This is a genomic window from Hafnia alvei, from assembly GCF_034424155.1.
Classification (GTDB): Bacteria; Pseudomonadota; Gammaproteobacteria; order Enterobacterales; family Enterobacteriaceae; genus Hafnia; species Hafnia alvei.
Genome location: NZ_CP139992.1, coordinates 345,470 through 576,155 on the forward strand (window position 1 = coordinate 345,470; position 230,686 = coordinate 576,155).

Consider the following 230,686-nt stretch of genomic DNA (forward strand, 5'->3'; position numbering starts at 1 on the left):
CCGGTAAGCTGATAAGCCATGCTAATAAAATGTTAGTTTGGCGTGGTGAGCGAATCGCCCTGAACCAAGGCAACCAGTGTACATGGCATCGCTGGAACGCTATCTTCATTCACCGGTTGTAAAGAACCATCTTCTTTTTGAGCGAACAGAGGGATCACTCCTTGATGTTTTTCCAGATATTCGACCCAGCCAAAATTTTCGTTAAGTTTGGTCGCCTTAATCACAGCACCTTTACCTAGCAAGGTACTCAGGCGTGAATAGGTCGCTTCGCGATTAAACAAAATCTCATGGCGGCGGAAACGGCTGCTTTCGCCGTTGCTGCGGCCTTTGAGTTGTGCGCTGGAACGAATGGAAAACACTTTTCGTTCGCCAAAAATGTGCCCGAAGTGATAAACCGCAAGCGCGTTTTGATGCCGGTTTGGTGATAGGGCCAGCACCTGAGCCGTATCGCTGAGATCGAGATAGTTTTCTGCGTGTTCAGAGTAAGCGTGACCGTAATAGGCGGGAATGCCGTCCATACGTGCCTGACGATAGTATTCCCAACTGCTGTCTGTCACCATCACCGGAATTTTCAGCTTAATTAGCGCCTGTGCGACCGCACGTGCAACGCTGTTGGCCCCGATAATCAGTACGCCTCGCGGCTTTTGTTGTTGAACGCCTAACCAACGCGCCAAGCGTGAGCTGGTGAGGCTTTGCAGCACCACCGTACCAATAATGACCGCAAAAACCACCGTGACGAGTTTATCTGCTTCAGGGTAATTCATTCGTTGTAGCGTTAGCGCAAACAAAGAACTCACGGCGGCGGCGACAATCCCGCGTGGTGCAATCCAAGACAGCAGCGCTTTTTCCCGCCACTTCAACGATGAACCTGCGGTTGAAACGGCGATACACAGCGGGCGAGCAATAAACTGCACAATCAGCAACACGATGACCAGCGGCCATCCCATATTCCAAAGCGCATCGACATCAAGACGCGCCGCCAAAATGATAAACAGCGCTGAAATTAAAATGGCCGAAAGCTCTTCTTTAAACGCCAGAATGTCGCTGATATCGACGTCACGCATGTTGGCCAGCCAAATCCCCATGACGGTAACGGCCAATAAGCCGGATTCTTCTGCAACCGCGTTTGAAAACCCAAAAGCACTGAGCATAACCGCTAATACGGCCAGATTTTGCAGGTAGCGAGGGATCCACACCTTGCGTAGCGCTACGCCGAGCACGTAGCCAAATAGTGCGCCAATCAGTAGGCCGAGCACCACTGTTTTGCCAAAGGTGACAAGCAGGTGAGTCCATGCCTCGGAATTCTGGCGCAGAACGATAAACTCAAATACCAGTACGGTGAAAATAGCGCCGACAGGATCAATGACAATCCCTTCCCATCTCAATACGCGGTTTATACTTGCCTTGGGGCGAACCACGCGCATTAGCGGTGCAATGACGGTTGGCCCCGTCACAACCGTCACCGCTCCCACTAGCGCAGAGAGCTCAGCGGAAAAGCCGAGCAGCCACCAACATGAAACGGAAATGATGGCGAAGGTCACGAGCATACCGATGCTGACCAAATTGCGAACAACGCCGCCAAGCCCGCGAATTTCCTCAAAGCGTAGCGTTAGCGAACCTTCAAATAAGATGATAGCGACTGAGAGAGAGACGAGTGGAAAAAGCAGTTCGCCAAAGAGATCATCTGGATTGACCACATGTGCGAGCGGACCAAGTGCTATACCCATGATAAGCAACGGTAAAATTGCAGGGATTCGTAGCCGCCAAGCTAACCACTGAGCCGCGAGTGAACTAATGCCGATAATCACCAGCATTAAGGGGGTTGATAGCTCCATAATATAAACCTTAGAAACGATTAACAAAAACAGTTGGTTATCATGACAGTTTAGCAACAATATGGCGGGGCGTAGGTGTTTGGCTGAAAGGAGTCAGTATCAGGTGGCAAAAGGGGTTAACAGTTTTCAACTATCGCAACAAAAGTGATCGCAACCCGAGGGGAAAAGGATACAATTTGGTAAATCGTTGGGAAAAGATGACTCAGTACCTGCTCGTCGTCATTCCAGTTTTCATGGAAACGCCGGGTTTGGTTGCTTGTTAGTCTCTATGTTCAGAAGAACACATGTCTGAAGAACAAACTTTCTTTTATTCTCAAGCATAAAGGCGTCGCTATGAAAAATATCAATCCTAGTCAAACCGCTGCCTGGCATGCGCTGCAGCAGCATTTCGAGCAAATGAAATCTGTGCAGATGCGCGATCTGTTCGCTCAAGATGCCGACCGCTTCTCTAAGTTCTCTGCTACCTTTAATGACCAGATGCTGGTCGATTTCTCTAAAAACCGCATCACCACAGAGACCCTCGAAAAGCTGCAGGCATTAGCCAAAGAAACGGATTTGCAGGGGGCGATTGCCTCCATGTTTGCGGGCGAAAAGATTAACCGTACCGAAGATCGTGCCGTTCTGCATATTGCTCTGCGTAACCGCAGCAACACGCCAATTATCGTGGATGGCAAAGATGTTATGCCTGAAGTGAATGCGGTGCTGGCTAAGATGAAACAGTTCTGCGAACGCGTTATTGGCGGTGAGTGGAAAGGCTATACCGGTAAAACTATTACTGATGTGGTGAACATTGGTATCGGTGGTTCAGACTTAGGCCCATACATGGTGACCGAAGCGCTGAAACCATACAAAAACCATCTGGGAATGCACTTTGTTTCTAACGTCGATGGTACCCATATTGCCGAAACGTTGAAAACCTTAAACCCAGAAACCACGCTGTTCCTTGTTGCGTCTAAAACATTCACGACACAAGAAACCATGACGAACGCCCACAGCGCGCGTGATTGGTTCCTGAAGTCGGCCGGTGATGAAGCACACGTGGCGAAGCATTTTGCCGCGCTTTCTACCAATGGCAAAGCGGTGGGTGAATTTGGTATTGATACCGCCAACATGTTTGAGTTCTGGGACTGGGTCGGCGGTCGTTACTCGCTGTGGTCTGCCATCGGTCTGTCTATTGCCTTAAGCATTGGTTTCGATAATTTCGAACAACTGTTGAGCGGCGCTCATGCGATGGATCAGCATTTTGCCAATACGCCTATTGAGCAAAATCTGCCAGTACAGCTCGCATTGATTGGCATCTGGTATAACAATTTCTTCGGTGCAGAAACCGAAGCGATTCTGCCATATGACCAATATATGCACCGTTTCCCAGCTTATTTCCAACAAGGAAATATGGAATCTAACGGTAAATATGTGGATCGTAACGGTAACCCAGTTTCTTACCAGACTGGCCCAATCATTTGGGGGGAACCCGGTACGAACGGCCAGCATGCGTTCTATCAGCTGATTCATCAGGGAACTAAACTGGTTCCTTGTGACTTTATTGCTCCGGCGATTAGCCACAATGCGTTAGGCGATCACCACAGCAAACTGCTGTCTAACTTCTTTGCTCAAACTGAAGCGCTTGCGTTTGGTAAATCACGTGAAGAAGTGGAAGAAGAGTTTGCGAAAGCCGGTAAAACCGCGGCAGAAGTGGCGCACATCGTACCGTTTAAGGTGTTTGAAGGTAACCGCCCAACGAACTCCATTCTGCTGCGTGAAATCACGCCATACAGCTTGGGCCTGTTAATCGCCTTGTACGAACACAAAATCTTCACTCAGGGCGCAATTCTGAATATCTTCACCTTTGACCAATGGGGCGTAGAACTCGGTAAACAACTTGCGAACCGTATCTTGCCTGAATTGAGTGGCAGTGAAGAGGTAAATAGCCACGATAGTTCAACCAATGCGTTGATTAACCGCTTTAAAAACTGGCGCGCATAGTTGGTTAACTCTTTAAGTTAAAACATAAAAAACGCCACCCTTAATGGTGGCGTTTTTGTTGGGTGAACTAGACCATTTTCGTGGCGCCACGAAAATGGTCTCTATTTTTTAGTGACGGGTGTTTGTAATCCCTTTGAGCCTAGCTTTCTGTCCTGAGCTTTGACTCGGCGCTGGAGTTTCTTAAGATCCTCTTCAGCAGGCAATTCCTCTGGTTTTATATGCCTTGATCCCAACATGTCCCGCACGCTGATATTATTTTGTTCGTGCTCTGACGTGATGGGCTGCTCACCGTGAAGGTCAATTTGCTGCACGTTATAATTGGTCATCTCGGTCGCTAGATTTTTAGCGGCAATAGTCAGAGTGGGAAGAAAATCGGCTAATGGGCGGTTTTTCACAATTCCGTACCGGTCTTTCATATCTTGAGTGGTATGCCCACCAAATAGTGCGGCGTCACCTCGAGAGCGAATGCGAGAGAAACCGGCATCATCAATACCGCGCTCATAAATATTCTGCGACAGCGCCTTCTCTGACTCTTTCAATCGATCTCTTGCCTCTAAGCGTTCGTATAAGCGCATACGATCTTCGATAAGCTCTTGTTTGCGAGTTTGTACGGCAAAGTAACTCTGAGCAAAGGCAATTTCCGGCTTACGTGGATCGCCATTCTGAGCAATCAGATAGCAGGCGTAACGTGTCAGAATAAGGTCTTCAACCGCCCGTTCCGCGCCGCTGCCCAGCAGAACCATTTTCGTGACGCCACGAAAATGGTCGAGTTCTTTGAAGCCAGATAAACGGCAGGCTTCAATGGATCTGATGATGGCGGTTTGGAAGTTTTCCCAACGCACATAGCCCAGATGAGGCTGAAGGTCGCGCGCGAACCAAAACTCGATACCATCAGAATCAGTGCGTTGTGCGAGTGAATCGAAATGTTGCTGTAACATCTGAAGCTTTTTATCTAATGCCATGGAAAATCCCTCTAAATAAGTAACGTCCAAAGATGGGCGTTATCCCTTGTTCAGAGGGGGACTTCCACGGCGTTTCGCTAGCTTTGCGAAGCGTATCGCAGGGTATTTAACCTTGCATACAGGCTTTGCGCTTCAACCAATCCTTCCCTTCCACAAATCGCGTCACCATCATGGCGCAGACGGTATTTCCTGTGGAATTCAACAGCGTTGCGGGAACGTCGATGATGGTGCTGATAATCATGATGGTGCCGACTAACTCAGGTGAGAAACCAAACACCGAGCAGATCATCAATTCACCGGTCATCCCGCCGCTTGGGATCGCGCCCATGACGGCACCGACGAGGAATGCGACGCTGATGATGGCGGCGATATTCATCGGATCGCTCATATCTTTATGGAATAGCGTAAAGAGGAATACGATTTTGATGATGCCGCCGATTACCGAGCCATCTTTATGCGTGTTGGCACCCAAAGGGATGACAGTTTCAGCGATATCATGGGGGACGCCCATCTTTTTAGTCGCAATCAGGTTTGCTGGAATACAGGCAGCGCTGGATGAGGTGGCGACGGCGGTAATCGCTGGCGTCAGTACGTTAGACCAAAAGACTTTAACGCCCAGTTTTCCACCTGCAACAAACGCATACAGCGTGTTTGCACCAAAAAAGTAGATCACGGTCAGGATGAGGTAAAGCAGGAAAGCATTCAGATAGCCATTGATAATCTGCGGCCCTAAATGACCAACCGTAGCGGCAAAGTAGCAGCCTAAGCCAACCGGTGCGGCGTACATGATGATTTTCACCATGCGAAGAATAACGACGGTGCCTGAGGTCAGAAAGTTGGCGATTGGCTGACCTTTTTCCCCTGACATCGAGGTAGCTAATCCTAACAACACGGAGAACACGATCAGCGGCAGCAGGCTAGATTTGGTAAACAGCTGCAGGAAATCAGGCACGGTAAAGGTATTTACGATGATTTCACCGAGGCTTTTGCCGTGTGAATCCGGCGCAGGTGGCAAATGTGCAATCAGCGTACTGACGTCGACGTTTTGGAATGGGTTATAAATCTGGGTACCGATGAAGGCGATAACGGCGGCAATGAGCGCGGTGCTTAGAAATACGGCAAAAACCGTTCCCATAATCTTGCCCAGACGCGCCATCTGTTTCATTTCAGCGATAGAAGACGAAATGCTGAGAAACACCAGCGGCACAATGACGACAAACATCAGATTAAGGAAAAGATCCCCGATCGGCTGCACAATTGCGGCCTTTTCTCCGAAAACGATACCGGATAGCCCGCCGAGGATAATCCCTAGCAGCAAGCAAATAGTAAAACCATAATGACGTAGTATTTTCATATTATTTTATTTCTCAATCGTTAGAACACCCTGGCATAAGCTGCGGTAATCATTCGCGATCAGGCGAAAGTTGGCCGGACGACATAGTAAAACGATTAGCAAAAAAATGTCGCGAAATGTGAGGGCCGTTAAGTTTCTATCTGAGGATTTACAGATTTATTTTGGTTTGGGGATAGACGACAAAATAGCCATTTTGTTAACTTGATCACATAAAATGATTAACGGCACAGAGGAACATCGATGCCAGGAACCAAACAAGCGAGCGCTATCGCGAAGATTTTGCAGTGGATTTTGAATGCTGGTCTGTTAATGCTGGCCGTGATTTTAGTGGTGTTTTTAGCGAAAGAAACCTTCACGCTAGGAACGGTGCTGTTTAACGCCAGCGAAACCGCATCCTCATATCTGCTCATTGAAGGGATTGTTATCTACTTCCTTTACTTCGAGTTCATTGCGCTTATCGTGAAGTATTTCCAGTCGGGATATCACTTTCCCTTACGTTATTTTATCTACATCGGTATTACCGCAATCATCCGTTTGATTATTGTCGACCACAAAAATCCAGCCGATACGCTGATTTATTCGGCGGCCATTTTGGTTCTTGTGGTGGCGCTATTTTTAGCGAATACAGAAAAACTCAAGCGAGAATAAGGCGAAAAGAAAAGGCGGCCAATAGGCCGCCAAAATCGTTATCGCTTTAGCGATAACGGGATCGAATAACTGCAATGGCACAACAAAGACACAGGTTTTAACGCATTACCCTTTCACACCGCCGGACGTGAGTCCGCCCACCAGCCAGCGCTGAGCTAGCAAGAATACGGCAGTAATTGGAATAGCAGACAGCACCGCCGCAGCGGCAAAGTCACCCCACAGATAGTTTTGCGGATTAAGGTATTGCTGCATGCCGACGGCCAACGTATAGCTATTCACATCACGCAAGAGCAGAGACGCCACCGGCACTTCGGTAATTGCGGCAATAAATGACAAGATGAAGACCACCGCCAAAATAGGTACCGACAACGGTAAAAGCACCAAGCGGAAAGCCTGCCAAGGTGTAGCGCCATCAAGAGCCGCGGCCTCTTCTAACGAGTTATCGATAGTTTCGAAATAGCCCTTAATCGTCCAAACATGCAACGCAATCCCACCCATATAAGCGAAAATTACGCCGCCGTGGGTATTAAGACCCAGGAACGGCACATACTGGCCGATACGATCAAAGAGCGCATACAGCGCCACTAGCGACAGCACGGCTGGGAACATTTGGAATATCAGCATGCCTTTCAGCAGCGAGCTTTTGCCTTTGAATTTCATGCGCGCAAAAGCATAAGCACAGGTGGTGGAAAGCGTCACAATGCCTATTGCCGTAACCACGGCGATTTTAATCGAGTTCCATAGCCATAAAAGAACCGGGAACGGTGGCGGAGTGACGCTGCCATCTGCGTTAGTCACGCTCATTCCCAACGCCAACTGCCAGTGTTCCCAAGAAATATTCTCGGGAATAAGGCTGCCGGTCGCAAAGTTGCCAGAGCGCAGCGAGATAGCGATGACCATCAGCAGCGGAAACATGATGGTACAGATAAAAGCCAGCAGCATCAGATGTGTAAACAGCAGGCGTAAACGCTGGGATTTCGGTTGAACCATAGCCATGTTGTGGTCCCTCTCCTTAGTCGAAATTCATTTTGCTGGCTTTCAGATTCAGTATCGCCAACGCGCCAACCAACAGGAAAATCAGTGTGGCAATCGCTGCCGCTAAACCAAAGTCTTGTCCACCGCCGCCTTCAAACGCGATGCGATAGGTATAGCTCACCAGCAAATCGGTATAGCCTGCCGGCGTAGAGGTCCCGAGCATATCTGGACCGCCGTTGGTTAATAGCTGAATCAAAACAAAGTTATTAAAATTGAAGGCAAAACTGGCAATCATTAGCGGTGTTAACGGCTTGATCAGCAATGGCAGCGTGATGCGGAAAAAGTTCTGCATTGGGCCAGCGCCGTCCATCGCCGAGGCTTCGTACAAATCGTCTGGAATGGCTTTGAGCAAGCCCATGCACAAGATCATCATATACGGATAGCCGAGCCAGGTATTGACGATCAGAATCATGCTTTTGGCGGTGAGCGGATCGCTAAACCAAGCGGGTTTAATACCGAACAGATGGCTGAGCATCATGTTGATTTCACCGAAGCTTTGGTTGAACAACCCCTTAAAGATCAGTATGGAAATAAACGACGGTACGGCATAAGGCAGAATGAGCATCACGCGATACAGCGCCTTACCTTTTAACGCTTCCCACTGAACCACACATGCCAGCACCATGCCGACGGCAACGGTGAACACCACGGTTAAGACCGAGAAGATAATGGTCCAGATAAAGATGCTGACGAACGGCTGGCGGATACCTTCATCCTGTACCACGCGTAAAAAGTTTTTCCAGCCAATAGAAACGGTGAATCCAGGGCTGAGCTGTTCATTTTCCCATTGCCCTTGTGCATTCACCGCTTGATAGAATCCTACGTCGGTATTCGGACGATAGACGGTGCCCGTTTGATTGTTTTTGAGGGTTTCACCGTCTTGCTCAAGAGTATATAGCGGGCTGGTTCCGGCGAACTGACGCAGGGAACTCATGCGCAATTCACTGCTTTCGGGCAAAACTGCCACGATGTTATTTAAGGCCTGACGGTTTTGAGTAATCACCCGCAGCGTAGCGCGATCGCCCGTCTGTTCGGCGCTTTCTGGTTTCATGGTTAAGCGCTGTTCTTGAGCGCTGAAGCTAAAAGGATCTGAGATGTAAAGCCGATCGTTTTCGGGATTGGCTAGCTGTAAGCGCCACCGATCGCCTACGGGGTAAAGGCCAAAGCCGTAAGTTTTACCCGTGGTGAATTGACGCTGCATTAACACCGACTGTGCGCGTTCAAAGGTGAGCTGGTTAGTGCTGCTGTAATTGGTGAATGCGATGGCGATGGTGCAGATAAGGGGAAAGAGTACGAACAACCCCATTCCCGCAAGCCCCGGATAGACATAGCGCCACGCATAGGCTTTGCGATTGGCAAAAATGTAGAGTCCAGAACCCAGCAAAACCAGTGTCAGCATAGCAAACAGGTACTCGCCCTGTGCGTACATCACAATGGTGAGATAGCCCGTAAACAGGCACATGGCGGCGATAACGATCCATTTTAGTATGTCACTCTGCCACCATTTATCCGGCTTCGCGATTGGATATTCTGTATGGGATAACGACATCAAACTCTCCCTCATTTCTCTTACGCCGGAGGCGGTTACGGACAACTTAAATTTCGATGTTCAGACCCTATCCAGCCCATGCCGAGATCGCTGAGCAAACCCCTCCTCAGTGAAGAGGAGGGTTAGAGTGGAGTCATTTACTGATGAACTTATTTGGCGATACGTTGCTCTGCGCCGGTTAAGGCTTCTTTCACACTCTGACGACCATTTACCGCGTTGATAATGGCGCTGCGCTCGGCGTACCAGAAGGCGCTCATCTGCGGGATGTTTGGCATGATTTCGCCTTTTTGGGCGTTTTGCATGGTGGCGGCGATTTTCGGATCTTTTTCCAGCGTTTCTTGGTAGGACTTCAGTGCAACCGCGCCCAGTGGTTTATCTTTATTAACCTGCTCCAGACCGGCATTGGTCATCAGGTAGTTTTCCAAGAACTCGGTGGCCAGCTCTTTATTCGGGCTAGCGGCATTGATGCCTGCGCTGAGTACGCCAACAAACGGTTTGGATGGGTGGCCTTTGAAGGTTGGCAGCAGGGCAACGCCATAGTTGATGTTGCTCTTATCGATGTTTGACCACGCCCAAGGGCCGTTAATGGTCATCGCGGTTTGCCCCTTATTGAACGCGGCTTCAGCGATGGAGTAATCGGTATCTGCATTGATATGCTTGTTTTTCACCAAATCAACGATGAACTGTAGGCCAGCCTGAGAGCCCGCATTATTCACGCCCACATCTTTGATGTTGTAGGTGCCGTTATCATATTTGAAGGCATAGCCGCCGTCGGCTGCGATGATTGGCCATGTGAAGTACGGTTCTTGTAGATTCCACATGATGGCGCTTTTGCCTTTAGCGCGCAGCTCTTTGTCTAGTACCGGAATTTCTTCCCACGTTTTTGGCGGCTCTGGCAGAAGGTCTTTGTTGTAAATCAGCGACAGTGCTTCAACGGCCACTGGGTAAGCAATCAGTTTGCCGTTAAAACGAACGGCGTCCCACGTGAATGGATAAAGCTTCTCTTGAAAGGCTTTAGAAGGATGGATTTCAGCCAACAGGCCAGACTGTGCATAACCCCCGAAACGGTCATGAGCCCAAAAAATGATATCAGGACCATCGCCGGTAGCCGCGACCTGCGGGAACTTCTCTTCCAGCTTGTCTGGATGCTCAATCAGCACTTTGATACCGGTTTCCTTCTCAAACTTTTTACCGACTTCGGCCAGGCCGTTATAGCCTTTATCGCCGTTAATCCAGATAACCAGTTTGCCTTCTTCAATTTTAGCGAACGCGGAAGAGGAGAGAACCAGTGTCGCCAGTGCCGAAAGGGCGAGGGTTCTGATGCCTGATTTCTTAGTCATTATCCAATCCTTCTTGTTCTGTTTCTGTCGAGGTATGAGTTGATGTCTGTACCACCGAGCATGGAAGCCGAAGCGGTTCAGATAAGCCGTAGAGTACGAATCGTTGTTAGCCCCTGCTTGTAGGGGATTTCTGATGCAGTGCCATACTCCTTTACACGAGATTGCTTCTCATCCTCCCCCCTTCTACGCCCCAAGGGGGTTTCTTGTGATCTACTTAACACTACCGCCTATTCTGTGGATGTAGACACAAAATCACAGGGTTATTTTTGCAAGCAGGATCACGAATTCACTGAAAGGTATGAACTTTTCACCGCACGCTATTTTCTCTCATCCTCCTATCTCCTCCCCCATGAAAAACTTTGTTACGGATGATTACGCTTCTTTGCTTAACGCGCACTATCGGCAGCAATCGATAAGGCGCATCTGCTGAACGGCATGGCTAAGGATTAGGCCCGCTGAGATGTCGCGTTAGTGGACCTCATTAGTGATAGACAGGAGTAACGCATGGCGAGCGTAGCACTGCGAAACGTATATAAGGCTTACGGAGACGTCGTCATTTCTAAAGACGTTAACCTTGAAATCCAAGACGGCGAGTTTGTGGTTTTTGTTGGGCCGTCTGGCTGTGGTAAGTCGACACTGCTGCGCATGATTGCGGGTTTAGAAGATATCACTTCCGGTGAGCTACTTATTGCAGGCAAGCGCATGAATGAAGTGCCGCCCGCTGAGCGCGGTATTGGCATGGTTTTTCAGTCTTATGCTCTGTATCCGCATCTGTCCGTTGCCGACAATATGTCGTTTGGTCTCAAACTCGCTGGCACTAAAAAAGCAGAGATTACCCAGCGGGTGAATCAGGTTTCTGAAGTGCTACAGCTGGCTCATTTGCTCGATCGCCGCCCTAAGGCGTTATCCGGCGGTCAGCGTCAGCGCGTTGCGATTGGCCGAACGCTGGTGGCTGAGCCCGACGTATTCCTGCTTGATGAACCGTTATCAAACCTAGACGCCGCTTTGCGTGTGCAAATGCGTATTGAGATTTCCCGTCTACATAAGCGCCTAGAGCGCACCATGATTTATGTTACCCACGATCAGGTCGAAGCCATGACGTTGGCCGACAAAATTGTGGTGCTGGATGGCGGTAGCGTCGCGCAGATCGGCAAGCCGCTGGAGCTTTACCACTATCCGGCTAACCGTTTTGTTGCGGGCTTTATCGGCTCGCCAAAAATGAATTTCCTACCCGTCAAAGTGACCGCCGCAGAACCGCAGCGAGTTCAGATTGAATTACCTAACCGCCAATTAGTATGGCTGCCGGTTGAAGGCACGGATGTGCAGGTTGGTGGCAACCTTTCGCTGGGGATCCGTCCTGAGCATTTGCTGCCGAGCCATGATGCTGAAGTCACCTTGGAAGGGGATGTTCAGGTTGTTGAGCAGTTAGGCAACGAAACCCAAATTCATATTCAGATCCCCGCGATTCGTCAAAACCTTGTTTACCGCCAGAACGATGTGGTGCTGGTAGATGAAGGCGCAAAATTTGCCATTGGCCTGCCACCTGAACGCTGTCATCTGTTCCGAGAAGATGGTGTCGCTTGCCGACGGCTGCATAAGGAGCTGGGTGTCTAGCTCTGGGTTAGAGAGATGTTAGTTAACAATACGTTAGACCATACGTTGAACAAAGAACACTTATAACTTTATGCCGTCAGGCAACCCCTTCAGGAGAATGATGATGACTTTGCGCAAGGTACCTTTAGCACTGGCTGTTGCGAGTGCGGTGCTGTCAACACAGGCACTGGCTGTAGATTTCCACGGTTACGCACGTTCCGGTATCGGCTGGACCGCAAGCGGCGGTGAACAGCAGTGTTTCAAAGCGACGGGAGCTCAAAGTAAATACCGTTTGGGTAACGAATGTGAAACTTATGCGGAATTGAAGCTGGGCCAAGAGCTATGGAAAGACGGCGATAAGAGCTTCTACTTTGACACCAACGTAGCGTACTCCGTGCAGCAGACCAATGACTGGGAAGCGACAGATCCTGCCTTCCGTGAAGCCAATATTCAGGCTAAAAACGTCATCGAATGGGCTCCGGGCTCTACGCTGTGGGCGGGTAAGCGTTTCTATCAACGTCATGACGTTCATATGATCGACTTCTACTACTGGGATATTTCAGGTCCGGGTGCAGGTTTAGAAAATATCGATCTGGGCTTCGGTAAACTCTCTATCGCCGCAACCCGTAACACCGAAACTGGCGGTTCAAACAGCTTCAGCTCCCAACAGCAGCGAGATTTAGTTAAAGACACCGCCAACGACGTCTACGACGTGCGTCTAGCCGGTTTGGAAACCAACCCAGGCGGTACGCTGGAATTAGGTTTTGACTATGGTCGTTCTAACCTAACCGATGGTTATCATCGTGCCAAAGATGCCTCGAAAGACGGCGTCATGCTGACCGCGGAACATACTCAGGCTATCTACAGCGGCTTTAACAAATTTGTCGTTCAGTACGCGACAGACTCTATGACCTCAAACAATTCAGGTCATTCAGAAGGCTCTAGCGTCAACAACAACGGTCACATGATCCGCGTTCTGGATCACGGTGGTATCGACTTCAATGACAAGTGGGCATTGATGTACGTGGGTATGTATCAGGATATCGATCGCGACGATAAAAACGGTACTACATGGTACACCGCAGGTATTCGCCCAATGTACAAATGGACGCCAATCATGAGCACCTTGATGGAGTTCGGCTATGACAATGTGAAATCACAGCGCACTGGCGATAACAACAACCAGTACAAAGTGACGTTGGCGCAGCAGTGGCAGGCTGGCGACAGCATCTGGTCACGCCCAGCAATTCGTCTGTTCGCAACCTACGCGAAATGGGATGAGAAATGGGGCTATGCAACCAACACCGACACCGGATACAGCGATGGTGTTGCATACAACGATAACAGCACTCACAAATTCAGCCGCGGAAATGACGATGAAGTCACCTTCGGCGCGCAGATGGAAGTTTGGTGGTAACGGTTGTTTGACGGCGGCGGGACGATCCCGCCGCGTTTGATTGAGCTCTGCTGCTTTCTTGCCATAGCGGCTGAGCTGTCTCTAAGGTGGTTCATAATGAAAAGCAAAATGAATAATAAAATCAAAGCTGTCATGAAAAAGAATACCATCGCGTTGAGCGTAGCCTTGGCGATGTTCAGCGTAATGCCGCTTAGCGTTCAGGCGGATGGCACCATCCAACCGGCGAATGTTGCCACGGCACCGGCGATCCCTGCTAATACGTTACACCAGCTACCTTGGGAGCCATTGGTTCCTCCAGTAACGAAAACGGCAACCTTAACCAGCAGCAGCGCGCAGTTGCATGTCGGTGATATCCAAGGGGCGGTAGGGGCTTTTGCATTACCGGCCGATCGGGGTTCACTTGAAATTACCATCAGCAGCTTGGTGGAAGGCAAAAGGGTCTATGCCCCAAGCGTAATGGTTTTAGATGAAAATATGCGGCCTGCGGCATTTTATCCAAGCAGCTATTTCAGTTATCAACAACCGGGCGTGATGAGTGGCGATCGTCTGGAAGGCACGCTGAAATTGACGCCTGCGCTAGGGCAAAAACAGATCTATATGGTGATCTACACCACGTCGCAGGATTTAGCCAAAACGACCCAAATGGTTGATCCCGCGAAAGCCTATGCGGCTGGTGTAGGAAATGCGGTGCCAAATATTCCTGATCCGATCGCGATCCATCAGTCTACGGGCACGATCAAGATCAAGGTGAAGGCAGAACAGAATACCGGCAACGTGATGATCGGCGGGATCTTGCCGATGGCACCCAAAGAGCAGCCCGTAGTGGTAGGCGCTGCAGCGGCACCGGTTGCTACCGCGCCGTCAAAACCGGCTCAGCCAATGCTCAAAGATACCGACGAATATTTCAATAAAGGTATCCGTGATGCAGTGAAAGGCGGAGATATTGATAAGGCATTGAAATTGATGAATGAAGCTGAACAACTTGGTTCAACCACTGCCCGTGAAACCTTTATTCACAGCGTGAAAGGCAAGGGTTAAACCCGCGCTGTGGAAGCTGGCTCTTTGACTGGGTGCCCTTCGGGGCACCTTTTTTTGTTTTGTATTTTCCTTCCTTGTTACCAAATTGATCATCTATTGCTACTGCTCTGCCTACGTCGGGTAATCTGAGTTACAATGAACCTCCCATTTTCAGCGTGGGCGAGGGTCGGCGCTAAATTCTGTTTTGGAGTCACCGGAATGACTGACTGTCATCCGTCGTTGGACGTTACTCATTGGCACCCCATTCATGAAGTTGATTTGACTGCGCAGCAGCACAGTTGGCTGGGCGAGTGCCAATCCATGACCGCGCGTTTTGAGCGCTACTGCGACAAAGTCACTATCGTTCCACGGCGCGAAGGTTTTATCACGGCTCAATCGTTAGGCGAAGAAGCCATGCTGCTTCCAAACTGTGAGCGCTTTTGGCTACGCGAAATTTTGCTGTGTGGTGATAATGTGCCGTGGTTGTTTGGCCGGACGCTGATCCCCGAAACATCTCTGACTGGGGAAGAGGTCTCCTTGTTGACGCTAGGTACAGTTCCGCTTGGGCGCTATTTGTTCAGCGCTGCGGAGCTTACGCGTGATTTTATTCAGGTGGGTTCTCAAGGAGAACTGTGGGCACGGCGCAGCCGTTTACGTTTGTCTGGTAAACCTTTGTTGTTAACCGAACTTTTTTTGTCTGAGTCTCCGTTGTATGGTGTTAATAATGAATTGTGATGTCGTCATCATTGGAATGAATGACTGGAGGGATTCGTGACTCAAACCAAATGGCAGGCCTATTGTCGCCTGATGAGAATTGATAAACCGATTGGTTCGCTGCTGTTGCTTTGGCCCACCTATTGGGCGTTGTGGCTAGCGGGCGGTCAAATTCCGAGCCTAAAGCTGCTGGTGGTATTTACGCTGGGTGTCTTTTTCATGCGTGCCGCCGGATGTGTGGTTAATGACTTTGCCGATCGTCGTGTAGACGGTCACGTTAAGCGCACGGCGCATCGCCCACTGCCAAGTGGCGCAGTGACGGAGAAAGAGAGCAAGATTCTGTTTGTGGCGCTGGTGTTGGTTTCTTTTGGGCTGGTGTTAACGCTTAACGCTATGACGATTTGGCTATCGGTTGCGGCTCTTGCGCTGGCTTGGGTCTATCCCTTTATGAAACGCTTTACCCATTTGCCACAGGTTGTGCTGGGTATGGCGTTTGGATGGTCAATCCCGATGGCGTATGCCGCCGTAAGCGAAAGTTTGCCGTTGAGTTGCTGGTTGCTGTTTCTGGCGAATATTTGCTGGACGGTAGCTTATGACACCCAGTATGCGATGGTGGATAGGGACGACGATCTCCGCATTGGTATCAAGTCTACGGCGATTCTGTTTGGCCGCTTCGATAAGCTAATTATTGGATTGCTACAGCTGGCGACACTGTTGTTGATGGTGTGGATTGGTTATTTAAACCAGCTGAGCGGCGCTTATTACTGGGGCATTTTACTGGCTGGGGCGCTGTTTATTCACCAACAGAAGCTGATTGCACTGCGTGAGCGTATGCCTTGCTTCCAAGCTTTCTTGAATAACAACTATGCGGGATTGGTGTTGTTTATCGGCATTGCGCTTTCAATTTGGATCTGACATTAGGGTCTGAAAAGCACAGGTTCTCACCTATAGAAAAGGCGCCAATCGGCGCCTTTTCTTATTTACTCAAGAGAGATTAACGAGACGTTATTCGCTCTTGTCGCTATCGTCTTCGGCCGGAGGCAAGGTTTCCATCTCAGGCGCGCTAACGCTTTCAATGGTCAGCTTAATCTCTGGCGTTATCATCGCGACCAGCAGGCTATAGATTTCCATGGTGTGTTCAGGGATCGCATCACCAACGTCGTTGATGTAGCCTTCGGAACGCAAGGTTCCCACCAAGGTAGCAAACACTGCTTTGTCGAAGAATTCTGGTGCGTTAATGCCGTGCAGAACCGACAAACGCTGCGCCATAATACGGCTCTCTTTTTCCAGCGCACCACGGCTGATACTTGGGTTCGCGCTAAGCAGAGAGAAGGTGATGGCATAACGTTGCAGGGTTTCACGAACGCCAGCAGCCAAAAGCTGCAACGTGCGGATACGGCCTGGATTCATCACCAGCTCGTCGCCCTTCGCACAAATCAATTGCTGGCGGCACAGCTCGGTAATAATCGGTTCAAACACCTGCGGTAAGTTGCTGCGCTCATAATGTAAGAACAACTCTTCCTTCAGCATTGGGTAGAGTAAATCCACCTGACGCAGCAGCTCTGAACGCGAGATGCTGTTATGGTTCATCACCATATTGGCAATTAGCGACGGCAGCACCAGCATATGCTGAATGTTGTTGCGGTAATACGTCATCAATACTGCCTGTTCACGTGGCAGTATGATGAGCTCGCCGATGTTGTCTTTTTCCACTTCAAACTTATCCATCTGAAGCGCATGTTTCAGCAGCTCTTCGGCGGTTTGGTTCGGCGTGGTGGCATCTTCGGCATAAGGCGCATTACGCAACAGCTGCAGATAGCAGTCTAGCTGTTCTAACAGTTGCTCACGCGTCAGCGCACGCTGACGAGAAGCCAACAGTGCGGTTGAACAGAGGTTCATCGCGTTAGCGGCAGCCGATTTATTAATGTTCACCATCACGGTATTGGCGATAGCGTTAACCGTTGGTGTTAACCAGCTTGGGCGCTGCGCTTCGATTGGGTCGATAGATTCGCGCCATTCAGGAACGTGCTGATTCAGCCAGTTGTTGATCGGGATCGGCTCACCAAAGTTTACGTAACCCTGTCCCAGATTGCGTAGCTTACGCAGCCCGCGAACCATCTGAATTAGGCTCTCTTTCTCTTTGGTGGCACCGCGCAGCTCTTTGGCGTAGGTAGCCACTTCCATCACGTGTTCGTAGCCGATATACACCGGAACCAGCGTGATTGGGCGCTTACCACCGCGCAGCATGGCCTGAATGGTCATGGCCAGCGTACCCGTTTTAGGCTCAAGCAAACGGCCCGTGCGTGAACGGCCGCCTTCCATAAAGTATTCAACCGAATAACCACGGCTGAACAACTCGCCTAAGTATTCACGGAATACGGTGGAATAAAGCTTATTCCCTTTGAAGGTACGACGAATAAAGAACGCACCTAAACGGCGGAAAATCGGACCGGCTGGCCAGAAGTTCAGGTTGATACCGGCAGCGATGTGCGGCGGCACCAAGCCTTGATGATAAAGCACGTAGGACAACAGCAGATAGTCCATGTGGCTGCGGTGGCAGGGAACATAAACAATCTCATGACCGTCCTGCGCTAATTTACGCACGCGCTCGGCGTTATGGACGTTGATCCCTTGGTACAAACGGTTCCATGTCCAGCTCAGCACACGATCGGATAAACGTACCGCTTCGTAGGTGAAATTGGCTGCGACTTCTTCCATCAAAGCAACCGCATTTTGCTGGGCTTTTTCACGGGAGATTTTTTTGGTACGCGCCTCGTCCTCAACCGCTTTCTCAATCGCTTTGGATGAGAGCAGTTTATTAAACAGCGCTTGGCGATCGGGCAGGCTTGGACCCACAGCGGCTAAGCGCTGACGAGAGAAGTGCATGCGCGCTACGCGTGCGAGTTTCTGGGCGATAGTTTGGTCAGTGCCGTGCTCATCTGCCATATAGCGCAGTGAAACGACGTTAGAGAAACGCACGAAGCTGTCACGACCTAGCCAGATAACGGCAAAGAATTTTTGGATACCGTTAAGCAAACGGAGCTGTGGGGCTCCGCTGTGGCCTTCACGACCCGGAGAGCGCCCAAACATAACCGACACCGGGATCATTTGGATATCCAGTGACGGGTTATTGCGGTGCAGATCCAGATAGTCATGGAACAGTTTGACGGATTCTTGCTTCGGCGCGTAATAACGGAATACGCGCGGGCCATCGTCAATGAAGACGTAGCGTGGCAATATAGTGCCGTCAATTTCGTTATCGTCGAGTGGATCAGGCAGGTCCTGAGCCAAACAGCGATCTCGGAAGGTCAATAAATCCGCTTTTGAGTTATAAGGTAAGACATACAACACCGGGCGGGTGGTGTCTAAACGTAGCTCTGCCACCGGTTCAGAAGGGATTACCTTGCTTTTAACCAGTAGCTTCAGCGGTAGATTCAATAAATTATAGTAAAATTTACGCCAACCTGACATAAAACAGAAAGCCTCTTGTTAGCCATTCGCCGCAAGGATACCAGAAACACGGTTTGAGATCTGTGGTGATGAGTGAATGAGAAGTCGCTAAAATCACATAAGACTTCTAAATTTTGATGGAATTAAAATGAATAGCACTACCGGATTGACTCGAATTGTTAAAGCCGCTGGTTACTCGGTGAAGGGATTGAAAGCGGCGTGGAAACACGAGGCGGCATTCCGCCAAGAATTGATGCTGATGATTGTGGCCGTGGTGATTGCTGCATGGCTGGATGTCTCTATTGTTGAACGTATCTTGCTGATAGGCTGCGTTACGCTGGTGGTGATCTTAGAAATCGTTAACAGCGCGATTGAGGCCGTTGTTGACCGTATCGGGTCTGAGTTCCACGAGCTCTCCGGACGCGCGAAAGATATGGGCTCTGCCGCAGTATTTGTTGCCCTGTGGTTGTCTGCTTTTATTTGGGTCAGCATCCTGTGGGGACACTATATGTAATGTGAGTATGTGCTTACATTCATAATGCATTAAGGCCACCCTTGGGTGGCCTTAATATTATCTAGCAGGACAAGCAGAGCGGTTTAGCTCCACAGAGCCAGAATCGGCCAACCTACCAGCAGCAGCAGGGAAATGTAAATCACACCGAAGATAGCACCCAAGCGCCAGTAGTCTTTGGATTTCACATATCCACAGCCGTAGATGATAACCCCAGGGCCCGTGGCATATGGGGTTAAGCAGCCCATGATACCGATAGACAGTACCAGCAGAATACACAGGTGTTCCATAGGCACGCCTGGGATACCTTTACCTACGGCCAAAATCACAGGCAGCATGGTAGCGGTATGTGCAGACAGGCTGGCAAACAGGTAGTGAGCGAAGTAGAACACCAATACCAGTACAATCACGGTCGCATTTGGCGAGAAGCCTTCCAGATGCGTGCTCATGGTGTTAGCAAACCAGTCGATAAAGCCTGAACGAGTCAAACCGTTCGCCATAACCACTAACGTGGCGAGGTTTACCAACGTATTCCATGCGCTGTTGTACTTCGTGATGTCTTTCCAAGGCACAACGTGCAAGGCCAACATCAATGACACCGCCAACAGACCAACCGCAGTGGCATCGATGAAATCGCCGCCGAAGACCCACAAACCCAAGCTCAGCAGTACTAAACCAATCAGGGTGATCTCTTTACTGGTTAAGCGTCCCATCTCTTTTAATGCGCCACCGGCCCACTCAGAGACTTCTTCGCTGTGCGTAACTTCTGGTTTATACAGCACATAAGATAACCATGGAGCCACGATCAGCAGGATAAGGCCCACTGGCAGGAAGCTCAGGAACCACTGCAGCCAGCTAATCTGAATGCCCGCGATTTTACTCACGAATTCCAAGCCCAAGACGTTTGGCGCAGCGCCGGTCACGAACATAGAAGAACTCAGACTGGTACTGATCACCATCATCCACATCAAATAACCACCGATACGACGCGATGACGGATCGTTAGGGAATGACTTGAACAGCGGTGGCAGGTTCTTAATAACTGGGAATACGGTACCACCGGTACGCGCAGTGTTAGACGGCGTGAACGGAGCCAACATGATATCAATGATAACAATGGCATAACCAAGAGTAAGTGTTCGCTTACCCATGAACTTAACCATGAACAGCGCAATACGACGCCCTAGACCGGTGACTTCATAACCCAGAGCAAAAATGAATGCGCCAAACACCAACCACACGGTGGTGCTGGAGAATCCAGCTAGACCCCATTTCAGGGCTTGTTTGCCCGCATCAAAAGCCGGATCGGCCAGCTCTTTTGCATCAAACAGCAGATAGTTGCTGCCAATAACGCAGATAGTGACGGCGATAAAACTGATTGCCGTAGCAGGGATAGGCTCCAAAATCATCCCAACGATCATAGCCACAAACACGGCGAAATAGTGCCATGCCTGCGGAGGCATACCATCAGGAACAGGAATAAGTAGCATCACTGCCATAACCAGCAGCGGCGCGACTAATTTCCATATCTTATCTTTTGAAACAGACATAACTGATTCTCCAAGAAGGAATTTTTAAAGTTTAATGTGAATAATTGAAGTGCGAAATTTGAGCCAAAAACCAGGTAATAATCAGCAAGTCGGCGCAGCCGCCAGCGCTGAGGTTGCGTTGAATGCATTCCTGGTCGAAATCATGGAGGTGCTTGAGATCGGAGGGCTGGCGAATGCCACCCTGACGCAGCAATGCCTTAGCGCGCTGTTGCAGCCAACTGAGGCCGGTTTGGCCTCCGCGTGAGGCTACGTTGGTATCGCCGTTATGTGCCATCAGCACTAACAGCGTATCGAGCAAAGCAAGTTCAGGGTCGGTGCCCTGCGCGAGGCGAGCCTGATAGTGTGGCAGAGCGAGCTGAATAACTAATGGATAGCCCGCCTCGGCTTCGCCGCGAGCGCCGGTGAGGCCGAGTTGCCGATAAAGCCGTTGTCCTGCCGTTTTTTGTTGATTGTTATGGTTATTTTGCAGTTCACGTTCGGTCAGCCCACGGCAAAAAGCGGCGGCGGTGCTACAAATTAGTGCAGGTGTGATAGCGCTTTTTCTTTGATGCAAACGCCCGATAGCCGCGCACAATAACCCCAAAGAAAAAATGCTGCCTTTATGTGTATTCACGCCAAAAGTTGCGCGGAACATATCAGTTTCGCAGGCGATGCCAATGGGACGTAGCCCGGTGAGCACGTCTGCTTCAGCAAGATTGGCGCTACAGGCACCAAATTCGATAAAACGTGGTAACCATTGGCGGATAGCCAATGCGCTACGGTGAAAATCTTCCAGCGCCATATCTTTATGCGCGCCGCAGTTATTTCTATCGACCAAGCCCGGCTTTGGCGTGAGATTGACCTCAGCCAACATGGCACGGTAAGCAAGCTCGCTGCAATGGGCGACGAAATGCTCATCGGTAGCGGTAGAATCAGACGGCTGCTGCGTTATCGGCATCATGCAGTAATGCCTCCATGCGGGTGATCAGATCGGGAATTGCGTGTGCTCTTTCGCGTGCGCATACGGCCGCTTCGCGTTGGCACAGCAAACAGGTTCGGCTAGGTAGTAAAAAGTCACGGCGAGAGAGAATTTTTCCTAGCGGATTCAATACGTCGATATCCCATAAACGCCCAAGCACATGTTCTTGTTCGAGTGCGATCATGGCTTCTTTAACCACGCGTGCCGGTGCGTCGATGGCGAGCAACCCTTCAGGGCCGGTCGCCAACGCAAAAGAAGCCTGCTCCTTCAATTCCCAACCTGATTGTTCAACGCGTTGGCACAGCGCTTTCAGACCGTGATTAAAGATTTTGCGTGTCATCACGCTATCTTTAATCGGCCCGGGCGCGACCACGGTAAACGAGATCAGCGTTGAGGTATGGCGCGCCAGCCACTCCGCCTGCCGAGACTGCCTGCATTCACGGCTGAATAGCAGTTCCGGCAATGTAACGGTGTGGCTGGTCGCCAAAGTTGGGAGCAGGTAAAACATGGTTTATTCCTTAACCTGACGAACGACGTCGATCACGGAACCATCGCGATAGCGCACAACGGCGATAACACGGTCAGTGAATTCGATCGCACGAGGTTGTCCGGTAAGGATTTGCGCACGCTCACGCAGCCATTCAATGGAAACCACTTTCAAGCCAGCGGCTTTCAGGCGGTCAGCCAGCTCTGGGCGCGCAGGGTTAACGGCAATACCGTGGTCAGTAACCAGAATATCGACGCTTGAGCCTGGAGTGACGCAGGTGGTGACTTCATCAACCAGCGTTGGAATGCGGCCACGCACCAACGGTGCAACGATGATGGACAGCGCAGCTGCGACCGCAGTGTCACAGTGGCCACCGGAAGCACCGCGTAAAACACCGTCAGAACCGGTTAACACGTTCACATTGAAGTGAGTGTCCACTTCCAGCGCACTCAGCACCACCACGTCTAAGCGATCAACGGAAGCGCCTTTTGAGCCCCAGTTTGCATACTGGTTAGCGCTGATTTCGATGTGGTTCGGGTTACGCGCCAAAGACTCTGCGGCTGCACGGTCGAAGCTTTGTACATCCAGCAGCTTCTTGATGAAGCCTTTCTCGTGCAGATCAACGATGGTGGACGTAATGCCGCCTAACGCAAAGCCAGCATGAATATCGCGGCTACGCATTTTGTCTTCGAGGAAGCGGGTCACCGCCAGCGATGCACCACCGGTACCGGTTTGCAGCGAGAAACCTTCTTTGAAGTAGCCAGAGTTGACCACTACGTCTGCCGCGCTGCGAGCGATCAACAGTTCGCGTGGATTAGACGTCATGCGGGTTGCATCTGCACCGATCTTATCGGCATCACCGACCTGCTCGATTTGCACGATCAAATCGACCTGATCCTGCATGATGCTGGCTGGGTTGTGCGGGTATGGCAGCAGCGCTTCGGTCAGAAGAACCACTTGTTTGGCATTTTCGGCATCGACTTTGGCATAGCCAAGAGAACCGCAGCAGGCTTTGCCGGTGTAGCCGTTCGCATTACCGAACGGATCACAGGCAGGAACCCCAAGGAAAGCCACATCGATATTTAGCTCGCCGCTTTCAACCAAATGTACGCGGCCACCGTGGGAGTGGATCTGTACCGGTTCTTCCAGCAGACCACGGGAGATTTCTTCCGCCAATGGGCCACGCAGTCCAGAGGTATAGATACGGCTGACAACGCCGTTACGGATATGGTCTACCAGCGGTGCATGGCAGTCGCTCAGTGAGCTAGATGCCAGCGTAAGATTTTTGAAGCCCATCTGCGCGATAGTGGCCATCACTAAGTTGATGGTCAGATCGCCACCGCGGAATGCGTGGTGGAAAGAGATGGTCATGCCATCATGCAGACCTGAGCGGCGAATTGCCTCTTCCAGCGTGCTGCATAATTTTTTATCGCGAGGCTTTTGCGCCTGCAGATTTAATTTTGAAACGTTTTTATAGCTTGGCAGCGCGCTTTCAGTTTGGCGGGTATAGGCCGAAACGCGTTCCTGTCGTTGAAGAAGTTCTTTTTTCTGAGTCATTTTTTTTCGCCTTATTCTTCACGGATGCCAGACAGTTCTGCACGAGACAGAACCAAACGGGCGCGCTCAATCACTGGGCTATCAACCATTTTGCCGTTCAGTGAAACAACGCCACGCCCTTCACGTGCAGAAGCTTCTGCTGCTTCAACGACGAGTTTCGCGTGATTGACTTCCTTTTGAGTTGGGGCGTAAAGGTTGTGCAATAACTCAATTTGGCGTGGGTTGATCAATGATTTACCGTCAAAGCCCAGTTGTTTGATATGCGCAGCTTCGCGCAGGAAGCCTTCTTCATTGTTGGCATCGGAATAGACGGTATCGAAAGCCTGAATGCCTGCGGAACGAGCGGCTTGCAGAATTGAGCAGCGAGCGAATAGCAGTTCAACGCCTTCAGGTGAACGTTCGGTGCGCAAATTACGCACGTAGTCTTCTGCACCCAGAGCGATACCGATTAAACGTGGAGACGCGTGAGCAATCGCCACCGCTTGAGTAATGCCCTGAGCGGATTCAATCGCTGCCAGAAGACCAGTGCTGCCGACTTCGCGGCCACATTCGGCTTCAATACGGGCAATTTCGTTTTCGATATCAATGACGTCTTGAGCGGTATCTGTTTTTGGCAGACGTACGATGTCTGCGCCACCGCGAACCACGGCTTCTAAATCAGCTACGCCATATTCAGAATCTAGCGCGTTGACGCGCACGATGGTTTCGATGTCTTGGTACAGCGGATGCTGCAATGCGTGATAAACCAGACGACGAGCGGCATCTTTTTCGCGCAGAACCACGGAGTCTTCGAGGTCAAACATCAGTGCATCGGCGTGATAGATAAAGGAGTTGCTGACCATTGCCGCGTTTGCGCCTGGCACAAACAGCATGCTGCGGCGAGTGCGAGATTTACGCTCTTGAGCGATACGAGAAGTCATGCGCGTTCCTCCCAAGGCAGGTTTTTCACATCGCTGGCACGTACCAGCAGAGTTTCCAAACGGGCGCGCAGGATGCAATCTAGAGCACCTTTGTCGTCAACAACGAGCTGAACGCCGCTGATATCATGGCGTGTGAGGATTTCCATAACGGTAGCGCGGATCGCGTCGCCGAACTGTTTCTCAACGCTGCTGCTGATTTGCAGATCAATCTCGGGTGTGTCGATAGGCGCTATTCGCACCATCACATCGCTAGACTCCAAAGTGCCAGCGACGGCTGCTTGGGTTATTTTCATTTTTCACCTGTTACTAATGCGGATTCCTGTGGCCGGTCCGTCACGTTTTCTGAGCGAGGAACGAGCAGGCGTTGTAAATAAGCGCGGGTCGCTTCAGGCACTAAAGGCGCGATGGCCGGAAGATCTTTTTGCACCAGCAGTTTGCGTACCCACGAGGCGGAGATCGCGGTGTCGTGGTATTGCAAACGCTCAATTTCCACCAGTTCAATCGGTGGTGCGGGTAGAGACGGAGTCTCCAGCCAGTGGCGCATGTCACGGTTGTATTTGGCTGTCACCTGACAGTACGGTTCGGTACCGACGAAGCGATGAGTGATCCCCAAGGCCGGAGCCAAATACTGACGAAAAATTTTAAGGTCGATCTCGGTGTAACAATCGTCCACGACGCCTTGCTCTTTGATGAAGTAGCAAGGGAACGTCGCACGGGAAATGATGTATTCCGAGCCGCGGTGTACCGTTAAGTTCTTAATATCAGAGGTACCGGCACGCACCAATTCGAGGCGATCTTCATAAGGGAAGCGCGAAGTATCCTCTTTAACCAAAAACAGGTGCAGCCAGTCGCATTGCGCCGCCGCCTGCTGAACCAGATAACGGTGCCCGTTGGTAAACGGGTTGGCATTCATAACGATGCTGCCAATTTTATTGCCGTCGTGGCGCAGCGTAGTGAGATAGCTAGCGTAGCGCTGAATACGTGTGGCGCTGTTTTCCATCAGCACCATGACGTTCGGTACGCTGGTGACGGTATAAAATCCGCACTGCTTGAATAACGCTTCGTTTTGGGTTTTTGTGTATATAAATAAATGAGTGCAGTGTTTTTCATACGCCAGATTAATTAATTCTGTGGCGAGGGTGAGCGCAAGCCCTTCACCGCGAACAGATTCACTGATAGCAACACATTTAATAATATTCCCCGCTATCCCACCGCAGGCGATTAGCTGGTCATCACGGGTGACGGTTATAAATACTTCCACCGTGGAATCAATGCTCAGGCCATTTTCTCGAAGAAAATGAGCGATGACAGCGATCTTCTTATTTTCCGAACGCTTAACCTGAGAAAATACGGTATTACCAAACATAGAGTTTCCTGTTGCTTGCCGCATGCGTGCAGTAGGATCACAATTGTTGTGATTTGTTGCATATTAATAACGTTTTATTTTCAATTGCTCGGCGCAACGCTTTAATCTTATTCGTATATATTTTTGCGTTGACGTAGTGATCGTAAGGAGTATTAAGGCGGGAAATCTTGACCTATTTCACAAAGAGTTATCAGAATTAAATAGACTTAATGGTTTTTATTTCCTTAATTATTTTTATTTGCATAAATAACGTGGTTTTTATTTGTTTAATTGATTTAATCCGTAGAATCTGCAACGATCTAATCCATAGTGGGTAGAAAGTAAGGAAACATATTCATTACATTTCTCTGATGCTAGCCCATCTTTTCATCGTAAAAAAGAGGAAATATCGATGTTTGGCAAACCAAATGTTAAAGAGTTTAGGTTTTTTAGCCGCATCGCATTTCCTTTACGAATATTTCTTTTATTACTTCTAGTCTCAACATTATTAGTTGCCGCGCTGGGGAAATATTTATCCGCCTCTTTTGAAGATTATCTCAGTAATCATGTCCGTGATATGGCTATGAATCAGGCCAAAATCATTGCTTCAATTGATAGTGTTGTCACGGCGGTGAAAAATAGAGATACCAAACGTCTTGCTATCATCGCCAATAAATTAGGTACCGGTTCGGATTTTGACTATGTTGTTATCGGGGATAAAAATTCTATCCGCTTATATCATCCTAATCCGGCCAAGATTGGCCTTCCAATGCAGTGGAGCAAACCCGGTGCACTGGAGCGTGGAGAAAGTTATTTCATTACCGGTAAAGGCTCTATCGGTATGGCAATGCGCGCTAAAACGCCGATTTTTGATGAGCAGGGCAAAATTATTGGCGTTGTTTCACTGGGCTATTTGGTCAGCAAAATAGACAGCTGGCGGCTAGATTTTTTACTGCCCTTAGCGGGCGTGTTTGTCCTGATTCTGATTATCTTGATGTTGCTATCGTGGATGTTTGCCTCGCACATTCGTCGGCAAATGTTAGGAATGGAACCGCGCCAAATAGCACGCGTGGTTCGCCAGCAAGATGCGCTGTTTGGCTCCGTGTATGAGGGACTTATTGCGGTCGATCCCGATGGCTTGATTACTGCGATCAACCGAAATGCGCGCAAAATGCTTGGGTTAAGCTCGCCGGGAAGACAATGGCTGGGAAAACCTATTGAAGAGGTTGTTGATCCTGCGGGCTTTTTCACGGAACAGATTGAAGAAAAGCGGCAGGATGTGATTTGCACGTTTAATGGCTTGAGCGTCATTGCTAACCGTGCGGCCATACATTTCGGCGATGAGCTATTGGGTGCCATTATTAGTTTCCGTAGCAAAGACGAAATTAGCACGCTTAACGCCCAGCTCACGCAGATAAAACAGTATGTTGAAAGCCTGCGCACGTTGCGCCATGAGCATCTTAACTGGATGTCGACGCTCAACGGACTGTTACAAATGAAAGAATATGATCGTGCGTTGGCAATGGTAAAAGGTGAGTCACAGGCGCAGCAGCAGCTGATTGATAGTCTAAGAGGTTCTTTTGACGATCGTCAGGTTGCAGGGCTGCTTTTTGGCAAAGCGCAGCGCGCTCGTGAGCTGGGGCTGACGTTTAATTTGGTTGAAGGCAGCCAGCTTCGTCAGTTGCCTGAGGGTCTTGATAGCACTGAGTTTGCGGCTATCGTGGGTAATCTACTCGACAATGCTTTTGATGCTAGCCTGAAGAATTTGCAGGGTAATAAAACCGTCGAGCTGTATCTTAGCGACGAGGGCGAGGATGTGATCGTGGAAGTAGCCGATCAAGGATGTGGCGTTCCTGAGTCTTTACGTGAGGCTATTTTTGAGCAAGGGGTAAGCACCAAAACAGAAGACGCCGGTGAGCATGGCATTGGACTGTATCTGATTGCCAGCTACGTTGGCCGCTGTGGTGGTGTGATTACGTTAGAAGACAATGAACCTTGTGGAACTTTATTTTCCGTATTTATTCCGAAAGTGAAAAAGACTTATGACACAACCAATAACGATTCTGATTGTTGAAGACGAGACTCCGCTCGCAGAGATGCATGCGGAGTTTATTCGCCATTTCCACGGCTGTGGTCAGGTATGGTTGGCGGGAAATCTTGCTCAGGCCAGAATGATGATTGAGCGATTCAAACCCGATTTGATCTTGCTGGATAACTATTTGCCCGATGGCAAAGGCATCACGCTATTGCACGAATTAACTCAGGCGCGTTTCCCTGGTGGTGTGGTATTCACCACCGCGGCAAGTGATATGGATACGGTGTCAGAGGCGGTGCGGTGCGGCGTATTCGACTATTTAGTGAAGCCGATTGCCTACGAGCGCTTGGGGCAAACGCTTGAGCGCTACCATGTACGCAAGCGGATGCTTGCTAACAGCGATAGCGCCAGCCAGCGTCAGATTGATGATATGTTCAATGCCTATGCACGTGGCGAGCAGAAAGAAGAGTTGCCAGTTGGCATTGATGCGTTGACCTTAGATAAGGTGCAGAAGTTATTTGCCGATCCGGATGCGCGTCATACCGCTGAAACCGTTGCACAAGAGCTTAAGCTAAGCCGAACAACGGCACGGCGCTACTTAGAGTTTTGCGCGGGCCGCCATCTGATTATGGCTGAAATCGTGTATGGAAAAGTGGGCCGCCCACAGCGAACCTATAGAGCGCCAGAAACGGTCAAAAATGGCTGATGAATGGGCCGATTATTGACGGGTAGCTGACTGAAAATACAAAAAACGCACGCTTAATGTAGATCAGATGCGTCACGGCTCAATCTTTATGTATTTCACGGTTTCAAAATGGTCGCTACCTGTATATACTCACAGCAAAACTGTATAAACAAACAGGTGGTGGAATGAAAGCACTTACAGCCAGACAGCAGGAAGTCTACGATCTGATTCGTGACCATATTGAACAAACTGGCATGCCGCCAACCCGCGCTGAAATTGCTCAGCGCTTGGGATTCCGCTCTCCTAATGCGGCAGAAGAACATTTAAAAGCGTTGCAGCGTAAGGGCGTTATCGAGATCGTTTCCGGCGCTTCTCGTGGTATTCGTCTTTTGATGGAAGATGAAACGGGCCTGCCTTTAATTGGCCGCGTGGCAGCCGGTGAGCCCCTGTTAGCGCAAGAACATATTGAAGGCCATTATCAAGTGGATCCTGCTTTGTTTAAGCCAAATGCAGATTTCTTACTGCGCGTTAACGGCATGTCGATGCGCGATATCGGCATTTTAGACGGTGATTTGCTGGCCGTGCATAAAACTCAGGATGTGCGTAATGGCCAGGTTGTGGTTGCGCGTATCGAAGATGAGGTGACGGTTAAACGTCTGAAAAAACAAGGCAATATTGTTCAGCTGTTGCCAGAAAACAGCGACTTCGAGCCTATCGTTGTTGACCTGCGTGAGCAAAACTTCACGATCGAAGGTTTAGCGGTAGGCGTTATTCGCAACGGCGACTGGATCTAAAACTTCGCCTGTTGTGTTTGACATCACACCGATAGATTAAGCCCCTTAATTGGGGCTTTTTTATGCGGCATATTTGTCCATGACTGCAGCCTCTTTGTGTTGAGATAACGGATAGCTCATCTGGAATGAATTCAAAAAAATGAAAATGCTTACACCAACCGATAAGGCGCTGTGGATCCTCGCACTACCGATGATCCTTTCGAATATCTCTGTTCCGCTATTAGGGCTAGTCGATACCGCGGTGATTGGGCACTTGGATAGCCCTGTTTATCTTGGTGGCGTAGCCGTTGGCGCGATGGCGACGTCATTCTTATTTATGCTGCTGCTGTTTTTGCGCATGAGCACGACGGGACTGACTGCGCAAGCATTCGGTGCAGGGGACAAAACGGCGCTGGCTCGTGCGTTGGTGCAGCCGATGCTCTTAGCGTTGCTGGCAGGGTTCGCTATTATTGCGCTGCGGCAGCCTTTGATTAACGGCGTGCTGCGAATTGTTGGCGGTCATGAGGATGTGCTGGAGCAGGCTCGTCTATTTATGCAGATTCGCTGGCTTGGTGCTCCTGCGACGCTGGCAAACCTTGTTATTCTTGGCTGGCTGTTAGGCGTTCAATATGCCCGTGCGCCGGTTATATTGCTGGTTGTGGGCAACGTTATTAACATCACGCTGGACCTGTGGTTTGTTGTTGGGTTGGGCTGGAAGGTGCCTGGTGCAGCAAGTGCCACGGTGATTGCTGACTATGCGACCTTTTTATTGGGGCTCGGTCTGATTTGGCACGTGATGAAACTGCGCGGCCTGCATCTGGAATATTTCCGTAATGCGTGGCGTGGAAACCTTCGCCGTCTGTTGGCATTAAATCGCGATATCATGCTGCGTTCTTTGTTGCTGCAATTATGCTTTTCATCGCTGACGATTCTGGGTGCCAGAATGGGAAGTGAAGTGGTGGCGGTGAATGCGGTACTGATGAATTTGCTGACGTTTACCGCCTACGCGCTAGATGGTTTTGCTTATGCAGTGGAAGCCCATTCAGGGCAGGCCTATGGTGCACGCGACGGTCGTAAACTGCAGAAAATTTGGCATTCTGCCTGTCGGCAGGCGGGTATTGTGGCGGTATTCTTTGCCATGTTATATGCCGTATTTGGCCAACAAATCATCCAGATATTAACCTCGTTGCCAGAAGTACAATCGTTGGCATTACACTATCTGCCATGGCAAATTGTTTTACCACTGCTGGGCGTATGGTGTTACCTGCTGGATGGCATGTTTATCGGTGCGACGCGCGGTGCTGAAATGCGCAATAGCATGGCCGTTGCCGCTGCGGGGTATGGTTTAACACTGTTCACGCTCCCTTGGCTGGGTAATCACGGTTTATGGCTGGCTTTAGCGGTATTTTTATCGTTGCGCGGACTTTCATTATGGATTGTCTGGCGACGTCATTGGCGGGAGAGAACTTGGTTCCCTGTCAATAATGTTGAATTAAATTAGGTTGTTATAGCGTTAAGCAATGAGGGCAATGTGATAATTCCGATAGTTTTCGCATTGCCCTAAAATGGCGCGCTATTAATATTTGCTTACATTCTAACTGATAAAATTTATTCTCCGCTTATTCCCTGTTTTTTCTCTGCTTTTATGCCTTTTTGCGAAGATTTTTTATTAAATATTATCGATTATCTAGCTGAAAATATTTTTATGCTCAGTATCCGCTAGTCTTAATGGTGAGCGTTAACTGATGCCTCACATCGCAATTGTGATTAATTCAATCTAGTACAGATGTGTGGGGAATATATTCCATTACATAAGTGATACGGAGTTATTATGAATAAAGATCAAGCGAGCGGTAACTGGAAGCAGTTTAAAGGCACAGTGAAAGAAAAATGGGGCAAGTTAACCGACGATGATCTTACCGTAATCGAAGGGAAACGCGATCAGCTGGTAGGTAAAATCCAGGAACGCTACGGCTATCAGAAAGAAGCCGCTGAAAAAGAAGTTAAAGCGTGGGAAGATCATAATAAATATCGTTGGTGATATTTAAACTTGCTTGCCTAAATAATCACTCTGCAAATACGCATTATAAATAAAGAACGGATACGAATATTAAAACGGGAAATACTCCATTATTGATATTCCTTTATTAATAATGTGCCACTGCTGATATTGATTGCAGATGATTAAAAAGAGAGCCGCAGATGCGGCTCTTTTTTATGCGTTATTTAAACGCTATTTTTTCTTTTTTGGTTCGGAATGATCGTGATGACATGTATCACGATTATCGCAAGACTCAATTTTCCCACAGTCTCGACATAAACCATGCGCTTCTACCACGCTATGCTGCAGTGAGAACCCCGTCAGCGCGGCGAGCTTTTCTAAATGTTCCTGCACATCCTGCGTTGTTTGCTCAGTCACCTGCCCACAGCGATGGCAAATAAATAATGCAGACGTATGGCTAGGCTCTTCGATGTGATGACACATTACGTAGCTATTGGTGGACTCCACTTTGTGGATGAAGCCTTGTTCTAGCAAAAAGTCGAGAGCGCGATAAATGGTCGGCGGCTTAGCCTGTGGCTCAGAAACACGTAGCAAATCCAGTAAATCATAAGCACTGATAGTGCCTTTCTGGCAGGCCATCAGACGCAACACCTCCATTCTTTGCGGAGTCAGTCGAACATTGCGTTGCAGACAAATCTCTTCTGCCTGTGCGAGCAGTCGCTCTAACGAGGTTGTGGTCATGATGTTTTGCTTCCGGCCAAGCCAATAGGGTGCCGTTATTTTAACATAGTTATACTCGTCATACTTCAAGCTACATTTTGTTAGCAGTGTTTGCTTAAAACCCAAAATAAAACGGGCTGACAGGGGATTCCCGTCAGCCCGCTTTTACTTAAGGCAGCAGTGGCAAATATTCAATCTGTTATTTGATTTCAGACTGATGCGCATAGGCGTCGCCGTTATTCAGATTATTGATAACAGTTGCGCGTTGATCTTGTGCACTTAGCTGTGAAAATGTTGCGCTACCGTGGACGGTAGAACTCGCGATACCGGCTTCATGCAGTTTTTGTTTAGCCATCATCTGATGAGCGTAAGCAGAGCCGTTACGGTTTGAGTACGCTAAGGTACTTTGTTCTGCTGGGCTGAGGTCAGAAAATGATTGAGCAAAAGCTGAACCAGTTAGAGTAAGAGCAACGATAGCAGACAGTAAAATTGAAGTTTTCATGATTTTCTCTTCTTTAAATTTTTTGCAGTAGGTCAGGGCACTCGGTGGTGGCTCACTGACCTACTTTGCAGGTTTTAATAACAAATTCAGTTCTGTATGGCACTGGGCAATGCCGATTATTTATTGATAGTAATTTGATGAGCTTGAGCACTACCGTTGTTCAGATGATTGACAACGGTTGCGCGCTGTTCACTTGCGGTCATATCAGAAAAGCTTTGTGCAAAAGCAGAACCCGCAAGGGCTAGAGTCATTAGTACGGTCAAAGTAATAGTTTTCATGGTGTCATCTCGCTAAATATGTGATCTAGATACTGATTTAATAGACCAGTCGTCTAGTTAAAGGGTAAAAAATAATGCCAAACGTTTTCACGCAGGCATTCATTGTGCTGCGATTGTCTCTTTAAATGGTGCCGGGCTTCAGCAAGCGTTCCGTACGCTGCATGGCTGAAACAAACGGTGCATCAGATCTGTTGACCTTAGCCCGTAACGCTGCGCCTAACCATAAAGAGTATAGTGAATCTGCGAGTAGTTCGGGGGATTCTTCAATCACCAGCGACCCTTCTTCAACGCCAGACTCGATACTCGACTGCAACTGGGCGATGACGCGTGTGATACCAGAATCTAATGCTTCACGCATGACCTCTGATAAATCACTGACTTCACCTGCCAGTTTTACGACTAAGCACTTGCTGTGGCATACCGTTTCACAGCTTTGCGCCATCCAATGTGAGAAATAATCTAACAAATGCTGACGCTGTGTCTTTTGCCCATCCGAAAACTTCTCTTTCAGCATGATTACGTAATCGCTGAAATAACGGGTAAGCATAGCTTCACCAAACTTCTCTTTAGATTTGAAGTAATGGTAGAACGAACCTTTTGGTACCCCTGCGGTAGCCAGAAGCTCATTTAAACCCATCGCCGTAAAGCCAAGGTTTAAAATCAATTCTTCACCCACATCTAAGATGTGTTCGCAGGTGCTGTTGGTCGTGCTCGTCGTTTTGTTCATGTGAGTTACTATAGTAGACCGGTTGGTCTAAGTCAATAATCAAGTAAATCTGTGAACCAGATTACATGTGTATGGATTAGTTTACACACAGGGTAACGCTAGCCACAGTCGCTAATGGCTGTAAGAGTATCTCAGTTCTGCCGAAAAATCAGGTATCTCACGTTTTCTCAAGCAGAGTGCTTGAGCCTCTGGCCGCTAGGCATGAGCGCGGAAGTCTGTGGGTTCCGCTCAAATTCACGGTATACTTGCCTAATACCCACGGTGATGCTGTTTTTTCTAGGCGCCGTATCTGATTCAAACTGACTGAAATCCTGAGAATAATGACCCAAAACGCCAATAATCCTTCTTCTGCTATGCCATTCAGCCAGAGCCGCTTTTCTGTTGCGCCGATGCTGGATTGGACCGATCGCCATTGCCGCTATTTTCATCGCAAGCTGACTAAACAGACCCTTTTATATACCGAGATGGTGACGACGGGTGCCATTATTCACGGCAAAGGTGACTATCTGGCTTATAGCGAAGAAGAGCATCCGTTGGCGTTGCAGCTGGGAGGAAGCGATCCTGAAGCTCTGGCGCATTGTGCGCGTTTGGCTGAGCAGCGTGGCTACGATGAGATTAACCTCAACGTAGGCTGTCCTTCAGATCGCGTTCAAAATGGTCGTTTTGGGGCTTGCCTGATGGGCGAAGCCCAGCTGGTTGCCGACGGCATTAAAGCGATGCGTGACGTGGTTTCTATTCCTGTTACCGTGAAAACGCGTATTGGCATTGACGATCAGGATAGCTATCAATTTTTGTGCGATTTTATCGGCATAGTTTCAGGCAAAGGCGAATGCAATAGCTTTACAGTTCATGCGCGCAAAGCATGGCTCTCTGGCTTAAGTCCGAAAGAAAACCGTGAAATCCCGCCGCTCGATTATGAGCGTGTCTATCAGTTAAAACGCGATTTTCCTCATTTAAATATCGCCATCAACGGCGGCATTAAAACGCTGGAAGAAGCCAAAATCCATCTGCAGCATTTAGATGGCGTGATGATGGGGCGCGAAGCCTATCAAAGCCCAAGCATTTTAGCGCATGTCGATCGCGAGTTATTTGATCCTTCTGCCGAAGTGCCAAACAGCATTGATGTTGTACGTTCTTTGTATCCGTATATTGAACGTGAATTGGCTAATGGAACCTATCTGGGCCATATCACGCGTCATATCCTCGGTATATTCCAGAGCATCCCCGGCGCTCGCCAATGGCGTCGTCATCTGAGTGAAAATGCGCACAAGGCGGGAGCAGGCGTTGAAGTGGTTGAAGCTGCTTTGCAATTTGTTAGCCAGTCACGTGGTGAATAAAACTAAAATTTAGTAAAACTCATCAGGCGCTGTTGCATAAGCTGCAGCGCTATCTTTTAAAATCATATAGTTACGTAATTTCTATTCTTGGCATGATTCTTGTAAATCACTGAGTAGTCGACGGTATCACCGTTGTATTTCACTCAGGAGATCACCATGTTGGAAGTCCTCTTTATTCTTGGCTTTTTTGTCATGCTGATGGTGACCGGAATTTCAATTCTCGGCATTATCGCCGCCGTGGCCGTTGCCACACTGTTCATGCTGTTTGGTGGCCTGTTTGTGATGGTCTTTAAACTGCTGCCGTGGATTGCTTTGGCTATTGTGGTGGTGTGGATCTATCGCTCCATGCAGAAGCCACAGACGAGGCGTTATTATTAATCGTTGAGTTGTAACCCCCTCCCAGCCTCCCCCTTCGCAGGGGGAGGGGCCGATTGCCCTTCTTTATTTACTAAGGAGGGCTATTACTCCGGTATCAATAAACTCGATCCCTGTGTTCCGCGACTTTGCAGGGTTTCGTGCGCTTTTTTGGCATCCGCTAAAGCAAATTTCTGCGTATCGGGTACATCCACGTTAATCGCGCCGCTGGCGATCAGCGAAAATAGTTCGTGACTAGCGCTGAGTAAATCCTGATGGCTGTTGATGTAGCCGTTGAGAGAAGGGCGCGTGACATACAGCGAACCTTTCTGGTTTAAAATTCCCAAATCCACGCCGGTAACGGGGCCTGAAGCGTTGCCGAAGCTCACCATCAGGCCGCGTTTTTTCAGGCTATCGAGTGAGGCCAGCCAAGTACTTTTCCCCACCGAGTCGTACACGACGCTGACTTTTTCACCTTGAGTCAGCTCGGACACGCGTTGGGCAATGTCTTCGGTTTGATAATTAATGGTTGCCCATGCCCCCGCCTGTTTGGCGCGCTCTGCTTTGGCATCGGAGCCTACGGTGCCAATCAGTTTGGCGCCGAGAGCTTTTGCCCACTGGCAGGCGATTTGGCCGACGCCACCGGCTGCGGCATGGAATAAGAAGATTTCACCCGCTTTGATTTCATAGGTTTGACGCAGCAAATAGTGCACGGTCAGGCCTTTTAAGAAAGCGGCGGCACCTTGTTCAAAACTAATGGCTTCGGGAAGCAGCGCAACCTTCTCGGCTGGCACGTTATGAACGGTGCTGTAGGCGCCGAGCGAGCTTTGCGCATAAACCACGCGGTCACCCACTTCAATGCTGGTTACGCCTGCGCCCACTTTTGTCACGACGCCAGCCGCTTCGGTTCCTAGACCTGACGGAAACTGGGGCACTGGGTACAGTCCGCCACGAATATAGGTGTCAATGTAGTTGATTCCGATTGCTTTATTGCTGATTTGTACTTCGCCAGCCGCGGGATCTTTTGGCGTAAACTCTACATATTCAAGAACTTCTGGCCCGCCGTGGGCGTTAAACTGGATACGTTTTGCCATCGTCTTTCCTCAGATGCATAGTGTCATTGTTATAATCGAAAATCGGGCACATTCAGGTATACTGACGCGTCTTTCATTAACAGGTAAAGCATTCCCACTATGGCAGGAAATAAACCCACCAACAAATCAAACGAGACCCCGCGCGACAGGCAGATGGAGGGGCTCAAGCTACCACCACATTCGCTGGAAGCGGAACAGTCCGTGTTGGGCGGGTTGATGCTGGACAACGAACGCTGGGATAACGTGGCAGAACGTGTCGTCGCCAACGATTTCTACAGTCGTCCACACCGCCTCATCTTTACTGAAATGCAGCGTTTGCTAGAAATGAGCAAGCCTATCGACCTGATCACGTTGTCTGAATCATTGGAGCAGCGCGGTGAATTAGAGTCGGTGGGCGGATTTGCATATCTAGCCGAGCTGTCGAAAAACACCCCAAGCGCGGCAAACATCGGCGCTTATGCGGATATCGTGCGTGAACGTGCGGTAGTTCGCGATATGATCTCGGTAGCCAACGAGATCGCCGATGCGGGCTACGATCCACAAGGCCGCAGCAGCGAAGATCTGCTGGATCTGGCCGAGTCTCGCGTATTCCAAATTGCTGAGAATCGTGCCAATAAAGACGAAGGGCCAAAAAGCGTCGATCGTATTCTTGAACAGACGGTCGCGCGAATTGAGCAACTCTACCAGACGCCACATGATGGTGTGACTGGCGTTGATACTGGCTATCAGGATCTGAACAAGAAAACCGCTGGGTTGCAGCGCTCTGATTTGATTATTGTGGCAGCACGTCCATCGATGGGAAAAACCACCTTTGCGATGAACCTGTGTGAAAACGCCGCGATGACGCAGGATAAACCGGTGCTAATTTTCAGTCTGGAAATGCCCGGCGAACAGATCATGATGCGTATGCTGGCTTCCTTGGCTCGCGTCGACCAAACCAAAATTCGTACCGGTCAGCTAGATGATGAAGATTGGGCGCGAATTTCAAGCACCATGGGGATTCTGCTGGAAAAACGGAACATGTATATCGATGATTCCTCCGGCCTAACCCCAACGGAAGTGCGTTCACGCGCACGCCGTATTTTCCGCGAGCATGACGGCCTTAGCCTAATCATGATCGACTACCTACAGTTGATGCGGGTTCCGTCTTTGTCAGATAACCGTACCTTGGAAATCGCAGAAATTTCGCGTTCACTCAAAGCGTTAGCGAAAGAGTTGCAGGTTCCGGTCGTGGCGCTGTCTCAGCTTAACCGCTCCTTGGAGCAGCGTGCTGATAAACGCCCAGTTAACTCTGACCTGCGTGAATCGGGCTCAATCGAGCAGGATGCCGACTTGATCATGTTTATCTATCGTGACGAGGTTTATCACGAGAATAGTGATTTAAAAGGCATTGCGGAGATTATTCTGGGTAAACAGCGTAACGGCCCAATCGGTACGGTTCGCTTAACCTTTAACGGCCAGTTCTCACGTTTCGACAACTACGCAGGCCCGCAGTACGACGACGAATAATTGAACGAGCAGCAGCTCTAAGCGCGTTCAGAAGTAGGTGTATTTATTAACTCATTTGAGAAATCGGGAAGGAATAGAAATGAAAGCGGCAACCGCAGTCATTGATCGCAGCGCTCTGCGACACAACTTTCAGCAAATTCGTCAATTTGCGCCGCACAGCCGACTGATAGCCGTTGTAAAAGCCAATGCTTACGGGCACGGGCTTTTAGAAACTGCCAAAACGTTAAAAGATGCAGACTGCTATGGTGTAGCGCGTATCGGTGAAGCGCTGAAACTGCGTTCAGGCGGTATCGTAAAACCTATCCTGATGCTGGAAGGTTTTTTCTCTGCCGATGATTTGCCGGTTTTAGTCGCCAACAATATCGAGACGGCCATTCATAGCGATGAGCAATTGCAGGCTTTAGAAGAGGCCGATTTAGAGCGCCCGATTAAGGTCTGGATGAAACTCGACACGGGCATGCACCGTTTGGGCGTGCGTCCAGAGCAGGCGGAAGCTTTCTATCAGCGTCTTTCCAACTGTCGCAACGTGGAGCAGCCCGTGAATATCATGAGCCACTTTAGCCGTGCGGATGAGCCTGAAACGGGAATGACTGAAGCTCAACTGGCCTGTTTCGATGCATTCGCTACGGGTAAGCCGGGCTTGCAATCCATTGCGGCTTCCGGCGGTATTCTGCTGTGGCCTCAGTCGCATCGCGACATGGTTCGTCCTGGGATTATCCTGTATGGCGTATCGCCTTTAGCGGAGCCCTATGCCGATCACTACGGTTTACAGCCGGTGATGACGCTAAAATCTAGCCTGATTGCGGCGCGCGAGCACAAGGCCGGTGAGCCTGTTGGTTATAACGGAACTTGGGTCAGCCAGCGTGATACGCGTTTAGGCGTGGTCGCGATTGGTTATGGCGATGGTTATCCACGCAGTGCGCCGTCGGGAACGCCTGTGTTGCTGAACGGCCGTGAAGTACCGATTGTTGGCCGCGTATCTATGGATATGATTTCAGTCGATTTAGGCCCTGAAGCCAAAGATAAAGTGGGCGATGAAGTGGTGCTGTGGAGCGCTGAACTACCGGTTGAGAAGATTGCTAGCTATACGGGTATTAGTGCTTACGAATTGATTACCAAGCTAACTCCACGTGTGACGATGGAGTATGTTGGCGAATAACTGCTAGGCTTGACCCCCTCCCAACCTCCCCCTTGTCAGGGGGAGGAGCCGATCGAGTTTCTCATTGGAAGTCGGTTTGCTTCCTTCTTACTAAGAAAGAGTCGAACGAGTTTTTCATTGGAAACCAGTCTGCTCCCTCCCCTGCGAAGGGGAGGGTTGGGGTGGGATCAGTCTTTCAGTTATTTTTACAGCGACGCTTCGTAAATCTTACGGCTATCTTCTAGCGTGATATCACTGTTTTCGCCCAGCGCAGTCATGCCGTGCTCTTCCAGTTTTGCCAGCAGGCCTGGGATAGAGCTGGCATCAACGCCGTAATCTTTCAGATACGTTTTAATGCCCATTTCTTCGAAGAATTTACGCGTAGCAGCAATCGCGGCATCAATGCGCTGTTCTTCATTACCTTCACGAATATTCCATACGCGCTCTGCGTATTGCAGCAGCTTAGCGTGTTTCTGTTGGCGTTTTGCTTGCAGCAGAGAAGGCAGTACCACGGCTAAGGTCTGTGCGTGATCCATACCGTGCATCGCAGTCAGTTCATGACCCAGCATATGGGTTGCCCAGTCCTGTGGTACACCAGCACCGATCAGGCCGTTCAGCGCCATAGTGGCACTCCACATAATGTTGGCACGAACGTCATAATTTTCAGGTTCAGCCAGTGCGCGTGGGCCTTCTTCGATCAGGGTCAACAACAGACCTTCTGCGAAACGATCCTGCACTTTAGCGTCAACCGGGTAAGTCAGATATTGCTCAACGGTATGCACAAACGCATCCACTACGCCGTTTGCCACCTGATGAGCTGGCAGGGTGTAGGTTACAACCGGATCTAGGATAGCGAACTGAGGCATCACGAATGGAGACTGGAATGCACGTTTATCTCCTGTCGCACGGCGAGTGATAACCGCGCCCTTGTTCATTTCAGAACCGGTCGCAGGCAGGGTTAACACCGCTGCTAATGGAATTGCGCTGGTGATTTTGCTGCCGTAGGTTTCAAGAATATCCCAAGGCTCACCGACGTAGTTTGCCGCAGCGGCAATGAACTTGGTGCCATCAATAACGGAACCGCCGCCGACAGCCAGCAGGAAATCGATTTTCTCGTTGTGAACCACTTCGACGCATTTCATCAGCGTTTCGTAAGATGGGTTTGGCTCGATGCCACCGAATTCAAATACGTGTAAACCTTTCAGCGCTGCGTGAACCTGATCCAAAACGCCGGTGCGTTTTACGCTGCCGCCGCCGTAGGTGATCAGGATGCGTGCATTTTCGGGCACTTCATTGCGTAGGTTAGCGATTTGGCCTTCGCCGAACAGAACTTTAGTTGGGGTGTGGAGTGTGAAATTTTGCATTGAAATTTGCCTCAGTGTTTATTTTGATTCGTTATGCTTTGGCCGTCGACGCCATTGCATTTTCTGAATGCTATTCTGGGCGTAATGAGCGTATGGCTCAATGCTCATTTCTGTTGGTGACTTGCCTATTTCTACAATCAACTGTAGAAATAGAGATGTATTTGGCATCATTCATTGCACTTTATTTGGTTCGGCGGGGATTGGTCAATGTTAATCGATGAGCGGTGGACACAGCTTGCACAGCAGCTAAGCCGTCAGGTGGCTCAGCCTGGAGTGAGTGCGTCACCGATTGAGAATGTAAAAATAATCTATGCTAATCAGCATCAACCGCGTACGCCGGTGATGTATGAGCCTTGTATTATCATTGTGTTACAAGGGCATAAAGTGGGCTATCTCGGCGAGCAGGTGTTTCGCTACGATCCCACTAATTATCTGCTGATGACGCTGCCATTACCCTGCGAATGCGAGACGTTTGCCACTCCAGATGAGCCGCTGATCGGTTTATCAGTGCGGGTAAACACCAGCATGTTGCAGGATCTCTTAATGGATATCGGTGACGGTTTGGCCGCCAAGCAGCGCTGTCAGTCGAGCGGTGTGAAATCGGTATCTTTGGATGAGTCAATGTTTTGTGCCACCGAACGCTTGGTCGATGCAATGGCTAATCCATTACAGGCGCGTGTATTAGGGCCGCAAATTGTGCGCGAAATGCTGTTCCACGCGCTGTGTGGAGACGGTGGCGAAGCGCTACAGGCGTTAGCTAACCGTCACAGCCACTTCAGTCAGATCGCTAAGGCGCTACGCCTGATTGAACAACAGTACTCAGATAGCCTAAACGTTGATTTGCTGGCGCAGGAAGTGAATATGAGCGTTTCTGCGTTTCATCATAATTTCAAAGCCGTTACGGCTACCTCTCCGCTGCAATATATCAAATCCTTCCGCTTGCATAAGGCGCGAATGATGATGTTGCATGACGGGCTAAAAGCCAGCACCGCGGCCATTCGCGTTGGTTATGAGAGCGCTTCGCAGTTTAGCCGTGAATATAAACGTTTCTTCGGTAATACGCCGAGTGAGCAAATGACGCGCTACCGCGAAGGTGGCTTGAGCATCGTTGAGCGATAAAAATGAATTTTGCCGCAGGAGTGGTCTGCCATGATTGAAAAGGAATATCTGTTAGCCGGTATGTGGGTGCGAGAGCATCGTCTATCGGTGCCGCTGAACTGGTCTGATGAAAATGATCCGCGCCGTATTACGGTTTTTGCACGTGAGTTATCAGAGGGCGGCAAAGCGGCAGAAGATTTACCATGTTTGCTGTTCTTACAAGGCGGCCCTGGCGGGAAATCGCCGCGACCAACCAGTAAAGGCGGATGGTTAGGCGAGGCGCTGAAAAGCTTTCGCGTGATCTTGCTTGATCAACGCGGCACGGGGCAGAGCAGCAGGATCGAATCGAGCGTGATCCGCAATATGGACGTGGATCAAACCGCTGACTATCTCAGCTATTTCCGCGCTGATTCTATTGTGGCAGATGCTGAGCATCTGAGAAAAACGCAGTTTGGTGGCCGTAAATGGAGCACCTTAGGGCAGAGTTTTGGTGGCTTTATCACCCTGACTTATTTATCTCAGGCCCCAGAAGGGCTTGATGCCTGTTATATCACCGGTGGTCTACCCTCAATTAAACCCGATGCCGAGCAGCTGTATCAGCGCACCTATCAGAAGCTGAAAGAAAAGAATCAGATTTTCTTCTCGCGCTATCCCCACATGCAGCAGCAAATCAACCGGATTGCGGACGTGCTAAACGAGCAGGATGTGTATCTGCCCGATGGCGATATCCTCACCGTACAGCGTTTGCAAACGCTGGGTATTCAGTTAGGTATGAGTGAAGGCTATGAGAATTTGCTGTGGCTGTTTGATGAAGCCTTTAATCATGAAGGTGAGCTGAGCGATACGTTCTTGTCGCAGGTGATGCATCTCACCGGCTTCACCGAGCATCCTCTGTACGCTGTTCTGCATGAAAGTATTTATGCTGATAATCATAGTGGGGCGACCCACTGGGCAGCGCAGCGCGTGCATGACACGCTGCCTGAGTTTCAATCCGATTGCCGCCCGCTGTTGTTAACGGGCGAGATGATCTATCCGTGGATGTTTGACGAAATGCAGTGTTTACGACCGTTCCGCGATGCAGTTCACCAGTTGGCGCAGCGTTCGGAATGGCAACCGTTGTACGACGCGGAGCGCTTGGCTGCCAATACGGTGCCAGTGGTTGCGGCGGTTTATTACAATGACATGTATGTAGATGTTGGTTTATCGCTGGAAACGGCCAAGCATATTGGCAAGGTGGAAACGTGGATCACCAGTGAATTTGAACACAATGGTTTGCGGGTGGGGAACGTGTTTGCTCACCTACGTCAGATGATGGCGCTGCGCGGCGTGAATTAAAGCCCCTTTATTTTCAAACATAAAATTCAAACGCAAAATTCAAACGTAAAAAAACCCGCCATTGGCGGGTTTTTTATGACTCATACTTATCAGACATTCTCTAAGCATAAAGCTTAGAAGAAAAGGTCTTAGAAGTAGTAGTTAACACCAGCGGTGAAATCGTGGGTAGCCACTTTAACTTTGGAAGCTTGTGCAGTTGCATCGCCAGCGTCTAGGTATTTGTAGCCCAGATCCAGATCCATGTGGTTGTTGATAGCGTAAGAAACGCCAGTACCAACGCTCCATGCGAAGTTATCACCGTTACCAGTGTGGCTTGCACCATCCTGAGTGTTTTTCAGGTTTACGTTAGCGTAACCGATACCAGCACTGATGTATGGAGTGAAAGCAGTGTCGGTATTGATGTCGTAGTAACCGTTCAGCATAGCGGTCTGCAGACGTACACGGTTGTGAGTACGAGTGTTGTCAGCTTTGATGAAGTGATCGGTATCAGTAGTATCACGGAATGAATAATCTAATTCTGCACGAATTGGCAGGTTGAATTCATTCTGGAAGTTATAACCGAATACCAGGCCAGCGGTGCCAGCTTGTTTGGTGTCACGCGGTACGCTGCTGCCAGTTGCAGATTTCTGACCGTGGATTTGCTCCAGGCTGGTACCCAGTTTAGCACCGGCATAATAGCCAGTGTTTTCAGAGTTAGCAGCAAAAGCAGAAACAGAAGTTGCTAAGCCGATAATTACGGCCAGGCTAGTTAATTTTTTCATGATAGATTCCAACTTAATAAGTATTTTACTTGTGAAACTATATCATCATGTGACAGTTGTCACAAAAATGAAGACGCTAGATAATAATAGCGATCCCTGTACGAAAATTGAATTATTTTTTTACTAATAAAATCAAAGGGTAGTGTTTTTTGTGTAAGTTTGTTTAGTTTTTGTTTAGAGAAAATCCACTTTTAGTAGGAATAGTCTTATTTATAACGTTTACAAGCGATTGATATTTAATCATCGTAATTTCGCTATGAGCTTAAAATAAACGTCTCTTATTCTTTCATGTAATGAGTAAATTTATGTATAGAAAGTAGGTTTAGAAATTTACTTATTTTTATTATTTTGGAATATGACGATAAATAACATTTTTTTTCGTTTAAAGAATAAATATTCGTTAAATAGGATTTAGTTTAAATATATTCTTAGCTAAGAAGTTTCTTGAAATGAAAATAAATCTGCACGAATATTTATATAATTCATGCAGATACAAAATGTGATCGGGGTCACCTTTACAGCCGTATCGTTGATAGGTTATGCATCCATATCGCTGGCACAAACTTGGTTACGCCCTGCCGTTTTCGCTCTATACAGGCGTTTATCGGCCTGCGACTGTAGGCTTTCTATGCTGCAACCCGTCGTTCCAGAACAGGCAGAAACGCCCATTGATGCAGTGACCTCTACGGTTCTGCCATCAGAAAGCATCAGATTTTGGCGATTAAACTGTGTATGAATACGTTCGGCAATCGCCACCGCCTCAGAAAGCACGGTGTTTGGCAGCATGATGCAGAACTCCTCGCCGCCAATGCGGCCAATGATGTCCTGCTTGCGTAGCATCGATGTCATTGTGTCTGCGGCATGTTTAAGCGCCAGATCGCCAACATGATGGCCATAGACATCATTGATATTCTTAAACTTATCTAAATCAACCTGAATGATAGCCATGGAACGCCCGTAGCACTGACCTTTGCGCGTTATCTCTTCGGCTTTATCAAAGAAACCACGACGGTTAAGCAGTTCAGTTAACGGATCGTGTTCCGCGCGCCAGCTCAGCCGATTCTGTAAGGTTTCCATATTGCGCACTAGCCGTGATATCACGTAATGGGTGCCAATCAGCGTGATAACAAAGAGACACCACAGGGCAACTAACGTCAGGCTGATGCGGCCATACTGGTCCTGTAAGCCTTGGCGCAAGGATTGCAAACTAATCAAGGTGATATTCGGATTTTCCATACGGGTAAACGTCACAAAACTGGTGCCGATACGGGTTGTCCCTTCGCTTTGTTTTAATACGGCTTGTTGCAACGAAAGACGCTGCGCCTCAGAAAAGTATTTGCCTCTACGCTAGTTTGGATCGGAGGATGTGATCGGTTCAAAGTGGCTGTCGTAAAGCATAAAAACGCTATGCGGATGGGAAGGAAGTGCCTCTTGAAGATAGTAATTGAGTCTTTTAATCGAGAAATCCATTCCCAAGATCCCCCACCAACGATCGCCATAATCGACCGGTGCAGTTGCACTGATCAGCATCCCATCTTGCTGATTGTCAAACATGCGGCTCCAAAATGCTTTTCGGTGCGGATTAGCCTCTGGAGCCGCCATCGGGAAGTAAGGTCGCGCCAACATATGCGTATACAGCACTGAAATCAGTGATTTGTCCCGTGGTGGCGTTGAAGACAAGTAGAAGCCTGAACGCGAGATATAGTAAATACGCGGCTGTAATGCTTGGTTAAGATTGGTGAGCGGCAGTAACGCTTTGAGACGCATGGCGGCATTGATTTCTGTTAGCCACAAATCGTTATTCGGACGGTCGCTTGAGGGGAGTAGACCAATTTGACTGTCACCGATCCCATTGAGCGGTGGAGACGCCGAATGGCTGTGACCTGTTTGCCAAATATCCTGCACACGCAACGTGGCCATTTCAGCTTCAAGCAGTCGTTTTTGCTCCGGCATGATGGGCTGAGAAAGCATATAGCGCATGTAATTACGTAAGAAAAGCAGGTTATCCAAACGAAACTGCATACGGCTTCCAAGCTGCGCGCTCACGTTTTCCAGCCGGTTTAATTGGCTTGCCTGATAGCCGTTGTTCAGCACTTGCCCCTGACGCCAGAAAAGCAACGATGTAAAAATGAAGACAGCAAAAAAACAGATATTAATAATCCTTTGCGGGGTAAATCGTCGGCTGCACTGGGGCGTTGCGGGGATATCGGACAAACCGTTCTCCTGATTGATATTGAAGCGGCCTTCAATGGCCAATAATTTCATCTGTGGATGATTTTTACGTACGAAATAGTGCTTTTGCCTAGCTCTGAGTGGAGCATAGCCTATATGGCGCAGATTTCAGAAATGAATAGATCTAAGATTAATTTAAAGTGCGGAAGATGGTTCGCCCATCCCGCCTTGCGATTCGGCCGGATGGGGATAAAGTGGACGGCTATCTAAATACGGTCACTGCATCGACGAGCCACATGGCCTGCTGTTTTACCTTGGCTGATGCTTCCGCGCCTTCTTGTACTAAAACCGCATTTTGATGGGTGATGCGATCAAGCTCATCAATGGCTCGGCTGACTTCATTGAGTCCGGTACTCTGTTCTGAGGTCGCAGCGCTAATCTGCGCAATAAGATCGGTGACATTTCTCACCTGTTCAACAATATCCCGCATGGTACTTCCGGCCGTATGAACCTGATTTGTGCCGCTTTGGACTTTCTCCGCGCTGGCTTCGATCAGGCTTTTGATTTCGCTCGCGGCGCTTGCGCTGCGTTGGGCTAAGTTACGCACTTCTCCTGCGACCACGGCAAAACCTTTGCCATCTTCTCCGGCTCGTGCGGCTTCGACCGCTGCGTTGAGCGCCAATATATTGGTTTGAAAAGCAATGCTGTCGATAAGGCTGGTGATAGAGGCGATTTTTTTGGTGCTGCTGGCGATTTCATCCATGGTGGCGATCACGGTTTCCATTACCTGACCGCCGTTAGTAGCCGCGCTGCTCGCGGAAATGGATAGTTGATCGGCTTTGGCTGCCGTTTCCGTGTTGTTTTGCACCGTAATCGTCATTTGCGTCATGGTTGACGCCGTTTGCTGCACGTTTGCCGCGGTTTGCTTAGTGCGGGCGCTGAGGTCGATATTGCCCTGCGCCAGTTCGTCGCTGGCGCTGCGCACGTTGATCACCTGCCCACTCACGTCATTAACAAGCCAACGGAACATCAGCCCTAATTGACCAATAGCGCGTAGCGTTACACCAATTTCATCAACGCGATTCATATGCTCCACGTTATGGCTCGCGCCAGTGGCGACCCGCAATGCCTGTTGGCATACCCGTTCTAGTGGGCGAGATATTTGTGATTCCAGCCATGCCGATATCAGGATAAGAAACAGCGCCATGGCCGCAGAGAAAATACCTAACGCCAGATGTTCGACATTCAAGGCACTCACCGTTGCAATGGAAAGCGGGAGTAGGGCAAACAGCGCGGTGCGAATTCTCCAACGTAAGGGCATCGTTTTCATGATGGATGTCCAGCGCCAAAAACCCGAGCGTAATAACAATCCTTTATGCACTCGTCGGCTGCCGAGTTTATTCTGATTCATCTGCTCATAAAGCTGGCTAGCTTTTGCTATTTCTTCGTTAGAGGCTTTAGTGCGGACCGACATAAATCCGACGGTTTTCCCTCCACGCACAACCGGTACTGCGTTGGCGCGCACCCAATAAAACCCCCCGTTTTTACGGCGGTTTTTAACCAATCCTGTCCAAGGCTCGCCCTGTTTTAGCGTTGCCCACATATCTGCAAAAACCTGCGGCGGCATATCCGGATGGCGAACGACGTTATGGGGTTGCTTAATGATCTCTTCGGCGGTGAAACCACTCGCTTCGATAAAGCTGGCATTCGCATAGGTGATGTAGCTATTGGGATCGGTTGTCGACATCAGCGTCGCGTCGTCCGCTAACGTGTATTCTTGTTGGGTAATCGGTTGGTTATTGCGCATCCGGACAATCCTTAACGTGTGCTTGAAGCGTAGCGAAAAGAGAGAGTGAGCTAAGAATGATTGTCGGCTTAAGTTGGTTAAACTTTATACTTAAATAAACAAATATTTCACAATTAAAGTCATTAAATTTAAATTGTGTAGGTGTTTTAGGTCTTTGAATTATTATTTTAATTTCAAATAAATATATATGCAGGGTAATCAATGTTCGTAAATAGATGAATACCAAGATGATACGAAGGGCGGGGAGCAGCGAGAAGAAGGATACAGCTTGCCTAGAATGACTAAAGTAAAGCACAAGTACGTGAATTGATTGGCTTAGTACTCATCATTTTAGCCACTTTTTTGACCGTTTGATTGCCTAGAGAAGATCTTAAAGTAGCTGTTGTAGTCAGACGTCTATCAAAGGGTTATTTCGTGGCAAAACAATTATTACGCAGCGGCAGCTTGGATGATTTTCTCGCGTTGGGCGAAAACGGCCAGCCTGTTTACGCTTCAGCGCTACAGCTAAGAGAAACGCTACGCCTGCGTCATCAGCAAAGTATCGCCGATATGTTGGCGATCCCACAGCCTAATGAAGGCGGCGATCGCATTGATTGGTACGCGCCCATCTCAGGGAAAATAACCTCGTGGATCGCTGCGAGCGATGAAGAGCGCGCCTCTGCGCTGAGCCAGTTGGAACATTGCCAGCAAACGGTGAATGAACTCAGCCAGAAAGCCCAACAGTCAGAGAAATCGGCTTTGCGCTTGTTCGGTATTTTGCTAGCGAAAGCCATGCAGTTTCCTGGTGCGAATCATGTTTTCTTGGTGGATGGCAAACCCGTGCTCACTTTTTGGGGCTTTGTGAATCTGGATAAAAAATCCAGATCCGATGCTTTTGATTGCCTGAGAGCCGCGCAGGGCGACGCTGCGCCAAGTAAAAATATAGCCACTGAAATACCGAAACCTCTCGCCATCCCCACACCAAAACCAACCGAACAAGCACCGCAGAATAGCGATACAGCAGCAACGGAACCTAGCAAAGTGGTACGCCGCAGAGAGTGGCGCCAGCTGTGGTGGTTACCGCTGGCGCTGGTGGTGCTGGGAATTCTTTTCTTCCAAATTCGAGCCAAAAACGATGCGCCGAAACCGGTGGTGAAATCCTCTGAGGCGGTAAAGAAATCCGCCCCTGAGAATGAAAAACGCGCTCTGTCATCCCGTGCCGCTGCACCAAAAACGCATTTACCCGTTGCGCATATAGCTGCACCAACACCAACGCCGGTGGTTGAAGTGGTAAAAACGCCTGAGGTGAAGCCTGTCGAAGTACAAAAAACAGCGGTATCCGCAGACGCGTTGGTGATGCCCGCTGAGGCGGTGAAATTAGGTTCGACGCGTTTTATGAATGGCAAATGGCGCGCCAGTCTGGACATTAAAACTCCGCGCCTTGGTAAGCCTCCGAGCTTGGTTTATCAGATTAAAAACAGCAAAGGCAGCGTGAAAATCATCCATGGTGATGGTATCAGCTGTAATGCCAGTGTCACCGTGGGGCTTATGAGCTCGGGAAGTTTAGTCGTCGATAGCCGCGCCAAGGCCAAATGCAGCGACGGCTCGCGTTACAAAATCCCACAGTTGATTTGTAAGTCGGGTGAAAACGGCGTGGCCGACTGCAATGGGCGCTATGACGCCGACACTATCTTGCCAATCAATATGACGCGCATCAGCAAGTCATCTCAGTAAAAATGGATGAATAAAACCATGTTAGCCACCATCACCGATTACAAGCATCAGGTTGCGCTCATTCAGAACAGCGGCATTCAGTTTTTGGATTTTGCCCTCAAGCCCAATTTCACGGCGGAGCTCCCCGGCAAATTTGTACGCCAAACGGCGAATGGGCCTCTGCTGCGTTTACTGCACAATGCTGAAAGCGATACTTACTGGCTGCCTGCGCCAGCTGGCACGCCGCCAGAACGGGTCAAGCCCGAATCGAGCATTTCGTTGGAGCAGTCGCTTCAATTGCTGAATGGGATCTGGCTGCCGTTGCCTTTTTTCCGTTTTAATCCGCCGCGTACGTTTTTAGGTGGGCCTGACAACTGGGCGCGAATGCAGGTTATAGCGCTAGATAAGCCCGATCGTGATGGGAATACCTATCGCGTATGCATGGCGTTTGATACGGCTATTTCAGCCGATGGCCACAATAATGAATCCCTGCAACCGAGTGAAAATGATGTCAAAAGCGGCGCGGGTTTCGCTCTGGCCTATCGCAGCGAAGAACTGGCTGAATTTCTCGATCTGACTTGGGTGGATGGCTGGCTGCGTGAGGTTTTCACTCAACAAGCGATACAGCAGGAGGATCGGCATTCTGTCGGCATCCAAACCGCGTTACGCGAGTTTGAGTATCAGGCGCACTACTTGAATATCCTATATCTGCTCGGCAAACAGCTCAATGTGCCTACCGTTAAGCTCAATACTAGTACGCTGCAAGAACCCACCGTTCATGTTGATTTGATTATGGATGTTGGGAACTCCCACACCTGCGGCATTTTGGTAGAAGACCACCTTGATGAGCTCAATGGTCTGAAACAAACCTACGAGCTGAACCTGCGTGACCTCAGCCAGCCACACTATGTGTATAACGAGCTGTTTGATAGCCGCGTCGAGTTTTCTCAGGCCGAGTTTGGTAAGCGTAATTTTTCCGTAGAAAGCGGGCGCGAACAGGCGTTCGTCTGGCCGTCGATTGTGCGCGTTGGCCGAGAGGCCAGCCGCATGGCGTTGCAGCGAATGGGCACCGAAGGTTCAACGGGGCTTTCAAGCCCACGTCGCTATCTATGGGATGAAGAAGAGTATCTACATGGTTGGCGCTTTAATACGCTGAACCAAGCCCAGCAAGAGCCGTCTGCAACCGCGCTTCCACTGACGTTTTTGTTAAACGATCAGGGACAGCCGCTCTACGACCAGCCATTAGATGAGCGTTTACCGGTATTTTCAGCGCACTACAGCCGCAGCTCACTGATGACGTTTATGTTGTCTGAGCTATTGGCGCAGGCACTAATGCAGATAAACAGCGTTGCCCAACGCCTGAAAATGACGCATTCCTCAGCGCCTCGTCAGTTGCGCAGCATTATTTTGACCTTGCCTTCTGCCATGCCAAAACCTGAGCGCGAAATCTTCCGCCGCCGTATGTATCAAGCCATTGGTTTGGTGTGGAAAAGTATGGGCTGGCATCCGGCTGACCATGATTTCTCCAGCGAAGCCGATCGGGCAGAAAGCACGGTGCCGGTGCCTGACGTGCAGATGGAATGGGACGAAGCGACCTGTGGGCAGATGGTGTATCTGTATAACGAAACTCAGGTCAATTTTGGCGGCTGTAGCGAAGAGTTTTTTGCCAGTCAGGCACGAACTGACCGCGAGCTGGCGGAAGACGAAGTTGCCGGAAAAACGCTGCGTATTGCGTCGATTGATATCGGCGGCGGTACCACCGACTTAGCGATTACCCAGTACCGTTTAGACGATGGGGCTGGCAGCAACGTCAAAATTATTCCGCGTTTGCTCTTCCGTGAGGGCTTCAAGCTAGCAGGCGACGATATTTTGTTAGATGTCATTCGCTTATATGTGCTGCCTGCCTTGCAGAACGCATGCCGAAAGGCGGGCGTTGCCGACAGTGATGAGCTGATGAACAAGCTATTTGGTGATGGCAGTATTTCTGCGCTACGCCAGCAGGCGACGTTGCAGGTATTTAGCCCGATTGGGCGCGCTATTCTTGAGTCCTACGAACGTTACGACCCGTTGGATGCCGCTGCTGAAATTGATGCGACCTTTGGCGAGCTTTTGTCCCAAGTGCCAACAGTTAAAGTGCAGGAATATATTAATAATGACGTACAGCGAGCTCAGCCTGCTGATGCGGTACCTTTTGATATTTTGCAGGTTCCGCTGATCCTCAAGCTAAGCAAACTCCACGCGGAGTTTCTGTCCCCGCGCATGCGCATCACGCAGCATCTGCGCTCGCTGTGCGAAGTGGTGGCGCTGTATTCCTGCGATGTGTTGCTTCTGACAGGGCGCCCTTCGCGATTCCCAGGCATTCAGGCGCTATTCCGCCATTTGCAGCCTTTGCCGATCAACCGCATTTTGCCGCTTGAGGGATATCACACCAGTGAATGGTATCCATTTAATAAGCGCGGGCGCATTGATAACCCGAAATCTACCGCTGCGGTGGGGGCGATGCTCTGCTTGCTGGCGGTGAATTTGCGCTTGGCAACGTTCAACTGTAAAGCCGGAGATTTCCAGCCCTACTCGACGGTGTGCTATCTCGGCACGCTGGATGGTAACCAGTCATTGATGACCAGCGACGTTTGCTATAGCGATATCGATCTCGATAATCCTGATTTTGAGCTACCAAGCGAAGGTTCATTCCAAATGCGTGGCCCCGTGTGTTTGGGGTTCCGCCAGCTCGACAACGATCGTTGGCCTGCGTCGCCGCTATATCGCTTATCTATTGCTGATCAACAGCTGGCGCGCAAAGTGGCGGGCGAGAGCGTGCTGAACGTGAGGTTAGCGACCGAAGCGGAAAGCCCAGAACAAGGGCCGGAACGCTTCAAGCTGGCTGAGGTGACGCTGGATGACGGCACGCCTGTTCCTTTGCATCACTTAAAACTAAAACTGAACACTTTATCGGATAGCACCCATTATTGGATCGACAGTGGGAGCGTATTTAGCCAATGAAACCATTGAATTCAAAACAAATTAATAACCAGCTTCAGGTTATCACGCAGCATGTCGATCTCGCCCTTGATTGGCTAGAGAGCACGCGCCAGCATTCACCGAGGTTAGATATTGAGGCTGATAGCCTACGTGTAAAACTGCATCGCTGCCGGTATCAGGCAGTGTCGATGCAAGAGCTACCGCAGCATTTTCCAAGCATCGGTTTTTTTGGCCTGTCACAGGCAGGAAAATCCTATCTGATTAGTGCGCTTGCGGCGGATGAGTCGGGCCAATTAGCCTTGAATTTGGCTGGACGCACGCTGGATTTTGATAGCCATATCAATCCAGGTAATCAGGCCTGTGGTGTGGTCACCAGATTCACTCATCGAGCCGGAATCAATAACCATGATTTCCCGATCGAGATCGCCATGCTGGCTGAGTATGAGCTGGCGAAAGTCATGGTTGATGCTTTTATTCATGATTTTTCATCCGACGAGGCTGATCAAGAGCGTGACGAGGAGTTCATTGCCGATCACCTTTCCGCCTTGTCGGCGCTATGTTTGCCTGAGCCTGTAGCCGGATTTAGCGAGGACGATGCGGTTGCGCTATGGGATGCGGTGAATCGCCGTATTGGCGCACGCGGTAAAACTTTGGATCGCTACTTTTGGCCTTCGGCGGTGCGGCTCGCGCCGTATTTGAGCGTGGATAATCGCGCTCGCCTGTTCTCATTATTATGGTCTGAGCAGGAAGAGCTGACCGCAGCGTACGTTGGTTTGGGGCATATCTTGCAGCGCCTATCCAGCGTTGAGCGCGTTGCCGCTCCGCTCAGCGTTCTGGTGGATGATATGCAGCTGCCGACGGAAGGTCTACTCAGCGTTGATGTGCTAAGCAACGCTAATTCGCCGCTCGATTTCAGCGTGCAGGTTTGCCCGCTGGTGAAGGGGAAAACCATGAAGCCGGTTGAGCTGTCCATTTCTGAGCTATCGATGCTGGCGCGTGAGATAACGCTGCCGCTGGCAGGTACGCCACGTGAGGCTCAGTTTCAGCAGATGGACGTGCTGGATATCCCCGGCTTAGGGCAGTCACTTGAAAGCGAATTCGAACCCTCATGCTCACTGCTTCATGTTTTGCAGCAGGCCAAGGTTTACGGGCTGCTAGAACGCTATGCCGATAATCAGCAAATTGCAGCATTAATGGTATGTACGGCGGCAACGGCGCGATCTCAGACTCATAGCGCGGGCAAAGTTTTGGCTCATTGGGCAAAAGCTATGCGCAGTGATGCCGAACATCGTAAGCCGACGCTGATTTGGGCACTTACCGCCTTCGACCAACGGGTCACACAGGGTAAAAATTACGATGAGGCCGTGCAGCGCCATGTCGGTTTACCCGGTGATAGCTGGGGATCAATGCTGGTTACGGATAAAAGCGGTGTGCGCCGGATGGTGGACTACTTAGCCACCGAGGCAAACAGTGACGCAACCTTGAGGCAGCTAACGATGAAGTTAGAGGCGCTGCGCCGAGAGCTGGCTGAGAATTTGTTAGGAAATTGGCTGTTATTAAGCGAGCAACAAGAAGAGCAAGAAAAACAGCGTATTGCACAGATTCTGTTGAAAACCCTGCAAACGCGCACCGGTGTGCATGGAGAACTGCTGGAACGCCTGCTACCAACCCGTGATGAGCTTCGACGCCTTTATTTACAACAACGGCTACAGCAGCGGTTTGTCACTGAATCAGCGATGAACAGTGGCGAAAATGCATTACCGATTATGAATGGCGATCCGTTTGGTATTGAAATGAATATTGATTTGGTGGCAGACGTGGTGTCCGAGCCGAGCGCGATAGAGCAGCAGGCGTTATCCGAGGGCAATTTTGCCACGCAGGCCTATCAATATTGGGTGAACCATCTACGCAATTTATCTGAAAACGGCGCGCTATTAACGTTACTTGGCGTTGCAAAACCGGAGCTAGAGCTTCTCTTGCAAGAGCTTATTACGGCCAGCGTCCGTATGGAGATTCCGCGTTCGCTGTCGCAAACGTTATTTAATACCGAGCTGGCTGGGGTGGATAATCAGATGCTGGCCGACCGACAAGTGTCCCGTGTGCTCGGCGTGTTAGGTAATTTTGTGGCGTGGCTAGGCTTCCAAAACGTAGCGGAAGCGAAAAAGCCGGATAGCCGTGTGAACCGTGGGCAAAAGATATTTGCAAAACCGCCAGCCATGAACGCGGCGGGGTGGGGTAAATCCCAACGCTTAACTAAGCTTTCGGCGGCACCATCGAACAATACAGGTTTTTATATTTACGATTGGCTGGTGGGCTTAAGCGAGATGATTATCCAAAACCAAGGATATTCTGCGGCTCGTGAGCTTAGCCAGCAGCAAGAAATGCAGCTGAGGAGAATCGTAGAGGCGCTTGCAGCATAATCCGAATAGGTTCACGGATGAACCTTAAGCTTTTCCTTTCTACTAGGTGAAATAATAATCACCGCAGAATGTTTCGATATTTTCATCTGCAGTAAGGGATTGTTTCATTATCTTCCCGCTGTATTGGCGCCATACGCGGGTAAACCTCTTTTCGTTTATATTCTGTTGAATTTTCATAGCTCAAACTTGTAACCAAATTCATCTCGGTTTTTCCCATCTGTCTGGTTTATACCGCTGAGATCTCTAACTATCACTAATTTGTTGGGGCCAATATGAGCTTTTTCAAAAAATGGCGGCACCAGAGTGGGCTCTGGCGTTCACTAAATACAGGCTATGATTCCGTTAAGCTTGGTTGTCGCATTGCTGCAATGCCAACGTTTGAGTACATCAAATATAAAAAGATGTGTAATGAATATTACAGTGCTCAATTGTTGAATCCTGTGACGAATACTATTTCGCATCCTTTCATCAAAAGACCCGTAAACAAGTACCTCAATCGCAAGTGGTCTGGTAAACAGAAACTACGTACTGCGATGAAAACGCTGGATGTCATTGAACATGCTTTTTCACGTAAAGCGCTAGAAATACTCTATTCAGCAGATAACGACGGTATTGTTCTGGCTGATATCGAGCTTAAGAGCGGTGATATTGCTCAGCTGAAACTCATGCGCTCCAGATTCACGCGTGAAGGGGATCTTGGCTTATACCTGTTTAATGAGAATCAAGAAGATGTTTATGGCCTGACGTTTTCTTTTGGGCCGAAAGGTGAGCTTTATCTCTCAGGATTGCAGGGGCCGAACACTGAAAACGGCGCAGAAATTGTTAAAAGCATGACTAAGCTGATGCATGGTATGCGTCCTAAAAACCTGCTTATTTCGGCGCTATATGCGTTGGCACAGCATTTTCATATTTCAACCATCGCTGGTGTGGCGAATAAAGCACATATCAAAAGCCAACATTTGAAATCGAGCTACGATAATTTTTGGCTTGAGTGTGGTGGCGAGTTAAATAGGCAAGGATGGTACTGCTTACCTAAAAGCGAGCCAGAGCGCGATATTGAAACGGTAAAAAGCCAGCATCGTTCTGCGTTCCGTAAGCGCGAAGCGCTGCGTGAAGGCGTTACCGATGCCGTTTCCCGTAACTTACAGCGCTATGCAGCTGGCGCTAAGGCTATAACCGCGAATGAAGATGATGCGGTGCTGAGCCAGCAAACATTGTGAGAAATAACGCGATTTAGTTTAGATAAAAAAACCCGCCATTGGCGGGTTTTTTTATATTCTAGAGATACCCGGACTCAGACTAACGCCGAAGGCGTTTGAACAACGGCTTTGCCGTTGGCCCGTAGGGTGAGCCGCTGGCGGCGAATAATCGAACCAAGAACACGGGGATTTTCAAAACTAGTGCTTAAATTGGTCACGATTAAAACAATTCATGATGAATTTTTCGCGCTTTCTCGCGCCCTTCAGTAAGTTGCTCAGGTGTCGAGATAAAAACTGACAGTGTATGTTTCCATTGCCCTATGCCCTCGAGATCGAAGTCAACCGAGATCTCAAGCTTTTGATCTACCAATTCAAATGACGGTATTTCCACATTATTAACTCGATTGACGACCAAAAAGGGTGTAGTTGGGGTTTGCTGGTTTTTATTCACTCGAGGGATTGAAGATAAGCGAATCATCTCCATCATAGCCAAAGTTTTGAACCATGGAGAACCTCTATAGCGCCAGTAAAGGTCAGACATATCACTACCGAGGCTAAGGTCAGTAAACCAAGTTCCCTGCGCCATGCTGAGAACATTTTCAAATATTTGGGTGAAAGCTTCAATTCCGGAAATTCGTTTCAATGTGTTGTGGCACATGGTTGATATTTCCGCACGGGCATCCTGTCGCATAACTTGCTTTTGAAGTGCTAACTGAATTTCATAGGAGTTATTGACTCGTTCAATCACAGGAGGTTCGTTGAGCAACCCACCAAAACCAAGCTCGTTGCACAGCACATAACGCCTTTCCGGAGACCATTTGCTAAAGTTCTGTTGTAAAGCCCAAAGATCTCGTACGGAACCGCTTACAAAATGAGAAAGTCGAATTCGTAACCCTTCAGGAGCAGAACGAATTATGTAGCCCAATGCAATTATGTCTGGACCAATGGCGACAATTTCGTTTTCACCACTATCTTCTAAGGTACCAATTCGCTGAGAGCTTTCATGCTCAGACTTGATTCGATGTAGTTTTTCTACAGTAAAGCGCTTTTCATCCCGGTCAATCAGGACACTGCACGACACACAGAGCCATATTCCATTGTTGATATGAGAGCGTTCTTCAGACGACATATTTGGATCGTAACGACGAGCCCCAGGCCCGGGGGCTGCAGCACAAATATGAGCAGCGACACCTATCATTGCGACGGCATCTTCTCGTTCATCACTTGGCCCGACCGTTGAGCATTTACATAACGAACAGAGGTAACTGGCACGTAGAGCCAAATCATTTCTTGTTCGTTTATTAAAATCATCCCGATTTCTTTTCATTAAGTATCACTGCCGATTAGGAAATTTCTAGCTTTATCACTTTGAGTGTAATTGAAATTAACGAGGCCAAACAATCACAGCTATCTCCAAGAGTTTTCCTTGCCGTTGCATGATCTCGTTGTCATCCCAAACCTCAATGTCCAGCAATTCGCGGTTAAGCGCCAGTGACGATTGCTTGGTGATTTCAGGCCTCTTTACATCCCAACCGCTATTCTGTAGTGATGAATTGAGAGGATGGGTGAGCAGCGTTAGATTACCGATCGTATTGACCAGAAGAGCCCGTTTTTCTACCTCGGGATTTTCTTCATCGACGAGCAAGCGATCTATTGCTGGTTTGGCGAAAGATCCATCGGCTAGTGGCCAATTTTTCTCCCAGGCTACAGGCATGATGTGTTCGACAGTGAGCACGGACTTGATGTGAATGTCCTCGTTCTTGGTGGTGCGCTTCGCTTGCTCAATGCTTTTTAGAATATATTGAACACGGCTAGATGTTAGATCGTTGTACAGTGGTCGATTGAGCCAAGCTTGTTTGAAACTAATATCGTCAGGCCAGACAACCGCATCACCGGTGCCATGAAGTAGTGCAACGCGCAATGCCTCAACAACATCACCTTTTCCACGAAGGATTTCTACAAGTTGCAAGAAAAGGCGGTTGTAGTTTTTCGTGGTTAAGCAGCAAACCGCACGTCTGATGAGAAAGGACTCAAGGATGGTTAGAGCTTGAGTAAGAGCATCTCCTTCCAACTCCGCTTCGCCGCAAAGGAACAATATCAGTGGAGATATTGTTTTGACATCAAAGGCATTAAGCATGCCTGCAAACGCACTGAGTTCGCTTGGCTCATCGGGTGTCAGTAGTTTTTTAAACACGCTGGCAAACTTTGCCAAGTCTTTGAGTTCATCAACGATACGGGGATAAGGTGCTTCCGTTTCAATCCAGATCTTGTAGTCGTGATATAGCCGTGCGACGTTGACGTCGGTTGCCTGCTTCATCGCTAGAAAATGTTGAAAAAAGATGTCGGCTCGTGGACGCTTCAGACGTCCCTGTTTTTCATCTCGTTTCCAAAAATGTTGATCAAATGGTAACCAGTATTCGTTGTAAAGCTCATCGGGTGTTTTGTCATCCTCTCCACGTTTTTCTCGATAGGCTCTCTGGAAGGCAAAGTTGCGCAGTAGATCGGTAGGAAGCAATGGTTCATTGAAACCATTTAAGGTTTCAAAGATCACCTGTGGGTCGTCCCCACCTTCCAGTTCAATTGAGACCAAAGCTAGATCATGTTTGAGAGTATGGAAAAGCGTCTCAATGCGATCGTCATGCGTGCTGTCGGCAGAATCAGTAGCTACAAAATCGGCGATTTGCTGATGAAAGTATTTATAGGCAACAATCATAAACGGCTCTACACCAGTCCGTTGGCGGCCGAGCGATGTTTGCTCCAATTCAGTAACGGTATTGAGTGAGCCAGAATCAACCAGCGTCTTCATCTGAAAGCGATCTACCTGGGTCGGCCAGACCTTGTAACGTTCGACGGTCTTATCATCCATGATCCCAACATTCACGATGTACTTGTTGAGTTCATCAGCAAACTCAGAACTGTGCGATTTAGCAACATCACGGAATGCAGTTAGAAGAATTTGAAAAGTTGTAAGGCGCTGCTGCCCGTCTATCACATCATACGCTTGTACTTGCCGACCATAGGTTGGCAGGTTCGCAATCACGATTGCGCCCAGAAAGTGGGGTGACGTTGTCTTCCGATCCATACGTTGCTTTGTTTTCGCATGTAAGTCGGACCAGAGTCGTGATAGTTGCTTCTCTTCACGCCAAACATACTGGCGTTGAAACATGGGGATGACATAACGTTTGGTGCCATCGAAAAGCTCGATGACGGAGCGCGAAAAGGGCTTCAAGGTAGTCGTCTTCTTGTTGTTGATGTGGCGAGCGAGTCATGTTTATAACCCAAGAAAGGTCATACATACTTGAATTACAAGAATGTAATGCTAACAAGCGAGGCTCATAAAGAAAGGCTCAGTTCGTAGAAATCAGTGCTAGATCAACAAACCAGTGAGTAAATAGTAAGCCTTGCTTTGAAGTGGTATATCAAATTTGACCTTGTGACCTGCTCCCCGTTGATTAATACACCGCGATGTCAGTAGCGTATTCATCAGTAACGTGAGGGCAACTCAATGAGGAAACGATTTTCCGTCGAACAGAACATCAGTACTCTTCGGCGAGGCAGAAGTCGGGGTTTCTGCCCGGGTACTTTGCCGCAAGAACACCATTTCCTAGCTACGTTTTACACATGGTGTAAGTAGTATGGCAGTAAGGAATTGAACGAAGTTATGCTTGTCTTAGATTATCTTACATTTTAACATTATCAATTGGTTGTATAAGAGTGTTTATAGTTTTACCTTGTTGACTTTGCTGTAACGAAAATGAAGTGGGCGGTATAATGAAAACCTTAAGTGGGAAAGAATTTAGACAATTATTTAATCGTTGTGATACAGGATTCTATCTGAGTGAGTTTGAATACTTAAAGGCCGTTGATCCTTTGTTTCCTGTATGCGTAGGGAAAGAATTAAAACCGGGTTATAAGCGAAAGATTGATGTATGGTGCGAAGAGGATGCAGCACTATATGCAGAATTCATAGCTAAAAAAGAAAGGCTGAAAAGGGACCGATTAATCCTAAAAGTAAACCAGGTGTGGTCGCGGATATATCCAGCTTATATTTATGCCATAGAAGAAAGAATAAATGTCAGGGCGAAAGGTAGCGAGTCGTTTAAGAAAGAAACTGCTCATGAAAAGCAATGTAAACTTTCCATAAAGCTTGAAGTTTTGAAAGAACTAGAATGTGAAGTAGCTATGATTAAAAGTGAATTTGAAATTGCAAAAGACGTTATGCACTATTTTTATATGATTTCTGATGTTGAAGACTATATAAGTGAGTGTGGCTACTTTATTTTTTCTGCTGCTGAGGTTGTTAAGGGGATGATTCAATGTATTGGTTACATCGACAAAGATAGTAACGCAAGGTGTGAAGAATTTTATTCAGGAAGCTATGAATGCCTAGATGATGATCAGGAAACTTTGGATTTTTTAAATGAATCCTGTGCAGAGGGCATAAAGGCTGATAACAGTCTCATTAGGGAGAATGAAACATTGGCCTTATCCCTGAAGGAATCGCATCAACTTCTCGTGTCAAGAAAGGATAACAAGTGAACCAGTGTCGGGAGCCGCAGCACTAATATGGGCTGCAACACCAATCATCGTGACGGCACTTTCTCCTTCATCACTTGGCCCAACAGTTGAGCATTTACACCGAGAGCAAAGATAGCTGGCATGTAGAGCCAAATCATTTTTCGTTCGTTTATTAAATCATCCCGGTTTCTTGTCATTAAATATCATTATCCGATTCGTAGTTCGTTGATTTTTATCTCAACAGAAATAAATTGGTTGTTTCGACAGTACTGAATTACTAAATGTAATTTAGTTGGTGATGACTGGCAAACATAAAGTGATTAAGATGGCACCGATTCAACCGTGTCTAACTGTGCAGCATATTCCTGAAATATTCTGTCATATCTTTCTTCATCTTTAACCCTGCTTCTCTTATGTATAAAATCAGGAACAGGATTGCCTGATGCTCTGTAGCTAAATATCTGGTCTTGGATGGATCGTGTTGTCTTTAAGATCTTTTTTTGATCAAACTTAAGCGTTTCTGCAGCTTCACGAAGAGTATTTTCTATAACAAGTCGTAGCTCATCAGCACGAGCAACAGATTTTTTGTTCTCACTAACGTATCGATAATAGAACTGGTAAGTCGGGAGCACAATCGCTACAAATGCTATAAATTCTAAAAATGTTGGATTTGCAAAGATGAGTGTTATCGCAAACATGAGTATGTTCACTGTTAAAACAATACTTAAAAGCATTGATGTTTTTCTTTTTAGGTTTGCATCCCAACTCATATTTTTACTTTGGCATAGAAGCACCATTAGCAATGATGGGACTTTAAGCGGGGAATTTAGATACCAATCACGAATATTCTTATTACCTTCAGAGTCTAAGTACCTCTGAGCATACTCCATACATTCTGATATAGGTGTTTTTTTACCAGCAAGTATATCATTCCACTCCATGTCAAATAGACGAGTGTCGTATTCTTCTTGAATGCGAGCTGCTTTTTTCTTACAGTTACTGATATGTTCCAGTATAAAGTGGTTGATTATAAAGAATGCCAATCCGTAGATCGTAAGAAGTGTTTTTACCCAAGGTGCCGTATAACCCGGATAAAAACTCATTACAAAGAAAATGAATGATAGAACTGATGGCATAACTACTCCTGCGCAAAAACTTTTCATCAGAATAGCTTTTACATCAGAATAGATCTGACGCTGACCAGCCAGAAGTTTGAGCATATGAGGTTCATTTTGTTTTTCATAGAAACCGTTCATTATGCGTCACCTACAGGAAAATCTTTACCTAATACTTTCTGCCATATTTTCCCTGATTTTTCAGGGTCATCAAATTCAATTGATAGAGCCTCTTTTGCATTGTTGGCATCTTCAAGTGCCATTTCGCGCACCTTTTCCTGCTCCTCTGAACTTAAATTATTTATATCACCTTGGAAGTTTTTTTGATCTCCAACATAGCCAACTATCGCAGAAGCTAATGCTTGTAAAGCATCTGAAAATTCGACATCGAGATATTCTGACATTGAATCTTTCGCAAGTGCGTCATAGTGGTTGAGCATAATCGTTTCGAGTAAATACGAACCGATTGCCGGTACACCTCGTTTACGTTTCCAGTACTTAACTAATCGGATAACATTCAATACCTTACCACTATGTTTTTGGTTCACTGCGGTCGCACGGTCTTTATCAATACGTGGGTCGGTCTGTTTCCAGTTACCGTTGCCGTCTGGAATCAGGTAAAACGAGTTTCCATAGCTGTCGGATTTAGTGATGAAGGCAGGGACAATATCAAAATTCCATGTATAGGATTTCAGATTGAGAGTCGCTGCCTCTCCTTGACGCTTGCTATCAGCGGCTGCGTATTGAGGGACAGATTTCAGACATGAAACAAATTTGTTGACGATTCTTCGCGAATTTACCCACTCATTGGTATCGTTCAGATAGTTTTGGAAACGGGAATTAGCACCTGGGGATATAAAGAACGTGTTGCCGATTTGAGTGTAAGTACTGCCTTCAGCATGCATGACAATCATCATATCGATATCATCAAGTTCGCGAATTTTTGTTCTTCTGGAGAATGAACCAAACCACATTTTAGGCGTACTGCTTAAAAGTGGGAACTTATCATCTTTATCTGGAAAGCTGGTCAACTGCTCATCGACCAGCCAGTCACGGCTTCTTCTTCCACTACGTGTTTCATCTGCGTCCAGATTGACAAAGTTGTTCATGAGACTGTTGAAAGCAGTACTGACTTGATAAGGCATCTTTTTTTCCTTGTGCTGGTACTACGCAAAGTAAAAGTGACCCGTCTGAAGGGAATGCATATGGGAAATTACTTTTACTACATATGGTGCTTTTTTTTATTTTATACACACTATGTTGTGATTTTCATTAGGCAAGTTTTCATTTCTATTGATGTAGAACAAAGTAAAAGTGTGAATGCAGGAAGGATGCGGTATTACCGCGATTGTAAAATTTACATTTTAAATAAGGTACTAAAAATTATACTCACCGAGCTATGAGTATAGATTTAAGTCTACCTTAAATGTCATTAGCTGAATCTCCACGGGTAATCTAGATACTTCAGGGCCGTTGATAATATTGATTTTCATATTCCGTCGGTGGTATCTGATCGCTCGAGCCATACCGACGCTTACTGTTATAAAACATTGCGATGTAATCAAAAATATCGCTGCGGGCTTCTTTCCATGTTGCTAAAACCGTGGCGATTCAGTCCTCTGAATGACTGAGAATTCAAGCGACAATGCAATGTAGTGGCACTCTTATTATTACTTACTGAAGATGGGAGTAAGTTGGTTTGTACGAGCGCTCATAACTGATTTAATTGAAAACCATGAACAAGGTCAGGGAATCTTTTCAGGTATTATAAGAATTTGAGCAAGCTCGCTGGCATGGTGGTTTATTTGAAGAATCAGAAGGGAGTTGATAATGATTTTTCCTTCTCTAGACCGGACAACGACCTGATGCAGTTTTGCTGTGATGAATTCACCAGCTAGGTTTACAAGATGGGAATAATGTTAACTGTAGTTTGAAGACAAGTCGATACTGTAACCGTGACCGGAGGAATAGTGTGTTGCTAAGGGGAAATGTAAAACCGAATGTCGCTAACAAGGAACTGGCATGCTGAAGCGTAGATGGCCAGAAATCTGCCAGAGCGCCAGAAAGCAAAAAACCAGCCCGTAGGCTGGTTTCTTTGAATAGTGGTGCCCGGACTCGGAATCGAACCAAGGACACGGGGATTTTCAATCCCCTGCTCTACCGACTGAGCTATCCGGGCAACGGGGCGCATTAAACCGTATCAGCGGCGCCGCGTCAATAAATTTATCACTTTCATGGTTTAAGCGCTCAATAATGACGCATTACTGGCGATGAGACGCGGATCTTGGCAGACAAATACCATTGCTTAAAATTATATGCCTTGTAATCTCAATTCATAAGATGAATTTTTAAGCACTTTTTTGACTTAAAAAGTCATATCAAACATTTTGAGGAAGTTAATTACAAAACATATTTTTTACAATTACTTATCAATTTATAATAAAACCGCATTATTTGTATAAGCTAAAAAATTCAATGTTGCCGAATTCCTTTAATGATAGGATTTATTTTAATAATACAGATAAAAGGAATTCGTTACATATTACTAACTATTAGCGATGCTTAAATATGCATTCAAGGCTGGACAATAATATTTTTTTATTTATTATATACCTCGTAATAGTGATAAATATCACGGTTTACATAATCGCACAGGTTACAATGTCCTCGGTTTCCACATAAAGAGGAAATAGGAAATGGAAAATAACAATAAAGCTATGCCGCATATCCGACGCGTCACTCATCTGATGATGATGGCCCATCGTAGCTGCTTTGACTTTCACCTTTTCAACTCTAAATAATCCCCCCTCCTACGGCGTCCGTTGTTGCGGATCGTCATGCTTGCCCGATCTCATTTGTTGGTGAATCTAGTATCTAGCTGAATAGTCTAGTTTTATCCATAATTCGGTAAGCAGATTTTGACTATCCCAATCAACTCATGCGCCAATCTGGTGGCTTAGCCACCTGGCATTTATCTACCTATTCCAGTAATTCAATAACCTGAATTATTGCAGGGTAATATTGCCTTTAAAAAATAATGACGCTTCGGATCCCTAAGGGGAATATCTGACGGCTATGCTTTACCCTAAATTAATGACTATTAATAAAATAAGAGACCATAAATAAAATGGAAAAATTAAAAATAGCAGTTAATACCAACACCTCTGAATGCTTTAGTACTGAACGTGAAACTGTAGATATTAATAATACTAACTTTACTGATGTATCCGCTGCCGTTATTTCTGTGGAAGATGCGGTTTCAGGCACGCTGGATACGATTGAACAAACTGGTTTCGGTATTCCTGTTTTTGTTGCCGTTTGCTGCGAAGAAGAATTGCCAGCAGAAGTGCTGCCACGCGTGACTGGCGTGTTTGAGCTGTGCGATGGCAACGTTGATTTCTACGGCAAACAGCTCGAGGCCGCTGCAGTTAAATATGAGAAAGACGTTTTACCTCCTTTCTTTGGTAGCCTCGTTGAATATGTGCAGCAGGGTAACGCCGCATTTGACTGCCCAGGACATCAAGGCGGCCAGTTCTTCCGTCGCCACCCAGCAGGCCGTCAGTTCTTTGATTACTTTGGTGAAACATTATTCCGTTCTGACCTGTGTAACGCTGACGTATCAATGGGTGACCTGCTTATCCATGAAGGCGCTCCTTGCACCGCGCAGATGCATGCGGCCAAAGTCTTTAACGCCGATAAAACTTACTTCGTATTAAACGGGACTTCTTCTTCGAACAAAGTGGTGCTGAATGCGTTGTTGGCTCCGGGTGATTTAGTGTTATTTGACCGTAACAACCATAAATCTAACCACCACGGTGCGTTAATTCAGGCGGGTGCAACACCGGTATATTTGGAAACTGCGCGTAACCCGTTTGGCTTTATTGGTGGTATTGATTCCCATTGTTTTGAAGAGAAATACCTGCGTGATTTAGTGCGTGAAGTGGCTCCAGAACGCTCTTCAGAAAAACGCCCATTCCGTTTAGCGGTTATTCAGTTAGGTACCTACGACGGTACTATCTATAACGCCCGCCAAGTCGTTGATAAAATTGGTCATCTGTGTGACTACATCCTGTTTGACTCTGCATGGGTAGGCTACGAACAGTTCATTCCAATGATGAATGATTGTTCTCCTCTGCTGTTAGAGCTGAATGAAAACGATCCTGGTATTTTGGTGACTCAGTCCGTTCATAAACAACAGGCTGGTTTCTCTCAGACTTCACAGATCCACAAAAAAGATAAACATATCAAAGGCCAAGATCGCTATGTAAATCATAAACGCATGAACAATGCTTTCATGATGCATGCGTCAACCAGCCCATTCTATCCATTGTTTGCTGCGCTTGATGTGAACGCCAAGATGCATGAAGGCGAAAGCGGAAAACGCATGTGGATGGACTGCGTTAAAGTCGGTATCGAAACACGTAAGCTGTTGTTAAAACTCTGCAAACACATTCGTCCGTTCGTTCCTGCAACCATCGATGGCCGTAAGTGGGAAGATTTTGATACCGAAGAAATGGCTAACGATCTGCGCTTCTTCGACTTCATCCCTGGCGAACGCTGGCACTCATTTGAAGGCTATGCAGAACATCAGTACTTTGTAGACCCATGCAAACTGATGCTGACCACGCCGGGTATCAACGTGCAAACCGGTGAATACGATAAGTTTGGTGTTCCAGCGACTATCCTTGCCAACTTCCTGCGTGAGAATGGCATTGTCCCTGAAAAATGTGACCTGAACTCAATCCTGTTCCTGATGACGCCTGCGGAAGATATGGCGAAGATGCAGCATCTTGTCGCGCAAATCGCTCGTTTCGAACGCTTGTTAGAAGAAGATGCGCCACTGTCAGAAGTGTTGCCATCCATCTACAAAAACTACGAAGAACGTTATCAGGGTTACACCATCCGCCAGCTGTGTCAGGAAATGCATGACCTGTATGTCAGCCATAACGTGAAACAGCTGCAAAAAGAGATGTTCCGTAAAGCTCACTTCCCGAAAGTGGTGATGAATCCACAGCAGGCAAATATCGAGTTTGTTCGTGGCAACGTTGAACTGGTTGCGCTGAATCAGGTTGAAGGCCGCATCGCCGCTGAAGGTGCACTTCCTTATCCTCCAGGTGTTCTGTGCGTCGTCCCAGGTGAAATCTGGGGCGGTTCTGTACAGCGTTACTTCTTGGCATTGGAAGAGGGCATTAACCTGCTGCCAGGGTTCGCACCTGAATTACAGGGTGTCTATATCCAACAGGATGAGGATGGACGTAAACGTGCTTATGGTTATGTTATTAAACAATAAATTAGAAATCTTTTCTCGGCAGGGGTACTGGCCGAAACTGATTTTCCGATAAAAGAAACAGCGGGGAGCTGCGACGTTTCCAGCTCTCCGCCAATAGATTTCATAAGAGAGATTGTTTATGAGTACGTCTAAAAGCAGTAACAAAATGGGCGTCGTTCAGCTCACAATTTTGACAGCGGTTAACATGATGGGGTCAGGGATCATCATGTTGCCGACCAAATTAGCGGAAGTGGGTACGCTTTCCATCGTTTCATGGCTGGTGACCGCGTTAGGGTCGATGGCCTTGGCCTATGCGTTTGCTAAATGCGGGATGTTTAGCCGTAAATCAGGCGGTATGGGCGGATATGCGGAATATGCTTTCGGCAAATCCGGTAACTTTATGGCGAACTACACCTACGGTGTATCTTTGCTGATTGCTAACGTGGCAATCGCCATTTCGGCCGTAGGTTACGGTACCGAATTAATGGGAGCGAACCTTACCCCTCTGGGCATTTGCATCGCGACTATCGGCGTGCTGTGGTTGGCGACTATTGCTAACTTCGGTGGCGCGCGCATCACTGGCCGTATTAGCGGCGTGACCGTTTGGGGCGTAATCATCCCTGTGGTTGGGATTTCCATTATCGGTTGGTTCTGGTTTAGCCCAACCATGTACGTGCAATCATGGAACCCGCATCATTTACCTGTATTTGAGGCCGTTGGTTCTTCTATTGCCATGACGCTGTGGGCATTCTTGGGCTTAGAATCAGCCTGTGCGAATACCGACGTTGTTGATAACCCAGAACGTAATGTTCCCATTGCCGTACTAGGCGGGACGTTAGGCGCAGCGGTTATCTATATTGTTTCTACCAACGTGATTGCCGGTATTGTGCCAAACATGGATTTGGCTAACTCAACCGCGCCGTTTGGTTTAGCGTTTGCCCAAATGTTCACCCCGGGCGTGGGTAAGATCATCATGGCTCTGATGATTATGTCCTGCGTAGGTTCATTGCTGGGTTGGCAGTTCACCATCGCGCAGGTATTTAAGTCTTCTGCGGATGAAGGTTATTTCCCTAAAGTTTTCTCTAAATTAACCAAAGCTGAAGCACCGGTAAAAGGCATGATCGTTATCGTGATCATCCAGACCGTGCTGTCTTTAATGACCATCAGTCCGTCGTTGAACAAACAGTTTAACGTGTTGGTTAACTTAGCGGTGGTGACCAACATTATTCCGTACATCCTTTCAATGGCGGCGTTGGTTATTATCCAGAAAGTGGCGAAGGTTAATCCTAGCAAGGCGCGTATGGCGAATATCATCGCGTTTATCGGTGCGATGTATAGCTTCTATGCGCTTTATTCATCTGGCGAAGAAGCCATGATGTACGGTGCGATTGTGACCTTCTTAGGATGGACGCTATACGGTCTTATTTCTCCACGCTTTGAAATGCAGGACAAAAATGTTTAATAGCGGTTTTTAATCAAGCTTATTAAATACTTGTTTTACCCCATGAAGAGAGCCCATCAGTGGCTCTCTTTGTTTTTTCTCATGCGCGTAATCTTCTGTGTGATTTTGTCACTGCTGTCTATAGTTAGAAAACATCAGCCAGCGGAGTTAGCCAATGATTACGGTTCATCATCTTAACAATTCGCGTTCCCACCGTGTGCTTTGGACCCTAGAGGAGCTTGGGTTGCCCTATCAGATTGAGCAATACCAACGCGACCCAGTAACTATGTTGGCACCTGAATCGCTGAAGAAAATTCATCCTCTGGGCAAAGCGCCGGTTCTGACTGATGGAGAGTGGACCATTGCGGAATCAGCCGCCATTCTTGAATATCTTCAAGAGACCTATGACCATTCGGCGCTGCTAAAGCCACAAGAAAAACCAGAGCGCATGCAATACCGATACTGGCTGCATTATGCCGAAGGATCGTTAATGCCGTTATTGGTGATGAAGCTGATTTTTAATCGTTTGGGAAAAGCGCCGGTTCCGTGGCTGATTCGCCCAATTGGAAGCCTGCTCGGCAAAGGCGTGCAGCGCGGTTATCTCGATCAGCAACTGGCGACGCATCTTCGTTTTATTGAAAATCATCTGAGCAAAAATAACTGGTTTGCTGGCGATCATTTTAGTCTGGCTGATATACAAATGAGTTTCCCACTCGAGGCGATGAATATCCGTACTGGTTTAGATAAAGCCCCTCATGCGCGTGGTTTATTGAAGCGTTTGCATGCCAGACCGGCTTATCAGCTGGCGTTAGAGAAAGGTGGCCCAATGGAGTTGATGGATTAGCTGACCGAGGTCGTTTTTTTCAGCATAGGAACAATGTCATACTCTGAATAATTACACGGCTTCAGGAATTAACTTTATGCAACGAGTCACTCTTTCATTGGACGACGATTTGATGGCCGAAATTGATGCCATCATCAAAGAACGTAATTACCAAAACCGCTCAGAGGCGATTCGTGATTTGGCTCGGGCAGGGCTGCAAGCTACGGCAACGCCAACGTCGAACGATGAAACCAGCAACTGTGTGGCTGCGCTGTTTTACGTTTACGATCATGAAGCGCGTGAGCTTTCTAAGCGCCTGACGAAAAGCTTCCACGATCATCACGATCTCTCCCTTGCAAGCCTGCATGTGCATCTCGATCACGGCAGTTGCCTAGAAGTTTCCTTGCTGAAAGGCGCGACGGGAAAAGTGAAAGGATTAGCCGAGAAGGTGATTGCCGAACGAGGCGTTCGCTACGGTAAACTGCTGGTTGTGCCGGGCGAAGAGTATGAACATCAGCATGAAGATGGGGAAGGGCATCACCACCATCAGCATGATTAATTTCCAGTTATAGCATTTCCCACATTTAACCCTAACCTCTCCTAAGCAGGAAAGGTAACCGTTCGGTGTTCAATAGAATACTCGGCCGGAACCTCCCCCAGCGAAGGGGGAGGCTGGATAGGATTAATGCAAAAACCTACTTCCCGCGACGATAGCTCTTCTGGGCGTTGTTAACTTTGTATAGATAACGACGAGATTCGCCCGATGGGTGCTTATTGGTTAGCGTTTCGTACACATCACCCGGCGTTAGCTGGTTGATGATACTTACCGCGCGGTTACGGTCGCTGGAGAACACGCGCAGCACGCTACCTGCCCCACCGTTATAGGCGGTAATAACGGCATAGCGGCGTGAAGTTGGGTTCTGAATACCACCCAAATAGTTGTTCTGCAAAATCGCCAGATAGGCAGTACCTGTATCGATATTGTTTTCTGGATCAAACAGATAGCTACGGCTTGGCGTGCCCCATTTCCCTTTCTGCACGAATACGTCTTTACCCGCCGTGTGCTGAACCACCTGCATCAGACCGAGCGCATCCGATCCGCTTACCGCATACGGGTTAAAGCTGGATTCTGTTTGCATAATAGCCAGAATCAATGACTCATCAACGCCATATTTTTCAGAGGCTTTGCGCACCATGCCAAGATATTTATGCGCACGCTTATCCAAGTGGTTAGGCACCAGTTGAATGGTTACGGAGTAAATCACGTGCAGGCCAGACGTACGTTTCATCAGCTTATGCTGGATCAGATAGTCGGCAAAGTTACTGGCGCGCCCCTGCCAGCGAATAGGCTGCCCGGTGTTATCTAGCACCTGCCCATACAGGAAGGGTTCTTTACTGATCTGAATATCGTTCACATCAGAATAGAGATCGATAGACCCCGGATCGTCACCCATCAGCAAAGTGCTCACGATCGCCTGTTTTAAACTGGCTGCGGGATCGGTTGGTGAGATGGTTTCGATGGTGATCTGGCCGGAATCAAAGTTGATATGGCTACGTGTCAGGTATTGACCGGTATATTTTACGTAGTCTTTTGGACCCGCAATCAGTACCTCGTTAATGCCCCAAATGTTTTCAATGTTATGGGCAAACTGTCCCATCAAAATATCGAAGCCATTGGTATCTTTGACAAAGGCTTCGCTGTCCTGAGTATTTTTCTTTCCAGAACAAGAGATCAGCAAGGGTGCGATCAGGATCAATGCTAAAACTTTCTTCATCTTCACAGCCATATTGGATGAAAAATGGGTCTCAAATCGCGGGCTTAACATGATTAAACCCGCAATATACTCATTAATAAGCTTACTGACTTGGCGGCGTGTAACCTTCGATATGCACGTCGTGGCCTTCAAACAGGAACTTCACCATTTCCTGTTCCAGCAGTTTTCGGTCATCAGGATTCATCATGTTGAGCTTTTTCTCGTTGATGAGCATGGTTTGTTTCGACATCCACTGCGACCACGCTTCTTTAGAGATTTCGTTATAGATCCGCTTACCCAGTTCACCGGGATATAGCTGGAAATCCTGCCCTTCGGCTTCTTGATTCAGAAATGTACAAAAAATCGTTCTACTCATGATTATTCCTCATGTGGTGAGCCTGGTTCAGTTTATTGAAAGTCATAGCTCTCACTTAGCAACAGGCTCTTTTACCAGCTGCTGCAATAAACGTTCCACGGGGGCTGCCAGACCGACAGACGGTGGCTGGGCTAAGTTATACCAGAGTCCAGTTCCTTCATCCATGCAGTGGCTGTGCTGTGTTATATCAAACCAAATTGGCACGATATCTAAATGAAAATGGCTAAAGGTATGGCGAAATGAGGTTAGCTGATGAAGCTTTGGCTGACCTATGCCCAAAGACTCAACGTGCTGACGTAATTCGTCTTCGCTGGCAAACTGTGGGAAGCAGTACAAGCCACCCCATAGCCCAACGTTAGGACGCTGTTCCAGCCAGACCTTATCGCCTATTTGCATCATTAAGAAATAGCCGGTTCGTTCGGGAATAGTCTGCTTCGGTTTCTTACCCGGATACTGGCTCCAACTGTTGTTGGCGTAAGCCATGCATCCGCTGCTCAGCGGGCACAGTTCGCATTTTGGTTTGCTGCGCGTGCAAACTATCGCGCCTAAATCCATCATCGCCTGATTAAATTGGCTGACGCCTTTGGCCGGAGTGACTTCTTCACTGATTTGCCACAGACGGTTTTCAACCTCTTTTTTGCCCGGCCAACCGTCAACCGCATAGCAGCGGGCCAATACGCGTTTTACGTTTCCGTCTAAAATAGGGTAATGCTGGCCAAGCGATAAAGAGAGAATAGCGCCCGCGGTAGAACGTCCAACGCCGGGCAGCGCGCAGACCTCTTCAAAAGAGGTTGGGAATTCACCGCCGTGCTTTTCAACGATGGTTTGCGCGGCTTTATGTAGATTACGCCCACGGGCGTAGTAGCCGAGGCCGGTCCACAGGTGCAAAACTTCATCCTGAGGCGCAGCGGCGAGCGCTCGCACGTCAGGGAATTTTTCCATAAAGCGCAGAAAATAGGGGATCACGGTCGCAACCTGCGTTTGTTGCAACATGACTTCTGAAAGCCATACTTGATAGGGTGTTTTTGGACTTTGCCACGGCAAAGTTTTGCGTCCGTAGCGGTCGTACCAAGTTAGCACCGACTGCGCGAACTGTTGCGCCAGCATCATAAGCGTGAAGAGTTCCCATTAGGCCGCGCTGGTTAAGAAAGCGAGGCCGATAAAAATAGGCAGCGATTGCAGCACAGAGCCTACCTGCTGTAAACCGGATCTTTCTCAAGCGGGTGCGAATAGGCGATTTCCTGTTATCCGCAGAGAGCTGGTTATACCTAAAAGGGTGATGTGATAACGATGATTAATACGCGTTTTATTCAACGATTAACGCTAATTAATGAAAGTTTCTGACTAGAGCTTGCCAGTAGCTGTTAAAATCAAAACTTGTTAAAACGGGCCAATTTTGCATAATGCGCGCTCACTTTATGTTAAACATCCACATTCAGGCAGATGAAGCACCACTATGAATGACGTTGTATCACCGGAATTTGATGAGAACGGCCGCGTTATGCGCCGTATCCGCAGTTTTGTTCGCCGCCAAGGGCGTCTGACCAAAGGGCAGCAGTTTGCGCTGGATAACTTCTGGCCGGTGATGGGCGTAGATTTTCAGCCACAGCCGCTGGATCTGGTGGCTTTGTTTGGCCGTGAAGCGCCTACCGTGCTTGAAATCGGCTTTGGTATGGGCGCGTCGTTGGTTACCATGGCGCAGCAGCATCCTGAGAAAAACTTCCTCGGCATCGAAGTGCATTCGCCAGGGGTGGGTGCATGTTTGGCCGCAGCTCATGAAGCGGGCATCACTAACTTACGCGTGATGTGCCATGATGCGATTGAAGTACTGGAAGAGATGATCCCGGAGAGTTCGCTGGCAATGGTTCAGCTATTCTTCCCCGATCCATGGCATAAGGCGCGCCATCATAAGCGCCGTATCGTACAAGCTCCGTTTGCACAGCAGATTAAGAGCAAATTAAAAATCGGCGGCGTTTTCCATATGGCAACTGACTGGGAAAACTACGCTGAGCATATGCTGGAAGTGATGAACAACGCACCGGGTTACAAAAACCTGTCCAGCGATAATACATACGTCCCTCGGCCGGACTCGCGTCCATTAACGAAGTTTGAACTGCGTGGTCAGCGTTTGGGGCATGGCAACTGGGATTTGATGTTTGAGAGGGTAGAATAATGGCTAAAAACCGCAGCCGTCGTTTGCGTAAAAAGATGCATATCGATGAGTTTCAGGAATTGGGTTTCAGCGTAAGCTGGAACTTTGAAGAAGGCACCGGTATCGACATTATCGACACTACCGTTGATAAATTCATCGATGAAGCGATTGAGCCAAACGGTCTGGCATTTGATGGCAGTGGCTATCTGGCATGGGAAGGTCTGATTTGCCTGCAGCAGATCGGTCAGTGCACCGAAGAACATCAGAAGCTGGTTAAAGACTGGCTAGAAGCACACGGCATGAAAAATGTTGTCGTGAGCGATCTGTTTGATGTTTGGTGGGATTGATTTCCACAGGTATAAAAAAACCCGCTTCGGCGGGTTTTTTATTGTTTTGCGAAGGGTATCCGCACAATTTTATCGTTTTTGACTGCCAAATCGAAGGCTTGTTTAGCAAGTTGCATACCTAAAATCTTTCGTTCACGCACCGTCATTTTTTTGAGTTCTGAAACAGGGGGTCTTGAAAGCATAACCGAGTTCTCCGGGGCCAATATTGTTGCTGAGTTCAAAATTTAACCTATTTTCGCTTCTGCTTACAAGCCTATCGTAGAAATGTTTTAAGCGTAAATTTTCAGCGTTGGCAAAATAGGATTTAGCATTAAATGTTTGATAATGCTGTTCAATAATTTGAGTAAGAATCTCGCCAAGCATCAATAGTTCTCGATAACCAAAGCGCGTTATTTGTGAAACCGGAGAGGCATAAAAATGACCAGATTCGAAGTTATCTTGGCGATCGAATTTGACGTCATAGCTAGGTTCTTGCAATAAAAAACCAACCTCCTCAGATCTAAATATCAAGTAACTGTCATCATCAAGATCTACCAAAGAAAACAAACAGGTAAACGGTTGATTATGGATGCTGAAATGGCATAGATGCAGGGTGAAGCCCCCCTGTTTTAGCGCTAGAAATTCCATGTAATTTACTCTCTGTCCATAGCGATAATTTGCGCAATCTAGCCCTGATTATTTTAATCTTCTAGTGAGAACCACAGGTTATGGAATGCTGTTCGCAAAGTTATTTTGTATCCACGTTATCTCTCTGCTACTCCTTTCCGTTCCGGCGCATTTGCTTTATCCTCCCGCCCGTTATGAACGTATTTTGGATGCATTGTGGAGTAGCGTGTGGCGACTAAGCTGAGTAATCAACTGCTGGAAGATATTCTGGCTCAGGTACGCCCTTTGATCGGGCAGGGCAAAGTGGCGGACTATATTCCGGCTTTGGCTGAAGTGCCTGCGAATAAGCTGGGGATCGCCGTGTGTACCGTCGATGGCGAAACCTATCAGGCCGGTGACGCAGACGAGCGCTTTTCTATTCAGTCGATTTCTAAAGTATTGAGCTTGACCGTAGCGCTGAGCCGCTATGCGGAATCGGATATTTGGGCGCGGGTCGGTAAAGAGCCGTCTGGTCAGCCGTTTAACTCGCTGTTGCAGCTTGAGCTGGAGCAGGGGAAGCCGCGCAACCCTTTTATTAACGCAGGTGCGCTGGTGGTGTGCGATATGCTCCAGTCGCGTCTGAGCGCACCTAAGCAGCGTATGCTGGAAGTGGTGCGGGCGCTGTCCGGCGAGCCGGATATCGTATATGACGCACGCGTTGCGCGCTCTGAGTTTGAACATTCAGATCGAAATGCGGCTATTGCTTATCTGATGAAGTCGTTTGGCAACTTCGAAAATGACGTGATTACGGTGCTGCAAACCTACTTCCATTACTGCGCTTTAAGAATGAGTTGTATGGAACTGGCGCGCACTTTTGTCTATCTTGCCAATAACGGGCATTCTCCTGCGCTGGATGAGCCTCTCATCAATGAGCGGCAGAACCGCCAGATTAATGCCATGATGGTCACTAGCGGTATGTATGATGGCGCTGGCGAATTTGCCTATCGTGTCGGAATGCCCGGCAAGTCAGGCGTGGGCGGTGGCATTATTGCCGTTGTTCCACATGAAATGAGTATCGCAGTTTGGTGTCCGGAACTGGATGCCTCTGGTAACTCACTGGCGGGAACCGCCGCGCTTGAGATCTTGGCTCAGCGCATTGGCCGCTCGATTTTTTAGGAGAGAAAGAACGCATGATTCGTAAATTAGGGTTATCTCTGCTGATGCTAACCGCGTGGCAGGCACAGGCGGCATGGGAATGTAACGTTAAACCGCAGGATGACATCATCATTAATCCGCAGCAGGTACAGATTGTGGGTGCCAGCGGAAATCTCACCATTGATAAAAACGGCAATATGACCCGCGATGGCAAAGCCGTAGCGCTAAGTGCTAAAGCGCAACAGCAGGCGGTAAATCTGCAATCGGGTATTCGTACTGATTTTCCGTGGATCGATCAGGGGGCTCAGCAGCGTTTAGAAAAGGCTCGTGTTTCGCTGGATAAAGTGATCGTTGAGCAGGTGGGTAGCGACAGCAACATTCGTAACCGCCTGACCAAACTGGATTCTCAGCTCAAAGAGCAGATGCAAAAAATTCTAGAAAAGCGCAGCGATGGGTATACCTTCCATCATCAAGCCATTTCTAAAGTTGAGCAGGAAGGCCAGAATTTAGTCAACCAGACCATGGGTGGTGTTCTGCAAGACAGCATCAATGAGATGGGGCTGAAACAGGCTGCGAATGCCACCAAGTCCGATAACCCGTTACAGGCCATCATGGGCAATCTGGGTGGGTTACAGCAGGCGATCCGTACCGAGTGGAGCAAGCAGGATGATGACTTCAAAGCTTTCGGGAAAGACGTTTGTACGCGCATTACTACGCTCGATAACCAGCGTCAGGCGCTGATTAAAGAGCTGCCAAAGGCGTAAGTGAGACAATAATTTGCCAGCCCAAGCGGTTGGCAAATTTCATCATTTCAGTGAATTTACGACAGGTTTCTGCGGTTTACCCGAAAACAGGTAGCGCAACAGAGGCACGCGGCGATGTATTTCATACAGCGCTAACGATCCTAATACCACCAGCGTGACGCCAATAATGAATCCAATAAATGGGTTCGGATGTGCGGTTTCCATCAGGCTGCCGTAAATAATCGTCAGTGGATGATGTACCAGATAGATAAACAGCGATGCGCCAACAAAGTAGGTCACGCCGCGCGACTCGCGATTTAACAGGCGATGACCCAGCGTAAGTACGACTTTAGTCATCGTCAGACCAATGATGAAAATCAGGCAAAACTGCACGCTGAGCTGAAGCGGTGCGAAGACCTGTGTGTTTTCATTCAATAGATATAATCCCACCGACGCCGCAGCAATCAGACCGTCGCTGAATGACACCCGCGTAATATTTTCTTTATGTTTTATGTGCACGAATGCCACGGCACCGAGCAAATAAAACGGGAAATACATCAACGTATTCACCACTAAAAAGTTAAATAACGCCGAGCCGGTAATCTCAGGCATGAAGGTCGCGCAAAGCTTGTGTAGAACGGCAAAAACAACGCCTAATGCGATGAAAATTGGCAATAACATGTGGGTTGGTACTTTGCTCCAAAGCCCGCGATTCACGATAGCGTTGAGCAGCGGCGCGCTGATGACGGTAAGCAAACTTAGCGTGAGTAAAAACCAAAGGTGTGAAACCAGATACCACACGCAAATATTGGCTTTTTGCCACACATTAGCCTGATCCCAATCGCCGATCCCCGAAGTGTGATGCAGGATATACCAGAACTGGGGCAGCGTGATCAGCACCATCGCGGTTGCCATCGGGATCAATAATCGCGTTAGGCGAACGTTCAGCCATTTTTTTAGCGGGTATCGCTGATACAGCATGCAGGAAAAATAGCCTGAAATAACAAAGAAGACCTGCATACGAAAGGCGTGGATGAAATCATTAAATAAGCTGAGAGTCAGGCTTTCTGGCGTGCTATTCACCACCCAATGGTGGGCTGAATAGACCAGTGAAACATGAAAAGGTATCCCCAACAGCATGAGCGTAGCGCGGATATAGTCTAGATAGTGTTCTCGTTGGATAGTTTTAGCCAATGCGTTATACCTAAAAATCCTGTCAGATAAGCCATAAAGTGGCGTAACTCTAGGGAGATAATGCCTATCCGGCAAGTGTTCGCATGCATTTTTGGATTAATCCGTGCTTAAGTAAGACTTCATACTAACGGCTGATACCCTCATCTTCAGCTTCCGACAAAGCGTCAGTTTCCGGCATTTCTAAGTTCGTTATCACCTGCACCACATCGCTAATGCCACCAATCTTTATTTCACTGGTGCGATTCATTTTGCTTTTATCTATCAGTAATAAAGATTGTAGTGCACGCTTAAGCAGCAGCGATTTAAATTCAGCGTTATAGCTGTTTGAATCCCATAAAATACCTTCTCTATCAATGCCTTCACACGAGAAGATAAAGAGATCGATTTCGAGTTCTTTGAGCTGTGAAAGGATGGCTGGATTGACATAGCACGCATACTTACGCTGTAGCAGGCCGCCGGAGCTGATGAGCTGGATATGCTCTCGTTTCGACAGTTCTTGGCAAATGCGCACGCTGTTGGTGAACACGGTGATATCAATATCAGGTAATTGTTTCGCCAAATACCAGCAGGTTGAGCTGGCATCAAGGGCAATCGTCATTCCCGCATCGATCCATGGAAGCGTTTGGCGCGCGATGTCGGCTTTGCTGGTGAAGTGGCTTTTCAAGCGAGCGCTGAAGGGATCGCCGTTGTCTTGCGTATCGCGCTTGATGCTTTTGGCGCGGCCGTGTTGGCGGATGATCTTACCTTGCGCCTGTAGCGTATTAAGATCGCGTCGGATCGTCTCCTTGCTAACGTGCAGCAGTTCGGCAAGATCTTCAGTGGTCAGGGTTTCATGCTGTCGGATGAGTTGTACGATGGCCTGATGGCGATCTGTTTTCACGATGGCTCTCCTCTCACGAAAAACCATGCGCCGAGTTCTGGCCTAATGGCTGGCGCATGGTTAAATCCAGAGCAAGAGATTAAGGCGTCACCCCTTTTTTTAACAGTATATTCCCGTATTTAGCCGTCTCGCCTGTGATGACGATCGCAAAGGCCTTTTGGGCTCGTTCGTAAAAGGCAAAGCGATCGATACGAGTGACCGACAGATCGCGGCGATCGGGGCTCGATAATGCCTGCAAATAGCGCTGCTCCACGCTGGCATCCAGCGTATCGCCTTCAACCGCAGCCATCATGATCAACGGCGGGGCGTAGCTATCGAGTTCAAACAGCGGGATGATGGCGGCCAGTAAATCGCTGACGCGCAGCCCATCGGCTCGAATGACTTTCGGCCCCATACTATGAGCGGGAAAATGCGCATCGGAAAAAATGATTTCATCGCCGTGTCCCATTTCTGCCAAGGTCTTGAGCAATTGAGGTGAGATCAGCGGAGAGATATTTTTCAGCATTTTATACTCCTTCCTTAAGCAGATTATTTTCGTGGGCAAGAGATTGATAGATCTCGCTTTGCTCGCCGGGATAATAAGATTGATAGCGATAATTCACCTGCTGGCGAGCCTGTTCTGGCGAATCGTAGTAACCCACACCGCTCCAAGCGAACATCGCAGCGCCTAACACGGTGGTTTCTGCATCGTGCAGCACTTTGACCGGAAGATTTAAAACATCGGCTTTAATCTGATTCCACAGCATGTTTCGGCTGCCGCCGCCAACCAGCAGTAATTCCTTAGAAGCAAACCCCCCAATGTTTTCTAGCACTGCGAGATTTTGCTGTAGTTGCCAAGAAAGTCCTTCGAGAGCGGAGCGGTAGAAATGCCCACGCTCGGTGTGCAAACGCATGCCGCGCCAACCCGCCTGAGCGTGGTTATCAAGCAGTTGGCAGTTCATGCGCAGGCCTTCCGCGCCGGGGCGAATGGCGCCAGCTTCGGTAATCATTTGGGCGTAGGCATCGGGGATTTTTTCGTTAGGCCAATAAAGCTGGCGCACTCTTTCCAACACGCCGGACGCTAGCCACTGAAGACCGGGGTTGAACAGGCCTTGGCAGCTATCAAGTTCGCAGGTCGAACCGGCAAAACGCGGCAGCAGCGACGTATTCACCTGTGGTGTGCGAACCATCAGAATTTCCCATGTACCGGATGACAACACGGGCTGATCGAGTTCGGCACCGGAGCCAAACAGGGCAAACTGGGTATCATGACCGGCGGAAATCACCGGAGTGCCTACGGGAATGCCAAAACGCGCGGCCATTTTCGGTAATAAATTGCCAACATGCTCCCCTGCGGCGACCATGCGCGGGAAGAGCGAAGAGGGGAGGCCAGTGCGTTGTAAAATAGTCTCGCTAAAAGTTTCTTGGCGCACGTCGAGTAGCTGGCTGGTGCCAGCCATGGTGCGATCGGTGGTGAATTCGCCGGTCAGCCGGTGGTTAATCAGCGAGGAAATAAACAGCCATGCATGTGCTTGTTCTAATAATTCAGGCCGATTTTCTTTTATCCAGATCAGCTTATACAAAGTATTAAAGCTAAATTGGCCGATGCCGGAAATGGTTTGCAGTTCGCCGGGCGTAATATAGCGATCGATTTTCTCCATAATCGCGGCCGTTCGCGGACACTTCCAGCTAATCACCGGATAGAGTAATTCGCCGTTTTTATCGACCAGCGCACCGTCAACGCCAAAGGTGGTCACGCTCAGCGCATGAATGTGGTAGCCGTTTAGCTGTGGCATGAGCTGCTGACAGCAATCGGCAAAGCGCTGCAAAATGTCATCTAATGACCAGATATGCCATTGGTCATTTTCTGCGGCGGGCTGGCTCGCATTGGCGGTGGACGCCTTAGCGACCACAATGCCTTTGGCGTCTATCGCCATAGCGCGAATATTGGTGGCACCGCAGTCTAAAATGATCACCACATCATGGTTCATGGTGGCTCCTAGTGAATAAATATAAACAGGTTTACCCCACCCCAACCCTCCCCTTGTCAGGGGAGGGAGCCGTTCAGTGACGCAAGCCGAACTCGGTATGCTCCTCCCCTTGTGAAGGGGGGAGGCCGGAAGGGTGTGAATTCCCTGCCGTTAAGTGACACAAATCGAACTCGGTATGCTCCTCCCCTTGTGAAGGGGGAGGCCGGAAGGGGGTAAATTCCCTGCTGTTAAGTGACACAAACCGAACTCGGTATGCTCCTCCCCCTGTGAAGGGGGAGGCTGGGAGGGGGTCACTCCGCGCATTATTTTTTATACAAAGGCCCGTAGTTTTGGCAGGCACGATAATCCTGTCCTTCGGTATCCATGCCGTGCGCGGCCCATGACGATGGACGGTAGATTTCGCCGTCTTCCACGTTATGCATACACACTGGAATACGCAGCATCGATGCCAGCGTAATCAGATCTGCACCTACGTGACCAATGGTCAGCACGCCGTGGTTAGCACCCCAGTTCGCCATCACAGAGTACACATCGGTAAACGGCCCTTTGCCGGTTAAGCGTGGGGCAAACCATGTGGTTGGCCATGTTTCGTTGGTACGCTTATCTAACGTGTCATGCACGTCTTTAGGCAGCTCAACGCTCCAACCTTCTGCGATCTGCAATACTGGCCCAATGCCTTTGATGATATTGACGCGGGACATGGTGAAAGGAACGCCGCCGCGGGTTAGGAAACGAGATGAATAGCCGCCGCCACGGAAATACTCGTGGATCGCAGGGCACCATTCGGTTGCTTGCAGGCAGGCATCCGCTTCTTTCTGGCTGATTTGCCAATGCGGTTTCATGGTTGGGTTGCCCTGAGCGTCAAGCTGACGGCATGAGCCATCTAGCGCCGCAGAGCCGGAGTTAATCAGATGGATGATGCCGTCTTTGGCATGACCGGTGAGGTCACTTCCGGTTACGCGTTTTACCGCTTCAGGTGACCAGTAGGTACGAACGTCGGCGAATACCTGAGCGGTGCCAGTGAGCATGTGCCCAAACAGCATCGCGACGCCGTTGAGGCTGTCGTTTTCAGTGGCTACCACAAACGGTTTACGCACGCCGTTCCAGTCGAACGAGCTATTGAGCAACGCTTCTGCGGTATCGCCATTAGGGTATTGATCGGTCCAGTGACGCTGGCCTTGGAAGCCCGCCGCAATCGCGTTATAGCCTAGTGATTCCTCGACGAATCCTTGCTGAGCCAGTTTTTCGTTGCCCTGCATCATGTCGCGAATGCACATGGCCATCAGCAAGCTTTCACGTAATACCGCTCGGCTGCTTTCTGGCGAACGACGATATTGGTCGGCGTTAAGATCTGGCCCAAAGCGGAAGTTGTTATCCGCCCACGAAAGCGCGAGTTCAAGCTCTTCGGCATCGTAAATCTTCTGATCGATACGGCGGCGTAGTTCGGTCATATCCACCGACTGCACTTTCATACCGAGCCAAGATTCAAAGAAGTTATGATCAACGATGGAGCCGGCAATCCCCATTGAGACGCCGCCCAGCGACATATAACTTTTGCCTTTCATGCTAGCGACGGCTAAACCAGCGCGCGCAAAGCGTAGGAGTTTTTCCTCTACGTCGGCTGGAATGCTGTCATCGCCACCGTCTTGCACATCGTGGCCATAAATAGAAAACGCAGGGATGCCCTTTTGGCTATGTGCCGCCAGCGCGGCTGCCAGATAAACCGCACCTGGGCGTTCGGTGCCGTTAAATCCCCAGATGGCTTTTGGGCGCATTGGGTCCATGTCGATGGTTTCGCTGCCGTAGCATCAGCAAGGGGTGACGGTGATGGTTAATCCCACATTCTGGCGGCTGAATTTATCTTCACAGGCGGCAGACTCCGCCATGCCCGCAATACAGCCATCGGCAATCACGCACTCTACTGCAGCGCCACAGGCGTGATGCAGCTGCTCGCTTAATAGCTGCGCGGTGGCTTTCGCCATATTCATTGTTTGTTCTTCAAGGGACTCGCGTACACCCATGCGGCGGCCATCAATGACTGGGCGGATACCAATTTTGGGCAGGTTTTGTAGGGTCTGGTGTTGGCTATTCATTCTTATTTTCCTCACGTTAATCGGTAGGTTGTCTTTCTTAAGGTTGAATTGCTTAAGCCGTTGCGCGCGGCATGATGTTTGATCTGAACTTGGCAAAGATGAAAATGATGGCGAAGCACAGCGCCGGGATCAGTTCTGCGGTTGGAATGTTGCCCGCCGCATCGCTAACAAATCCCATGACCGGTGTGACAATGCCGCCGCCGATAATGGTCATAACAATAATGGATGAACCGTATTTGGTGTCTTGGTCTAATCCCTTAATCCCTAAGGAGAAAATGGTCGGATATTGGATAGACATAAACATGCTGCACAGCGTTAGCGCGATAAGGCCAACGTGGCCGCCGGCCGCTGCGGAAATGATGCATAACAGCATGGAAATAAAGGCATAGATGGCTAAAACCTTGTGCGGTGCATAGTGACGGATAAGCCACGTTCCGCTAAAACGCCCGATGAAGAAGCACACCATGGTGGCAGTGAGATAATTGGCGGCAAATCCTGGCGTTGTGCCTGGAAGCTCCTCAATGGCGTAACGGATCAGATAGCTCCAGCAGGCGGTTTGAGCACCGACATAGCAGAACTGCGCTAATACGGCCCAGCGCCAATGCCGGATACGTAGCAGACGTGATACCGAAGCCAGCAGGGAACCGCCTTTGTCACCGCTATGCGCATCACTTTGAATGGTTGGGAATTTAGTGAAGGCAATCAGCAAGGCGACAAACAGTACAATGGCCACGATCATCATGTAGGGCGACTGAACCGCCAGCACCAAGCTGTGGTTATAGGCCGCGAGCTGCTCTGGCGCCATTTGGCTTAACACTTCGGCTGGCTGATGAGGAACATGAGATAAAATTAGCCCCTGACCAAAAACGACGGCAATAATGGCACCAAATGAATTAAAGGTTTGGGCTAGATTAATTCTGAAATGTCCTGATTCCTCTGGCCCTAATACGGTAACAAAAGGATTAGCCGCCGTTTCCAAACAGCCAAGTCCCGCGGCTATGATAAATAAGCCAATAAGAAATAAGGTATAATTCATTCCCTCGGCGGCAGGCCAAAACAGTGCGGCGCCAATGGCATAAAATAATAACCCAGTAATAATCCCTGCCTTATAACTAAGTTTTTTCATTAATATTCCGGCAGGAATAGGGATTAGGAAGTAACCAAAGTAAAATGCTGACTGTATCAGCCCAGCTTGAAAGTTAGTTAAGGTAAATGCCTGCTGAAACTGAGGCAGTAAAATATCATTTAGGTTGTTAGCGACAGCCCATAAAAAGAAAAGTGAACATAATAATGCAAATGGAATTAAATAATTCCCTTTGCGCTCATGACTGGCAACGCGGTAGTTTTCTGACTGGATTGAAACGTTTCCCATAGCGCCCTCGTTAGGTCATACAGAGATATTGTGTATACCCTTCATACTTGAAGCTGCTTCGCGTTGGCTAGGCTTGGCCACCTGAATCACTGGCTAAAGTCAGCTCATCGGGATTGACTCTCTTGCCGCCTGGAAGCAACTCCAATTATTTTTGGCATAAATCTGTTCTTCTTCCGCAGCAACACGTTCAGGCACTCTCCGTTCAATCGGAGGCGGGGTGCAATCATGCCGTTTATGCGGTAAGTGAAGCTATTCTTAAAACAAAAAAGCACTAAAAGTATGAGTTCAGTCACATTCAATATTATTGGGGGTGGAAATGTGAAGGTAGTCACTTTAATAAATCAAAAAACATGCCAGTTTTAATCAAATAAGACATAAAAAACACAAATAGAATGCCCGATTATTTTGTTTTTAATTTAAACGGTCAGTTCTCTGTTTATTTTTATAGATTTGCCCGTTTTTATTTAATGAAAATTAAACGGACATTTTTATTTTTCTATTTGTGGGCTTTTTATATGGCGGTGATGTAATTCTATTGAGCTGTGTCACATATTTTAATCAGGTTTTTTATTGTTGTTCTCTACAGGATAAATATGACAGTTACCAACACCGTTATTTTTAAATGACTGATTCCATCAATAATCAGAGAGGCAACAAATGGAAAGAGACTCATTAGCTCGCGAAATAATTCATACCTGCTTGGAAATGACACGTCTGGGCTTAAATCAGGGGACTGCGGGTAATGTCAGCGTGCGCTACCGCGATGGAATGCTGATTACCCCAACGGGCATCCCTTATGAGAATTTGACCGAGTCACATATTGTTTATATCGATCAGCATGGGAAACACGAGGAGGGGAAAGTGCCCTCAAGTGAATGGCGCTTCCATCAGATTGCGTATCAAACGCGTCCAGAAGCCAACGCGGTGGTGCACAACCATGCCGTGAACTGCACGGCGGTTTCTATTCTGAATCGGCCAATCCCAGCCATTCATTACATGATTGCCGCCGCCGGTGGCAGCACCATCCCCTGCGCGCCTTATGCGACGTTTGGTACCAAACAACTTTCCGAGCATGTTGCCGTTGCGCTGAAAAATCGTAAAGCCACGCTGTTACAGCATCACGGCATGATTGCCTGCGAAGCCAATTTACAAAAGGCTTTATGGCTGGCCCACGAAGTTGAAGTTTTAGCCGAGCTTTATCTGGTAACGTTGCCAATCGTTGATCCGGTACCGGTCTTGTCTGATGAAGAAATCGCCATTGTATTGGAGAAATTCAAGACTTACGGCCTGCGTGTGGAAGAGTAGCGTGGCGACAATATTTCTCACTAAAGGGTTTTCATTATGACAAATCGAATGATTTTGAATGAAACATCGTTTTTTGGCCGTGGCGCGGTGAACGAATTAGTGCCAGAGGTTTTGCGCCGTGGTTATGGTAAAGCGCTGATCGTAACCGACGCTCAGTTAGTTGCCTGTGGCGTGGTGGAAAAGGTGACCGCTAAACTCGATGCCGCCGGATTGGAATATCAGGTTTTTGATCGCGTGGTGCCTAATCCCACTATCTCCGTTGTGCAGCGTGGGCTGGCAACGTTTAACGCAAGTGGCGCTGATTATCTGATCGCCATTGGCGGCGGTTCACCGCAGGATACCTGCAAAGCGATTGGGATCATCAGCGCCAACCCTGAGTTTGAGGATGTGCGCAGTTTGGAAGGCGTTGCGCCAACTCATAGCCCAAGCGTGCCGATTTTGGCGATCCCAACCACGGCAGGAACAGCGGCTGAAGTGACCATTAACTACGTGATCACCGATGAGGAGAATCGCCGGAAGTTTGTTTGTGTCGATCCTCACGATATTCCGCTGGTGGCCTTTATCGACGCCGATATGATGGACGGCATGCCTGCCAGTTTGAAAGCGGCAACGGGTGTGGATGCGCTTACCCATGCGATTGAGGGATTTATCACGCGCGGCGCATGGGAGCTTACCGATACGCTGCATTTGAAAGCGATTGAAATCATCGCTCGCTCACTGCGTAGCTCTGTTGCCGGTCTGCCAGAGGCCGTTGAAGATATGGCGCTAGGACAATATGTGGCGGGGATGGGGTTCTCTAACGTGGGATTAGGCTTGGTACACGGTATGGCCCATCCGCTAGGTGCGTTTTATAACACGCCGCACGGCGTAGCCAACGCGATTTTACTGCCTCATGTCATGCGTTATAACGCCGCATACACCGGTGAAAAATATCGTCAGATTGCGCAGGCGATGGGGGCAGATGTGGCTCATGCCACGCTGGAACAGGCGCGAGAAGCGGCAATTCAAGCCGTAGAGGCACTGAATCGTGACGTGGGGATTCCCGCTTCGCTAAAAGAAGTTGGCGTGCGTGAGGAAGATATCGCAGAGCTGGCGCAGGCCGCGTTTGACGACGTTTGTACCGGAGGGAATCCGCGCCAGGCGAAAATCGCAGAGATCGAGGCGCTGTATCTGGCGGCAATGTGAAGGTTTGTATGCTGAGGTAAGTGAAGGCTTAAGTGAAATATTTCGGACGCCAATTAGCTCATGCACTTCCATAAGACATATGTGCAGGCGTCCGATAAGAGGCCGCCAGCGCGCGGCCTCTTAACTCGCGCGCTTTTATCCGAGATGCCATTTTCGCTCCGGTTTGGTATCGCCCATCCGGGGCGCCCCAAACTCCGCCGAGACATCCCTGTCTCGGCGGCTCGTCCTGCCAAGGCCTAAGCAAAAAGCATCTTGGTGTTATAGGCGGACGAAACCTTTCACCTATATTTCAAAATTAAGCCTCTCTCTTAAACATCCCCGCGATTTGGAAACAGCTGAAAGAGCTAAACAGCATCTCAATCCCAACAATAGTGGTGACCAGTGTGACTGACATGGCTGGCCCGGCGGTGATAAACATGGCGGCAATCGCCAAGTCTAAAATCCCAATGATGATTTGTAGCCATCCTCCGCTAACGCCACGCAGTTTGTAACCAGCGCTCAAACGAATAATACCGCCGAGGGCAAAGAGGGTCGCTAAGATCACCGACATGGTGAAAATACCCACCATCGGATTGGTGATAAATACGTAGCCCATAATGATGTATGCGACGCCCATCAGAATGCCCGCCACCATCGGCCAGAAATTACGCGTGCGGTTGGCAATCATCCCGATAATCAAACCGATACCGCTGAGCATAAACAGCGTGCCCACAATGGCGCTTAATGCTGCGCCGGAAGCAAAGGGGTTAATCAGGCAGAAAATCCCACCCAAGAGCAGCAGAAAGGAGATAACTAACAGCAAGGTACGCTGTTTTTTAAGAAAGTTTCCGTCCAAACCGAGCAAACTTTTACGATCGATATTTAACATGATGACTCTCCATTTTCGAGGTTGCGTTCGGTAGTTAAATCTCTGGCTTATTATAGTCATACGACAAGTGTGCTATGGGCGCAAAGAATGTCGGAAATCGGTCTAATTAAAGATGGAAAGCAATGCTGCCAGTGGTAGGGAATGTAAAAAGAAAAAAGCCACCGCTGGCGGTGGCTTAGTGCAGGTGTTACTTCAAAACTAAATTTATACGTGGGCTAGCTGATTGTGCTCTTCACGGTGTCCTGGCATGCGGATGGTTGCGGACAGTACCAGTGAAATCACCAGCAGAGTCATAATCACCGAGAAGGTCACGATGAAGCCGCCGAACATTGACGCGATGATAGAACCAATGATGCTGCCGATACCGAAGCCCAGATACAGCAGGCCGTAGTTTTTAGTCAGGTTGTTTAAGCCAAAGAAGTCACTGACCAGCGATGGATATACGGTAATCGTGCCGCCGAAGCTGAATGCGATACAGGCAACGGAAGCAAAGAACAGACCTTCATTCAAAGGAACGAACAGCAGTGTCCCCATACCGATGAGGGAAATGACCTGAGCCAGAGAGATAACGCGAATACGTGCCATTTTGTCAGACAGAATGCCCAGCACCAAGCGGCCACTCAGGTTAGCAATGGCAATCACGGTTACGGCGCTGGCGGCGGTCATGGCAGGCAAATGAACCATGCCTTCACCGATATCTTTCGCCACACCAATCACATACAGGCCACTCATGCAGGCGGTCAGGAACATCAGTGCTAGCATCCAATATTGTGGCTGACGCACGGCTTCTACCAGTGTGTAATCCTGCGCGGTGCTTTCACCTTGCGCATTCGATGCAGCAACTTCTTGTTTTGGCGCATCTTTCATTAGCATTGCTCCAGCCATCACCATCACCATGGCCAAGCCACCCCAAATCATGAAGGTGTTTTCCAAGCCATAAGTGGCCAGCAGGCTGGTATCGATATATTTGAAACCAAGGCTACCTAAACCGTAGGCACCAATAGCACAGGCTGAAATCATGCCTTTACGCTCTGGGAACCATTTTACGCAGTTTGAAAGCGTCATCAGGTAACCAGCACCATCGGCAAGGCCGACCAAGATACCGGCGCTGAGATACAGCATGATCAGGTTGTTAGAGTGCGCGGTTAAGAAGAACCCCAGCGCTAATACCACACCAGCGGCGATAGTGACGTTGCGTACGCCGAAACGGTCCTGCAATTTACCCGCAACGGAAGAGGCCACCGCAAGTGCGAGGCTCAGCAGGCCGAAGGAAAAGGCCACGCGGCTGATAGGTTCGTCTAGTTTTTCAGACAGAGGGCCGTTGAACAGGCTCCAGGTATAAACGGAACCCAGAGCGAACTGAGTAATGATGGTGCCAACCAGCGTTAGCCAGCGGGTGCGATTGTAATTTTGCATGCCAGTCATATTCATGATGCTGCTCCAGATAAATATTTATTAACTGTGAGTATGTTAAGGCTATCTATAGGGCAGCGATCCATTCTGGGAATGAATAGCCTGAGTGCAGGAATGAAATGCATTAAAGCAGGAATGAATGAACGAAAAACGGGGTAAAAGAGGGTAATTTAGGGTGATCCACAATTGATGTGGATCACAATTTTCTCATATTAATTCACTGGGAGGGCCGTTTTAGAGCGGCGTTTCCACCAAAACTCCGGTGGAAAGGCAGAAGCATCCACTGATTATGTTAACGGGAATATTGACGGATTCACCGGCGATGAGCAGATGCGTCTCTGCGCCAACGGTAAATTCAAACTCTCCGCTAACCACGCGCGTGGTGTTACCTTGCATCTGCTTGCGTAGCTGGCTAAAAGCACCAGACTCAAACGTTAACTCAGCGGCAGGTTTGCCGTTGCTGATAACTCCGCTACGGCGGGTGATGCCAACGCCATATTCTTCAGCCGGAGTCTGTGCTTTGAATGTCTCCATGAAACCTATCCTTATTGTTGCGGTTTTTTGTTTCTATGTGAGTTGCTAAAAAAAGCAGGGCACAGCCTAACACTCTGGAGGAAAACAAGCATCAACGCTGGGGGAATTCGCGGGAATAAAGCGGATTCGGCGTGAATTTAATCAGATAATTCTCGCTAGGCGTATCACCGCTTGAAGCAGTGAAAATGCAGGCATACACTAGCGCGTCGATCGATTCCGAGATCGTCAGTCCCTGTCTGATTTTGACGAAAGCCGTTTTTAACGAACATTGTTTTAGTGAACATTGTTTTTAATGAATACCGTTTCTAAAAGTTCTGCCGCAGGTTTTTCTCCATCCGTCACAAAACACCTTAATTATGATTGTTAGACCCCAACAACATTGGTTTCGCCGCCTATTTGTGTGGCATGGCTCCGTGTTACCTAAAATTCTCTTCCGCTTAAGCTTAAATTTTGGTTTTGCCTGCATCGCTGTGGTTTGTTATCTGTGGCATGAAATGTTGGATGTGAATCTGACGTTGGCTCCGTTCAGCCTGCTGGGCGTTGCCATTGCGATCTTTCTCGGTTTTCGTAATAACGCCAGCTATGCGCGTTTTACCGAGGCGCGTCTGCTGTGGGGGAATTTGCTGATCACCGAACGTTCGCTGCTAAGGGAAGTGAAAAGCCTGATGCCGGATCCAGCAGAACAGGCACGCTATTTCACTTCGTTGCTGATTGCGTTCACCTACTGCTTAAAGCATCAACTGCGTAAAACTGATATGCGTATTGATGTAGACCGGCTGCTGGCGCCATCGGAGCGTAATTCGGTGCTCAATAGTCACTCTCCTTGTAATACGCTGTTGTTGAAAATGGGGATGTGGTTAGGTGAACAGCGCCGATTGGGGCGGATTAGCGACATCAGTTTTCATTCGATAGACAGCAACTTGAATCATCTTTCTTCTATTCTTGGCGGCTGCGAACGTATCTCCAATACGCCGATCCCGTTTGCCTATAGCCTGATTGTGCATCGCACTGTGTATCTGTTCTGCGCGTTGCTGCCGTTTGCCTTGGTGTCGGATTTACACTATCTCACGCCGCTGGTGTCGGTATTTATTTCCTATACCTTTATCTCGTTGGATTCACTGGCTGAAGAACTGGAAGATCCCTTTGGCATGGCGCCAAACGATCTGCCGCTTAATGCGATTTCTGCCACGATAGAGATTAATCTGCGGGAAATGATTGAAGATGATGAGAAACCGATTCCGATGAAACCGGATCATCATTGTTTGTTGAGTTGAGTTTACCCCCTCCCAGCCTCCCCCTTCTCAGGGGGAGGAGCCGATCGAGCGCTTGAATAATATCGAGAACAGGTCTGCTCCCTCCCCTGCGAGGGGAAGGGCTGGGGTGGGGGCATTTATTGAGAGGGGATCAAACCGGCGATCGATTCTGCCCTACGGCAAAAATATCGTAGAACGACAGTTCAGATTTTCGCTGCATAATGGCGCGTAGCTTCTGCTTGCGTGATTCATCTACCTGAGAGGATTGCAGAATGCTGTCGACCAGCGCGTCCGGCACCATTCGCGTGTTATACCATTCGCCGTTGAAGCATACGCGCAGATCCAGAACGTCGATATCGTCGTAGTGATAGCGTGGATTGACGTCAAAAAAGAAGAACAGGTTCAACCCCACAAACAGCAGCGTCATCACCCATGTTACGTCTGCCAGCGTTTCTGACTGCAACATCACCGCCAACGTAGCCGCATAGGCCAGATACATACCCACGAATAGCCCAGGATGTTTTTTTATAAAGCTGATGCTAAAGCGCGGACGATTATCGCGGTGTTCGGCTTTATTCACCCTGTCGATTTCTTCTTTAAGGATGCGTTCAATTTCGCTCATGGTCGGTCACCTGTATTGATGTTACAGCTTGATAACATAATTCTATCATTTTTGTGTGGTTAATGGCGCTCAATGTGACTTCAGCCCAGCGGCCGTCATCAATAAACGGAATATCATCGAGACACAGCCCAGTGCCAACACGCTTCCAGCCCAGATAGCCGCCAGCCACAGCATGCGTTTCCATAACGGAGAGCGGGGCGTTTGTGCTTCAATCGTTGTCATGTTTTACCTCGTCTACTCAGTGATAGCCTTCGTCGGCGCTGATTTTTCCGCGAAAAACGTAATAGCTCCAGAAGGTGTAAACCAAAATAATTGGAATGATGAACAAGGCACCAACCAGCATAAATCCGAGACTTTGCGGCGGTGCCGCTGCCTGCCAGATGTCGATAGAAGGCGGAATGATATGCGGCCAGATACTGATCCCTAGCCCGCTAAAGCCGAGGAAAACCAACAATAGGGTCATCATAAACGGCAAGTAGTGATCGCCGTGGCGCGTTCCGCGCCAAATCACTCCGGCGCACACGAGCGTCAGCACGGGAACCGGCAAAAGGAAGGCGATGTTTGGCCAGCTAAACCAACGCTCGGCAATGTCGCCGTGCGACAGCGGAGTCCAAATGCTGATGATGGCAATAATAACCAGCAGAGCCAGCAGTAAAGGGCGCGTAATGCGATACATTTTATTTTGCAGATGATGGCTGGTTTTCATGATGAGCCACGTGCTGCCCAGCAGCGCATAGGCGCACATCAGGCCGATACCGCAGAACAGGTTAAACGGGGTAAGCCAATCAAATGCACCCCCGACAAAGGTTCGCTCCGACACGGGAAAACCGTTAATCACGGCGCCGACTACGATACCTTGCATAAACGTGGCGCAGCCTGAGCCAACGATAAAAGCCTTGTCCCAGAATCCGCGATGATTAGGCAGCGCTTTAAAGCGAAACTCAAAGGCCACGCCGCGGAAAATCAGCGCGATCAGCATCAGCGTGAGAGGAATCGATAATGCATCAACAATCACCGCGTAGGCTAGAGGAAAGGCGCCAAACAGCGCCGCGCCGCCGAGCACTAGCCACGTTTCGTTGCCGTCCCACACGGGGGCGACGGTGTTGACCATCATGTCGCGCTCTTGCATATCACGGGTGACGGGCAGCAACATGCCAATGCCTAAATCGAAGCCATCCATCACGATATACATCAGGGTGGCGAAAATAATGATGGCGAACCAAATGAGCGGCAGATCGATACCCATTAGTGAGTCTCCTGCTGATGAGAGGGCTTAGCGGCAATGCGTCCGGCGGCGGTAGGTAACGCTTCGCTATGGGCTTCTGGAATAATCGGTTCAGGGCCTTTGCGGATCAGCCGCATCATATAGGCATAACCCACGCCAAAAACCGCGCCGTAGACCACGAAGAATGTCAGCAAACTGATGCTCATATGCAGATCGCCATGGGCAGATACGGCATCTTTAGTGCGCATCAGGCCATGCACAATCCACGGCTGACGACCGACTTCGGTGGTTATCCAACCCGCTAAAATGGCGATCAGCCCCGAAGGCCCCATCCAGAACACGAAATGCAGGAAAGGGCGCGATGTGTACAGACGCTGCCGATAACGTAGCCATAAACCGATAGCACCCAGCAAAATCATCAACATGCCGAGACCTGCCATAATGCGAAATGACCAGAACACCAGCGGCGAGTTTGGACGATCCTGTTTGGCAAATTCGGTTAATGCAGGTACTTGCTTATCAAGACTGTGCGTTAGGATCAGGCTGCCAAGATAGGGCACTTCCATTTTAAAGCGCGTTTCTTCGCGCTCCATGTCGGGCAGCCCGAACAGAATCAGCGGCGTTGCTTCGCCGGGTTTATTCTCCCAGTGACCTTCGATCGCGGCGATTTTTGCTGGCTGATATTTAAGGGTGTTGAGGCCGTGCATGTCGCCAATAAAGGCCTGAAGCGGGGCGACAATCAGTGCCATCCAGAGCGCCATTGAAAGCATTTTGCGCGTGGCAGGCGTGTCGTTTCCACGCAGTAGATGCCACGCCGCAGAAGCTCCGACAAAAAAAGCGCTGCTCAGGAAAGCGGCGGTGGTCATATGCAGCAGGCGATAGGGGAACGAAGGGTTGAAGATCACCGCTAGCCAATCAACCGGAACCACCTGACCGTTCACGATTTCATAGCCCTGTGGGGTATGCATCCAACTGTTGGACGCCAAGATCCAGAATGTCGACATCAGCGTGCCGAGCGCCACCATGCAGGTGGCAAAAAAGTGCAGCTCTTTGCCCACTTTGTTCCAGCCAAACAGCATGACACCAAGAAATCCGGCTTCAAGGAAAAATGCGGTGAGCACTTCATAGGTGAGCAACGGGCCGGTAATACTGCCCGCAAATTGGGAGAATCCGCTCCAGTTGGTGCCAAACTGATAAGCCATCACTAAGCCGGAAACCACACCCATGCCGAAATTGACGGCGAACACTTTCGCCCAAAAGTGATAGAGCGTGCGGTAATCTGGGTTACGCGTTTTGAGCCATAAACCTTCTAGCACCGCCAAAAAGCTGGCTAGCCCGATAGTGATGGCAGGGAAAATAATGTGAAAGGATACCGTAAAAGCAAACTGGATCCTGGCGAGATGGAATGCGTCTAATCCGAACATGGACAGCCTCGTACTGACATAAAGTTCTGCGCGGTAAATTGCAGGCGTGAGAAACGGAGTGCCGGAGCGATCAGGGCCGGAACGATGAAAGGGATCTTACGGGCTGTAAAATAGATATGACAGAAACAGAAATGTTGTTTTAATGTATAACAGTTTGATTTGGATCATGGCGACGACACCCTCTCGGAGAGCGCAGTGGCAAAATATGAAGACTTGGTAAAACGCATTCGCGGGCAGATCACCGCTGAAATTTGGCAAGTTGGCGATAAGCTGCCGTCGCTGCGTGAGCAGGTTTTGCACTCTGGTTTGAGCCTGATGACGGTGATGCACGCCTACCAAATTCTAGAGAGCCAAGGGTGGATCGTTTCCCGTCCTCAGTCGGGCTATTATGTTGCGCCGCAGGCGAAGTTTTTAGCCCCATCGCCTACGCATGAACCCGTGCAGCGTGCCGAAGAAGTCGGCATCAACGCGTTTATTTTCGATGTTTTGCAGGCCAGCCGCGATCCCGCCATTGTGCCGTTTGGCTCTGCGTATCCCGATCCAACCCTGTTTCCTCGCCAACAAATTAGTAAATCGTTGACCACGGTGGCGCGGGCGATGACCACGCTAAGCGCCACGGATAATTTGCCGCCGGGCAATGAGGATCTGCGTAAGATCCTCGCGAAACGCTATGCCATGCAGGGCATTCGCATTGATCCTGAGGAGATCGTTATTACCGCGGGCGCATTAGAATCGCTGAACCTGAGTTTACAGGCCGTTACGCAGCCGGGCGACTGGGTAATTGTAGAAAATCCGTGTTTTTACGGTGCATTGCAGGCGCTGGAACGCCTGCGGCTAAAGGCTCTTTCAATTGCGGCACATCCCGAATTCGGCATTGATTTAGCGGCGTTAGAAGAGGCGCTAAAGACTTATCCGGTACGCGCGTGCTGGTTGATGACCAATATCCAAAACCCGTTAGGCTGCACGCTTTCGGTTGAGAAAAAACAGCAGCTGGTGGCGCTCTTACAGCGGCATAACGTGTATTTGATTGAAGACGACGTTTATGGCGAGCTGTATGCCGGTGGCGAAAAACCGCTTCCGGCCAAAGCTTTTGATGAGACGGGAATGACCATGCATTGCTCTTCGTTCTCGAAAAGCTTAGTGGCCGGATTTCGTGTTGGCTGGGTGGCGGCGGGAAATATGGCGAGAAAAATCCAGCAGTTGCAGCTAATGAGCACGCTTTCGACCAGCGCACCGATGCAGCTGGCGCTGGCAAACTATTTAGCCACTCGCAGTTATGACAGTCATTTGCGGCGTCTGCGCCGAGTGATGGAGCAGCGAAAATATGCGGCATGGCAGTCACTTCGCGCACATCTTCCGCAGGGCGTGAATATTAATTATTCACACGGCGGCTATTTTCTGTGGGTCGAGCTACCTATCAATGTGAATGCGACCGAGCTATACCATCGAGCGCTGAATGAAAGGATTAGCATCGCCCCCGGCCAGATGTTTTCTGCCAGCAATCAGTACACCAACTATTTTCGCTTTAATGTCTCTCATGAATGGACAGACAAAAGCGAAAAAGCGGTGCAAAAACTGGCGGTTATCGTGCGTGAAATGATGGGGATAGCTGATTAAGCGGCAGTTTTTCTATCACGTATTTCTAGAATTAGCTCGATGAGTGCTTTGAGTTCGGCAGGCGGATGACGGCGGCCGGGATAATAGAGCCTTAGCCCATCAAAATAGGGACACCACTCATCGAGAACGCTGACTCATTTTCCACTGGCGAGATCTTCACTGATGAGCCATTCAGAAATAAAGGCCAAGCCAATGCCACTGCGTGCAGCCTGATGGATGGCGCGCATTTCGCTTAGCACAATACGCGTGGGTATGTTAACGGCCAATTTTTGCTGATGACGTTCTCATCCCCAATGATAAATGCCGCCGTGTGACATTCTCATCCCTACACCATGATGGTTTTTAAGAACGCTGAGTGTTGTTTTATTTAATTGTAAATTTATATATAAAAATGGTTTTTATTTCATGGTGTTTTAATATAATGAAGTTATTAAATTTAAAGCTACGCATTACTTAATTTAATTTAAAATAAAATGTTATTTAGTTTTTTTTAATTCAAAATTAAATAAAGCTTAATTTCATTTGACTATACTTAGAATTTAGCAGGACTTAATCTGTATTGAGTCAATTAAAACAATTGGTTAGCTGATTTTTTCCTTCCTGATTCATATCTCGTTTATTTTAAACATGACATTTTAAAAAAAATCACTAACATGCTTTCTGCGGTGTGAGACGAATTTTTTTTGATTAAAAAAATCAATGTTTGTACTCAGTACGCTAGCTTTTTGCCCCAAAACATCCAAATGAGTGGATGTCATATCTATAGATTAAGGAAAAATTCATGAGCTTAAATAAGTCTGTTTTGTGTCTTGCGCTTTCTCTCGCTGCTTTCAGCCAATGTTCTATGGCAAAAGATGGAACCATTAACTTTACTGGTTCTATTGTTGAAAGCCCGTGTGTGGTTAGCCGCGATACTCAATATCAAGATGTTAACTTGGGTGAGGTACAATCATCTACCTTTGTGCAAGCAAAAGATACCTCAGCATTTAAAGACTTCAATATTGATTTGGAAGAGTGCAACACAACAACATTGAAAAATGCCAACGTGACTTTCCGCGGTACCTCCGATGATATTGATACTGATTTGTTGGCGGTCGGTGGTGAAGCTGGTGCAGCAAAAGGCGTAGGTATTGAAATTACCGATCAGTCTGGAGCTATCGTGTCTATGAATAAGGCAAGCAGCGATATGAGTCTGGTCAATGGTCAAAACATTTTGTATTTTAAAGCTCGTTATAAAGCAACTAAGGTGCCTGTTGTCTCTGGTCATGCCAATGCTCAGGCTGATTTCCAAATAGCTTATAAATAAGTATGAATTTAACCGGTGTCATTAATTAATGATGCCGGGAATCCAGAGAGACTATTATGAAAATTAATAAATTAGTAGCAGCTATTTCATTAATAGCTGCTTCACATTCCGTATTTGCTGCTGGTGGCATATCTTTAGGTGCCACTCGTGTAGTTTACAATGCCAATAATAAAGAAGCTTCCCTTACCGTAAATAATAAAAATACGGAGCAGTATTTTTTGGTTCAATCTTGGGTTGATGACAAAAATGGTAATAAGAAAGTACCTTTTGCCATTACGCCGCCGCTGTTCAGATTGAATGCTAAAAATGAAAACATGCTTCGCATTGTAAAAACAGCAGGTGAGGTGCCCTCAGACCGTGAATCCGTCTATTGGGTGAATGTAAAATCTATTCCACCAATGCCTGCAGAAAATGGGCCTCAGAACGTATTACAGCTGGCTATTACGACCCGCATAAAAATGTTCTATCGTCCCTCTGGATTAGTTGGAAAAGCGGAAGATGCGCCAGCACAGCTACAGTGGGTACATCAGGGCAATGAATTAATTGTTAAAAATCCGTCTGCTTATTCTGTGAGCCTCGGTGAGGTGAAAATTGCAGGTAAAGATATACCTGGCGTAAATTTGGTTTTACCTAAAGATGAAGCCCATTACACCCTGCCTGCAGGTAGTGGGGGTATCGGCAATGTAACCTATCGCGCAATTACCGATTTCGGCGGACTAACCAATCCGATCACATCAGAAATCCATTAATTGTCGGTAGTCACTGATTTCGCTGGCAGAGAGAAAAATGCAAGCAGTAAAAATATCTAAAAAGAGCGAGCCCGTATCGAACTGCCCTTTATTAATGGAACTAAATAGATATTTTAAGCCGAGCGCAGTAGCACTCATTTTTTTATCTTCAAATTGTTTTGCTGACTCAAGTTTTAACCCAGCCTTTTTGGAAAAAATGGGTGGTGATGGTACTGCTATTGATCTATCTGTTTTCTCGTCCCCTACTGGTGGTCAATTACCAGGAAAATACATCGTTGATATTTATATCAATGATGAACTTGCGGATCATCGAGAAGTTGAGTTTATTGCCGATAAAAGTACTTCAGGCAAAGATAAGAATGGAACGAAGAATAATGAAGAAATAACGGGGTTAATTCCTTGTCTTACACTAGAAGACTTAAAAGGATATGGTCTAAGAACGGATGCTATCGAGGCCTTTAACAAAAACAGTGAAGATAAATCTGCTGCTGAACAGGTTGATAACGCAAAAGCTAAAGTAAATAGCCCAGCGGTCGAAGGTGCTTGCTCCAATATTCTGCAGTCAATACCTGCAGCAAAAGCGGATTTCGATTTTAATAAGCAGAGGCTAAACCTGAGTATTCCTCAGGCGCTTATGTCCCACTCCGCTAGGGGATATGTCGATCCTAAGTTTTGGGATGATGGTATTACAGCTGCTCTGATTGATTATAATTTCACTGGTGCGAATGGAACGAGTAGTGGAGATAATTCCAAGGATGATAGCTATTATCTGAACTTACGAAGCGGACTGAATTTAGGGGCTTGGCGTTTACGTAACTATTCTGCCTGGAATGATAATAATGGTGTTCGTGAATGGCAGAATATCAATACTTATTTGCAACGTAGTATTATTTCTATTAAATCCCAGTTAATTTTAGGGGATAATTACTCTTCAGCGGATATTTTTGATAGCTCGCAATTTCGGGGTATTCAAATTGCATCTGATGACGATATGTTACCGGATAGTCAGCAAGGTTTTGCGCCTATTGTTCGTGGTATCGCGAAGACCAATGCGCAGGTCACAATTACTCAGAATGGATACACCATATACCAGAGTTATGTTTCACCTGGCGCATTTGAGATTAATGACCTTTATCCGAGTGCGGGTAGCGGCGACTTAACCGTAGTGATTAAAGAGCAGGATGGTAGCCAGCAGACTTTCATACAGCCTTATGCGTCGGTACCGATGCTGCAGCGTGAAGGTCACACAAAATACAGTCTGACCGCTGGCCAATATCGGAGTGGTTATAGCCAATCTAAGCCTAATTTTGGTCAGTTTACGCTGATACAAGGTTTGAGCCATGGGGCAACAGTTTATGGCGGTGTGCAGGCCAGTGAAAATTATATGGCTGCCGCAGCAGGGATTGGGCAAAACTTGGGAGATTTGGGGGCCGTCTCTATCGATATTACGCAGGCAAAAACCGATTTGACAGATTCAGGCGTCTCCAAAGGACAGTCATACCGATTTTTGTATGCAAAAACTTTTGCTGATAGCGGCACCGATCTGCGTTTGATGGGATATCGCTATTCAACCAGTGGTTTCTATACTTTGCAGGAGTCAGTCGACCTTAACGATGATGACAACACCTTGTCAGAGTACGATGTTCGCACTCACAAGCGCAGCCGTGTTGAAGGTTCTATTAACCAAACATTACCAGAAAATTGGGGGTCTTTATTTTTTTCCGCCAGCGTACAAGATTATTGGGACGACTCGGCGAAAGAGCAGACTTTGCAATGGGGTTATAACAATGACTGGAAGGGCATTTCTTATAACATTGCGGTTAGTGACAACTATATAACAGAAGAAGAACGAGACAGGCAGTTTTCGCTAAACGTATCGATTCCATTGGATAAATGGCTGTCGTCTGCATCGGTAAGCTATAACAGCACCAGTGATAGTGATGGCAGAGTCCAACGGCAGACCAGTCTAAGCGGTACGTTGCTTGAGGATCGCAACCTTACTTATAACATTAGCCAAGGGGTTGGCAATCAGGGGCAGGGTTATAGCGGCAATACCTCGCTGAGCTATCAGGGCAAATACGGTAACTCAAACGTGGGTTACAGCTATACCAAAGATTCGCGCCGTCTTAATTACGGTTTGCAGGGCGGAATTATTACCCATAGTGATGGGATAACCTTTTCCGAGCCGCTTGGGGAGACCGTCGCTTTGGTTGCCGCGCCTGGTGCGGGGGATACTAAAGTTAAGAATAAAAACGGCGTTAGAACAGATGATGAAGGTTATGCCGTATTGCCTTATATCACAGCATATCGGCACAACAATGTCTCATTGGATACGACTAGTTTGGGTAAAAACGTCGAAATCGATGAAAGTGTTAGAGATGTTATCCCAACCCGAGGGGCTGTCGTTCGCGCCAAATTCACCACTCATGTAGGGTATCGCATGATGATGATGATGATGCGTCCTTCAGGTAAACCAGTGCCATTTGGTACAACTGTTTCTCTGTTAGACGCAACCAGTGCAGGGATTGTGGGTGAAGATGGTGAAGCTTATTTGAGTGGTTTACCAGCCAAAGGCTCACTTAAGGCGCAATGGGGCAAAGGAGCAGATGAGCACTGTATTGTTCATTATCAGGTTAATGAAAAACAGGCTGCTGAAGAAACACTCATGACATTACAGGCGAAATGTTTGCCTGATTAACAATAGGTTTCTGTCTTTTAAAATTATTCACATCATCGTTAATGATATGAATAACAGTAAATTTGGCTATATATATATCACGCAAGGAAAGTAAGATATGAACAAAAAAGCGATTTATGCACTAACCGCTATTGCTCTGCAAAGTGTTATATTTCAATCAGCAAATGCAGAATCAACTGTAAGAATAACTAGCAATATCACTGCCTCACCTTGTACTGTTGACACTACAAGTTCAGATATAAATTTGGGGGTGATGACAGCGTCGTACCTTAATAATCCTAGTCTTAACCAAGCTTCGGATTACACGCTTCCACTTGTAATAAAACTTATTGGTTGCCCTGAGACTACTACATCGGTCAGCGCAACGTTTAGTGGTACTCCATCCACACAAAATAGCAGTTATTATAAAAACACGTCCGGCAACGCTGGTGATGCAGCTGCTATGGATGTTGAGTTTGACAGATATACAGAAGGTACTGGTGACCGTGAACTATTGAAAAATGGTTCAATGATACGAGACCTTGCCATTGAGAACGGTCAGGCATCGTTTGCTGTGGTTGCACGCATGATAAACTCTTCCGGTAGCACAACAATAGGAGCTGGTGATGTCAGTACGGCTATTTCAATAAACTTTTCTTATAAATAAAATAGCCAAAAGAGAAGGGTTATGAACACAAAAAGTATCGTATTCATTTTACTCTACTCTGCTGCTTTATTTAATTTCAATATTCCGCTGGCGGCTTTAGCAGAAAGTAACGGTGACAGTGAACTGAATATCAGTGGCAAAGTGGTAGCGCCTTCATGCACCATTGCTCCGGACACTGTGAATGGAAGTGTTGACCTCGGTGAGGTGCTAAGTGAACGCCTGCAGAGTGCGGGGAGTTTCTCAGCGTGGTCGCAGTTCTCACTGAATTTGACAGAGTGTCCAGCCACGACGACTGAAGTCGTCGTGTATTTCTCAGGGGGGCAGGATCCTGATTATCCGGTTTATTTTAAAAATACAGGCAGCAGTAAACATGTGGCTATTGAGGTTGCAGATGATACAGGCTCGCGCATAAGCAATGGTTCGGTGCGTAATATGGCCGTAGATTCACAGCAGCAGGCTAAAATGGTTCTAAAAGGTAGGATGATATCACCTCAGGGCAAAGCCATTTCCGGTAGCGTCTCGAGCTTAATGGAGTTGGCCTTTGGTTACAAGTAGTTAAGTTGCAGGGTAAATTATGATGTCTTATATTTACCTGGCAGAGTTCAGATTAAATATTTCTAATTACTTTAGATATGATGTTTGTTATTACGTAGATAAATATTAGGTCACCATTAAGTAACGGGGCGATGATAGTGGGTAAAGTGACTATCATCGAAGGTATCATTTTCATAGAACATTTTAGTGTGAAAATGAATGAAATACCTCTCTTGTTAAAGTAAATGAATAAACGCTGGAGTTATGAAAAAATACATTAGTTTTCTATTGGCAAGTTCACTGACTCTGGCACCAGTTTTAGTCATGGCCGATGTACAGATAGGTAGCACTAGAGTTATTTATAACTCTAGTGCTAATGAAGCTGCATTGCCCATAAAAAATACCGATGCAGCGAATATATATCTTGTTCAGTCCTGGGTGGAACCAAATGCAGGTAGCAAACCATCGTTTATTATCATCCCTCCATTGTTTCGCTTAGAGGGTAATGAGGAGCATTCTTTAAGAATTATTAAAACTCGTGATGATTTACCTAAGGATCGGGAGTCTCAATTTTGGTTAGATATTAAATCTATTCCAAGTACTGATAACAAAACTACGAAAGATAGCTTGCAGTTAATTGTTAAATCTCGATTAAAATTATTCTATCGGCCGGAAAATTTAGCAGGCAGTCCAGATGAGGCTTATAAAAAAATCATTTTTAACGCAGATGGTTCTGAAATTAAAGTGACCAACCCTACAGGTTTTTATATTACCTTCTACAAATTTAAGGTAAATGATAGGGATATAAAAGAAGCGACAATGGTGGCTCCGAAAAGCTCTGTAACGTTCAGCCTACCAAAAGATGAAGATAATACTAGGATTGTAACGTGGCAGGCTATCACGGATTCAGGTAGCCCGACGACGGTCGAGAAAAAAATACTCTAAACAGGGAGCTGATATTTTGAAATCAAGATATTTTTTATTCACCTCAGCCGTGCTGCTCACATCAGTATTATCTGTTAAAGCATCCTATGCGCAGGGTAATGAGGCAACGTGTAAGTTCGATTCTGGATATGCAATGAACATATCCACCCTTGCTTTGGCGCCTGTTATCAATATCCGTGCGGGTATGCCGGTTAAGACTCTTTTATGGGATTCGGGCTGGCTCAATGGGGGATCTACAGCAATAACGTGCGGGCTTGCTGGCGACAGTAGCAAGACTTTTTCCGTGCAAGGTGGATATATGAACAATATGACGTTGTCTGCCGTTGGAGACTCTATTTATGATACCGGAATTCCTGGTATCGGGGTGAAAGTATTCTATTCTAACAGTCATGAAGTATCATCAGACAGGGTGTTAGAATACCCACGGAAAAGCCAATCAGTCATGATACAGGGTGATCAAAAGCAATATTCCCCTGCTTCGGAATATAAAATTCAGTTTTGGAGCACGGGTAACTATGCCAGTGGTAGCACTGTGTTCCCAAATCCATTGGCTAGTACCCAATATGGTGATCTGGTGACCAACCAGGTTTCATTAAGTAATACCCGTTTTGTGGTTAATTTAGTCGGGTGTACGGTTCAATCTTCAGTCAATGTCGATCTTGGTAATGTAAATGACACTACTTTTACTGGTGTTGGGTCAGCCAGTGCCTGGAGTCATTTTAAGATCCCACTAAATTGTTATGCAGGCACCAAAATATCCACAACGATTGATGCAACCCAGGATCCTGCAAATGTAGCAGGAGTGATTCAATTACTTACACAAGATAACAGCGCAACAGGGTTGGGGGTGCAGCTGAGTTATGCAGAAGGCGCTGCCGTAGTGTTTGGTGAGAAATCGTTATTCAAGGAGTCATCATCAACCACTGAGAATATTGAACTGGCGACGCGTATGTATCAGACTCATGAAAAAGTGACCATGGGTAAGGTCAGTGCAGTGGCTTATTTGACGATGACATATGAGTAACCGCTTTTCCTGATATTCATATGAGGTGCATTTATGAATACTACTTCATTAATTATATTTAGATAAGAATTATAGTTCACAATAATATGAGTAAGGAAAAATTAATGGCATGTATGGTTTGTTTAATTAAATATAAATAACATTATATATTTCATTAATGAGATTTATATTATCTCTGAACTAACTTTTTAGATTATTTAAAAATTACTAGCTGATATAATAAACATCGGTGGGTTGTGTTTTTAGATTAATCATAGTTGCCGTGTTTGATTATAAAAATCAACGCGATAAATTATTTTAAAGCTATTCTTTAGAATAGCGGTATCCGGTGGCTAGGTTGTCACTTGTACAAAATAATAACGGTTATAGCGTATTAATAAAGGACTAGGATTTATGAATTTTTCAATGAAAAAAATCTCTGCGCAGGTATTGCTTTGTTTATCTATCGCTGCAATGTCCAGTCATGTTATGGCGGCAGATGCCACTATCAATATATCTGGGCAAGTGGTTTCAGAAGGTTGTTCAATAGCTGCAAATAGTCTCAATGTTGTGCTTCCTGATATTGACGCAAATACACTTGCAACAACGGGAAGCACTTCAGAGTATGAGCCTTTTAAAATTGATTTTACAGACTGTTCTCGTGGTATCGCACAAGTAGCAATCTCGTATACGGCGACTGGAGGGGATAATAGTGACGCTGGTATGGATACGTATTGGGCTAATATCGGTACAGCAAAAAATGTGAATGCTGAAATCCGTGATACAGGTGCTGGAGGGGCAGACAAACCAGCGCAACCGAATTCGACGGGTAGTATCATAGATATTTCTCCTGCTACAAATTCAGCATCAGAGAATTTTAAGGTAAGGATACGCAATAATGGAGTGGGCGCAGCGACTACAGGTACGGTCGTCGTGAATTTTACAATGGTATTTACTTATGTCTAAATTATTTTTTCTTTTTAACAACGTAGTAGTTAACAAAAAATTTAATTTGCGTTGACTGTTATCACTGGGCACGATCTTTATCATTTATGTAGAGTAAAGATCGTCCCGGAAATTATAGATCTCATTTACTCAGAGTTTGATTAGCTATTTTAAATTATTTTACCCATGCTTATCCTTGGGTGCGATACAGAAACTGTATGATTTCCATTTCATATGATATGGGAGCTTTTACAATTAAAGCTATGCACGTAAACTTCCTTGATATTTGAAGCATAATTTCTGCTTCAAACCCATTGGGACCTAACATGTAGGATAAGCAACATTCTGTTGTAAATACTGGGGCTTGCTGAATCTTGAGGCTCATCAGGCGCGGGATTGAAATTCTGCTTAGATGCCAGCCAGATAGGTTTAAGTAAGCCAACTTATCGTCACAAACGCAGTGTTGAAAATACGATAATTTCATTCCCCTGTTAAGCTATACCAGCCCCTGTTTTGTTATCTCTGTAAGCAAAATTTGTTCGGAATGATGCTCCATGCGGATAAAGAAAACCATGTCACCACTAACCAATGCAGGCTTGCCATTCCTCATATCTAAATAAGTATGAAAAGGAAGAGGGATAGGTAACAACCCCCAAAGGCGTTTGAACAACGGCTTTGCCGTTGGCCCGTAGGGTGAGCCGCTAGCGGCGAATAATCGAACGGAGTTCGATGAAGAGTCCGTATGCCAGAAAGCAAAAAACCAGCCCTTGGGCTGGTTTCTTTAAATAGTGGTGCCCGGACTCGGACTAACGCCGAAGGCGTTTGAACAACGGCTTTGCCGTTGGCCCGTAGGGTGAGCCGCTAGCGGCGAATAATCGAACGGAGTTCGATGAAGAGTCCGTATGCCAGAAAGCAAAAAACCAGCCCGTAGGCTGGTTTCTTTAAATAGTGGTGCCCGGACTCGGACTAACGCCGAAGGCGTTTGAACAACGGCTTTGCCGTTGGCCCGTAGGGTGAGCCGCTAGCGGCGAATAATCGAACGGAGTTCGATGAAGAGTCCGTATGCCAGAAAGCAAAAAACCAGCCCGTAGGCTGGTTTCTTTAAATAGTGGTGCCCGGACTCGGACTAACGCCGAAGGCGTTTGAACAACGGCTTTGCCGTTGGCCCGTAGGGTGAGCCGCTAGCGGCGAATAATCGAACGGAGTTCGATGAAGAGTCCGTATGCCAGAAAGCAAAAAACCAGCCCGTAGGCTGGTTTCTTTAAATAGTGATGCCCGGACTCGGACTAACGCCGAAGGCGTTTGAACAACGGCTTTGCCGTTGGCCCGTAGGGTGAGCCGCTCGCGGCGAATAATCGAACGGAGTTCGATGAAGAGTCCGTATGCCAGAAAGCAAAAAACCAGCCCGTAGGCTGGTTTCTTTAAATAGTGGTGCCCGGACTCGGACTAACGCCGAAGGCGTTTGAACAACGGCTTTGCCGTTGGCCCGTAGGGTGAGCCGCTAGCGGCGAATAATCGAACGGAGTTCGATGAAGAGTCCGTACGCTAGAAAGCAAAAAACCAGCCCGTAGGCTGGTTTCTTTAAATAGTGGTGCCCGGACTCGGACTAACGCCGAAGGCGTTTGAACAACGGCTTTGCCGTTGGCCCGTAGGGTGAGCCGCTAGCGGCGAATAATCGAACGGAGTTCGATGAAGAGTCCGTACGCTAGAAAGCAAAAAACCAGCCCGTAGGCTGGTTTCTTTAAATAGTGGTGCCCGGACTCGGAATCGAACCAAGGACACGGGGATTTTCAATCCCCTGCTCTACCGACTGAGCTATCCGGGCAACGAGGCGTATTAAACTGGATCTGCGGCTTGGCGTCAACGTAATTTCTTCATTCCTTTGTTTAGTTGCCTAATGTTTGGGCATTTTGGGTTTTTTGCATGAAATTTATGCTGCCTTGAAGACGTTGGCGTTCTTTCTTCAAGAGAGATTCGTCGATACGGCTCAAATTTGCTGGCGTGGACCTATCACTTCTTAATCAGACGCCTTATCAATGTTTGCTAGTTCTATTATTAAGATCACATAATATTACAAATATCACTCTTAGATGTGACACGAGAGTTGTTGTCGATAGGTTTAAAAATACAATGTCAATTTTAGCTCATAAATTGCTTTTAATAGATTTTATTTAGAGTGGGTTTATTTATTGTATATCTGATTTTTATATTTCGCTAGTTTGTGATTTGTTGTTAGTGATTTTAAATAGTTCATATTAAACATATGGTTATTAATTAAATTTTAATTAAATCCTGAGTGAATATTAATCTATTGTAATGAAGGTTAAACAGAGTTCATTGGATGTAAACTATTTTTTCCTTGAAACGTTATTGGTGTTTTACAGCGAGTGCGTTTAATTTCTGTGTATTGACATAATTCATGCTGAATATATAACTTAAGCACTGTGATTGAGAGGTTGTCCAATTTAATGGATTGGCCTCATAGCCGAATAATATAAATTAAAGCAGGTATATTAATTATGAAACGTATTCTTACTGCAACCGCACTTTCTCTTGCCATGATGTCTACTTTTACTTGGGCTGCTGATGGCGCAACCACTGCTCCAGCGGCAACGACCACCGTGAGCGCTAATGTGTTAACTGCCCAGCAGGCGAAAGAAGTTGCTAAGGTAGCTCAACAGGGCTTTAACGCCATGCGTGATGTGCAATATGCTCGCGTCTCTTTATTCCGCGGATACCCAGATGTGGCGCAAAAATTAGTCGATCAGGCGCAAACCCTATTATCTGATGACAGCACCAACTGGAAAGATTTTATTAAGGCCGATAAGAAAACTCCGCTGACTGGTGATAACTACGTAGTTATTAATGCTTCTATTTCTTTGGCTGAGGATTTTGTGGCAACGCCTGAAAAACAAAAAGCCATTGATAGCGCTAATGCTAAATTCAAGAAAGGTGATCACAAAGGCGCAATGGAAGAACTGCGTTTGGCTGGCGTTGGTGTAACGGAAACTCAATATCTGATGCCGCTGAAACAAACCCAGCAGGCGGTTAAGAAAGCACAACAGCTGCTGAAAGAGGGTAAATACTATGAAGCGAACTTGGCTCTGAAAGGGGCTGAAGAGGGGATTATTACCGACAGCGTTTCTTTAGTGGGTGCCAATTAATCTCTCGATGAGTTAATTAACACTTTCTATTTCCTACCTTCGATAAACCACCCTTTGGGGTGGTTTATTCATCAATATTGTAATAAATACTCAGCTTTAGCCTAAGGCACCATTTCGGCGGCAGCGCGCAATTTGCAGAATATCTTCGGCTAAGCGACGTGCAGTTTCCACATCTTGCAGTTGGCGTTTTACCAGCAAACGGCTTAAGCAGCCTTCCAAAACTAGCTCCATCTGATGAGCGACCATTTCAGGATCGTCCATGTCGATGTCTTGCAACAGAGCAAGCGTGAACTCGTAAGAGGCGGTTTTCTGCTGCTCGGCAAGCAGGTGGATTGGATGATCGTCTTCAGGGAAAAAACTGCAGGCGGCGATAAACAGGCAGCCGGGATAGCGCTGTTGCTGCACATACTCGGCCAACACGTGGTAACGCGCCAAGATTTTATCCCGAGCTGAAAGGGTTTCATCCAGCAGCAGCTGGCGGCGCCATGTGTCTATCTGCTGTGCGTGGTAGCGCAGACTGTCATAAAGCAGGGCTTCACGATCTGGCCAAAAACGAATTAGCTCTTCCTTTGAAATATCGAGCTGGGGAGCCAGCTTATCCAAGGTCGTGGTTGCTAGTCCTTGTTGTTCCAGCAGGCCAAGTACCTGGCTGAGCACGAGTTCTCGTTGCACGTGATCCTCCTGTCTTATGTGCGGATCTTTCACGATCGGATCCTCAGTGTCGTTGATGGTTAGCGATTGTGCAAATGCGCTGTGAATTCCTTTGCGTTCATAAAACCGGTGACGCGCAGTTGTGGTTGTTCTTGTGCCTGCGCGTTATAGAACAAAATGGTTGGCAGGCCTAATACGTTTAAATGCTTGAGCAGAGTGGCATGTTCCGCGCTGTTTGCCGTGACGTCAGCCTGTAACAGCACGGTATCCGCAAGTTGCTGACGTACCGTTGGATCACTGAAGGTGTATTTTTCAAACTCTTTGCAGGCCACACACCAGTCAGCATACAGGTCTAACATAACAGGTTTGTTCTCTGCTTTAGCCTGTTGTAGGGCATGATCCAGCTCAGCAATGGTATTCACTTTTTGGAACGGCAGATGAGCAATGGTTGCTTGTGATGCATTTCCAAATGCCCAATCTTGCAATGGTCGTGAACAAACCAGCGCCAGACCTAGCATCACAATTTGCATGATGCGCGCTAGGCGATGAGAAGACTTCAGGCTCAGTGCGAACGCCCATCCGAAGAAGGCAACGCCTAACAGCGACCAGAGGCGTAATCCCCATTCGTCACCCAGAATACGCTCCAGTAAGAATACCGGCAGCGCGAGGATTACAAATCCAAACGCCTCTTTGACGTACTGCATCCATGGCCCGCTACGTGGTAACAGGCGGTTTCCGAAAGTGGTTACGAGGATCAGCGGGATGCCCATTCCCAGCGCATAAAGGTATAGCGTGCCGCCGCCAGCGGCCATATTACCGCTTTGTGCAATGTACAGCAGAATAGCGCTGAGCGGCGCGGTGGTGCAGGGTGAACATATTAGACCTGCCAGTGCGCCCATGACGAATACGCCAATCAGCGAACCGCTGCGTTGCTGGTTGCTCCAGAGCGTGAGGCGCGTCTGAACTGAAGAAGGTAGCTGTAAGGTAAACAGGCCAAACATCGACAGCGCCAGCAACACGAATAAAATCGATAGTCCAATCAATACATAGGGGTGCTGGAACGCGGCTTGGAACTGCAATCCAGCGGCGGCGACCACCATCCCCAGCAGCGTGTAAGTCACCGCCATGCCTTGTACATAAACGAGTGACAATACAAAAATTCGGCGATAGCTTTGCTGGCGATCCTGCCCAAGAATAATGGCAGATATCAGCGGATACATCGGCAAGATGCAGGGCGTAAAGGCAATGCCAATCCCAATGAGAAGCGCCCAAAGCGGCGAGAACGGCAGTGCAGGAGCCGACTCTGTGTTAGGCGCTGTATCTTGAACCGCATCGGTGATGACCTGCGCGGTAACGGAATCTAAGGGGATAGTTTTGGTTTCCGGCGGATAGCAAAAGCCCGCCTCAGCGCAGCCCTGATAGGTAACAACCAACGTGGCATTTTGAGCGGCGTTTTGTAGACGCAGATTGAGCGTTAGGTCGTTTTTAAAAATAGCCGTTTTGCCGTAAAACTCATCATGGTGATCGAGGCCTTCAGGCAGCGTAAACGGCGCGATTGTAGCCTGATGAGGCTCTATTTTTATCTGCTGTCGATAGAGGTAGTACCCTGGTTTGATTTGCCAGTTTAGGTCGAGCTTATGCTCTTGCTGCTTGAAATCGAATGTGAAAGCCTGATCGACCGGCACAAACTGCGTTTTGCTAGAGAATAGCGATGCCTGTGCCGGAAGCAGAGTACAGATAAACAGAAAAACTAGCGTAAAGAAGCGTTGAGCCATGACAGGTAATCTTTATCTCCCGCGTGAACCGGTAAAACTAAAAGTTCAGGGGTTTGGTATGGATGATGCTGTTTCAGAAAGCTAAGCAGAGCTTCCTGATGTGAGCGTTCGCTTTTCAAAATCATCTGGACTTCGTATTCCTGCTCCAGCTTGCCTTCCCAATAGTACATGGAAGATGCGCCGGGTAGCAGCGTGACGCAGGCCGCGAGTTTTTCACTCAATGCTAGCGAAGCCAACTGCTGAGCACAGGCTTCGTCGGGCGCTGTACACAGCACAACGATGGCATCGGTAACGTTATCGGGTAGTGGCTTTTCAGTCTCTGACATCTGATCTAAACCTCGCCGTGGATGATTTTGAATCAACACTATACCTTGTGTGAGTGAAAATTGTCAGCAACGCAGAAATAGCGTGATCAGAATAAGAAAAGGACGCCGAAGCGTCCTTTTTGTACTTAGCGCGAGAAAGGCTTAGAGCATAATGCTTCCCAGCACGAAGCCGAAGATAACAGATAGCGCCACGCCGATAGTGCCTGGGATGAAGAACGGATGGTTAAAGACCAGTTTACCGATACGAGTTGTACCGGTGTCATCCATCTGCACCGCCGCAACCAGAGTTGGGTAGGTAGGCAGAATGAACAGACCAGAAACCGCGGCGAAAGATGCGACTGCGGTCAGAGGAGAAACGTTCAGCGCCAGTGCCATTGGCATCAGGGCTTTCGCCGTTGCAGCCTGAGAATACAGCAGGGCAGACGCGAAGAAGAAGATAACCGCTAGCAGCCAAGGGTGAGACTGAATGACGGTACCCGCAGTTTCTTTGATCCAATCAAGGTTTGCCTGAACGAAAGTATCGCCCAACCAAGCCACACCCAGAATACAGATACATGCGCTCATACCTGCTTTGAAGGTGCTGGAGTTCAGAATGCTGTCAGTTTCAACGCGGCACAGGATAGTGGTCAGCGTTGCGACGCTCAGCATGATGATCAGAATCGCGTTGGTGGTGTTCATCAGTGGTTTTTCAACCAAACCGAGGCTTGGGCTGTTGATAATTGCATAGCAAACGACGCATACAACGCCCAGCAGGAACAACCATACAGAGCTTTTGGCACGAGGTTTGATAACCACTTGCTTGTCGCCACGCAGTTCAATCAGGCCTTCAGCCAGACGTTTCTGGTAAACAGGATCGTCAGACAGTTTGGAGTCAAAGCACCAAGATACGATGAGTGACATCACCAATACAGCTAAGAAAGTGGATGGAATAACAACCATCAGCAGATGAATATAGCTGATGCCGTGGCCTTCCATCACAGAAGACATATAAACTACTGCGGCTGAAATTGGAGACGCAGTAATTGCAATCTGAGCAGAAACAACGGCGGTAGACAGTGGACGGCATGGCTTGATGCCTTGCTCTTTAGCCACTTCAGCGATAACTGGCAGTGCAGACAGAGAAATATTACCGGTACCTGCAAAGATGGTCAGAAAATAAGTCACAATCGGTGCAAGGATCGTGATGTATTTTGGATTCTTACGCAGAAGTTTTTCAGTTTGATGAACTAAATAATCCATACCACCGGCAACCTGCATTGCAGAGATTGCGGCGATAACGGCCATGATAATTGAAATAACGTCGAATGGAATATTGCCTGGCTTAACACCGATCATGGCAAGGACTAAAACCCCTAAACCACCGGCAAACCCTATTCCGATGCCCCCCAGTCTGGCACCTAAGAATATGGCGAGCAGTACGATCACCAGCTCCAAAACTAACATAGTGTTTCTCCTCAAGATGTAACGATAATATTCCTTTTGTCTTTGAAGCTGCCGCGTGGATTAAGCGTATATTCTGAGGCTCATACGCACGTAGGCGACTCAGAATTTCTTTACTTATCATTCACTGCAACACAATGACATCGGGTGTAATTCTTGTTTTAAGTATGTTGGTCGCAATAAAAAGGCACGGCTGACCATGGGGACAGACGTGCCTGATATCGACTAGCGAACTTTATTATTGTTCGCTTTCGTCAGTATAACGTTTTGCTTTATAAGCAGGGTGCATCAGGTTCTCTACAGAGAAGATGTCGTCCAGTTCCGCTTCGGTCAGCAGACCGCGTTCCAGAACAACTTCACGCACGTTTTTACCTGTTTCGGCACAGATTTTACCAACGATATCACCGTTGTGGTGGCCGATAAACGGATTCAGGTAAGTTACGATACCGATAGAGTTAAATACATAGCTTTCACAAACTTCTTTGTTTGCGGTAATGCCGTTGATGCATTTTTCCAGCAGGTTGTAGCAACCGTTAGTCAGGATAGAGATGGATTCAAACATCGCCTGACCAATTACCGGTTCCATAACGTTCAACTGCAGCTGGCCTGCTTCAGCAGCCATGGTGACGGTGGTGTCGTTACCGATGACTTTGAAGCACAGTTGGTTAACCACTTCAGGAACCACTGGGTTCACTTTAGCTGGCATGATTGAAGAACCAGCCTGCAGTTCTGGCAGGTTGATTTCGTTCAAACCGGTACGTGGACCAGAAGACAGCAAACGCAGGTCGTTACAGATTTTAGACAGTTTAACCGCCAGACGTTTCAGAGCACCGTGAACCATCACGTATGCGCCGCAGTCAGAGGTTGCTTCGATCAGGTCTTCTGCAACAGAGCATTGCAGGCCGCTAACTTCAGACAGTTTCTGCACAGCTAACTGAGAGTAACCTTCTGGCGTGTTCAGGCCAGTACCGATAGCGGTCGCGCCCAAGTTAACTTCCAGCAGCAGCTCAGAGGTGCGTTGCAGGTTCTTAACTTCTTCTTTCAGCAATACGCTGTAGGCTTTGAATTCCTGACCCAGAGTCATAGGTACGGCATCCTGCAATTGGGTACGGCCCATTTTCAGAATGTTTTCGAATTCTTTGGCTTTACGATCGAAGCCTTCGCGCAGCTGGTTGATTGCATCCAGCAGTTTCATGATGGAAGAGTACACCGCGATACGGAAACCGGTAGGGTAAGCATCGTTGGTAGACTGGCATTTGTTCAGGTGATCGTTCGGGTTCAGGTATTGATATTCACCTTTCTGGTGACCCATCAGTTCCAGACCGATGTTTGCCAGAACTTCGTTGGTGTTCATATTAACGGAAGTACCTGCACCACCCTGATATACGTCTACAGGGAATTGATCCATGCATTTGCCGTTGTTCAATACTTCGTCACAAGCAAGAATAATAGTATCGGCAATTTTGCGCGGAATGGTGTGTAACTCTTTATTGGCGAGAGCAGCAGCTTTTTTTACCATAACCATGCCGCGAACAAATTCAGGGATATCGCTGATTTTGTTGTTGCTGATATAAAAGTTTTCAATTGCTCGCAGAGTGTGAACACCATAATAAGCGTCTGCTGGAACTTCACGGGTGCCTAACAGGTCTTCTTCAATACGAATGTTGTTTGACATAAGAACCTTCTTTAATTGATGCCGAATAGTAAACTTGCTAATGAATTTATATCGTTTAGATTTTCAAATTCGAAAGGATCATCCGTCCTCTCTGTTCTGTGGCTGATCATATGCTGCTTGCGTGGAAAAGCATGAACCCAGATCACTATATGGCGCTTCAAGTTTCAGGTGTTTACATATCTGTGATTACTCTCACAGATAAAGAAAATAACCCACAAGAGTTATAGGGTTGAAAACGTATAAAATGCCACCACTTGTCATATATAGACTGTTTTTAGACATATATGCTGTTAAATTTTAACTATCTCAGTTGTTCTTTAATGCAATACTCATCATTAGAAAGCACTGCAATTTAGGAGAAGGATGTTGCGCTGGTTACCGCTCATGTTGGTATTTCTGTTTGTTTATATAGAAATATCTATTTTTATTAAGGTCGCCGCAGTGCTTGGGGTTGCCCTGACATTGTTGCTCGTGGTCCTGACTTCTTGCCTCGGGGCTTCGCTCGTTCGTCATCAGGGAATGAAAACGCTGATGCAGATGCAGCAGAAGATGGCGATGGGGGAAAGTCCAGCCGCAGAAATGGTGAAAAGCGTTTCGTTGGTGATGGCGGGCTTTTTGCTCATCCTGCCCGGTTTTTTCACCGACTTTTTAGGCCTGCTGCTAATTTTGCCTCCGGTACAAAAGCATCTAACGCTTAAACTATTACCGTATTTCAGTTTTTCTCGCTCCGGCGGCAGTTTCGGTGGCGGTGATTTTGGTGGATCTCAAGGTGGGAACACCTTTGACGGGGAGTTTGAACGCAAAGATGAGAACCGTCCGCCGCTAGATAATCGTCTCGATCATAAAGACGATAGATACAAAGACGACAAATAAGCGTATTAGTGTTTCATTCTTAGCAAAGGCGTGGCACATTTCGGCCGCGCCTTTTCTTTTATTGGCTCTGCCTCGCAGAGGTTGAAGAAAAACACAAATTTTTTACTTATCCCCCCTTGAAGGGGTTGTTGGTTGCCCCAATCTGGTAACCACGAGTCCGAGAGCGGAGGGTGTTCCTCTGGCTTCGGCGTTCAACCCTAAACGATATGGACCTTCTCAAAGGAGAGCTATCAATGAATATTCGCCCATTGCATGACCGTGTAATCGTCAAGCGTAAAGAAGTCGAGTCCAAATCAGCTGGCGGCATCGTTCTGACCGGCTCCGCTGCAGGTAAATCTACCCGTGGCGAAATCGTCGCTGTCGGTAAAGGTCGCATTTTGGAAAATGGCGAAGTGAAGCCGCTGGACGTTAAAGTTGGCGACATCGTTATTTTCAACGATGGTTACGGCGTGAAAGCAGAGAAGATCGACAATGAAGAAGTGTTGATCATGTCCGAAAGCGACATCCTGGCTGTAGTCGAAGCGTAATAATCGCTTCTTTTGACAACGCATAATCTTCTTAACTGAATAAGTTTAAAGGAAAGAACAATGGCAGCTAAAGACGTAAAATTTGGTAGCGACGCACGTGTGAAAATGCTTCGCGGCGTGAACGTACTGGCAGACGCAGTGAAAGTGACCCTGGGCCCTAAAGGCCGCAACGTCGTTCTGGATAAATCTTTCGGTGCGCCGACCATCACTAAAGATGGCGTGTCTGTTGCTCGTGAAATCGAACTGGAAGACAAGTTCGAAAACATGGGTGCACAGATGGTTAAAGAAGTTGCCTCTAAAGCGAACGACGCTGCAGGTGACGGTACTACCACCGCAACCGTACTGGCTCAGGCTATCGTTAACGAAGGTCTGAAAGCCGTTGCTGCTGGCATGAACCCAATGGATCTGAAACGCGGTATCGACAAAGCTGTCGTTGCTGCGGTTGAAGAACTGAAAAAACTGTCTGTGCCTTGCTCTGATTCCACTGCAATCGCTCAGGTAGGTACTATCTCTGCTAACTCCGACGAAACCGTGGGTAAACTGATCGCTGAAGCGATGGAAAAAGTTGGCAAAGAAGGCGTTATCACCGTTGAAGAAGGCACCGGTCTGCAAGACGAGCTGGACGTGGTTGAAGGTATGCAGTTCGATCGTGGCTACCTGTCTCCATACTTCATCAACAAGCCAGAAACGGGTTCTATCGAACTGGAAAGCCCGTTCATCCTGCTGGCTGACAAAAAAATCTCCAACATCCGCGAAATGCTGCCAGTGCTGGAAGCCGTTGCTAAAGCAGGTAAACCACTGCTGATCATCGCTGAAGACGTTGAAGGCGAAGCGTTGGCAACGTTGGTGGTTAACACCATGCGTGGCATCGTGAAAGTGGCTGCGGTTAAAGCTCCAGGCTTCGGCGACCGTCGTAAAGCTATGCTGCAAGACATCGCAACGCTGACTGGCGGTACCGTGATTTCTGAAGAAATCGGTATGGAACTGGAAAAAGCAACGCTGGAAGATCTGGGTCAGGCTAAACGTATCGTTATCAACAAAGACACCACTATCATCATCGATGGTATCGGTGACGAAGCTGCGATTCAGGGCCGTGTTGGTCAGATCCGTAAGCAGATCGAAGATGCAACTTCTGACTACGACCGTGAAAAACTGCAAGAGCGCGTAGCTAAACTGGCTGGCGGCGTTGCAGTTATCAAAGTCGGTGCTGCTACCGAAGTTGAAATGAAAGAGAAGAAAGCACGCGTAGAAGACGCCCTGCACGCAACTCGCGCAGCGGTAGAAGAAGGCGTGGTTGCTGGTGGTGGTGTTGCCCTGATCCGTGTTGCTGGCAAAATCGCTGGCCTGAAAGGCGCTAACGAAGACCAGAACGTGGGTATCAAAGTTGCGCTGCGCGCAATGGAAGCTCCTCTGCGTCAGATCGTTATCAACGCCGGTGAAGAAGCCTCTGTTATCGCCAACAACGTGAAAGCGGGCGAAGGCAGCTACGGTTATAACGCTTACTCTGAAGAGTACGGCGATATGATCGAAATGGGTATCTTGGATCCAACCAAAGTAACTCGTTCTGCTCTGCAGTACGCAGCGTCTATCGCTGGCCTGATGATTACTACCGAATGCATGGTTACCGATCTGCGTGATGATAAAGCAGATATGGGTGCCGCTGGTGGTATGGGCGGAATGGGCGGAATGGGCGGCATGATGTAATTTCCTTTGTCGCTGAGGCTGTTGAGTTTTTGAATCGGCAACCAGTGACACGGGTTATGGCATAGCCATCCTAACGTTCTAAATAAAACCCTCGCTTCGGCGGGGGTTTTGTTTTTTTATAAGCGTAATTTCCTGATTCTGGTAATATTCGGACGTGACTTTCTACACATCAATGGGGAAGAAGATGCGGATTAAAGGTTTATTGGGCCTGACGGCAGTGATGCTGTTGGCTGGCTGTAGCTCGACGACGCAGCTGGACACCGCAGGTCAGCAAATTAAATTCACTGATACCAAGCCAGGCACTGAATGCCAGCTGTTGGGCGAAGTAACGGGTTCTCAAAGCAACTGGATGTCTGGTCAGGGCGGAGAGTCTAGCTCTATGCGCGGCGCAGCAAATGATTTACGTAATAAAGCCGCAGCCATGGGTGGCAACGTTATCTACGGCGCAGTGAGCCCAAGCGAGAACTTCTGGTCTAGCTTTGCACCGCTAGACAGCAAGATGAGCGGCCAAGTGTATAAATGCCCTAATTGATCGATGGGTGTTGAAACACAAAAAACCGAAGATAAATACTTCGGTTTTTTTATTGGCTGAAAAGTAAAACTAACAACCTAAAATCACTTCCCCGCGTGCTGCATTCAAGGTTATTTTTTGTCCTTCCTGCGCTTGTTTCAAGCTATCGCCCACGCCAACAATCATTGGAATACCCATAGCATTCGCTAAAATAGCGGCATGGGACAGGGCGTTGCCTTGGGTGAGTACGATGCCCAGAACCAAGCGGCGGTCGAGCATAATGGCATCTGAAGGCATCAGTTCACGCGCTAATATAATGGACGGTACGCTCGGGTTTTGTATTTCCTGGGTTTCGCCCGCCAGATGAAGCAACGTGCGCTGTAAAATATCCCGAATGTCTAATTCACGCGCTTGCAGGTATTCGTCGTCTAATTCTCGGTATGCATCCGCCATCTCGGTTAGCTCAGTCTGCCAAGCTGTTTCGGCGCTGCATAGCTGGCTCGCGATGCGGTTAAAAGCCGAGTTTTGCAGGTCGGGATCGTCGATGAGCATACTGTGTGCGCCGAAGATCCCCGCGTGCTGTTTGCCGAGTAGTTGGTTCGTGCGATCCGCAAGTCGATTAAGATCCTGCAACGTTTTAGCAATGGCTTGACGTAGCCGCTGCTGCTCGATCTCCACGCGATCCGACAAAATTGGATGATTGGGTACATTGATATCCTGTGTGGGCAGGACAAATGCGGGGGCGCTAACCTGCGTATCCATCACTGATTTGCCTTGTAGTGTTAGACCGCCGCTGATATCGGATGTAATAATTTCGCCAAAGTTTGTCTGCGCCAACTGTTGAAACGCTGCCAATGCTTCTTTTGCCTGCGTACCTTTGGCGACTAGGCGGATTTCATCGCCTTTCCGCACCTGTAATAACGCCAGTTGGTTAAGGCTGCGCGGATCGGCATGGCGATTTCCTTTTACGTCATCGATCTTATACAGCACCAGTTCGGCATCAAAAGAGGCTAAGGCGTTAGCGAGCTTAGCGGCAGGACGAACATGTAATCCATTTGGATTTAACACGTTCCAATTGACGCCTTGGTCGTCGCAAGATAGCGAAGCAGCCTGATTAGGCGCTGGGGCATGAGTGGGTTCTTGCTCACCGAGCTGGGCTTTTTTGGCTTGGAGCGCTGATTGAGCTTCGCGTTCGACAGCTTCCAGTGAAGCGCCCGCCGACGCCGCAACGACCGCGGCTAACGTACCTTCGACGAGGGGGGCGGAACAAGCTTTAACGTGCGCGCTCATTTCAGGATCAAGCAGTTCCAGCGCCGTTTCAGCGCTGAGTAATGCACTGCCGAGATCCATCATAATCAACACGCCAGAGGGATCGAATACCTCTTCGATCGCCTGCATCACTTTAATCGCGTCAGTGCCTATCGGATGATCGGGATCGTCCACCCCAGCGGCAACAGCTAAGCGGCAGCCGTTTTGGATCATTTGGGCGGCGAGTTCTGCTACGCCATCAGCCAGTTTTGCGCTGTGAGATACTACAACGATGTTGACCATAATTTATTCCTAGTGCATTGAACGAAACGGCAGCTAGTGGGTGACGGCTGCTAAGGTTTGCATCATCAACCACGCAGAGGTTGCGCCCGGATCTTGATGGCCAATACTGCGCTCGCCCAAATAGCTGGCACGACCTTTACGGGCCTGCATGGTGATGGTGCTTTCCAATCCCTGGCGAGCAGCTTCAACGGCCAAATCTAGCGCCTGTGGCACCGGCAGATCTTTTTGGCTCGAGGCTTCAAGTGATGCCACGACAGGCCACCAAACGTCACACATAGTTTTGTCATTCGGTTCTGCTTTGCCGCGGCTAACCACGCCTTCCACGCCTTCTTTCAGCATTTGAGTGAGTTCGATAAGCGACAGGCTTTGTTTGGCGGCGGTGCTTTGCGATGCACGAATAAAGAAGGTGCCGAATAGCGGGCCGCTGGCTCCTCCTACGCTGGAAAGTAGCGTCATGCCTGTGTTTTTCAGGATGAAACCAATGTCTTTATCGGCGAATGAAGGCAGCTTTTCGACGACTTTATTAAAACCTCGGTTCATGTTTAGACCGTGGTCGGCGTCGCCGATTTCGGTATCGAGCTGGGTGAGAAAATCTTTCTGTTCGGCAAATACATCGCCGCAGCGCATGAGCCAGTTAACGATCTGTTGTTTAGTCAGTGACATATTACATTCCCCAACGTAAAGCCGGTGTATTGACGGGTGCATCCCAAAGAGACAGCGTTTCTTGGTCAACTTTTAGCAGCGTGATTGAAATACCCTGCATATCGAGTGAGGTGCAGTAAGAGCCGATTAATTTACGCTCAATGGTGAGGCCTAGTTCTGCGCAGCAATGTTGCAGGCGATGATAAACGCCATACAGTTCGGAAAGCGGCGTTGCGCCTAGATTATTGACCAAAGCGATGACGCGATCGCCTTTTTGCAGCGGCTGTTTGGATTGCGTTTGTTCTTTCCATTCACCTGCGTTGCGATCCCAAGAACGCAGCGTGCGCTGATATTTACCATGGGCGAGCAGAGTGGCAAACATCTCATCGACGGTTTGATTGAGCGTGGTAAATTCACGGCGTTCAATGCCGGGTTCGCCGTGGATACCCACACCAAATTCCATCACGTTATCGGGCAGGGTAAAGGACGGTTTTCCTGCCGCAGGAACAGTACAGGCCTGAAGCGCGATGCCAATCGAATGGCCTTCGTTGTTGAGTTTATGCCCCAATTCAACGAGCTGATCGAGTGAATCACCGCGAGCAGCGGCTGCGCCAAGTAGCTTTTCAATCAGTACCGTGTTGGCAACACCGCGGCGACCGGCGGTATATAAACTGTCTTTTACTGCCACATCGTCATCGACCAAAATTGTGCCGACCTGAGTGCCGCTGTCATGCAGCAGTTCTGCCGCGGTTTCAAAATTTAAAACGTCGCCGGTGTAGTTTTTGATGATCATCAGCACGCCTTTGCCACCGTCGATGGCTTGGCCGCATTCATACATCTGATCCGGCGTTGGCGATGTGAAAATCTCGCCCGGACACGCGCCGTCGAGCATACCTTCGCCGATAAAACCGCAGTGCATAGGTTCATGGCCGCTACCACCGCCGGAAAGGATACCGACTTTGCCAGCCACGGGGGCGTCGGCGCGGGTGACAAATACGGGTTCTTGGTGAAGCGTTAATTCGGGGTGGGCTTCAACTAATCCGAGAATTTGTTCGTGTAATACGGTTTCGACTTGGTTGATTAGCTTTTTCATTAAAAAGGCTCCGGTGAGATCCGTGTTTGATGTGCCTTATCCCAACCTCCCTCGTTTTTAAGAAACAGGAGGTTGGGGGCGACTAAAAGTATCTACGGTTTATTTCAACCACGCCTGACCCAAACGGTCGGCGGCCAAGATGGCAGCGAACACTTGTTCTGGAGTGACTTTGAACGGCATGTTGTGAATAGTTTCACCTTCGGCGCAGCTGGCTTTGGCTACCGCCATGATTTTTTCTTCTAACTTATCGTCGGCCTTAACGCCCATTTCTTTGAGCGTGACAGGCAGGCCGACCTGTAAACAGAAATCGAGCACGGTTTCGATCTGCTCACTGCTGCTGTTTTGCAGTACGAGCTGAGTCAAAGTACCGAAAGCGACTTTTTCACCGTGATATAGGTGGTGGCACTCTTCCAAAACGGTGAAGCCGTTATGGATTGCATGCGCCGCTGCTAAACCGGAGCTTTCAAAGCCGATGCCGCTCAGGTAAGTGTTGGCTTCAACGATGCGTTCTACTGCGGTGGTCGCCACTCCAGCTTCAACGGCCAGCTTCGCTTTGTAGCCTTCTTCAAGCAGGGTTTCGTAGCACAGGCGAGCCAATGTCACGGCCGCGAGCGTTGATTCACCGCCAGCCATGCTGACAGCGTGTGCGTCGTAACAGGCTTGAGCTTCGAAATAGGTAGAGAGTGCGTCGCCCATACCCGCAACCAGTAAGCGCACCGGCGCTTTGGCAATGATGGCGGTGTCCATCACAACCATATCTGGGTTGGTTGGATACATCAGATACTCTTCAAACTCGCCTTCTTCACTATAGATGACGGAAAGGGCACTGGTTGGCGCATCGGTAGAGGCGATGGTTGGCACAACCAGAACAGGAAGTTTTTGATAAAACGCGATGGCTTTGGCGGTATCTAGCGTTTTCCCACCGCCGATACCAATCACGCCTTGGCAGCCGTGTTTTTTCAGTTCTTCAATCAGGCGATTGATTTCTTTATGGCTACATTCGCCGCCAAACAGGGCGAAGTGGCCCTCAACATCGTGCTGTTTTAAGCTGCTGCCAACGGTATCGCCTGCAAGTTTCATCACAAAATCATCAGCGATAACAAAGTAGTTATTGGCTAACATTTTTGCGTACTGACCGATTGATTGCAGTGCGTTGGCACCTTGAATGTATTTGGATGGAGACTGGATGACTTTCAACATAATAAAGCTCCTCAATAAATCACTAAGCAATTGGATTAAAACCTAAGCGCATAACTTCCAAATTTCGGAAGCGGGACATTTATTGGTGCTGTTATTTCTCTGTAGATGACTATACGGCGAAAAAAAAGACAAAAAACAAAGCGGGTTTACGTTCCATTTTGAAACGATATGGCAGTCTGTTTGTTTCAAAGCGAAACGCAAAAAGAGCGTGAAGAGGTGAAAGAGAGACCTGTCGCACATTCCTCTTTCTGGCTGTGTAAATCACCGTATGAATAGGCTGTTACGCTTTAAATTTAAGCAGCTTTAACCTATGCTAACGGGTAACTGGGACACATAGGCACAATTTTTGTATACCCTTCTTATTTGAAGCTGCTTCTGCGTTGGTTGCTTTCGCTCATCCGAATGACTTACTGGTGTAAGTTCGTCGGGATTTGCCGCTTTGACGCCGCTCCAACTAATTGGGATATAACCTAAGCAAGCCTGTGAAATAAGAGGAAATTCACCAATGAAACGGACCAAGAATATTAACCGCGATGCTTTCCGCAAAAGCTGGCGTTTTGCGCCAGTGGCTATTGCCGTAAGCGCCGTGTTCATGCTGGCAGGCTGTGAGAAAACGGATGAAACCGTATCTCTGTATCAAAACGCAGACGACTGTAGCAACGCGAATCCTTCAATGAGCGCTCAGTGCAAAGAGTCATATCAAAATGCGCTGAAAGAAGCGGAAAAAACCGCGCCGAAATATGCGTCGCGTGAAGACTGTATTGCCGAGTTTGGCGAAGGCCAATGTACTCAGGCCCCAGCTCAGGCCGGTATGGCTCCGGGCACTAATGGCGAAGCGCAGGCTCAGCCTCAGCAGAGCGGCAGCTTCTGGATGCCTTTGATGGCAGGTTACATGATGGGCCGAATGATGGGTGGTGGTGCATACAACCAACAGCCACTGTTTAGCTCTAAATCAGCCGCAAGCCCTGCTAATGGTAAATTTGTGGATGCGACCGGCAAAAGCTACGGCCCTGCAACCGCTGGTGGCCGTACCATGAATGTACCGAAAACGGCGATGGCTCCAAAACCAGCAACGACCTCAACCGTAACCCGCGGTGGCTTTGGTGAGAGCGTGGCTAAACAGAGCACTATGCAGCGTAGCAATGCCGCGACCGGAAGCAAATCCGGCACCCGCAGCATGGGTGGCTAAGCATGAAACGTGTACCTATTAGTGAGCGCCCGGACTGGCGCGAAAAGGCCACCGAATACGGTTTCCAATTTCATACCATGTATGGCGAACCTTACTGGTGTGAAGATGCTTTTTATCAGTTCAGCATGGCACAGGTTGAAGAGCTAGAAGAGACCACGGCTGAACTGCATCAGATGTGTTTAAAGGTGGTTGAGAAGGTTATCGCCAGCGATGAGCTGATGACGAAATTCCAAATCCCTAAACACGTTTGGGAGTTTGTTCGTAGCTCTTGGCGCACCCAGCAGCCTTCTCTGTATTCTCGTCTGGATTTGGCCTATGACGGCGTGAATCCAGCTAAGCTGTTGGAAAATAATGCAGATACGCCGACGTCGCTGTATGAGTCTGCGTTCTTCCAATGGATTTGGCTTGAAGATCAAATCGCATCTGGAAAACTTCCGCAGGATGCAGACCAGTTTAATAGCCTGCAAGAGAAGCTTATCGAACGCTTTACCGAGCTGAGAGAAGCGCATGGTTTTGGTTTGTTGCACATGGCGTGCTGTCAGGATACCGAAGAAGATCGTGGTACCGTTCAGTATCTGCAAGATTGCGCTCATGAAGCCGGTTTAGCCACCGAGTTTGTGTTTATTGAAGACATTGGCTTGGGCGAACGTGGCCAGTTCACGGATACGCAGGATCAGGTGATTAGCAACCTGTTCAAACTGTATCCGTGGGAGTTCATGCTGCGTGAGATTTTCTCTACCAAGTTGGAAGATGCCGGTGTGCGTTGGTTAGAACCCGCATGGAAAAGCATCATTTCTAACAAAGCGTTGCTGCCGATGCTATGGGAGATGTTCCCTAATCATCCAAACTTGCTGCCAGCCTATTTTGCCGATGGTAACCAGCCAGAGCTCGATCACTACGTGGTTAAACCGTTGTTTTCTCGCGAAGGCGCGAATATCCGCATCGTAGAAAACGGTAAAGAAGTGGCAAGCGTGGATGGCCCTTACGGTGAAGAAGGGATGATCATTCAGCAGTTCCACCCGCTACCAAAGTTTGGCGACAGCTATGTGCTGATCGGCAGTTGGCTGGTGAACGATCAGCCTGCGGGGATGGGCATTCGTGAAGATCGTAGCCTGATCACGCAAGATCTGTCGCGTTACTATCCGCATGTGATTGTGGACTGAGTTTGACTACCTGCCGTGGGATATCTGCGAAGCGTTTTGCAGTTATTCGCGTAACTCTGATGTAACGGCAATATACGCGCGATAGCTAAGCATTGTTTGGATAGAATCACGGCGGGTGCTTGAGGCTTTTTGCCTGAAGCATGAAATGTGTGGTGAGGTAGAAAGTAAAAGCCCCAGGTCAACTTACATTAACCTGAGGCAATCCTAACCACATCCAAGCAATGTGAGGATAGCCTCTTCAATGCAGCAATGCAATTGGAGGCTTTGATGTCGCGTAAGCTGTTGCTTTACGGATTAATAGTGATGTGTTTTACGCTATTGATCTTTACCTGGATGGTACGTGGTTCGCTGTGTGAGCTACGAATTAAGCAGGGAAAAACAGAGGTTGCCGCGTTCTTAAACTACGAAGATAAGCACGCGTTGTAACGGTAATATGTAACGGCAAAATCAGACTGGGATGGCGCCTAACCTTCCCAGTCTTCTCAAATTGTTTTCATGCATGGTTGGCTCTCAGGCACCCGCTTTATCCCCATCATGACAAGAACCCATCATTCAGGAGATAAGCGTTACCTGTAACTTCTCGCCGTTATGACTTCTTCGCCGCTGATGGTTTTTTACCCGGCGCTTTCTTCACCGTATCACTCGGTTTATCACCCGGTTCATCTGCGCCTTGTTTCAGCACCACGACCATGTATTTACCCGTTGCACCATCACGATGAACGCCGTGAATATCCGTTTCAAAGCCCGGATAGTGTGCGCCAATTTCACAAAGCATCTGCAAGAAGCTCAGAACTGGGCGGCTCTCCTTGGTGAGCATTTCTCCCGGCATAACCACCGGAACACCCGGAGGATACGGTAGGATCATGTTGGCGCTGACTTTCCCTAACATATCATCCAAGGCACATGGCTCAATATTGCCACGCACTTCTTCTTGGAACGCATCATGCGGCGTCATTACCAGCTTTGGTAATACCTCGAATGCACGATACATCAGGTCTGGTAGATTGTGGTGTTTCACCAGAGCATGAATCCCCTGAGCCAACTCCTGAATTCGCATCTCTTTATAGAAATCAGGCGCTTCGTTGTAGAGCGATGGCAACACATTTTTCACGCGCAGGTTGAGGTCATACACGCGTTTGAAATCGGTTAATGCCCGCAACAAGCTCAACGCCTTGGTTTTATCGATCCCGATACTAAACAGGAAGAGCAGGTTATATGGCCCTGTTTTTTCCACGATGATGCCGTGCTCATCCAGATATTTCGATACGATCGACGCCGGTATCCCTTCCTCTTCCAGCGTGCCATTTGGGCTTAAACCTGGGGTCAGCAGAGTGACTTTGATCGGATCCAGATACATATGATCGTTGTCGATGTTCGGGAATCCATGCCATTCATTACGTGGATTGAGTGGCCAGCAAGCAACCTCGTCAATGTTATCCGGCTGCCATACGTCAAAGAACCAGCCATCAGATTCTGTGCGTAAGCGGCGGATCTCTTTACGGAAACGGATCGCTCGTTCAATTGAACCGTTAATTAAACGCTTACCGGCGTTGCCCTTCATCATGGCCGCTGCGGTTTCCGTCGACGCAACGATCCCGTAATGCGGTGATGTTGAGGTATGCATCATATAGGCTTCATTGAAGGTTTCTTCGTTGATCTCACCTTTCACGTGGATCATCGATGCCTGCGAGAATGCCGCCAGCAGTTTGTGGGTGGACTGAGTCTCGTAGATGATTTTCCCCGGCACACGTTCACCGCTCATCCCTGCTTTGCCTTGGTAAATCGGATGGAAATTGGTGTAAGGCACCCACGCCGAATCGAAGTGAATCGACTTAACATCGAGCGTGTTTTTGATGTATTCGGTGTTGTAGAACAGACCGTCATAGGTGGAGTTAGTGACTACCGCATGCACGGGCCATGTGGCATTGGGCGTATTTTTCACTTTCTCTTCGATGCTAGCGCGGGTGAATTCGCTTTGCGGTATCCCGCCTAAAATACCGTAGGCGTTACGGGTTGGGCGCAGATAGACGGGGACAACGTTGCTCATCATCATCAAATGGGTCAATGATTTATGGCAGTTACGGTCTATCAGGATAGTGGCACCGGCAGGAGATGAATACATGCCGACAATTTTATTCGCCGTAGATGTTCCGTTGGTTACGATATAGCTGCGATCGGCGTTAAACGTGCGCGCGATATACTCTTCAGCGTCACGGTGTGGGCCGCTATGATCGAGCAGCGATCCGAGTTCAGATACGGAGATCGAGATATCCGAACGCATGGTGTTTTCACCGAAGAAATCATAGAACAGGCTACCGACAGGGCTTTTATCGAACGCTGTTCCGCCCATATGCCCCGGCGTACAGAACGTGTATTTCTCTTCTTTGACGTATTTGAACAGCGCCTTGGTCAGCGGTGGCAGAATGGTATCAATATACTGATCGGTGCTTTGGCGGATCTTGGTGGCAATGTCTTGCGCGCTGCCTAATGCATATTCAAAGAAGCGAACGTTAAGACGCAGATCGCTCATGTTAACGTCAAGCGTCGAATAGGTGTTGGCGAAGGCATAAATTGGCAGCAGTTTGTTGAGCTCGCTGATTTCAGCGCTGAGTTCGAGGTTATATTTATCCCAGTCGAAAATGACGCCACACAGACGGGAGTTGTTTTCAATCAGCTTCAGCAGATCGTTGCGGTCTTTGGGATAAGCAATGCGGAAGCCTTCCTTCTCTAACTCTTGATGCAGCTCGCGCAGGGGTTCTTCCTTAAAATAAGCGCTTAAATCGTTCATGATGGCAATGATATTCATGCAAAACTCTCCAGACTTCTGTGGGCTGGGTTATTAGCACAGAGGCGAAAATTTATCCTCTGTGCTGTGTGCTGTTACCAACTTGCGTGTTAATAGTTGAGTGGATTAAGACTGACTATCCGTCGGTGTGGTTAATTTCTCTTGGTTTCTACCCATCTTACGAGAGTAGAACATCAGGATGATCAGGCTGATAATGAAGGTTCCCGCCAATTCGAAGGAGTTGGCCCCCATCAGGGCGATAAAGCAGAATACACAGCCCAGTACGGAAGCGATCAAGCTGAGAATGTTTTTCAGGTTTGCACCGTCAAAACGGATCAGGTCGATACAAGAGTAGAAGTACGGCAGCATAGTTAACAACACGGCAATCCCCGTTAACTCACCGAACAGATCCGATGCTTTACCGCCGCTGGCGTTCATCACCGTAATCAGCACCATCAACACCGTCATTTTAATCGCAGCTAAGAACAGGCCTTTTCTTGGAATGCCGTCTTTATCCATTTCACCGTAGACTTTCGGGAAGTTGCCGTCATGCGCGGCGCGAGCACCTGCCTGACCGACCAACATCATCCATGAGCCTAAAGACGTTAAACAGGCGAACGCGGTAAATGCAGAGACTACCGGCCCTGCCCAGCTACCCACCATGGTGGAAGCACTGATCGCAAACGGAGCGCCTGATGCCGCCATCTGTGAGGCTGGGTACATACCGGCAATAACCTGAGTTGCGGCGATATAAACGATACCGGCAAGGAATGTCCCTAACATAGTCGCGATAGGCACGTTACGTTTTGGATTTTCCACCATACCAGTACTTACCGCGGCGGATTCAACGCCGATAAAGGCCCACAGACATAACAGAATACTTTTAATGACGGCATGATAATCGGTGCCCCCTGAAGTATTCCAGTTCGCCTGATAGGTTCCCATATCAAACCAATACCAACCTGCAACACCAGTACCGATAACGGGAATAAGCACTAACACTAAGCCAATAGTGGTTAAGCGGCTGACCCAAGCGCCGCCGAGCATATTGACGAAGGTAAAGATCCAAACAATAGCGATACAGGCAATCCCCGCCGGAATCGGGTTGTTAAACATTGGGAAAAAGGTAGAAAGGTAAGAAACGGCGGTAATGCCGATAGCGAGGTTACCAATCCAGTTAGCATGGTAATAGAGCACCCCGGTTTGGAAACCGAAGGCAGGCCCGATTTCACCCGCGTAGGCGATAGGACCACCTTCTTGCGGGTTTTTGGTTGCGAGTCGGGCATAAACGTAAGCCAATGAAATTGCACCGATCAGCGCAACAACCCAACCTATAATTGCGATAGAACCTAAGCTTGCAAGGTTAGCGGGAAGCAATGCGATCCCGCTTCCCATCATATTACCGGCAACAACACCGGTGCAGGCAATGAGGCCAATTTTCTTTGCAGATGCCATAAACTGCCACTCCCATAATAATTATTAAGCTCGACCAATAGACGTAATCTTATTGCGTCAATTGCTTAGCAATACTCACCACGAAAATAAGTATAGGTAATAATTCATATTTTGCAGTGGCACTAATCCCTAAGGGTATTTATTTTTTATTAAGTAAATTCAATGTGATATATATCACTAGCATAAGTGTGGAATAATTCAATGTGGCTATGGGTGGATAAATAATGTTATTTATCAGTGAGGTGTAAAAAAAACGTTGTGTAAATAGAAATGATTAATTTATGAAAAACAATAAACTAACTGATGAATATCAATTTATATAAATTCGTAAATGAACCTTATCAATTAAGCTGGTTTAATCTAACTAAAGTGCTAGAGATGAATTAAAGAGTAATTATTTATTAATATCATTAGGAATATTGTTATAAATAATAAATTTTGTCTGGTTTTGAATTGCAGTTGCGAGCGACGTTTTCTCTGATTATCCTATCGGCATGACACAACGTTCTCCTATCTCTCGACGAATCCCGATTGCTCAGCAACAGGCCGTTATGCAGTGTTTGCGCAATGCTTTAGCGCAGGCTAACGCACAGCTTAAAACTCAATATCCTGAGCCCAAAATCAGCTATCAACAGCGCGGCACCACGGCGGGAACTGCGTGGTTGCAAGATTGGGAAATCCGCCTAAATCCTGTGTTGCTCCTTGAGAACGGGCAGGAATTCATTGATGAAGTTGTGCCCCATGAACTGGCACATCTCTTGGTCTATAAGCAGTTTGGTAGGGTTGCCCCTCATGGCCGTGAATGGCAGTGGATGATGGGGCATGTTCTCGGTATTGAACCGCGTCGGACACATAAGTTTGGCGTAGAGACGGTGAGTGGGAAAACGTATCCCTATCGCTGTGGTTGCCAACTCCACCAACTGACCGTGCGCCGCCATAATAAAGTGATGCGTAAAGAATCTGAATACCGCTGTCGCCAGTGTGGACAGTTACTAAGTTTCAGCCCCGGCGCAATTTCTGAACGTTAAAAATTTCCCAAAGTGCTTAATAACCACTCAAATCCTCATTTATTCACAATTTAATTCCATCAGTGTTTGCGTGGCTAAGGCGGATTGTCTACCCTGCGGCCTTTTCCGTATCTATGTTGTTTTTGGAATATGCTTCGCAAAATTTCATACGCGCTGACGTTTTCAGTACTTCTGGCTTGTCCATTTTTAGGACAGGCGCAAAAAATCAATAATTTCACTCAGGCCAAAGCGGCTGCGGTTAAAGTAAATCAGGATGCTCCGGGCTCCTTCTACTGCGGCTGCCAAATTGAGTGGCAAGGAAAGAAGGGTATCCCCAATCTGGAAAGTTGCGGATATCAGGCGCGTAAAAATCAGAATCGCGCCTCACGTATTGAGTGGGAGCACGTGATGCCCGCGTGGCAGTTTGGCCACCAAATGCAGTGCTGGCAGGACGGCGGGCGTAAAAACTGCGCCAAAATACCGCAATATGTGAAGATTGAAACCGATCTGCATAACTTGCAGCCCGCAGTGGGGGAAGTGAACGGCGATCGTAATAACTTCATGTATAGCCAATGGCGCGGTGGCGAAGGACAGTACGGGCAATGCCCGATGAAAGTTGATTTCAAAAACAAACAGGCAGAGCCACCTGCTCGTGCCCGTGGGGCCATTGCTAGAACCTATTTCTATATGCGCGATCGATACAGCATTCGTTTGTCTAAACAGCAAACCCAGCTGTTTGACGTCTGGAACCGCCAATATCCTGTCACCGAGTGGGAGTGCACGCGCGATCGGCGGATTGCCAACATGCAGGGCAACCATAATCCTTATGTTCAGCAGGCCTGCGAGGCTTTCAAAGGCTGAGTGTTTGCCGTTTGTCGTGAAGATTGGCATTGTTCCCACTCCAACCTTTATAATCCCACCTATATTTTTTACAGCGCCGTGCTGCGGCGCTTATCTCATCATTCATAAGGATGATCTACTTCATGCGTATTCCTCGTATTTATCACCCTGAACGCCTTGATGCGCCTTGCGAAATTGATCTTAGCGAAGATGCTGCGAATCACGTTGGGCGAGTTCTGCGCATGAGCGAAGGGCATGAGATCCAGCTATTTGATGGTAGTAACCAGATTTTTACCGCGCATATTATTTCGGCCAGCAAGAAAAACGTTCGGGTGAGCGTACAGGCTGGTGTAATCGACGATCGTGAGTCGCCGCTGCATTTGCATTTGGGGCAGGTGATTTCACGTGGTGAAAAGATGGAATTTACTATTCAAAAATCCATTGAGCTCGGTGCGAGTATTATTACTCCGCTGATTTCTGAACGCTGTGGCGTTAAGTTAGATGCTGAACGCATGGCTAAGAAATTGGGGCAGTGGCAAAAAATTGCGATTGCTGCCTGCGAGCAGTGTGGGCGGAATGTGATCCCTGAAGTTCGCCCAACGATGCTGTTAGAACAGTGGTGCGCCGAACAGGATGATTCTCTGAAGCTGAATTTGCATCCGCGTGCCAATGCGAGTATCAACACATTACCGCTGCCCGTTGAACGCGTACGTTTGCTGATTGGCCCAGAAGGGGGATTATCCGCCGATGAAATTGCCATGACCGCAGGCTACCAATTTACTGATATTCTGTTAGGACCTCGTGTATTACGCACAGAGACCACCGCGCTGACAGCCATAACCGCACTTCAGGTTCGCTTTGGCGATTTAGGCTAGGAGAAAAGAATGATTAAGCTTGGCATTGTGATGGACCCGATTTCTTCCATCAATATCAAAAAAGACACCAGCTTTGCGATGCTGCTCGAAGCGCAGCGCCGTGGCTACGAACTGCACTACATGGAAATGAACGATCTTTACATGTATGTGGGTGAAGGGCGTGCGCGCACTCAATTACTGAGCGTGAAAGAAGATAAAGCAGGCTGGTATGAGTTCCACGGCGAACAGGATATTGCGCTGTCCGATCTCGACGTCATTTTGATGCGTAAAGATCCTCCGTTTGATACCGAGTTTATTTATGCCACTTATATCCTTGAGCGCGCGGAAGATAAAGGCACCCTGATCGTCAACAAGCCACAGAGCCTGCGTGACTGTAACGAAAAGCTGTTTACCGCATGGTTTGCCGATTTAACGCCGGATACCTTGGTCACGCGCAAAGCGGAGCACATTCGTGAATTTTACGCTAAGCACGGTGACATTATTCTGAAACCGCTCGATGGCATGGGCGGCGCATCGATTTTCCGCGTAAAAGCAGAAGATCCGAATCTGTCTGTGATTATTGAAACGCTGACCGAACACAGCAGCCGTTTCTGCATGGCACAGAATTTCCTTCCCGCGATCAAAGACGGTGACAAGCGTGTGCTGGTCGTGGACGGTGAGCCGGTTCCTTACTGCTTGGCGCGTATTCCAAAAAGCGGTGAAACCCGTGGCAACTTGGCCGCCGGTGGACGCGGTGAAGCGCGTCCATTGACCGAAAGCGATTGGGCGATTGCGCGTAAAGTTGCGCCAGTGCTGAAAGAGAAAGGCCTCATCTTTGTTGGTTTAGACATTATCGGCGATCGCCTGACTGAAATTAACGTCACGAGTCCGACCTGTGCGCGTGAGATTGAAGCCGCATTCCCTGATGTGTCCGTGACCGGCATGTTGATGGATGCGATTGAAAAGCGTATTGGTAAGAAGTAATTTTTTACCCCCGACCTGCTTGCGCGATATATGTTTGATCGTGCTTGCAGGTAGGGGTTATCTCCCGTGACATCCAGCCCAAAAATTCGCATACTGAAATTTCAGGATGAAATCACTATACCCCTGCACCTCAAAGGGCGGCGGGTATATTCACTGAATACACTTTAGTGAACACATAAACAAATACAGCGAGTTGAAGCCACGACGATGAATTTAGCGCATCATTTTCTTATAGCTATGCCTTCTATGCAGGACAGCCGATTCAAACGTTCCGTTATTTATGTGTGTGAGCATAATAAAGACGGCGCGATGGGTTTAGTCATCAATAAACCACTGGAACAGCTCACTCTGGGATCCCTATTGGAAAAGCTAAAAATCACACCCGAGCCAAGAGACGAGAAAATTCGGTTGGATAAACCGGTTATGTACGGTGGCCCATTGGCAGAAGATCGTGGTTTTGTGCTGCATACCCCACAGACAAATTTCGGCTCCAGCGTCGCGATTTCCGCTGAATGCATGATGACAACGTCTCGCGACGTGCTTGAAACGTTGGGAACTCAAGCACAGCCAAAAGATATTTTGGTTTCCTTGGGATATTGCAGCTGGGAAGCAGGGCAGTTGGAACAAGAGCTGCTGGATAATGCGTGGCTCACCGTTGAAGCCGATGCTCACATCCTATTCCATACGCCAATTTCAGAACGCTGGGTTAGCGCGGCTAAAAAACTGGGCGTTGATATTCGCAATATGGCTACTTCAGCAGGACACGCGTAATGGGTAACAGAACAATTATCGCTTTCGATTTTGGCACTAAAAGTATCGGTGCTGCGATTGGGCAAGAGATTACAGGTACGGCGCGGCCACTGGCTTCATTTAAGGCGAATGAAGGTTCACCAGACTGGACAAAAATTGAAAAAATTTTAAAGGAGTGGCAGCCCGATCTCGTGGTGGTTGGGCTACCTCTCAATATGGACGGCACGGAACAACCGGTTACCGCTCAGGCGCGAAAGTTTGCTAATCGCATTCATGGTCGTTTTGGTGTGCAAATTGCTTTGCACGATGAACGCTTGAGTACCGTCGAAGCGCGATCGCATCTTTTTGCCGGTGGCGGCTATCGTGCGTTGGATAAAGGTAGCGTCGATGCAGCTTCTGCGGTGATTATCCTTGAAAGCTGGTTTGATCAGCAGGTGGGATGAGCTGATTAATAATGGTAGAACAAGACAGGATGATCATCCTGTCTTGTTCTACCGGCCGCAGAAAAATGGCAAATTGTAGCTACATTGACCTTAGTGAGCAGGTTAGTGGCCCTGGTCATTTTTTATCCTCCCAAGTATTCCTTGTGCGTTTAATCGAGCAATATCTTGCTCAAAACTTAGCATTCCTTGCCGTTGTCCCGTTTGTAGGACGGTAGCTATCTGGTGCGCTTTTTCTTCACGGATTAAGTTACTGACGGCAGGAGTATTGAGCAGAAACTCAAACGCGGCGACTCTTCCTCCTCCTTGCTTGGGCAAAAGCTGCTGTGCCAGCACTGCTTGTAGGCTGCCTGCGATTTGTGTACGTACAAAATTTTTCTCTTCTGCAGGAAAAACATCAATCAGCCGTTCTACCGCTTGTGCGGCACCTCGCGTGTGTAGCGTCGCTAATACTAGGTGGCCCGTTTCTGCTGCCGTGAGGGCTAAACGAATGGATTCTGCATCGCGCAATTCCCCCAGCAATATGACGTCGGGATCTTCTCGTAACGCGGCGCGCAGTGCTTGGTTGAAGCTGGGTACATGAGAGCCAATTTCACGCTGTTGGATAAGCGATTGCTGTGGGATATGAATAAACTCCAAAGGATCTTCAAGCGTAATAACGTGCCATGGCTGATGGCGGTTTATATGGTTCAGCATGGCGGCAAGCGTTGTGGATTTGCCGCTGCCGGTTGCACCACAAACCAAGATGAGTCCTGAGCCAACCTCAAGGAGATGGGTGAGCGCCGCTGGCGCAGATAAATCATCCAGCGTCGGGATGGTATTTGGGATAATACGTAGGGCCAGCGAGGGGCCATGTAATTGCTGGAAAGCATTGACTCTGAGCCGGATGCCCCCATGTAGGTTTAAGGCGAAATCGACCTGATGCTGTTGTCGCCATAGGGTATCGGCCTCGGTGGGCAGATGCATCGCAAGCCAAGAGTCAATCTGGCGCGATGTTATCGGCTCAGCTTCTATTGTTTGCAGTGAGCCGTCGATACGAAGAATGGGCGGATATCCAGTGCAAAGATGCAGATCTGATGCGTTTTGCTTTACACTACGGGCCAATAAATCACAAAAATCCATTTAACCTCCTGAGCCAAAAATTATGAATAGCACTATCCAACAAAATTTAGAGGCCGTCAGGAGCCGTATTAGCGCTGCGGCTCAGGATTGCGGCAGGTCTCCAGAAGAAGTTACGTTACTTGCAGTCAGTAAAACTAAGCCTGTGAGCGCCATCGAAGAAGCGATTGCCGCAGGGCAACGGGCCTTCGGTGAAAACTACGTGCAGGAAGGGGTGAGCAAGATCCAGCATTTTGCACAGACGCCTCACGGAGCAGAGCTGGAGTGGCACTTTATTGGCCCACTGCAATCTAATAAAAGCCGCTTAGTTGCAGAGCATTTTGATTGGATCCATACCATCGATCGTGTGAAAATTGCTCAGCGCCTGAATGAACAGCGCCCAGCCGAATGCGCGCCGTTAAACGTGCTGATCCAAATAAATATTAGTGACGAAAGCAGCAAATCAGGTATTGAGCTGAGCGAACTTGATGCGTTAGCGGCGCAGGTCGCTGAAATGCCAAATCTTCGCCTGCGTGGTTTGATGGCCATTCCAGCGCCAGAAGAAGACCCTGCGAAGCAAAAAGCGGTGTTTGACCAAATGGAACAGGCGTTTTTGGCTCTTAAAACGCAGTATCCGCATATTGATACGCTATCGATGGGGATGACCCATGATATGGCGGCTGCGATTACCGCAGGCAGTACGCTGGTTCGCATCGGTACCGCGATTTTTGGTGCCCGTGATTACGGTACAACTTCATAATAATTATCAGTTTATAGACTGATTATTTTAATTTTCTTACTTACCTTACCATTTAACGGATAAAGGGTTTTTCATGCTAACACTGACTTTCTTGGTCAAAACTGTCATTGACCTTTACGTCATGATTTTATTGCTGCGGATCTGGATGCAATGGGCACGCACTGATTTTTATAATCCACTGTCGCAGTTTATTGTGAAAGTGACTCAGCCAATTGTAGGGCCGCTGCGTCGCGTAATCCCTTCACTGGGGCCGATTGATTCGTCTTCGCTGCTGGTGGCATTTTTGCTGATGACGATTAAATATCCGTTGTTGCTGTTGATCCAAAGCGGAGAGATCTCGCTTAGCCCGTACAACCTGCTATTTGGTCTGATTTCCGTTATTAAATCTGCGGGTTATTTGGTGTTCTGGGTAATTATCATCCGTTCTATCATGAGCTGGATTAGCCAAGGCCGCAGCCCAATGGATTATGTTTTGATGCAGCTGACTGAGCCGTTGATGTCGCCGATACGTCGTTTTCTTCCTGCGATGGGCGGCTTAGATTTTTCAGCCATGGTCGTGATCTTGGTGCTGTATATGCTGAATTATCTCGGCATGGATCTTCTGGGGCAGCTCTGGTTCTTGCTGTGAGTGGAATGAGTACAGACGCAATAAAGTTTGAGAATGATGCGCTGGTTTTACGCCTTTATATTCAGCCTAAAGCCAGCCGTGACCAGATTGTTGGGCTACATAGTGAAGAGCTAAAAGTCGCCATTACCGCACCGCCGGTAGATGGTCAGGCTAATGCTCATCTGCAAAAATTTATCGCCAAACAGTTTCGGGTCGCTAAAAGTCAGGTGATGATTGAGAAAGGGGAGTTGGGCCGGCATAAGCAGGTTCGCATTAACCAGCCTCAACAAATCCCTGATGTGATCTCTGCATTGTGCTCCCCTGAATAATTATTTTTCTACCGGCAGGCGTTAGCCTGCCGGTGCTATATATAGGATTTATCATGCAAAAAGTGGTATTGGCGACGGGAAATGCAGGCAAAGTTCGCGAGTTGGCAAGCTTGCTGGCCGACTTTGGCTTAGACGTTGTGGCGCAAACTGAATTGGGCGTGGACTCTGCGGAAGAAACGGGTCTGACATTTATTGAGAACGCGATTCTAAAAGCTCGCCACGCTGCGCAGATCACGGGGTTGCCTGCGATTGCCGACGATTCCGGTTTAGCCGTGGATGTTTTGGGCGGAGCTCCAGGGATCTATTCCGCGCGTTATGCGGGCGAAGATGCCAGCGACCGTCAGAATCTCGAGAAACTGCTGGTGGCGCTGAAAGATGTTCCCGAAGGCCAACGTCAGGCGCAATTCCACTGCGTATTAGTTTATTTGCGCCATGCCGAAGATCCTACGCCGCTGGTATGTCACGGCAGCTGGGCGGGTGAAATCAGTTTTGCTCCATCAGGCGACGGTGGTTTCGGCTACGACCCTATTTTCAACGTTCCTGAGTTAGGCTGTTCCGCGGCGCAGCTCAGTAAAGAGCAGAAAATTGCGGTTTCGCATCGTGGTAAAGCTTTGAAGCTGCTGTTGGAAGCGATGCGTAATGCTTAAGTTGCCCCCGCTTAGCCTCTACATCCATATCCCGTGGTGTGTGCAGAAATGCCCATACTGCGATTTTAATTCTCACGCTCAAAAAGGCGATATTCCTTCAACGGAATATGTCGACCATTTGCTGGCTGATTTAGATGCTGATGTGGCTCTTACCTCAGGGCGTGAAATTGGCACCATTTTTATCGGTGGTGGAACGCCAAGCCTGCTAAGCGCCGAAGGTATGCAGCGGTTGATGGATGGCGTGCGCGCGCGTTTACTGGTTGCGGCCAATGCGGAAGTGACCATGGAGGCGAATCCCGGCACCGTTGAAGCCGATCGCTTTAGCGCCTATCAGCGAGCCGGTATCAATCGTATTTCGATTGGTGTGCAAAGCTTTAGCGCGGAGAAGTTAACGCGATTAGGACGCATCCACGGGCCAGAAGAGGCCAAGCGCGCGGCACATCTGGCGCAAGGTCTAGGGTTACGCAGTTTTAATCTCGATTTGATGCATGGTTTGCCAGATCAGTCATTGGAAGAGGCGCTTGATGATTTGCGTCAGGCGATTGAACTGAACCCGCCGCATTTGTCGTGGTATCAACTCACCATTGAGCCGAACACGCTGTTTGGTTCGCGTCCGCCAAAATTACCGGATGACGACGCACTATGGGACATTTTCCAGCGCGGTGATGAACTGCTACGCGCAGCGGGGTATCAGCAATATGAAACCTCGGCCTATGCCAAGCCTGGTTATCAGTGCCAGCATAATTTGAACTACTGGCGCTTTGGTGACTATCTTGGGATTGGCTGCGGAGCACACGGTAAGGTGACGTTTGAAGATGGACGTATTTTGCGCACGGCCAAAACACGTCATCCGCGCGGTTATATGCAAGGGCGCTACCTCGATAAACAGCATGAAGTGGAGAATGACGATCGTCCGTTCGAGTTCTTTATGAACCGCTTTAGATTGCTTGAGCCTACGCCGCGTGCAGAATTCCAATTGTACACAGGGCTTGGCGAAGAGGTTATTCGTGCTCAGCTTGATGAAGCACTGGCACAGAATTATATCGTAGAAACCGATGAGTATTGGCAGATTACCGAGCACGGAAAACTGTTTTTGAATTCGTTGCTAGAGCTGTTTTTGTAACGGTTTTATCTCATTGTCTTCTGCTAGCCCTCCTCTTTACAGGGGAGGGCAGACTTCAGATCAGCGCTGGCGCAAGCCTAAATCAATGGTTGTTTTGCTTGGCTCACCGCCGATTTCACGGGTGAGTTTCGGCACCATATAGCCTGACACTTTCGTCATAAGTTCACGCATGATCAACCGTGCTTCATCATCTGGCACCATAAAATGCGCCGCACCCTGCACTCGATCGAGGACATGCAGGTAATAAGGCATAATTCCCGCATCAAACAGCGCATTGCTGAGATTAGCCAACGTATCGGCATTATCATTTACGCCGCGCAGCAAAACGCCTTGATTGAGAAGTGTGACGTTGGCGCGTTTGAGGCGCGTCATGGCATCACAAAACTCTGAGTCAATTTCATTGGCATGATTAACGTGAGTCACCAGCAGAATCTGTAAGCGTGACTGAGAGAAACGTTGGGTCAGCGCTTCGGTGATGCGAGCTGGGATCACCACCGGCAAGCGGCTATGGATGCGCAGCCGTTTAATATGTGGGATGGTTTCGATCTCGTCGAGTAACCAAGCCAGCTCGTGATCTTTCGCCATCAACGGATCGCCGCCGGAGAAAATGATTTCATCCAGTTCTGGCTGTTGGCGAATATAATCTAGGGCGTGACGCCAGTTGGCTTTATTTCCCTGATTATCCTGATAGGGAAAGTGACGGCGGAAGCAATAACGACAGTTAACCGCACAGCCGCCTTTGACCAACAGCAGCGCTCGGTTAATATATTTATGCAGCAGCCCTGGCACGGCGATGGCGTCGTCTTGTTCTTCCAACGGATCGGTTGAGTAGCCCGGTGTGGCGATAAATTCGTTGGCGGACGTCATGACCTGAAGGAGGAGCGGATCGTTCGGGTCGCCTTTTTTCATGCGCCGAGCGAAGGCATAAGGAACCCGCAGGGCGAAAAGACGCCGCGCATCGTGGCCTTTTTGCCATTCAGGGCTGTCAGAAAGTGCTAAATATTCAAGCAATTCTGCCGGTTCAGTAATAACATCGGCAAGTTGTTGCAGCCAATCTTCTCTAGACTGCGTATTTTGAGTTACAATATGTGCCATTTTTTTGGCTAAGCTACCAGTTATAAATAATTCAGAGGGCCTTTATGGCGACTTATTCTAGCAACGATTTCCGTCCCGGTCTTAAAATCATGTTCGAGGGCGAGCCTTATGCAGTAGAAAGCAGCGAGTTCGTTAAACCAGGTAAAGGCCAAGCCTTTGCTCGCGTTAAAATGCGTCGCCTGCTGACCGGCACCCGTGTTGAAAAAACCTTTAAATCTACTGACTCCGCAGAAGGCGCGGACGTTGTCGACTTGAACCTGACTTACCTGTACAACGACGGTGAGTTCTATCATTTCATGAACAACGAAACCTTCGAGCAGCTGGCTGCTGATGAGAAAGCTATCGGCGATAACGCTAAATGGATGCTGGATCAGGCAGAGTGTATCGTAACTCTGTGGAACGGCCGTCCAATTCAGGTGACTCCTCCAAACTTCGTAGAGCTGGAAATCGTTGATACCGATCCAGGTCTGAAAGGTGATACCGCAGGTACCGGCGGTAAACCTGCAACCCTGAGCACTGGCGCAGTGGTTAAAGTTCCATTGTTCGTACAGATCGGCGAAGTGATCAAAGTTGACACCCGTTCTGGCGAATATGTTTCTCGCGTTAAGTAATTGCGAAGAAAGCTAATTTGTTTTAAAAAAGCCGCGTATAACGCGGTTTTTTTTTACCCAAAAGGCTCGCATGAGGAACCCAGATAAATATGATAAAGAAAATCGTTGTGTTGGCATTGATGGTGAGTGCGTTAGCGACTTTGAGCGGTTGTAACACCGCCCGCGGATTCGGCGAGGATGTTCAGCATCTCGGTGGCGCGATTTCACGGGTTGCGAGCTAATTAATTAAGAGCGGTGATGTTTTTTCGCTTACTGCTGATTTCTTGTCTACGCTTAAAAGGCATTACTTTTAAAACTGCAGATAAGGAAGATAGCAATGATTAAGAAAAGCATCGCATTAGTATGTTCTCTGTTAGTTCTTGCCGCTTTGGCTGGCTGTAATACGACTCGCGGTGCGGGTGAAGACGTAGAAGCCGGTGGTCAGGCGATTCAGCGCGCCGCACAGTAGCTTTTATTTGCCATACGCTAGGGCGTTGTCTTGTTGCCTACGCCCTGATATTTCCTCTTCTTAACTTTTTCTCAAAACCATCGTATCCTAACGTCGTTTTATCATTCAAAAAACTGCGCAGGACGACCTGTGTACGTATCCTAATTCGGGGACGACCCCATCGTTGTGGATAAATCGCATGTCTTGGATCATTCTGATGGTCGCTGGTCTCTTGGAAGTTGTTTGGGCAATTGGCCTAAAATACACCCATGGTTTTTCTCGTTTAACGCCGAGCATTATTACTATCGCTGCCATGGTGGTGAGTATGGTGCTGCTGGCGCATGCGATGAAAACCTTACCGGCAGGCACCGCTTATGCCGTGTGGACGGGAATTGGTGCCGTAGGGGCGGCCATTATGGGGATTGTACTGCTAGGGGAATCTGCGAGCCTGCCAAGAATTATCAGCCTGTGTCTGATCGTTATCGGAATACTGGGTTTGAAATTCAGTAGCCAATAATCTTAGCCTCGCTCGCGTTATAGCTCGCCTCTAATGAGGCGGGCTCATATCGATAGGCGATTGGTTCGCCCAAATTAAATCCTGAGTTTTAAATCCATAGCGTTGGGCGGTTGCCAGCAACTTTTGCTTCACGTTGTCATCCAATGTCGGTGTACGCGCCAGTATCCATAAGTAGTCCTTATTGGGTCCGCAAATCAGCGCGTAGCGATACTCGCTATCCAACTCAATCACGTTGTAACCACCATAGAATGGGCCGAAGAAAGACACTTTGAGCGAAGCAATATTCGGCGACTGAACGAAATAAGCTTTGCCGATGCTCTCCTTCCATTGGTTTTTTTCAGTGTTGAATCCACGATTAACGACCTTTACACCACCGTCTTCCCGCATGCTGTAGTGGGCTGTGACGTGATCTAACCCCTGTTCAAAGGGATGATTGAGGCGGGCAATTTCATACCAGTTGCCAAGATAGCGGGGCAGTTGAAAGTCGCTAACGACGGTGACGTCAGGTGGCGGCTTAGTACTACAGCCAACGGAGAGCAGCGCTGTAATCACAGCGGCAATGCGAGACCAAACAGGCATAACGGCTCCTTTTCAAACGGATACCGTTAAAGTGTAGACCTGATAGCGGGAATCTAACTAATAAAAAAGCCTCCCGGAGGAGGCTTTTATACAGCGAAGTGACTCATTACAGCGTGAATACGCCGATCAGCGCAACTACGCTCAGAATCGCTGCTAAACCGTAGAACACCCACTTACCGGCAGGTACGTGGATTTTCAGGTCATGCATCATGTGATGCAAACGGTGCAAACCACACCACAGCGGCAGAATGATCATCAGCAGCCAGAAAATACGGCCAATGAAGCTCTGGCTGAAGCTCAGCGCACGTTCGAAAGTCAGGGCATCTGGGAACCAGCCCAGAGGCAGCATGATGCCAACGATCAGAATTACGACGGGCGCAATGATTGCACCCCACATGCCGCCTGCACCAAATAGCCCCCAGAAAACCGGCTCGTCAGAACGTTTGTATACTTTATTATCCACAATGTTCTCCTTTACGGTTATAGCAGGGTAACGGCCAAAATGACCACGGTCGCAATGATGGTCACCGCCCAAAGGGCTTTGATCACCGGACCAGGGCCCATTTTCGTGTCACCAACCACGATATTGGCCGCTTTTGGAGCAAGCTCAAACCAAGTTTTGGTATGAAGTGCAGCCAGAAGCAATGAGATGATGTTTAGGATCAGCACCAGTGGGTTCTGCAAGAAAGCGACAAAGCTTTCCCAGCCAGCAGCGCCATCTTTCATGGAGAAAATTCCATAAATCAGCACGATGCTGAACCATACGTTGCCCAGAGCAGAGCTCTCACGCAGCATATAGAACTTGTAGAAACCGAGCTTCTGCCACCAGTTAGCCTGCATACCGCGCACATAAGGTTTGCGTTTAGTTGAAGTCGTCATTGATTCATCCTCCCTTATTGCGGTTTCAGCATCGCGATCATGAAGTCTTTCGCACTTTCAACTTTGCCTTGCTGGATAGCAGCGGCTGGGTCGACGTGTTTTGGACAAACTTCTGAGCAATAACCGACGAAGGTACAAGTCCAAACGCCGTTATCGGAGTTCAGAACAGGCATACGCTCTTTCTTCCCGTGGTCACGGGTATCCAGATTGTAACGGTGTGCCAGAGTGATAGCGGCTGGGCCGATGAACTCAGGGTTCAGACCAAACTGTGGGCAGGCTGCGTAGCACAGACCACAGTTAATGCAGCCGGAGAACTGATGGTATTTTTCCATCTGTGCTGGGGTCTGCAGGTTGGTGCCGTCTTCTGGTTTACGGTTGTTACCGATGATGTATGGCTTAATGGCTTCCAGACTTTCGATAAAGTGAGTCATATCGACCACCAGATCGCGTTCTACTGGGAAGTTGCCTAACGCTTCAACGCGCATACCGGTTGGGTAGTCACGCAGGAAGGTTTTACACGCCAGCTTAGGCACGCGGTCAACCATCATGCCGCAAGAACCACAGATTGCCATACGGCAAGACCAGCGGTAAGACAGGTCGGCAGCCAGATTATCTTTGATGTAGCCTAACGCATCCAGCAGGGAAGTCGTTTCGTCATACGGGACGTCATACGTCACGAAATGCGGCTCGGCATCCTGTTCTGGGTTATAGCGCATGACTTCCATTTTCAAGATTTTCATCTCAGCCATTCGCTTGCTCCTTATTCTTTGCATCCTGAGCTTCTGCTTCAGCACCGTATACACGTTTTGCTGGTTGCAGTTTGGTAATTTTCACGTCGCTGTATTCAATGCGTGGCGCGAGGCCGTCGGCATTTTTGAATGTCAGAGTGTGCTTCAGGAAGTTAACGTCATCACGCTCGGTACAACCTTCATCCAGACGCTGATGTGCGCCACGGGATTCTTTACGATTGATTGCCGCATGAGCCATACATTCAGCCACGTTCAGGCCGTGACCCAATTCGATGGTGTACAGCAGGTCGGTATTGAAGACGCTAGAGTTATCAGTGATTTTGACGCGTTTGAAACGTTCTTTCAGCTCGGCCAATTTATCAACGGTTTTCTGCATCAGGTCAGTCGTACGGTAGATACCACAGCCTTCTTCCATTGACATGCCCATCTCGTCACGGATTTTCGCCCAGCTTTCAGTACCTTCCTGATTAGCCAGTGCGTGCAGACGTGCTTCAACGTCTTTTGCCTGTGCATCTAGCGCGCTGCCGTTAGCCGGGGTGGCTTCCTGTGAGCGCTGAACCGCGTGTTCGCCCGCAACGCGGCCAAATACCACCAGCTCTGCCAGAGAGTTAGAACCCAGACGGTTTGCACCGTGCAGACCAACAGAAGAACATTCACCCACGGCGAAGAGACCCTGAATACGGGTTTCGCAGTTCTGGTTGGTTTCAATACCACCCATGGTGTAGTGCGCGGTTGGACGAACGGGGATCGGCTCTTTAACTGGATCGACGCCCACGTAAGCTTTAGATAGCTCACAGATGAACGGCAGACGCTCCAGCAGTTTTTTCTCGCCCAGATGACGCAGGTCCAGATAGACCACATCGCCGCGCGGAGTAGAGATGGTGCGGCCAGCGCGCCATTCGTGCCAGAATGCCTGAGAAACTTTGTCGCGTGGACCCAGTTCCATGTATTTGTTTTTTGGTTCGCCGAGCGGGGTTTCAGGGCCCATTCCGTAGTCTTGCAGATAGCGATAGCCATCTTTGTTGACCAGAATACCACCTTCACCACGACAGCCTTCAGTCATCAGGATCCCTGAGCCCGGCAGGCCGGTTGGGTGATACTGAACAAACTCCATATCACGTAAAGGAATACCGTGATCTAACGCCATGCCCATACCGTCGCCGGTAACGATGCCGCCATTGGTGTTGTAGCGATACACACGGCCTGCGCCGCCTGTTGCCATAACCACGGCGTTTGCACGGATCTGAACCAGAGTACCTTCCATCATATTCATGGCAACAAGGCCGCGTGCTTTGCCTTCGTCGACCAAAATGTCGAGAACGAAGTGCTCATCAAAGCGCTGAATCTGTGGATATTTTAAAGAAGTTTGGAAAAGAGTGTGCAGCATATGGAAGCCGGTTTTATCCGCGGCGAACCATGTACGCTCAATCTTCATCCCGCCAAAACGGCGAACGTTAACGGAACCGTCAGGTTTACGGCTCCAAGGGCAACCCCATTGCTCAAGCTGAGCCATTTCGCGAGGACAGTTATGGACGAAATGATCGACCACATCCTGTTCACAAAGCCAGTCACCACCAGCAACGGTATCGTTGAAATGGTAGTCGTATGAGTCGTGAGCCTGAGTAACGGCTGCTGATCCGCCTTCTGCGGCCACAGTGTGGCTACGCATTGGATATACTTTAGAGATAAGCGCGATCTTCAGTTGAGGGTTGGCTTCCGCTGCTGCAATTGCTGCACGTAAACCAGCACCCCCTGCCCCGACGATGGCAAGGTCTGCGTTAAAGGTTTGCACTGCATTCCTCCGGGTGATCAATTGTCAATATCAATTAAAATGAATAACCATTCCAAATGTCGCACTAAGAGAAGTAGTAGCAGATATTCAAACAGTTGCTCTCTTTAGTGCGCATCGGGAATGGCTAAGATTTATAAGTTCAAGTGATAAAATTATACCTAAAACGAAGTAGTAGAAACTTGATGTGATCGATTGTTTTGCTGTTTTCCCTACTAACCGTAGTACAAAAATGTGATATCAGCGCTATTTCTGTCTGTTCTCGTGGTTTTTATGTATTTTATGTTCTTTTTAAAGAATATAGAGCAGCCAATAGTTTTGCTGTGTGGTTATTAGCTCACTCAGTGAGCGCCAATGGTTTGTCTGCCTGCGATGATGCGGGTAGACTGCACATCCTGTTTTATAGCGGAGTAATTATCATGAGCGAAACGGCAAGCTGGCAGCCAAGTGCCCCTATCGCCAATTTGTTGAAGCGCGCGACAATCGTGTCCACCATTCGTCGATTCTTCTCGGACCGCGGTGTTCTTGAAGTCGACACGCCGGCAATGAGCCAGGCAACGGTAACGGACATTCATCTTGTGCCATTCCAAACCCATTTTGTGGGCCCCGGTGCGGCGCAGGGCATGACGCTATACATGATGACCAGCCCGGAATATCACATGAAGCGCCTGTTAGCGGCGGGCAGTGGGCCGATTTATCAGCTCGGTAAAAGCTTCCGCAATGAAGAGTCAGGCCGACATCATAATCCTGAATTCAGCATGCTGGAGTGGTATCGCCCACACTACGACATGTACCGTTTAATGAATGAGGTCGACGATCTTCTGCAACAGGTATTGGAATGCGACAGCGCCGAAACGCTTTCCTACCAGCAGGCGTTTATTCGTCATTTAGATATGGACCCGCTTTCTGCCGACAAAGTACAGCTGCGCGAAGTGGCGGCGAAGCTCGATCTGAGCAACGTAGCCGACCAAGAAGAAGATCGCGATACGCTGCTACAGCTGCTGTTTACCTTTGGCGTTGAGCCAAATATTGGCCGTGATAAGCCAACGTTTGTGTACCACTTCCCAGCCTCTCAGGCTTCATTAGCGCAAATCAGCACCGAAGATCACCGTGTGGCAGAGCGCTTTGAGGTCTATTACAAAGGCATCGAGCTGGCGAATGGTTTCCATGAGTTAACGGATGCTCGCGAGCAGCGTATGCGTTTTGAGCAAGATAACCGTAAACGCGCCGCAATGGGTCTGCCAGAGCATCCACTGGATGAGAATCTGCTGGCGGCACTAGAGCACGGTTTGCCGGATTGCTCGGGTGTGGCACTTGGCGTTGATCGATTGATCATGCTGGCGCTAAAAGCAGAACGGTTAAGTGAAGTGATTGCGTTTCCGGTGGATAGGGCGTAGGTCATTTTTGGCTGAGGCACGCCGCCTTGTATTTAGAATCTTTTATGTGAGAGCGATGAAAGATTTCGTCCGCCCGTGAGCAGTTGTGTTTCCATGAAACCGCAGACGTAGGCGTCTTATTAAGGCGGTTCAAGCAACGCCGCCTTGTATTTAGAATCTTTTATGTGAGAGCGATGAAAGATTTCGTCCGCCCGTGAGCATTTGCGTTTCCATGCAACCGCAGACGTAGGCGTCCGAGAAGAGGTTGCCAGCGCGCAACCTCTTCACTCTCGCGCTTTTCACCGAGTCGTTTGGCCGACCGGTCTCGGAGCGCACGTCCTGTGCGCCCTCAACCTGCCACCAGCATCCCTGCTGGCGGCTCTAAAATGCATTCTTTAAACATAAAAAAGACAAAAGATACTTCTATCTTTCGGTTTTCTTTTAGTTGCTTAAGTCTTGGTAGTGCGAGCCGCCGGTACAGGGATGTACCGGTGGAGTTTGGGGCGCCCGGGATGGGCGATACCAAACCGTAGCGGAGATGGCGTCTCGGATAAAAGCGCGAGGATTGAAGGGGCGCGCGCTGGCGCCCCTCATCGGTCGCCTGCTACGCAGTTTGTATGTGAATGCAGCAGCGGATAGGCGAACGAAACCTTACACCTTCATGACATATACGACAGACGGAATTTTTGGATAATCGAGCCATAAAAACTACAACCCCCCAGTCGTAAACGTTCTTCTCATACTTCCCCGCGCCTGTCGCAATGTATCAGTGCTCACTTGGAACGGTGGGAACGGCAGCTTCAGATCGTGCTGCTGGAAGCCAGCCAAGATCAACTGATGGATCTCATGACGCAGTGGCATACGGTGCGCCATTTCAGCGGCATAAATACGCAGCTCGAAAATCTGGATCCCTTGCTGTATATCCACCAGATAAGCCTCTGGCGCAGGTGTATCGAGCACCAGCGAGCATTTTGATGCCGCTTCAAGCAGAACGTCTGTGACCTCTTGGCTACTGGCTGTGGCTTCGGCAGGCACGGTAAGCACTACGCGGGTGACGGCATCGCTTAGCGACCAGTTGATAAACTGCTCGGTGATAAAGGCCTTGTTGGGCACAATGATCTCTTTGCGGTCCCAGTCTGAAATCGTGGTGGCGCGCGTATTGATTTTGGTTACGGATCCGGTGAGATCGCGGATGGTTACGGTATCTCCGATGCGGATCGGCTTTTCAAACAGGATGATCAAGCCGGAGGCAAAGTTAGCAACGATCTCCTGTAAACCGAAGCCCAAACCTAAGGTCAGCGCGGCGACCAACCATTGTAATTTTGCCCACTCAATGCCCAGCATTGAGAAACCAATCAGGCCGCCAATCAACAACAACAGGTATTTGGTGATGGTGGTAATGGCGTATCCGGTACCTGGCGTTAGATCAAGATGTTGCAGCAACCCAAGCTCCAGCAGCGCGGGCAGATTCTTGACGAGCTGCACCGTGACGATCATGACTAATATCGCGATCAGCACTGCCCCGAGCGTAATAGGCTGCAGGCTTTCAACCCCCTGCGATGAGCTGGTGACATCCCACAGACGAATGTTTTCCAAAAACGCGAAGGCTGAATGCAGTTCAGACCACAGCCAGATCAGCGAGACCAGCGCAATCATGGTAAGAATCGAACGAACCAAACGAAGCGATTGAGCGCTGATAGCGTCGAGATCGACCACTGGCTCTTCAATGTCCTGACTTCCTTCAACACTGTGCGGAGTCGAGTCCTCTTCACCCTTGGTACGCTTTTCTAAACGCTCTGCGCGGCGCTGTTTGGCTCGCTCAAAGGCAATACGGCGGCGCTGAATCAACATCCAACGGCGAATGATGTAATACACCACCAGCAAGATGAACCAGATGGCCACCGAGCTCTCTAAACGGGCTAATAAAATTTGCGCCGTGTTGAAGTAGCCCAGCAGGGAAGCGAAAGCGGCTACCAGCGGTGCACACAGCAAAATCCACCATAGCGCGTGGTTGATCAGGTTTTCGCCGTCGCCCTGTTTGTTGAGGTAAAGCGGAATTCCTGCCCGCTTCAGGCTGGTGGTTAGTAGGCTGAGCGCCACACACAGCATGATGAAACAGGCGCGCCCCAGCGAGCCTGCAAAGGCGCGATCGTCGAGATTATCGAAGGTGACAAGCGCCATCAGCAGCGGCACGATTAACCAAATTGACATGAGGTAGTAGCGCATTGCGCGCTTAACCTGTTGTTCTTCCCAACGGAAATGCGCAATGAACAACCCGTTTGGATGAGCAAATGCGGCGCTGATCATAAATGCCCACAGCACTGGCAGCGCGGCCGTTACGCCATCACCAATAGCAACGGCCATCGGGTAGGGCCATGCATTTTGTAATCCATAACCTAACGCCGCCCACAGCACCGGCAGCGGCAACGCCACGAGAATTGACCAGAACACCGTGCGCAGCGTGAGCGAAATATGGTCTTGGGTCACCTTACCGACCTTGCTGCTGGCGCGCTCCATAAAGGCCTGATAATGGCGGCGAGAATAAAAACTGAAGCCAACCAGTAGCAGGGCACCAAACAGCGGCAACAGCGTTTCTTTGGTGGTGATCATCATGAGAAACGCTTGGCTAAGCTGAGAAAGCGTATCCAGCGACAGCAGGCGGTTGAGGCTCTGAATCACGTCGAGCGGTGCACTCACGCTGAGAGGATCAACGTCCGCCGCCCAGAAAAGATAGCGGTGGGTGGCGTCTTTAATTTCGGTCAGCGCATCAATAAGCTGGGTGTTAGCGACTTTAAGCTTGGTTAATTCTAGGATTTGCGAATCACAGCCGGAAAGCAGTGAGTTCAGTAACTCGCGCTGTGTTTTAAGCTGGGGCTGTAACAACCGCTGCTGCGAAGCCGTTAAAGGCTTACCGTCGTTTTGCTTGTAGTCGGCGGCTGGTTCAATTTTGTTGAGCAGGTTTTCAAAGGATAAACGCTGCACACGTAGTTTGGCCATATCGCCATCGAGCTGCTGCGGTTTAGGCATATCAGGCAAGCGTGCAACCTGTGCACGTAGCGTTTCCCCCAACGCGGTGGAAACTCCTAGCCATTGGGCCTGTTCACGAATGGTGCTTAGAGCCTGACGTACCTGAATGGTTTGCGCTGCGGCGGTTCGCTGTTGGTTGGCAATATCATCCATGCGCGCCGCTTGCTCATTTAATGCGCGAGACAGTTCCTGGTTGATTTTCAGCTGTTCGGAAATTGATTTGGGCAAATCCCCGCTTTGTTCAACTAATTGCTGAGTTCGTTCTAAGGCTTGTTCGGCTTCACGTTGCCGTTGAGTATTCAGCGAGTTACGTAAATCCTGTAACTGAAGATCGAGGCGCTCATGGCGCTTGCGGAGTACATCTGCCTGTAAACGTGCCAATTCCTGACGGTTATTGGCAGAAAGCTGTTCCAACTCTAATTCGTCGACCAACGCTTTACGCGCTGCGACCTCGGCCTGTAGCTGGTTTGATTGCGCTTGCGCCAAAGGGGTACTGGTGACGACCAGATTTTGCAGACGGCGTTCGGCCTCGGTTAAGTCCTTGCGGGCAGTGGCCTGCTTGAGAGGAACCTGACTTAACGAATCACTGATGGCACGCGAACGGTCAAGTTCTTGCTGTAGCTGGCGTGAAACTTCGAGTAATTGGCTGCTAATTTGCAGAATTTGTTGTTCTGCGTCGCTAGCCGGTATGGATGCCGCGGGCAGCGGAGGAGTGCTTTCATCGCTGAGCTGCTGGCGGAGTTCGCGCGTGAGTTTGGGGAAATCGCTGATGGATTTCTGATATTGCTGAGTACGTTGAGCAGACTCTTTACTCTCATTGATCCAGTTAAGTGCGCTCTGAAGCGCCTCAACCAGTTCAGCCTGATTGGGGGTATTTTTATTGGATTCGGCTTGTTTGAGTTCTTGGGCGAGCTGTTGCTCATTCAGTGCGGCGTTCGCACTAAGTGGAAGGGATAACATCAGTAACCCGGTTATCAACAATTTGGTAATCAGGCGCATAACTCTTCCTTTCTTTTTACGAACGTTTCTCGGATTAATTCTTTATACCCGTCATACTTCAAGTGGCATCTTTGTTGGCTTTCCTCGCTCACCCCAGTCATTTACTTATGTAATCTCCTAGGGATTCACTGCGTCGCCGCCTCAATGCGACTTGAATTATTTTGGGTATATAAACTAAAGAATAAAGGCGGGAAAGATGGCAAGCCCACATCAATTGTGGCTTGCCACTACGCGTTTTACTCTGCGGCAGGTGTTTCGGTCTGCTCTCTGGTGTCTTCGGCGATCACGGTTTCTACTGGTGCAACGGCATTAACGCTGTGAGCAAATTCAGCCCCCATGAGCGTTTTGGCTCCGCTGGCTAGGGTGGCGATAAATTCGATACGGTTGGCGGCAAACAGGTTGATAACCGTAGAGCCAAGTTTGAAGCGACCCATTTCTTCGCCTTTTTTCAGCACTACTGCGCCTTCATTACCCGCTGTTGGATAAGTCCAACGCTGAATAATGCCTTCGCGAGTCACGTTAACCGTACCAGACCAAACGGTCTCGATGCTGCCGACAATGGTTGCGCCAACTAAAATCTGCGCCATTGGGCCGAAATCTGTGTCAAAAATGCAAATTAGACGCTCGTTGCGTGCGAACAGATTAGGAACGTTAGCGGCGGTAAGCGGATTTACTGAGAACAGATCGCCAGGAACGTAGATCATTTCACGCAAAACGCCGTTACAAGGCATATGCACACGGTGGTAATCACGTGGCGACAGGTAGGTCGTGGCAAAATGACCATCTTTGAACTCTTCGGCTAACAAATAGTTGCCCGCTAACAGGGCTTCTAAAGAGTAGTCATGGCCTTTGGCCTGCAAGATTTTACCCTGTTCGATTTTGCCTAATTGGCTGATTGCGCCATCGGCAGGTAAAACCAGCCCGTCTGCGTGGTCGGCGACCGGACGCACACCGCTGCGCAGTGGGCGAACAAAGAATTCATTAAATGTTTTGTAGTGCTCAGGGTTCGGATAGAGCGCTTCTTTCATATTTACTTTGTAATAGGCAACGAAAGCTTTGATAACCGCTTGAGTCAGCCATCCAGCCTTTTTGTTCGCGCCCCAACCAGCAAGACGAGTCAGGCCTTGTTTTGGCAGTAAATATTGAAGTTTAATTTTAATGCTATCGAGCACGTTAGCCTCTTCCAATGGGTCAGTTTCCGAGGGACGCTGAAATAAAAATCTGCGCCGTCGGAATAAATTCTCAATAAATTGGTCTGCTTTTTAACACTTCGCATGCTGATTTTCCACCTTCCAAAGCGTGGTGGATAACATGCCACTAAAGCAAAACCGTGATGCTTTTGCGGTGACTTAGGTCACATTGAGGCCGCACCAGATAGGCACGCCCGTATATATTATCAATATTTGAGGCCGCATCGCGAGAGATGTACTAACGTGATACGACCACAATTATTTGATAAATCATTCAATAATCAGAAAATTCTAATCTTCATTAAAGAAATTTTTACGCGTTTTTACCTGCGACATACTTTCTAAAATGCGGTGATAGTTATCATAGCGCTCTTCGGCAATTTCGCCGTTTTCTGCGGCTTCACGCAGCGCACAGCCCGGATCGTTGTCGTGCTTGCAGTCGCGGAATTTGCAGCCACCGAGGTATTTACGGAATTCAATGAAGCCCAACGTAACCTGCTCTGGATCGAGATGCCATAGGCCAAACTCGCGGATCCCTGGGGAGTCGATAATATCACCACCCTGTGGGAAGTGATAAAGACGTGCCGCCGTGGTGGTGTGCTGACCTAAGCCTGAGTTATCAGAAACTGCACCGACCAAGATAGGGTTGAGTTCTGGCAGTAGGGCATTGAGCAGGCTCGATTTTCCCACGCCGGACTGGCCGGCAAAAATACTGATGCGATCGGTGAGCGCATTCTGTAGTTCAGCGATACCTTCCTGCGAGTGGCTCGATACCATCAGTACGCGATAGCCAATATGGCGATAGATATCCATCGCTTCTTCGACAAATTTACGGCCTTCTTCATCCAGCAAATCGATTTTGTTGAGCACAATCAATGGCTCAATTTCCAACGTTTCACAGGCGACCAGATAACGGTCGATAATATTCAGCGACAGCTCGGGCAAAATGGCCGACACAATAACGATTTGGTCGATGTTGGCGGCAATCGGTTTTAGGCCGTCATAGAAATCAGGACGAGTTAGCATTGAGGTGCGTTCGTGCACGGCTTCCACAATGCCTTTTACGCCCGGCTGTGCGCCAGAACGCCACACCACGCGATCGCCGGTAACCAGTGAACGAATGGTTCGACGGATATTACAGCGATGCTGAGTGCCATCGGCGGCTTCAACGTCGGCATGTTTGCCGAACCGGCTGACAACAATCCCTTCTTGTGGCTCGCCAAACAGGGAGTCATCCAGTTCTGGTCTATTATCAGTTTTGGTCAGGCGACGCTGATGGTTTGCCTGAACACGGCGTTGTTGGCCTTTCGATAGTTTGTTCTTACTCACTGCGCCTCACTCATTTGTTTGAACGAACTCGACGTTAGTTTGATGCAGCGCCAGGCTCGGCGGGCATACAAACCCATATCAAAAACGAATCTGAAGTTGACGACCATCGCTCGTTGTCGCCAAAAAGACTATGATACACGCTATTGATGAAGAAGAAGAGCCGAGGCCGCAATGAGTGGAAGTGAAACAAATTTAATCTGGATCGATTTAGAAATGACGGGGCTCGATCCCGAAGTCGATCGCATCATTGAGATTGCGACGTTGGTGACCGATGCCAATTTGAATATTCTGGCGGAAGGGCCGGTGATTGCGGTACACCAATCGGATGAGCAGCTGGCGCTGATGGATGAGTGGAACGTGCGCACCCATACCGGCAGCGGCTTAGTTGATCGTGTCAAAGCCAGCACCATCGATGACGCAACCGCAGCACAGAAAACCATTGAGTTCCTACAGCAGTGGGTGCCCGCGGGCGTTTCTCCAATCTGCGGTAATAGCGTTGGGCAGGATCGTCGCTTCCTGTTCCGGTATATGCCTGAGTTGGAACAGTATTTCCACTACCGCTATCTGGACGTGAGTACGCTAAAAGAATTGGCGCGTCGCTGGAAACCAGAGATTTTGCCTGGTTTCAAAAAGCAGGGTACGCATCAAGCCTTGGATGATATTCGCGAATCCGTGGCTGAACTCGCCTATTACCGTGAAAACTTTATCAAGCTTTAAGCGTTAGCACTTTGAAACGTTAGCACTTTGGAACGTTAGCACGATGAAGCGTTAATACGCTGCGATGAGGATTTCTAGCGGATCTTCATCGCGGTATTTACGCTGCGAACCACCGATATTTAACGCAATAGTTGTTTTTTATCCGGATGTTGTCGATAATTCGCCCTTGTTGCCGTTTTTATCGGCAAACGAACGAAATTTAAAAAATTTTCTTGTTAGGGGCTTGCAGGGGAAAGAAATTCTCGTATAATGCGCTCCCCGTACCGACACGGAATTACGAGTTCTTCGGATATCGTTTTAATCAGTGTTTGATACGAAAATGCACGACAATGCGGGAATAGCTCAGTTGGTAGAGCACGACCTTGCCAAGGTCGGGGTCGCGAGTTCGAGTCTCGTTTCCCGCTCCAAATTTAGAAGGTCGCTTAGGCGGCTGAAAGTAAAAAAGCAGTACCTATACCAAGTTGCGGGAATAGCTCAGTTGGTAGAGCACGACCTTGCCAAGGTCGGGGTCGCGAGTTCGAGTCTCGTTTCCCGCTCCAATTTCTAACGCCGTTATTACTGACCCAGTAGTAAGGTGTCGATGCTAAAGCGTCAAATGCGGGAATAGCTCAGTTGGTAGAGCACGACCTTGCCAAGGTCGGGGTCGCGAGTTCGAGTCTCGTTTCCCGCTCCAATTTTCTTCTTAAATAATTCTAAATTCAGCGATGCCTCATGTGGGCAGTTTCTCTATTTGTCATAATCAGTATGATTTTCATGAACAGAGTTATCCACAGGCTAGCCAGCATATCTTTCTCATACCTTCCTAGAACCAGCACAAGACCATTAAATTAACTTTTTGATTTAACTGAATTAATTTAATGTTAAAAATGACATATGGATCACTTGCACTTTGTCTTGCTGTTGAATCACAAACTAAATTTATTTTTATGCACAGGCGAAGGGCAACAAAATTTAACGCTGATAAACATGATATTCCCAGTCGGTCATGCGTCTCTCGGTAGGCCTTTCTCAATGGCTCTAATAAGCCGTTTCTGTTGGCTGGTCTGAATTTCTATTACGTTTTCACTACGTTTTTCTTGCTGCTGTTTAACCGCCCATTCGATATGTTCATCTAAAACTTCAGACAATCCCCTTCTTGATTGCAGCAGAGGAATAATCTGTGCGTCGTAGGGAGCATTACCCAAAGCGACGCTAATATTACGCAGCCAGCGTAGATGCCCAATGCGACGAATGGCTGAACCCTCGGTGATTTTTAGGAAAGTCTTTTCATCCCACTGAAACAGCGCGATCAATTCAGGCGTGTGCAGATTTTGGCGCGGGCTAAAATCACCTTCTTCTGTTAGCTGAGAAAAACGATTCCACGGGCAGATCATCTGGCAGTCATCACATCCATAGATTCTGTTGCCCATCAGCGGCCGGAACTCTTCCGGTATGGCGCTTTCTAGCTCGATGGTGAGATAGGAAATGCAGCGGCGGGCATCCACGACATAAGGCTCAACAATTGCGCCGGTTGGACACGTGGTGATACAGGCCACGCAGCGGCCGCATTGCTCGTCTTGGGGCTTATCAATAGGGAGTGGGAGATCGAGTAATAGTTCACCTAAAAAGAACCAGGAACCGGCCTCTTTGTTTAAAATAAGTGAGTGTTTACCAACCCAGCCAATTCCGGCTTTAGCGGCTAGTGGGCGTTCTAAAATGGGGGCGGAGTCCACAAATGGGCGAGAGTTAACGTCGATACCAACGCAATACTCTTGGATCATATCGCCTAAACGCTTAAGTCGATTACGTAGCAGTTTGTGATAATCCCGCCCAAGGGCGTAGCGGCTCACATAGCCTAGCTGTGGATTTTTGAGTGTTTTAGCAAAAGACGCGTTTGCTGGAAGATAGTTCATGCGCACGCTGATAACCCGCAGGGTGCCGGGATGTAATTCGTGTGGTCTGGCTCGCATCATGCCGTGGCGCGCCATCCACTCCATCTCACCGTGATACTGCTTATCCAGCCATGCCTGCAGGCGCGGCTCTTCAACCGAAAGGTCGGTATCACATATTCCAACCTGCTGGAATCCTAGCGATTGCCCCCATTGCTTGATATGTTGGGCTAACTGATTGAGATCGAGGGGGTGTGTCATGACGGGCCATTTTCAGAAACATTTCAACTCCAGTTTACCATATTCTGTTTATCCTGCGGATAACGTCCGTGAGCTTGAGCAGCGAGCGGTATCTGAGCTGGGATTGTCTTTGTATCAGCTAATGGAACGTGCGGGACAGGCGACTTTCCATCGTGCGCGGCAATTTTATCCCACCACTCGCCGCTGGTTAGTGTTGTGCGGTCATGGCAATAATGGTGGTGATGGCTATGTCGTAGCGCGTCTAGCGCGGCAATTAGGCATTCAGGTCACGTTGGTTGCGGTTGAGCATAATGGGCCGTTACCGCCGGAGGCGCAGCAGGCACGGGATGCATGGATACGCACCGGTGGCGAGATTCAGGGCGTTAACACGGAATTTGCTGGTGATATTGAACTGATTATTGATGGCTTGCTCGGCATTGGTTTACGTGCGGCACCGCGTGAGCCGTATGCGTCATTGATTCAAGCGGCAAATCAGCATCCTGCCCCGATACTCTCGCTTGATATTCCCTCTGGTCTGAACGCCGATACCGGCCATGCCGATGGCGCTGTTATTCAGGCTCAGCACACTCAAACGTTTATTGCCTGCAAACCTGGGCAGCTCACCGGATATGCCCGCGATGTGATTGGCTCATTACATTGTGACGGGTTAGGGTTATCTCACTGGCTCAAAAAGCAGAATGCGCCGATTGCGCGACTTGATGCCAGTCTGCTGAATACCTGGCTGCATCCTCGGCGCCCTTGTTCACATAAAGGCGATAATGGCCGTCTCGTGCTGATCGGCGGCGATCACGGTATGGCTGGCGCTATCCGAATGGCGGGTGAGGCCGCGCTGCGTAGCGGTGCTGGGTTAGTGCGAGTACTTACTCACATTGAGCATATTGCGCCATTGCTGACGTCGTGCCCTGAGATGATGGTGCAGGCGTTAACCAAAGCCTCGCTTGAGGCCGCGCTTGATTGGGCTGACGTGATTGTGATTGGCCCCGGCTTAGGTCAAACGGCGTGGGCGGGCCAAGCTGTGCAGCAAGTTCAGCGTTTCGACAAACCGATGCTGTGGGATGCTGATGCGCTGAATTTATTGGCAGAGTCACCGAGCGTGAATTCGCAGCGCATTTTGACACCACATCCTGGCGAGGCGGCAAGGCTACTAAATTGCAGTGTGGCTGAGATTGAACTAGATAGAATAAAGGCGGTAAAAAAACTTCAGCAAAAATATGGCGGTGTGGTGGTGCTAAAAGGTGCCGGAACGCTGATTGCCAGCGAAAAAAAAGTATCCGTCGCGGACGTGGGGAATCCTGGAATGGGAACCGGCGGGATGGGAGACGTTTTGTCTGGTATTATCGGTGGTTTGCTGGCACAAAAGCTTCCGCTGTATGATGCTGCCTGTTCAGGATGTGTGGTACACGGTGCGGCGGCTGATGAAATTGCGGAAGAGTTTGGTGAGCGAGGCATGTTAGCGACAGATCTTTTTGCCGTTATTCGTCATTATGTGAACCCTAAGATGGCTTAAGAGTCTGACGTATTGCCCTAGCAAACTGTTATCGAACACGCTGATCCTAAAGAAAAACCTTAATAAAGAACCAGTAAGAAATAACTATTATGAAAAACATCGTACTTTCTTTGCCGGATGAAACGGCAACCATCGCATTGGGTACTTCACTGGCGAACGCCTGTGATAGTGCGACCGTTATTTACTTATATGGTGATTTAGGTGCGGGCAAAACCACCTTTAGCCGTGGTTTTTTACAGGCGTTGGGCCATAAGGGCAATGTTAAGAGCCCAACCTACACTTTGGTTGAACCCTATGCGTTAACGCCGATGAACGTCTATCACTTCGATTTATACCGCTTGGCCGATCCTGAAGAACTCGAGTTTATGGGGATCCGCGACTATTTTGATGAGAATGCCATCTGTTTGGTGGAATGGCCGCAGCAGGGTGAAGGCTTTTTACCAAATCCAGATCTGAGCCTGCATATGGCTTATCAGGGCGAGGGCCGAGAAGCGTCGATTGACGCTCATACGCCACATGGCCAGTCGATTTTGGCACGATTGAACGGGCAACAAGGGTAGTCGATGATGCGCATGTGGAAGCGAATCTGTACGGTAACGTGGCTAGGATTGTTAGGGTTGCTGTTCTCTGGCGTGCTCAGTGCGGCGCAGCTGACCAATATTCAGGTTTCAAACGGCAAAAACGAAGCGCGCGTAACGCTGAGCTTTAACGGAACGCCCTCCTATACTTTTTCTTCCCAGCCCAGTTCAAATCGGGTGCTGGTTAATATTTCTGAAACTAAAAAAATCACCAGCGGCCTGCCTATGACGTTCAGCGGTGAGAATATGCTGAGCCAAATTCGGGCGGGGAGTATTGCGGGTGATAATAACGTTCAACTGATTTTTGATGTGACGCGTAAAGCCAAGGTGAGTGCCTCTAATCAAGGGCAGATGGTTGTTTTTACGCTGAAATATGATGCCCCTGTCGCGGCGCCCAAACCGGTGTTTAATCAACCGCGTACGACCTCTCATAGTTCGACGAGAAGCGTAGCGCCGGCTCCTGCGCCATCAAACGGTGGAAACCCGTTTAATCCAACTAAGCCAACGGTGGTCACCACCACTGAAACGCCAGCCGTTCCTGTTTCGCGCCGTAGTTCGCGATCTGATGGTTCGCAGGTGGTGGTGGCGATCGATGCCGGACACGGTGGGCAAGATCCCGGCGCGATTGGCGGTAATGGTCTGCGCGAGAAGAACGTAACGTTAGCTATTGCTAAGCGTTTACAGAATTTAATGGATGACGACCCGATGTTTAAGCCGGTATTAACCCGCACCGGCGATTACTTTATTTCTGTCATGGGGCGTTCCGATGTGGCGCGTAAGCAACAGGCCAATCTGTTGATTTCAATTCATGCGGATGCGGCACCAAATCGCAGTGCGACAGGTTCATCTGTATGGGTGTTGTCAAACCGTCGTGCTAACAGTGAAATGGCGGGATGGCTGGAGCAACACGAGAAACAGTCAGAGTTGCTGGGTGGTGCGGGTGATGTGTTAGCTAATAGCGGCGACGATAAATACCTTAGCCAAGCGGTTCTCGATCTGCAATTCGGCCATTCCCAGCGCGTTGGTTATGACGTCGCGGTGCAGGTGATTCGTCAGATGCAGTCCATTGGTAATCTGCATAAACGTCGCCCTGAACACGCAAGTCTAGGCGTTCTACGCTCGCCGGATATTCCGTCTCTGCTGGTAGAAACGGGCTTTATTAGTAATGCTGGCGAAGAACGCTTGCTGGGCAGCGCTGCCTATCAAGAGAAAATCGCGCAGGCTATTTATAAGGGGGTGCGGAGCTATTTCCTTTCGCATCCGTTGCAAAATGGCCCAAAGGTCGAAAACCGGCCGCAGAGCTTCGTGTCGGCCGGTAGCTCTAGCAAAACACCAATAGCAAGCCGTGGCGCGAGTGAGAGCAGTTTCTCAGCGAGCAGCGTGAGTTCTGGCGCGACGCAGATCCACGTGGTGAAGCGTGGGGAAACCTTGCTGGGCATAGCTAATCGCTACGGAACGACCATGACCAAGCTGATGCAGCAAAATAGCTTGAAGAAAGAAGGCGTTTGGGTTGGGCAAAAGCTGAAAGTCCCCGCGGGGAATCGCGTAGCCGCTACAGCAGTATCCCCGTCGTCGAACAAAACAGCGGTGAGCAAAACGGCAAGCACCAAAGCCAAGCGTGTGACTCATACGGTAAAACGTGGCGATACGTTGACAAAAATCGCCGCTAGCTATGGTGTGAGCATGAGCAAAATCCAGCAGGCTAATAAGATGAAATCAGGTGAAGTCCAGATTGGACAAACGCTGGTGATCCCACAGGCGTAAGCTTTGATTCCACTCTTTGTTATTTAAGGTTCTCTAACCAAGGAAAACGTATGCCGATTCAGGTTTTACCTCCGCAGCTTGCCAACCAAATCGCCGCGGGCGAAGTGGTGGAGCGCCCTGCATCGGTGGTTAAAGAGCTGGTGGAGAACAGTTTAGATGCGGGAGCCACGCGGATCGATATTGAGATCGAACGCGGCGGCGCTAAGCTGATCCGCATCCGTGATAACGGCTGTGGGATTAACAAAGACGAATTGGCCTTGGCGTTAGCGCGCCATGCCACGAGTAAAATAACGTCACTTGACGATCTTGAGGCCATCATGAGCCTCGGATTTCGTGGCGAAGCGCTGGCGAGCGTCAGTTCGGTCTCGCGCTTAACCATGACGTCGCGTACCGCCGAGCAAAGCGAAGCATGGCAGGCCTACGCCGAAGGGCGTGATATGGCGGTAACGGTGAAACCTGCCGCTCATCCGATAGGCACAACCGTTGAAGTTTTAGATCTGTTCTACAACACGCCAGCACGGCGCAAATTTATGCGCACCGAGAAGACGGAGTTTGGCCATATTGACGAAGTGGTGCGCCGCATTGCTTTGGCTCGATTTGACGTAACGATTCAACTGCATCACAACGGTAAAATGATGCGCCAATACCGTGCGGTCAAAGAGGATGGGCAAAAAGAGCGCCGTCTAGGATCGATCTGCGGTACCGCATTTATTCAGCATGCGCTGGAAATAAAATGGGAGCATGGTGATTTAGCCATTCATGGCTGGGTTGCCGATCCGGTGGGTTCGCGTCAGCTAACCGAGATGCAGTACAGCTATGTTAATGGCCGTATGATGCGCGACAAATTGATTACTCATGCTATCCGCCAAGCCTATCAAGATCAGCTGAAAGATGACCAGCAACCAGCCTACGTTCTCTATTTGACCGTTGATCCGCATCAGGTTGACGTCAACGTGCATCCAGCCAAGCATGAAGTGCGTTTTCATCAGGCGCGTTTAGTGCATGATTTTATCTATCAGGCGGTGATTTCGGTATTGCAACAGGCCGAACAGCCCTCGTTGCCCGAGGTGGTGGCTGAAGCGGAAGAAACGCCGCGTTGGGAGCCGGAAAACCGCGTCGCGGCAGGCGTTAACCAGTTTAGTAAAACCCCGATGCGTGAACCCTCACCGGCATACGGAAAATCAATCTCGCACGGTTCTGCTTCTGAGAAGCGTGCACTGAGTGAAAATCGTCACTTTTCTGCGGGTGACGGCTATCAAAAACAGGAAGGGCAGCTATACCAGCGTTTGATGCAGGTTCCTGAAAAACGGATGCCTCAGCCGCAGGTGGTGCAACAGCAAGACGTTCTCTCTGCGGAAAATAGCCGCAAGCCAGAGATGTTCCCGCAGCCTGTTTGCGCGCCGTTGCAACACGGTGAGAATAGTTTTGGACGCGTTCTGACGATCTGTGAGCGCCATTATGCGCTGCTAGAACGCCAGCACGGCGTGGCCTTATTAAATTTAAACGTCGCTGAAATCGAGCTGCGTCAGGTGCAGCTACTACCAAGTGCAGAAGGTTTACGCCCACAGCCGCTGTTGATTCCGGTTAAGCTCACGCTGAATGCAGAAGAAATCAAAGGCGCGCAAAGCGGTGCGGAAACGTTAAAGAATCTAGGCATTGATCTTATCTTGGAGCGTCAGCGAGCCACGTTACGGGCCGTACCGCTGCCGTTACGTCACCAGAATCTACCGCAGCTTATCCCTGCATTTCTTGCCTTCTTAGCGGCCACGCCAGAGGCGGAATCAGCGGTGATAAGTAAATGGCTAGCCGGTCAATTAATGACAGAGCGTGAACAATGGAGCGTTTCCCAAGCCATCCAATTGTTAGCCGAGGTTGAACGGCTTTGCCCTGTGCTGGTAAAGTCGCCGCCTTCTGCGCTATTGCAGCCCGTAGATTTAACGCCAGCGCTGGTTTCGTTACAGTCCCATTGATTAAGAGCTGAATAAAATATTTTATGATTAACGCCAATAATTCTCTTCCTCCCGCCATTTTTATTATGGGGCCGACGGCGTCTGGGAAAACGGCCCTTGCCATGTCGTTGCGCCAGCGCTTTCCTGTTGAACTTATTAGCGTTGATTCTGCTCTAATCTACCGTGGAATGGATATTGGTACAGCGAAGCCAACGGCTGAAGAACTCGCTCTGGCTCCGCACCGGCTGATCGATATCCGTGATCCGGCGGAAAGTTACTCTGCGGCAGATTTTCGCGCCGATGCACTGCGTGAAATGGCAGCCATTACCGCTGAAGGGAAAATTCCCCTCCTAGTCGGTGGAACCATGCTTTACTTTAAAGCATTGCTGGAAGGGCTTTCGCCTTTACCTGCTGCGGATCCAGAGGTTAGAGCCCAGATAGAAAAACAGGCACAAGAGCTGGGTTGGGAGGCGTTACATCGTCAGTTACAGCAGGTTGATCCTGTTTCTGCGGCTAGGATTCATCCAAATGATCCACAGAGACTGAGTCGCGCACTGGAAGTTTTTCTTATTTCGGGTAAAACTTTAACTGAACTGACTAAAATTTCAGGCGAAACGCTACCCTACAATGTGCAACAGTTTGCGATTGCACCTGCAACGCGTGAGCAGTTACACCAGCGAATTGCCCTGCGTTTTGAGCAGATGATGGCCGCGGGTTTTGAAGCTGAAGCCAGAGCCTTGTTCGAACGTGGTGATTTGCACACAGACTTACCTTCTGTGCGCTGCGTGGGCTACCGCCAGATGTGGTCATATCTGGAGGGCGAAATAGACTACGATGAAATGGTTTACCGTGGAATTTGTGCAACACGCCAGTTGGCAAAACGTCAGATGACTTGGTTGCGCGGTTGGGAGTCTGTGCATTGGTTAGATAGTGATGAACCGTTGCAGGCTCTGGAAAGTGTGGCACATGTTGTTCGTGCATCGCTTGATTGATTGTGTACAATTGAGGTGATTGGGCCGTAATTAGGCCGATGGGTACTTGAATCAGGGAGATTCATGCACCATATACTCATTATGTTTCACGTTGCAGACGCATGGTCTGTGTTTGTTCGCCGTAATTACATAGTCACCTGTGCATAACAGGGTTATCTATGCTTCATGGGGCTCACGAACATACGGTCTGTTGCTGGGATTATTTTGAGTAAAGTACTCAGTGCGCAAATTTTTACGCAGTTTATTTTGATTGGAGTCGTTGGACTCTTAGTAACATACAACAAACAACTAGCAAATAAGGAAAAGATAGAATGGCTAAGGGGCAATCTTTACAAGACCCGTTCCTGAACGCACTGCGTCGCGAACGAGTCCCAGTTTCGATCTATTTGGTGAATGGTATTAAGCTGCAAGGCCAGATTGAGTCTTTCGATCAGTTTGTCATTCTGTTGAAAAACACAGTTAGCCAGATGGTTTATAAGCACGCAATTTCTACCGTTGTTCCGTCTCGTCCGGTTTCTCATCATAGCAATAATCCGGGAACTGGCGGCAGCAGCAACTACCACGGTAGCAATCAGGCGTCTTCACCGTCGTCTCAGGACAGCGATGACGCTGAATAAGCCGCATCGTTCGTTATCTCAGTCGGAGGGTGTTAATGATCGTTTGTCATTGATGCTCTCCGTTCTCATCGGTCCTATCCGCTTGAGAGGTTTTACGTTTGTTTGACCGTTACGAAGCCGGCGAGCAGGCCGTATTGGTTCACGTCTATTTCTCCCAAGAAAGAGATATTGAAGATCTCAGAGAGTTTGAGTCCTTAGTCTCCTCCGCGGGCGTAGAAGCATTACGCGTTGTTACCGGCAGCCGCAAGGCCCCGCATCCAAAGTATTTTGTTGGCGAAGGCAAAGCCGAAGAAATCGCTCAGGCGGTTCAAGAAACCGGTGCCTCCGTCGTTCTTTTTGATCACGCATTATCCGCCGCCCAAGAACGCAATCTGGAAAAATTATGCCAGTGCCGCGTGATTGATCGCACGGGTCTGATCCTCGACATTTTTGCTCAGCGTGCACGTACCCATGAAGGTAAGTTGCAGGTTGAACTCGCTCAGCTACGCCATTTAGCTACGCGCTTAGTGCGTGGCTGGACTCACCTTGAACGTCAAAAAGGTGGGATCGGCTTACGTGGTCCGGGCGAAACCCAGCTTGAAACAGACCGTCGTTTGCTGCGCGATCGCATTAGCCTGATTTTGTCTCGTCTTGAACGCGTTGAAAAACAGCGCGACCAAGGTCGCCGTGCGCGTAGCCGTGCGGATGTTCCAACGGTGTCACTGGTGGGTTACACCAACGCCGGAAAATCAACGCTGTTTAACCACATAACCAAAGCAGATGTGTATGCTGCTGACCAACTGTTTGCTACGCTTGATCCGACGCTACGTCGTATTGACGTGGTTGATGTTGGCACCACCGTTCTCGCCGATACAGTTGGGTTTATTCGCCATCTGCCCCACGATTTGGTGGCTGCGTTTAAAGCAACGCTGCAAGAAACCCGTCAGGCATCACTTTTATTGCACATAATTGATGCATCTGATGCTCGTGTTGATGAGAATATTGATGCAGTGAATACTGTATTAGCAGAAATTGAAGCAGATGAAATTCCTGTACTGCTTGTGATGAACAAAATTGATATGCTGGATGAGTTCGAACCGCGTATCGATCGGAACGATGAGAATTTACCTATTCGGGTTTGGGTTTCTGCGCAAACCGGGGTGGGAATTGATTTATTGTTCCAAGCGTTAACAGAGCGCTTGAGCGGAGAAATTGCAAGCTACGAGCTGCGATTGCCGCCTGAGGCAGGACGTTTACGTAGCCGTTTTTACCAGCTTCAGGCAATAGAGAAAGAGTGGATTGAGGAAGATGGCAGTATTGGATTACATATCCGGCTCCCAATTGTGGAGTGGCATCGACTTTGTAAACGTGAACAAGAATTACTAAAGTATATTATTTAGTAACACTTGGTTAATATCACCTACTCAAATGAGTCTGAAGAACACCAATCATTGAAGAATGGAGCGAAACATGGCGTGGAATCAGCCCGGTAATAACGGACAGGACCGCGACCCGTGGGGAGGCGGCAGTAATAATGGCGGCAACTCCGGCGGAAACAACAATAATAAAGGTGGCCGCGATCAGGGGCCTCCGGATCTGGATGATATCTTCCGTAAACTGAGCAAAAAGCTGGGTGGACTGGGCGGTAAAGGCACGGGCTCTAGCAATTCAGGCAATCCACGCGCACCTATGGGTGGCAAAGTGGTTGGCCTTGCTATTGCCGCTGTGGTTGTCATCTGGGCAGCAAGTGGTTTCTATACCATTAAAGAAGCCGAACGTGGCGTCGTGACACGTTTTGGTAAATTCAGTCATCTGGTACAGCCAGGTTTGAACTGGAAACCGACTTTTGTTGATGAAGTGACTCCGGTTAACGTGGAATCTGTGCGTGAACTGGCAGCGTCCGGCGTGATGCTGACTTCGGATGAGAACGTGGTACGCGTTGAGATGAACGTACAGTACCGTGTAACCAATCCAGAAGAGTACTTGTTCAACGTAACCAATGCGGATGACAGCCTGCGTCAGGCAACTGACAGCGCGCTGCGTGCGGTTATTGGTAAATACTCAATGGATAAAATCCTCACCGAAGGCCGTACTATTATTCGTACGGATACCCAGAAAGTGCTGGAAGAAACCATCAAGCCTTACAAAATGGGGATCACCCTGCTGGACGTAAACTTCCAGACAGCGCGTCCGCCAGAAGAAGTTAAAGCTGCATTTGATGATGCGATTGCCGCGCGTGAAAACGAACAGCAATACATTCGTGAAGCTGAAGCTTACGCCAACGAAGTTCAGCCTCGTGCGAACGGTCAGGCACAACGTATTCTTGAAGATGCGCGTGCTTACAAAGATCGTACCGTTCTAGAAGCGCAGGGTGAAGTTGGTCGTTTCGCTCGCCTGTTGCCTGAATACAAAGCGTCTCCGCAAATTACGCGTGAACGTATGTATCTGGAAACCATGGAACGCGTATTGGGTAGCACCCGTAAAGTATTGGTTGATGATAAGAGCAATAACCTGATGGTTCTGCCTTTGGATCAGCTGATGCGCGGTGGCAAAACTGACGCAGCGGCGAAATCTGGCAGTCAGGATACTAGCCTGATTCGTTTAGACCCAACGCCTGCGGCAACCAAGTCGTCCAGTAATGCAGATTCAAGTAGCAGCAGCGTGATGGACCAGCGCCGGGCGAATGCTCAGCGTAACGATACCAATCGTCAGGGAGAGAATAACTAATGCGTAAGTCTCTATTACTCGTTCTCATTGTTATCCTGGTGGTATTGTACGCATCACTGTTTGTGGTGACTGAAGGCCAGCGCGGCATCGTACTGCGTTTTGGCAAGGTTCTGCGTGATGATGAGAACAAGCCTTTGGTGTACGCACCTGGCCTTCATCTCAAAATACCGTTCATTGAATCTGTCAAAATGCTGGATGCGCGTATCCAGACTATGGATAACCAAGCTGACCGTTTCGTGACCAAAGAGAAAAAAGACCTGATCGTTGACTCTTATATCAAGTGGCGCATCAGCGATTTCAGTCGTTACTACCTGGCAACCGGCGGTGGCGATGTTTCTCAGGCCGAAGTGCTGTTGAAACGTAAATTCAGTGACCGTCTGCGTTCTGAAATCGGTCGTCTGGATATTAAAGATATCGTAACGGATTCCCGCGGTAAGCTGATGGAAGACGTACGTGATGCACTGAACACCGGTACGGTAGATGATGCCACCGCAAGCGATGCAGATGATGCTATTGCGAGCGCAGCAGCACGTGTTGAGCGTGAAACTAGCGGTAAACAACCAGCGGTAAACCCGAACAGTATGGCTGCTCTGGGTATCGAAGTTGTTGACGTTCGTATCAAGCAAATCAACCTGCCAGCCGAAGTTTCTGACGCGATCTACAAGCGTATGCGTGCAGAGCGTGAAGCCGTAGCACGTCGTCACCGTTCACAAGGTCAGGAAGAAGCCGAGAAGCTGCGTGCGACTGCTGACTATGAAGTAACGCGTACACTGGCTGAAGCTGAGCGTCAGGGACGTATTACTCGCGGTGAAGGTGATGCGGTAACTGCCAAGCTGTTTGCCGATGCATTTAGCCAAGATCCAGACTTCTTCGCCTTCATTCGTAGCCTAAAAGCTTACGAAAATAGCTTCAAAGATGGCCAAGATGTGATGGTTCTGCGTCCAGACAGTGATTTCTTCAAATACATGAAATCACCAAACGGTAATGCAGCTGCTAAATAATCTTTGCTAGAGAAAACGTTCTGAATAAAGCGCGTTTTGACACTCGATTAGAAAGGCCCGTTTAGTCGCGGGCCTTTTTTTTGTTTGTTTTTTGATTTTGTCGACAGCCTGAGGGAAATATGAACTCTACAATTTGGATGGCATTAGGGTTGGTTTTGATCGTCGAAGGACTCGGACCAATGCTTTTTCCACGAGTTTGGCGGCGCATGATTGCAACGATGGCTCAATTACCTGACGGAGTTTTACGTCGTTATGGCGGCGGTCTAGTGGTTGCAGGGTTAGTTATCTACTACATGTTGCGTAGCCGTATGGGGGGCTAAACATCTTCGGATTTTTTGCGCAATCGTGTGCTGAAAAGTGCTGAAAGCTCCGAAATGTGATGGTAGAATCCATTTTTAACAACGTGGTGATAGTGAAATGGGTAAGAATGTCGTCGTACTAGGCACCCAATGGGGTGACGAAGGTAAGGGCAAGGTCGTAGACCTATTAACCGAAAGGGCCAAGTATGTTGTGCGCTACCAGGGCGGTCACAATGCAGGTCATACACTAGTCATTAACGGTGAAAAAACCGTTCTTCATTTGATTCCGTCAGGAATTCTGCGCGAAAACGTAACCAGCATTATTGCAAACGGTGTGGTATTAGCACCTGACGCTCTGATGCGTGAAATGACCGAACTGGAAGCCCGTGGCATCCCTGTTCGCGAACGTCTGTTACTCTCCGAAGCTTGTCCTCTGATCCTGCCATATCACGTGGCATTGGATAACGCGCGCGAAAAAGCACGCGGTGCGAAGGCTATCGGTACAACAGGTCGTGGTATCGGTCCTGCGTATGAAGATAAAGTCGCTCGTCGCGGTCTGCGCGTTGGCGATCTGTTCAACAAAGAAACCTTTGCAGTTAAGCTGAAAGAAATTATGGAATACCATAATTTCCAACTGGTTAATTACTACAAAGTTGAAGCAGTTGACTACCAAACCGTGCTGGATGAAGTTATGGCTGTTGCCGACATCATCACTGCAATGGTGGTTGACGTTGCCGATCTGCTGAACAAAGCTCACAAGAAAGGTGAGTTTGTGATGTTCGAAGGCGCACAGGGTACGTTGCTGGATATTGACCACGGCACCTATCCGTATGTGACTTCTTCTAACACCACCGCAGGCGGTGTTGCTACCGGTTCTGGCGTGGGTCCACGCTGTGTAGACTACGTACTGGGTATTGTGAAAGCTTACTCTACTCGCGTAGGTGCAGGTCCATTCCCAACTGAGCTGTTTGATGAAGTGGGTGAGTTCCTGTGTACTAAAGGCAATGAATTCGGTGCAACTACCGGTCGTCGTCGTCGTACTGGCTGGTTGGACGCTGTTGCTGTTCGCCGTGCCGTAGAGCTGAACTCTCTGTCTGGCTTCTGCATGACCAAACTGGACGTGCTGGATGGCTTAGACGAAGTGAAGATCTGTGTAGGTTATCGTATGCCGGATGGTCGTGAAATTGACACCACTCCGCTGGCCGCAGAAGGCTGGGAAGGCATCGAGCCAATCTACGAAGTTATGCCAGGTTGGAAAGAAACCACCTTTGGCGTTAAAGATCACAGCAAATTGCCACAGGCTGCACTGAACTACATCAAGCGTGTAGAAGAAGTGACAGGTGTTCCAGTTGATATCATTTCTACTGGCCCTGACCGTGAAGAGACTATGATCCTGCGCGACCCGTTCGACGCGTAATAGTTTGCATTGTGTTGTCTCTTGATGAACCGGGCTTTGCCCGGTTTATTACTTTAGGGCGTTACCTCCACGCTTGAAATCCGCAAGTCGAAACACCAAATATCCCCGATAAACGTACTCTTCTTGCTAAATCGCTAGTGGCTTTTGCCGTGGCTGGTTTATTATCCAAATAGATAGATCTATTTTTGGGATGAATTCCCAGTATTGATATCTCGTTTTATATTCTATTTTTATACTCAGTTATCGCGAGATAACGCCAAGCTAGACTTAGAGGTAGCCGTGCAGTTAACAAGTTTTACTGATTTTGGGTTACGGGCGCTGATTTACATGGCATCCCTGCCTGCCGATCAGATGACCAATATCACGCAGGTAACTGATGTCTATGGCGTCTCTCGTAACCACATGGTTAAAATTATTAATCAGTTGAGCCGTGCTGGCTTTGTGACTGCCGTTCGAGGTAAGAACGGTGGCATTCGCTTGGGACGACCAGCGAAAGATATTCGTATTGGTGACGTGGTAAGAGAGCTTGAGCCCTTAACGCTAGTTAACTGCTCTCACGAGTTTTGCCATATCACGACAGCCTGCCGCTTGAAGCAAGTTTTGCAAAGAGCCACGCAGGCTTTTCTGGCCGAGTTGGATCAATGTACTTTGGCCGATTTAATTGAAGAAAACTCACCGCTTTATAAGTTGTTGCTGGTTGAATAATCAATCCAGCGGCAATTGCTGATGACTACGGAGGAACCGCAATGTCACAAGATCCTTTCCAGGAACGCGAAGCAGAGAAATACGCCTCACCGATCCCAAGCCGCGAGTTTATCCTGACGCATCTGTCGCAGCACACCACGCCCGTTAGCCGTGAGGAGATCGCGCGTGAACTAAATCTGACTAGTGAAGAAGATTTAGAAGCGCTGCGACGCCGTCTGAGAGCGATGGAACGCGACGGACAGCTCATCTTCACCCGACGCCAGTGCTATGCGCTGCCAGAGCGTCTCGATTTGAAGAAGGGAACCGTAATTGGCCATCGTGATGGCTACGGTTTCATTCGCATTGAAGGAAGTAAAGACCGCGACGATCTTTACCTCTCTTCGGAACAGATGAAGCTGTGTATTCACGGCGACGTCGTGCTGGCGCAAGTCGTTGGCACCGATCGTAAAGGGCGTCGTGAAGCGCGCATCGTACGTGTTCTTGAACCGAAACAGAGCCAAATCGTGGGCCGCTACTTTACCGACGCAGGCGTTGGTTTTGTGGTGCCAGACGACAGCCGTTTAAGCTTTGATATTTTGATCCCACCAGAATCTATTGCCGGTGCCCGTATGGGATACGTGGTTGTGGTTGAGCTCACTCAACGTCCAACGCGTCGCACTAAGGCCGTGGGGAAAATTGTCGAAGTATTGGGTGATAACATGGGTACCAGCATGGCGGTGGATATCGCTCTGCGTACGCATGAAATTCCGCACACTTGGCCCGAGCAGGTTGAAAAGCAGGTTGCTGATTTAAGCGAGCAAGTTCCTGAAGCGGCTAAGAAAGGCCGAGTTGATCTGCGTGATTTGCCGCTGGTTACCATTGATGGCGAAGACGCGCGTGACTTTGATGATGCCGTCTATTGTGAGAAAAAACGTGGTGGTGGCTGGCGCTTGTGGGTGGCGATTGCCGACGTAAGTTACTACGTTCGCCCAAATACCGCGCTGGATCACGAAGCGCGTAGCCGTGGTAACTCGGTGTACTTCCCATCACAGGTCGTTCCTATGTTGCCGGAAGTGCTCTCTAACGGGCTGTGTTCGCTCAACCCACAGGTCGATCGCCTGTGCATGGTGTGCGAAATGACCGTTTCTGCAACGGGTCGCCTGACATCCTTCAAATTCTACGAAGCGGTGATGAGTTCCCACGCACGTTTAACCTACACCAAAGTAGCCCATATTTTGGCCGGTGACGAAGAGCTGCGTGAGCACTATCGTCCATTGGTTAAACCTTTGGAAGAGCTGCATAGCCTCTACAAAGTGTTGGATCACGCGCGTGAAGTGCGTGGCGGTATTGCATTTGAGACCGAAGAAGCCAAATTTATCTTCAACGCTGAGCGCCGTATCGAACGCATTGAGCCAACGGTACGTAACGATGCGCACAAGCTGATCGAAGAATGTATGATTCTGGCCAACATCGCGGCAGCGCGTTTTGTTGAGAAGAACGAAGAGCCTGCGCTGTACCGAATCCATGACCGTCCAAGCGATGACCACTTGACCTCCCTGCGCAGCGTGCTGGGTGAATTAGGTTTAACGCTGGGCGGCGGTATGAAGCCTGAGCCGAAAGATTACGCCGATCTCATGGATGAAATCGCGGATCGTCCTGACCATGAAATGCTGCAAACGATGCTGCTGCGCTCCATGAAACAGGCGGTCTACGATCCAGAAAACCGCGGTCACTTCGGTTTGGCGTTATCAGCCTATGCACACTTTACGTCTCCGATTCGCCGTTACCCTGACCTGAGCCTGCATCGTGCGATCAAGTACCTGCTGGCGAAAGAGCACGGCGGCGACCATGCGGGTTGGACGAAAACCGGCGGTTGGCACTATAACGAAGAGCAGATGTTGCAGCTGGGCGAGCATTGCTCCATGACCGAGCGCCGCGCAGATGAAGCCACGCGTAACGTTGCAGACTGGCTGAAATGCGACTTTATGCAGGATCACGTGGGTGAAACCTTTACCGGGATTATCTCTAGCGTGACCGGCTTTGGTTTCTTCGTGCGCTTAGACGATCTGTTTATTGACGGCTTGGTGCATGTTTCTGCGTTGGACAACGATTATTATCGCTTCGATAACGTGGGTCAGCGTCTGATTGGCGAATCTTCCGGTCAAACTTATCGCTTAGGCGACAAAGTTGAAATCCGTGTAGACGCGGTGCATATGGACGAACGCAAGATTGATTTTGTTCTTCTTTCTAGCACTCGTACTCCGCGTGGCGCAGGCAAAACCGAGAAAGAACGCACGAAGCGTACCCTCAGAGAAGATAAAGCACCTTCTCGTGGACAGCGTCGCGGTGGTAAGATGCCGGCCAATTTCGAACCGGATAGTGCATTCCGTAAAGATAAAAATGGCAAGCCGGTGCGAGCAGGCAAAGCCGGTGCAGGTAAAAAAGAAAAATCAGTGAAAATTGATAAATCTGGCAAACCTGCAAAACCAGCTAAAAATGCCAAAGATCACGATCAGACAACCGTTAAGCCAAAAGCTAAAAAAGTTTCGGCGAAGACCAAGAAAATCGCTGCGGCCACCAAGGCCAAACGTGCCGGTAAAAAAGCCGCCGAGTGATAGTCTAAGGCTGTTCACTTAAGCGTGATTTTAGGGGAAGTACACCGATGGGGTCGTAGCAGCTTTAGCTGCCGGAGCGCCCCGCGGTGTGCTAGCCCCGTGTATCTCGATCTTTTGAATGAACGGCATACAGAGTGATAGTCTGATTTAAATAACAGGCAGCGCGAGCATCAGCTGCCTTTGATTTCATTCCCGCCTGGGTCTGTGCGAAAGCGAAGACTCAGGCGGCTGACGTTATAGCGTTATAAAATTATGAGCGAAATGATTTACGGTATTCACGCGGTTCAGGCATTGCTTGAGCGCGATCCACAGCGTTTTCTTGAAGTCTTTGTGATGAAAGGTCGCGAAGACCGTCGTCTGATGCCGCTGATTGCTGAACTTGAGCAGATGGGCATTGTGATTCAAGTTGCAAACCGTCAGTGGCTGGATGAGAAGGTTGAAGGTGCGGTGCATCAGGGGATTATTGCCCGCGTGCGCGAAGGACGTCAGTATCAGGAAAATGATTTGCCCGCGCTGCTGGAAAATCTGGAACAGCCTCCTTTCCTATTGATTCTCGACGGCGTAACCGATCCGCACAACCTTGGTGCTTGCTTACGTAGCGCCGATGCAGCGGGTGTTCATGCTGTGATCGTTCCGCGCGATCGTTCTGCTCAGTTGAATGCCACAGCGAAAAAAGTGGCCTGTGGCGCAGCGGAAACTGTGCCGTTGATCCGCGTTACAAACCTTGCGCGTACCATGCGTTTCCTGCAAGAGCAAAATGTATGGATCGTCGGTACTGCGGGTGAGGCTGACCACAATCTTTATCAAAGCAAAATGACTGGCCCAATGGCGCTGGTGATGGGCGCAGAGGGCGACGGTATGCGCCGTTTGACCCGCGAACATTGCGATGAGCTGATCAGCATCCCGATGGCGGGCAGCGTTTCTTCTCTGAACGTTTCTGTCGCGACCGGTATTTGCCTGTTTGAGGCCGTGCGCCAACGTTCATAAGCCTGCGTGATATCGCCTAACTGAACATGCATGCGTTACAAAGGGTGGCTTAGGCCGCCCTTTCTCTTTTGTGAACTGCCCTCCAGCAAAATCAGCCTAAACGATCATACTTAGTGACTTAACCCGGTTAACGGGGGCCGCAAGGGACACTGGATATGACGTGGCAAACACATACGGTTTTTAATCAACCGCACCCTCTGAGTAACAGTAATCTCTATCTTTCTGATATTCCGCTCCAAGAGGCCGTTGAACGAGAGCTAGCGGGCTGGGATTCTGCGCTGCTAAGTGCGGTCGGCTTACAGCTAGGTTCGGCAGAGTCGCTTGAACTTGGCCGGATGGCAAACACCAATCCTCCTGAGCTGTTGCGCTACGATGCGGCTGGGCGGCGTATCGATGACGTACGGTTTCATCCCGCTTGGCATATGTTGATGCAGGGCTTAACTGAAAATCGGGTGCATAATTTGCCTTGGCAAACAGATGCACCGGCAGGGGCATTCGCGGCCCGCGCCGCTCGTTTTCTGCTACATAGCCAAGTTGAGGCCGGTACGCTTTGTCCAATCACCATGACCTTTGGCGCGATTCCGCTGCTGCAAAAAACGCTGCCTACCGCAATGAGTGGATGGTTAACGGGATTGCTGTCTGACCGTTATGATCCGCACTCGTTGCCCATAGAACAGAAAAAAGGGCTGCTCATCGGCATGGGAATGACGGAAAAACAGGGCGGCTCGGATGTGCTTACTAATACGACACAGGCAACACCGTTAGAAGGCCGTGGGAATGGTCAGCCTTATCGGCTGGTGGGGCACAAATGGTTTTTCTCGGTTCCGCAAAGCGATGCGCACCTGATTTTGGCGCAGGCCAGCGGTGGGCTATCTTGCTTTTTTGTTCCTCGTATCCTGCCTGATAGCACACGCAACGCGATCCGTATCGAAAGGCTGAAAGAGAAACTGGGTAATCGTTCAAATGCGAGCGCAGAAGTTGAGTTTCAGGATGCGACGGGCTGGCTGCTAGGCGATGAAGGCGAGGGGGTGCGCCTGATATTACAGATGGGAAGCTCAACGCGCTTTGATTGCGCACTGGGCAGCCATGGATTGATGAGAAGGGCGTTTACCGTGGCGTTTTTCCATGCGTTGCAGCGTCAAGCATTTGGTAAACCGCTCGCTGAGCAGCCGCTGATGCGGCAGGTGTTAGCCAAAATGGCGCTGCGACTTGAAGGACAAACATCGCTGCTGTTTCGTCTTTGTCGAAGTTGGGAAATGCCGCATGTGCAGGGTGAGAAATTGTTTGGTCGCTTAATGACGCCAGCCGTTAAGTATTCAATCTGTAAGCAGGGCGTTCCTTTTGTCGCAGAGGCCATGGAAGCGTTAGGGGGAATTGGCTATTGCGAAGAGAGCGAGCTGCCGCGTTTATACCGTGAGGCTCCGGTAAACAGTATCTGGGAAGGCTCTGGCAATATCATGTGTTTAGACGTATTACGTGTATGGCGTAAAAACCCACATATGGAAGAGATGCTTAACTTAGAGTTGGCTGACGTGAAAGGGCAAAGTGCGTTATTTGATAAGGCGTGGCGGACTTTAGCGAAACGTTTACAGAAACCCAATGAGGCTGAAGCGAGGATCCTTTGCGATGAGTTGTTTAATCTGAATGCGGCGGCTCAGCTTTTACGTTTTGCTCCGGCTGATATTGCTCAAGCGTGGTGCCAACACTATTTCGCCTATGATGGGGGTAGCATCATCAATAACAAAACCCAAGAGACACTTTTACAACGGGCAATGGGGTTAGCGAGCTAGCTCAGCTATACAACGCCGCGGTAACGTGCCATGTGTGCTGCGGCGTATTTTCATCCATCGTCAGGATTCGATAGTAGCTTGCGCCTTGTTCATCGGCCTTTAGCGCAATAATCCGCTCTACGTCGTGGGGTTCTCCCACAATATCACGCATTGAAATAATACCGACCTGATTAAGCCCGGTAGTGAGATCGGCATTAACGTTTTCAGCGGATTGAGCGGATGCGCTAATTAAACCAATGGATAGTAATAACGTGGTGAGCACTGGGGACCTGTTCATCGGCGAACTCCTTACGCATATTTCATCGTCCAGATAAAATTGTTCAGTTGTATTAACGTATTTATAACAGCGTGATAATAAAAAAAAGTCCACGAGCTTTGCCTGATAATGAGACAGAGCGCGTAGACTTTTACTGAGGCGTATAGGATTTGTTAAATAAAGCCCACAAACTTACTTGTATAAAATGGCCTGAGCATACCACTGGCCTGGTACGCCAGTTTCATCGACCATAATAACGTAGTAATAGGTTGCACCAGCTTCATCAGCTTGTTTTTGAATAACTTCCTGAGCATTCATTGGGCTACCATAAACCTGTGCGCTGATGGTTCTCATGCGATCTAATCCGCTTGTTTGGTCACGGCGAACTTCTTGTGCATGTGCTCCCGGTGTAGGTGGTGGCACTGGCTTGCTGTTCATGACGCCGCAGGCGGTCAAAAACAGCGTCATTACGAGTACAAAAGAAAGCTTTATATTTTTCATGGAATGGCCTGTTAAAGGTAGGCAAGTTATTCAATTGTATCCTGCATGGTGCGGAATTGACCAGCAGGCGAAACGTAATTCCTGACAGCGCCATAAGATAGAACCAGAAGTGATTGTTTCTCGTTGAGCGACAGCTCATTATTTGCCATTAATGCGTTGCTTGCGGAGTGATAAGAAAATGGTTGAGATGTTTGATGAAGTGATCGAAGGGATTCCGGTGTTACATGCGGCTCCGGCTGGAAAGCAGGGGCAACCGTTACCCACCATCTTTTTCTATCATGGATTTACCTCATCGAAAGAGGTGTATTCCTACTTTGGCTATGTGTTTGCTAAAGCGGGTTTTCGTACCATCTTGCCTGAAGCTAATTTGCACGGCGCTCGTTTTAACGGCGACAGCGCGTTCCGTTTAGCCCATTTCTGGGATATTTTAAAATCCAATATCGATGAACTGCCGGCCATTTATCAGCATTATCAACGAGAAGGTCTTATTTTAGACAATCGCGTTGGCGTATGTGGTGCATCATTGGGTGGAATGACCACGCTGGGAGCGAAGGTGCGCTATCCGTGGATCCAAGCCGCCGCATCGTTTATGGGATCGGGCTATTATCTTTCGCTGGCACCCACGCTTTTCCCGCCTTTTGAGGCTCAAACCCCCGAGTCTCGTCAGCAACTGACCACAGATTTGGCGTTCTTGGCAGATTATCAAGTCGTTGATCGGTTAGAGAAACTGGCCGATAAGCCGTTGCTGATTTGGCATGGGTTGGCTGATGACCTCGTTCCTGCCGAAGAGAGTCGGCGTTTGATTCGTGATTTGGGCGAGCAGAATTTGCTGGCGCAGGTTCGCTTCGAAACTGAGCCGGCGATTGGTCATAAAATCACGGTGTCGGCATTAGATGTGGGTGTTCAGTTCTTTTCTCGCCATCTTTAAGCGAAAAAAGCCCCGTATGATGGGTGTCATACAGGGCAACGTAGCGATATATCTCGTTGTTATTGTTTGGTCTTTGGCAGGATTGTCTCAACCTTTTATTGAACTATTTTAGGTTGTTGCGTTGCTCTCTGGTGTTGCATTGGTTTTAGCGGAACAGGGCTGCACTCACGTGCATTTGTCCGTTGCTTTCAGGTTCATGCATCACAATCACCTGATAGTATTTTGCACCTTGCGCCGTGGCTTCTTGTTGCAGCTGAGGCAAGGCTTCCTGCACGTTCTGGACATCATGGTTTACGCTAATCACTGCATATTCATTGGCGATCAGGTTATTGGCCTGACGACCGGTGATTTCAGTGGCAGCGAGTGCGTTGGTGGCGGCAAACAGGGTTAATGTCGTCACGAGGGCGATGATAGATTTCATCGGATTCTCCTCAATGTTGTTGATTTAGGTTGAATAACTTCTAGATTGGCGATTTATTGGGTAAACAGCATTATCCGTTGCCGATATGAATAGTTTAGTCTTCATTCATTCAATTGATAGCTACATTTTTTGCTGTTTAGACTCAAAAAAACTGAATATCTTTGACGATAAATGCTTACGCCTTGCTGGCGGCCTTCGAGAGGCAAATATCGGCACTATTCTTTTTCTGATCTTCCCCCCGATAATAATTTCGCCAATTACCTTGAGTTTCCTACCCTGCGCAAGTATGATTACGCGTCATTTTTCAGCCGCACACAAACACGTTCCTTGCCTCCATGGGCCGCGGCTGACCCTATCAGGAGGCTGAATAATCCGTAAGGAGCAATTCGATGCGTCATTACGAAATCGTTTTTATGGTCCATCCTGACCAGAGCGAACAGGTTCCGGGCATGATCGAGCGTTACAGTGCAACCATCACTAACGCTGCTGGTCAGATTCACCGTCTGGAAGACTGGGGCCGCCGTCAGCTGGCTTACCCGATCAACAAACTGCACAAAGCCCACTACGTTCTGCTGAACGTTGAAGCTCCGCAGGAAGCGATCGATGAGCTGGAAACTAACTTCCGCTTCAACGACGCCGTTATCCGTAGCATGGTTATGCGTACTAAAAACGCGGTAACTGAAGCTTCACCAATGGTTAAAGCGAAAGACGAACGTCGTGGCGATCGCCGCGAAGACTTCGCTAACGAAACCGCTGATGATGCTGATGCTGGGGATTCTGAAGAGTAATTGCTGCAATGACCTCAAATCGTCTGGTTCTGACTGGCACAGTGTGCAAAGTTCCCATTCGAAAGGTCAGTCCTTCTGGAATCCCGCACTGTCAGTTTGTGCTTGAGCACAGATCGATACAGCAGGAAGCCGGACTTAGCAGACAAGCATGGTGCAGAATGCCCGTGATTGTCAGCGGACAAGCATTTCAAGCAACTACCCACAGATTAACGGTCGGCAGTATGCTAACGGTTCAAGGTTTCATTAGTAGCCATCAAGGCCGCAATGGTTTGACCAAGTTAGTGTTACATGCCGAGCAGATTGAATTGATAGATTCTGGAGACTAGCCATATGGCACGTTATTTCCGTCGTCGCAAGTTCTGCCGTTTCACCGCGGAAGGCGTTCAAGAGATTGACTATAAAGACATCGCTACGCTGAAAAACTACATCACCGAAAGCGGTAAGATTGTACCTAGCCGTATCACCGGTACCCGTGCGAAGTACCAGCGTCAGCTGGCTCGTGCTATCAAGCGCGCACGTTACCTTTCTCTGCTGCCATATACTGATCGTCATCAGTAATCGGCTGCTGTCCATTAACGACTTTAAGAGGATAAGGTAATGCAAGTTATTCTGCTTGATAAAGTAGCAAACCTGGGTAGCCTGGGTGATCAGGTTAACGTTAAAGCAGGTTACGCACGTAACTTCTTGGTTCCACAGGGCAAAGCTGTTCCTGCAACTAAGAAAAACATCGAGTTCTTCGAAGCACGCCGTGCTGAACTGGAAGCCAAACTGGCTGACGTTCTGGCAGCTGCTGAAGCTCGTGCTGCTAAGATCAACGAACTGGGTGCTGTAACTCTCGCTTCTAAAGCGGGTGACGAAGGCAAACTGTTTGGTTCAATCGGTACTCGCGACATCGCTGATGCAGTTACTGCAGCCGGTGTTCAGGTAGCGAAAAGCGAAGTTCGCCTGCCGAATGGCGTTCTGCGTACTCTGGGTGATCACGAAGTTCACTTCCAGGTACACAGCGACGTATTCGCACAGCTGAATGTCGTTGTAGTTGCTGAGTAATAGCTGAAAAGCTGTTAACGATGTAACTCGTCAAAGCGCCGGCCTTGTGCCGGCGTTTTGCATTCTATTCTCGCCAGAATCTCGGGTTATCGCGAAAAACGGCGTAAACTAGCATAAGTTCTGTCGAGGAGACTCTTATGCCTGCCACCATCAACATCGCCCGCGTCTACGACGTCCATGCCCCGTATCCTGCTAATACCTTCCTCACCGACCGTTTATGGCCGCGTGGTCTCTCCAAAGTCCGCCTAGAAGGCGTGCAGTGGCTTAAGGCCGTTGCGCCCAGCAATGAGCTACGTCATGCTTTTCATGAGCAGCGCGTGTCTTGGCAAGAGTTTGGTGAGCGATATCGAGCAGAATTGAAGGATAATCAAGCCTGTGAAGAATTAGTTGAGCTGTTAAAGCGCGATGAATCACTGACGCTGCTCTATGGCAGCCGAGATGAGCAGCACAATCAGGCGATTGTACTGCGTGAATATCTGTTACAGCAGGTTAGTGCTTAGCGAACTCGGCGAAAACTGCCGTCAGATTCGCGGCGGAACTCGATTTGTTCGTTAGTAATGGTTTCAATTTTGAGTGCAATGACCTGACCTTGCGCGTTGTGCTGGATTTCAACTTCTTGCCCAGCTTTCAGGTTACTGAGGGGTTTATCGTTACCCTCAACCTGCGCCATGGCAAAGACATCGTTCACATCTAGTTGGTTATCGCGGAATAGCTGCGCTAGGGTTTGACCCGCTTGAATATGATATTCCTGCCAGCCATTTGCGGCGGTTTGATTCGTTGGCGCTACGCGCGGCGGCGGTGGGGCATCGTTATTTTGCATCCCAGCCTGTAAAGGCATTTCGTTTTCCTGAGGTTGTTCAGGCGAATAGCGAGCATCTTGTGGATCAGAATAAGGCCAGAGAAGAGACAGCAAAAGTACCACTGTGGCGACAATCACCCAGCGGCGGTGGAAAGCCGGTAGCGGCTCCATCCAATCGAAACGATCGGGCATATGCCACACATTGTAGAGGTGCTGTTTAACTACCTTCAGCTTATCCAGCAGCTTGGCAGACGTACTAGCAGACATAGGATGCTCCGTTTCCTGATCCTGCGGTTCCGGTGAGATCCGCTGACGTAGGTTGAGCCATGTACGCAAAACGGGCTGATATACCCGCCTGTTTCTTCTCCTGGGCGTGATTCTGCCCATGATGACCTCTCTTGATGGTGCCTTAGTCGTAAGCGTAGAGAAAATCGACGCTAGATGACAGGTTAATACTCTGAAAAATGGTATCTATCACCTAGGAGCAATAACCTGTCTTTATCTTACCAAGTAAATGAAGTGTTATTGTTTCTTTTTCCTAGATAAAAGTCATCCTTCTGGACGCAAGATTTTACCCTAGGCTCCTGCACTGCTATGCTTCGTCTTCTACATTTTAAAGATTAAAGGAAACACCATGTCGACCCCTTCTTTTGACAGTATAGAAGCGCAAGCAAGTTATGGTATTGGTCTGCAAGTTGGCCAGCAACTGAATGAGTCTGGTCTGGAAGGTTTGCAGCCTGAAGCGCTGTTGGCAGGCCTGCGCGACGCGATGGAAGGGAATGCTCCGGCGGTTCCTGTAGAAGCCGTTCATCGTGCGCTGCGTGAAATCCATGAACGTGCAGACGCCGTGCGTCGCGAACAGCAAAAAGGCTTGGCTGAAGCGGGTCAGAAATTCTTGGAAGAAAACGCTAAGAATGATGATGTTACCGTAACTGAATCTGGCCTGCAGTTCAAAGTGCTGGAAAAAGGTGAAGGGACTATTCCAGCTCGTCAGGATCAGGTTCGCGTCCACTATACCGGTCGTCTGGTTGATGGCACCGTATTTGATAGCTCCGTTGAACGTGGCCAGCCAGCTGAATTCCCAGTGAATGGCGTGATCCCAGGTTGGATCGAAGCATTGACCATGATGCCAGTCGGTTCAAAATGGCAGCTGTATATTCCTCATAACTTAGCTTATGGCGAACGTGGCGCGGGTGCTTCTATCCCTCCGTACAGCGCTTTGGTATTTGACGTTGAACTGCTAGAAATTCTGTAATTCGGGTTAGCGTTAACGTTAATCAATGCGAAAGCCGGCGTATGCCGGCTTTTTTACGTTCTAGAGCGATAGGTTTCTTATTCGCTGCGCAGCGCGCGTGGGAAGAGTAAGTTATTTTCTAAACTGATGTGCTCCATCAAATCATTGATGAATTCGTTGATTCCAGCATACAAAGCTTGCCAAGTATTACAGGCACCTTCAGGTGGAACGACATTGTTGGTCAAGAACTTGATGACTTCAAGCTGTTCACCGGCGTCGTCATGTTCGCTTTCCATTACTGAAATCGGACCGCCAGCCTGTGCGCCCATCCCTTGTTCAATCAGCGGGAAGAGAATACGTTCTTCTTTCATCATGTGCTGGCTGAGGTCTTGATAGATTAAGTTCAGCTGTTTACCCAAACCTTTTGGGCAGGTTGGTTTGTCGGCGTGTACACGTTCTACTTTTTCCGCCATGAGGATCAGCTCCGGCAGTTGTTCACGATGGCGATCGTGATAGCGCTTAACAATAAACGGTGTGATCTCAGCCAACGGCGTTGTACGCCAGTCGTGCGCGGTGGCGTTGTTTGGCTCGCTCTTAAGGGCTTCCAGTTGCGCTTCTAGTTCATCCACATTCAGATTCTTTTTGGTGGCTACGCGCAATAACGTTTGTTTGCCCCCACAGCAGAAGTCCATATCATGCTGACGGAAAAGACGCGTTGCACGTGGAATGGTGATTGCCAGCTCGCCTAATGATAGATCGCGTAGTGCCATAGTTATGTTCCTCAGGATGCCTATATTTTATAAGGTGCATTTTAAATGCAATTTATAATTTAAGCCATAACTCTTTGGGGGTTGTTGAGTCATTTGCGATAATCAAAGAAATAAAAAGTGAGGAAAGACGATGTTTTCCCATTGGTTAACTCGGTGGAATTTACAGGCCGATGGTGCGCCGATACAGACTCGTAGCAGCCAGCTATTGCCAGTTTTATGCGATGGCATTCCATTAATGCTGAAACTTGCTCTGGTTGAAGAGGAGCGCCGTGGTGCCGATTTAATGCAATGGTGGAATGGCAATGGTGCTGCGAAGGTTGTTGCTCATCATAACGAAGCCTTGCTGATGGAACGTGCGTGCGGAGGCAAAAATCTGCTGCATATGGCTAAACATAGCCAAGACGAAGACGATGAGGCGAGTCAGATTATTTGCCGTGTCGTCACTCAACTACATACTTGCCGTGAAGAAATGACACCTTCGCTGGAGGCACTGCATCAGCGTTTTAACGCATTACGGCAGGCTGTGTCTCATAGTTCACTAATGTCATTGTGTTGTTCGGTTGCCGAAACGTTGCTGTCTAGCCCACAAGACGAAGTGGTATTGCACGGCGATATACACCATGGAAATATTTTAGATTTTGGTGAGCGTGGATGGTTGGCAATTGACCCCAAAGGCTTATTCGGTGAGCGTGGTTATGATTATGCCAACTTATTTTGTAATCCTGAGCTTTCAACGTGTACACGGCGCGAGCGTTTTTTGCGCCAGCTCGCCGTGGTGACGCAGGCAGCAAACTTAGATAGGCAAAGATTGCTGATGTGGATTATGGCCTACGCGGGATTATCGGCGGCTTGGTTTCTAGAAGATAATGAGCTTGATTATGTCGCTAGCCGCATGTGCATCGCGAGATTTGCCGCTGACGAATTAGATATCTGACCGGTCTATACCGAGCATCCCCCCACTGCGAATCAGCGGGGGGATTTAGTATTACTTCTGTAGATCAATCTGATACAGCGCAAAACCTAGATTATCTTGGCCTTTGCTGATGAGCGGATACTGGGCATGTTCAGAAATGAATTTGCTCGCTTTTTCACTCGGTGAAGTTTCAAAGCGAATATCCAGCGGCGTTTTGCTGTGAATTGGCGCGAGTCGCCAGTTGTTATCCACCTGTGGAGTGACTGCGCCATGCTTTTTGGTTTCGGTACGAATATAGTCGGCAAGTACGGCGCGGTTTTCATCAGGTGAAGCAAACGCAATATGCTTATCACCGGTTCCTGCGAACTTGCCACCGTAGGCGCGGTAGTTGTTGGTCGCAATCAAGAATTGGGCTTTAGGATCGATCGGTTTGCCGTTGAATGTGAGCCCCTTAATACGCTCAGATTTAGGGTTTATCAGCGCACATTCGCCGTCATAGCGCGCAGGCTGGCTAACATCAACCTGATAATTGACGCCGTCAATGATGTCGAAATTGTAGGTACGGAAGCCGTCCCAGTTAATCAACTCCTGAGGCTTGCTGCTGTTTACATCAATCTGGTTGTACTGCCCAACAGAGCACTCCAGCCACTCTTTCACATCCGCGCCGCTGGCTTTGACGACCACCAACGTATTTGGATACAGGTAAAGATCGGCGGCATTGCGGAAGGTGAGCTGGCCTTTTTCAACTTCCACATAGCTGGCCGGATCGTTTTTACGCCCGCCAACCTTAAACGGTGCAGCGGCAGATAGCACGGGAATATCGGCCAGATCCGGATCGCCTTGGATATAGTGTTCAACGTAGGCACGCTGTGCGTTATTTACGATCTGTACCGTAGGATCGTCTTGGATCAGCGCCAGATAGCTGTACATGTTACCGTTGGATTTGCCGATAGGCTGGCTGACGAAATCGCGGGTACCTTTGTGATCGTCTTTCAGCACCTTAACTAAGGTCGCGTCTTCAGCCGCCAACGATTTTTTATTAGCGAGATCGTAAATTGGACGCGCCTGCGCGGTAGCCTCTTCGACTTTCCAACTGCCTTGATCGTTATTAATGACTAGATCGACCAGACCCAAATGATCTCCCCATTGCCCTGGCATTACGGCAGGGATACCGTTCAACGTGCCTTTATCAATATCAACGCCTTTGATATCGGCAAAATCTTTGCTCGGGAAAACCGCGTGTGAATGACCGAACATAATGGCGTTGATATCCGGCACTTGGCTCAGATAGTAAACCGAGTTTTCAGCCATCACCTGATAAGGCAGGCTGGATAGGCCAGAGTGTGGGATGGCAACAATCAGATCGGCGCCTTCTTTCTTCATCTGCGGTACATATCGACGGGCCGTTTCAGTGATGTCATTTACCTTCACTTTGCCCGCCAGATTGGACTTATCCCACGTCATGATTTGTGGAGGCACAAAACCAATGTAACCGATGCGAAGCGTATGCATTTTTCCATCGCGATCTTTGACCTGCTTTTCGGCGATCAGGTAAGGCTTCCAAATCGGTTTACCGGTTTTGGCATCGACCACGTTGGCATTGATATAGGGAAATTTCGCGCCAGCCTGCGCTTTCTTCAGATAATCCAAGCCATAGTTAAACTCATGGTTACCGATGTTGCCTACCGTGTAATCCAGCGTGTTCATCGCTTTATAAACTGGATGTATTTCGCCGTCTTTCAATCCCTTGGCAGCCATGTAATCACCCAATGGACTGCCTTGGATCAGATCGCCGTTATCGACTAAAACGCTGTTGGTGGCTTCATGGCGAGCATCGTTGATGAGGCTTGCGGTGCGCACTAGGCCAAACTTTTCAGTGGGCTTATCTTTGTAATAGTCGAAATCCATCATATTGCTGTGCAGGTCGCTGGTTTCGAGTATACGTAAATCAACGGTCGCAGCCTGCGCAGAACCAGCAATAAGCAGGGCCAGCAGAGAGTAAGAAAGGGGGCGAGCGGACATGGTGATCTCCATGAGTGTATTTATGACAAGCATCGCAATTAAACGTGTAACTACGATGAAGATATTTCCAGAAGTGTGAACTCTGCCAGATAAAGGAGAAGGCGTCCGTGGGGGAGTTCACAGATGGGGGAGTGGTGGTTTAATCGCTGTCTGGTATCCGCGAGCCTTTATGTTAGAACGATGAAGGGTTTCGTCCGCCTGTGAGCATCTGCGTTTCTATGAAACCGCTGGCGTAGGCGTCCGAGTGAGGGTGCTCAAGCAACGCTGCCTTGCATCTAGAATATTTTATGTGAGAGTGATGAAAAATTTCGTCCGCCCGTGAGCATTTGCGTTTCTATGAAACGGCAGCCGTAGGCGTCCGACGAGAGGTTGCCAGCGCGCAACCTCTCGACTCTCGCGCTTTTTACCGAGCCGTTTGGCCGACCGGTTTCGGAGCGTACATCCTGTACGCCCTCAACCTGCCACCAGCATCCCTGCTGGCGGCTCTAAAATGCATTTCATCTAACTAAAAAAACCAAATTAAAAATACCTATCTTTAATTTTTTAAAACTTAGATTTTCGTAGAACGAGCCACCGGTACAGGGATGTACCGGTGGAGTTTGGGGCGCCCGGGATGGGCGATACCAAACCGGAGCGAAGATGGCGTCTCGGATAAAAGCGCGCGGGTGTTGGGTGCGCGCGCTGGCGCACCCGACTCGGACGCCTTCACTTAGTTTGCATGTGAATACCGCTGCTGAGAGGCGGTCGAAACGTTACTCCGCGATCACATAAAGGGTAGGCAGTCGAAACGTTACTCCGCGATCACATAAATAATTGTTGTATAGAACCTTATCCCTATACCCACCAAAAGATGGCTATTCAACACAAAAAAAACTAGTCTTCTAAACGATATCATTGTTTAAAGAGGTAGGTATGTTAGAACAAATTTCCCGACTGGCGCGCGAGGCCGGAGAGGCAATAATGGTCGTCTATCAAGACGATAAACCTCTTAACGTAGAGCATAAATCTGACGACTCTCCAGTCACTGCGGCAGATCTGGCGGCGCATCAAGTGATCCGCGACGGCTTAGCGAAACTGACGCCAGAGATCCCTTTGCTGTCTGAAGAAGATCCGCCATCGTGGGCGATCCGCCAGCATTGGCAGCGCTATTGGCTGGTGGATCCGTTAGATGGTACTAAGGAGTTTATTAGCCGCAACGGTGAGTTCACGGTAAATATTGCCCTGATCGAAAACGGCGTCCCTGTGATGGGGGTGGTTTATGCGCCGGTTAACGATGTTTTGTATTGTGCGGAGCGCGGTAAAGCTTGGAAAGAAGAGCAAGGCGTGCGCGAGCAAATCCACGTCAGCAATGCTAATCCACCACTGGTAGTCGTTAGCCGTTCACATGCCGATGAAGAGTTAAGAGACTATTTGGCTCAGTTGGGTGAGCATCAAACGGTTGCCGTAGGCTCTTCGCTGAAATTCTGCTTAGTGGCAGAGGGGAAAGCTCAACTCTATCCACGCTTCGGGCCGACTAACGTTTGGGATACGGCGGCGGGGCATGCGGTTGCGCTTGCCGCGGGTGCGCAGATCCACGATTGGCAGGGGAAAACGCTGGATTATACCCCGGCAGAATCCTTCCTGAATCCGGGGTTCCGTGTTTCTCTCTTTTAGGCTTTTAAGAACCTAACAGCTGATGCAGCAGGCCCATAACCTGCTGTACTTCCTGCGGCGTTAGCGCGCCATCTTTCGCAAATTTTACGTTGCCTTGCTTGTCCAGAACGACGATCGCCGATCCTTTTGGCTGTAAGTCCCATGCTTTTTTCGCCGCGCCTGTATCGTCAACGATAAATTGCGACCAAGGGAACTCCTTCTTGCTGCCTTCAATGCTGCTGCGTACGAATGGCCCTGTACCAATAATGGCGTCATCGGTATTCACGATGGTGGTGGTTTGATATTTATCGTGTGGTAAACCGGCTTTCTTGATGGCTTCAATTAATGGATCGTTCATGTCCTTGGCAGAAGTACGCCCAGCGATATGCTGAATGACTCGTACTTTTCCTCCCAGCTGGGCACTGTTCCAGTTTTTGTAGCTAAACTCATTATTCTGATAGTTCAGCTCTCCACGGTCGCTGATACCCACGGGCGCGACGCGCTGATCTTGCTGAAAATTATGTGCCGAAACTGACATCGATAGCAGCAGCAACGGAAGTAGGTAGTGTTTTTGTAGTTTCATGCAGACTCCCTAAATAAACAGTCAGAACGATCGTGTCAAAAGCATAGATTGTGATCGGAGGTCTGTCCTGTTTTGAAGTGTGATCGAAAGTTTTATTCTGTAAGGCTAAAACCCCATTTTTTGCGCGATTATTTCATACTGGGTATGACTTTTTGCATACCATTCTGTCAGCTGAGGTAAATATAGTGAAAAATGCCGCTTTATGGGAACCCAAAGTTGTGAAAGCAGTCTATATTTATACTCCATTACGCGGATAGGGGCCGTGCAGCCGTTTTGGCTGATTGAATTTTTATACCCTGCCGCATGTCATTACCGGGAGGTAAACACAACAATGAAAATCTTCCAACGCTACAATCCGCTTCTTGTCGCCAAGTATGTAAAAACCCTGTTTCGTGGACGGTTATATATCAAGGATGTCGGCGCTTTCGAGTTCGACATGGGGAAGGTTCTTCCCCCGAAAGTGCGAGACAAACGCCACCTCAGCGCCATGTCTGAGATTAATCGTCAAGTCACACGACTGCAGGCTGAAATGGCATAGGCAGATTGGGAAGAGCTCCCTGCTGTGTTGTTAATAAGCTAGAGCAGATAGACTAGAAAGTAGGAAAATGGTAACGGCCCTTGCGGGCCGTTTGTGTTTCTATCATGCAGTTTGAAGCGCTGAGCTTAGGTATTGGCTTCTTTCGCTTTTTCTAAATCACCAGCCGCATCGGGAATGATCGGCGCTGGGCGTTCAGCCAAGCGAGTCACCAGCAGCTGATCGATTTTGTAGCTGTCGATATCAACAACTTCAAACTTATAGCCCGCGTATTTGACGTAGTCGGTGCGTTTTGGAATTTTGCGCAGCATATACATCATGAAGCCGCCAATGGTTTCATAGTTGCTGTTCTGCGGAAACTCTTCAATATCCAGCACGCGCATCACATCATCAATTGGCGTAACGCCTTCAACCAGCCACGAGTTTTCATCGCGAGCGATAATCTGTTCTTCTTGGCCTTGGCCAACCAGATCGCCCATCAGCGTGGTCATTACGTCGTTAAGCGTGATGATACCCACCACCAACGCATATTCGTTCAGAATAATAGCGAAGTCTTCACCGGCGGTTTTAAAACTCTCTAACCCTTCCGATAACGTCAGCGTATCTGGAATGATTAACACGTTGCGAATTTGCACGCCGCTGCTTAGCACGAGGCTTTGATTGCCCAATACGCGGTTCAGCAAATCTTTGGAGTCAACGTAGCCCACCACGTGATCGATTGCCCCATCACACACTAAAAACTTAGAGTGCGGATGAGTAGAGACTTTTTCTTTGATGCTTTCTTCGCTTTCGCTCAAATCGAAGTAGATGATGCTTTCACGCGGCGTCATAGAAGAAGGAACCGTACGAGATTCCAGCTCAAAGACGTTCTCGATGATTTCGTGCTCTTGTTTACGCAGTACGCCCGCTAATGCACCCGCTTCAACGACGGCGTAGATATCATCAGAAGTAATATCGTCTTTACGTACCATTGGCAGCTTAAATAAGCGGAAGATCATGTTGGCAAGGCCGTTGAAGAACCATACCAAAGGTCTGAATACCAACAGGCAGAAGCGCATCGGGTTGACGATCCGGACGGCGACCGTTTCAGGGGCGATCATACCGATGCGTTTCGGTGTGAGGTCGGCAAACAAAATAAAGCAGCTGGTGACCAAGACGAATGAACAGATAAAGCTGACCTGTTCGGAGATTTCTGGTGACATAAAGCGGTCAAACAGAATCCGGAAGGTTGGGGAGAATGCGGCGTCACCGACGATACCACCGAGGATAGCGACGGCATTTAGCCCAATTTGTACCACGGTAAAGAAATAGCCAGGCTGTTCTTGGAGCGCAATGACACGAGAAGCATTGATATCGCCTTCATCAGCCATTGTTTTCAATTTCATTTTGCGAGAGGCGGCCAGTGAAATTTCCGAGATGGAAAAAAAGGCGCTTATCGCGATCAATATCAGGATCAGTAAAATACTGTTTAACATAATTTATCCGCTTCGACCGGAGTGCTCCGGGGAATAGTGAAGGGCAGTGATTAATGGGAGTTTAACAAAAAACGGCTAGTTTTTGCGCACTATGCCGCGTACTAACTACTATTAACGAGGCCACATTTCTGTGACCCGCGTCTAGTATAGCAGCAGCCATGAGAAACCAGCTAGAGATTAAAAGGTGCTCACTTCTTCATAAGCCATTGCTATTAGCCAATTTTAATCGTGAAGCGGGCTCTCGACAATATTAAAGCTGTGGCGGCAGACATACCCCAATGCCACCCAGACCACAGTAGCCATGCGGGTTTTTATACAGATATTGTTGGTGCTCATCTTCTGCATAGTAGAACGGTTTGGCCGCGCTAATTTCGGTGGTGATTTCGCGCGAGTCGTTGGCTTCCTTCATCGCTTTCTGAAAGCGAGCTTCGCTGGTCAGCGCTTCAGCCTGCTGCTGTGGTGTAAGCACGTAGATTGCAGAACGATATTGGCTGCCAATGTCATTTCCCTGACGATCGCCCTGAGCGGGATCGTGATTTTCCCAAAACAGCTCAAGTAATTTTGCGTAGCTGATGATTTTTGGATCAAACACGATGCGCACGGCTTCCGCATGGCCCGTTTGGCCAGAACACACTTCGCGATAGGTTGGATTGGGGGTGAAGCCACCGCTATATCCTGCCGCCGTACTGTAGATGCCAGGCTGTTGCCAGAACAGACGCTCTACACCCCAGAAGCATCCCATTGCGAAAATGGCGGTTTCCATTCCTTCAGGAACCTCGGTCATAGAATTTCCGTTCACCGCGTGTGTTTTAGCAATAGGCATTGGGGTATTGCGGCCAGGAAGAGCATGCTCTGCCGTAAGTGGTTGAATATTATGATTTGCGTTAGCCACAGGAGGCTCCTGTCTTAGATTTATGTATCACTCAGCTACTATATACATAACTTTAGTGATTACTTTATTTAGATCAATTCGGTCATTAGTTGTATCTCATACTTACTTTGCGCACAATATGCCTAATTATTGCAACCATGTTACTAATGGCATTGCAAACTGGTGCACATGCACATTTTTGAATTCCGTCGGATAGCAGTTCCCCCTGACAGACGGAATGTTTTACGGGTAGGGTAAACTTCAGGAGTTCGCGTGCCACGATTTCGTCTCTTTGGCTTTATATGCCTTTTTTTGGCATCCCCCTTGGCCAATGCAGCGCAAGTTCGCTTAAAAGTTGAAGGTTTAAGCGGGTCGCTCGAACAGAACGTACGAGCCAGTCTTTCCACCATCGAAAATGATGAAGTCAGCAACGATGGCCGTTTTCGCGCCCGAGTTGATGAGTCTATTCGGCGGGGGCTGAAAGCGCTTGGCTATTATCAGCCAACCATTGAATTTGATTATCAAGATAAAAAACCACCTGAAAGACCCTTGCTGATTGCGAAAGTGAAGGCCGGTGAACCCGTATTGATTGCGGGCGTTGACGTGAAAATTTTAGGGCAGGCTAAAGATGACTCTGCTTATAAAGATCTGCTGAAAACCGGTGAGCCTAAAATTGGCACCGTGCTTAACCACGGCACTTACGATAGTTTCAAGAATTCCCTGACCTCTATTGCGGTGCGCAGAGGCTACTTCGACGCCACGATGCCGGTGCATCAGCTTGGTGTTATCGAGGATGAGCGCAAAGCATTTTGGGATATCGATTTTGATAGCGGCAAACGCTACCGCTTTGGCGATGTGACGTTTGAAGGCTCGCAGATCCGAGAAGAGTATTTGCAGCACTTGGTGCCTTTCAAACAGGGGGAATATTACACTTCTGAGCAGTTGGCTGAATTCAGCCGTCGTTTATCCGCCACCAACTGGTTCAACTCGGTGGTGGTATCGCCTGATTTTAAACAGGCAACCGCCGATAAAGAGCTGCCGCTAGACGCGGTGGTTTCTCCTAAAGTGCGGAATACCGTTGAGCTCGGCGGTGGTTATGCTACCGACGTGGGGCCGCGCGTACAGGCGACGTGGAAACGTCCTTGGGTTAACTCGTATGGGCACAGTTTCGAAACCTCGCTTAACCTTTCTGCACCAGAACAAACCGCAGATTTCAGCTACAAAATTCCACTGCTAAAGAACCCGATTGAGCAATATTACCTGTTGCAGGGCGGTTTCAAGCGAACCGATCTTAATGATACCGAAGAAGATACCACCACGCTGAACGTGGCGAGATATTGGGATCTGTCGAGTGGCTGGCAGCGTTCAGTTAACCTGCGTTGGAGCCTTAACCACTTTACGCAGGGTGAAGTGTCGAACGACACCATGCTGTTGTATCCGGGGATTATGCTGAACCGCACCCGTTCTCGCGGTGGACTCATGCCGGTATGGGGCGATAGCCAGCGCTATTCATTTGATGTATCCGATACCACGTGGGGCTCTGACGTTGACTTCGCCGTAGTGCAGGCTCAGCAGGTGTGGATCCGCACGTTAGCCGAAAAACATCGCTTTGTGGTACGCGGTAACGTGGGATGGATTGAAACCAATAACTTCGAAAAAGTGCCGCCAAACCTGCGCTTCTTCGCCGGTGGCGACCGCAGTATTCGCGGTTATAAATACAAATCAATTTCACCGGAAGATAGCTCAGGCAAGTTAACCGGTGCTTCCAAACTCGCTACGGGTTCATTGGAATATCAATATAACGTCACTGGGAAATGGTGGGGTGCCACCTTTGTTGACTCTGGTGAAGCGGTGAACGATATCAAACGCAGTAATTTTTATACCGGCGCGGGTGTTGGCGTGCGCTGGGAATCACCGGTTGGGCCAATCAAGCTCGATTTTGCGGTACCGGTTGGTGATAAAGATAACCATGATTTGCAGTTTTACATCGGATTGGGGCCTGAACTATGAGACGCGTAATCAAATTCAGCCTGATCTTTTTGTTGGTGCTCGTATTGCTGGTGGTTGGCCTGATTGGCACTGTGATCAGCACGCCGGGGCTTCATTTTGTTATCAACAGCGCGGCGCGTTGGGTACCAGGACTTGATATCGCGGGCGTAACCGGCGGGTGGCGTAATCTAACGTTAACCGGCGTTTCCTACCAAATGCCCGGTGTGAAAGTGAAAGCCGGTGAGCTTCATCTAGCGGTGGATATCGGCTGCTTGAAAAAAAGCGAACTGTGCCTGAATGCCCTAACGGCCAATCAGATTGACGTTGCTATTAACACGCAAGAGTTGGCGCCTTCTGAGCCTACGCCAGAAACCACCAGTGAACCGCTGACCGAACTGAAAGCGCCTTATCCCGTGGCGATCCGTTTGCTGCGTATCAATAACGTTCACGTCACGGTCGATGACACCGCTATTTCTTTGGAAGAGTTTCGCACCGGTGCTGAATGGCGAGATCGTGGCTTAACGTTGTTGCCAACCAACATCAAGTCTCTGCTGGTGGCATTGCCGAAAACGCCTGCAACGCCGGTTCAGGATCAGGTGGTTGCGGTGGCTGTTAAAGATAAGCCGGTAACTCAGGCCGCCATGGATGCCGCCGCCGATAGCGCCAAGCAGGCCGCTTCTGATGCTGCAGAGCAGGTGGTGAAGCAGGTTGCTAAGCCTGAGCAGGCAAAAGCTGAAGCTCAGAAAGATGCACAGGCTGAGGCGGAAAAAGCCGCTATTGAGAAGCCATTAGGCGAGGTGCTTGCAGAGCTGTTTGCTAAACCATTGCTGCCTGATTTGCCAGAACTGCGTTTGCCGCTGGATCTGACCGTGAAGCGGATTTCTGGTGAGCAATTACGTATCACCGGCGATAGCGATATTGTGGTGAATTCGTTGCTGGTGAGGGCTGTTACCAAAGATAGCGCGCTGCGTTTGCATACGCTGGAGGTCCGTTCACCGCAGGGCAATGTATCCATGCATGGTCAGGCGACGCTGAGCGATCGATGGCCGATGGATTTCCGCTTAAACGCAGATTTGAACGTTGATCCGGTTAAAGGCGAAAAACTGAAGCTCGGTATCAAAGGCGATCTGCGAGATGTATTAACGCTGGATGCTAATTTATCTGGCCCGTTAAAAGCGACGTTAGCGGCAGAAACGCAGTTAGCCACGGCGGGCTTACCGTTAGCCTTGACGCTGGAAAGCCCCGGCGTGCAGTGGCCTTTGGTGGGGACGCCAGAGTATCAGGCGAAAAATATTCGTCTGCGCTTAAACGGTAGCGGCAAAGCCTATGCGCTGTCATTACGAACCGATGTTAGTGGTAATGAAATTCCAGCGGCTAAAATTACCCTTGATGGTAAAGGGACGGATCAGCAATTTAATTTAACTCGTCTGCGTGTCGCTGCTTTGCAGGGGAACACCGATCTTTCAGCCTTAGTAGACTGGAGCAAAGCGATTAGCTGGAAGAGTAAGCTTACGCTTGATGGTATCAATACGGCGAAACAGTGGCCTGAATGGCCGGCTAAACTGAACGGCAATATTGAAACGCAGGGCAGTTTATACGGTGGAAACTGGCAGCTACGCGTTCCGGTGCTTCAGCTCGACGGTAACGTGAAGCAAAATCAGGTCGATGTGCGTGGGAATCTGACCGGAAATCAGGCGGGTCAGTGGAAAATTCCACAGATGCACATTGGCCTAGGCCGCAACAAGATTGATATCACCGGCGAGTTGTCTGATAAGTGGGCGCTGGATGCCGTTATTGATGCGCCTCGCCTTGATGGTAATTTGCCGGGGCTAGCGGGCACGGCGAAAGGCACGTTGAAACTGCGTGGCGATCTTAAAGCGCCGCAGGTATTGGCCGATCTCACGGCGTCTGGTTTGCAGTGGCAGACGTTAACCATCAATCGAGTGAAGCTGGACGGCGATATTCGTTCTGGCGAGCAGATTGAAGGCAATCTGAATGCGCGCGTTGAGCAACTGAAACAGGATGATTTCCTGATAAGCCTGTTAACGCTGGATGCCAAAGGCAGCGAGAAACAGCACCAGCTGCAGTTGAAAATCAACGGCGATCCGCTTTCGGGTCAGTTGGCGCTGAAGGGCAGTTTCGATCGCACTACTGAGCGCTGGCAGGGAACCTTAAACGATACGCGTTTTGATACTCCGGTTGGCGAGTGGCGCTTAACCCGACCTATTGCGCTCGATTATCTTAATCAGCAGCAAAAAGTCAGCGTTGGCCCGCATTGCTGGTTAAACCCGAACGCTGAGGTCTGTGTTCCTAAAACGATTGAAGCAGGCGCGAGCGGTAATGCTAGCGTGGTATTAAACCGTTTCGATTTAGCCATGATTAAACCGTTCTTAGGGCCAGATACCGCATTGAATGGCGTATTTACCGGGCGCGCGGACGTGAGCTGGAAGGAAGGTCAGGCGTTGCCAGAGGCGAAAGTTTCGCTTATTGGTAAAGGGGTTAAGGTGCAACAGGCCGTTCAGGGGAACCAACTGCCTATTGCTTTTGACACGTTGAACCTGAATGCGGCGCTTAATCATGGTCGTGCTCAGCTTGATTGGCTGATAAAAATTGCTGGCAATGGCCAGCTTGATGGAAACGTTCAGATTGCCGATCCTCAGGGGCGTAGGAATCTGTCGGGTAACGTGAATATCAAAAGCATCTCGCTGGCGATGTTGAACCCCGCGCTGATGTCTGGAGAAAAAGCACAAGGGATGCTGAACGCCGCATTACGCTTAGGCGGAAACGCCCAGCAGCCGCAGATCTTCGGACGTATGGCACTGGATAAAGTCGATATCGATGGGCAGTTTATGCCGTTTGATATCACGGAAGGTAATCTGGCGGTTAACTTTGCGGGGATGAGCTCGGCGCTGCAAGGGGTGATCAAAACCTCGCGTGGGCAGCTTAACCTGACGGGTAATGCGGATTGGCGTGTGATTGATGCATGGCGTGCGCAGATTGCAGTGAAAGGAGATCGCGTTCGCGTAACTGTTCCGCCGATGGTGCGTTTGGATGTGTCACCGGATATTGTGTTTGAAGCGACGCCGAAGATGTTTGCTTTAAACGGCTCGGTGGGTATTCCTTGGGCGCGAATCACGGTACAAGAGCTGCCTGAAAGCGCGGTGTCGGTATCGTCTGATGAGGTGATGCTGAACAACCAACGCCAGCCGATAACGCCAGCGTCGGCATCGATTCCGATTAACAGCAATTTGAATATTCACATTGGCCCTAACGTTCGCTTGGATGCTTTTGGTCTGAAAGCGAAATTGCAGGGCGATCTGAAGATGGTTCAAGACGAACATGGTCTTGGCTTAAATGGTCAGGTTAATATTCCTGAAGGTCGTTTTGCCGCGTATGGGCAAGATTTGCTTATCCGCAAAGGTGAACTGATCTTCTCTGGGCCACCAGAGCAGCCATTGCTGAATATTGAGGCAATTCGTAACCCTGATGCCACGGAAGATGACGTGACAGCAGGGGTACGTGTAACAGGACTTGCTGATCAGCCGAAACTAGAAGTATTCTCAGATCCTGCCATGTCACAGCAGATGGCGCTGTCTTATTTGCTGCGTGGGCAAGGATTAGAAAGTTCGGGAACGGACAGTAATGCCATGACATCAATGCTGATCGGCATGGGTGTGGCGCAAAGTGGTAAGCTGGTGGGTAAAATCGGCGAAACCTTTGGCGTGAGTAATTTATCTCTGGACGCTCAGGGCGTTGGAGACAGCTCACAGGTTGTTGTGAGTGGTTATGTACTACCAGGATTACAGGTAAAATATGGTGTTGGGATATTTGATTCGTTGGCGACGCTAACGTTACGCTATCGACTAATGCCAAAATTATATCTGGAAGCGGTGTCTGGACTCGATCAGGCACTCGATTTGCTCTATCAGTTTGAGTTTGAGTGATGCGAATTATTGTATATGGAAGTCTACGTCGTAAGCAGGGCAATAGTCATTGGATGACTAACGCCATGTTGCTGGGTGAATGTGAGCTCGAAGGGTATGAGATGTACGATCTCGGCCATTTTCCGGCGGTAGTTCCGGGCGATGGAAAGGTATTTTGCGAAGTCTATCGCATTAACTCTTCCATTTTAGCCGAGCTGGATGAGCTGAAAAGCAACAGCAAGGATTATCGTAGAGAGCTGATTCAAACGCCATTTGGCAGTGCGTGGATATATATCTATCTGTACTCGGTGGACAGTTTGCCACGTATCAAATGTGGCGACTGGTTGAAGCGCGATCAGGAATGTAGCGAATAACACGCTGCTTGTCTGACAGTAAAATATAAAAAAACACCGCCAATGGCGGTGTTTTTTTTCGTGCACGTGAAAACAATTATTTGTTTTTAGCGCGCTCGAAAGAGGCAACGATTTCAGCTTTAGCGGCTTCAGCGTTATCCCAACCTTCAACTTTAACCCACTTGCCTTTTTCCAGATCTTTGTAATGTTCAAAGAAGTGGGAGATTTGGGCACGCAGCAGTTCAGGCAGATCGTTCACATCTTTGACGTGATCGTATTCTTTGGTCATTTTGCTGTGTGGAACAGCAACCAGCTTCGCATCTTCACCGGCTTCGTCAGTCATTTTCAGCACGCCAACTGGGCGGCAACGAATGACTGAACCTGGCTGCAGTGGGTACGGAGTTGGGACCAGAACGTCAACCGGATCACCGTCCAGAGACAGAGTGTGGTTGATGTAACCGTAGTTGCATGGGTAGAACATCGCGGTAGACATAAAACGGTCTACGAACAGGCAGCCTGTTTCTTTGTCTACTTCATATTTGATTGGATCAGCGTTAGCTGGAATTTCGATAACTACGTAGATGTCTTCTGGCATGTCTTTGCCAGCAGGGACGTTAATCAAGCTCATGTCGGTTTCCTTTAATCAAACCAGAAATGGAGTGACGGCTATTATAGCGGTCACTCCACAAATGAACAGTCTGCCCGACATCTTTCAAGCGTTCGGCTTGTCGCCTCACGCTTGAAATTTACCGGGAGGCAGGATTAGGCGTCTGGGAAATCGCTCATGAAGCGTTCAGCGTCTTCTACCATAGAGCTGGTGCCAACGAAGAAAGGTGCACGCTGATGCAGTTTTTCCGGTGCGATATCCAGAATACGACGGAAACCGTCGGTCGCTTTACCGCCCGCCTGCTCAGCTAAGAATGCCATAGGGTTGCATTCATACAGCAAACGCAGTTTGCCAGAAGGATGGCTTGCGGTGCTTGGGTAAATATAGATACCGCCCTTGAGCAGGTTACGATGGAAATCGGCAACCAAAGAACCAATATAGCGTGAGGTATAAGGGCGATGAGTCGCTTCGTCTTGTTCTTGGCAATACTTAATGTATTTCTTCACGCCGAGAGGGAATTTGATGTAGTTCCCTTCGTTGATGGAGTACATATTGCCTTTTTCAGGGAAACGCACGCGTTCATGTGACAGGCAGAATACGCCCAGCGATGGGTCATAGGTAAAGGCGTGAACTCCGTTGCCGGTGGTGTATACCAGCATCGTTGAAGAGCCATAAACCACATAACCAGCGGCAACCTGACAATTTCCCGGCTGCAGGAAATCTTCTTCGGTAACCGGCTGCCCAATTGGCGTAATGCGGCGATAGATAGAGAAAATCGTACCGACCGACACGTTAACGTCGATGTTGGAAGAACCGTCTAACGGATCCATTAAAACGACATATTTACCGTTGTTGGCGCGATCGCCCTCAAAAATAACAATATCGTCTTCTTCTTCCGATGCGATACCCGCCACCTCTCCACGCGCTTTTAAAGCGGCTTTGAGTTTTTCATTGGCATAGAGATCCAGTTTCATCTGAACCTCACCCTGCACGTTTTCCGCACCACTTGCACCGAGAATATCCACTAAACCCGCTTTGTTGATATCGCGGTGGATAATTTTGGCACCCAGTTTAATTGCGGAGAGGAGAGCGGTTAGTTCGCCAGTAGCGTGTGGAAAATCTTGCTGCTTTTCGACGATAAACTCGCCTAAAGTTTTCATGACACATTCCCTGATTCTGCGAAGGAGTAGCGATTTATTTACAAACCGCCAACGTTTTCGCAGCTATTCTAGCCAATGTATAAAGTGATTCCTAGGTAATTCCATTTCGCCTAAGCCGTTCACAGCGTTAGAATGTGAACTGACTCGATGTAATCAACTGGAAACGATATGCGCATTCATATTCTTGGAATCTGCGGCACATTTATGGGCGGCCTTGCTTTGCTGGCTCGGACGTTAGGACATGAAGTGACGGGTTCTGATGCCAATGTTTATCCGCCGATGAGCACGCTGCTTGAAAAAGAAGGGATCACATTGATGGAAGGTTATGATCCTTCCCATTTAGATCCTGCACCTGATTTGGTGATCATTGGTAACGCAATGACGCGTGGCAACCCTTGCGTGGAAGTTATTCTGGAGCAGGGGATCCCATACGTTTCTGGTCCACAGTGGCTGCATGATGAAGTTCTACGCCATCGTTGGGTGATTGCGGTTGCAGGTACCCACGGCAAAACCACAACGGCAGGGATGGTCACTTGGATCTTGGAAGAGTGCGGTTATGAGCCAGGCTTTGTGATTGGTGGCGTTCCTGGAAACTTTGACGTTTCCGCTCGTATGGGCAACAGCCCATTCTTTGTGATCGAGGCCGATGAGTACGATTGTGCCTTCTTTGATAAACGATCCAAGTTTGTGCACTACTGCCCGCGTACGTTGATCCTCAATAATCTTGAGTTTGATCATGCGGATATTTTCGACGATCTTAAAGCGATCCAGAAACAGTTCCATCATCTAGTTCGTTTGGTACCGGGCAAAGGCCGTATTATTTTGCCGAGCAACGATGCCAATCTGAAACAGGTTATGGGGATGGGTTGCTGGAGTGAGCAAGAGCTTAGTGGTGAAGAGGGAACGTGGAACGCGCGTAAACTCAATCCAGATGCTAGCCATTACGAAGTTTTGCTGGATGGTGAAGTCGTGGGAGAGGTTAGCTGGGGCTTAGTGGGTGAGCACAATATGCATAACGGCTTGATGGCGATTGCCGCTGCCCGTCATGTTGGCGTGTTGCCTGCCGATGCTTGCCGTGCCTTGGGAAGCTTTATTAATGCCCGTCGTCGTTTAGAGCTTCGTGGCGAAGCCTTTGGCGTGAAGGTTTACGATGATTTTGCACACCATCCTACGGCTATTTTGGCAACGCTGGCGGCTTTACGCAGCAAAGTCGGTGGAACCGCACGCATTCTTGCTGTGTTGGAACCGCGCTCTAATACTATGAAAATGGGCGTATCTAAGAATGACCTAGCCCCGGCGCTTGGCCGTGCGGATGAGGTCTTCTTATTCCAGCCACATCACATTCCGTGGCTGGTCACTGAAGTGGCAGAGGCCTGTGTTCAGCCGGCTCACTGGAGCGCCGACGTTGATGTTCTGGTAGATATGATCGCTAAAACAGCGCAGCCTGGCGATTATATTTTGGTGATGAGCAACGGTGGCTTTGAAGGTATCCATAGCAAATTGTTGAAAGCACTTGAGCACAAGCAAGAGATTGCTGAGCAACAGTAAGTTGCCGCTCTAATGAATCAGCCGTGGCTTAGTCCACGGCTTTTTTGTGCCTGATATTTTGATAAAAAAAAGCCTCCGCAAGCGGAGGCAATGGGGTTCGTCGGGTTAGACGAGAGTGTTAGCTGGCTGAATCGGGTTAGACACAGGAAGCGCCAGCCTTATGATGAAACATCTTAATAATTAACGGTAAATCTCAGCGGTGGCGTGGTAGTTGCCATCCAAATGAGCTTCAACGATATGGAATGCGGTAGCGCCTTTGGCATCAGCTTTATCGGACAGCTGTGCTTTGATATCTGAAGGCGAACCATCGATACCACTGATGGTTATAGTGCCAATGGATTGCATAGAGGAAGCCTGCTGTGCGCTGATGGATTGCGCAGCAAAAGCACCAAAAGAAACCATAGAAAGAAGACTTAAAGCAGCAACGGTAGTTTTGATTTTCATGATTATTTTCCTATTTTTCATTCTGCCGCAGTACTTCGATCTTAGATTCAATGACGATATTCTTTTGGTCACTGCGGTTTAACTTTAGCGATTCATTTACGGAGTTTGTGCTCCGCAAAGCAGGTGAATCCGTATTTTATTTGTAGATTTCAGCAGTTGCGTGGAATGAGCCTTCGTTGCGGGCTTCAACTACGCGGTAAGCTGTTGCGCCTTGCGCATCGGCTTTAGCTGACAGAGCCGCTCTGATATCAGAAGGGGCTGCGCTTACGCCGCTTACGCTGATGGTGCCAACAGGCTGCATTTTTGATGCCTGTGCGTTATCAACTAATTGAGCAGCGAATGCGCCGAAAGAAAGAGAAGAAAGAACGGCTAGAGTTGCAATAGTAGTTTTAATTTTCATGATGTATCCCTCAGATATTGTTTTATTTAGTTTTGAACTGTGATTCAAATCACGAAAACAAGTGTACACCTAGTAACTCGAAAAATTAATAGCGAGCTAATGGTTTGTTAGGTTTATTTGTTTGGTATTGTTTTGATGAATAGATCTAAATGGAATAAAAACAGCGCAAAAAACACACTTTTAAGACTAAAGTCTAATTAAATCAATAAAGTAACATCATGTTGCAAAATGTGCGGTCCGTAGCGTTTGTGACCGGCAGGAATATAGATATAGGACTGATTGACCATTAATGCTATTTGAAGTAGCGAATCATGCTGTGTGAGTTGTGTAATTAAGCGGAAAAGAGTACGGCAAGTTTGAGGAGGGCGCATGGGGGCAATCATAGGCCTGACAGATATCAGGCCTGAGAACCGGATTACAGTTCTTGATCAAACAGCGACAAAATAGCGTCGTGCAGCTGCTCAACGGAGAACCCTTTTGCAGGCGTGGTGAAAATTGTGTCGTCACCTGCGATAGTTCCCAAAATCCCTTCTGATTTGCCTAATGAATCCAATAGGCGTGCAATTAATTGCGCTGCGCCTGGGCTGGTATGGATAACGACAACGGATTCGTTGTAATCCACGTCGAGAACCAGATTCTTCAACGGGCTGCTCGTAGTCGGAACGCCAAGTTCTGCTGGCAGGCAGTACACCATCTCCATTTTGGCATTTCGTGTACGGACGGCACCAAATTTGGTCAGCATACGAGATACTTTGGATTGGTTGATATTCTCAAAGCCTTCATCTTGCAGAGCCTGCACGATCTCACCCTGAGAACTGAATTTCTCTTCTTTGAGCAGCGCCTTGAATGCCTTGATCAAGTCTTCTTGTTTTGTTGGAGTTCGCATTCTTCACCGTAGGAATAGAAATAGAGAACATTATTATGCGTAATAATGAATTTTTATGCAATTTAAGTGCGGAAAACGTTAAGTCGGTCACTATAGAGTTCAAACCGGCAAGGTGATGATTTTACCACCTTGCCCATAAAATGAATATGTTAGCGGGAACTTTGGTTATGTCATCGGCATTCGTAAATAGATTGTTATTAAAATGATGTTGTTGTGATGTAAAAGAAGGGTGTAATGTAATGGCCGGGTAATGAGCTGTGATAAGTGCGCAACGAATTCCTACTCTGTGGCCCTATATCTTTCATGCATAAGCTATTTTTTATTATAAACCTTGCAGTAGGACATGGAATTAGTGCGTCATATCCCAATCTTTGTGTTAACAGATTGTTTTTTAAGACATGATGGACTAAGGTGCGCGGTAATGCATTCACGGCACTCTTAAATTAAAGATAAATCAAGGAGTATAGAATGAAAGTTGCAGTTCTCGGCGCAGCCGGCGGTATTGGTCAGGCTTTAGCCCTTCTTCTCAAAACTCAGCTTCCTTCAGGTTCAGAACTCTCCCTTTATGATATTGCGCCAGTCACCCCAGGTGTCGCCGTCGATCTCAGCCACATCCCAACAGCCGTTAAAATCAAAGGTTTCAGCGGTGAAGATGCGCGCCCTGCTTTGGAAGGCGCGGATATCGTATTGATTTCTGCGGGTGTTGCTCGTAAACCGGGTATGGATCGCTCCGACCTGTTTAATGTGAACGCCGGTATCGTACGTAATCTGATTGAGCAGGTTGCTAGCACGTGTCCTAAAGCTTGTGTAGGCATCATCACTAACCCAGTGAACACCACGGTAGCTATCGCAGCAGAAGTGCTGAAGAAAGCCGGCGTTTATAACAAAGATAAACTGTTCGGTATTTCCACTCTGGACGTTATCCGTTCAAATACTTTTGTTGGTGAACTGAAAGGCAAAAATCCGGCAGAAGTTGAAGTGCCTGTTATTGGCGGCCACTCTGGCGTGACTATTTTGCCACTGCTGTCTCAGATCCCTGGTGTGAGCTTCACTGAGCAGGAAGTTGCCGATCTGACCAAACGTATTCAAAACGCGGGGACCGAGGTTGTTGAAGCTAAAGCCGGTGGCGGGTCAGCAACGCTGTCTATGGGCCAAGCTGCGGCACGTTTCGGTTTGTCTCTGGTCCGCGCTATGCAGGGCGAAAGCAACGTTGTGGAATGTGCTTACGTTGAAGGTGATGGCAAATATGCTCGTTTCTTCGCACAGCCATTGCTGCTGGGTAAAGAAGGCATTGTTGAACGCAAATCTATTGGTACTTTGAGCGCCTTTGAACAAAAAGCGCTGGAAGGTATGTTAGATGTTCTGCATAAAGATATCGAACTGGGCGAAACCTTCGTTAACAAATAATTGTTGATGGAATACGGGTGGTCAATACACCCGTTTACCTGTTCCATCTGAATTTAACCGCCGGCTTTTATTGCTGGCGGTTTTATTTTTTTTGGTTTGCGTTGGCGCATGAGCCGCTGTCTATCAATCAGTTGATGCGTACTGATATCAAAATAGCGACTTGGCCATATTTCAGAAGGGTGTATCCCTAAGGCGTGAGCAATAATTAACTCACCTTTTGGCCAAGGGCGAGTCAAGGCATTCGATAGCGTGGTACTTGAGAGCCCTGAGGCTCTTGATAACCCACTGAGCGTAATATTTCTTTTATGTAATGCAGCAATAATATCTGCATGATGCCAATCTTCTAGGCATTGACTCTCTGCCATAATTCATTCCTTTGCAATGACACATAAACAGGGGAGAGAAATAAGGTTTGCGTGTATTGCTACTATCTAAAAACACTCTTTAAATTTCAATTAATTTCCAATTATTTCAATAATAAGAAACTCGTTATATTTATTCTATTATTATGTTTAATAAAGATTTTACATAAAAAAAGAGCCTTTCGGCTCTTCCTTTTGTTTCTAAAAAAAGAAAATTAGAATTTTCTATCTACCGCCATATTAGCGAGCCCAATCAGTGCCTCTTTGTAGCTTGATTCTGGCAATGCTTGTAGCGCTAAAATCGCTTTATCGGCTTCTTCTTCTGCACGTTGGCGGGTATACGTGAGTGAACCCACTTCGTGCATTGTTTCCAGCACAGGCTCAAGCAAATGGCGTCCATTGCCTTCTTCGATGGCTTTACGGATCATCGCAGAACGCTCCGGTGTGCCATGCTTCATCGCATGTAGCAGAGGCAATGTCGGCTTTCCTTCATTCAGGTCATCACCGGTATTTTTACCCAGTGTTTTCCCGTCTGCATCGTAATCCAAGAGATCGTCGATCAATTGGAATGCGGTGCCAAGATAGCGCCCATAGTCTTGCAAGGCGATTTCCTGTTCGTGCGTGGCTCCAGCAAGGATCGCCGAAGATTGCGCTGCCGCCTCAAATAAACGAGCCGTTTTGCTGTAGATAACGCGCATGTAGTTTTCTTCAGTGATGTTCGGATCGTTAACGTTCATCAACTGTAAAACTTCACCTTCAGCAATAACGTTAGTTGCCTCGGACATCAGCTCCAAAACGCGCAAAGACTGTAGGCTTGTCATCATCTGGAACGAACGGGTATAGATAAAATCACCAACTAAAACGCTGGCAGCATTACCGAAAGCCGCATTTGCCGTAGCTTTGCCACGTCGCATATCGGATTCATCGACCACATCGTCGTGCAGCAGCGTTGCGGTATGAATAAATTCAATTAACGCCGCGACGGTGATGTGTTTATCCCCTTCGTAATTTAATGCTCTAGCCGACAATACTGCGATCATCGGGCGAATCCGTTTACCTCCACCGCTGATAATGTAGTAGCCTAACTGGTTGATTAGACTAACTTCAGAGTTTAGTTGCTGAAGAATTGTTGCGTTTACATCCGCCATGTCCTGCGCGGTTAACTCAGTAATTTGTTCTAGGTTCATTGTATTAATTCAACTGTGTTTCCATTTTCCGCCAGGCGAAAGCCCGCATGCAGGCTGTCACAAGCCACCAACTATAGTATGATTGTACTTGAAAAACGTATTAGATAAACGGCGCGAAGAGAACTGTGTTTTTTTTCTTCTTTTCTCCTGATTCTACCCTTGTCTTCTGAATGATTTTTGCGTAGAATTCGCGCCCTATTGTGAATATTTATAGCGCGTATTGGGCAACGAACCATGCGTGCGGAAATGCGGAGTTTATATGTACGCGGTTTTCCAAAGTGGTGGTAAACAACACCGAGTAAGCGAAGGTCAGACTATTCGCCTGGAAAAGCTGGACATCGCAACTGGTGAAACTGTTGAGTTTGACCAGATCCTGATGGTCGCCAATGGCGAAGACATCAAGATTGGCGTTCCATTTGTTTCTGGTGGCAAAGTTAAGGCTGAAATCGTTGCTCACGGTCGTGGCGAGAAAGTAACTATCGTTAAGTTCCGTCGTCGTAAGCATCATCGTAAGCAGCAGGGTCACCGTCAGTGGTTCACTGATGTTAAGATCACTGGTATCAGCGCTTAATTCTAGGAGAGCAGATTAATGGCACATAAAAAGGCTGGCGGCTCGACTCGTAACGGTCGCGATTCAGAAGCTAAACGTCTGGGCGTAAAACGCTTTGGCGGCGAAGCAGTATTGGCAGGTAGCATCATCGTTCGTCAACGTGGTACTAAATTCCACGCTGGCAACAACGTAGGTTGCGGCCGTGACCACACTCTGTTTGCTTTGGCTGACGGTAAAGTCAAGTTCGAAGTTAAAGGCCCGAAAAACCGTAAGTTCATCAGCATCGTTGCTGAATAAGTTTTTCGCGTCTAAATAGATGTAAGGCCCCGCAATAATCTTGCGGGGCTTTTTTACGTTTAGGGCCAAATCAGGCCAAGGATGCTGAGTATGGAAAGCAATCAGAACGTCAAAGTGGGTATATGTCTAGCTCTCACTACGGCGGTTTTCTGGGGCGCGTTGCCAATCGCCATGAAGCAGGTTTTACAGGTAATGGAACCTTACACCATTGTCTGGTATCGCTTCTTGATCGCTTCAGTTGGATTGTTTTTCATTCTTTACTCACGTAAGCAACTGCCGCCGATGCGTGTTTTTAAGCATCGACGTTGGCTGGTTCTGCTCATTATTGCGACCTGCGGTTTACTGGGTAACTTCGTTCTGTTCAGCAGTTCGTTGCAGTATTTAAGTCCTACGGCATCACAGGTCATAGGCCAGCTATCTCCCGTTGGGATGATGTTCGCCAGTGTTCTGATTTTGAAAGAGAAAATGCGCATCACTCAGGTGATTGGCGCATGTATGTTGATTAGCGGGCTGCTGTTGTTTTTTAACGTCAGTCTGAAAGAAATATTTACCCAACTTACGGCTTATACGCTGGGCGTTATTCTCGGCGTTGGTGCTGCGACCGTTTGGGTAAGCTATGGTGTCGCTCAGAAAGTGCTGTTACGGCGATTAGCTTCACAACAGATCCTTTGGCTGTTGTACACTTTATGTGCGATATGTTTATTTCCGTTGGCGAAGCCGGCGGTTATTTTTCAGCTGGATGGCTGGCAGTTAGCCTGCCTCATATTTTGTGGTGCCAACACGTTGATTGGTTATGGCGCGCTAGCAGAAGCTATGGCGCGCTGGCAGGCAGCTCAGGTCAGTGCGGTGGTGACGTTAACCCCGCTGTTTACCCTGATGTTCTCTGACTTGTTAGCTTTGGTATGGCCAGATATGTTCCTTCCTCCTTCGTTAAATGCGGTGGGGTACATCGGAGCACTTGTGGTGGTAGCCGGAGCAATGTTTTCCGCGGTGGGTCACCGTTGGTGGCCGCGTCGGGCCGAACAAAACTAGCTAACAGCTTACACAGCTAGGTTGCTCAGCTTAAGCAGCCCGGTAAATGATTTACGGAGACAGTAAATGAAATTTGTAGATGAAGCAGCGATTCACATCGAAGCCGGTGATGGCGGCAATGGCTGCGTCAGCTTCCGTCGTGAAAAATATATTCCGCGTGGCGGCCCAGACGGCGGCGATGGCGGTGACGGCGGCGATGTTTATCTGCTGGCCGATGAAAACCTGAATACCCTGATTGACTATCGCTTTGAGAAGTCTTTCCGTGCAGAACGTGGTCAGAACGGCCAAAGCCGTGACTGTACTGGTAAGCGCGGTAATGATATTACGGTCAAAGTTCCAGTCGGAACGCGCGTTGTCGATTTAGATACCGGTGAAGTCCTTGGCGATATGACTCGTCACGGTCAGAAACTGATGGTCGGTAAAGGCGGTTGGCATGGACTGGGTAACACCCGTTTCAAATCATCCGTAAACCGTGCTCCACGTCAAAAGACGATGGGGACCAAAGGTGACAAGCGCGATCTGAAATTAGAACTGTTGTTGCTGGCCGATGTGGGCATGCTGGGCTTACCGAATGCGGGTAAATCCACGTTCATTCGCGCCGTTTCTGCGGCAAAACCGAAAGTCGCCGACTATCCATTTACCACGCTGGTTCCAAGCCTTGGCGTTGTGCGCATGGACCACGAAAAAAGCTTTGTGGTTGCGGATATCCCCGGTCTGATTGAAGGGGCTTCTGAAGGCGCTGGTTTGGGGATTCGATTCCTCAAGCATTTGGAACGTTGCCGCGTGCTGTTGCACCTGATTGACTTAGCACCTATCGATGAAAGCGATCCTATCGAGAACGCGAAAGTGATCATCAACGAGCTGGGCCAATACAGCGAAAAACTGTCCCAAAAGCCACGCTGGTTAGTTTTCAACAAGATCGACATCCTTGATCCTGAAGAAGCCAAACAACGCGCACAGGCGATTGCAGACGCTCTGGGCTGGGAAGACAAGCACTATCTGATTTCTGCGGCTAACCGTGAAGGCGTTAACGCGCTGTGCTGGGATGTTATGCACTTCCTGGATACACAGCCACGCGATGCTGAAGTGGAAGAAGAGAAAGAAAAAGCCAAGAAAGCCGAGTTCATGTGGGATGACTATCATCGCGAACAGTTGGAACAGGCTGAAGCCGACGAAGACTGGGATGATGATTGGGATGAAGATGACGACGAAGGCGTCGAAATCATTTATCAGAAGTAATCCTGCTTAGTCTGCTTGTTAAGTAAAAGGCTGCCAATGGCAGCCTTTTTCATGCACGAAATCTAATACTAGCGAGCTAGAATGTCATGGGGTAACCAGCAGTTCGCGATGAGCCCTGTGCCGGTTTCAACGTTTTTGAGCGTCAGTTTTCCTTGATGCAACTGAACGATTCTAATCACAATATTTAAGCCTAGCCCACTGCCGCCGTAGCGCTGATCCATACGACGAAATGCCTGTGTTAGCTCGCCAGCCTTAGATTCATCAATTCCACACCCCTGATCGATAACTTTGAGTTCAACGCCTTTTTCATTGCTGACCGTTTTGATTCGAATGGTCGAATGTTCAGGGCTGTAACGATGGGCGTTCTCAACAAGATTACGTAGCATCAAGCGTATCAGCACGGCGTCACCAAGAACCTGTGCAGGCTCTGGCGTGTCGATCTCTAAGGTTTGATGCCTTAATGCCAACATTTCGGTGAGTTCGCTCTTGAGCGGCGGAATGACATCTTGCGCCAGATCGATGGTTTGATAATGACCGCTGGCAAAATTTTGCCCCGCGCGTGACAGCATCAGTAACTGCTCAACGGTGTGCATGAGCTGGTCGATGCGAGTCACTAAAGCGCGAGCTTCAGGCACACCGCCTTGCTCTAGCAACTCTAGATGCAAACGAATACCGGCTAACGGTGTGCGTAACTCATGCGCCGCGTCAGCGGTAAATAAGCGTTCTTGCTGAATGGTATGGCTAAGGCGGGCAAATAGCTGATTCAACGTTCCGGTAACCGCCGCAATCTCTTGCATATTACTATCAATAATAATCGGCGTGAGATTGTCTGCAGAGCGTTTATCGAGTCTCCGCTGCAGCTTATTAAGCGGGCGGATTATCCAACTAATAGCAATAGCAGATAGAATTAACGTGAAAGACATCATTACCAGCGAGGGAACCAGCAGTGAAGCAATCGCCTCACGGATCTCTTTTTCCACATGTGAGTCACGTGCTTTGGCGCTGAGTGTTTCATTGACCAGAAAACCGATTTGCTCGCGGCTTTCATGCCAAAGCCAAAGTGCGCTTGCAAGTTGAGTGACCAGCAAAATCAGCGCCAGCATGATTAATAGACTGCGCCGCATGCTGATCATAATTGGCTTTCCAACCGATAGCCCACGCTGCGAACTGTTTTAATGCGTTCTTTACCCAGCTTACGGCGAAGATTGTGGATATGGACTTCTAGCGTGTTTGAACTTAGATCATCCTGCCAAGAATAAAGATCCTGCTGTAAGATCTCGCGATTGACCGTTTGGCCAGCGCGCATCATGAGGCGAGATAATAGAGCAAACTCTTTAGGGGTGAGCTCAATTTGCTGACCTTCGAAAGTCACCTGCTGGGTTGAAAGGTTGAGAATAATGTTCTCAACCTGCAACAGATTATCGCTATGGCCCTGAAAACGACGAATTAATGCGCGAACACGGGCCTGTAGCTCAACCAGAGCGAAAGGTTTTACCAAATAATCATCAGCGCCGGCGTCTAAACCACCAACGCGATCTTCAATAGCATCGCGAGCGGTGAGTATGAGAACCGGTACATCTACGCCGCTGCGTCGCCATTGGCGGAGCAGTGACGCACCGTCTTGATCGGGCAATCCAAGATCAAGAATGATTAAGCTATATTGTCCAACTTGTACCAAACTTTTAGCTTGCGCCGCTGTAGCGGCACAATCACAGGCGTAACTTTCGTTAGCGAGGGCTTTTGCAAGCCCCTGCTGGATAAGTTCGTCATCTTCAACAATCAGTATTTTCATAGCACTTAGCTTCAAATAGCCTGTTATTTAGATATCACTAATTGTTTTGGTATATATCCCGATAGAGTCGACTTTCAAAGCGAACCAGCGGTGCACGGCGGATTTTTTGATCCTGTGGTGGAACAGCATAACCCGAAAGATATTGGACGAATGCCATTCGCTGACCGCTTGCCGTCGTAATAAAGCCAGCTAAATTATATACCCCTTGCAGAGAGCCGGTTTTCGCTGAGACTTTCCCATCGACCCCTGCTTCATGAAGACCGCCGCGGTACTGTAAGGTTCCGTCGTGGCCGGCCAAAGGCAACATTGAGATAATGTTTAGCTGCTGATCGTTTTGCGCAATATATTGCAGAACTTGCATCATGGTCGCGGGTGAAATCAGATTGTGACGAGACAAACCAGAGCCATCGACCAAAATTGTATTGCCCAAGTTGATCCCCGCTTTCTGACGCAGGATCTGCCGTACAGAGTCAGCGCCTGCTCGCCATGTGCCTGGAACGCCTAAGCGTTCATGACCGATAGTACGGAATACGGTATCGGCAATCATGTTGTCAGATTTTTTCAGCATCGTATGCAGCAAGCTGCTCAGCGGGGCTGATTGGGTCTGAGCCAAAATAGTCGCAGCAGCGTTAGGCGTTGTTTGACGGCGCAGGTTGCCATCGATTTGGATTTCAGACTGACGAAGCTCATCTTTCACAATAGCACCGGCGTAGCTTGCGCCATCTTGAACCGCAAACGCCAGCGGTAGTGGCTCAGAACGCTGAGTCAGGCAACCCGTAACGGTAAAGCGGTTTAGCTCTCCCGGCACTACGTCCAGCTCGCAGTATTGCGCGTCAGGGGAGCCTTTGGCCAAGGTGCGCACTTCGCTAAACATATGTACGGGATAATACGACGCGACGCGGATAAACGCGGTATCACCGGCTTTCGGCGCGCTATAAAGTGAAATCGAGAAACAGTTGCGATCGACAATAGCTGCCGCAGGTGGTGCACTAAAGCACTGGGTCATGTCATTCCATGGCCATCCGGGCGCTTTGTCATGGCTGGCAAACACGGAGGTATCGATCAAAATATCCCCCGTAATTTCATTGATGCCCTGTTTTTTCAGCGCCGTCACCATATTGCGGATATGCTGGCGCCGCAGCGTTGGATCACCGCCAAAGCGAACGATTAAGTCGCCTTTTAGCTTTCCGTCGCTAATAGAACCACGGGTTTCCATGGTGGTTGAAAAGCGATAGTCAGGCCCGAGCTGAAGCAGTGCCGCTAGTGCAGTGATGACTTTTTGCGTACTAGCAGGCAACGCCATTTGCTGCCCATGAAAATCAATGGCAGGGGTCGGGGAGCCTATTTTTTGCACCAAAAGGGCTAAGTTAGCGCCATCTGGCAAATATTGGGTGTAATCTTGGACGGGCGCAGCTTGAGTACTAAAAGCTAAGGCACAAGCCAATCCACTGATAATTCGTGAAAATTGCATAATCCCGGGATAACTACAGAGTAACGTGCCTGTCATACTACGGTGCATCTAGGGTTAAAGTAAACGATGATACTTGCTGAACTCTACGTTAAAATAGCCGTCAAAATGCAAAATCGATTTTAACTTGGGTTTTTTGACCCCGAGTTAATATTTTTTTATTCAACGCCAAGGTCTGAGGGCGCATTTTCGAACCTTCAGCCGATCGCTTCCGGCCATCCATCGATGGCGTCAGGATGAGGGCGACTTAAGCAGAATAGATTTAAGGTGACTAAATTATGAACCAGATTCCTATGACGTTGCGTGGCGCAGAAAAACTGCGTGAAGAGTTAGAGTATTTGAAAGGTACTCGCCGTCCGCAAATCATTGCCGACATCGCCGATGCGCGCGAGCATGGTGACTTGAAAGAGAACGCCGAATACCACGCAGCTCGTGAACAGCAAGGTTTCTGTGAAGGCCGCATTCAGGAAATCGAAGCGAAGCTTTCAAACGCTAACGTGATTGATGTTACTAAAATTCCAAATACTGGCCGTGTGATTTTTGGTTGTACGGTAAGCGTTGAGAACCTCGACACTGAAGATAAGCTGACTTATTCGATCGTGGGCGATGATGAAGCTGATTTTAAACACAACCGCATCTCGGTGAACTCACCGATTGCACGCGGTCTTATCGGCAAAGAACAGGGGGATATTGTGGTGATCAAAACTCCTGGTGGCGAAGTTGAATTCGAAATTTTGAAGGTCGAATACATCTGATTTTTCTTGATGTTGCTGAGAGTTTGTACAATCGGCAATAAGTTTTGTAAAGATAAGAAAAAGGCCGCAATGCGGCCTTTCTATTAGGGTGAGAAAGCATCTCAGTTTGTGCTATATCTTTTCTTTATACGAAAAGGTATTAACGCGGTAAACTGATCTTGCGTTCTTGGCTTGGGCGGTAAATGACTAATACGTTACCGATCAGCTGCACTTGACACGCACCAGTTTCTCGGACGATGGCGTCAGCAATCAAGGTTTTGGTTTCGCGCTCTTCAGCGGCAATTTTCACCTTGATGAGTTCATGATGCGTTAGCGCCTGTTCAATTTCAGCGAGAACACCTTCAGTCAAACCATTGTTGCCTAATTGCACAACAGGTTTGAGCGGATGGGCCAAGCTTTTTAGGTGCTGTTTTTGCTTGTTATTCAGATTCATCGTCTTTTTTGCTTAGGTTGGGATTGAAAACGGTACATTCTACCGCCATCTCCAGTGTATCACCAAATCGGTCTTACATTGTCATGGACACTCCGAAGCAACTGAGTGGATGAAACTGTTGTTTAGAGAGTTAATATCAGATGGGTAAAAAACGTTCCGCCAGCTCAAACCGCTGGATGCACGAACACTTTAGTGACAAATATGTCATTCAGGCGCAGAAAAAGGGACTTCGTTCTCGTGCTTGGTTTAAACTTGATGAAATACAAAGCACTGACAAACTGTTTAAACCTGGGATGACCGTTGTTGACTTGGGTGCTGCGCCGGGAGGATGGTCACAGTATGTGGTCACACAAATCGGAAACAGTGGGCGAGTGATTGCCTGCGATATTCTGCCTATGGATCCTATCGTTGGTGTCGATTTCCTTCAGGGCGATTTTCGTGATGAATTAGTTCTCAAAGCGCTGACCGAACGCGTGGGTGAGGATAAAGTACAGGTTGTGATGTCGGATATGGCTCCCAACATGAGTGGTACGCCGTCGGTAGATATTCCGCGCTCAATGTATCTGGTTGAATTAGCGCTGGAAATGGCCAAGGATGTTTTAGCTCCTGGCGGTAGTTTTTTGGTGAAAGTGTTCCAGGGAGAGGGCTTTGATGAGTACCTTACGCAGATCCGCTCCCTGTTTACGAAGGTTAAGATTCGTAAGCCTGATGCATCCCGAGCACGTTCGCGGGAAGTATACATCGTAGCGACAGGGCGGAAACTATAGTACCCTGATGCTTATTGTTAACACAGTTGTAATATGAGGTTAATCCCTTGAGTGACATGGCGAAAAACCTAATCCTCTGGCTGGTCATCGCAGTAGTGCTGATGTCTGTGTTCCAGAGCTTTGGGCCCAGCGAATCGAACAGCCGTAGGGTGGATTACTCTACGTTCCTAACTGAGGTTAATCAGGATCAGGTACGTGAGGTCCGTATTAATGGACGTGAAATTAACGTAATCAAGAAAGACAGCGGCAAATACACCACCTACATTCCAGTTAACGATCCTAAGCTGTTGGATTCTCTGTTAACGAAGAATGTAAAAGTGGTTGGTGAACCGCCGGAAGAGCCAAGCTTGCTGGCTTCAATCTTCATTTCTTGGTTCCCAATGCTATTGCTTATTGGGGTCTGGATCTTCTTTATGCGTCAGATGCAGGGCGGCGGTGGCAAAGGTGCCATGTCGTTCGGTAAGAGCAAAGCTCGCATGCTGACCGAAGATCAGATCAAAACCACTTTTGCAGACGTCGCCGGTTGTGACGAAGCAAAAGAAGAAGTTGCCGAATTAGTGGAATACCTGCGTGACCCAAGCCGTTTCCAGAAACTGGGCGGTAAGATCCCGACAGGCATCTTGATGGTTGGTCCTCCAGGTACAGGTAAAACCTTGCTGGCTAAAGCCATCGCGGGTGAAGCTAAAGTTCCGTTCTTTACTATTTCCGGTTCTGACTTTGTTGAAATGTTCGTCGGTGTGGGTGCATCCCGTGTCCGTGACATGTTTGAACAGGCGAAGAAAGCAGCCCCATGTATCATCTTCATCGATGAAATTGACGCCGTAGGCCGTCAACGTGGTGCGGGTTTAGGCGGTGGTCACGATGAACGTGAACAAACCCTGAACCAGATGCTGGTTGAGATGGATGGTTTTGAAGGTAACGAAGGTATCATCGTTATTGCCGCAACTAACCGCCCAGACGTACTGGACCCTGCGCTGCTGCGTCCAGGCCGTTTCGACCGTCAGGTTGTGGTTGGTTTGCCAGACGTACGTGGTCGTGAGCAGATCCTGAAAGTTCATATGCGTCGCGTGCCATTGGCAACAGACATTGATGCATCTGTTATTGCACGTGGTACGCCAGGCTTCTCCGGTGCTGATTTGGCTAACTTAGTTAACGAAGCTGCCTTGTTTGCTGCCCGTACTAACAAACGCGTTGTATCGATGGTTGAGTTTGAAAAAGCCAAAGATAAGATCATGATGGGCGCAGAGCGTCGTTCTATGGTCATGACCGAAGAGCAGAAAGAATCTACCGCGTATCATGAAGCAGGCCATGCGATCATCGGTCGTCTGGTTCCTGAACATGACCCGGTACACAAAGTCACTATTATTCCGCGCGGTCGTGCGTTAGGTGTGACCTTCTTCCTGCCACAGGGCGACGCTATCAGCTACAGCCGTCAGAAGCTGGAAAGTATGATTTCCGTTGCCTACGGTGGTCGTTTGGCTGAAGAACTGATTTACGGCGTTGAAAATGTTTCTACTGGCGCATCACAGGACATCAAACAGGCGACCACAATCGCTCGTAACATGGTGACCCAATGGGGCTTCTCAGAAAAACTGGGTCCATTGCTGTATGCGGAAGAAGAAGGTGAAGTGTTCTTAGGTCGTTCGGTTTCTAAGACAAAACACATGTCTGACGAAACTGCACGCATCATCGACCAAGAAGTGAAAGCATTGATTGAGCGTAACTATGCGCGCACGCGCCAGTTGCTGGAAGACAATATGGATATCATGCATGCGATGAAAGATGCATTGATGAAATATGAAACTATCGATGCTCCGCAGGTTGATGATCTAATGGCTCGCCGCGAAGTTCGTCCACCGGCTGGCTGGGAAGAAGAGCAAAATAACCGTTCAGACAACGGTGGCGCTCCTCAAGCTCCAGTGAATAAGCCAGCGGAAGAACAGCTGAATACGCCATCTTCTGATGACAACATCACAACTGGCAACACCGGCGAGAAGTAATCGCGCTGACTGATGTAGCCAATATCGTGTGCTGACAGACAAACCCCGACTTGCTCGGGGTTTTTTTTTGCGTTCAAATACCCACCTCAAAAATAAAAATGATATATGGAGACTGCATGCAGCTGAAAGCGCAAGGGTTAACTCTGGACCTTACTTACCCTCAAGTGATGGGGATTCTGAATGTCACGCCGGATTCATTTTCCGACGGCGGCAAACATAATGGATTGGATGCCGCTTTGCGCCATGCGGAAGCGATGATCAGCGCAGGTGCAACCATTATTGACGTGGGCGGTGAATCGACTCGCCCTGGTGCCGCAGAGGTGAGCACCGAAGAAGAACTTGAACGTGTGGTGCCCATTGTTGAGCTGATTGCTCGCTATTTCGACGTTTGGATTTCGGTAGATACGTCAAAAGCCGAAGTGATTACCGCCAGTGCTCAGGCGGGCGCGACGTTGATCAATGATATTCGTTCTTTGAGTGAGCCCGGCGCGTTAGAAGCGGCAGCACAATCGGGTTTGCCGATATGCCTGATGCATATGCAGGGCGATCCCAAAACCATGCAGCGTAAACCTGTCTATACCGACGTGGTTGCCGAAGTAGATAGCTATCTGACATCACAAATTGAACGATGCACCGCGGCAGGCATTGATAAAAGCCGCCTATTGATTGATCCTGGTTTTGGTTTTGGCAAGAATCTGGAGCATAATTACCAACTTCTGGCTCACCTAGCGCATTTCCATCATTTTGGTTTACCGCTTCTGGTCGGTATGTCTCGTAAATCAATGATTGGCCAGCTTCTTAAAGTTGGCCCGACACAACGCGTGACGGGAAGTGTGGCATGTGCAGTGATTGCCGCAATGCAAGGAGCCCATATTATTCGGGTTCATGATGTTAAAGAGACGGTTGAGGCGATGCGTGTCGTCGAAGCTACACTTTCAGCGAAGGGATAAAGATTTATGAGCGAGCGCAAATATTTTGGTACGGACGGGATTCGCGGAAAAGTGGGTGACTGCCCGATTACTCCTGATTTTGTGTTAAAGCTCGGCTGGGCTGCGGGTAAGGTTTTGGCGCGTCACGGTTCGCGTAAAATTATCATCGGTAAAGATACCCGTATTTCTGGTTATATGCTGGAGTCTGCTTTAGAAGCGGGTCTGGCTGCGGCGGGCTTATCGGCGTCCTTCACCGGGCCAATGCCAACGCCTGCTGTCGCTTATCTCACGCGTACTTTCCGTGCTGAAGCCGGTATTGTTATCTCTGCGTCGCACAACCCTTATTACGATAATGGGATTAAATTCTTCTCAATCGACGGCACTAAGTTGCCAGATGAAGTCGAAGAAGCGATTGAGGCCGAAATGGAAAAGCCATTGACCTGCGTGGAATCGGCTGAGCTGGGTAAAGCAAACCGTATCGTCGATGCCGCTGGTCGTTATATCGAATTCTGTAAGAGTACTTTCCCAACGGAATTAAGCCTGAGCGGCCTTAAAATTGTTGTCGACTGTGCCAACGGTGCGACTTATCACATCGCGCCTAGCGTGCTGCGTGAGCTTGGTGCAACGGTGATTGCCATCGGCTGTGAGCCTGATGGTATGAACATCAACAAAGAGTGTGGCGCAACTGACGTACGCCAGCTTCAGGCGCGTGTTCTCGCCGAGAAAGCCGATGTCGGTTTGGCATTTGATGGCGATGGTGACCGTGTCATGATGGTTGACCATTTAGGCCATAAAGTTGACGGGGACCAGATCCTTTATCTTACCGCGCGTGAAAACCTGCGTCAGGGTAATCTGCGTGGCGGGGCGGTAGGCACCCTGATGAGCAATATGGGCTTAGAACTGGCACTGAAACAGCTAGGGATACCATTTGCACGCGCGAAAGTTGGTGACCGTTACGTACTGGAAATGATGGCCGCGAAAGGCTGGCGCTTAGGCGCTGAAAACTCAGGTCATGTGATTATTCTCGACAAAACAACCACCGGTGACGGCATTGTGGCCGGTCTGCAAGTGTTGGCTGCTATCGTGCGTAACCATATGACCTTGCACGATCTGTGCAGCGGCATGAAGTTATTACCACAGGTTCTGGTCAACGTGCGTTTTGCGGGGAATCACGATCCACTGCAAACGGACAGCGTAAAAGCGGTGACGGCAGAGGTCGAAGCGCAGCTTAATGGCCGTGGACGCGTGCTGTTACGTAAATCAGGTACCGAACCGTTGATTCGTGTGATGGTGGAAGGCGAAGATGATGCGCAAGTGACAGAAATGGCTAACCGCATCGCTGACGCCGTGAAAGCCGCAGGTTAACTAACTGCCGAGCAATTTTGTCAGCATGTTTGTCAGTGTAGTTATGTGATGAAAAACCAGCGAATCTTGATGTTTTGCTGGTTTTTTCTGCAATCGCGCTACACATCATAAATTGCTCTTGCACGGCTTGGCGGCATTGGGTAGTATTCACACCCGCTTCAGTAGACTTATTTTTGTCTGCTTTAATGGTTGAAGCTTTTGGCTGCGGAAATCCCGCAAGGAAACAGGTACGACTATGTATGAAGCTCTTTTAGTAATTTTCCTGCTGGTATCAATTGGCTTAGTTGCCATGGTTATGCTGCAGCAAGGTAAAGGTGCTGATATGGGCGCTTCATTCGGCGCTGGCGCATCTGCAACTTTGTTCGGTTCCAACGGCTCTGGTAACTTCATGACCCGTACAACAGCTGTCCTCGCGACGTTGTTCTTCGTACTGAGTCTGGTTCTGGGTAACCTGAGCGGTCAGCAAGGCAAGAAAGGTAGTGAGTGGGAAAATCTGGGTGCGCCAGTGAAAACTGAGCAACCTGCTGCACCAGCAGCTCCGGTAACCCCAAGTAGCGATATTCCTCACTAATCGCACTAGCTTGAAGCCAGCAGTAACCAAGAAGTACAGAATTTAGCAGTAAAGTTTTTAAAAGCTATCTTTTAGAGACTGAAGTAAAAGGTGATAAGTTTTGAATACGGCTTATCACTTTCGTAATGCCGAGGTGGTGGAATTGGTAGACACGCTACCTTGAGGTGGTAGTGCCCAATAGGGCTTACGGGTTCAAGTCCCGTCCTCGGTACCAATCCTTGATAACTTGTTTTTTCAACGTTATTAGAGTAGTATTCGCCACGATTCGGACGCGGGGTGGAGCAGCCTGGTAGCTCGTCGGGCTCATAACCCGAAGGTCGTCGGTTCAAATCCGGCCCCCGCAACCACTTTCCTAAAGTATCTTTTTTCAAATATACTGTTTACGTTCAGCCAACGACTCAAACGGGTGTTTTGAAAAAAATATTGTCAGAAAGCGGCACTGAATTCGTTCGGCAGTATATAGGGTCCAGTTGCATAAAGCCCCGATTTTTCGGGGTTTTTTGTTATCTGACAACAGAATCACTGGGCTATTTAGCCCTTTTTTTATGTCTTGGGGGTGGGCTTGTCCACATTAGAGCAAAAATTGACAGAGATGATTTCGGCGCCGGTTGAGGCATTAGGCTTCGAATTGGTTGGTATTGAGTTCATCCGCAGTCACCATTCAACGCTACGCATCTATATTGATAGTGACGAAGGGATCAATGTTGATGATTGTGCTGATGTCAGCCACCAGGTCAGTGCCGTTCTTGACGTCGAAGATCCAATTACGGTTGCATATAACCTGGAAGTTTCATCTCCTGGCCTTGATCGTCCGATGTTTACCGCTGAACACTACGTCCGTTTTATGGGCGAAGAAGTTTCTTTGGTATTGCGTATGGCGGTGCAGAATCGTCGCAAATGGCAGGGTATTATTAAAGCTGTCGAAGGCGAGATGATCACGGTTACTGTAGATGGAAAAGACGAAGTGTTCGCGCTGAGCAACATCCAGAAAGCGAACCTGGTACCCCACTTTTAAAGTTTGGATGAGGCCACTAGGATGAACAAAGAAATTCTGGCTGTTGTTGAGGCAGTTTCCAACGAAAAATCGCTTCCTCGCGAAAAAATTTTTGAAGCACTGGAAACTGCACTGGCGACTGCCACCAAGAAAAAATACGAACAAGAAATCGACGTTCGTGTTTGCATCGATCGCAAAACTGGCGATTTCGATACTTTCCGTCGCTGGGTTATCGTTGATGAAGTTACTCAACCAACCCGCGAAATTACTCTTGATGCGGCTCAGTTTGAAGATCCAGCGTTACAGCTGGGTGAGTATGTCGAAGACCAGATCGAATCTGTCACCTTCGACCGTATTACGACTCAAACCGCAAAACAGGTTATCGTACAAAAAGTACGTGAAGCTGAACGCGCGATGGTGGTTGATGCATTCCGTCAGCACCAAGGTGAGATCGTCACCGGCGTGGTTAAAAAAGTAAATCGCGACAACATCTCATTAGATCTGGGCAGCAATGCCGAAGCCGTTATTGGCCGTGAAGACATGCTTCCGCGTGAAAACTTCCGTCCGGGTGACCGTATCCGCGGTGTGCTGTATGACGTGCGTCCAGAAGCACGTGGCGCTCAGCTGTTTGTGAGCCGTTCACGTCCAGAAATGCTGATCGAGCTGTTCCGCATTGAAGTGCCGGAAATCGGCGAAGAAGTCATCGAGATTAAAGCCGCAGCCCGCGATCCGGGTTCCCGTGCGAAAATCGCGGTGAAAACCAACGATAAACGTATTGACCCGGTAGGGGCGTGTGTGGGTATGCGCGGTGCGCGTGTTCAGGCCGTTTCTAGCGAACTGGGTGGCGAACGTATCGACATCGTATTGTGGGATGATAATCCAGCACAGTTCGTTATCAATGCTATGGCGCCAGCCGACGTGGCTTCTATTGTTGTGGATGAAGATAAACACACAATGGACATCGCGGTTGAAGCAAGCAATCTGGCTCAGGCAATTGGGCGTAATGGCCAAAACGTTCGTCTGGCAGCTCAACTGAGCGGCTGGGAACTGAACGTAATGACCGTTGATGATCTTCAGGCTAAACATCAGGCCGAAGCTCACGCAGCTATCGATACATTCACCAAATATCTCGATATTGACGAAGACTTCGCAACCCTATTGGTTGAAGAAGGCTTCTCTACTCTGGAAGAACTGGCTTACGTTCCTGAACAGGAGCTGTTGGCCATTGACGGTCTGGATGAAGATACGGTAGACGCTTTGCGCGAGCGCGCAAAAAATGCGTTAACCACTCTGGCTTTGGCTCAGGAAGAAAGCCTGGGTGACCAAAAGCCAGCCGACGACCTGTTGGGTCTGGAAGGTTTAGACCGTGGTATCGCCTTTAAAATGGCCGCTCGTGGGGTTTGTACGCTGGAAGATCTTGCCGAGCAGGGCATCGACGATCTGGCAGATATTGAAGGCCTGAATAGTGAAAAGGCCGGCGAGCTGATTATGGCTGCGCGTAATATTTGCTGGTTTGGCGATAGTGAATAATGAACTGTAGCGGGAAGGAACAGCATGACAGAAGTAACCGTAAAATCACTGGCAGCAGAGATACAGACTTCCGTTGATCGCCTGGTACAGCAGTTAGCTGATGCAGGGATTAAGAAGTCAGAAAATGATTCTGTGAGCCCACAGGAAAGAGAAACATTATTAGCTCATTTAAATCGTGAGCATGGCAGCGCATCAGGTAAACTGACGCTGCAGCGTAAAACACGCAGCACATTGAATGTTCCAAGCACCGGCGGAAAAAGCAAAGCCGTGCAAATTGAGGTCCGCAAAAAGCGCACTTATGTAAAAGGCGATGCGGCAGCTGAACAGGCTGAAGCAGAAGCACAGGCACAGCGTGAAGCGGAAGAGCAGGCTCGTCGTGAGACTGAAGAGAAAGCAAAACGTGAAGCAGAAGAAAAAGCGAAGCGTATTGCTGAAGATCAGGCGAAACGTAACCTGGAAGAGCAAGCCAAACGTGAGGCCGCTGATAAAGCTAAGCGTGGCGCAGCGGAAAGTGAAAAAGTGACGAATCAAAATACCGACGAAAAAACCAAAGCTGCGCATGCTGAGAAAGCGCGCCGTGAAGCCGAAGCTGCTGCACTGAAACGCAAAGCTGAAGAAGAAGCACTGCGTAAGCTTGAAGAAGACGCTAAGCGTGTTTCTGAAGAAGCTCGCAAAATGGCTGAAGCTAACGAAGGCAAAGCGCCAGAAGCAGAGACCGCAGAAGATACTTCTGACTACCACGTAACCACTTCTCATCATGCTCGTGAAGCAGAAGATGAAAACGACCGTCAGGTTGAAGCTGGCCGCGCTCGTGCACGTACCGCAACCAAAGCGACTAAGCAGAAGAAAGGCAATAAACTGTCTGAATCTAAAGCCGATCGTGAAGAAGCGCGTGCTCAGACTCGTGGTGGTAAAGGCAAACGTAAACCAAGCACTCTGCAGCAAGGCTTCAACAAGCCTGCTCAAGCGGTTAACCGTGACGTCATCATTGGCGAAACCATTACCGTTGCAGAACTGGCTAACAAAATGGCTGTTAAAGGCTCCCAGGTCATCAAAGCAATGATGAAGATGGGCGCTATGGCTACCATCAATCAGGTCATCGATCAGGAAACTGCTCAGATGGTTGCTGAAGAAATGGGCCATAAAGTTATCCTGCGTCGTGAAAACGAGCTGGAAGAAGCCGTAATGAGCGACCGTGATACCGGTGCAGCCGCTGAGCCGCGTGCTCCAGTTGTAACCATCATGGGCCACGTTGACCACGGTAAAACTTCCCTGCTGGACTACATCCGCTCCACGAAAGTGGCATCGGGCGAAGCAGGTGGTATTACTCAGCACATCGGTGCTTACCACGTAGAAACCGACAACGGTATGATCACCTTCCTGGATACCCCAGGTCACGCCGCATTTACTTCTATGCGTGCTCGTGGTGCTCAGGCTACAGACATCGTTGTTCTGGTTGTTGCTGCCGACGATGGCGTAATGCCACAGACTATCGAAGCAATCCAGCATGCTAAAGCGGCAAAAGTGCCGGTTGTTGTTGCTGTGAACAAAATCGATAAGCCTGAAGCGGATATGGATCGCGTTAAAAACGAACTGTCCCAGTACGGCGTAATGCCAGAAGAGTGGGGCGGCGAGTCTCAGTTCATCCCAGTATCTGCTAAAGCGGGTACCGGTATTGATGATCTGCTAGACGCAATTCTGTTGCAGGCAGAAGTTCTGGAATTGAAAGCAGTTCGCAGCGGTATGGCGAGCGGCGTTGTTATCGAATCCTTCCTGGATAAAGGTCGTGGTCCGGTTGCAACTGTTCTGGTTCAAGAAGGTACGCTGAATAAAGGCGATATCGTTCTGTGCGGTTTCGAGTATGGCCGTGTGCGTGCGATGCGCGACGAAATGGGCCGCGAAGTGACCTCAGCCGGTCCTTCTATCCCTGTAGAAATTCTGGGTCTGTCCAGCGTTCCTGCTGCCGGTGACGAAGCGACCGTTGTTCGTGACGAGAAAAAAGCCCGTGAAGTTGCTCTGTATCGTCAGGGTAAATTCCGCGAAGTTAAACTGGCTCGTCAGCAGAAATCTAAACTGGAAAACATGTTTGCGAACATGAGCGAAGGTGAAGTTTCTGAACTGAACATCGTACTGAAATCTGACGTACAGGGTTCTTGCGAAGCGATTTCCGATGCATTGTTAGGCCTGTCTACCGATGAAGTGAAAGTGAAAATTGTTGGCTCCGGCGTGGGCGGCATCACTGAAACTGACGCGACGCTGGCCGCTGCATCTAACGCTATCATCCTTGGCTTCAACGTCCGTGCCGATGCTTCTGCGCGTCGCGTGATTGAAACTGAAAGCTTGGATCTGCGTTACTACTCCGTCATCTATAACCTGATTGACGAAGTTAAGCAGGCGATGAGCGGTATGTTGGCGCCTGAATATCGTCAAGAAATCATCGGCTTGGCCGAAGTTCGTGACGTGTTCAAATCACCTAAGTTCGGTGCTATCGCAGGCTGTATGGTTACTGAAGGTGTCGTTAAACGTCACAACCCAATCCGCGTTCTGCGTGACAACGTGGTTATCTATGAAGGCGAGCTGGAATCTCTGCGCCGCTTCAAAGATGACGTTAACGAAGTCCGTAACGGCATGGAATGTGGTATCGGTGTTAAGAACTACAACGACGTTCGCACTGGCGATATGATCGAAGTATTCGAAATCATCGAAGTTAAGCGTACCATTGAGTAATTAGGTAAGCGCTCAGCTTATAATATCTTTGGGGGGCTTAATGCCCCCCAATTCGTCTGGGAGGAATCCAAAATGGCAAAAGAATTCAGCCGTACTCAGCGTGTATCTCAAGAGATGCAGAAAGAGATTGCGATCATTTTGCAACGTGAAGTTAAAGATCCACGCATCGGTATGGTGACGGTATCTGGCGTTGAAGTATCCCGCGATCTGGCTTATGCCAAAGTGTTTGTCACTTTCTTGAATGATAGCGATCCAAACGCGGTTCGAGTCGGTCTTAAAGCGTTGCATGAAGCTTCTGGCTTTATCCGCATGTTGATTGGTAAAGCAATGCGTTTGCGTGTTGTGCCTGAACTGACTTTTGCATACGACAACTCTTTGGTTGAAGGTATGCGTATGTCTAACTTGGTGACCAGCGTTGTGAAAAATGACGAAGAGCGTCGCTCAGCGTCAGGTGATACTTCAGGTAACTCTGAGGAGGAATAATGTCACGACCTCGCCGTCGCGGCCGTGATATTAACGGCGTTCTGTTATTAGACAAACACCAAGGTCTATCCTCAAATGACGTTTTGCAGAAAGTAAAACGCATCTATAACGCCAACAAAGCAGGCCATACCGGTGCGCTAGATCCTTTAGCAACCGGTATGCTGCCTATTTGCTTAGGCGAGTCGACCAAATTTTCTCAGTTCTTGCTGGATGCCGATAAACGCTACCGCGTGATTGCGCGTTTAGGGCAAAGAACAAATACCTCGGATGCTGATGGTGAAGTGGTTCAGGAACGTCCTGTGGAATTTACTCAGGAACAACTGGATGCGGCGCTGGAGCAGTTTCGTGGTGATAGCCAACAAATCCCATCGATGTACTCTGCGCTTAAACACCAAGGTAAGCCGCTGTATGAGTATGCGCGTCAGGGCATTGATGTCCCACGCGAAGCTCGCGACATTACGGTGTATGAACTGCAGTTTATCCGCTGGGAAGGCGATGAGTTAGAGTTAGAAATCCACTGCTCGAAAGGTACTTACATCCGAACCATCATTGATGACTTGGGTGAGGTTTTAGGCTGTGGCGCACACGTTATCTATTTACGTCGCGTGCAGGTTTCTAATTATCCGTCGGAGCGCATGGTTTCTCTGGAGCAATTGCAGCAAATGGTTGCCGCTGCTGAAGAGGCTGGCGTTGAACCGAGAACGGTTCTCGATCCGCTGCTGTTGCCAATGGATACCGCTGCATCTCATTTGCCGGAAATCAATCTAACCGATGTGGTTGCCGCCTATGTTCTTCAAGGACAACCGGTGCAGGTGCAAGGTTTGCCTGCTGAAGGTATGGTGCGCATCAATGTGGGTGAGAAACGTCGATTTATCGGCGTTGGCGAAGTGGATGACCAAGGACGCTTGGCCCCACGTCGCCTAGTAGTAGAAGAGCGCGTTCCTGAAGAGTAAGGTGCACTGAGCTCGATAAGGTGCTTTGTTGCGATCTTATTGCGCTCAGAGTAGAATAGCGCGGCTTATGTATTGGGCAGCTGAATTAGAGATCGGCGCCCGCCTTTTTAATCGTTTTATGAATTTGGAGTTCTATAATGTCTCTAAGTGTTGAAGCTAAAGCTCAAATCGTTGCTGACTTCGGTCGTGACGCTAACGACAGCGGTTCCACCGAAGTTCAGGTTGCTCTGTTAACTGCACAGATCAACCACCTGCAAGGTCACTTCGCTGAACACAAAAAAGATCACCACAGCCGTCGTGGTCTGCTGCGTATGGTTTCTCAGCGTCGTAAGCTGCTGGATTACCTGAAGCGTAAAGATGTAGCTCGCTACACCAGCCTGATCGAACGTCTGGGTCTGCGTCGCTAGTCCAAACGATTTTCAGAAGTAAAGGGGCCTAGATTGGCCCCTTTCTTCTAGGAAGCAATCGCAAATCAGGTTAATGTATTGTAGTTAACTCAAATTCGGTTGTTAAAATCGTTGTTGTTAAAGAAGTAAGCGTTAAAACTAGAGTCGGTTAGACTGTTGCTGATAACGCATGCCGAGTGACGATCCTTTTTGCAGATGTTCGCGCGGCTAATGCAAGTCTCTGGATGACCAGTGATTTCCATTAGTCGCGAGAATGCAACGAAGTGATCGAAGGCAAAAGCGTGATGGTGTTTTGATGACGCCATTAAACTTATAAAGATAAGGAAAATACTTTGCTGAATCCTATCGTTCGCAAATTCCAATACGGTCAGAATACCGTAACGCTGGAAACTGGCATGATGGCTCGCCAAGCCACTGCTGCTGTAATGGTTACCATGGATGATACCGCGGTATTCGTTACCGTTGTTGGTGCTAAAAAAGCTAAAGAAGGCCAGAGCTTCTTCCCTCTGACCGTTAACTATCAGGAGCGTACTTACGCTGCTGGTCGTTTCCCAGGTGGTTTCTTCCGTCGTGAAGGCCGTCCTGGTGAAGGCGAAACTCTGATTGCGCGTCTGATTGACCGCCCAGTTCGCCCACTGTTCCCAGAAGGCTTCCTGAATGAAGTTCAGGTAGTTGCTACCGTTGTTTCTGTAAACCCGCAGGTTAGCCCAGACATCGTTGCGATGATCGGTGCTTCTGCTGCCCTGAGCCTGTCTGGTATTCCATTCAATGGCCCAATCGGTGCAGCCCGCGTTGGTTACATCAACGACCAGTATGTGCTGAACCCAACAACAGATGAGCTGCAAGAAAGCAAGCTGGATCTGGTTGTTGCCGGTACCGAAGGCGCAGTGCTGATGGTTGAATCTGAAGCTCAACTGCTGAGCGAAGACCAGATGCTGGGTGCCGTTGTATTCGGTCACGATCAGCAGCAGGTTGTTATTGAAAACATCAAGGCGCTGGTTGCTGAAGCTGGTAAACCACGTTGGGAATGGACTGCTCCCGCTGTTAACGAAGCGCTGCACGCGCGCGTTGCTGCTCTGGCTGAAACCCGTATCGGCGATGCATACCACATCACTGAAAAACAGGCTCGTTACGCTCAGGTTGATCAAATCAAAGCTGACGTTATCGCTGCTCTGCAGGCTGAAGACGAATCTCTGAGCGCTGGCGAAATCGCTGATGTTCTGGGTTCACTGGAGAAAAATGTCGTACGTAGCCGTGTGCTGCGTGGCGAGCCACGTATCGATGGCCGTGAAAAAGACATGATCCGTGGTCTGGACGTTCGCACTGGCGTACTGCCTCGCACCCATGGTTCTGCACTGTTCACTCGTGGTGAAACTCAGGCTCTGGTTACCGCAACTCTGGGTACAGAACGTGATGCTCAGAACATTGATGGCCTGACCGGCGAGCAGACTGATCGCTTCCTGCTACACTATAACTTCCCTCCGTACTCCGTAGGGGAAACTGGCATGATGGGCTCACCTAAGCGTCGTGAAATTGGTCACGGTCGTTTGGCGAAGCGCGGCGTGCTGGCAGTAATGCCTAAGCAAGACGAATTCCCGTACACCGTTCGTGTGGTTTCAGAAATCACCGAATCTAACGGTTCTTCTTCTATGGCCTCTGTTTGCGGTGCTTCACTGGCACTGATGGACGCAGGTGTACCGATCAAAGCTGCCGTTGCTGGTATCGCTATGGGTCTGGTTAAAGAAGATGAAAACTTCGTCGTTCTGTCTGATATTCTGGGTGACGAAGATCATCTGGGCGACATGGACTTCAAAGTTGCAGGTAGCCGCGAAGGTATCACTGCACTGCAGATGGATATTAAAATCGAAGGCATCACCCGCGAAATCATGCAGGTGGCTCTGAATCAGGCTAAAGGTGCACGTCTGCACATTCTGGGTGTAATGGAACAGGCGATTAACGCGCCGCGTGGCGATATCTCTGAATTCGCTCCACGTATCCATACCATCAAGATCAATCCTGAGAAGATCAAAGATGTCATCGGTAAAGGTGGTTCTGTTATTCGTGCACTGACTGACGAAACTGGCACGACTATCGAAATCGAAGACGATGGCACGATTAAAATTGCAGCAACCGACAACGAAAAAGCGAAACATGCTATTCGTCGCATCGAAGAAATTACTGCTGAAATCGAAGTTGGCCGTATCTATCAGGGTAAAGTAACCCGTATCGTTGATTTCGGTGCATTCGTTGCTATCGGTGGCGGTAAAGAAGGTCTGGTACATATTTCTCAGATCGCTGATAAGCGTGTTGAGAAAGTGACCGACTATCTGCAGATGGGCCAGGATGTTCCTGTTAAGGTACTGGAAGTTGACCGTCAGGGTCGCGTCCGCCTGAGCATCAAAGAAGCAAGCGCGCCAGAACAGGCCGCTGCTCCAGCTGCTGAATAACAAACCGTTCAGTATTACGGCTTCCTGCATAGGTGGGAAGCCGTTTGTTACGCAAATACAGGATGTATTTGCTTATATGGATGATAGGAAATCAATCCGATGTTGGTCTTCGGGAGTTGGGAAATGAAGCCTATCTTGCGCTGGTGTTACGTTGCGACAGCAATTCTGCTGGCAGGATGCAGCAACCTTGATTGGCGTAAAGACGAAGTACTAGCAATTCCGTTACAGCCTTCGCTGCAACAGGAAGTCATGCTGGCGCGCATGGAACAAATCCTTGCCAGCCGTGCATTGACAGATGATGAACGCGCACAGCTTTTATATGAGCGCGGAGTACTGTATGATAGTCTAGGACTGAGAGCTTTAGCGCGTAACGATTTTTCGCAAGCGCTGGCTATTCGTCCTGATATGCCAGAAGTTTTTAACTATCTGGGGATTTACTTAACGCAGGCTGGCAATTTTGATGCCGCCTATGAAGCGTTTGATTCTGTACTAGAGCTTGATCCAACTTACAACTACGCGCGTTTAAACCGAGGCATCGCACTGTATTATGGTGGTCGATACCCGTTAGCGCAGGATGATCTGCAGGCGTTTTATCAAGACGATCCCAATGATCCATTCCGTTCGTTATGGCTTTACCTTGTGGAACGTGAAATCGATCCAAAGAAAGCCACTGCCTCGCTGGAACAGCGATATAACAAGGCGAACAGGAATCAATGGGGATGGAATATTGTCGAATTCTACCTGGGCACCATCAATCAGAAAACATTGATGACACGCTTACAGGAAGATGCAACGGATAACACTTCGCTCGCTGAGCATCTCAGTGAAACTGACTTCTATTTAGGTAAATATTACCTGAGTCTGGGGGACAAGAGCAGTGCCTCTGCGCTGTTCAAACTGACGGTTGCCAACAACGTACATAACTTTGTTGAGCACCGCTATGCACTGTTGGAATTGGCGCTTTTGGGCCAAGAGCAAGACGACCTATCAGAATCGGACCAGCAATAGCTGACGAACAACTACGCCTATACTTTTTTAATTGCTTTATCACCTCCTTGAGGTGAGGGCTTTTTGTTCGTTATTTAATCTAATTTGAGCCGGTTCACACTTTTCAATGAAAATCATTGTCCATTTTCTAGACGAGTTATGTAGACTGGCCGCCATCAATGAGGCACGTGTACATGGCTGAGTTCGAAACTTCTTTTGCTGACCTAGGGTTAGCTGCACCAATTATCCAAGCCCTGACCGATCTGGGCTACGAAAAACCGTCTCCTATCCAGGCGGAATGTATTCCTCACCTTTTAAATGGCCGTGACGTTCTGGGTATGGCTCAGACCGGTTCCGGTAAAACAGCGGCGTTCTCTTTACCGCTGCTGCACAATATTGATCCAAGCCTGAAAGCACCACAGGTGCTGGTTCTGGCTCCAACTCGTGAGCTGGCAGTTCAGGTTTCTGAAGCGATGGCTGACTTCGCTAAACACATGAACGGCGTAAACGTTGTTGCTCTGTACGGTGGCCAACGCTACGACGTACAGCTGCGCGCTCTGCGTCAGGGGCCACAAATTGTTGTGGGTACTCCTGGTCGTCTGCTTGACCACCTGAAACGTGGCACCCTGAACCTGTCTAACCTGAGCGGTTTGGTTCTGGACGAAGCGGATGAAATGCTGCGTATGGGCTTCATCGAAGACGTTGAAACCATCATGGCGCAGATCCCAGCACAGCACCAAACGGCGCTGTTCTCTGCAACTATGCCAGAAGCTATTCGTCGTATTACCCGTCGCTTCATGAAAGAGCCACAGGAAGTACGCATTCAGTCAAGCATCACTACACGTCCAGACATCAGCCAGAGCTACTGGACTGTGTTCGGTATGCGTAAAAACGAAGCGCTGGTTCGTTTCCTTGAAGCTGAAGATTTTGATGCTGCAATCATCTTCGTACGTACCAAAAATGCCACTCTGGAAGTTGCAGAAGCGTTGGAACGTAGCGGTTACAGCAGTGCTGCATTGAACGGCGATATGAATCAGGCTCTGCGTGAGCAGACTTTGGAGCGTCTGAAAGACGGTCGTTTGGATATCCTGATTGCAACTGACGTTGCTGCACGTGGTCTGGACGTTGACCGTATCAGTCTGGTTGTTAACTATGACATCCCGATGGACTCTGAGTCTTACGTTCACCGTATCGGCCGTACCGGTCGTGCTGGCCGTGCTGGTCGCGCATTGCTGTTCGTTGAGAACCGCGAACGTCGTCTGCTGCGCAACATTGAACGCATCATGAAGCTGACTATTCCAGAAGTTGAAATCCCGAATGCAGAATTGCTGGGTCAACGTCGTCTGGCTAAGTTTGCCGCTAAAGTTCAGCAGCAACTGGAAAGCAGCGATCTGGACAAATACCGCGATCTGCTGACTAAACTGCAGCCGGAAGATGAGCTGGATATGGAAACTCTGGCCGCAGCATTGCTGAAAATGGCACAGGGCGAACGTCCTCTGATCCTGCCACCAGATCCAGTTATGGAACGTCGTCCACGTCGCGAATTCCGTGACCGTGACGATCGTAACGAACGCGGCGGTGACCGTTTCGCTCGTCGTGGCGACCGTGAGCCACGTGAAGCACGCGAAGGCGCTGCTCCACGTCGTGAACGTCGTGAAGCCGGCGATATGGAACTGTATCGTATTGAAGTTGGCCGTGATGATGGTGTTGAAGTTCGTCATATCGTTGGCGCTATCGCTAACGAAGGTGATATCAGCAGCCGTTACATTGGTAACATCAAGCTGTTTGCTTCCCACTCAACCATCGAGTTGCCTAAAGGTATGCCAGGTGATCTGCTGTCTCATTTCACCCGTACCCGTATCCTCAACAAGCCGCTGAACATGCAGCTGATGGGTGATGCTCCGGCACGCGAACCACGTCGTGAACGCCCAGCAGGCGATCGCGGTGGCCGTAACTTCGGTGGTGGCCGTGAAGGTGGTGAGCGTCGTAACTTCGGTGGACGTGATGGCGCACCTCGCCGTGATGACCGTCGTGGTAACAGCGATCGTAGCGCAGCACCACGCGGCCCACGTCGTGATGATGCAGCACAGCCGCCACGTCGTCGTACTCCGACTAGCAACGACGCATAATCGCGCTGTTCTAAACTAGAGCATATTAAGCCAACCTTCGGGTTGGCTTTTTTTTTGCTTTTTACTTATCTGATTTTCTCTATCTGGCCGCTTTCTGTGTGGTTATTTCCATAAGTTTGTTTCTTGCCTTTGAAATACGTTTTATCGGCGTATCATGCTTGGCGATTGAGGGTGACAACCTCAAGACAGTTCCCCGGTCGGGGGCTGCAATAACAAGGGGATACTTCATGTCTTGGTTAAACTTCAAACAGCAATACCTCATAAAATTCTGGGCACCGCTCCCTGCGGTTATTGCCGCGGGTGTTTTATCGACTTACTACTTTGGCATCACCGGCACGTTTTGGGCTGTGACAGGGGAATTTACCCGCTGGGGCGGGCATGTATTACAGCTATTCGGCGCTCATCCTGAGCAATGGGGTTATTTTAAAGTGATTGGGCTTGAGGGCTCACCGCTGGATCGCATTGACGGCATGATGGTTATCGGCATGTTCGGTGGCTGTTTCGCCGCCGCGCTGTGGGCTAATAACGTCAAACTGCGTATGCCACAGCATCGTATCCGTATCTTTCAGGCTGTGTTGGGTGGCATGATCGCTGGTTTTGGCGCACGTTTAGCGATGGGCTGTAACCTTGCGGCGTTCTTTACCGGAATTCCTCAGTTCTCTCTTCATGCATGGTTCTTTGCATTAGCAACGGCGGTGGGTTCCTATTTCGGTGCTCGTTTCACGTTGCTACCAATGTTCCGCATTCCGGTTAAATTACAGAAAGTCAGCGCGGCGTCTCCGCTAACGCAGAAACCGGCTCAGGCTAAACGTCGTTTTCGTTTAGGCATGATCATTTTCTTGGCGGTGATCCTATGGGGTGGTTTAACCGCGATGAATGCGCCTAAGCTAGGCTTAGCCATGCTATTTGGTGTAGGTTTTGGTTTGCTGATCGAACGTGCTCAAATCTGCTTTACCTCAGCATTCCGCGATTTATGGATCACTGGCCGCACTCATATGGCCAAGGCTATCATCATTGGTATGGCGGTGAGCGCTATCGGTATTTTCAGCTATGTGCAAATGGGGCTGCCACCAAAAATTATGTGGGCAGGACCAAATGCGGTACTGGGTGGACTGCTGTTTGGTTTCGGTATTGTACTGGCTGGCGGCTGTGAAACTGGCTGGATGTATCGTGCGGTTGAAGGGCAGGTACATTTCTGGTGGGTTGGTTTTGGTAATATTTTGGGCGCAACCATTTTGGCTTATTACTGGGACGATTTGGCGCCATCTTTAGCAACGTCATACGACAAAGTGAATCTGCTGCAAACCTTTGGTCCGCTGGGTGGATTGCTGGTGACTTACCTTATGCTGCTGGCGGCATTTTTGTTGGTTGTAGCATGGGAAAAACGTTTCTTTCGCACTAAAACTCAGGTGAACAACGCTGTTAAGGAGATCGCATGAAACACGCAGAGATTATTCCAGACTATCGTTTAGATATGGTTGGTGAGCCGTGTCCGTACCCTGCGGTCGCCACATTAGAAGCGATGCCCAATCTGAAGCCAGGTGAGATTTTAGAAGTGGTGAGCGATTGCCCTCAGTCTATTAATAACATCCCGCTGGATGCAAAGAATCACGGTTACACCGTGCTCGACATCCAACAAGATGGCCCAACCATCCGCTATCTCATTCAGCGATAAACCTGCGCTGGCTAAGGCGCATTAGGTGCCTTAGCCAATCAGTTCAGGAATGCTCAGATGGGGTTTGATGTCGGCCACAATTTCAAAAGATCTCAGGCGTGCCTGATGGTCGAAAATCTGCCCGTTAACCATAATCTCATCCGCCTGAGTCTCTCGTAGTAACGCTTCTAATCCGCTCTTCACCTGAGTGGGATCGCCCACCACCGACATTCTAAGCGCCTGTTCAACGCCGTACTGCTCACCGCCGCTCCAATAGCCGGAGATATCTTGTACTGGCGCAGGTAAAGGCCCAGGTTTGCCACGACGAAGATTAATAAACTGCTGCTGCATTGAGGTAAACAGGAAGCGTGCGTCACGTTCGCTATCGG

210 protein-coding genes, 7 tRNA genes and 2 pseudogenes (1 of these 219 only partly in view) are annotated in these 230,686 nt (G+C 48.8%); 127 read left to right on the forward strand and 92 right to left on the reverse strand.

Annotated elements, in window-relative coordinates:
• Positions 1-32 precede the first annotated feature (32 nt).
• Positions 33-1,835 carry a cation:proton antiporter gene (locus tag U0008_RS01585; protein ID WP_043490438.1) on the reverse strand — a complete coding sequence of 601 codons (1,803 nt, stop codon included), beginning with the start codon at positions 1,833-1,835 and terminating at the stop codon, positions 33-35.
• Between the two features lie 333 nt (positions 1,836-2,168).
• Between U0008_RS01585 and pgi the strand changes: the two genes are divergently transcribed.
• Positions 2,169-3,818 carry a glucose-6-phosphate isomerase gene (pgi, locus tag U0008_RS01590; protein WP_043490440.1) on the forward strand — a complete coding sequence of 550 codons (1,650 nt, stop codon included), beginning with the start codon at positions 2,169-2,171 and terminating at the stop codon, positions 3,816-3,818.
• Between the two features lie 101 nt (positions 3,819-3,919).
• Here the strand turns inward: pgi and dinD are convergent, their stop codons facing one another.
• Both dinD and U0008_RS01600 read right to left on the reverse strand, forming a co-directional pair.
• Positions 3,920-4,780, reverse strand: coding sequence for a DNA damage-inducible protein D (dinD, locus tag U0008_RS01595; protein WP_121626111.1), 861 nt, complete (start codon positions 4,778-4,780; stop codon positions 3,920-3,922).
• 106 nt (positions 4,781-4,886) lie between these two features.
• Positions 4,887-6,134, reverse strand: coding sequence for a dicarboxylate/amino acid:cation symporter (locus U0008_RS01600; RefSeq protein WP_040044755.1), 1,248 nt, complete (start codon positions 6,132-6,134; stop codon positions 4,887-4,889).
• 240 nt (positions 6,135-6,374) lie between these two features.
• Here U0008_RS01600 and psiE point away from each other — a divergent pair, with 240 nt between their 5' ends.
• The gene (psiE, locus tag U0008_RS01605; protein WP_025802457.1) at positions 6,375-6,782 is read left to right on the forward strand and encodes a phosphate-starvation-inducible protein PsiE; all 408 of its coding nucleotides are present in this window, start codon (positions 6,375-6,377) and stop codon (positions 6,780-6,782) included.
• Between the two features lie 105 nt (positions 6,783-6,887).
• On the opposite strand, the gene malG is transcribed toward psiE, so the two are convergent.
• The 3 genes from malG to malE form a co-directional block, all read right to left on the reverse strand.
• On the reverse strand, positions 6,888-7,778 hold the full coding sequence (gene malG / locus U0008_RS01610) for a maltose ABC transporter permease MalG (RefSeq protein ID WP_025802454.1): 891 nt from the start codon (positions 7,776-7,778) through the stop codon (positions 6,888-6,890).
• A gap of 16 nt (positions 7,779-7,794) precedes the next feature.
• Positions 7,795-9,366, reverse strand: a complete 1,572-nt coding sequence (gene malF / locus U0008_RS01615; RefSeq protein WP_043490444.1) for a maltose ABC transporter permease MalF — start codon at positions 9,364-9,366, stop codon at positions 7,795-7,797.
• 149 nt (positions 9,367-9,515) lie between these two features.
• A complete protein-coding gene (malE, locus tag U0008_RS01620) occupies positions 9,516-10,706 on the reverse strand; it encodes a maltose/maltodextrin ABC transporter substrate-binding protein MalE (RefSeq protein ID WP_043490446.1) in 1,191 nt (396 codons plus the stop codon).
• A gap of 504 nt (positions 10,707-11,210) precedes the next feature.
• Between malE and malK the strand changes: the two genes are divergently transcribed.
• The 5 genes from malK (at position 11,211) to ubiA (ending at position 16,362) form a co-directional block, all read left to right on the forward strand.
• Positions 11,211-12,320 (forward strand): maltose/maltodextrin ABC transporter ATP-binding protein MalK, encoded by a 1,110-nt coding sequence (malK, locus tag U0008_RS01625; protein WP_043490449.1) that lies wholly within the window; start codon positions 11,211-11,213, stop codon positions 12,318-12,320.
• A gap of 97 nt (positions 12,321-12,417) precedes the next feature.
• Complete coding sequence (locus U0008_RS01630; protein ID WP_130992517.1) at positions 12,418-13,716, forward strand: maltoporin; 1,299 nt, start codon at positions 12,418-12,420, stop codon at positions 13,714-13,716.
• Between the two features lie 132 nt (positions 13,717-13,848).
• On the forward strand, positions 13,849-14,754 hold the full coding sequence (gene malM / locus U0008_RS01635) for a maltose operon protein MalM (RefSeq protein ID WP_043490505.1): 906 nt from the start codon (positions 13,849-13,851) through the stop codon (positions 14,752-14,754).
• A 198-nt stretch (positions 14,755-14,952) separates the two neighbouring features.
• Entirely contained in the window at positions 14,953-15,468 is a 516-nt protein-coding gene (ubiC, locus tag U0008_RS01640) for a chorismate lyase (RefSeq protein WP_043490453.1), read from the forward strand.
• A gap of 72 nt (positions 15,469-15,540) precedes the next feature.
• Positions 15,541-16,362, forward strand: coding sequence for a 4-hydroxybenzoate octaprenyltransferase (gene ubiA / locus U0008_RS01645; protein WP_230599734.1), 822 nt, complete (start codon positions 15,541-15,543; stop codon positions 16,360-16,362).
• 90 nt (positions 16,363-16,452) lie between these two features.
• Here ubiA and plsB read toward each other — a convergent pair whose 3' ends face one another.
• Positions 16,453-18,918 (reverse strand): glycerol-3-phosphate 1-O-acyltransferase PlsB, encoded by a 2,466-nt coding sequence (plsB, locus tag U0008_RS01650; RefSeq protein WP_043490456.1) that lies wholly within the window; start codon positions 18,916-18,918, stop codon positions 16,453-16,455.
• A gap of 127 nt (positions 18,919-19,045) precedes the next feature.
• Between plsB and U0008_RS01655 the strand changes: the two genes are divergently transcribed.
• Positions 19,046-19,411, forward strand: coding sequence for a diacylglycerol kinase (locus U0008_RS01655; RefSeq protein ID WP_025802436.1), 366 nt, complete (start codon positions 19,046-19,048; stop codon positions 19,409-19,411).
• Positions 19,412-19,494: 83 nt separating this feature from the next.
• Here U0008_RS01655 and U0008_RS01660 read toward each other — a convergent pair whose 3' ends face one another.
• Genes U0008_RS01660 through citC form a run of 7 tightly spaced genes read right to left on the reverse strand, consistent with a single transcriptional unit; the run spans position 19,495 to position 26,246 of the window.
• The gene (locus U0008_RS01660; RefSeq protein ID WP_043490458.1) at positions 19,495-20,958 is read right to left on the reverse strand and encodes an anion permease; all 1,464 of its coding nucleotides are present in this window, start codon (positions 20,956-20,958) and stop codon (positions 19,495-19,497) included.
• 31 nt (positions 20,959-20,989) lie between these two features.
• The gene (gene citG, locus U0008_RS01665; RefSeq protein WP_043490461.1) at positions 20,990-21,898 is read right to left on the reverse strand and encodes a triphosphoribosyl-dephospho-CoA synthase CitG; all 909 of its coding nucleotides are present in this window, start codon (positions 21,896-21,898) and stop codon (positions 20,990-20,992) included.
• A complete protein-coding gene (citX, locus tag U0008_RS01670) occupies positions 21,870-22,424 on the reverse strand; it encodes a citrate lyase holo-[acyl-carrier protein] synthase (protein WP_043490463.1) in 555 nt (184 codons plus the stop codon). Before citX ends, citG begins: the two co-directional genes overlap by 29 nt.
• A gap of 3 nt (positions 22,425-22,427) precedes the next feature.
• Positions 22,428-23,960: a citrate lyase subunit alpha gene (gene citF / locus U0008_RS01675; protein WP_040044766.1), complete on the reverse strand. Its 1,533-nt coding sequence runs from the start codon at positions 23,958-23,960 to the stop codon at positions 22,428-22,430.
• A gap of 11 nt (positions 23,961-23,971) precedes the next feature.
• Entirely contained in the window at positions 23,972-24,880 is a 909-nt protein-coding gene (gene citE / locus U0008_RS01680) for a citrate (pro-3S)-lyase subunit beta (RefSeq protein ID WP_025802426.1), read from the reverse strand.
• Positions 24,877-25,173, reverse strand: coding sequence for a citrate lyase acyl carrier protein (citD, locus tag U0008_RS01685; protein ID WP_025802424.1), 297 nt, complete (start codon positions 25,171-25,173; stop codon positions 24,877-24,879). The genes citE and citD overlap by 4 nt, the downstream gene beginning before the upstream one ends.
• On the reverse strand, positions 25,170-26,246 hold the full coding sequence (gene citC, locus U0008_RS01690; protein ID WP_025802422.1) for a [citrate (pro-3S)-lyase] ligase: 1,077 nt from the start codon (positions 26,244-26,246) through the stop codon (positions 25,170-25,172). The genes citD and citC overlap by 4 nt, the downstream gene beginning before the upstream one ends.
• A gap of 391 nt (positions 26,247-26,637) precedes the next feature.
• Between citC and dpiB the strand changes: the two genes are divergently transcribed.
• The 5 genes from dpiB to U0008_RS01715 all read left to right on the forward strand — a co-directional run bounded on the left by dpiB (position 26,638) and on the right by U0008_RS01715 (position 31,759).
• Positions 26,638-28,299 carry a sensor histidine kinase DpiB gene (gene dpiB / locus U0008_RS01695; RefSeq protein ID WP_043490466.1) on the forward strand — a complete coding sequence of 554 codons (1,662 nt, stop codon included), beginning with the start codon at positions 26,638-26,640 and terminating at the stop codon, positions 28,297-28,299.
• Positions 28,268-28,966, forward strand: coding sequence for a two-component response regulator DpiA (gene dpiA, locus U0008_RS01700; RefSeq protein WP_043490469.1), 699 nt, complete (start codon positions 28,268-28,270; stop codon positions 28,964-28,966). Before dpiB ends, dpiA begins: the two co-directional genes overlap by 32 nt.
• A gap of 164 nt (positions 28,967-29,130) precedes the next feature.
• Positions 29,131-29,739, forward strand: coding sequence for a transcriptional repressor LexA (gene lexA / locus U0008_RS01705; RefSeq protein WP_025802416.1), 609 nt, complete (start codon positions 29,131-29,133; stop codon positions 29,737-29,739).
• A gap of 139 nt (positions 29,740-29,878) precedes the next feature.
• Complete coding sequence (dinF, locus tag U0008_RS01710) at positions 29,879-31,219, forward strand: MATE family efflux transporter DinF (protein WP_043490471.1); 1,341 nt, start codon at positions 29,879-29,881, stop codon at positions 31,217-31,219.
• Between the two features lie 330 nt (positions 31,220-31,549).
• Entirely contained in the window at positions 31,550-31,759 is a 210-nt protein-coding gene (locus U0008_RS01715) for a CsbD family protein (RefSeq protein ID WP_025802413.1), read from the forward strand.
• Between the two features lie 192 nt (positions 31,760-31,951).
• On the opposite strand, the gene zur is transcribed toward U0008_RS01715, so the two are convergent.
• The 4 genes from zur to U0008_RS01735 form a co-directional block, all read right to left on the reverse strand.
• Complete coding sequence (zur, locus tag U0008_RS01720) at positions 31,952-32,461, reverse strand: zinc uptake transcriptional repressor Zur (RefSeq protein ID WP_043490474.1); 510 nt, start codon at positions 32,459-32,461, stop codon at positions 31,952-31,954.
• Positions 32,462-32,639: 178 nt separating this feature from the next.
• The gene (locus U0008_RS01725) at positions 32,640-32,942 is read right to left on the reverse strand and encodes a PcoE/SilE family metal-binding protein (RefSeq protein ID WP_025802409.1); all 303 of its coding nucleotides are present in this window, start codon (positions 32,940-32,942) and stop codon (positions 32,640-32,642) included.
• A gap of 116 nt (positions 32,943-33,058) precedes the next feature.
• Positions 33,059-33,220 (reverse strand): hypothetical protein, encoded by a 162-nt coding sequence (locus U0008_RS01730; protein ID WP_165490603.1) that lies wholly within the window; start codon positions 33,218-33,220, stop codon positions 33,059-33,061.
• Between the two features lie 121 nt (positions 33,221-33,341).
• The gene (locus U0008_RS01735; RefSeq protein ID WP_025802407.1) at positions 33,342-33,947 is read right to left on the reverse strand and encodes a TetR/AcrR family transcriptional regulator; all 606 of its coding nucleotides are present in this window, start codon (positions 33,945-33,947) and stop codon (positions 33,342-33,344) included.
• Between the two features lie 320 nt (positions 33,948-34,267).
• Here U0008_RS01735 and dusA point away from each other — a divergent pair, with 320 nt between their 5' ends.
• Positions 34,268-35,284 (forward strand): tRNA dihydrouridine(20/20a) synthase DusA, encoded by a 1,017-nt coding sequence (dusA, locus tag U0008_RS01740; protein WP_043490476.1) that lies wholly within the window; start codon positions 34,268-34,270, stop codon positions 35,282-35,284.
• A gap of 156 nt (positions 35,285-35,440) precedes the next feature.
• The gene (gene pspG, locus U0008_RS01745) at positions 35,441-35,662 is read left to right on the forward strand and encodes an envelope stress response protein PspG (RefSeq protein ID WP_025802403.1); all 222 of its coding nucleotides are present in this window, start codon (positions 35,441-35,443) and stop codon (positions 35,660-35,662) included.
• 83 nt (positions 35,663-35,745) lie between these two features.
• On the opposite strand, the gene U0008_RS01750 is transcribed toward pspG, so the two are convergent.
• A complete protein-coding gene (locus U0008_RS01750) occupies positions 35,746-36,732 on the reverse strand; it encodes a quinone oxidoreductase (protein ID WP_043490478.1) in 987 nt (328 codons plus the stop codon).
• A gap of 99 nt (positions 36,733-36,831) precedes the next feature.
• On the opposite strand from U0008_RS01750, the gene dnaB reads away from it, so the two are divergent.
• Both dnaB and alr read left to right on the forward strand, forming a co-directional pair.
• The gene (gene dnaB / locus U0008_RS01755) at positions 36,832-38,241 is read left to right on the forward strand and encodes a replicative DNA helicase (RefSeq protein WP_004093484.1); all 1,410 of its coding nucleotides are present in this window, start codon (positions 36,832-36,834) and stop codon (positions 38,239-38,241) included.
• A gap of 79 nt (positions 38,242-38,320) precedes the next feature.
• Positions 38,321-39,400, forward strand: coding sequence for an alanine racemase (gene alr, locus U0008_RS01760; RefSeq protein WP_043490479.1), 1,080 nt, complete (start codon positions 38,321-38,323; stop codon positions 39,398-39,400).
• A 185-nt stretch (positions 39,401-39,585) separates the two neighbouring features.
• On the opposite strand, the gene yqhD is transcribed toward alr, so the two are convergent.
• Positions 39,586-40,743, reverse strand: coding sequence for an alcohol dehydrogenase (gene yqhD / locus U0008_RS01765; RefSeq protein WP_025802396.1), 1,158 nt, complete (start codon positions 40,741-40,743; stop codon positions 39,586-39,588).
• A gap of 207 nt (positions 40,744-40,950) precedes the next feature.
• Between yqhD and U0008_RS01770 the strand changes: the two genes are divergently transcribed.
• Positions 40,951-41,862: an AraC family transcriptional regulator gene (locus tag U0008_RS01770; protein ID WP_040044775.1), complete on the forward strand. Its 912-nt coding sequence runs from the start codon at positions 40,951-40,953 to the stop codon at positions 41,860-41,862.
• Positions 41,863-41,892: 30 nt separating this feature from the next.
• Positions 41,893-43,176 (forward strand): alpha/beta fold hydrolase, encoded by a 1,284-nt coding sequence (locus U0008_RS01775; protein WP_043490483.1) that lies wholly within the window; start codon positions 41,893-41,895, stop codon positions 43,174-43,176.
• Between the two features lie 128 nt (positions 43,177-43,304).
• Here U0008_RS01775 and U0008_RS01780 read toward each other — a convergent pair whose 3' ends face one another.
• The 4 genes from U0008_RS01780 to U0008_RS01795 all read right to left on the reverse strand — a co-directional run bounded on the left by U0008_RS01780 (position 43,305) and on the right by U0008_RS01795 (position 47,916).
• The gene (locus U0008_RS01780) at positions 43,305-43,937 is read right to left on the reverse strand and encodes an outer membrane protein (RefSeq protein WP_025802390.1); all 633 of its coding nucleotides are present in this window, start codon (positions 43,935-43,937) and stop codon (positions 43,305-43,307) included.
• A gap of 537 nt (positions 43,938-44,474) precedes the next feature.
• Positions 44,475-45,245: a diguanylate cyclase gene (locus U0008_RS01785; RefSeq protein WP_043490485.1), complete on the reverse strand. Its 771-nt coding sequence runs from the start codon at positions 45,243-45,245 to the stop codon at positions 44,475-44,477.
• Between the two features lie 39 nt (positions 45,246-45,284).
• A complete protein-coding gene (locus tag U0008_RS01790; RefSeq protein ID WP_043490487.1) occupies positions 45,285-46,202 on the reverse strand; it encodes a hypothetical protein in 918 nt (305 codons plus the stop codon).
• A gap of 169 nt (positions 46,203-46,371) precedes the next feature.
• On the reverse strand, positions 46,372-47,916 hold the full coding sequence (locus tag U0008_RS01795) for a methyl-accepting chemotaxis protein (RefSeq protein WP_025802387.1): 1,545 nt from the start codon (positions 47,914-47,916) through the stop codon (positions 46,372-46,374).
• Between the two features lie 414 nt (positions 47,917-48,330).
• Between U0008_RS01795 and U0008_RS01800 the strand changes: the two genes are divergently transcribed.
• From U0008_RS01800 to U0008_RS01815, 4 genes are all read left to right on the forward strand, one after another.
• Positions 48,331-49,629, forward strand: a complete 1,299-nt coding sequence (locus U0008_RS01800) for an SrfA family protein (protein WP_043490490.1) — start codon at positions 48,331-48,333, stop codon at positions 49,627-49,629.
• An 18-nt stretch (positions 49,630-49,647) separates the two neighbouring features.
• A complete protein-coding gene (locus U0008_RS01805) occupies positions 49,648-52,608 on the forward strand; it encodes a virulence factor SrfB (protein WP_043490492.1) in 2,961 nt (986 codons plus the stop codon).
• Complete coding sequence (locus tag U0008_RS01810) at positions 52,605-55,007, forward strand: putative virulence factor (RefSeq protein WP_043490495.1); 2,403 nt, start codon at positions 52,605-52,607, stop codon at positions 55,005-55,007. Before U0008_RS01805 ends, U0008_RS01810 begins: the two co-directional genes overlap by 4 nt.
• Positions 55,008-55,279: 272 nt before the next feature.
• On the forward strand, positions 55,280-56,227 hold the full coding sequence (locus U0008_RS01815; RefSeq protein ID WP_025802379.1) for a VirK/YbjX family protein: 948 nt from the start codon (positions 55,280-55,282) through the stop codon (positions 56,225-56,227).
• A gap of 199 nt (positions 56,228-56,426) precedes the next feature.
• Here the strand turns inward: U0008_RS01815 and U0008_RS01820 are convergent, their stop codons facing one another.
• Together U0008_RS01820 and U0008_RS01825 are read right to left on the reverse strand one after the other, a co-directional pair.
• Entirely contained in the window at positions 56,427-57,533 is a 1,107-nt protein-coding gene (locus U0008_RS01820; RefSeq protein WP_043490512.1) for a hypothetical protein, read from the reverse strand.
• 57 nt (positions 57,534-57,590) lie between these two features.
• The gene (locus U0008_RS01825) at positions 57,591-59,435 is read right to left on the reverse strand and encodes a DUF262 domain-containing protein (protein WP_043490515.1); all 1,845 of its coding nucleotides are present in this window, start codon (positions 59,433-59,435) and stop codon (positions 57,591-57,593) included.
• 542 nt (positions 59,436-59,977) lie between these two features.
• Here U0008_RS01825 and U0008_RS01830 point away from each other — a divergent pair.
• Positions 59,978-60,745, forward strand: a complete 768-nt coding sequence (locus tag U0008_RS01830; protein ID WP_043490518.1) for a hypothetical protein — start codon at positions 59,978-59,980, stop codon at positions 60,743-60,745.
• Positions 60,746-61,044: 299 nt separating this feature from the next.
• Here U0008_RS01830 and U0008_RS01835 read toward each other — a convergent pair whose 3' ends face one another.
• The 4 genes and pseudogenes from U0008_RS01835 to U0008_RS01850 form a co-directional block, all read right to left on the reverse strand.
• Positions 61,045-61,980 (reverse strand): S-4TM family putative pore-forming effector, encoded by a 936-nt coding sequence (locus U0008_RS01835; protein ID WP_043490520.1) that lies wholly within the window; start codon positions 61,978-61,980, stop codon positions 61,045-61,047.
• Positions 61,980-62,984, reverse strand: a complete 1,005-nt coding sequence (locus U0008_RS01840; RefSeq protein ID WP_043490522.1) for a nucleotidyltransferase family protein — start codon at positions 62,982-62,984, stop codon at positions 61,980-61,982. Before U0008_RS01840 ends, U0008_RS01835 begins: the two co-directional genes overlap by 1 nt.
• A 319-nt stretch (positions 62,985-63,303) precedes the next feature.
• Positions 63,304-63,441 (reverse strand): annotated as a pseudogene (locus U0008_RS01845) (IS3 family transposase); the annotation flags it as partial.
• Between the two features lie 501 nt (positions 63,442-63,942).
• Positions 63,943-64,018 (reverse strand) — tRNA-Phe (locus U0008_RS01850).
• Between the two features lie 517 nt (positions 64,019-64,535).
• Between U0008_RS01850 and speFL the strand changes: the two genes are divergently transcribed.
• From speFL to nikR, 5 genes are all read left to right on the forward strand, one after another.
• Positions 64,536-64,640, forward strand: coding sequence for a leader peptide SpeFL (gene speFL, locus U0008_RS01855; protein ID WP_016361109.1), 105 nt, complete (start codon positions 64,536-64,538; stop codon positions 64,638-64,640).
• A 326-nt stretch (positions 64,641-64,966) separates the two neighbouring features.
• Positions 64,967-67,129 (forward strand): ornithine decarboxylase SpeF, encoded by a 2,163-nt coding sequence (gene speF / locus U0008_RS01860; protein WP_043490527.1) that lies wholly within the window; start codon positions 64,967-64,969, stop codon positions 67,127-67,129.
• 118 nt (positions 67,130-67,247) lie between these two features.
• Positions 67,248-68,570 (forward strand): putrescine-ornithine antiporter, encoded by a 1,323-nt coding sequence (gene potE, locus U0008_RS01865; RefSeq protein ID WP_025798584.1) that lies wholly within the window; start codon positions 67,248-67,250, stop codon positions 68,568-68,570.
• A gap of 154 nt (positions 68,571-68,724) precedes the next feature.
• Positions 68,725-69,393, forward strand: coding sequence for a glutathione S-transferase family protein (locus U0008_RS01870; protein ID WP_025798586.1), 669 nt, complete (start codon positions 68,725-68,727; stop codon positions 69,391-69,393).
• 76 nt (positions 69,394-69,469) lie between these two features.
• Positions 69,470-69,931 (forward strand): nickel-responsive transcriptional regulator NikR, encoded by a 462-nt coding sequence (nikR, locus tag U0008_RS01875; protein WP_043490531.1) that lies wholly within the window; start codon positions 69,470-69,472, stop codon positions 69,929-69,931.
• Between the two features lie 136 nt (positions 69,932-70,067).
• On the opposite strand, the gene mltC is transcribed toward nikR, so the two are convergent.
• From mltC to mutY, 3 genes are all read right to left on the reverse strand, one after another.
• Complete coding sequence (gene mltC / locus U0008_RS01880) at positions 70,068-71,147, reverse strand: membrane-bound lytic murein transglycosylase MltC (protein WP_025798590.1); 1,080 nt, start codon at positions 71,145-71,147, stop codon at positions 70,068-70,070.
• Positions 71,148-71,229: 82 nt separating this feature from the next.
• The gene (locus tag U0008_RS01885; protein WP_025798592.1) at positions 71,230-71,502 is read right to left on the reverse strand and encodes an oxidative damage protection protein; all 273 of its coding nucleotides are present in this window, start codon (positions 71,500-71,502) and stop codon (positions 71,230-71,232) included.
• 51 nt (positions 71,503-71,553) lie between these two features.
• Positions 71,554-72,612 (reverse strand): A/G-specific adenine glycosylase, encoded by a 1,059-nt coding sequence (gene mutY, locus U0008_RS01890; RefSeq protein WP_025798594.1) that lies wholly within the window; start codon positions 72,610-72,612, stop codon positions 71,554-71,556.
• 346 nt (positions 72,613-72,958) lie between these two features.
• On the opposite strand from mutY, the gene trmB reads away from it, so the two are divergent.
• Together trmB and U0008_RS01900 are read left to right on the forward strand one after the other, a co-directional pair.
• The gene (trmB, locus tag U0008_RS01895; protein ID WP_025798597.1) at positions 72,959-73,675 is read left to right on the forward strand and encodes a tRNA (guanosine(46)-N7)-methyltransferase TrmB; all 717 of its coding nucleotides are present in this window, start codon (positions 72,959-72,961) and stop codon (positions 73,673-73,675) included.
• The gene (locus U0008_RS01900) at positions 73,675-74,001 is read left to right on the forward strand and encodes a YggL family protein (protein WP_025798599.1); all 327 of its coding nucleotides are present in this window, start codon (positions 73,675-73,677) and stop codon (positions 73,999-74,001) included. The genes trmB and U0008_RS01900 overlap by 1 nt, the downstream gene beginning before the upstream one ends.
• A gap of 132 nt (positions 74,002-74,133) precedes the next feature.
• Here the strand turns inward: U0008_RS01900 and U0008_RS01905 are convergent, their stop codons facing one another.
• Positions 74,134-74,628 (reverse strand): hypothetical protein, encoded by a 495-nt coding sequence (locus tag U0008_RS01905; RefSeq protein ID WP_043490535.1) that lies wholly within the window; start codon positions 74,626-74,628, stop codon positions 74,134-74,136.
• A 207-nt stretch (positions 74,629-74,835) separates the two neighbouring features.
• On the opposite strand from U0008_RS01905, the gene glsB reads away from it, so the two are divergent.
• Together glsB and U0008_RS01915 are read left to right on the forward strand one after the other, a co-directional pair.
• Positions 74,836-75,762 (forward strand): glutaminase B, encoded by a 927-nt coding sequence (glsB, locus tag U0008_RS01910; protein WP_025798602.1) that lies wholly within the window; start codon positions 74,836-74,838, stop codon positions 75,760-75,762.
• Positions 75,763-75,776: 14 nt separating this feature from the next.
• Complete coding sequence (locus tag U0008_RS01915; RefSeq protein WP_043490538.1) at positions 75,777-76,505, forward strand: YggN family protein; 729 nt, start codon at positions 75,777-75,779, stop codon at positions 76,503-76,505.
• A 42-nt stretch (positions 76,506-76,547) separates the two neighbouring features.
• On the opposite strand, the gene mdoC is transcribed toward U0008_RS01915, so the two are convergent.
• The 6 genes and pseudogenes from mdoC to fucP form a co-directional block, all read right to left on the reverse strand.
• Entirely contained in the window at positions 76,548-77,624 is a 1,077-nt protein-coding gene (gene mdoC, locus U0008_RS01920) for a glucans biosynthesis protein MdoC (RefSeq protein WP_043490540.1), read from the reverse strand.
• 178 nt (positions 77,625-77,802) lie between these two features.
• Positions 77,803-78,558, reverse strand: a complete 756-nt coding sequence (gene fucR, locus U0008_RS01925; protein WP_043490543.1) for an L-fucose operon activator — start codon at positions 78,556-78,558, stop codon at positions 77,803-77,805.
• Between the two features lie 79 nt (positions 78,559-78,637).
• Positions 78,638-79,063, reverse strand: a complete 426-nt coding sequence (gene fucU / locus U0008_RS01930) for an L-fucose mutarotase (protein WP_043490545.1) — start codon at positions 79,061-79,063, stop codon at positions 78,638-78,640.
• A gap of 1 nt (position 79,064) precedes the next feature.
• Positions 79,065-80,528, reverse strand: a complete 1,464-nt coding sequence (fucK, locus tag U0008_RS01935) for an L-fuculokinase (RefSeq protein WP_043490548.1) — start codon at positions 80,526-80,528, stop codon at positions 79,065-79,067.
• A 302-nt stretch (positions 80,529-80,830) separates the two neighbouring features.
• Positions 80,831-82,621, reverse strand: a pseudogene (fucI, locus tag U0008_RS01940) (L-fucose isomerase).
• Positions 82,622-82,673: 52 nt separating this feature from the next.
• Entirely contained in the window at positions 82,674-83,993 is a 1,320-nt protein-coding gene (fucP, locus tag U0008_RS01945; RefSeq protein ID WP_025798615.1) for an L-fucose:H+ symporter permease, read from the reverse strand.
• Positions 83,994-84,650: 657 nt separating this feature from the next.
• Between fucP and fucA the strand changes: the two genes are divergently transcribed.
• Both fucA and fucO read left to right on the forward strand, forming a co-directional pair.
• On the forward strand, positions 84,651-85,298 hold the full coding sequence (gene fucA, locus U0008_RS01950; protein WP_043490552.1) for an L-fuculose-phosphate aldolase: 648 nt from the start codon (positions 84,651-84,653) through the stop codon (positions 85,296-85,298).
• Positions 85,299-85,334: 36 nt separating this feature from the next.
• Positions 85,335-86,483: a lactaldehyde reductase gene (gene fucO / locus U0008_RS01955; protein ID WP_043490554.1), complete on the forward strand. Its 1,149-nt coding sequence runs from the start codon at positions 85,335-85,337 to the stop codon at positions 86,481-86,483.
• 295 nt (positions 86,484-86,778) lie between these two features.
• On the opposite strand, the gene U0008_RS01960 is transcribed toward fucO, so the two are convergent.
• From U0008_RS01960 to U0008_RS01970, 3 genes are all read right to left on the reverse strand, one after another.
• Positions 86,779-87,351, reverse strand: coding sequence for an HdeD family acid-resistance protein (locus U0008_RS01960; RefSeq protein ID WP_025798622.1), 573 nt, complete (start codon positions 87,349-87,351; stop codon positions 86,779-86,781).
• Positions 87,352-87,555: 204 nt separating this feature from the next.
• Positions 87,556-88,782, reverse strand: coding sequence for an L-lactate MFS transporter (locus U0008_RS01965; protein ID WP_043490557.1), 1,227 nt, complete (start codon positions 88,780-88,782; stop codon positions 87,556-87,558).
• A gap of 216 nt (positions 88,783-88,998) precedes the next feature.
• Complete coding sequence (locus U0008_RS01970) at positions 88,999-89,298, reverse strand: cupin domain-containing protein (RefSeq protein ID WP_025798627.1); 300 nt, start codon at positions 89,296-89,298, stop codon at positions 88,999-89,001.
• Positions 89,299-89,654: 356 nt separating this feature from the next.
• On the opposite strand from U0008_RS01970, the gene U0008_RS01975 reads away from it, so the two are divergent.
• Positions 89,655-90,572 (forward strand): bestrophin family protein, encoded by a 918-nt coding sequence (locus U0008_RS01975; protein WP_043490559.1) that lies wholly within the window; start codon positions 89,655-89,657, stop codon positions 90,570-90,572.
• 130 nt (positions 90,573-90,702) lie between these two features.
• On the opposite strand, the gene U0008_RS01980 is transcribed toward U0008_RS01975, so the two are convergent.
• From U0008_RS01980 to U0008_RS01995, 4 genes are all read right to left on the reverse strand, one after another.
• Positions 90,703-91,173, reverse strand: a complete 471-nt coding sequence (locus tag U0008_RS01980) for a YlaC family protein (protein WP_025798632.1) — start codon at positions 91,171-91,173, stop codon at positions 90,703-90,705.
• A gap of 69 nt (positions 91,174-91,242) precedes the next feature.
• The gene (locus U0008_RS01985) at positions 91,243-91,395 is read right to left on the reverse strand and encodes a DUF2474 domain-containing protein (protein WP_072008144.1); all 153 of its coding nucleotides are present in this window, start codon (positions 91,393-91,395) and stop codon (positions 91,243-91,245) included.
• A gap of 16 nt (positions 91,396-91,411) precedes the next feature.
• Positions 91,412-92,419, reverse strand: coding sequence for a cytochrome d ubiquinol oxidase subunit II (gene cydB, locus U0008_RS01990; protein WP_043490564.1), 1,008 nt, complete (start codon positions 92,417-92,419; stop codon positions 91,412-91,414).
• On the reverse strand, positions 92,419-93,822 hold the full coding sequence (locus U0008_RS01995) for a cytochrome ubiquinol oxidase subunit I (RefSeq protein ID WP_043490567.1): 1,404 nt from the start codon (positions 93,820-93,822) through the stop codon (positions 92,419-92,421). The genes cydB and U0008_RS01995 overlap by 1 nt, the downstream gene beginning before the upstream one ends.
• A gap of 195 nt (positions 93,823-94,017) precedes the next feature.
• Here U0008_RS01995 and U0008_RS02000 point away from each other — a divergent pair, with 195 nt between their 5' ends.
• Positions 94,018-95,439, forward strand: coding sequence for an aminotransferase-like domain-containing protein (locus tag U0008_RS02000; RefSeq protein ID WP_043490572.1), 1,422 nt, complete (start codon positions 94,018-94,020; stop codon positions 95,437-95,439).
• Between the two features lie 134 nt (positions 95,440-95,573).
• Here the strand turns inward: U0008_RS02000 and U0008_RS02005 are convergent, their stop codons facing one another.
• A complete protein-coding gene (locus tag U0008_RS02005; RefSeq protein ID WP_264097094.1) occupies positions 95,574-95,705 on the reverse strand; it encodes a type 2 periplasmic-binding domain-containing protein in 132 nt (43 codons plus the stop codon).
• A 515-nt stretch (positions 95,706-96,220) separates the two neighbouring features.
• Between U0008_RS02005 and U0008_RS02010 the strand changes: the two genes are divergently transcribed.
• The 8 genes from U0008_RS02010 to U0008_RS02045 all read left to right on the forward strand — a co-directional run bounded on the left by U0008_RS02010 (position 96,221) and on the right by U0008_RS02045 (position 104,286).
• A complete protein-coding gene (locus tag U0008_RS02010; protein WP_043490575.1) occupies positions 96,221-96,745 on the forward strand; it encodes a fimbrial protein in 525 nt (174 codons plus the stop codon).
• A 56-nt stretch (positions 96,746-96,801) separates the two neighbouring features.
• On the forward strand, positions 96,802-97,494 hold the full coding sequence (locus U0008_RS02015) for a fimbrial biogenesis chaperone (RefSeq protein WP_043490577.1): 693 nt from the start codon (positions 96,802-96,804) through the stop codon (positions 97,492-97,494).
• A 37-nt stretch (positions 97,495-97,531) separates the two neighbouring features.
• Positions 97,532-100,192 (forward strand): fimbria/pilus outer membrane usher protein, encoded by a 2,661-nt coding sequence (locus U0008_RS02020; RefSeq protein ID WP_043490581.1) that lies wholly within the window; start codon positions 97,532-97,534, stop codon positions 100,190-100,192.
• Between the two features lie 97 nt (positions 100,193-100,289).
• Positions 100,290-100,838 carry a fimbrial protein gene (locus U0008_RS02025; protein ID WP_043490583.1) on the forward strand — a complete coding sequence of 183 codons (549 nt, stop codon included), beginning with the start codon at positions 100,290-100,292 and terminating at the stop codon, positions 100,836-100,838.
• A 21-nt stretch (positions 100,839-100,859) separates the two neighbouring features.
• Positions 100,860-101,393, forward strand: coding sequence for a fimbrial protein (locus U0008_RS02030; protein WP_051874060.1), 534 nt, complete (start codon positions 100,860-100,862; stop codon positions 101,391-101,393).
• Positions 101,394-101,636: 243 nt separating this feature from the next.
• Positions 101,637-102,317, forward strand: a complete 681-nt coding sequence (locus U0008_RS02035) for a fimbrial biogenesis chaperone (RefSeq protein ID WP_043490586.1) — start codon at positions 101,637-101,639, stop codon at positions 102,315-102,317.
• 16 nt (positions 102,318-102,333) lie between these two features.
• The gene (locus U0008_RS02040) at positions 102,334-103,341 is read left to right on the forward strand and encodes a fimbrial protein (protein WP_130992982.1); all 1,008 of its coding nucleotides are present in this window, start codon (positions 102,334-102,336) and stop codon (positions 103,339-103,341) included.
• Between the two features lie 393 nt (positions 103,342-103,734).
• The gene (locus tag U0008_RS02045; protein ID WP_051874061.1) at positions 103,735-104,286 is read left to right on the forward strand and encodes a fimbrial protein; all 552 of its coding nucleotides are present in this window, start codon (positions 103,735-103,737) and stop codon (positions 104,284-104,286) included.
• Positions 104,287-106,014: 1,728 nt separating this feature from the next.
• Here the strand turns inward: U0008_RS02045 and U0008_RS02050 are convergent.
• Positions 106,015-106,090: transfer RNA gene (locus U0008_RS02050), tRNA-Phe, on the reverse strand.
• A 694-nt stretch (positions 106,091-106,784) separates the two neighbouring features.
• On the opposite strand from U0008_RS02050, the gene U0008_RS02055 reads away from it, so the two are divergent.
• Positions 106,785-107,429 (forward strand): YfdX family protein, encoded by a 645-nt coding sequence (locus U0008_RS02055; protein ID WP_043490601.1) that lies wholly within the window; start codon positions 106,785-106,787, stop codon positions 107,427-107,429.
• A 96-nt stretch (positions 107,430-107,525) separates the two neighbouring features.
• On the opposite strand, the gene dicD is transcribed toward U0008_RS02055, so the two are convergent.
• From dicD to aspA, 5 genes are all read right to left on the reverse strand, one after another.
• Complete coding sequence (gene dicD / locus U0008_RS02060) at positions 107,526-108,101, reverse strand: division control transcriptional repressor DicD (protein WP_043490603.1); 576 nt, start codon at positions 108,099-108,101, stop codon at positions 107,526-107,528.
• Between the two features lie 59 nt (positions 108,102-108,160).
• Entirely contained in the window at positions 108,161-109,855 is a 1,695-nt protein-coding gene (locus tag U0008_RS02065) for a protein-disulfide reductase DsbD (RefSeq protein WP_043490605.1), read from the reverse strand.
• Positions 109,831-110,181 carry a divalent cation tolerance protein CutA gene (gene cutA, locus U0008_RS02070; RefSeq protein ID WP_043490608.1) on the reverse strand — a complete coding sequence of 117 codons (351 nt, stop codon included), beginning with the start codon at positions 110,179-110,181 and terminating at the stop codon, positions 109,831-109,833. Before cutA ends, U0008_RS02065 begins: the two co-directional genes overlap by 25 nt.
• A 141-nt stretch (positions 110,182-110,322) precedes the next feature.
• Positions 110,323-111,624 carry an anaerobic C4-dicarboxylate transporter gene (locus U0008_RS02075; RefSeq protein ID WP_025798664.1) on the reverse strand — a complete coding sequence of 434 codons (1,302 nt, stop codon included), beginning with the start codon at positions 111,622-111,624 and terminating at the stop codon, positions 110,323-110,325.
• 235 nt (positions 111,625-111,859) lie between these two features.
• Positions 111,860-113,296, reverse strand: a complete 1,437-nt coding sequence (gene aspA, locus U0008_RS02080; RefSeq protein WP_025798666.1) for an aspartate ammonia-lyase — start codon at positions 113,294-113,296, stop codon at positions 111,860-111,862.
• A gap of 366 nt (positions 113,297-113,662) precedes the next feature.
• On the opposite strand from aspA, the gene U0008_RS02085 reads away from it, so the two are divergent.
• The 4 genes from U0008_RS02085 (at position 113,663) to U0008_RS02100 (ending at position 116,932) form a co-directional block, all read left to right on the forward strand.
• Positions 113,663-114,169, forward strand: coding sequence for an FxsA family protein (locus tag U0008_RS02085; RefSeq protein ID WP_025798668.1), 507 nt, complete (start codon positions 113,663-113,665; stop codon positions 114,167-114,169).
• A 233-nt stretch (positions 114,170-114,402) separates the two neighbouring features.
• Positions 114,403-114,696 (forward strand): co-chaperone GroES, encoded by a 294-nt coding sequence (locus U0008_RS02090; RefSeq protein ID WP_008814807.1) that lies wholly within the window; start codon positions 114,403-114,405, stop codon positions 114,694-114,696.
• A gap of 60 nt (positions 114,697-114,756) precedes the next feature.
• Complete coding sequence (gene groL, locus U0008_RS02095) at positions 114,757-116,400, forward strand: chaperonin GroEL (RefSeq protein WP_043490612.1); 1,644 nt, start codon at positions 114,757-114,759, stop codon at positions 116,398-116,400.
• 184 nt (positions 116,401-116,584) lie between these two features.
• Positions 116,585-116,932, forward strand: coding sequence for a DUF4156 domain-containing protein (locus U0008_RS02100; protein WP_025798672.1), 348 nt, complete (start codon positions 116,585-116,587; stop codon positions 116,930-116,932).
• A 69-nt stretch (positions 116,933-117,001) separates the two neighbouring features.
• Here the strand turns inward: U0008_RS02100 and dhaM are convergent, their stop codons facing one another.
• The 4 genes from dhaM to U0008_RS02120 form a co-directional block, all read right to left on the reverse strand.
• Positions 117,002-118,462, reverse strand: coding sequence for a dihydroxyacetone kinase phosphoryl donor subunit DhaM (gene dhaM, locus U0008_RS02105; RefSeq protein ID WP_043490614.1), 1,461 nt, complete (start codon positions 118,460-118,462; stop codon positions 117,002-117,004).
• 33 nt (positions 118,463-118,495) lie between these two features.
• The gene (dhaL, locus tag U0008_RS02110) at positions 118,496-119,125 is read right to left on the reverse strand and encodes a dihydroxyacetone kinase subunit DhaL (RefSeq protein WP_025798676.1); all 630 of its coding nucleotides are present in this window, start codon (positions 119,123-119,125) and stop codon (positions 118,496-118,498) included.
• Between the two features lies 1 nt (position 119,126).
• On the reverse strand, positions 119,127-120,197 hold the full coding sequence (gene dhaK / locus U0008_RS02115) for a dihydroxyacetone kinase subunit DhaK (protein ID WP_043490618.1): 1,071 nt from the start codon (positions 120,195-120,197) through the stop codon (positions 119,127-119,129).
• A 99-nt stretch (positions 120,198-120,296) separates the two neighbouring features.
• Positions 120,297-121,397, reverse strand: a complete 1,101-nt coding sequence (locus U0008_RS02120) for a glycerol dehydrogenase (protein WP_043490621.1) — start codon at positions 121,395-121,397, stop codon at positions 120,297-120,299.
• A gap of 505 nt (positions 121,398-121,902) precedes the next feature.
• On the opposite strand from U0008_RS02120, the gene U0008_RS02125 reads away from it, so the two are divergent.
• The 3 genes from U0008_RS02125 (at position 121,903) to U0008_RS02135 (ending at position 124,175) form a co-directional block, all read left to right on the forward strand.
• Positions 121,903-122,586, forward strand: a complete 684-nt coding sequence (locus U0008_RS02125) for a DUF1190 family protein (RefSeq protein WP_043490623.1) — start codon at positions 121,903-121,905, stop codon at positions 122,584-122,586.
• A 2-nt stretch (positions 122,587-122,588) separates the two neighbouring features.
• Positions 122,589-123,749 (forward strand): glutathionylspermidine synthase family protein, encoded by a 1,161-nt coding sequence (locus U0008_RS02130; protein WP_043490625.1) that lies wholly within the window; start codon positions 122,589-122,591, stop codon positions 123,747-123,749.
• A 267-nt stretch (positions 123,750-124,016) separates the two neighbouring features.
• Positions 124,017-124,175 (forward strand): Hok/Gef family protein, encoded by a 159-nt coding sequence (locus U0008_RS02135; protein WP_025798685.1) that lies wholly within the window; start codon positions 124,017-124,019, stop codon positions 124,173-124,175.
• Between the two features lie 160 nt (positions 124,176-124,335).
• Here U0008_RS02135 and cadA read toward each other — a convergent pair whose 3' ends face one another.
• On the reverse strand, positions 124,336-126,555 hold the full coding sequence (gene cadA, locus U0008_RS02140; RefSeq protein ID WP_025798687.1) for a lysine decarboxylase: 2,220 nt from the start codon (positions 126,553-126,555) through the stop codon (positions 124,336-124,338).
• A gap of 105 nt (positions 126,556-126,660) precedes the next feature.
• The gene (gene cadB / locus U0008_RS02145; RefSeq protein WP_025798689.1) at positions 126,661-127,989 is read right to left on the reverse strand and encodes a cadaverine/lysine antiporter; all 1,329 of its coding nucleotides are present in this window, start codon (positions 127,987-127,989) and stop codon (positions 126,661-126,663) included.
• Between the two features lie 494 nt (positions 127,990-128,483).
• Here cadB and U0008_RS02150 point away from each other — a divergent pair, with 494 nt between their 5' ends.
• The 6 genes from U0008_RS02150 (at position 128,484) to ruvX (ending at position 132,867) form a co-directional block, all read left to right on the forward strand.
• The gene (locus U0008_RS02150) at positions 128,484-129,017 is read left to right on the forward strand and encodes a SprT family zinc-dependent metalloprotease (protein ID WP_043490627.1); all 534 of its coding nucleotides are present in this window, start codon (positions 128,484-128,486) and stop codon (positions 129,015-129,017) included.
• A 129-nt stretch (positions 129,018-129,146) separates the two neighbouring features.
• Positions 129,147-129,857: a deoxyribonuclease I gene (gene endA, locus U0008_RS02155; protein WP_043490630.1), complete on the forward strand. Its 711-nt coding sequence runs from the start codon at positions 129,147-129,149 to the stop codon at positions 129,855-129,857.
• A 122-nt stretch (positions 129,858-129,979) separates the two neighbouring features.
• Positions 129,980-130,711, forward strand: coding sequence for a 16S rRNA (uracil(1498)-N(3))-methyltransferase (rsmE, locus tag U0008_RS02160; protein WP_025798695.1), 732 nt, complete (start codon positions 129,980-129,982; stop codon positions 130,709-130,711).
• A 9-nt stretch (positions 130,712-130,720) separates the two neighbouring features.
• Entirely contained in the window at positions 130,721-131,674 is a 954-nt protein-coding gene (gene gshB / locus U0008_RS02165) for a glutathione synthase (RefSeq protein WP_040046342.1), read from the forward strand.
• A 207-nt stretch (positions 131,675-131,881) separates the two neighbouring features.
• Positions 131,882-132,445: a YqgE/AlgH family protein gene (locus U0008_RS02170; RefSeq protein ID WP_043490633.1), complete on the forward strand. Its 564-nt coding sequence runs from the start codon at positions 131,882-131,884 to the stop codon at positions 132,443-132,445.
• Positions 132,445-132,867: a Holliday junction resolvase RuvX gene (gene ruvX, locus U0008_RS02175; RefSeq protein ID WP_025798700.1), complete on the forward strand. Its 423-nt coding sequence runs from the start codon at positions 132,445-132,447 to the stop codon at positions 132,865-132,867. Before U0008_RS02170 ends, ruvX begins: the two co-directional genes overlap by 1 nt.
• Positions 132,868-132,969: 102 nt before the next feature.
• On the opposite strand, the gene U0008_RS02180 is transcribed toward ruvX, so the two are convergent.
• Positions 132,970-133,986, reverse strand: coding sequence for a type IV pilus twitching motility protein PilT (locus U0008_RS02180; protein WP_043490635.1), 1,017 nt, complete (start codon positions 133,984-133,986; stop codon positions 132,970-132,972).
• A gap of 22 nt (positions 133,987-134,008) precedes the next feature.
• Between U0008_RS02180 and U0008_RS02185 the strand changes: the two genes are divergently transcribed.
• The 5 genes from U0008_RS02185 to hemW all read left to right on the forward strand — a co-directional run bounded on the left by U0008_RS02185 (position 134,009) and on the right by hemW (position 137,428).
• Positions 134,009-134,722, forward strand: a complete 714-nt coding sequence (locus U0008_RS02185; RefSeq protein ID WP_043490637.1) for a YggS family pyridoxal phosphate-dependent enzyme — start codon at positions 134,009-134,011, stop codon at positions 134,720-134,722.
• A 73-nt stretch (positions 134,723-134,795) separates the two neighbouring features.
• A complete protein-coding gene (locus tag U0008_RS02190; RefSeq protein WP_025798710.1) occupies positions 134,796-135,350 on the forward strand; it encodes a YggT family protein in 555 nt (184 codons plus the stop codon).
• A gap of 5 nt (positions 135,351-135,355) precedes the next feature.
• Positions 135,356-135,658 carry a DUF167 family protein YggU gene (yggU, locus tag U0008_RS02195; protein WP_043490639.1) on the forward strand — a complete coding sequence of 101 codons (303 nt, stop codon included), beginning with the start codon at positions 135,356-135,358 and terminating at the stop codon, positions 135,656-135,658.
• A gap of 53 nt (positions 135,659-135,711) precedes the next feature.
• A complete protein-coding gene (gene rdgB / locus U0008_RS02200; RefSeq protein ID WP_043490641.1) occupies positions 135,712-136,305 on the forward strand; it encodes an RdgB/HAM1 family non-canonical purine NTP pyrophosphatase in 594 nt (197 codons plus the stop codon).
• Positions 136,298-137,428, forward strand: coding sequence for a radical SAM family heme chaperone HemW (hemW, locus tag U0008_RS02205; RefSeq protein ID WP_043490643.1), 1,131 nt, complete (start codon positions 136,298-136,300; stop codon positions 137,426-137,428). The genes rdgB and hemW overlap by 8 nt, the downstream gene beginning before the upstream one ends.
• A 60-nt stretch (positions 137,429-137,488) precedes the next feature.
• Here the strand turns inward: hemW and epmB are convergent, their stop codons facing one another.
• Positions 137,489-138,523, reverse strand: coding sequence for an EF-P beta-lysylation protein EpmB (epmB, locus tag U0008_RS02210; protein ID WP_043490645.1), 1,035 nt, complete (start codon positions 138,521-138,523; stop codon positions 137,489-137,491).
• Between the two features lie 44 nt (positions 138,524-138,567).
• Between epmB and efp the strand changes: the two genes are divergently transcribed.
• The 4 genes from efp (at position 138,568) to sugE (ending at position 140,078) form a co-directional block, all read left to right on the forward strand.
• Complete coding sequence (efp, locus tag U0008_RS02215; protein ID WP_025798719.1) at positions 138,568-139,134, forward strand: elongation factor P; 567 nt, start codon at positions 138,568-138,570, stop codon at positions 139,132-139,134.
• Between the two features lie 119 nt (positions 139,135-139,253).
• Positions 139,254-139,355, forward strand: a complete 102-nt coding sequence (locus U0008_RS02220) for an entericidin A/B family lipoprotein (RefSeq protein WP_369828310.1) — start codon at positions 139,254-139,256, stop codon at positions 139,353-139,355.
• Between the two features lie 95 nt (positions 139,356-139,450).
• Entirely contained in the window at positions 139,451-139,582 is a 132-nt protein-coding gene (locus U0008_RS02225) for an entericidin A/B family lipoprotein (protein ID WP_008814834.1), read from the forward strand.
• 178 nt (positions 139,583-139,760) lie between these two features.
• Positions 139,761-140,078, forward strand: coding sequence for a quaternary ammonium compound efflux SMR transporter SugE (gene sugE / locus U0008_RS02230; protein ID WP_025798724.1), 318 nt, complete (start codon positions 139,761-139,763; stop codon positions 140,076-140,078).
• Positions 140,079-140,108: 30 nt separating this feature from the next.
• Here sugE and blc read toward each other — a convergent pair whose 3' ends face one another.
• The 5 genes from blc to frdA all read right to left on the reverse strand — a co-directional run bounded on the left by blc (position 140,109) and on the right by frdA (position 144,077).
• On the reverse strand, positions 140,109-140,657 hold the full coding sequence (blc, locus tag U0008_RS02235; RefSeq protein WP_043490651.1) for an outer membrane lipoprotein Blc: 549 nt from the start codon (positions 140,655-140,657) through the stop codon (positions 140,109-140,111).
• Between the two features lie 106 nt (positions 140,658-140,763).
• Entirely contained in the window at positions 140,764-141,120 is a 357-nt protein-coding gene (frdD, locus tag U0008_RS02240) for a fumarate reductase subunit FrdD (RefSeq protein WP_025798728.1), read from the reverse strand.
• 17 nt (positions 141,121-141,137) lie between these two features.
• A complete protein-coding gene (gene frdC / locus U0008_RS02245) occupies positions 141,138-141,536 on the reverse strand; it encodes a fumarate reductase subunit FrdC (RefSeq protein ID WP_025798731.1) in 399 nt (132 codons plus the stop codon).
• Between the two features lie 14 nt (positions 141,537-141,550).
• Positions 141,551-142,285 carry a succinate dehydrogenase/fumarate reductase iron-sulfur subunit gene (locus U0008_RS02250; RefSeq protein ID WP_025798733.1) on the reverse strand — a complete coding sequence of 245 codons (735 nt, stop codon included), beginning with the start codon at positions 142,283-142,285 and terminating at the stop codon, positions 141,551-141,553.
• A complete protein-coding gene (gene frdA, locus U0008_RS02255; protein ID WP_043490654.1) occupies positions 142,278-144,077 on the reverse strand; it encodes a fumarate reductase (quinol) flavoprotein subunit in 1,800 nt (599 codons plus the stop codon). The genes U0008_RS02250 and frdA overlap by 8 nt, the downstream gene beginning before the upstream one ends.
• A gap of 416 nt (positions 144,078-144,493) precedes the next feature.
• Between frdA and epmA the strand changes: the two genes are divergently transcribed.
• The gene (epmA, locus tag U0008_RS02260; RefSeq protein WP_025798737.1) at positions 144,494-145,471 is read left to right on the forward strand and encodes an elongation factor P--(R)-beta-lysine ligase; all 978 of its coding nucleotides are present in this window, start codon (positions 144,494-144,496) and stop codon (positions 145,469-145,471) included.
• Positions 145,472-146,158: 687 nt separating this feature from the next.
• Here epmA and mscM read toward each other — a convergent pair.
• The 3 genes from mscM to rsgA form a co-directional block, all read right to left on the reverse strand.
• Positions 146,159-149,476: a miniconductance mechanosensitive channel MscM gene (mscM, locus tag U0008_RS02265; protein WP_043490661.1), complete on the reverse strand. Its 3,318-nt coding sequence runs from the start codon at positions 149,474-149,476 to the stop codon at positions 146,159-146,161.
• 236 nt (positions 149,477-149,712) lie between these two features.
• The gene (gene asd / locus U0008_RS02270) at positions 149,713-150,648 is read right to left on the reverse strand and encodes an archaetidylserine decarboxylase (protein ID WP_043490682.1); all 936 of its coding nucleotides are present in this window, start codon (positions 150,646-150,648) and stop codon (positions 149,713-149,715) included.
• Between the two features lie 309 nt (positions 150,649-150,957).
• Positions 150,958-151,995, reverse strand: a complete 1,038-nt coding sequence (gene rsgA, locus U0008_RS02275) for a small ribosomal subunit biogenesis GTPase RsgA (RefSeq protein ID WP_025798742.1) — start codon at positions 151,993-151,995, stop codon at positions 150,958-150,960.
• 171 nt (positions 151,996-152,166) lie between these two features.
• Here rsgA and orn point away from each other — a divergent pair, with 171 nt between their 5' ends.
• From orn to U0008_RS02295, 4 genes are all read left to right on the forward strand, one after another.
• Entirely contained in the window at positions 152,167-152,712 is a 546-nt protein-coding gene (gene orn, locus U0008_RS02280) for an oligoribonuclease (RefSeq protein ID WP_043490664.1), read from the forward strand.
• A 331-nt stretch (positions 152,713-153,043) separates the two neighbouring features.
• A tRNA-Gly gene (locus tag U0008_RS02285) sits at positions 153,044-153,119 on the forward strand.
• A 56-nt stretch (positions 153,120-153,175) separates the two neighbouring features.
• Positions 153,176-153,251, forward strand: a tRNA-Gly gene (locus U0008_RS02290).
• Between the two features lie 58 nt (positions 153,252-153,309).
• Positions 153,310-153,385: transfer RNA gene (locus tag U0008_RS02295), tRNA-Gly, on the forward strand.
• A gap of 310 nt (positions 153,386-153,695) precedes the next feature.
• Here U0008_RS02295 and queG read toward each other — a convergent pair.
• Positions 153,696-154,841: a tRNA epoxyqueuosine(34) reductase QueG gene (gene queG / locus U0008_RS02300; RefSeq protein WP_025798746.1), complete on the reverse strand. Its 1,146-nt coding sequence runs from the start codon at positions 154,839-154,841 to the stop codon at positions 153,696-153,698.
• Between queG and nnr the strand changes: the two genes are divergently transcribed.
• The 15 genes from nnr to U0008_RS02375 all read left to right on the forward strand — a co-directional run bounded on the left by nnr (position 154,840) and on the right by U0008_RS02375 (position 173,747).
• Positions 154,840-156,348, forward strand: coding sequence for a bifunctional ADP-dependent NAD(P)H-hydrate dehydratase/NAD(P)H-hydrate epimerase (gene nnr, locus U0008_RS02305; protein ID WP_043490665.1), 1,509 nt, complete (start codon positions 154,840-154,842; stop codon positions 156,346-156,348). The two genes, queG and nnr, sit on opposite strands and share 2 nt — an antisense overlap.
• Positions 156,349-156,437: 89 nt before the next feature.
• Positions 156,438-156,908, forward strand: coding sequence for a tRNA (adenosine(37)-N6)-threonylcarbamoyltransferase complex ATPase subunit type 1 TsaE (tsaE, locus tag U0008_RS02310; RefSeq protein WP_025798750.1), 471 nt, complete (start codon positions 156,438-156,440; stop codon positions 156,906-156,908).
• A 3-nt stretch (positions 156,909-156,911) separates the two neighbouring features.
• On the forward strand, positions 156,912-158,690 hold the full coding sequence (gene amiB, locus U0008_RS02315) for an N-acetylmuramoyl-L-alanine amidase AmiB (RefSeq protein ID WP_043490667.1): 1,779 nt from the start codon (positions 156,912-156,914) through the stop codon (positions 158,688-158,690).
• A 50-nt stretch (positions 158,691-158,740) separates the two neighbouring features.
• Entirely contained in the window at positions 158,741-160,660 is a 1,920-nt protein-coding gene (gene mutL, locus U0008_RS02320) for a DNA mismatch repair endonuclease MutL (protein WP_043490670.1), read from the forward strand.
• Between the two features lie 23 nt (positions 160,661-160,683).
• Positions 160,684-161,631, forward strand: a complete 948-nt coding sequence (gene miaA / locus U0008_RS02325) for a tRNA (adenosine(37)-N6)-dimethylallyltransferase MiaA (protein WP_043490673.1) — start codon at positions 160,684-160,686, stop codon at positions 161,629-161,631.
• Positions 161,632-161,942: 311 nt separating this feature from the next.
• Positions 161,943-162,248 (forward strand): RNA chaperone Hfq, encoded by a 306-nt coding sequence (gene hfq / locus U0008_RS02330; RefSeq protein WP_025798759.1) that lies wholly within the window; start codon positions 161,943-161,945, stop codon positions 162,246-162,248.
• 98 nt (positions 162,249-162,346) lie between these two features.
• A complete protein-coding gene (gene hflX / locus U0008_RS02335) occupies positions 162,347-163,627 on the forward strand; it encodes a ribosome rescue GTPase HflX (RefSeq protein ID WP_025798761.1) in 1,281 nt (426 codons plus the stop codon).
• A 70-nt stretch (positions 163,628-163,697) separates the two neighbouring features.
• Positions 163,698-164,954 (forward strand): FtsH protease activity modulator HflK, encoded by a 1,257-nt coding sequence (gene hflK / locus U0008_RS02340; protein ID WP_040046321.1) that lies wholly within the window; start codon positions 163,698-163,700, stop codon positions 164,952-164,954.
• The gene (gene hflC / locus U0008_RS02345; protein ID WP_025798765.1) at positions 164,954-165,955 is read left to right on the forward strand and encodes a protease modulator HflC; all 1,002 of its coding nucleotides are present in this window, start codon (positions 164,954-164,956) and stop codon (positions 165,953-165,955) included. Before hflK ends, hflC begins: the two co-directional genes overlap by 1 nt.
• 119 nt (positions 165,956-166,074) lie before the next feature.
• Positions 166,075-166,275, forward strand: coding sequence for a DUF2065 domain-containing protein (locus U0008_RS02350; protein ID WP_025798767.1), 201 nt, complete (start codon positions 166,075-166,077; stop codon positions 166,273-166,275).
• A 97-nt stretch (positions 166,276-166,372) separates the two neighbouring features.
• Positions 166,373-167,671, forward strand: a complete 1,299-nt coding sequence (locus U0008_RS02355; protein WP_040046318.1) for an adenylosuccinate synthase — start codon at positions 166,373-166,375, stop codon at positions 167,669-167,671.
• Positions 167,672-167,950: 279 nt separating this feature from the next.
• Complete coding sequence (nsrR, locus tag U0008_RS02360) at positions 167,951-168,376, forward strand: nitric oxide-sensing transcriptional repressor NsrR (RefSeq protein ID WP_025798770.1); 426 nt, start codon at positions 167,951-167,953, stop codon at positions 168,374-168,376.
• Positions 168,377-168,417: 41 nt separating this feature from the next.
• Positions 168,418-170,970 carry a ribonuclease R gene (gene rnr, locus U0008_RS02365; RefSeq protein WP_043490675.1) on the forward strand — a complete coding sequence of 851 codons (2,553 nt, stop codon included), beginning with the start codon at positions 168,418-168,420 and terminating at the stop codon, positions 170,968-170,970.
• Between the two features lie 252 nt (positions 170,971-171,222).
• The gene (gene rlmB, locus U0008_RS02370) at positions 171,223-171,957 is read left to right on the forward strand and encodes a 23S rRNA (guanosine(2251)-2'-O)-methyltransferase RlmB (RefSeq protein WP_040046316.1); all 735 of its coding nucleotides are present in this window, start codon (positions 171,223-171,225) and stop codon (positions 171,955-171,957) included.
• A gap of 155 nt (positions 171,958-172,112) precedes the next feature.
• A complete protein-coding gene (locus tag U0008_RS02375; protein ID WP_043490677.1) occupies positions 172,113-173,747 on the forward strand; it encodes an isovaleryl-CoA dehydrogenase in 1,635 nt (544 codons plus the stop codon).
• 1 nt (position 173,748) lies between these two features.
• Here U0008_RS02375 and U0008_RS02380 read toward each other — a convergent pair whose 3' ends face one another.
• Together U0008_RS02380 and bsmA are read right to left on the reverse strand one after the other, a co-directional pair.
• Positions 173,749-174,024: a YdgH/BhsA/McbA family protein gene (locus U0008_RS02380; protein ID WP_025798776.1), complete on the reverse strand. Its 276-nt coding sequence runs from the start codon at positions 174,022-174,024 to the stop codon at positions 173,749-173,751.
• A 171-nt stretch (positions 174,025-174,195) separates the two neighbouring features.
• A complete protein-coding gene (bsmA, locus tag U0008_RS02385) occupies positions 174,196-174,504 on the reverse strand; it encodes a biofilm peroxide resistance protein BsmA (protein ID WP_025798779.1) in 309 nt (102 codons plus the stop codon).
• Between the two features lie 178 nt (positions 174,505-174,682).
• On the opposite strand from bsmA, the gene yjfP reads away from it, so the two are divergent.
• Entirely contained in the window at positions 174,683-175,432 is a 750-nt protein-coding gene (gene yjfP, locus U0008_RS02390) for an esterase (protein WP_043490680.1), read from the forward strand.
• Positions 175,433-175,577: 145 nt separating this feature from the next.
• Here yjfP and U0008_RS02395 read toward each other — a convergent pair whose 3' ends face one another.
• Positions 175,578-175,853 (reverse strand): YdgH/BhsA/McbA family protein, encoded by a 276-nt coding sequence (locus tag U0008_RS02395; RefSeq protein WP_025798783.1) that lies wholly within the window; start codon positions 175,851-175,853, stop codon positions 175,578-175,580.
• 389 nt (positions 175,854-176,242) lie between these two features.
• Between U0008_RS02395 and rpsF the strand changes: the two genes are divergently transcribed.
• From rpsF to U0008_RS02420, 5 genes are all read left to right on the forward strand, one after another.
• Positions 176,243-176,641, forward strand: coding sequence for a 30S ribosomal protein S6 (gene rpsF / locus U0008_RS02400; protein WP_025798785.1), 399 nt, complete (start codon positions 176,243-176,245; stop codon positions 176,639-176,641).
• An 8-nt stretch (positions 176,642-176,649) separates the two neighbouring features.
• Complete coding sequence (gene priB / locus U0008_RS02405; protein WP_038501926.1) at positions 176,650-176,967, forward strand: primosomal replication protein N; 318 nt, start codon at positions 176,650-176,652, stop codon at positions 176,965-176,967.
• Between the two features lie 4 nt (positions 176,968-176,971).
• Positions 176,972-177,199: a 30S ribosomal protein S18 gene (rpsR, locus tag U0008_RS02410; RefSeq protein WP_000135199.1), complete on the forward strand. Its 228-nt coding sequence runs from the start codon at positions 176,972-176,974 to the stop codon at positions 177,197-177,199.
• A gap of 39 nt (positions 177,200-177,238) precedes the next feature.
• Positions 177,239-177,688, forward strand: coding sequence for a 50S ribosomal protein L9 (rplI, locus tag U0008_RS02415; protein ID WP_025798787.1), 450 nt, complete (start codon positions 177,239-177,241; stop codon positions 177,686-177,688).
• Between the two features lie 137 nt (positions 177,689-177,825).
• Entirely contained in the window at positions 177,826-178,188 is a 363-nt protein-coding gene (locus tag U0008_RS02420) for a DUF488 domain-containing protein (protein WP_121626049.1), read from the forward strand.
• Here U0008_RS02420 and U0008_RS02425 read toward each other — a convergent pair.
• Positions 178,185-178,874 (reverse strand): OapA family protein, encoded by a 690-nt coding sequence (locus U0008_RS02425; protein WP_043490690.1) that lies wholly within the window; start codon positions 178,872-178,874, stop codon positions 178,185-178,187. The two genes, U0008_RS02420 and U0008_RS02425, sit on opposite strands and share 4 nt — an antisense overlap.
• 247 nt (positions 178,875-179,121) lie before the next feature.
• On the opposite strand from U0008_RS02425, the gene U0008_RS02430 reads away from it, so the two are divergent.
• Positions 179,122-179,742: a BamJ family beta-barrel-assembly machinery protein gene (locus U0008_RS02430; protein WP_025798793.1), complete on the forward strand. Its 621-nt coding sequence runs from the start codon at positions 179,122-179,124 to the stop codon at positions 179,740-179,742.
• Positions 179,743-179,819: 77 nt separating this feature from the next.
• Here the strand turns inward: U0008_RS02430 and ytfE are convergent, their stop codons facing one another.
• The gene (gene ytfE, locus U0008_RS02435) at positions 179,820-180,491 is read right to left on the reverse strand and encodes an iron-sulfur cluster repair protein YtfE (protein ID WP_043490692.1); all 672 of its coding nucleotides are present in this window, start codon (positions 180,489-180,491) and stop codon (positions 179,820-179,822) included.
• A gap of 130 nt (positions 180,492-180,621) precedes the next feature.
• Here ytfE and U0008_RS02440 point away from each other — a divergent pair, with 130 nt between their 5' ends.
• Positions 180,622-181,425: an aminoglycoside phosphotransferase family protein gene (locus U0008_RS02440; protein WP_043490694.1), complete on the forward strand. Its 804-nt coding sequence runs from the start codon at positions 180,622-180,624 to the stop codon at positions 181,423-181,425.
• A gap of 51 nt (positions 181,426-181,476) precedes the next feature.
• Here the strand turns inward: U0008_RS02440 and U0008_RS02445 are convergent, their stop codons facing one another.
• Complete coding sequence (locus tag U0008_RS02445) at positions 181,477-183,426, reverse strand: bifunctional 2',3'-cyclic-nucleotide 2'-phosphodiesterase/3'-nucleotidase (RefSeq protein WP_043490696.1); 1,950 nt, start codon at positions 183,424-183,426, stop codon at positions 181,477-181,479.
• Between the two features lie 912 nt (positions 183,427-184,338).
• Between U0008_RS02445 and cysQ the strand changes: the two genes are divergently transcribed.
• Entirely contained in the window at positions 184,339-185,079 is a 741-nt protein-coding gene (gene cysQ / locus U0008_RS02450; RefSeq protein WP_043490698.1) for a 3'(2'),5'-bisphosphate nucleotidase CysQ, read from the forward strand.
• Between the two features lie 4 nt (positions 185,080-185,083).
• On the opposite strand, the gene U0008_RS02455 is transcribed toward cysQ, so the two are convergent.
• Positions 185,084-185,641, reverse strand: coding sequence for a YtfJ family protein (locus U0008_RS02455; RefSeq protein WP_043490701.1), 558 nt, complete (start codon positions 185,639-185,641; stop codon positions 185,084-185,086).
• A 331-nt stretch (positions 185,642-185,972) separates the two neighbouring features.
• Between U0008_RS02455 and U0008_RS02460 the strand changes: the two genes are divergently transcribed.
• Positions 185,973-186,179 carry a DUF1107 domain-containing protein gene (locus U0008_RS02460; RefSeq protein WP_004093669.1) on the forward strand — a complete coding sequence of 69 codons (207 nt, stop codon included), beginning with the start codon at positions 185,973-185,975 and terminating at the stop codon, positions 186,177-186,179.
• Positions 186,180-186,304: 125 nt separating this feature from the next.
• Here the strand turns inward: U0008_RS02460 and paeA are convergent, their stop codons facing one another.
• Positions 186,305-187,651, reverse strand: coding sequence for a polyamine export protein PaeA (gene paeA, locus U0008_RS02465; protein ID WP_043490703.1), 1,347 nt, complete (start codon positions 187,649-187,651; stop codon positions 186,305-186,307).
• 250 nt (positions 187,652-187,901) lie between these two features.
• The gene (msrA, locus tag U0008_RS02470) at positions 187,902-188,522 is read right to left on the reverse strand and encodes a peptide-methionine (S)-S-oxide reductase MsrA (RefSeq protein WP_043490766.1); all 621 of its coding nucleotides are present in this window, start codon (positions 188,520-188,522) and stop codon (positions 187,902-187,904) included.
• Between the two features lie 273 nt (positions 188,523-188,795).
• Between msrA and tamA the strand changes: the two genes are divergently transcribed.
• From tamA to U0008_RS02485, 3 genes are read left to right on the forward strand one after another with little or no spacing between them, the layout of a single operon-like run.
• Positions 188,796-190,532 carry an autotransporter assembly complex protein TamA gene (tamA, locus tag U0008_RS02475; RefSeq protein ID WP_025798806.1) on the forward strand — a complete coding sequence of 579 codons (1,737 nt, stop codon included), beginning with the start codon at positions 188,796-188,798 and terminating at the stop codon, positions 190,530-190,532.
• A complete protein-coding gene (gene tamB / locus U0008_RS02480) occupies positions 190,529-194,455 on the forward strand; it encodes an autotransporter assembly complex protein TamB (protein WP_043490705.1) in 3,927 nt (1,308 codons plus the stop codon). Before tamA ends, tamB begins: the two co-directional genes overlap by 4 nt.
• Entirely contained in the window at positions 194,455-194,808 is a 354-nt protein-coding gene (locus U0008_RS02485; RefSeq protein ID WP_040046303.1) for a gamma-glutamylcyclotransferase family protein, read from the forward strand. The genes tamB and U0008_RS02485 overlap by 1 nt, the downstream gene beginning before the upstream one ends.
• A 76-nt stretch (positions 194,809-194,884) precedes the next feature.
• Here the strand turns inward: U0008_RS02485 and ppa are convergent, their stop codons facing one another.
• On the reverse strand, positions 194,885-195,415 hold the full coding sequence (gene ppa / locus U0008_RS02490; protein WP_025798812.1) for an inorganic diphosphatase: 531 nt from the start codon (positions 195,413-195,415) through the stop codon (positions 194,885-194,887).
• A 134-nt stretch (positions 195,416-195,549) separates the two neighbouring features.
• Positions 195,550-196,554, reverse strand: coding sequence for a class 1 fructose-bisphosphatase (gene fbp / locus U0008_RS02495; protein WP_025798814.1), 1,005 nt, complete (start codon positions 196,552-196,554; stop codon positions 195,550-195,552).
• Positions 196,555-196,722: 168 nt separating this feature from the next.
• Here fbp and mpl point away from each other — a divergent pair, with 168 nt between their 5' ends.
• On the forward strand, positions 196,723-198,102 hold the full coding sequence (mpl, locus tag U0008_RS02500) for a UDP-N-acetylmuramate:L-alanyl-gamma-D-glutamyl-meso-diaminopimelate ligase (protein WP_043490708.1): 1,380 nt from the start codon (positions 196,723-196,725) through the stop codon (positions 198,100-198,102).
• A 180-nt stretch (positions 198,103-198,282) separates the two neighbouring features.
• Here the strand turns inward: mpl and yhcN (U0008_RS02505) are convergent, their stop codons facing one another.
• From yhcN (U0008_RS02505) to argR, 3 genes are all read right to left on the reverse strand, one after another.
• Positions 198,283-198,546 (reverse strand): peroxide/acid stress response protein YhcN, encoded by a 264-nt coding sequence (yhcN, locus tag U0008_RS02505; protein ID WP_025798818.1) that lies wholly within the window; start codon positions 198,544-198,546, stop codon positions 198,283-198,285.
• A gap of 136 nt (positions 198,547-198,682) precedes the next feature.
• Positions 198,683-198,946 carry a peroxide/acid stress response protein YhcN gene (gene yhcN / locus U0008_RS02510; RefSeq protein WP_025798820.1) on the reverse strand — a complete coding sequence of 88 codons (264 nt, stop codon included), beginning with the start codon at positions 198,944-198,946 and terminating at the stop codon, positions 198,683-198,685.
• 415 nt (positions 198,947-199,361) lie between these two features.
• Entirely contained in the window at positions 199,362-199,832 is a 471-nt protein-coding gene (gene argR / locus U0008_RS02515; RefSeq protein ID WP_004093684.1) for a transcriptional regulator ArgR, read from the reverse strand.
• A gap of 468 nt (positions 199,833-200,300) precedes the next feature.
• Between argR and mdh the strand changes: the two genes are divergently transcribed.
• Positions 200,301-201,239 carry a malate dehydrogenase gene (gene mdh, locus U0008_RS02520; RefSeq protein ID WP_025798823.1) on the forward strand — a complete coding sequence of 313 codons (939 nt, stop codon included), beginning with the start codon at positions 200,301-200,303 and terminating at the stop codon, positions 201,237-201,239.
• 53 nt (positions 201,240-201,292) lie between these two features.
• On the opposite strand, the gene U0008_RS02525 is transcribed toward mdh, so the two are convergent.
• Positions 201,293-201,604: a helix-turn-helix domain-containing protein gene (locus U0008_RS02525; protein ID WP_043490711.1), complete on the reverse strand. Its 312-nt coding sequence runs from the start codon at positions 201,602-201,604 to the stop codon at positions 201,293-201,295.
• Positions 201,605-201,816: 212 nt separating this feature from the next.
• Complete coding sequence (gene ispB, locus U0008_RS02530) at positions 201,817-202,788, reverse strand: octaprenyl diphosphate synthase (protein WP_043490714.1); 972 nt, start codon at positions 202,786-202,788, stop codon at positions 201,817-201,819.
• 259 nt (positions 202,789-203,047) lie between these two features.
• Between ispB and rplU the strand changes: the two genes are divergently transcribed.
• From rplU to cgtA, 4 genes are all read left to right on the forward strand, one after another.
• Entirely contained in the window at positions 203,048-203,359 is a 312-nt protein-coding gene (gene rplU / locus U0008_RS02535; protein ID WP_004093692.1) for a 50S ribosomal protein L21, read from the forward strand.
• Between the two features lie 18 nt (positions 203,360-203,377).
• Entirely contained in the window at positions 203,378-203,635 is a 258-nt protein-coding gene (gene rpmA / locus U0008_RS02540; RefSeq protein ID WP_004093693.1) for a 50S ribosomal protein L27, read from the forward strand.
• Positions 203,636-203,725: 90 nt separating this feature from the next.
• Entirely contained in the window at positions 203,726-204,667 is a 942-nt protein-coding gene (locus tag U0008_RS02545) for a DMT family transporter (RefSeq protein WP_025798831.1), read from the forward strand.
• Positions 204,668-204,733: 66 nt separating this feature from the next.
• Positions 204,734-205,906, forward strand: coding sequence for an Obg family GTPase CgtA (gene cgtA / locus U0008_RS02550; protein ID WP_043490717.1), 1,173 nt, complete (start codon positions 204,734-204,736; stop codon positions 205,904-205,906).
• A gap of 68 nt (positions 205,907-205,974) precedes the next feature.
• Here cgtA and pmrB read toward each other — a convergent pair whose 3' ends face one another.
• The 3 genes from pmrB to dacB are packed head-to-tail and all read right to left on the reverse strand — an operon-like array spanning position 205,975 to position 209,169.
• The gene (gene pmrB / locus U0008_RS02555; RefSeq protein WP_025798834.1) at positions 205,975-207,039 is read right to left on the reverse strand and encodes a two-component system sensor histidine kinase PmrB; all 1,065 of its coding nucleotides are present in this window, start codon (positions 207,037-207,039) and stop codon (positions 205,975-205,977) included.
• Positions 207,036-207,698, reverse strand: coding sequence for a two-component system response regulator PmrA (pmrA, locus tag U0008_RS02560; protein WP_025798835.1), 663 nt, complete (start codon positions 207,696-207,698; stop codon positions 207,036-207,038). The genes pmrB and pmrA overlap by 4 nt, the downstream gene beginning before the upstream one ends.
• A 37-nt stretch (positions 207,699-207,735) precedes the next feature.
• Positions 207,736-209,169 (reverse strand): serine-type D-Ala-D-Ala carboxypeptidase, encoded by a 1,434-nt coding sequence (dacB, locus tag U0008_RS02565; RefSeq protein ID WP_025798836.1) that lies wholly within the window; start codon positions 209,167-209,169, stop codon positions 207,736-207,738.
• Positions 209,170-209,444: 275 nt separating this feature from the next.
• On the opposite strand from dacB, the gene greA reads away from it, so the two are divergent.
• Positions 209,445-209,921 (forward strand): transcription elongation factor GreA, encoded by a 477-nt coding sequence (gene greA / locus U0008_RS02570; protein ID WP_025798838.1) that lies wholly within the window; start codon positions 209,445-209,447, stop codon positions 209,919-209,921.
• Positions 209,922-210,060: 139 nt separating this feature from the next.
• On the opposite strand, the gene yhbY is transcribed toward greA, so the two are convergent.
• Positions 210,061-210,354, reverse strand: coding sequence for a ribosome assembly RNA-binding protein YhbY (gene yhbY / locus U0008_RS02575; protein ID WP_025798840.1), 294 nt, complete (start codon positions 210,352-210,354; stop codon positions 210,061-210,063).
• A gap of 140 nt (positions 210,355-210,494) precedes the next feature.
• On the opposite strand from yhbY, the gene rlmE reads away from it, so the two are divergent.
• The 19 genes from rlmE (at position 210,495) to yedF (ending at position 230,318) form a co-directional block, all read left to right on the forward strand.
• A complete protein-coding gene (rlmE, locus tag U0008_RS02580; protein WP_025798842.1) occupies positions 210,495-211,121 on the forward strand; it encodes a 23S rRNA (uridine(2552)-2'-O)-methyltransferase RlmE in 627 nt (208 codons plus the stop codon).
• Positions 211,122-211,177: 56 nt separating this feature from the next.
• Positions 211,178-213,121, forward strand: coding sequence for an ATP-dependent zinc metalloprotease FtsH (gene ftsH / locus U0008_RS02585; protein WP_043490719.1), 1,944 nt, complete (start codon positions 211,178-211,180; stop codon positions 213,119-213,121).
• 116 nt (positions 213,122-213,237) lie between these two features.
• Positions 213,238-214,071 (forward strand): dihydropteroate synthase, encoded by an 834-nt coding sequence (folP, locus tag U0008_RS02590; protein WP_043490722.1) that lies wholly within the window; start codon positions 213,238-213,240, stop codon positions 214,069-214,071.
• 6 nt (positions 214,072-214,077) lie between these two features.
• The gene (gene glmM, locus U0008_RS02595; protein WP_043490725.1) at positions 214,078-215,415 is read left to right on the forward strand and encodes a phosphoglucosamine mutase; all 1,338 of its coding nucleotides are present in this window, start codon (positions 214,078-214,080) and stop codon (positions 215,413-215,415) included.
• A 235-nt stretch (positions 215,416-215,650) separates the two neighbouring features.
• Positions 215,651-215,986, forward strand: a complete 336-nt coding sequence (secG, locus tag U0008_RS02600) for a preprotein translocase subunit SecG (protein ID WP_025798849.1) — start codon at positions 215,651-215,653, stop codon at positions 215,984-215,986.
• A 127-nt stretch (positions 215,987-216,113) separates the two neighbouring features.
• A tRNA-Leu gene (locus U0008_RS02605) sits at positions 216,114-216,200 on the forward strand.
• Positions 216,201-216,256: 56 nt separating this feature from the next.
• Positions 216,257-216,333, forward strand: a tRNA-Met gene (locus U0008_RS02610).
• A gap of 215 nt (positions 216,334-216,548) precedes the next feature.
• Positions 216,549-217,001 (forward strand): ribosome maturation factor RimP, encoded by a 453-nt coding sequence (rimP, locus tag U0008_RS02615; protein ID WP_025798851.1) that lies wholly within the window; start codon positions 216,549-216,551, stop codon positions 216,999-217,001.
• 21 nt (positions 217,002-217,022) lie between these two features.
• Complete coding sequence (nusA, locus tag U0008_RS02620) at positions 217,023-218,510, forward strand: transcription termination factor NusA (RefSeq protein ID WP_025798853.1); 1,488 nt, start codon at positions 217,023-217,025, stop codon at positions 218,508-218,510.
• 24 nt (positions 218,511-218,534) lie between these two features.
• Positions 218,535-221,237, forward strand: coding sequence for a translation initiation factor IF-2 (infB, locus tag U0008_RS02625; RefSeq protein WP_025798855.1), 2,703 nt, complete (start codon positions 218,535-218,537; stop codon positions 221,235-221,237).
• Positions 221,238-221,309: 72 nt separating this feature from the next.
• Positions 221,310-221,720 carry a 30S ribosome-binding factor RbfA gene (gene rbfA / locus U0008_RS02630; protein ID WP_025798857.1) on the forward strand — a complete coding sequence of 137 codons (411 nt, stop codon included), beginning with the start codon at positions 221,310-221,312 and terminating at the stop codon, positions 221,718-221,720.
• Positions 221,720-222,673 (forward strand): tRNA pseudouridine(55) synthase TruB, encoded by a 954-nt coding sequence (gene truB, locus U0008_RS02635; protein WP_043490727.1) that lies wholly within the window; start codon positions 221,720-221,722, stop codon positions 222,671-222,673. The genes rbfA and truB overlap by 1 nt, the downstream gene beginning before the upstream one ends.
• Before the next feature lie 137 nt (positions 222,674-222,810).
• On the forward strand, positions 222,811-223,080 hold the full coding sequence (rpsO, locus tag U0008_RS02640; protein WP_004093717.1) for a 30S ribosomal protein S15: 270 nt from the start codon (positions 222,811-222,813) through the stop codon (positions 223,078-223,080).
• 332 nt (positions 223,081-223,412) lie between these two features.
• Positions 223,413-225,527, forward strand: a complete 2,115-nt coding sequence (pnp, locus tag U0008_RS02645; RefSeq protein WP_043490729.1) for a polyribonucleotide nucleotidyltransferase — start codon at positions 223,413-223,415, stop codon at positions 225,525-225,527.
• Positions 225,528-225,650: 123 nt separating this feature from the next.
• Positions 225,651-226,535 carry a lipoprotein NlpI gene (nlpI, locus tag U0008_RS02650; RefSeq protein ID WP_025798864.1) on the forward strand — a complete coding sequence of 295 codons (885 nt, stop codon included), beginning with the start codon at positions 225,651-225,653 and terminating at the stop codon, positions 226,533-226,535.
• Between the two features lie 106 nt (positions 226,536-226,641).
• Positions 226,642-226,716: a protein YrbN gene (gene yrbN, locus U0008_RS22515; RefSeq protein ID WP_102961607.1), complete on the forward strand. Its 75-nt coding sequence runs from the start codon at positions 226,642-226,644 to the stop codon at positions 226,714-226,716.
• Complete coding sequence (locus U0008_RS02655; protein ID WP_025798866.1) at positions 226,709-228,643, forward strand: DEAD/DEAH family ATP-dependent RNA helicase; 1,935 nt, start codon at positions 226,709-226,711, stop codon at positions 228,641-228,643. The genes yrbN and U0008_RS02655 overlap by 8 nt, the downstream gene beginning before the upstream one ends.
• 227 nt (positions 228,644-228,870) lie before the next feature.
• Positions 228,871-230,082, forward strand: coding sequence for a selenium metabolism membrane protein YedE/FdhT (yedE, locus tag U0008_RS02660; RefSeq protein WP_040046291.1), 1,212 nt, complete (start codon positions 228,871-228,873; stop codon positions 230,080-230,082).
• Complete coding sequence (gene yedF, locus U0008_RS02665) at positions 230,079-230,318, forward strand: sulfurtransferase-like selenium metabolism protein YedF (RefSeq protein WP_025798870.1); 240 nt, start codon at positions 230,079-230,081, stop codon at positions 230,316-230,318. Before yedE ends, yedF begins: the two co-directional genes overlap by 4 nt.
• A 30-nt stretch (positions 230,319-230,348) precedes the next feature.
• Here yedF and U0008_RS02670 read toward each other — a convergent pair whose 3' ends face one another.
• Positions 230,349-230,686 carry the end of a luciferase-like monooxygenase gene (locus tag U0008_RS02670; RefSeq protein WP_043490731.1) on the reverse strand. 685 nt of this gene lie beyond the right edge of the window, so only the last 338 of its 1,023 coding nucleotides appear in the window; its start codon lies beyond the right edge, outside the window — the gene reads right to left on this strand; it ends in the stop codon at positions 230,349-230,351.

Coding starts and splice junctions, on each gene's coding strand:
- fucU (WP_043490545.1), bottom strand. CDS start 79,063: ATGCTGAAAAATATCTCTCCGCTGATCTCACCTCAATTGCTCAAGACC.
- nikR (WP_043490531.1), top strand. CDS start 69,470: ATGCAACGAGTCACTCTTTCATTGGACGACGATTTGATGGCCGAAATT.
- U0008_RS02075 (WP_025798664.1), bottom strand. CDS start 111,624: ATGTTAGTTTTGGAGCTGGTGATCGTACTGCTCGCCATATTCTTAGGT.
- greA (WP_025798838.1), top strand. CDS start 209,445: ATGAACCAGATTCCTATGACGTTGCGTGGCGCAGAAAAACTGCGTGAA.
- fucK (WP_043490548.1), bottom strand. CDS start 80,528: ATGAACCATGATGTGGTGATCATTTTAGACTGCGGTGCCACCAATATT.
- tamB (WP_043490705.1), top strand. CDS start 190,529: ATGAGACGCGTAATCAAATTCAGCCTGATCTTTTTGTTGGTGCTCGTA.
- pgi (WP_043490440.1), top strand. CDS start 2,169: ATGAAAAATATCAATCCTAGTCAAACCGCTGCCTGGCATGCGCTGCAG.
- U0008_RS01905 (WP_043490535.1), bottom strand. CDS start 74,628: ATGGAATTTCTAGCGCTAAAACAGGGGGGCTTCACCCTGCATCTATGC.
- U0008_RS02035 (WP_043490586.1), top strand. CDS start 101,637: ATGAAAAAATACATTAGTTTTCTATTGGCAAGTTCACTGACTCTGGCA.
- U0008_RS02010 (WP_043490575.1), top strand. CDS start 96,221: ATGAGCTTAAATAAGTCTGTTTTGTGTCTTGCGCTTTCTCTCGCTGCT.
- queG (WP_025798746.1), bottom strand. CDS start 154,841: ATGACACACCCCCTCGATCTCAATCAGTTAGCCCAACATATCAAGCAA.
- U0008_RS01885 (WP_025798592.1), bottom strand. CDS start 71,502: ATGAGTAGAACGATTTTTTGTACATTTCTGAATCAAGAAGCCGAAGGG.
- U0008_RS02150 (WP_043490627.1), top strand. CDS start 128,484: ATGACACAACGTTCTCCTATCTCTCGACGAATCCCGATTGCTCAGCAA.
- dinD (WP_121626111.1), bottom strand. CDS start 4,780: ATGGCATTAGATAAAAAGCTTCAGATGTTACAGCAACATTTCGATTCA.
- dpiB (WP_043490466.1), top strand. CDS start 26,638: ATGTTTGGCAAACCAAATGTTAAAGAGTTTAGGTTTTTTAGCCGCATC.
- U0008_RS01840 (WP_043490522.1), bottom strand. CDS start 62,984: ATGCCTTATCAAGTCAGTACTGCTTTCAACAGTCTCATGAACAACTTT.
- mdh (WP_025798823.1), top strand. CDS start 200,301: ATGAAAGTTGCAGTTCTCGGCGCAGCCGGCGGTATTGGTCAGGCTTTA.
- yhcN (WP_025798820.1), bottom strand. CDS start 198,946: ATGAAAATTAAAACTACTATTGCAACTCTAGCCGTTCTTTCTTCTCTT.
- dusA (WP_043490476.1), top strand. CDS start 34,268: ATGACCCAAAACGCCAATAATCCTTCTTCTGCTATGCCATTCAGCCAG.
- U0008_RS01815 (WP_025802379.1), top strand. CDS start 55,280: ATGAGCTTTTTCAAAAAATGGCGGCACCAGAGTGGGCTCTGGCGTTCA.
- fucP (WP_025798615.1), bottom strand. CDS start 83,993: ATGGGAAACGTTTCAATCCAGTCAGAAAACTACCGCGTTGCCAGTCAT.
- U0008_RS01655 (WP_025802436.1), top strand. CDS start 19,046: ATGAATAGCACTACCGGATTGACTCGAATTGTTAAAGCCGCTGGTTAC.
- mpl (WP_043490708.1), top strand. CDS start 196,723: ATGCGCATTCATATTCTTGGAATCTGCGGCACATTTATGGGCGGCCTT.
- U0008_RS01810 (WP_043490495.1), top strand. CDS start 52,605: ATGAAACCATTGAATTCAAAACAAATTAATAACCAGCTTCAGGTTATC.
- U0008_RS02130 (WP_043490625.1), top strand. CDS start 122,589: ATGAAACGTGTACCTATTAGTGAGCGCCCGGACTGGCGCGAAAAGGCC.
- U0008_RS01725 (WP_025802409.1), bottom strand. CDS start 32,942: ATGAAAACTTCAATTTTACTGTCTGCTATCGTTGCTCTTACTCTAACT.
- potE (WP_025798584.1), top strand. CDS start 67,248: ATGAGTACGTCTAAAAGCAGTAACAAAATGGGCGTCGTTCAGCTCACA.
- trmB (WP_025798597.1), top strand. CDS start 72,959: ATGAATGACGTTGTATCACCGGAATTTGATGAGAACGGCCGCGTTATG.
- citD (WP_025802424.1), bottom strand. CDS start 25,173: ATGAAAATAACCCAAGCAGCCGTCGCTGGCACTTTGGAGTCTAGCGAT.
- U0008_RS01630 (WP_130992517.1), top strand. CDS start 12,418: ATGATGATGACTTTGCGCAAGGTACCTTTAGCACTGGCTGTTGCGAGT.
- U0008_RS02135 (WP_025798685.1), top strand. CDS start 124,017: ATGTCGCGTAAGCTGTTGCTTTACGGATTAATAGTGATGTGTTTTACG.
- U0008_RS02125 (WP_043490623.1), top strand. CDS start 121,903: ATGAAACGGACCAAGAATATTAACCGCGATGCTTTCCGCAAAAGCTGG.
- rbfA (WP_025798857.1), top strand. CDS start 221,310: ATGGCAAAAGAATTCAGCCGTACTCAGCGTGTATCTCAAGAGATGCAG.
- rdgB (WP_043490641.1), top strand. CDS start 135,712: ATGCAAAAAGTGGTATTGGCGACGGGAAATGCAGGCAAAGTTCGCGAG.
- fbp (WP_025798814.1), bottom strand. CDS start 196,554: ATGAAAACTTTAGGCGAGTTTATCGTCGAAAAGCAGCAAGATTTTCCA.
- U0008_RS01805 (WP_043490492.1), top strand. CDS start 49,648: ATGTTAGCCACCATCACCGATTACAAGCATCAGGTTGCGCTCATTCAG.
- dhaK (WP_043490618.1), bottom strand. CDS start 120,197: ATGAAAAAGCTAATCAACCAAGTCGAAACCGTATTACACGAACAAATT.
- speF (WP_043490527.1), top strand. CDS start 64,967: ATGGAAAAATTAAAAATAGCAGTTAATACCAACACCTCTGAATGCTTT.
- dnaB (WP_004093484.1), top strand. CDS start 36,832: ATGGCAGGAAATAAACCCACCAACAAATCAAACGAGACCCCGCGCGAC.
- malG (WP_025802454.1), bottom strand. CDS start 7,778: ATGGCTATGGTTCAACCGAAATCCCAGCGTTTACGCCTGCTGTTTACA.
- citX (WP_043490463.1), bottom strand. CDS start 22,424: ATGTTTTACCTGCTCCCAACTTTGGCGACCAGCCACACCGTTACATTG.
- U0008_RS01770 (WP_040044775.1), top strand. CDS start 40,951: ATGTTAATCGATGAGCGGTGGACACAGCTTGCACAGCAGCTAAGCCGT.
- yggU (WP_043490639.1), top strand. CDS start 135,356: ATGAGTACAGACGCAATAAAGTTTGAGAATGATGCGCTGGTTTTACGC.
- U0008_RS02190 (WP_025798710.1), top strand. CDS start 134,796: ATGCTAACACTGACTTTCTTGGTCAAAACTGTCATTGACCTTTACGTC.
- dhaL (WP_025798676.1), bottom strand. CDS start 119,125: ATGTCACTGACTAAACAACAGATCGTTAACTGGCTCATGCGCTGCGGC.
- malM (WP_043490505.1), top strand. CDS start 13,849: ATGAAAAAGAATACCATCGCGTTGAGCGTAGCCTTGGCGATGTTCAGC.
- cadA (WP_025798687.1), bottom strand. CDS start 126,555: ATGAATATCATTGCCATCATGAACGATTTAAGCGCTTATTTTAAGGAA.
- U0008_RS02375 (WP_043490677.1), top strand. CDS start 172,113: ATGACGTGGCAAACACATACGGTTTTTAATCAACCGCACCCTCTGAGT.
- rplU (WP_004093692.1), top strand. CDS start 203,048: ATGTACGCGGTTTTCCAAAGTGGTGGTAAACAACACCGAGTAAGCGAA.
- U0008_RS01795 (WP_025802387.1), bottom strand. CDS start 47,916: ATGCGCAATAACCAACCGATTACCCAACAAGAATACACGTTAGCGGAC.
- yhcN (WP_025798818.1), bottom strand. CDS start 198,546: ATGAAAATCAAAACTACCGTTGCTGCTTTAAGTCTTCTTTCTATGGTT.
- cysQ (WP_043490698.1), top strand. CDS start 184,339: ATGTTAGAACAAATTTCCCGACTGGCGCGCGAGGCCGGAGAGGCAATA.
- U0008_RS02445 (WP_043490696.1), bottom strand. CDS start 183,426: ATGTCCGCTCGCCCCCTTTCTTACTCTCTGCTGGCCCTGCTTATTGCT.
- yjfP (WP_043490680.1), top strand. CDS start 174,683: ATGGTTGAGATGTTTGATGAAGTGATCGAAGGGATTCCGGTGTTACAT.
- U0008_RS01995 (WP_043490567.1), bottom strand. CDS start 93,822: ATGTTCGGATTAGACGCATTCCATCTCGCCAGGATCCAGTTTGCTTTT.
- dpiA (WP_043490469.1), top strand. CDS start 28,268: ATGACACAACCAATAACGATTCTGATTGTTGAAGACGAGACTCCGCTC.
- lexA (WP_025802416.1), top strand. CDS start 29,131: ATGAAAGCACTTACAGCCAGACAGCAGGAAGTCTACGATCTGATTCGT.
- citC (WP_025802422.1), bottom strand. CDS start 26,246: ATGTTTGGTAATACCGTATTTTCTCAGGTTAAGCGTTCGGAAAATAAG.
- U0008_RS01960 (WP_025798622.1), bottom strand. CDS start 87,351: ATGTTAAATATCGATCGTAAAAGTTTGCTCGGTTTGGACGGAAACTTT.
- U0008_RS01830 (WP_043490518.1), top strand. CDS start 59,978: ATGAAAACCTTAAGTGGGAAAGAATTTAGACAATTATTTAATCGTTGT.
- infB (WP_025798855.1), top strand. CDS start 218,535: ATGACAGAAGTAACCGTAAAATCACTGGCAGCAGAGATACAGACTTCC.
- pmrB (WP_025798834.1), bottom strand. CDS start 207,039: ATGATCAGCATGCGGCGCAGTCTATTAATCATGCTGGCGCTGATTTTG.
- nusA (WP_025798853.1), top strand. CDS start 217,023: ATGAACAAAGAAATTCTGGCTGTTGTTGAGGCAGTTTCCAACGAAAAA.
- U0008_RS01900 (WP_025798599.1), top strand. CDS start 73,675: ATGGCTAAAAACCGCAGCCGTCGTTTGCGTAAAAAGATGCATATCGAT.
- yedF (WP_025798870.1), top strand. CDS start 230,079: ATGAAACACGCAGAGATTATTCCAGACTATCGTTTAGATATGGTTGGT.
- U0008_RS02545 (WP_025798831.1), top strand. CDS start 203,726: ATGGAAAGCAATCAGAACGTCAAAGTGGGTATATGTCTAGCTCTCACT.
- U0008_RS02225 (WP_008814834.1), top strand. CDS start 139,451: ATGATTAAGAAAAGCATCGCATTAGTATGTTCTCTGTTAGTTCTTGCC.
- yhbY (WP_025798840.1), bottom strand. CDS start 210,354: ATGAATCTGAATAACAAGCAAAAACAGCACCTAAAAAGCTTGGCCCAT.
- dinF (WP_043490471.1), top strand. CDS start 29,879: ATGAAAATGCTTACACCAACCGATAAGGCGCTGTGGATCCTCGCACTA.
- psiE (WP_025802457.1), top strand. CDS start 6,375: ATGCCAGGAACCAAACAAGCGAGCGCTATCGCGAAGATTTTGCAGTGG.
- mutY (WP_025798594.1), bottom strand. CDS start 72,612: ATGATGCTGGCGCAACAGTTCGCGCAGTCGGTGCTAACTTGGTACGAC.
- miaA (WP_043490673.1), top strand. CDS start 160,684: ATGATTAACGCCAATAATTCTCTTCCTCCCGCCATTTTTATTATGGGG.
- U0008_RS01915 (WP_043490538.1), top strand. CDS start 75,777: ATGATTCGTAAATTAGGGTTATCTCTGCTGATGCTAACCGCGTGGCAG.
- rplI (WP_025798787.1), top strand. CDS start 177,239: ATGCAAGTTATTCTGCTTGATAAAGTAGCAAACCTGGGTAGCCTGGGT.
- yqhD (WP_025802396.1), bottom strand. CDS start 40,743: ATGCAAAATTTCACACTCCACACCCCAACTAAAGTTCTGTTCGGCGAA.
- pspG (WP_025802403.1), top strand. CDS start 35,441: ATGTTGGAAGTCCTCTTTATTCTTGGCTTTTTTGTCATGCTGATGGTG.
- rpsO (WP_004093717.1), top strand. CDS start 222,811: ATGTCTCTAAGTGTTGAAGCTAAAGCTCAAATCGTTGCTGACTTCGGT.
- U0008_RS02380 (WP_025798776.1), bottom strand. CDS start 174,024: ATGAACAGGTCCCCAGTGCTCACCACGTTATTACTATCCATTGGTTTA.
- zur (WP_043490474.1), bottom strand. CDS start 32,461: ATGACCACAACCTCGTTAGAGCGACTGCTCGCACAGGCAGAAGAGATT.
- U0008_RS02025 (WP_043490583.1), top strand. CDS start 100,290: ATGAACAAAAAAGCGATTTATGCACTAACCGCTATTGCTCTGCAAAGT.
- U0008_RS02220 (WP_369828310.1), top strand. CDS start 139,254: ATGGTGAGTGCGTTAGCGACTTTGAGCGGTTGTAACACCGCCCGCGGA.
- U0008_RS01780 (WP_025802390.1), bottom strand. CDS start 43,937: ATGAAAAAATTAACTAGCCTGGCCGTAATTATCGGCTTAGCAACTTCT.
- argR (WP_004093684.1), bottom strand. CDS start 199,832: ATGCGAACTCCAACAAAACAAGAAGACTTGATCAAGGCATTCAAGGCG.
- malE (WP_043490446.1), bottom strand. CDS start 10,706: ATGACTAAGAAATCAGGCATCAGAACCCTCGCCCTTTCGGCACTGGCG.
- U0008_RS01965 (WP_043490557.1), bottom strand. CDS start 88,782: ATGAATATGACTGGCATGCAAAATTACAATCGCACCCGCTGGCTAACG.
- dhaM (WP_043490614.1), bottom strand. CDS start 118,462: ATGGTCAACATCGTTGTAGTATCTCACAGCGCAAAACTGGCTGATGGC.
- ubiC (WP_043490453.1), top strand. CDS start 14,953: ATGACTGACTGTCATCCGTCGTTGGACGTTACTCATTGGCACCCCATT.
- U0008_RS01585 (WP_043490438.1), bottom strand. CDS start 1,835: ATGGAGCTATCAACCCCCTTAATGCTGGTGATTATCGGCATTAGTTCA.
- U0008_RS02430 (WP_025798793.1), top strand. CDS start 179,122: ATGTCGACCCCTTCTTTTGACAGTATAGAAGCGCAAGCAAGTTATGGT.
- U0008_RS01985 (WP_072008144.1), bottom strand. CDS start 91,395: ATGACAACGATTGAAGCACAAACGCCCCGCTCTCCGTTATGGAAACGC.
- U0008_RS01660 (WP_043490458.1), bottom strand. CDS start 20,958: ATGTCTGTTTCAAAAGATAAGATATGGAAATTAGTCGCGCCGCTGCTG.
- U0008_RS01820 (WP_043490512.1), bottom strand. CDS start 57,533: ATGAAAAGAAATCGGGATGATTTTAATAAACGAACAAGAAATGATTTG.
- nnr (WP_043490665.1), top strand. CDS start 154,840: ATGACGGGCCATTTTCAGAAACATTTCAACTCCAGTTTACCATATTCT.
- U0008_RS01775 (WP_043490483.1), top strand. CDS start 41,893: ATGATTGAAAAGGAATATCTGTTAGCCGGTATGTGGGTGCGAGAGCAT.
- blc (WP_043490651.1), bottom strand. CDS start 140,657: ATGCCTGTTTGGTCTCGCATTGCCGCTGTGATTACAGCGCTGCTCTCC.
- malF (WP_043490444.1), bottom strand. CDS start 9,366: ATGTCGTTATCCCATACAGAATATCCAATCGCGAAGCCGGATAAATGG.
- endA (WP_043490630.1), top strand. CDS start 129,147: ATGCTTCGCAAAATTTCATACGCGCTGACGTTTTCAGTACTTCTGGCT.
- U0008_RS02420 (WP_121626049.1), top strand. CDS start 177,826: ATGCCTGCCACCATCAACATCGCCCGCGTCTACGACGTCCATGCCCCG.
- U0008_RS02460 (WP_004093669.1), top strand. CDS start 185,973: ATGAAAATCTTCCAACGCTACAATCCGCTTCTTGTCGCCAAGTATGTA.
- truB (WP_043490727.1), top strand. CDS start 221,720: ATGTCACGACCTCGCCGTCGCGGCCGTGATATTAACGGCGTTCTGTTA.
- ftsH (WP_043490719.1), top strand. CDS start 211,178: ATGGCGAAAAACCTAATCCTCTGGCTGGTCATCGCAGTAGTGCTGATG.
- rsmE (WP_025798695.1), top strand. CDS start 129,980: ATGCGTATTCCTCGTATTTATCACCCTGAACGCCTTGATGCGCCTTGC.
- amiB (WP_043490667.1), top strand. CDS start 156,912: ATGATGCGCATGTGGAAGCGAATCTGTACGGTAACGTGGCTAGGATTG.
- U0008_RS02065 (WP_043490605.1), bottom strand. CDS start 109,855: ATGGCTCAACGCTTCTTTACGCTAGTTTTTCTGTTTATCTGTACTCTG.
- ppa (WP_025798812.1), bottom strand. CDS start 195,415: ATGAGCTTGATTAACGTCCCTGCTGGCAAAGACATGCCAGAAGACATC.
- U0008_RS02030 (WP_051874060.1), top strand. CDS start 100,860: ATGAACACAAAAAGTATCGTATTCATTTTACTCTACTCTGCTGCTTTA.
- U0008_RS02020 (WP_043490581.1), top strand. CDS start 97,532: ATGCAAGCAGTAAAAATATCTAAAAAGAGCGAGCCCGTATCGAACTGC.
- hemW (WP_043490643.1), top strand. CDS start 136,298: ATGCTTAAGTTGCCCCCGCTTAGCCTCTACATCCATATCCCGTGGTGT.
- hfq (WP_025798759.1), top strand. CDS start 161,943: ATGGCTAAGGGGCAATCTTTACAAGACCCGTTCCTGAACGCACTGCGT.
- mltC (WP_025798590.1), bottom strand. CDS start 71,147: ATGAAGAAAGTTTTAGCATTGATCCTGATCGCACCCTTGCTGATCTCT.
- ruvX (WP_025798700.1), top strand. CDS start 132,445: ATGGGTAACAGAACAATTATCGCTTTCGATTTTGGCACTAAAAGTATC.
- U0008_RS01975 (WP_043490559.1), top strand. CDS start 89,655: ATGATTGTTAGACCCCAACAACATTGGTTTCGCCGCCTATTTGTGTGG.
- epmB (WP_043490645.1), bottom strand. CDS start 138,523: ATGGCACATATTGTAACTCAAAATACGCAGTCTAGAGAAGATTGGCTG.
- U0008_RS02355 (WP_040046318.1), top strand. CDS start 166,373: ATGGGTAAGAATGTCGTCGTACTAGGCACCCAATGGGGTGACGAAGGT.
- mdoC (WP_043490540.1), bottom strand. CDS start 77,624: ATGCTGTTGGGGATACCTTTTCATGTTTCACTGGTCTATTCAGCCCAC.
- U0008_RS02120 (WP_043490621.1), bottom strand. CDS start 121,397: ATGTTGAAAGTCATCCAGTCTCCATCCAAATACATTCAAGGTGCCAAC.
- rlmB (WP_040046316.1), top strand. CDS start 171,223: ATGAGCGAAATGATTTACGGTATTCACGCGGTTCAGGCATTGCTTGAG.
- alr (WP_043490479.1), top strand. CDS start 38,321: ATGAAAGCGGCAACCGCAGTCATTGATCGCAGCGCTCTGCGACACAAC.
- U0008_RS01600 (WP_040044755.1), bottom strand. CDS start 6,134: ATGAAAATACTACGTCATTATGGTTTTACTATTTGCTTGCTGCTAGGG.
- U0008_RS01715 (WP_025802413.1), top strand. CDS start 31,550: ATGAATAAAGATCAAGCGAGCGGTAACTGGAAGCAGTTTAAAGGCACA.
- hflC (WP_025798765.1), top strand. CDS start 164,954: ATGCGTAAGTCTCTATTACTCGTTCTCATTGTTATCCTGGTGGTATTG.
- U0008_RS01790 (WP_043490487.1), bottom strand. CDS start 46,202: ATGAAATTATTGGCCATTGAAGGCCGCTTCAATATCAATCAGGAGAAC.
- U0008_RS02055 (WP_043490601.1), top strand. CDS start 106,785: ATGAAACGTATTCTTACTGCAACCGCACTTTCTCTTGCCATGATGTCT.
- rnr (WP_043490675.1), top strand. CDS start 168,418: ATGTCACAAGATCCTTTCCAGGAACGCGAAGCAGAGAAATACGCCTCA.
- bsmA (WP_025798779.1), bottom strand. CDS start 174,504: ATGAAAAATATAAAGCTTTCTTTTGTACTCGTAATGACGCTGTTTTTG.
- cydB (WP_043490564.1), bottom strand. CDS start 92,419: ATGGGTATCGATCTGCCGCTCATTTGGTTCGCCATCATTATTTTCGCC.
- mscM (WP_043490661.1), bottom strand. CDS start 149,476: ATGCGCCTGATTACCAAATTGTTGATAACCGGGTTACTGATGTTATCC.
- cutA (WP_043490608.1), bottom strand. CDS start 110,181: ATGTCAGAGACTGAAAAGCCACTACCCGATAACGTTACCGATGCCATC.
- citG (WP_043490461.1), bottom strand. CDS start 21,898: ATGATGCCGATAACGCAGCAGCCGTCTGATTCTACCGCTACCGATGAG.
- U0008_RS02485 (WP_040046303.1), top strand. CDS start 194,455: ATGCGAATTATTGTATATGGAAGTCTACGTCGTAAGCAGGGCAATAGT.
- U0008_RS02015 (WP_043490577.1), top strand. CDS start 96,802: ATGAAAATTAATAAATTAGTAGCAGCTATTTCATTAATAGCTGCTTCA.
- pmrA (WP_025798835.1), bottom strand. CDS start 207,698: ATGAAAATACTGATTGTTGAAGATGACGAACTTATCCAGCAGGGGCTT.
- U0008_RS02455 (WP_043490701.1), bottom strand. CDS start 185,641: ATGAAACTACAAAAACACTACCTACTTCCGTTGCTGCTGCTATCGATG.
- U0008_RS02350 (WP_025798767.1), top strand. CDS start 166,075: ATGAACTCTACAATTTGGATGGCATTAGGGTTGGTTTTGATCGTCGAA.
- U0008_RS02525 (WP_043490711.1), bottom strand. CDS start 201,604: ATGGCAGAGAGTCAATGCCTAGAAGATTGGCATCATGCAGATATTATT.
- citE (WP_025802426.1), bottom strand. CDS start 24,880: ATGACTTCTCGTATCGCTCAAGAGCGTAAATCTCGCACTCGCCGCAGC.
- orn (WP_043490664.1), top strand. CDS start 152,167: ATGAGTGGAAGTGAAACAAATTTAATCTGGATCGATTTAGAAATGACG.
- fucA (WP_043490552.1), top strand. CDS start 84,651: ATGGAAAGAGACTCATTAGCTCGCGAAATAATTCATACCTGCTTGGAA.
- U0008_RS02655 (WP_025798866.1), top strand. CDS start 226,709: ATGGCTGAGTTCGAAACTTCTTTTGCTGACCTAGGGTTAGCTGCACCA.
- hflK (WP_040046321.1), top strand. CDS start 163,698: ATGGCGTGGAATCAGCCCGGTAATAACGGACAGGACCGCGACCCGTGG.
- rlmE (WP_025798842.1), top strand. CDS start 210,495: ATGGGTAAAAAACGTTCCGCCAGCTCAAACCGCTGGATGCACGAACAC.
- U0008_RS02170 (WP_043490633.1), top strand. CDS start 131,882: ATGAATTTAGCGCATCATTTTCTTATAGCTATGCCTTCTATGCAGGAC.
- tsaE (WP_025798750.1), top strand. CDS start 156,438: ATGAAAAACATCGTACTTTCTTTGCCGGATGAAACGGCAACCATCGCA.
- folP (WP_043490722.1), top strand. CDS start 213,238: ATGCAGCTGAAAGCGCAAGGGTTAACTCTGGACCTTACTTACCCTCAA.
- rpsF (WP_025798785.1), top strand. CDS start 176,243: ATGCGTCATTACGAAATCGTTTTTATGGTCCATCCTGACCAGAGCGAA.
- dacB (WP_025798836.1), bottom strand. CDS start 209,169: ATGCAATTTTCACGAATTATCAGTGGATTGGCTTGTGCCTTAGCTTTT.
- U0008_RS02440 (WP_043490694.1), top strand. CDS start 180,622: ATGTTTTCCCATTGGTTAACTCGGTGGAATTTACAGGCCGATGGTGCG.
- fucO (WP_043490554.1), top strand. CDS start 85,335: ATGACAAATCGAATGATTTTGAATGAAACATCGTTTTTTGGCCGTGGC.
- groL (WP_043490612.1), top strand. CDS start 114,757: ATGGCAGCTAAAGACGTAAAATTTGGTAGCGACGCACGTGTGAAAATG.
- U0008_RS02250 (WP_025798733.1), bottom strand. CDS start 142,285: ATGGCTGAGATGAAAATCTTGAAAATGGAAGTCATGCGCTATAACCCA.
- priB (WP_038501926.1), top strand. CDS start 176,650: ATGACCTCAAATCGTCTGGTTCTGACTGGCACAGTGTGCAAAGTTCCC.
- ispB (WP_043490714.1), bottom strand. CDS start 202,788: ATGAACCTAGAACAAATTACTGAGTTAACCGCGCAGGACATGGCGGAT.
- secG (WP_025798849.1), top strand. CDS start 215,651: ATGTATGAAGCTCTTTTAGTAATTTTCCTGCTGGTATCAATTGGCTTA.
- malK (WP_043490449.1), top strand. CDS start 11,211: ATGGCGAGCGTAGCACTGCGAAACGTATATAAGGCTTACGGAGACGTC.
- cadB (WP_025798689.1), bottom strand. CDS start 127,989: ATGGCATCTGCAAAGAAAATTGGCCTCATTGCCTGCACCGGTGTTGTT.
- frdC (WP_025798731.1), bottom strand. CDS start 141,536: ATGACGACTTCAACTAAACGCAAACCTTATGTGCGCGGTATGCAGGCT.
- U0008_RS01970 (WP_025798627.1), bottom strand. CDS start 89,298: ATGGAGACATTCAAAGCACAGACTCCGGCTGAAGAATATGGCGTTGGC.
- speFL (WP_016361109.1), top strand. CDS start 64,536: ATGGAAAATAACAATAAAGCTATGCCGCATATCCGACGCGTCACTCAT.
- U0008_RS02425 (WP_043490690.1), bottom strand. CDS start 178,874: ATGGGCAGAATCACGCCCAGGAGAAGAAACAGGCGGGTATATCAGCCC.
- U0008_RS01750 (WP_043490478.1), bottom strand. CDS start 36,732: ATGGCAAAACGTATCCAGTTTAACGCCCACGGCGGGCCAGAAGTTCTT.
- U0008_RS02180 (WP_043490635.1), bottom strand. CDS start 133,986: ATGGATTTTTGTGATTTATTGGCCCGTAGTGTAAAGCAAAACGCATCA.
- plsB (WP_043490456.1), bottom strand. CDS start 18,918: ATGTCAGGTTGGCGTAAATTTTACTATAATTTATTGAATCTACCGCTG.
- U0008_RS01870 (WP_025798586.1), top strand. CDS start 68,725: ATGATTACGGTTCATCATCTTAACAATTCGCGTTCCCACCGTGTGCTT.
- U0008_RS02100 (WP_025798672.1), top strand. CDS start 116,585: ATGCGGATTAAAGGTTTATTGGGCCTGACGGCAGTGATGCTGTTGGCT.
- U0008_RS02185 (WP_043490637.1), top strand. CDS start 134,009: ATGAATAGCACTATCCAACAAAATTTAGAGGCCGTCAGGAGCCGTATT.
- U0008_RS02395 (WP_025798783.1), bottom strand. CDS start 175,853: ATGAAATCTATCATCGCCCTCGTGACGACATTAACCCTGTTTGCCGCC.
- citF (WP_040044766.1), bottom strand. CDS start 23,960: ATGACTCAGAAAAAAGAACTTCTTCAACGACAGGAACGCGTTTCGGCC.
- cgtA (WP_043490717.1), top strand. CDS start 204,734: ATGAAATTTGTAGATGAAGCAGCGATTCACATCGAAGCCGGTGATGGC.
- paeA (WP_043490703.1), bottom strand. CDS start 187,651: ATGTTAAACAGTATTTTACTGATCCTGATATTGATCGCGATAAGCGCC.
- mutL (WP_043490670.1), top strand. CDS start 158,741: ATGCCGATTCAGGTTTTACCTCCGCAGCTTGCCAACCAAATCGCCGCG.
- U0008_RS02045 (WP_051874061.1), top strand. CDS start 103,735: ATGAATTTTTCAATGAAAAAAATCTCTGCGCAGGTATTGCTTTGTTTA.
- yedE (WP_040046291.1), top strand. CDS start 228,871: ATGTCTTGGTTAAACTTCAAACAGCAATACCTCATAAAATTCTGGGCA.
- U0008_RS01835 (WP_043490520.1), bottom strand. CDS start 61,980: ATGAACGGTTTCTATGAAAAACAAAATGAACCTCATATGCTCAAACTT.
- U0008_RS01730 (WP_165490603.1), bottom strand. CDS start 33,220: ATGAAAACTATTACTTTGACCGTACTAATGACTCTAGCCCTTGCGGGT.
- nlpI (WP_025798864.1), top strand. CDS start 225,651: ATGAAGCCTATCTTGCGCTGGTGTTACGTTGCGACAGCAATTCTGCTG.
- ytfE (WP_043490692.1), bottom strand. CDS start 180,491: ATGGCACTACGCGATCTATCATTAGGCGAGCTGGCAATCACCATTCCA.
- efp (WP_025798719.1), top strand. CDS start 138,568: ATGGCGACTTATTCTAGCAACGATTTCCGTCCCGGTCTTAAAATCATG.
- sugE (WP_025798724.1), top strand. CDS start 139,761: ATGTCTTGGATCATTCTGATGGTCGCTGGTCTCTTGGAAGTTGTTTGG.
- glmM (WP_043490725.1), top strand. CDS start 214,078: ATGAGCGAGCGCAAATATTTTGGTACGGACGGGATTCGCGGAAAAGTG.
- gshB (WP_040046342.1), top strand. CDS start 130,721: ATGATTAAGCTTGGCATTGTGATGGACCCGATTTCTTCCATCAATATC.
- ubiA (WP_230599734.1), top strand. CDS start 15,541: ATGAGAATTGATAAACCGATTGGTTCGCTGCTGTTGCTTTGGCCCACC.
- rpmA (WP_004093693.1), top strand. CDS start 203,378: ATGGCACATAAAAAGGCTGGCGGCTCGACTCGTAACGGTCGCGATTCA.
- U0008_RS01735 (WP_025802407.1), bottom strand. CDS start 33,947: ATGAACAAAACGACGAGCACGACCAACAGCACCTGCGAACACATCTTA.
- rpsR (WP_000135199.1), top strand. CDS start 176,972: ATGGCACGTTATTTCCGTCGTCGCAAGTTCTGCCGTTTCACCGCGGAA.
- aspA (WP_025798666.1), bottom strand. CDS start 113,296: ATGTCAAACAACATTCGTATTGAAGAAGACCTGTTAGGCACCCGTGAA.
- U0008_RS02090 (WP_008814807.1), top strand. CDS start 114,403: ATGAATATTCGCCCATTGCATGACCGTGTAATCGTCAAGCGTAAAGAA.
- epmA (WP_025798737.1), top strand. CDS start 144,494: ATGAGCGAAACGGCAAGCTGGCAGCCAAGTGCCCCTATCGCCAATTTG.
- U0008_RS01980 (WP_025798632.1), bottom strand. CDS start 91,173: ATGAGCGAAATTGAACGCATCCTTAAAGAAGAAATCGACAGGGTGAAT.